This is a genomic window from Streptomyces sp. NPDC055013, from assembly GCF_053608645.1.
In genome coordinates this window covers 1-187,117 of sequence record NZ_JBSGVW010000015.1, presented here as the reverse complement: position 1 = coordinate 187,117, position 187,117 = coordinate 1, and the positions used below count along the sequence as shown (strand labels likewise).

General features: G+C 71.3%; 159 protein-coding genes and 3 pseudogenes. 79 read left to right on the top strand and 83 right to left on the bottom strand.

Features of this window, described 5'->3' with window-relative positions; all coding sequences use genetic code 11:
• Both ACWGDB_RS21150 and ACWGDB_RS21145 read right to left on the bottom strand, forming a co-directional pair.
• On the bottom strand, positions 1-618 hold a 618-nt coding region (locus ACWGDB_RS21150; protein ID WP_453823802.1), incomplete at its 3' end, for a ricin-type beta-trefoil lectin domain protein.
• Between the two features lie 57 nt (positions 619-675).
• Positions 676-1,926, bottom strand: coding sequence for a ricin-type beta-trefoil lectin domain protein (locus ACWGDB_RS21145; protein WP_453823801.1), 1,251 nt, complete (start codon positions 1,924-1,926; stop codon positions 676-678).
• Positions 1,927-2,135: 209 nt separating this feature from the next.
• On the opposite strand from ACWGDB_RS21145, the gene ACWGDB_RS21140 reads away from it, so the two are divergent.
• From ACWGDB_RS21140 to ACWGDB_RS21125, 4 genes are read left to right on the top strand one after another with little or no spacing between them, the layout of a single operon-like run.
• On the top strand, positions 2,136-2,711 hold the full coding sequence (locus ACWGDB_RS21140) for a hypothetical protein (protein WP_453823800.1): 576 nt from the start codon (positions 2,136-2,138) through the stop codon (positions 2,709-2,711).
• A gap of 32 nt (positions 2,712-2,743) precedes the next feature.
• Positions 2,744-3,718, top strand: coding sequence for an amidohydrolase family protein (locus tag ACWGDB_RS21135; RefSeq protein ID WP_453823799.1), 975 nt, complete (start codon positions 2,744-2,746; stop codon positions 3,716-3,718).
• Positions 3,715-4,041, top strand: coding sequence for a hypothetical protein (locus tag ACWGDB_RS21130; protein ID WP_453823798.1), 327 nt, complete (start codon positions 3,715-3,717; stop codon positions 4,039-4,041). Before ACWGDB_RS21135 ends, ACWGDB_RS21130 begins: the two co-directional genes overlap by 4 nt.
• 12 nt (positions 4,042-4,053) lie before the next feature.
• Complete coding sequence (locus ACWGDB_RS21125; protein ID WP_453823797.1) at positions 4,054-4,365, top strand: hypothetical protein; 312 nt, start codon at positions 4,054-4,056, stop codon at positions 4,363-4,365.
• Positions 4,366-4,443: 78 nt separating this feature from the next.
• Here ACWGDB_RS21125 and ACWGDB_RS21120 read toward each other — a convergent pair whose 3' ends face one another.
• The 5 genes from ACWGDB_RS21120 to ACWGDB_RS21100 form a co-directional block, all read right to left on the bottom strand.
• A complete protein-coding gene (locus ACWGDB_RS21120; RefSeq protein WP_453823796.1) occupies positions 4,444-5,070 on the bottom strand; it encodes a glyoxalase in 627 nt (208 codons plus the stop codon).
• Between the two features lie 97 nt (positions 5,071-5,167).
• Positions 5,168-6,784 (bottom strand): phospholipase D family protein, encoded by a 1,617-nt coding sequence (locus ACWGDB_RS21115; RefSeq protein WP_453823795.1) that lies wholly within the window; start codon positions 6,782-6,784, stop codon positions 5,168-5,170.
• A 64-nt stretch (positions 6,785-6,848) separates the two neighbouring features.
• On the bottom strand, positions 6,849-7,463 hold the full coding sequence (locus ACWGDB_RS21110) for a dihydrofolate reductase family protein (protein ID WP_453823794.1): 615 nt from the start codon (positions 7,461-7,463) through the stop codon (positions 6,849-6,851).
• Positions 7,464-7,540: 77 nt separating this feature from the next.
• The gene (locus tag ACWGDB_RS21105) at positions 7,541-8,194 is read right to left on the bottom strand and encodes a nucleoside deaminase (RefSeq protein ID WP_453823793.1); all 654 of its coding nucleotides are present in this window, start codon (positions 8,192-8,194) and stop codon (positions 7,541-7,543) included.
• A gap of 140 nt (positions 8,195-8,334) precedes the next feature.
• The gene (locus ACWGDB_RS21100) at positions 8,335-9,618 is read right to left on the bottom strand and encodes a phosphatase PAP2 family protein (protein ID WP_453823812.1); all 1,284 of its coding nucleotides are present in this window, start codon (positions 9,616-9,618) and stop codon (positions 8,335-8,337) included.
• 366 nt (positions 9,619-9,984) lie between these two features.
• On the opposite strand from ACWGDB_RS21100, the gene ACWGDB_RS21095 reads away from it, so the two are divergent.
• Positions 9,985-11,118 (top strand): AI-2E family transporter, encoded by a 1,134-nt coding sequence (locus tag ACWGDB_RS21095; RefSeq protein WP_453823792.1) that lies wholly within the window; start codon positions 9,985-9,987, stop codon positions 11,116-11,118.
• A gap of 134 nt (positions 11,119-11,252) precedes the next feature.
• Here the strand turns inward: ACWGDB_RS21095 and ACWGDB_RS21090 are convergent, their stop codons facing one another.
• From ACWGDB_RS21090 to ACWGDB_RS21080, 3 genes are all read right to left on the bottom strand, one after another.
• On the bottom strand, positions 11,253-11,819 hold the full coding sequence (locus ACWGDB_RS21090; protein ID WP_453823791.1) for a hypothetical protein: 567 nt from the start codon (positions 11,817-11,819) through the stop codon (positions 11,253-11,255).
• A gap of 139 nt (positions 11,820-11,958) precedes the next feature.
• Positions 11,959-13,140 (bottom strand): DUF418 domain-containing protein, encoded by a 1,182-nt coding sequence (locus ACWGDB_RS21085; protein WP_453823790.1) that lies wholly within the window; start codon positions 13,138-13,140, stop codon positions 11,959-11,961.
• 134 nt (positions 13,141-13,274) lie between these two features.
• Entirely contained in the window at positions 13,275-13,721 is a 447-nt protein-coding gene (locus ACWGDB_RS21080) for an RICIN domain-containing protein (protein WP_453823789.1), read from the bottom strand.
• A gap of 214 nt (positions 13,722-13,935) precedes the next feature.
• On the opposite strand from ACWGDB_RS21080, the gene ACWGDB_RS21075 reads away from it, so the two are divergent.
• Positions 13,936-14,763, top strand: coding sequence for a helix-turn-helix domain-containing protein (locus ACWGDB_RS21075; protein WP_453823788.1), 828 nt, complete (start codon positions 13,936-13,938; stop codon positions 14,761-14,763).
• A gap of 201 nt (positions 14,764-14,964) precedes the next feature.
• Complete coding sequence (locus ACWGDB_RS21070; protein ID WP_453823787.1) at positions 14,965-16,044, top strand: methyltransferase; 1,080 nt, start codon at positions 14,965-14,967, stop codon at positions 16,042-16,044.
• Positions 16,045-16,150: 106 nt separating this feature from the next.
• Here the strand turns inward: ACWGDB_RS21070 and ACWGDB_RS21065 are convergent, their stop codons facing one another.
• Positions 16,151-16,579, bottom strand: coding sequence for a carboxymuconolactone decarboxylase family protein (locus ACWGDB_RS21065; RefSeq protein ID WP_453823786.1), 429 nt, complete (start codon positions 16,577-16,579; stop codon positions 16,151-16,153).
• A 372-nt stretch (positions 16,580-16,951) separates the two neighbouring features.
• Here ACWGDB_RS21065 and ACWGDB_RS21060 point away from each other — a divergent pair, with 372 nt between their 5' ends.
• Genes ACWGDB_RS21060 through ACWGDB_RS21050 form a run of 3 tightly spaced genes read left to right on the top strand, consistent with a single transcriptional unit; the run spans position 16,952 to position 19,928 of the window.
• A complete protein-coding gene (locus ACWGDB_RS21060) occupies positions 16,952-17,875 on the top strand; it encodes a GNAT family N-acetyltransferase (protein WP_453823811.1) in 924 nt (307 codons plus the stop codon).
• A gap of 53 nt (positions 17,876-17,928) precedes the next feature.
• Positions 17,929-18,882 carry an SMI1/KNR4 family protein gene (locus ACWGDB_RS21055; protein ID WP_453823785.1) on the top strand — a complete coding sequence of 318 codons (954 nt, stop codon included), beginning with the start codon at positions 17,929-17,931 and terminating at the stop codon, positions 18,880-18,882.
• A gap of 47 nt (positions 18,883-18,929) precedes the next feature.
• Positions 18,930-19,928 carry an LLM class flavin-dependent oxidoreductase gene (locus ACWGDB_RS21050; protein WP_453823810.1) on the top strand — a complete coding sequence of 333 codons (999 nt, stop codon included), beginning with the start codon at positions 18,930-18,932 and terminating at the stop codon, positions 19,926-19,928.
• Positions 19,929-19,955: 27 nt separating this feature from the next.
• On the opposite strand, the pseudogene ACWGDB_RS21045 reads toward ACWGDB_RS21050, so the two are convergent.
• A pseudogene (locus ACWGDB_RS21045) lies at positions 19,956-20,187 on the bottom strand (SpoIIE family protein phosphatase); the annotation flags it as partial.
• A 111-nt stretch (positions 20,188-20,298) separates the two neighbouring features.
• Positions 20,299-20,691: a VOC family protein gene (locus ACWGDB_RS21040; RefSeq protein WP_453823784.1), complete on the bottom strand. Its 393-nt coding sequence runs from the start codon at positions 20,689-20,691 to the stop codon at positions 20,299-20,301.
• A gap of 294 nt (positions 20,692-20,985) precedes the next feature.
• On the opposite strand from ACWGDB_RS21040, the gene ACWGDB_RS21035 reads away from it, so the two are divergent.
• Both ACWGDB_RS21035 and ACWGDB_RS21030 read left to right on the top strand, forming a co-directional pair.
• Entirely contained in the window at positions 20,986-23,220 is a 2,235-nt protein-coding gene (locus ACWGDB_RS21035) for an RICIN domain-containing protein (RefSeq protein WP_453823783.1), read from the top strand.
• Between the two features lie 23 nt (positions 23,221-23,243).
• A pseudogene (locus tag ACWGDB_RS21030) lies at positions 23,244-24,041 on the top strand (ThuA domain-containing protein); the annotation flags it as partial.
• On the opposite strand, the gene ACWGDB_RS21025 reads toward ACWGDB_RS21030, so the two are convergent.
• The gene (locus ACWGDB_RS21025) at positions 24,010-25,122 is read right to left on the bottom strand and encodes a methyltransferase domain-containing protein (protein WP_453823782.1); all 1,113 of its coding nucleotides are present in this window, start codon (positions 25,120-25,122) and stop codon (positions 24,010-24,012) included. The pseudogene ACWGDB_RS21030 and the gene ACWGDB_RS21025 overlap by 32 nt on opposite strands.
• Before the next feature lie 248 nt (positions 25,123-25,370).
• Here ACWGDB_RS21025 and ACWGDB_RS21020 point away from each other — a divergent pair, with 248 nt between their 5' ends.
• The 4 genes from ACWGDB_RS21020 to ACWGDB_RS21005 all read left to right on the top strand — a co-directional run bounded on the left by ACWGDB_RS21020 (position 25,371) and on the right by ACWGDB_RS21005 (position 30,370).
• The gene (locus tag ACWGDB_RS21020; RefSeq protein ID WP_453823781.1) at positions 25,371-26,756 is read left to right on the top strand and encodes an MFS transporter; all 1,386 of its coding nucleotides are present in this window, start codon (positions 25,371-25,373) and stop codon (positions 26,754-26,756) included.
• A 972-nt stretch (positions 26,757-27,728) separates the two neighbouring features.
• Entirely contained in the window at positions 27,729-28,418 is a 690-nt protein-coding gene (locus ACWGDB_RS21015; protein ID WP_453823809.1) for a GAF and ANTAR domain-containing protein, read from the top strand.
• A gap of 362 nt (positions 28,419-28,780) precedes the next feature.
• Positions 28,781-29,773, top strand: a complete 993-nt coding sequence (locus ACWGDB_RS21010) for an esterase/lipase family protein (RefSeq protein WP_453823780.1) — start codon at positions 28,781-28,783, stop codon at positions 29,771-29,773.
• Positions 29,774-29,875: 102 nt separating this feature from the next.
• The gene (locus ACWGDB_RS21005; RefSeq protein ID WP_383605811.1) at positions 29,876-30,370 is read left to right on the top strand and encodes a peptidylprolyl isomerase; all 495 of its coding nucleotides are present in this window, start codon (positions 29,876-29,878) and stop codon (positions 30,368-30,370) included.
• Between the two features lie 75 nt (positions 30,371-30,445).
• Here ACWGDB_RS21005 and ACWGDB_RS21000 read toward each other — a convergent pair whose 3' ends face one another.
• On the bottom strand, positions 30,446-32,161 hold the full coding sequence (locus ACWGDB_RS21000; RefSeq protein ID WP_453823779.1) for an IlvD/Edd family dehydratase: 1,716 nt from the start codon (positions 32,159-32,161) through the stop codon (positions 30,446-30,448).
• Between the two features lie 115 nt (positions 32,162-32,276).
• Between ACWGDB_RS21000 and ACWGDB_RS20995 the strand changes: the two genes are divergently transcribed.
• Positions 32,277-33,332, top strand: coding sequence for a zinc-dependent alcohol dehydrogenase (locus ACWGDB_RS20995; protein WP_453823778.1), 1,056 nt, complete (start codon positions 32,277-32,279; stop codon positions 33,330-33,332).
• Here the strand turns inward: ACWGDB_RS20995 and ACWGDB_RS20990 are convergent.
• Complete coding sequence (locus ACWGDB_RS20990; protein ID WP_453823777.1) at positions 33,309-34,238, bottom strand: MBL fold metallo-hydrolase; 930 nt, start codon at positions 34,236-34,238, stop codon at positions 33,309-33,311. The two genes, ACWGDB_RS20995 and ACWGDB_RS20990, sit on opposite strands and share 24 nt — an antisense overlap.
• Positions 34,239-34,335: 97 nt before the next feature.
• Between ACWGDB_RS20990 and ACWGDB_RS20985 the strand changes: the two genes are divergently transcribed.
• From ACWGDB_RS20985 to ACWGDB_RS20965, 5 genes are all read left to right on the top strand, one after another.
• Positions 34,336-34,557 (top strand): hypothetical protein, encoded by a 222-nt coding sequence (locus ACWGDB_RS20985; RefSeq protein WP_453823776.1) that lies wholly within the window; start codon positions 34,336-34,338, stop codon positions 34,555-34,557.
• Positions 34,544-35,977 (top strand): amidase, encoded by a 1,434-nt coding sequence (locus ACWGDB_RS20980; RefSeq protein WP_453823775.1) that lies wholly within the window; start codon positions 34,544-34,546, stop codon positions 35,975-35,977. The genes ACWGDB_RS20985 and ACWGDB_RS20980 overlap by 14 nt, the downstream gene beginning before the upstream one ends.
• Before the next feature lie 16 nt (positions 35,978-35,993).
• The gene (locus ACWGDB_RS20975) at positions 35,994-36,557 is read left to right on the top strand and encodes a TetR/AcrR family transcriptional regulator (RefSeq protein WP_453823774.1); all 564 of its coding nucleotides are present in this window, start codon (positions 35,994-35,996) and stop codon (positions 36,555-36,557) included.
• A 107-nt stretch (positions 36,558-36,664) separates the two neighbouring features.
• Entirely contained in the window at positions 36,665-36,985 is a 321-nt protein-coding gene (locus tag ACWGDB_RS20970) for a GYD domain-containing protein (protein WP_453823773.1), read from the top strand.
• Positions 36,986-37,087: 102 nt separating this feature from the next.
• On the top strand, positions 37,088-37,588 hold the full coding sequence (locus ACWGDB_RS20965) for a MarR family winged helix-turn-helix transcriptional regulator (RefSeq protein ID WP_453823772.1): 501 nt from the start codon (positions 37,088-37,090) through the stop codon (positions 37,586-37,588).
• Positions 37,589-37,597: 9 nt separating this feature from the next.
• Here the strand turns inward: ACWGDB_RS20965 and ACWGDB_RS20960 are convergent, their stop codons facing one another.
• From ACWGDB_RS20960 to ACWGDB_RS20935, 6 genes are all read right to left on the bottom strand, one after another.
• On the bottom strand, positions 37,598-39,340 hold the full coding sequence (locus tag ACWGDB_RS20960; protein WP_453823771.1) for a PP2C family protein-serine/threonine phosphatase: 1,743 nt from the start codon (positions 39,338-39,340) through the stop codon (positions 37,598-37,600).
• The gene (locus ACWGDB_RS20955) at positions 39,337-40,410 is read right to left on the bottom strand and encodes a SpoIIE family protein phosphatase (protein WP_453823770.1); all 1,074 of its coding nucleotides are present in this window, start codon (positions 40,408-40,410) and stop codon (positions 39,337-39,339) included. Before ACWGDB_RS20955 ends, ACWGDB_RS20960 begins: the two co-directional genes overlap by 4 nt.
• Complete coding sequence (locus ACWGDB_RS20950; protein ID WP_453823769.1) at positions 40,410-40,853, bottom strand: anti-sigma regulatory factor; 444 nt, start codon at positions 40,851-40,853, stop codon at positions 40,410-40,412. Before ACWGDB_RS20950 ends, ACWGDB_RS20955 begins: the two co-directional genes overlap by 1 nt.
• Positions 40,850-41,272 (bottom strand): STAS domain-containing protein, encoded by a 423-nt coding sequence (locus tag ACWGDB_RS20945; RefSeq protein ID WP_453823768.1) that lies wholly within the window; start codon positions 41,270-41,272, stop codon positions 40,850-40,852. The genes ACWGDB_RS20950 and ACWGDB_RS20945 overlap by 4 nt, the downstream gene beginning before the upstream one ends.
• Positions 41,269-42,168, bottom strand: a complete 900-nt coding sequence (locus tag ACWGDB_RS20940) for an STAS domain-containing protein (protein WP_453823767.1) — start codon at positions 42,166-42,168, stop codon at positions 41,269-41,271. The genes ACWGDB_RS20945 and ACWGDB_RS20940 overlap by 4 nt, the downstream gene beginning before the upstream one ends.
• A gap of 62 nt (positions 42,169-42,230) precedes the next feature.
• Entirely contained in the window at positions 42,231-43,409 is a 1,179-nt protein-coding gene (locus tag ACWGDB_RS20935) for a PP2C family protein-serine/threonine phosphatase (protein WP_453823766.1), read from the bottom strand.
• Between the two features lie 155 nt (positions 43,410-43,564).
• On the opposite strand from ACWGDB_RS20935, the gene ACWGDB_RS20930 reads away from it, so the two are divergent.
• Positions 43,565-44,044, top strand: coding sequence for a MarR family winged helix-turn-helix transcriptional regulator (locus tag ACWGDB_RS20930; protein ID WP_383605856.1), 480 nt, complete (start codon positions 43,565-43,567; stop codon positions 44,042-44,044).
• A gap of 251 nt (positions 44,045-44,295) precedes the next feature.
• Here ACWGDB_RS20930 and ACWGDB_RS20925 read toward each other — a convergent pair whose 3' ends face one another.
• A complete protein-coding gene (locus ACWGDB_RS20925; RefSeq protein WP_453823765.1) occupies positions 44,296-44,694 on the bottom strand; it encodes an STAS domain-containing protein in 399 nt (132 codons plus the stop codon).
• 394 nt (positions 44,695-45,088) lie between these two features.
• On the opposite strand from ACWGDB_RS20925, the gene ACWGDB_RS20920 reads away from it, so the two are divergent.
• On the top strand, positions 45,089-45,559 hold the full coding sequence (locus tag ACWGDB_RS20920) for an ATP-binding protein (protein WP_453823764.1): 471 nt from the start codon (positions 45,089-45,091) through the stop codon (positions 45,557-45,559).
• Positions 45,560-46,517: 958 nt separating this feature from the next.
• Here the strand turns inward: ACWGDB_RS20920 and ACWGDB_RS20915 are convergent.
• Positions 46,518-47,393, bottom strand: a complete 876-nt coding sequence (locus ACWGDB_RS20915; protein WP_453823763.1) for an RNA polymerase sigma factor SigF — start codon at positions 47,391-47,393, stop codon at positions 46,518-46,520.
• Positions 47,394-47,782: 389 nt separating this feature from the next.
• On the opposite strand from ACWGDB_RS20915, the gene ACWGDB_RS20910 reads away from it, so the two are divergent.
• From ACWGDB_RS20910 to ACWGDB_RS20895, 4 genes are all read left to right on the top strand, one after another.
• Positions 47,783-48,616, top strand: a complete 834-nt coding sequence (locus ACWGDB_RS20910) for a SigB/SigF/SigG family RNA polymerase sigma factor (protein WP_453823762.1) — start codon at positions 47,783-47,785, stop codon at positions 48,614-48,616.
• Positions 48,617-48,778: 162 nt separating this feature from the next.
• Positions 48,779-49,072: a DUF5133 domain-containing protein gene (locus ACWGDB_RS20905; RefSeq protein ID WP_453823761.1), complete on the top strand. Its 294-nt coding sequence runs from the start codon at positions 48,779-48,781 to the stop codon at positions 49,070-49,072.
• Positions 49,073-49,121: 49 nt separating this feature from the next.
• The gene (locus ACWGDB_RS20900; protein ID WP_453823760.1) at positions 49,122-49,493 is read left to right on the top strand and encodes a PRC-barrel domain containing protein; all 372 of its coding nucleotides are present in this window, start codon (positions 49,122-49,124) and stop codon (positions 49,491-49,493) included.
• Between the two features lie 156 nt (positions 49,494-49,649).
• Entirely contained in the window at positions 49,650-50,081 is a 432-nt protein-coding gene (locus ACWGDB_RS20895) for an ATP-binding protein (RefSeq protein WP_453823759.1), read from the top strand.
• A gap of 38 nt (positions 50,082-50,119) precedes the next feature.
• On the opposite strand, the gene ACWGDB_RS20890 is transcribed toward ACWGDB_RS20895, so the two are convergent.
• Positions 50,120-50,560, bottom strand: coding sequence for an ATP-binding protein (locus ACWGDB_RS20890; protein ID WP_453823758.1), 441 nt, complete (start codon positions 50,558-50,560; stop codon positions 50,120-50,122).
• 213 nt (positions 50,561-50,773) lie between these two features.
• Here ACWGDB_RS20890 and ACWGDB_RS20885 point away from each other — a divergent pair, with 213 nt between their 5' ends.
• The 3 genes from ACWGDB_RS20885 to ACWGDB_RS20875 all read left to right on the top strand — a co-directional run bounded on the left by ACWGDB_RS20885 (position 50,774) and on the right by ACWGDB_RS20875 (position 52,241).
• The gene (locus tag ACWGDB_RS20885) at positions 50,774-51,076 is read left to right on the top strand and encodes an ArsR/SmtB family transcription factor (RefSeq protein ID WP_453823757.1); all 303 of its coding nucleotides are present in this window, start codon (positions 50,774-50,776) and stop codon (positions 51,074-51,076) included.
• Positions 51,073-51,465: a VOC family protein gene (locus tag ACWGDB_RS20880; protein ID WP_453823756.1), complete on the top strand. Its 393-nt coding sequence runs from the start codon at positions 51,073-51,075 to the stop codon at positions 51,463-51,465. The genes ACWGDB_RS20885 and ACWGDB_RS20880 overlap by 4 nt, the downstream gene beginning before the upstream one ends.
• 95 nt (positions 51,466-51,560) lie before the next feature.
• Entirely contained in the window at positions 51,561-52,241 is a 681-nt protein-coding gene (locus ACWGDB_RS20875) for a hypothetical protein (RefSeq protein ID WP_453823755.1), read from the top strand.
• A gap of 15 nt (positions 52,242-52,256) precedes the next feature.
• Here ACWGDB_RS20875 and cpt read toward each other — a convergent pair whose 3' ends face one another.
• Together cpt and ACWGDB_RS20865 are read right to left on the bottom strand one after the other, a co-directional pair.
• Positions 52,257-52,790, bottom strand: coding sequence for a chloramphenicol phosphotransferase CPT (gene cpt, locus ACWGDB_RS20870; RefSeq protein ID WP_453823754.1), 534 nt, complete (start codon positions 52,788-52,790; stop codon positions 52,257-52,259).
• Positions 52,787-54,055, bottom strand: a complete 1,269-nt coding sequence (locus ACWGDB_RS20865) for an ROK family protein (protein WP_453823753.1) — start codon at positions 54,053-54,055, stop codon at positions 52,787-52,789. The genes cpt and ACWGDB_RS20865 overlap by 4 nt, the downstream gene beginning before the upstream one ends.
• A gap of 162 nt (positions 54,056-54,217) precedes the next feature.
• Between ACWGDB_RS20865 and ACWGDB_RS20860 the strand changes: the two genes are divergently transcribed.
• The 4 genes from ACWGDB_RS20860 to ACWGDB_RS20845 all read left to right on the top strand — a co-directional run bounded on the left by ACWGDB_RS20860 (position 54,218) and on the right by ACWGDB_RS20845 (position 58,845).
• Positions 54,218-55,534, top strand: coding sequence for an ABC transporter substrate-binding protein (locus ACWGDB_RS20860; RefSeq protein ID WP_453823752.1), 1,317 nt, complete (start codon positions 54,218-54,220; stop codon positions 55,532-55,534).
• 5 nt (positions 55,535-55,539) lie between these two features.
• Positions 55,540-56,535, top strand: a complete 996-nt coding sequence (locus tag ACWGDB_RS20855) for a carbohydrate ABC transporter permease (protein WP_453823751.1) — start codon at positions 55,540-55,542, stop codon at positions 56,533-56,535.
• 25 nt (positions 56,536-56,560) lie between these two features.
• Complete coding sequence (locus ACWGDB_RS20850; RefSeq protein ID WP_383606240.1) at positions 56,561-57,400, top strand: carbohydrate ABC transporter permease; 840 nt, start codon at positions 56,561-56,563, stop codon at positions 57,398-57,400.
• 74 nt (positions 57,401-57,474) lie between these two features.
• Positions 57,475-58,845: a GH1 family beta-glucosidase gene (locus tag ACWGDB_RS20845; RefSeq protein WP_453823750.1), complete on the top strand. Its 1,371-nt coding sequence runs from the start codon at positions 57,475-57,477 to the stop codon at positions 58,843-58,845.
• Positions 58,846-59,042: 197 nt separating this feature from the next.
• Here ACWGDB_RS20845 and ACWGDB_RS20840 read toward each other — a convergent pair whose 3' ends face one another.
• The 5 genes from ACWGDB_RS20840 to ACWGDB_RS20820 all read right to left on the bottom strand — a co-directional run bounded on the left by ACWGDB_RS20840 (position 59,043) and on the right by ACWGDB_RS20820 (position 64,037).
• Entirely contained in the window at positions 59,043-61,115 is a 2,073-nt protein-coding gene (locus tag ACWGDB_RS20840) for an iron ABC transporter permease (protein WP_453823749.1), read from the bottom strand.
• 4 nt (positions 61,116-61,119) lie between these two features.
• Positions 61,120-62,112 carry an iron-siderophore ABC transporter substrate-binding protein gene (locus tag ACWGDB_RS20835; RefSeq protein ID WP_453823748.1) on the bottom strand — a complete coding sequence of 331 codons (993 nt, stop codon included), beginning with the start codon at positions 62,110-62,112 and terminating at the stop codon, positions 61,120-61,122.
• Complete coding sequence (locus tag ACWGDB_RS20830) at positions 62,109-62,966, bottom strand: ABC transporter ATP-binding protein (RefSeq protein WP_383605917.1); 858 nt, start codon at positions 62,964-62,966, stop codon at positions 62,109-62,111. The genes ACWGDB_RS20835 and ACWGDB_RS20830 overlap by 4 nt, the downstream gene beginning before the upstream one ends.
• A 68-nt stretch (positions 62,967-63,034) precedes the next feature.
• The gene (locus ACWGDB_RS20825; RefSeq protein WP_453823747.1) at positions 63,035-63,598 is read right to left on the bottom strand and encodes a GrpB family protein; all 564 of its coding nucleotides are present in this window, start codon (positions 63,596-63,598) and stop codon (positions 63,035-63,037) included.
• Between the two features lie 22 nt (positions 63,599-63,620).
• A complete protein-coding gene (locus tag ACWGDB_RS20820; RefSeq protein WP_453823746.1) occupies positions 63,621-64,037 on the bottom strand; it encodes a VOC family protein in 417 nt (138 codons plus the stop codon).
• A gap of 210 nt (positions 64,038-64,247) precedes the next feature.
• Here ACWGDB_RS20820 and abc-f point away from each other — a divergent pair, with 210 nt between their 5' ends.
• Both abc-f and ACWGDB_RS20810 read left to right on the top strand, forming a co-directional pair.
• On the top strand, positions 64,248-65,891 hold the full coding sequence (gene abc-f / locus ACWGDB_RS20815) for a ribosomal protection-like ABC-F family protein (protein ID WP_453823745.1): 1,644 nt from the start codon (positions 64,248-64,250) through the stop codon (positions 65,889-65,891).
• Positions 65,892-65,996: 105 nt separating this feature from the next.
• Positions 65,997-67,124: a hypothetical protein gene (locus ACWGDB_RS20810; RefSeq protein ID WP_453823744.1), complete on the top strand. Its 1,128-nt coding sequence runs from the start codon at positions 65,997-65,999 to the stop codon at positions 67,122-67,124.
• A gap of 64 nt (positions 67,125-67,188) precedes the next feature.
• On the opposite strand, the pseudogene ACWGDB_RS20805 reads toward ACWGDB_RS20810, so the two are convergent.
• The 4 genes and pseudogenes from ACWGDB_RS20805 to ACWGDB_RS20790 all read right to left on the bottom strand — a co-directional run bounded on the left by ACWGDB_RS20805 (position 67,189) and on the right by ACWGDB_RS20790 (position 70,922).
• Positions 67,189-68,726: pseudogene (locus ACWGDB_RS20805) on the bottom strand (helix-turn-helix domain-containing protein).
• Positions 68,723-69,037 (bottom strand): helix-turn-helix domain-containing protein, encoded by a 315-nt coding sequence (locus tag ACWGDB_RS20800; protein WP_453823743.1) that lies wholly within the window; start codon positions 69,035-69,037, stop codon positions 68,723-68,725. The pseudogene ACWGDB_RS20805 and the gene ACWGDB_RS20800 overlap by 4 nt, the downstream one beginning before the upstream one ends.
• 17 nt (positions 69,038-69,054) lie before the next feature.
• Positions 69,055-69,552, bottom strand: coding sequence for an HIT family protein (locus ACWGDB_RS20795; protein ID WP_453823742.1), 498 nt, complete (start codon positions 69,550-69,552; stop codon positions 69,055-69,057).
• A 35-nt stretch (positions 69,553-69,587) separates the two neighbouring features.
• Positions 69,588-70,922, bottom strand: coding sequence for a helix-turn-helix domain-containing protein (locus ACWGDB_RS20790; RefSeq protein ID WP_453823741.1), 1,335 nt, complete (start codon positions 70,920-70,922; stop codon positions 69,588-69,590).
• A 214-nt stretch (positions 70,923-71,136) separates the two neighbouring features.
• Here ACWGDB_RS20790 and ACWGDB_RS20785 point away from each other — a divergent pair, with 214 nt between their 5' ends.
• Positions 71,137-71,862: a DUF4232 domain-containing protein gene (locus ACWGDB_RS20785; RefSeq protein ID WP_453823740.1), complete on the top strand. Its 726-nt coding sequence runs from the start codon at positions 71,137-71,139 to the stop codon at positions 71,860-71,862.
• A 4-nt stretch (positions 71,863-71,866) separates the two neighbouring features.
• On the opposite strand, the gene ACWGDB_RS20780 is transcribed toward ACWGDB_RS20785, so the two are convergent.
• Both ACWGDB_RS20780 and ACWGDB_RS20775 read right to left on the bottom strand, forming a co-directional pair.
• Positions 71,867-72,796, bottom strand: a complete 930-nt coding sequence (locus ACWGDB_RS20780) for a carbohydrate kinase family protein (protein WP_453823739.1) — start codon at positions 72,794-72,796, stop codon at positions 71,867-71,869.
• Positions 72,793-73,479 (bottom strand): class II aldolase/adducin family protein, encoded by a 687-nt coding sequence (locus tag ACWGDB_RS20775; RefSeq protein ID WP_453823738.1) that lies wholly within the window; start codon positions 73,477-73,479, stop codon positions 72,793-72,795. The genes ACWGDB_RS20780 and ACWGDB_RS20775 overlap by 4 nt, the downstream gene beginning before the upstream one ends.
• A 57-nt stretch (positions 73,480-73,536) precedes the next feature.
• Between ACWGDB_RS20775 and ACWGDB_RS20770 the strand changes: the two genes are divergently transcribed.
• Complete coding sequence (locus ACWGDB_RS20770; protein WP_453823737.1) at positions 73,537-74,196, top strand: TetR family transcriptional regulator; 660 nt, start codon at positions 73,537-73,539, stop codon at positions 74,194-74,196.
• Positions 74,197-74,295: 99 nt separating this feature from the next.
• Entirely contained in the window at positions 74,296-75,057 is a 762-nt protein-coding gene (locus ACWGDB_RS20765; RefSeq protein ID WP_453823736.1) for a YqjF family protein, read from the top strand.
• Between the two features lie 138 nt (positions 75,058-75,195).
• Here the strand turns inward: ACWGDB_RS20765 and ACWGDB_RS20760 are convergent, their stop codons facing one another.
• From ACWGDB_RS20760 to ACWGDB_RS20750, 3 genes are all read right to left on the bottom strand, one after another.
• On the bottom strand, positions 75,196-77,193 hold the full coding sequence (locus ACWGDB_RS20760) for a DUF1996 domain-containing protein (RefSeq protein ID WP_453823808.1): 1,998 nt from the start codon (positions 77,191-77,193) through the stop codon (positions 75,196-75,198).
• A 232-nt stretch (positions 77,194-77,425) separates the two neighbouring features.
• On the bottom strand, positions 77,426-77,878 hold the full coding sequence (locus ACWGDB_RS20755) for a flavodoxin family protein (protein WP_328429991.1): 453 nt from the start codon (positions 77,876-77,878) through the stop codon (positions 77,426-77,428).
• Positions 77,879-77,937: 59 nt separating this feature from the next.
• Positions 77,938-78,675, bottom strand: a complete 738-nt coding sequence (locus ACWGDB_RS20750; protein WP_453823735.1) for an ANTAR domain-containing protein — start codon at positions 78,673-78,675, stop codon at positions 77,938-77,940.
• Positions 78,676-78,804: 129 nt separating this feature from the next.
• On the opposite strand from ACWGDB_RS20750, the gene ACWGDB_RS20745 reads away from it, so the two are divergent.
• Positions 78,805-79,170: a helix-turn-helix transcriptional regulator gene (locus ACWGDB_RS20745; protein WP_453823734.1), complete on the top strand. Its 366-nt coding sequence runs from the start codon at positions 78,805-78,807 to the stop codon at positions 79,168-79,170.
• A gap of 280 nt (positions 79,171-79,450) precedes the next feature.
• On the opposite strand, the gene ACWGDB_RS20740 is transcribed toward ACWGDB_RS20745, so the two are convergent.
• Positions 79,451-80,332, bottom strand: coding sequence for a YegS/Rv2252/BmrU family lipid kinase (locus ACWGDB_RS20740; protein ID WP_453823733.1), 882 nt, complete (start codon positions 80,330-80,332; stop codon positions 79,451-79,453).
• 89 nt (positions 80,333-80,421) lie between these two features.
• Positions 80,422-82,020 (bottom strand): FAD-binding oxidoreductase, encoded by a 1,599-nt coding sequence (locus ACWGDB_RS20735; RefSeq protein WP_453823732.1) that lies wholly within the window; start codon positions 82,018-82,020, stop codon positions 80,422-80,424.
• A gap of 74 nt (positions 82,021-82,094) precedes the next feature.
• Between ACWGDB_RS20735 and ACWGDB_RS20730 the strand changes: the two genes are divergently transcribed.
• Together ACWGDB_RS20730 and ACWGDB_RS20725 are read left to right on the top strand one after the other, a co-directional pair.
• On the top strand, positions 82,095-82,694 hold the full coding sequence (locus ACWGDB_RS20730) for a TetR/AcrR family transcriptional regulator (protein WP_453823731.1): 600 nt from the start codon (positions 82,095-82,097) through the stop codon (positions 82,692-82,694).
• Complete coding sequence (locus ACWGDB_RS20725) at positions 82,691-84,265, top strand: FAD-dependent oxidoreductase (RefSeq protein ID WP_453823730.1); 1,575 nt, start codon at positions 82,691-82,693, stop codon at positions 84,263-84,265. Before ACWGDB_RS20730 ends, ACWGDB_RS20725 begins: the two co-directional genes overlap by 4 nt.
• 12 nt (positions 84,266-84,277) lie before the next feature.
• Here ACWGDB_RS20725 and ACWGDB_RS20720 read toward each other — a convergent pair whose 3' ends face one another.
• The gene (locus tag ACWGDB_RS20720) at positions 84,278-84,919 is read right to left on the bottom strand and encodes a class I SAM-dependent methyltransferase (RefSeq protein ID WP_453823729.1); all 642 of its coding nucleotides are present in this window, start codon (positions 84,917-84,919) and stop codon (positions 84,278-84,280) included.
• A gap of 219 nt (positions 84,920-85,138) precedes the next feature.
• Here ACWGDB_RS20720 and ACWGDB_RS20715 point away from each other — a divergent pair, with 219 nt between their 5' ends.
• Positions 85,139-85,768, top strand: coding sequence for an NADPH-dependent F420 reductase (locus ACWGDB_RS20715; protein WP_453823728.1), 630 nt, complete (start codon positions 85,139-85,141; stop codon positions 85,766-85,768).
• Between the two features lies 1 nt (position 85,769).
• On the opposite strand, the gene ACWGDB_RS20710 is transcribed toward ACWGDB_RS20715, so the two are convergent.
• Positions 85,770-86,561 (bottom strand): maleylpyruvate isomerase family mycothiol-dependent enzyme, encoded by a 792-nt coding sequence (locus ACWGDB_RS20710; RefSeq protein WP_453823727.1) that lies wholly within the window; start codon positions 86,559-86,561, stop codon positions 85,770-85,772.
• A 105-nt stretch (positions 86,562-86,666) separates the two neighbouring features.
• On the opposite strand from ACWGDB_RS20710, the gene ACWGDB_RS20705 reads away from it, so the two are divergent.
• On the top strand, positions 86,667-87,392 hold the full coding sequence (locus ACWGDB_RS20705) for a lipoprotein (RefSeq protein WP_453823726.1): 726 nt from the start codon (positions 86,667-86,669) through the stop codon (positions 87,390-87,392).
• Positions 87,393-87,482: 90 nt separating this feature from the next.
• On the opposite strand, the gene ACWGDB_RS20700 is transcribed toward ACWGDB_RS20705, so the two are convergent.
• The 8 genes from ACWGDB_RS20700 to ACWGDB_RS20665 all read right to left on the bottom strand — a co-directional run bounded on the left by ACWGDB_RS20700 (position 87,483) and on the right by ACWGDB_RS20665 (position 110,230).
• Positions 87,483-88,862 (bottom strand): endo-1,4-beta-xylanase, encoded by a 1,380-nt coding sequence (locus tag ACWGDB_RS20700; RefSeq protein ID WP_453823725.1) that lies wholly within the window; start codon positions 88,860-88,862, stop codon positions 87,483-87,485.
• A gap of 169 nt (positions 88,863-89,031) precedes the next feature.
• On the bottom strand, positions 89,032-89,670 hold the full coding sequence (locus ACWGDB_RS20695; protein WP_453823724.1) for an SRPBCC family protein: 639 nt from the start codon (positions 89,668-89,670) through the stop codon (positions 89,032-89,034).
• Positions 89,663-90,016, bottom strand: a complete 354-nt coding sequence (locus ACWGDB_RS20690) for an ArsR/SmtB family transcription factor (protein ID WP_453823723.1) — start codon at positions 90,014-90,016, stop codon at positions 89,663-89,665. The genes ACWGDB_RS20695 and ACWGDB_RS20690 overlap by 8 nt, the downstream gene beginning before the upstream one ends.
• Before the next feature lie 113 nt (positions 90,017-90,129).
• Positions 90,130-90,909: an alpha/beta fold hydrolase gene (locus tag ACWGDB_RS20685; RefSeq protein ID WP_453823722.1), complete on the bottom strand. Its 780-nt coding sequence runs from the start codon at positions 90,907-90,909 to the stop codon at positions 90,130-90,132.
• 73 nt (positions 90,910-90,982) lie between these two features.
• Positions 90,983-92,122 (bottom strand): alpha/beta hydrolase, encoded by a 1,140-nt coding sequence (locus ACWGDB_RS20680; RefSeq protein ID WP_453823721.1) that lies wholly within the window; start codon positions 92,120-92,122, stop codon positions 90,983-90,985.
• Positions 92,119-94,593, bottom strand: a complete 2,475-nt coding sequence (locus tag ACWGDB_RS20675) for a thioester reductase domain-containing protein (protein WP_453823720.1) — start codon at positions 94,591-94,593, stop codon at positions 92,119-92,121. The genes ACWGDB_RS20680 and ACWGDB_RS20675 overlap by 4 nt, the downstream gene beginning before the upstream one ends.
• A 61-nt stretch (positions 94,594-94,654) precedes the next feature.
• Positions 94,655-108,406 carry an SDR family NAD(P)-dependent oxidoreductase gene (locus ACWGDB_RS20670; RefSeq protein ID WP_453823719.1) on the bottom strand — a complete coding sequence of 4,584 codons (13,752 nt, stop codon included), beginning with the start codon at positions 108,404-108,406 and terminating at the stop codon, positions 94,655-94,657.
• A 63-nt stretch (positions 108,407-108,469) separates the two neighbouring features.
• Positions 108,470-110,230 carry a fatty acyl-AMP ligase gene (locus ACWGDB_RS20665; RefSeq protein WP_453823718.1) on the bottom strand — a complete coding sequence of 587 codons (1,761 nt, stop codon included), beginning with the start codon at positions 110,228-110,230 and terminating at the stop codon, positions 108,470-108,472.
• A 618-nt stretch (positions 110,231-110,848) separates the two neighbouring features.
• On the opposite strand from ACWGDB_RS20665, the gene ACWGDB_RS20660 reads away from it, so the two are divergent.
• Genes ACWGDB_RS20660 through ACWGDB_RS20635 form a run of 6 tightly spaced genes read left to right on the top strand, consistent with a single transcriptional unit; the run spans position 110,849 to position 116,269 of the window.
• A complete protein-coding gene (locus tag ACWGDB_RS20660; RefSeq protein ID WP_453823717.1) occupies positions 110,849-112,393 on the top strand; it encodes an ATP-binding protein in 1,545 nt (514 codons plus the stop codon).
• On the top strand, positions 112,390-112,812 hold the full coding sequence (locus tag ACWGDB_RS20655) for a roadblock/LC7 domain-containing protein (RefSeq protein WP_453823716.1): 423 nt from the start codon (positions 112,390-112,392) through the stop codon (positions 112,810-112,812). The genes ACWGDB_RS20660 and ACWGDB_RS20655 overlap by 4 nt, the downstream gene beginning before the upstream one ends.
• Positions 112,809-113,174, top strand: coding sequence for a DUF742 domain-containing protein (locus ACWGDB_RS20650; protein WP_453823715.1), 366 nt, complete (start codon positions 112,809-112,811; stop codon positions 113,172-113,174). Before ACWGDB_RS20655 ends, ACWGDB_RS20650 begins: the two co-directional genes overlap by 4 nt.
• Positions 113,143-113,787 (top strand): GTP-binding protein, encoded by a 645-nt coding sequence (locus ACWGDB_RS20645; RefSeq protein ID WP_453823714.1) that lies wholly within the window; start codon positions 113,143-113,145, stop codon positions 113,785-113,787. Before ACWGDB_RS20650 ends, ACWGDB_RS20645 begins: the two co-directional genes overlap by 32 nt.
• Entirely contained in the window at positions 113,784-115,022 is a 1,239-nt protein-coding gene (locus ACWGDB_RS20640; RefSeq protein WP_453823713.1) for a cytochrome P450, read from the top strand. Before ACWGDB_RS20645 ends, ACWGDB_RS20640 begins: the two co-directional genes overlap by 4 nt.
• Entirely contained in the window at positions 115,019-116,269 is a 1,251-nt protein-coding gene (locus tag ACWGDB_RS20635) for a cytochrome P450 family protein (RefSeq protein WP_453823712.1), read from the top strand. Before ACWGDB_RS20640 ends, ACWGDB_RS20635 begins: the two co-directional genes overlap by 4 nt.
• A gap of 126 nt (positions 116,270-116,395) precedes the next feature.
• On the opposite strand, the gene ACWGDB_RS20630 is transcribed toward ACWGDB_RS20635, so the two are convergent.
• Positions 116,396-117,925, bottom strand: coding sequence for a helix-turn-helix domain-containing protein (locus tag ACWGDB_RS20630; protein ID WP_453823711.1), 1,530 nt, complete (start codon positions 117,923-117,925; stop codon positions 116,396-116,398).
• Between the two features lie 173 nt (positions 117,926-118,098).
• Between ACWGDB_RS20630 and ACWGDB_RS20625 the strand changes: the two genes are divergently transcribed.
• The 3 genes from ACWGDB_RS20625 to ACWGDB_RS20615 all read left to right on the top strand — a co-directional run bounded on the left by ACWGDB_RS20625 (position 118,099) and on the right by ACWGDB_RS20615 (position 121,302).
• A complete protein-coding gene (locus ACWGDB_RS20625) occupies positions 118,099-118,719 on the top strand; it encodes an L-threonylcarbamoyladenylate synthase (RefSeq protein WP_453823710.1) in 621 nt (206 codons plus the stop codon).
• 123 nt (positions 118,720-118,842) lie between these two features.
• Positions 118,843-119,598 carry a dienelactone hydrolase family protein gene (locus ACWGDB_RS20620; RefSeq protein WP_453823709.1) on the top strand — a complete coding sequence of 252 codons (756 nt, stop codon included), beginning with the start codon at positions 118,843-118,845 and terminating at the stop codon, positions 119,596-119,598.
• A gap of 312 nt (positions 119,599-119,910) precedes the next feature.
• Positions 119,911-121,302 (top strand): MFS transporter, encoded by a 1,392-nt coding sequence (locus tag ACWGDB_RS20615; RefSeq protein ID WP_453823807.1) that lies wholly within the window; start codon positions 119,911-119,913, stop codon positions 121,300-121,302.
• Here ACWGDB_RS20615 and arsM read toward each other — a convergent pair.
• Positions 121,211-121,984: an arsenite methyltransferase gene (gene arsM, locus ACWGDB_RS20610; protein WP_453823708.1), complete on the bottom strand. Its 774-nt coding sequence runs from the start codon at positions 121,982-121,984 to the stop codon at positions 121,211-121,213. The two genes, ACWGDB_RS20615 and arsM, sit on opposite strands and share 92 nt — an antisense overlap.
• Positions 121,985-122,089: 105 nt before the next feature.
• Between arsM and ACWGDB_RS20605 the strand changes: the two genes are divergently transcribed.
• Positions 122,090-122,467 (top strand): ArsR/SmtB family transcription factor, encoded by a 378-nt coding sequence (locus ACWGDB_RS20605; protein ID WP_453823707.1) that lies wholly within the window; start codon positions 122,090-122,092, stop codon positions 122,465-122,467.
• A gap of 4 nt (positions 122,468-122,471) precedes the next feature.
• On the opposite strand, the gene ACWGDB_RS20600 is transcribed toward ACWGDB_RS20605, so the two are convergent.
• The 3 genes from ACWGDB_RS20600 to ACWGDB_RS20590 form a co-directional block, all read right to left on the bottom strand.
• Positions 122,472-123,839: an ankyrin repeat domain-containing protein gene (locus ACWGDB_RS20600; RefSeq protein ID WP_453823706.1), complete on the bottom strand. Its 1,368-nt coding sequence runs from the start codon at positions 123,837-123,839 to the stop codon at positions 122,472-122,474.
• 157 nt (positions 123,840-123,996) lie between these two features.
• Entirely contained in the window at positions 123,997-124,488 is a 492-nt protein-coding gene (locus tag ACWGDB_RS20595; RefSeq protein ID WP_453823705.1) for an SRPBCC family protein, read from the bottom strand.
• On the bottom strand, positions 124,485-124,871 hold the full coding sequence (locus tag ACWGDB_RS20590; RefSeq protein WP_453823704.1) for a metalloregulator ArsR/SmtB family transcription factor: 387 nt from the start codon (positions 124,869-124,871) through the stop codon (positions 124,485-124,487). The genes ACWGDB_RS20595 and ACWGDB_RS20590 overlap by 4 nt, the downstream gene beginning before the upstream one ends.
• A gap of 128 nt (positions 124,872-124,999) precedes the next feature.
• On the opposite strand from ACWGDB_RS20590, the gene ACWGDB_RS20585 reads away from it, so the two are divergent.
• Positions 125,000-125,800: a DUF899 domain-containing protein gene (locus ACWGDB_RS20585; RefSeq protein WP_453823703.1), complete on the top strand. Its 801-nt coding sequence runs from the start codon at positions 125,000-125,002 to the stop codon at positions 125,798-125,800.
• An 83-nt stretch (positions 125,801-125,883) separates the two neighbouring features.
• The gene (locus ACWGDB_RS20580) at positions 125,884-127,074 is read left to right on the top strand and encodes an MFS transporter (RefSeq protein WP_453823702.1); all 1,191 of its coding nucleotides are present in this window, start codon (positions 125,884-125,886) and stop codon (positions 127,072-127,074) included.
• A gap of 49 nt (positions 127,075-127,123) precedes the next feature.
• On the opposite strand, the gene ACWGDB_RS20575 is transcribed toward ACWGDB_RS20580, so the two are convergent.
• On the bottom strand, positions 127,124-128,122 hold the full coding sequence (locus ACWGDB_RS20575) for an alpha/beta fold hydrolase (RefSeq protein WP_453823701.1): 999 nt from the start codon (positions 128,120-128,122) through the stop codon (positions 127,124-127,126).
• Between the two features lie 185 nt (positions 128,123-128,307).
• A complete protein-coding gene (locus ACWGDB_RS20570; RefSeq protein ID WP_453823700.1) occupies positions 128,308-129,207 on the bottom strand; it encodes an arginase family protein in 900 nt (299 codons plus the stop codon).
• A 299-nt stretch (positions 129,208-129,506) separates the two neighbouring features.
• Between ACWGDB_RS20570 and ACWGDB_RS20565 the strand changes: the two genes are divergently transcribed.
• From ACWGDB_RS20565 to ACWGDB_RS20555, 3 genes are all read left to right on the top strand, one after another.
• Entirely contained in the window at positions 129,507-130,388 is an 882-nt protein-coding gene (locus ACWGDB_RS20565) for an MHYT domain-containing protein (protein ID WP_453823699.1), read from the top strand.
• 80 nt (positions 130,389-130,468) lie between these two features.
• Positions 130,469-131,971, top strand: a complete 1,503-nt coding sequence (locus ACWGDB_RS20560; protein WP_453823698.1) for a metallophosphoesterase family protein — start codon at positions 130,469-130,471, stop codon at positions 131,969-131,971.
• A 98-nt stretch (positions 131,972-132,069) separates the two neighbouring features.
• Entirely contained in the window at positions 132,070-133,110 is a 1,041-nt protein-coding gene (locus ACWGDB_RS20555; RefSeq protein WP_453823697.1) for an LLM class flavin-dependent oxidoreductase, read from the top strand.
• Here the strand turns inward: ACWGDB_RS20555 and ACWGDB_RS20550 are convergent.
• Entirely contained in the window at positions 133,055-145,135 is a 12,081-nt protein-coding gene (locus ACWGDB_RS20550) for an amino acid adenylation domain-containing protein (protein ID WP_453823696.1), read from the bottom strand. The genes ACWGDB_RS20555 and ACWGDB_RS20550 overlap by 56 nt on opposite strands.
• A gap of 131 nt (positions 145,136-145,266) precedes the next feature.
• Positions 145,267-147,615 carry a BTAD domain-containing putative transcriptional regulator gene (locus ACWGDB_RS20545; protein WP_453823695.1) on the bottom strand — a complete coding sequence of 783 codons (2,349 nt, stop codon included), beginning with the start codon at positions 147,613-147,615 and terminating at the stop codon, positions 145,267-145,269.
• A gap of 187 nt (positions 147,616-147,802) precedes the next feature.
• Here ACWGDB_RS20545 and ACWGDB_RS20540 point away from each other — a divergent pair, with 187 nt between their 5' ends.
• Positions 147,803-148,681, top strand: coding sequence for an alpha/beta fold hydrolase (locus tag ACWGDB_RS20540; protein ID WP_453823694.1), 879 nt, complete (start codon positions 147,803-147,805; stop codon positions 148,679-148,681).
• A gap of 27 nt (positions 148,682-148,708) precedes the next feature.
• Here ACWGDB_RS20540 and ACWGDB_RS20535 read toward each other — a convergent pair whose 3' ends face one another.
• Positions 148,709-149,683 (bottom strand): TauD/TfdA dioxygenase family protein, encoded by a 975-nt coding sequence (locus ACWGDB_RS20535; protein ID WP_453823693.1) that lies wholly within the window; start codon positions 149,681-149,683, stop codon positions 148,709-148,711.
• Positions 149,684-149,787: 104 nt separating this feature from the next.
• The gene (locus ACWGDB_RS20530) at positions 149,788-151,338 is read right to left on the bottom strand and encodes a glycoside hydrolase family 32 protein (protein ID WP_453823806.1); all 1,551 of its coding nucleotides are present in this window, start codon (positions 151,336-151,338) and stop codon (positions 149,788-149,790) included.
• A gap of 168 nt (positions 151,339-151,506) precedes the next feature.
• Between ACWGDB_RS20530 and ACWGDB_RS20525 the strand changes: the two genes are divergently transcribed.
• The 4 genes from ACWGDB_RS20525 to ACWGDB_RS20510 are packed head-to-tail and all read left to right on the top strand — an operon-like array spanning position 151,507 to position 156,134.
• Entirely contained in the window at positions 151,507-152,916 is a 1,410-nt protein-coding gene (locus ACWGDB_RS20525; RefSeq protein ID WP_453823692.1) for an extracellular solute-binding protein, read from the top strand.
• Positions 152,913-153,869, top strand: coding sequence for a carbohydrate ABC transporter permease (locus ACWGDB_RS20520; protein ID WP_453823691.1), 957 nt, complete (start codon positions 152,913-152,915; stop codon positions 153,867-153,869). The genes ACWGDB_RS20525 and ACWGDB_RS20520 overlap by 4 nt, the downstream gene beginning before the upstream one ends.
• A gap of 13 nt (positions 153,870-153,882) precedes the next feature.
• On the top strand, positions 153,883-154,737 hold the full coding sequence (locus ACWGDB_RS20515; RefSeq protein WP_453823690.1) for a carbohydrate ABC transporter permease: 855 nt from the start codon (positions 153,883-153,885) through the stop codon (positions 154,735-154,737).
• Complete coding sequence (locus ACWGDB_RS20510; RefSeq protein ID WP_453823689.1) at positions 154,734-156,134, top strand: glycoside hydrolase family 32 protein; 1,401 nt, start codon at positions 154,734-154,736, stop codon at positions 156,132-156,134. The genes ACWGDB_RS20515 and ACWGDB_RS20510 overlap by 4 nt, the downstream gene beginning before the upstream one ends.
• Here the strand turns inward: ACWGDB_RS20510 and ACWGDB_RS20505 are convergent.
• The gene (locus ACWGDB_RS20505) at positions 156,097-157,161 is read right to left on the bottom strand and encodes a LacI family DNA-binding transcriptional regulator (protein WP_383606095.1); all 1,065 of its coding nucleotides are present in this window, start codon (positions 157,159-157,161) and stop codon (positions 156,097-156,099) included. The two genes, ACWGDB_RS20510 and ACWGDB_RS20505, sit on opposite strands and share 38 nt — an antisense overlap.
• Before the next feature lie 96 nt (positions 157,162-157,257).
• On the opposite strand from ACWGDB_RS20505, the gene ACWGDB_RS20500 reads away from it, so the two are divergent.
• Positions 157,258-158,088: an aldo/keto reductase gene (locus ACWGDB_RS20500; RefSeq protein ID WP_453823688.1), complete on the top strand. Its 831-nt coding sequence runs from the start codon at positions 157,258-157,260 to the stop codon at positions 158,086-158,088.
• An 82-nt stretch (positions 158,089-158,170) separates the two neighbouring features.
• On the top strand, positions 158,171-158,782 hold the full coding sequence (locus tag ACWGDB_RS20495; protein WP_453823687.1) for a DNA polymerase ligase N-terminal domain-containing protein: 612 nt from the start codon (positions 158,171-158,173) through the stop codon (positions 158,780-158,782).
• Between the two features lie 146 nt (positions 158,783-158,928).
• On the opposite strand, the gene ACWGDB_RS20490 is transcribed toward ACWGDB_RS20495, so the two are convergent.
• The 4 genes from ACWGDB_RS20490 to ACWGDB_RS20475 form a co-directional block, all read right to left on the bottom strand.
• A complete protein-coding gene (locus tag ACWGDB_RS20490; RefSeq protein WP_453823805.1) occupies positions 158,929-161,265 on the bottom strand; it encodes a SpoIIE family protein phosphatase in 2,337 nt (778 codons plus the stop codon).
• Positions 161,266-161,373: 108 nt separating this feature from the next.
• Positions 161,374-161,832 (bottom strand): peroxiredoxin, encoded by a 459-nt coding sequence (locus ACWGDB_RS20485; protein WP_453823686.1) that lies wholly within the window; start codon positions 161,830-161,832, stop codon positions 161,374-161,376.
• Entirely contained in the window at positions 161,829-162,209 is a 381-nt protein-coding gene (locus ACWGDB_RS20480; RefSeq protein ID WP_453823685.1) for a DoxX family protein, read from the bottom strand. Before ACWGDB_RS20480 ends, ACWGDB_RS20485 begins: the two co-directional genes overlap by 4 nt.
• Positions 162,210-162,255: 46 nt before the next feature.
• On the bottom strand, positions 162,256-163,041 hold the full coding sequence (locus tag ACWGDB_RS20475) for an AraC family transcriptional regulator (protein ID WP_453823684.1): 786 nt from the start codon (positions 163,039-163,041) through the stop codon (positions 162,256-162,258).
• Between the two features lie 87 nt (positions 163,042-163,128).
• On the opposite strand from ACWGDB_RS20475, the gene ACWGDB_RS20470 reads away from it, so the two are divergent.
• The gene (locus ACWGDB_RS20470; protein ID WP_453823804.1) at positions 163,129-164,307 is read left to right on the top strand and encodes an MFS transporter; all 1,179 of its coding nucleotides are present in this window, start codon (positions 163,129-163,131) and stop codon (positions 164,305-164,307) included.
• Positions 164,308-164,315: 8 nt separating this feature from the next.
• Here ACWGDB_RS20470 and ACWGDB_RS20465 read toward each other — a convergent pair whose 3' ends face one another.
• The 6 genes from ACWGDB_RS20465 to ACWGDB_RS20440 form a co-directional block, all read right to left on the bottom strand.
• Positions 164,316-164,837 (bottom strand): MarR family winged helix-turn-helix transcriptional regulator, encoded by a 522-nt coding sequence (locus ACWGDB_RS20465; protein ID WP_453823683.1) that lies wholly within the window; start codon positions 164,835-164,837, stop codon positions 164,316-164,318.
• 33 nt (positions 164,838-164,870) lie between these two features.
• Positions 164,871-166,049: an NAD(P)/FAD-dependent oxidoreductase gene (locus ACWGDB_RS20460; protein ID WP_453823682.1), complete on the bottom strand. Its 1,179-nt coding sequence runs from the start codon at positions 166,047-166,049 to the stop codon at positions 164,871-164,873.
• Positions 166,046-166,240, bottom strand: coding sequence for a ferredoxin (locus ACWGDB_RS20455; protein WP_453823681.1), 195 nt, complete (start codon positions 166,238-166,240; stop codon positions 166,046-166,048). Before ACWGDB_RS20455 ends, ACWGDB_RS20460 begins: the two co-directional genes overlap by 4 nt.
• 56 nt (positions 166,241-166,296) lie before the next feature.
• Positions 166,297-167,529, bottom strand: coding sequence for a cytochrome P450 (locus ACWGDB_RS20450; RefSeq protein ID WP_453823680.1), 1,233 nt, complete (start codon positions 167,527-167,529; stop codon positions 166,297-166,299).
• 153 nt (positions 167,530-167,682) lie between these two features.
• Positions 167,683-168,435 (bottom strand): response regulator transcription factor, encoded by a 753-nt coding sequence (locus ACWGDB_RS20445; protein ID WP_453823679.1) that lies wholly within the window; start codon positions 168,433-168,435, stop codon positions 167,683-167,685.
• 89 nt (positions 168,436-168,524) lie between these two features.
• Positions 168,525-169,175: a TetR/AcrR family transcriptional regulator gene (locus tag ACWGDB_RS20440; protein ID WP_453823678.1), complete on the bottom strand. Its 651-nt coding sequence runs from the start codon at positions 169,173-169,175 to the stop codon at positions 168,525-168,527.
• 204 nt (positions 169,176-169,379) lie between these two features.
• Between ACWGDB_RS20440 and ACWGDB_RS20435 the strand changes: the two genes are divergently transcribed.
• The 5 genes from ACWGDB_RS20435 (at position 169,380) to ACWGDB_RS20415 (ending at position 174,549) form a co-directional block, all read left to right on the top strand.
• On the top strand, positions 169,380-170,534 hold the full coding sequence (locus tag ACWGDB_RS20435; protein WP_453823677.1) for a histidine kinase: 1,155 nt from the start codon (positions 169,380-169,382) through the stop codon (positions 170,532-170,534).
• 175 nt (positions 170,535-170,709) lie between these two features.
• A complete protein-coding gene (locus tag ACWGDB_RS20430) occupies positions 170,710-171,396 on the top strand; it encodes a response regulator transcription factor (protein WP_427842930.1) in 687 nt (228 codons plus the stop codon).
• A gap of 91 nt (positions 171,397-171,487) precedes the next feature.
• Positions 171,488-172,465, top strand: coding sequence for a non-homologous end-joining DNA ligase (gene ligD / locus ACWGDB_RS20425; RefSeq protein WP_453823676.1), 978 nt, complete (start codon positions 171,488-171,490; stop codon positions 172,463-172,465).
• A 169-nt stretch (positions 172,466-172,634) separates the two neighbouring features.
• On the top strand, positions 172,635-173,411 hold the full coding sequence (locus tag ACWGDB_RS20420; protein WP_453823675.1) for an NPP1 family protein: 777 nt from the start codon (positions 172,635-172,637) through the stop codon (positions 173,409-173,411).
• A gap of 121 nt (positions 173,412-173,532) precedes the next feature.
• Positions 173,533-174,549 carry a questin oxidase family protein gene (locus ACWGDB_RS20415; protein WP_453823674.1) on the top strand — a complete coding sequence of 339 codons (1,017 nt, stop codon included), beginning with the start codon at positions 173,533-173,535 and terminating at the stop codon, positions 174,547-174,549.
• Here ACWGDB_RS20415 and ACWGDB_RS20410 read toward each other — a convergent pair.
• A complete protein-coding gene (locus ACWGDB_RS20410; protein ID WP_453823673.1) occupies positions 174,530-175,537 on the bottom strand; it encodes a DUF5937 family protein in 1,008 nt (335 codons plus the stop codon). The two genes, ACWGDB_RS20415 and ACWGDB_RS20410, sit on opposite strands and share 20 nt — an antisense overlap.
• A 106-nt stretch (positions 175,538-175,643) precedes the next feature.
• Between ACWGDB_RS20410 and ACWGDB_RS20405 the strand changes: the two genes are divergently transcribed.
• Together ACWGDB_RS20405 and hemC are read left to right on the top strand one after the other, a co-directional pair.
• Positions 175,644-176,903, top strand: a complete 1,260-nt coding sequence (locus ACWGDB_RS20405; protein ID WP_453823672.1) for an MFS transporter — start codon at positions 175,644-175,646, stop codon at positions 176,901-176,903.
• Between the two features lie 17 nt (positions 176,904-176,920).
• The gene (gene hemC, locus ACWGDB_RS20400) at positions 176,921-177,856 is read left to right on the top strand and encodes a hydroxymethylbilane synthase (RefSeq protein WP_453823671.1); all 936 of its coding nucleotides are present in this window, start codon (positions 176,921-176,923) and stop codon (positions 177,854-177,856) included.
• A gap of 55 nt (positions 177,857-177,911) precedes the next feature.
• Here the strand turns inward: hemC and ACWGDB_RS20395 are convergent, their stop codons facing one another.
• The 4 genes from ACWGDB_RS20395 to ACWGDB_RS20380 all read right to left on the bottom strand — a co-directional run bounded on the left by ACWGDB_RS20395 (position 177,912) and on the right by ACWGDB_RS20380 (position 180,739).
• The gene (locus tag ACWGDB_RS20395) at positions 177,912-178,433 is read right to left on the bottom strand and encodes a hypothetical protein (protein WP_427842923.1); all 522 of its coding nucleotides are present in this window, start codon (positions 178,431-178,433) and stop codon (positions 177,912-177,914) included.
• 188 nt (positions 178,434-178,621) lie between these two features.
• Positions 178,622-179,482 (bottom strand): ABC transporter permease, encoded by an 861-nt coding sequence (locus tag ACWGDB_RS20390; protein WP_453823670.1) that lies wholly within the window; start codon positions 179,480-179,482, stop codon positions 178,622-178,624.
• Positions 179,442-180,290: an ABC transporter ATP-binding protein gene (locus ACWGDB_RS20385; RefSeq protein ID WP_453823669.1), complete on the bottom strand. Its 849-nt coding sequence runs from the start codon at positions 180,288-180,290 to the stop codon at positions 179,442-179,444. The genes ACWGDB_RS20390 and ACWGDB_RS20385 overlap by 41 nt, the downstream gene beginning before the upstream one ends.
• The gene (locus ACWGDB_RS20380) at positions 180,287-180,739 is read right to left on the bottom strand and encodes a MarR family winged helix-turn-helix transcriptional regulator (protein WP_453823803.1); all 453 of its coding nucleotides are present in this window, start codon (positions 180,737-180,739) and stop codon (positions 180,287-180,289) included. Before ACWGDB_RS20380 ends, ACWGDB_RS20385 begins: the two co-directional genes overlap by 4 nt.
• 254 nt (positions 180,740-180,993) lie before the next feature.
• Between ACWGDB_RS20380 and ACWGDB_RS20375 the strand changes: the two genes are divergently transcribed.
• Positions 180,994-181,785, top strand: a complete 792-nt coding sequence (locus ACWGDB_RS20375) for a SigB/SigF/SigG family RNA polymerase sigma factor (RefSeq protein WP_453823668.1) — start codon at positions 180,994-180,996, stop codon at positions 181,783-181,785.
• 15 nt (positions 181,786-181,800) lie between these two features.
• Here ACWGDB_RS20375 and ACWGDB_RS20370 read toward each other — a convergent pair whose 3' ends face one another.
• Complete coding sequence (locus ACWGDB_RS20370; protein WP_453823667.1) at positions 181,801-182,133, bottom strand: ANTAR domain-containing protein; 333 nt, start codon at positions 182,131-182,133, stop codon at positions 181,801-181,803.
• A 173-nt stretch (positions 182,134-182,306) separates the two neighbouring features.
• On the opposite strand from ACWGDB_RS20370, the gene ACWGDB_RS20365 reads away from it, so the two are divergent.
• Positions 182,307-183,110, top strand: coding sequence for a VOC family protein (locus tag ACWGDB_RS20365; protein WP_453823666.1), 804 nt, complete (start codon positions 182,307-182,309; stop codon positions 183,108-183,110).
• A 13-nt stretch (positions 183,111-183,123) separates the two neighbouring features.
• Here ACWGDB_RS20365 and glgX read toward each other — a convergent pair whose 3' ends face one another.
• Entirely contained in the window at positions 183,124-185,268 is a 2,145-nt protein-coding gene (glgX, locus tag ACWGDB_RS20360) for a glycogen debranching protein GlgX (protein ID WP_453823665.1), read from the bottom strand.
• Positions 185,265-185,777 (bottom strand): pep a2, encoded by a 513-nt coding sequence (locus ACWGDB_RS20355; protein ID WP_383606175.1) that lies wholly within the window; start codon positions 185,775-185,777, stop codon positions 185,265-185,267. The genes glgX and ACWGDB_RS20355 overlap by 4 nt, the downstream gene beginning before the upstream one ends.
• A gap of 301 nt (positions 185,778-186,078) precedes the next feature.
• Between ACWGDB_RS20355 and ACWGDB_RS20350 the strand changes: the two genes are divergently transcribed.
• Together ACWGDB_RS20350 and ACWGDB_RS20345 are read left to right on the top strand one after the other, a co-directional pair.
• A complete protein-coding gene (locus ACWGDB_RS20350) occupies positions 186,079-186,405 on the top strand; it encodes a DUF5133 domain-containing protein (RefSeq protein ID WP_453823664.1) in 327 nt (108 codons plus the stop codon).
• Between the two features lie 50 nt (positions 186,406-186,455).
• A partial coding sequence (locus ACWGDB_RS20345) for a maltotransferase domain-containing protein (protein WP_453823663.1) occupies positions 186,456-187,117 on the top strand: 662 nt, incomplete at its 3' end.

Here is a 187,117-nt window from a genome sequence, read left to right as displayed (position 1 = left end):
AGCGCTGAGGGCGGCGGTCAGACCGCCGTACGTGTAGAACGAATTCCGGTTCGGGAACATCTGGTTGAACTGCGACTCGCTCACCACGAACCCGGACGGGTTGCCGCCGCCTCCACTCGCGGGCGCGTTCCACTTCTGGTTGGCGGCGCCGGTACAGGTCCAGATCTGCAGCCGGGTGCCGTTGGCGCTGTTGTTCTCCCGCACGTCGAGACACTTGTTCGCGGCCGGATTCACGATGTCGCGGGCCGCGGTGACCACCCACTGCTGGTTGGCGCCGCCCGAGCAGTCCCACAGCTGGACCGCCGCGCCGTCGGCGGTACTGCGGTCGACGACGTCCAGGCACTTGCCGAGCGCGCGCAGGGTTCCGTCACCCTGGTTGGACCAGATCTGGGCGCCCGTGCCGTTGCAGTCGTAGAGCTGTACGGCGGTGCCGTTGGCGTTACTTGCGCCTGCCACGTCGACGCACTTGCCGGCCAGTCCGGTGATCGTGCCGTCGGCCGCCTGGGCGGGCGTCACGGTGAACAGCGTGGTGAGAACCGCCGAGAGAACGGCGAAAACGGCGAACCTGCCGACGGGACCGCGTCCGGTACCGGACCGTCTGTGGTGGGAGAAAGGCATAGTCGAGGACACTCCTTCGGTGCGCTGAGGGGCCAAGGCCCGGCGGGGTTGGCTGGATCAGCCGGTGTAGCCGGCGAACACGCGGGTGAAGTCCCAGTCGGACTGGCTCACGCCGGAGCAACTGTCGTCGGGACCGCCGGTGCACGGGCGGTCGCGGTTGACCGACCAGAACGTCAGCCGCGCCAGGTGGTGTTGCTGGGCGTAGGCGAGCATGGTGCGGAAGTCGTTGACCGTGACGGTCTCGTTCTGGTCGGTGATGCCGTTCGTGGACGAGATACCCATGGACCGGTAGGCCTGGTCGTCGGTATAGCCGTAGGCGCTCTTCAGCGAGTTCTTCAAGCCCTCGGCCGCCCGCACGGAGAGGTTGCCCATGTTCTGGCCGGCGCCCTCGAAGTTGAACGGCATGATGGTCCAGCCGTCCACGGTCAGCCCCGAGTTCGCCGCCCGGTTGATCAGGCTGGTGTCGGGACCGTTCTGGCCCGTGCCGATGGTGACGTAGACCTTCAGGCCGGAGTTGTTCGCCTTGACGGTCTTCAGAGCGTCGACGGTGCGCTGTCGCACGGTCGGGTTGCTGTAGGCCTCGGCCTCGATGTCGATGTCGATGGCCTTCAGGCCGTAGGCGCTGATCACCTTCTGGTAGGCGGCGGCCAGTTCGCTCGCGGTGGAGCAGGAGCTCTCCAGCTTGTTGCCGCTCCAGCCGCCGAAGGACGGGATGACGTCACCGCCGTTCGCCCGCACGGTGTTGATCGTCTGCTGGTCGACTCCGCCGGTCAGCGCGCGGCTGCCGTCCCACTGGGGGTTGCAGTAGCCGTTGCTGAGGACGAAGGCGAGGGTGAAGTACTTCACGCCGGTGGCGTTGGTGACCGTGGTGGGGTTGGGCGGGCTCCCCCAGCCGTTGTAAAGGTACGGCGCCACGGCCATCGGCGCGGAGGGGGTGTCGCCGTCGCCGGGGGCGGGTGCGTTCCACTTCTGGTTGGCGCCGCCACCGCAGCTCCAGATCTGTATGCGGGTGCCGTTCGCGGGGTTGTTGTCGGTGACGTCCAGGCACTTGTCCGCCTGCGGGTTGACGATGTCGCGCCCGGCTGAGACCGACCACTTCTGGGCCCTCCCCTGCTGGGCGGCGGTCCCGTTCCAGTCGTAGAGCTGTACGGCTGTGCCGTTGGCGGAGTTGGCTCCGGCGACGTCGAGGCACTTGCCGGCGTGGCCGGTGACCGTGCCGGTGGCGGCCTGCGCGGGCGTCGCGGTGAGCAGGCCGGTGGCGAGACAGAGCACGGTGAGTGAGCAGGCTGCGGGGAGAGGTCTGGGCATGCGCGCGGAGAGCCCTTCGTGGGGGGTGAACGACCGATACGCATTCACCTCGTGAACGGTGAGTGCGTCGCACGGTGCCTGGCTGACCCGTGAACCTAAAGGTATGGACCATTTTCGTCAAGGCGTGAAGTAAGCCGTGAGAGAAGCAATTTGGAGCCCCCGCCCAGCCGCCTCCGCGCCTCCCCGCATGCGGCTGACAGGATGCACGCATGGCGAACACCCAGTCGATCACCTATGAGCGGATTGCCGAAGTGCTGGCCGAGCTCGGCATGATCACCGAAGAGCAGGCCCGGAGGGCCCTGGACCAGGCCGCCGACTACGCGACCGAGCCGATGGCACGACGCCGTGAAATCGCCGACGCCCTCGAATCCCTCGGCGTGGCCGTGTCCATCCACTCCGACGACGTCGACTTCGCCGACGAGCACTACGAATGGCTCCTGGACGAGGCCGCAGCCCTCACCGGAGGCAGCGTCACCGTCTCCCACTACCGCTTCGACAAGACCAACCCGGACGACGAGGACTGTGGCCTGGGCACGATGCACTTCGAACGCAACGGCCAACCCCTCTCCTTCGGCATCGAGCAGGAGTCGAACGACTACCTCGACATGGGAGCGGCGCAGCAGGCCATCGAATCGCTCACCGCCCATGACGACCCTCGGGAGTTCCGCTGCGTCGAGCAGGAAGGCTCGGATACCGGCGACGACTACATGGTCCTGGCCACAGCCGAACAGCGGGACGGCCTCATACGGCACCTGGGCATCGTGTTCGAAGCCCCCTTGCGCTGAAGCCGCCACCCGCGACCTCGAAGGATCACCGCATGGCACCTGGACCTGGCCACCCTGCCGATTCCGCAGAGCCCGGCCCCACCCATCGCCGCGTCGGCGAGGAGGCCGGTGCAGTCCGCCGCTTCTGGAGCCGGCTCGGCCTTCCCGGACTGGTCGACGTCCACACGCACTTCATGCCCGAGAGCGTTCTGCGCAAGGTGTGGGGCTACTTCGACGCTCTGGGGCCGCTGACCGGTGGAGTCGAATGGCCGATCACGTACCGGAAGGAAGAGGCCGAACGAACGGCTCTGCTCCGCGAGTTCGGCGTACGGTCCTTCACCGCGATGCTCTACCCGCACAAGCCCGGCATGGCCCAGTGGCTGAACGGCTGGGCCGCCGACTTCGCCCGCCGCACCCCCGACTGCCTGCACACGGCGACCCTCCACCCCGAACCGGGCGTCGAAGCCTACGTCCGCGAGGCCATCGAGGCGGGTGCGCGCGTCTTCAAGGCGCACGTGCAGGTGGGGGCGTACGACCCGGCCGACGAACTGCTCGAGCCGGCATGGGGACTGCTCGCCGAAGCCCGGATTCCGATCGTGATCCACTGCGGCTCCGGTCCGGCGCCCGGGAAGCACACCGGACCCGACCCGATCGCACGGGTACTGGCACGGCACCCCCGACTGCGGCTGATCATCGCGCACCTCGGGATGCCCGAGTACGAGGAGTTCCTCGGCCTCGCGGAGCAGTACGAGGAGGTGCGGCTGGACACGACGATGGCGTTCACCGACTTCGCCGAACAGCTCACGCCGTTCCCCCGCCGGGCCCTGACCCGCCTGGCCGACCTCGGCGACCGCATCCTGCTCGGCTCCGACTTCCCGAACATCCCCTACCCGTACATCCACCAACTCCACGCCCTGGAGCGGCTGGGACTCGGCGACGCATGGCTGCGAGCCGTGTGCCACGACAACGCGGCCCGGATCTTCGGACTGGAACTGCAAGCGGGGCTGCGGCGTCCGAAACTCACATGAAGGAAGAGATCAAGGGACTCGCCGGTTTCCTCGTGGCCGGTCTGGGTGCCGCGGCGGCGCTGCTGGCCTGGGCACCCCTGGCACGGGTCAATGTGGAGGGCGGCTTCGAGGGGCTCCACCGGGACCTCAGTATCCTCTACATCGACCTACCGCTGGTCGCCGCGGGCGGCGCCCTGGTACCACTCACCTTCTGGCTGCTCACCTTGCGCCGCTCCCACCGCCCGTGGCTCGCCGCCCTGGCCGCGGTCGCGGCGGCAGCCCTGGGGATCTGGGGTCTTACGAGTTGGTGGGCTCCCTATCAGGCACCTGAGTTCGGCTACTGAGAGGGCCCGCACATGAGCACCGCACGCCGTCGCACCCGCCTCGCCCTCACCCTCGCCGGCCTGTTGATCGCCGCCATCGGCCTGCTCATCCACATTCCGGCGAGCATCGACTCCGGCGCCGCGGACCAGGCCGCCGTCGGCGCCTCCGCGGGCGACTGGGACGACGTCCTCGGCCACGACGCCGACTACGCCGCAGACGAGGCAGCATTCCAGGCCGCCGCGGACAAGCGGGTCGCGGAGGAGGACCAGACGTTCGGGCTCGTACTGATCGGCCTCGGTGCTGCTGTCACCGCTGCGCGATGGACCGTGCGGCCACGGCGATAGCCTGTGCAGGCAGCAGGGCGGGGCCGCTACGTCGGGTGCCTGTGGCGGCTACGCCCGCCGCCCTCGTTGTCACCCGGTTCACAGGGACGCGGTCTCCGAGGCGGTCGTCCACGCGAAGCCGTCCGGGTCGGTGAAGGTCCCGGCGTCGCCGCCGATCGCGAGCCGGTGTGATCCGGTGCCGTCCGGCGAGATGCCGGCGACCTTGGCCAGGCCGCGGCGCTTGTAGAGTGCCAGCTTGACCGGGCCCGAGCCGGTGGCGAACTCGACGTACTTGCCGCCGAAGCTCTTCGCCACGGCGAGGCCGTGATCGACGTAGAACTGCTTGCTGGCCTTCACGTCCTCGACGCCGAGCAGGAGCACGATCTCGTCGATCTCCCGCGTGGCCGGGCCGGTGTCCTTCTTCGACGACGACGCGATCTGCCAGATCGTCCCGTCCGGAGCCTGTACGACGCCGCCGTAGCCCCAGAGCGACTTGGCGGCGGGCTTCAGCGTGGTGGCACCGGCTGCCACGGCTGCGTCGACGAGGGCGTCGACGTTGCCCGGCTGGGACACCACGAGCGACAGCGTGAATCCGCGGAAGCCGGTCGTCGGTGCCTCGGATGCGGCCAGGCGTACCTGGTTGGCGAGCCCGAAGGCGGTGGAGTAGAAGCTGCCGGCGGCGGCCGGGTCGGCCACCTCGAGAGTGACGAATTCGATGGAAGTCATGGGAATGACGCTAGTCACGGCTGGGGACCGGCGCTTCTTGATTCCTGACCGGAACCGCCGACCGGGTAGTCCTGCCCATGGTCGGCGGACCGGTTCATCAGTACTCGTTGCGGCGCCGCAGCCCGAAGGGCCGGCCATCGGGGTCGACGAGATGGCGATGCAGAGGCGTGTACAGCCGCTTGGCCGTGCTGGAGAGGCTCGGCCGGCGATACGTGCGCAAACGCCCAGGAGGCCTGGGGCCATGGCGGCCGTCGTCGTGCCAGGCATCCAGTGCGGCGGCGCTCGCGGCGAAGGCGTCGAAGGCCTTCACGGGATCGCAGAGCGCGTCGGGCGCGTGGGGAATCCCCGGTGCTTCCAGATCCAGGTGCTCGCGCATGAGTTCCAGACGCAGATCTCTGGCGAAGCCGCGCGCGCCGTCCCCGAGACCACCGGGGTCGCGTGGCTCGCGTGGGTCCTGGCTCTCGTCCAGGACGGCACAGGTGAGTTCCGAGTCGTGGGTCCAGGAGCGGAGGTTGATGTTGTCGGAGCCGACCGAGGCCCACACGTCGTCGATCACACACACCTTGGCGTGCACGTACACCGGCGTCCCGAGGTGGTTCTCCAGCCCGTACACCGCGACCCGCCCGCCGCCGGCGCGGCGCAGCCTGTCCAGGGCGGTGATCCGGCCGATCAGATTCATCGGCAGGGTGAGCCGGCCGTCCTGTTCGGGGACGCTGGGGATGACCGCGATCAGGCGCAGGCCGGGGTGGGCGGAGAGTGCCTCGGCGAAGCATTCCACGACGTGCGGGGACCACAGGTACTGGTCCTCCAGGTAGATCAGGGCCCGGGCCCTGCGCAGCGCCTTGCGGTAGCCGCGCGCGATACTGCGCTCGCCGTCCGGGGCGAAGTCGTAGCCGCGCAGCAGCCGGTTGGGGTAGGTGCGCAGGGCCTGGACGATGTGGGTGCCGCAGGGCGGGGGGTCGGGTGTCTGGGCCGGCAGCCGGTCGGCACGGGTGTCCTCGTCATGAGCGAGCTCGCGCAGGCGGACGAGCGGGCTGCGGGTGAGCGGCGCGGGGTCTTCCCAGCGTTCTCGGAAGCCGGCCTCGATGTCGCCGACGGCCGGTCCGCGTATCGCGAGCTGGATGTCGTGCCACGGTGGGTGCGGTCCGTATGCGGCGGCGATGCGCAGTGACTGGGAGTCTCCGCGGTGCTCGGCGTCGTCGTTGCGGTTGTGGCACAGGTCGATGCCGCCGACGTACGCGACGTCGTGCTCCGGCCGGTCGGGATGCCGGAGCACGACGAGCTTCTGGTGGTGCGAGCCGCCGGGGCGTACCCGCATGTCGAGCAGGCACTCTCCGCCCCCGACTTCGATCGCGTCGCCGAGGTGCCGGTTCTCGGCCTCGCTGAACTGGAAACGGTCCAGGTGGGAGCGCCAGAGCAGACCCTTGACGATCACTCCTCGGCGTGCCGCCTCAGCCAGGACGGTGCCGATTTCGCTCCCGGGGCCGTCGAGGCGCTCGTCGGGGTCGCCGCGCCAGTCGGTAAACAGGAGCAGGTCTCCTGCGCGCTGCGCACGGATCGTGCTGAGGAGGGCCGGGAAGTACGTCGCGCCGTGGACGAGCGGCCGCACCAGGTTGCCGTACGACCACGCCCGTCGGTCCGACCGCCGGCTGTCCAGACGTGTGGCACCGTTGCCGCGCTCGGCCGAGGTCAGCAACCAGTCGCTCAGTTCCACAGCCCAAGCCTCCCGATTCCCGGGTACCCCGTTCGCGCCCCCTCACCCTGGGCTCCGAGAGCCGTCAGCTCTTCGCGACGGGGTGGTACCGCAGGTTCACCTCCGCGGTTCGGTCGCTACCGTTGAGCAGTTCGAGCCGCATGGGCCCGCCGCCGGGGTTGTCGAAGAATCGGACCCCGTCGCCGAGCAGCACCGGCGCGACGTGCAGGTCGATCTCGTCGACCAGGCCGCGATCGAGGAGTTGCCTGCCGATCGTGGGCGAGAACACCTCGAGGTTCTTCCCGCCGGCGGCCTCCAGCCCGATCCGGACCGCCTCGGCCACATCGCAGTTCAGGAACGTCACGCCCTCGGCTTGCTGCGCGTCTTCAGGATGGTGCGTCAGGATGAAGAGGGGCCCCTGCCACGCGCCGCCGTAGATGGCGCCGGGCTCGGGGTAGGCGTCCCAGCCCTTCCGGCCACCCAGCACCGCGCCGGTCGTCTCGACGTACTCCTCGATGATGCCGGGCCGGGACGAGATGCCCGTCAGCCAGTCCATCGAATGCTCCGGCCCCGCCACGAACCCGTCCAGCGACATGCTGAAGTGCAACAGCACCTTCCCCGCGGCCGTCTGTGGATCCGTGTCCGGCAGGGCCCTGGGGAACGTGCCGTCGGGGCTCTGGGAAGTCTCTGCGGTGGCCATGACCGGTTCCTCTCGTCGGGGGTCCTCGTACCTTTCGACCGGTCCCGCCGCCGAAACTCATCGCAGGAGAGCCACCGTCACGACAGATCGGCCGATGGAACCTCCGAGAGGCTTGGGCGCAGCCGTTGGGCGTCCCGGAAGAGGCGGTTCGTGTGGCCGGCGAGCACGCCGCCCAGCAGCAGCTCGGGACTGTAGAAGGCCCGCGCGGCGGCGGCCACCTCCCGTGCCGACAGGTCGATCTGGATGATGTCGGTGCGGCGGATCTCGTCGATGGAGCTTCCCCAGACGACGCGCCGAAGGTTCGCCCATGCCATCGCGCTCATGCACATCGAGCAGGGCTCGCCCGTGGTGTAGAGGGTGGTGTCGGACCAGCCCTGGTTGCCGTGACGATCCACGTAGTCGTTCATGGCGACCACCTCGCCGTGCAGCAGCGGGCTGTCCGCCCCGGTGTTGACCCCGCTCCCCCGGACCTCGCCGGTGCGGTTGTCCACGATCACCGCGCCGAACGGCCACTCGGGGTTCCTCCGGGCCTCCTCGATGGCCCGCCACATGAACTGCTCGTGACGGGTGCCGGTGACGGTTCGCAGGTCCGTCGCCGCGCTCGTACCGGGGCCGAAGTCCGGGGCAGCCTGGCTCTCCTGCACCGCATACCGAGGGAGTGCGACGGGCGCCGCAACTCCCGTCACCACTGCTCCGAACCTACCGAGGAACTGACGCCTGCCCGAGTCCATACGTTGCTCCTTGCCCGCCACCGACAACTGCACGGAGTGATCAAACCATCACGAATGGTTTCCGATCCGGCTTGGCATCATGCCTCCGACTCATGGCGCACTGAGCCCGAGGGGCAGGCACAGACCCGGTGCGCCACGCGTCAGACCAGTTCGGGTTGCGGTTCCAGTTGTCGCCCCGGTGCGATCTTCGGTTCCCAGAGTTTGGTGGTCCGCATGTAGCCGAGGATCACCGAGACCATCGCCAGAATGAGAAGCGGCCCGAACACCAGCGGATATCTGGCCATCTCCATCGGCAGATAGCGATACGACACCAACAGGGCCGCGAAGACCGTCGTGCCGTAGGCGACCAGCTGGATTCCCGACCGATCCCAGCCACGAGCAAGCGAACGCATCGCCGCCTCGATCGTAAGCGCGAACACCACACCGGCGACCAGGTCCACGCCGTAGTGGTAGCCGAATCCCAGAGTTGCGCCGAGCGTGGCAAGCAACCAGAAGGTGCCTGCGAATCGCAGAATCCGCGTCCCCTTGCGGGAGTGAACGAAGATCACGGTGGCCCAGGCCGTGTGCAGGCTGGGCATGCAGTTGCGTGGGGTGATCTCGTCGAACGGCATCGCGTGCGGCGCGCTGATCGGCGGCGCTGTCTCCGGCCACAGGTTGGCGACCGCCCACTGCCCGCCGTCGACGCCGTAGGCGAAGATCGGTCCGACGACCGGGTAGATCATGTAGATGCCCGGCCCGAGGAGGCCGATGACAAGAAACGTGCGCACCAGATGATGGCTCGGGAAGCGGCGCTCGACGGCCACGTGGCGCAGTTGGTACAGCGCGACGACAACCGAGGCCACCGCCAGCTGCACGTAGACGTAGTCGAGAACGTGGGCGCCGACCGGGCCCGTCGCCCGAACCATCCGGCCCACCAGCCACGACGGGTTGCCCAGCGCCTGATCGGCGGTTGCCACGTACTGGTCCAGCACCATCGGGCGGGTCTGCGACGTGATGTGCAGCCATGCGTCGCCGGTCTTACGGCCGGCCACCAGCAGCAGGCCCAGCCCGACGCCCTTGAGCAGCAGGACACGTTCCCGGCCGGTGCGGCGCGTGACGGCGATGACCGTGCAGCCGAGCATCACCCACAACGCGCCGTTGCCGAAGGGATGACCTTCGGTCACCTTTATGTCCGCGACCCACCGCACCACGACGAATATGAGGTCGATGCCGATCGCGGTACCCACCGCGATGAACCGTTGCCGCCGGGTGAGCACCACCATCATCAACGCCATACCGGCGTACAGCAGGAATCCCGACTTGGGCGGAAATATCACCTCTCGCGCCTGCGTGGTGATCGGCCCGGGTATGCCGTAGTGGCGCGCCGCGATCTCCAGCGCGACGAGGAACCCGAGGGTCACCACACCCGCAACGGTCCACAGCATCGCCCGTGGTTGACGCCACGCGGCGACGGCGAACTTGATTCTGTTTTTTATTCGCGAGAACGCCCGCGACGACATGGATATCAATTTGTTTGGCCGGTTTTCAGATGTTAGGTGAACAGGTCACTTTGCTCTGATTGGTGCGGATTTCGGTCAACAGTCGGCGATGAGGGCGATCATCGCGAGTTCGAACATGTTAGCGGAGAAGGCCAGTAGGTTTCGGCTCGGTGAACTGACGCTCGCTCAGCGCGGCGACAACCCGCCCGACAGCCCGCCCATCAGCCCGCCTTGGCGCTGCCGGTACCGGCCTTCGGGGGAATTCCGCGTCGGCCGCGCGGTCCGGTGGCCGTCGGGTGGTAGGGGCATGAGATGGCCACGCCCCCCGATCCGTCCGCCCCGCCGCTCGAGCACCCGAGCGGAGTGGAGTCGCGCGTGCCGGGGCTCCTGCGGGTCGCCGCCGCGTACGCATGGCGGATCATCGCCATCGGCATCGTCGTCCGCGTCGCCTTCTCCGTGCTCGGGCAGTTCCACCGGATCGCCGTCGCCGTCTTCCTCGGTCTTGTCATCGCTGCCGTGCTCCGCCCCGTGGCCGGCCTCCTCGCCCGCTACATGCCCCGGCCGCTCGCGGTCGCCGCCGCGCTCATCGGCGGCATCGTCCTCATCCTCGGGGCGCTGGCCCTGGTGGGTGAGACGGTGGCGGACCAGCGGAGCACACTGGAGCGGGAGTTCGTGACGGGAATCGACCGGATCGAACGTCAGCTGGAGGAGCCTCCGTTCCGGCTCCCTCCGGACTTGTTCGATGATCTCCAGTCCCGGATCGGCAAACTTCTGTCGAGTCACCGCTCGACCCTCATCAGTACGGCGCTCAGCGGCGCGAGCCGGCTGCTCGAGGTGCTGACGGTGCTCGCTCTGGCTCTGTTCTGCGCGGTCTTCTTCACGCACTCCGGCGAGAAGCAGTGGCGATGGATGTGCGATCAGCTCCCCGTTGCGGCCCGTCAGCGTTTCGCCGTCGCGGGCGGGGCCGCCTGGCGGACGTTCACCGGTTACACGCACGGCATCCTGCTGGTCGCGGCAACCAACGCGGTCCTCGTGGGCATCGCGCTGCTCGCTCTCGGGGTGCCCCTCGCCGTGCCGTTGGCGCTGCTGGAGTTCGCAGCCGCTTTCATCCCGCTGATCGGCTCGCCGATCGCCCTCGCGGTCGCGGCCGTCGTCGCGCTGGCTTCCAAGGGAGTACTGGTCGCCCTGCTCGTCGTGACCCTGATCGTGGTCATCGGACAGATCGAGGGCCACCTCCTGCACCCCATCGTGATGAGCTGGGCCGTCCGCCTGCACCCGGTGGTGGTCGCGCTGGCGGTCGTCGGCGGAGCGGTGGCGGCGGGGGTGATCGGCGCCGTGGTGGCCGTACCGGTGGTGGCCGTGGTCTGGTCGGTGTGCCAGGCACTGCGGGGCCGCACCGACGAACCGGAAGGGGTAGGGGCGAGGTCCGGCGACGACAGCGCCTGAGCCGTATTCGGTGACCGGTCTCGGGGTGGGCCGGGGTGCGTTGACGGATGAGGGCTGGAAGTGGATGCCGCTGCGGGAGCCGGGCATCGGGAGCCGACGGCCGGGTTCGGCCGGTATGGCGCCGGTACGGCCGGTCAGTGGCCGGCGGCGGCCTTGACCAGGGCGACGGCCAGCCCGATCACCGCGTCGAGCACGCCGGCCAGCACGCCGGCCGTGGTGCTGTTGCCCATCCGGACACCGCCGTACCAGCCCCAGCCGAACAGGCCGGCCACGTTGACTCCGGCCGCGGCGAACAGGGCGGTGTCCAGGTCCATGACGTCCAGGGCCGCGGAGCCGATCAGGATGAGCGGACCGACCGCGGACAGCAGCAGCGGACTGCTGACCCACAGCATGCGGCGCAGCTCCGCGCCGGTGGCCACCCGGCCGTGCACCGTGCGGTGGGCCTGTTCGTCGGCGACCAGCGTCGCGAGCCACAGGCCGACCGCGGCGGCCGCCACACTGGCAGCGGCCCCGGTGATGGAGGGGTTCTCGGCCGCCGTCAGGCCGATCACCACGGAGATCATGGTGATGGTCGCGTACAGCCGCTCCTTGAGCCAGTTGAGCCAATCGGCCGTGGTCCGCGGGTCATTGCCCGCCCCGGCCGCCGGGCCGCCGGCCGGGAGGGGCCGACCCCCGGCGCCCTCGGTGTCGTCGTGGCCCATGCGGTCAGCGTAGGTGTTCGACCGGACCTGCCTGACGCTCCGTCAGGGCGTGTCGCCGGGGGGCGGTGGTCGTACGCCGGGTGCGTGCCTGCGGTGCTCTCGTACGGGTCTGCAAGGCGCCCATCCCCGCTGTACCGGCTCAGCGACGCAGGACCCGGCGCTGTACGGACTCCAGCGGACCGTGGGAGAACCGACGCAGCCACAGGGTCGAGGCGGCCACGAGGAGGACGCCGACCGTCGCCCACAGGCCCATGACCCACCAGGGACCGCTGTCGGCGAAGCGTTCGGCCAGGCCGAGGCCGATGCCGTAGCAGGCCAGCATGCACAGCACGTTCTGCAGGACGTAGGAGGACAGCGCCGTACGGCCGACCGCGGACAGTCCGTGGGTCAGGAAGGCCGGGACCCACCCGCGGTCCAGGGCGACGCCGACCAGGCCCATGTAGCCGACGGCGACCACCGGGGCGGCGACATAGCGGCCGAGGAAGAAGAACTCCTCACCGCCCAGCCACAGGGCCGCGTTGAACGGAATGCCCAGCCCCAGGCCCCAGACGGCCATCCGCGAGCGCAGCCGCCGCCCCCGATCGGTGGGCTTGAAGGCTCCGGCGCGGTGGAGACGGACGCCGAGCAGGAAGAGGAAGACCAGCAGGCCGAAGGAGATGACCGGTTCCATCCGCAGGGCGATCGCGTTCTCCAGCCGGAAGGCGATCTGGTCGAACCAGCTGCCGTGGGCGTACACGTCCACTACCACGTCGGACACCTCGTTCCCGGAGCCGCCGGAGGGAGCGGCCAGCAGGGCGAGCGTGATGAGCGACATCAGGACCACGTGCACGCTCACCGACGTCCACATCACCACGCGCCGTACGCGCTCGGAACGTGCCAGTAGCCTGGCGATCAGCAGGGCCGTGAGGGCGTACCCCATCAGCACGTCGAACCCGAAGACCAGTACGAAGTGCAGCGTGCCCTCGGCGAACAGGAACAACGCGCGGGGCCGGTAGCCGCGCGGCCACGGGGTGCCGCGGCGCGCGGCGGAGTCGTACTGAATGGCCAGACCGACGCCGAACAGGATCGTCAGCAGCGACAGGAACTTCCCGTCCGCGAGGAACCGGAACAGCGCCTCAGCCGGCTCGCCGAGCGGATCCGGCATGGGCGTCCCCTGCAGGAACGCCCACTCGGAGCCAGGCGTGGCGAAGATCCACACGTTCGTCATCAACGTGCCGAGAATCGCCGCTCCACGCAGCACGTCGAGCAACGGCAGCCGGGCCGGCGACGCGGGCTGCGTGGAGGACGTGTCGTCAAGGGACGCGCGAAGGCTGTAGGGCATACCTTCAGGTTCTCGGCGCTTTACGGCCCGATCGTCGTGCGGCCGGACGAGAACGACGTACATCCTTCGATGCAGTGCAGGCGTCGGTTGCTGGCACCGGTACCTCCGGAAACGAGCACCTGCCTACGAGAGGCCTACCGGATCGTCCAGCGCTGGGAGTTCCCGCCCGTGCACGGTGCTGTGGAGACGCGGTCGTTCGCCATCCGTGCCAGACACTTGCGGCTGACCATGTTCCGGATCAGCCGAGGGTCCGTCTCGTCGATCTGCCACAGCGCCGCGTCGTCCGCGGCGGCACAGGGCTTCATGGTCAGCTGGTCGTTGCGCAGGGTGAGGCACAGCCTGGTTGCCACCTGCCGCAGCGCGCTGTACTCGAAGTCGTCGTTCCAGTGCCACTTCTGATAGTCGGTGCCGTTGCAGTTGAAGACGTACGGGCCGTAGTCGGCACGGAAGTCCAGGCAGGGCTTGTCCGTGGCCTGGTTCTGGAACCCGGTGGTGCGTGGTGTCGCGCTCGCCGGTGTACCGCTCAGGCCCACGGCGAGTGCGACGACGGCCCCGACTGCGGCCGGCCTCTTCAGAAGCATGAGTCCCCCTCTGCTCGACACGTTGTGCCGAGACGGTACCGAGATCTGCTGACGATGAGATTCGGAATGAGTCACGGCCCGATCGATCTGGTCACGCGGTGCGGTGCCTCGACGCGGCCGGCGCACAGGCTCACCGGAAGCAGCCCACCATGTGCACCCGGCATTCGGAACATTCATCCAAGACAAGCGCCGAGAAGTCGGCCACCGTAGAGGCATGCGCAGCTACGAAGGGGGCCCCTCCCCCACGGACCGCGACGCCGCGAACGGCTGGGAAGTCGCCCATCTGCACGGCGGCATGTCTCTGAACGGCGTGTGGATGGCAGGGTTCCGCGACCGTGGCGCCGGTGGGCTGGATCTGCAGGTCCTCCCCCAACCTGCCGTCATCGTCGTCATCGGGCTCGGAGATGACCCGCTCACGGTCGAAGGTCCCGCGGGGCACCTGCCACTGAACAGCTTCGTTGCCGCGCTGTCGCCCGGTTCGGCCCGGATTCGGGGCGAGCGGGTCGAGTGCATCGAGATGCGCTTGTCTCCCCGGGCCGCCTATGAGCTGCTGGGTGTCTCCCCGTACGAACTGGACCGCTCCATCACTCCTCTGGAGAACCTGTGGGGGCGTCATGAGGAGCGTCTGCGCGCGCAGTTGGGTGAGTCGGTGACCTGGCAGGAACGCCTGGCGCTGATGGACGAGTTCGTCATCGGGCGTGCTGCCGACGCACCGGCGATGGCGCCTGAGGTCGCCGCCGCCTGGGATCTGATCGTGGGCCAGCGGGGGCGGGTACGGGTCGACGACCTCGCCGCATCCTTCGGGTGGAGCCGCAAGCGGCTGTGGTCCAGGTTCACCGCGCAGGTCGGCCTCACACCCAAACGCGCCGCCATGCTGGTCCGTTTCGACCACGCCGCCCGAGCGCTGACCGTCGGCCACAACGCCGCCGACGTCGCCCTGGCCTGCGGATACACCGACCAGTCCCACCTCCACCGGGACGTACTCGCGCACGCCGGCTGCACACCACGCGCCCTCGCCGACAGGAACACGACCGCCGGTTAGCCCCTTCAGGCCGAGATCCAATGCCCGGGCCAGGGCGCGGAACCCAGACATGGACGTGGACATGGGCTGATACAGACCTGCCACGCGCCCGCGCGCCGCGCCGCCGGCCGAAGGCAGGTAGGCACGTAGGCACGTAGGCACGTAGGCACGTAGGCAACCACAGACACCAAACGCACCGCCGACCAAAAAAGGACCGCACCCATGACGAACCCCGACACCCAAGCAGCACCCTCAGCCGACCGCGACCTGATCGGCCGGCTCACCTTCGGAACCATGGCCGCACAAACCCTGCGCGCAGCCGTCCAGTTGAAGATTGCGGAGCTGATCGGCGACACTCCGCGCGCGGCCACCGACGTGGCCGCCGACGCCGGAGCCCACCCCCAGCACATGACGCGGCTGCTACGTGCCTTGGCCGCCCTCGGCCTGCTGCGGGAACACGCTCCCGACAGCTTCTCGCTGACCGGCGCGGGCGCACTGCTCAACGCCGAACACCCCGACTCACTCGCATCGTTCGTGCAGGCGTTCACCGATCCGACCGTGGTACGTGCCTGGGAACATCTGGACGGCAGCATCCGCACCGGCGAGGTCGCCTTCGACACAGTCTTCGGCTCCGACTTCTTCTCCCACCTTGCCCAACACCCCGAACTGTCCGCGCAGTTCAACGCCGCGATGAGCCAGGCCGTCTCCGAGACCACGGCCGCGCTGCCGCACGCCTACGACTTCGGCCGGTTCACGACCGTCACGGACGTCGGCGGAGGGGACGGAACCCTCCTGGCCGGGGTGCTCGACGCGCATCCGCACCTCACCGGCGTCGTTTTCGACACCACGCACGGCCTGGACGAAGCAGCCAAGACGCTGGAGCGGCACGGACTGAACGACCGCTGCTCGCTGATCGCCGGAGACTTCTTCAGTTCCGTCCCCGCAGGCTCGGACCTCTACCTGGTGAAGAGCATCCTGCACGACTGGACGGACGACCAGGCAGTCACGATCCTCAGCCACTGCCGCGAGGTACTGCCCCCTGGCGGTGCCGTCCTGATCGTGGAGCCCGTGCTCCCCGAAGCCGTCGCCGCCCACACCGAAGCCGACAGCCTCGACAGCGCGATCACCTACCTCAGCGACCTCAACATGCTCGTCAATCTCGGCGGCAAGGAACGCACCCGCAACGACTTCCAGGACCTGTGCCTGCGCGCGGGCCTGACCCTCACCATGGTCACCCCGCTCGCTGACGCCGAGCCCTTCTCCATCCTCGAAGCCACAGCACAGCCCAATGGGCCCCAATAGCCGGTAACGCCGCCCCACGCCATCGCCCGGACATGTGCGGGCCCGGCCCGGACCCAATGGCCCGGACCCAATGGCCCGGGCCAGGCCCGCCCAAGGTCGCCTACCGTCAGCTCGACGAGTCGGCGAACATGCCGGGCTCGTACGAACCTCCCTGCATGCGGGTGATCACACCGAGCCGGTTGGCCTCGTTGATCATGGCGACCAGGGAGACCAGCGCGGCGATCTGATCGTCGTCGTAGTGCTTGCGCACCTGCGCCCAGATCTCGTCGGACACGCCGTGGTCGGCGTCGGCGAGCCGGGTGCCCTCCTCGGTCAGCGCCAGCGCGGCCCGCTCGGCCTCGGTGAAAACGGCCGACTCGCGCCAGGCGGCGACCAGATGAATCCGGACCGGCGTCTCACCGGCCGCAGCGGCTTCCTTGGTGTGCACGTCGACACACCAACCGCAGCCGTTGATCTGGCTGGCGCGAAGTTCGACCAACTGCTGCAGGCCTTTGGGCAGCGCATCCTCCATGACCGCCAGGCTCACGCTGTACATCCGCTTGCCGACCTTGGCGCCGACCGCAGCACGACGTCCGCTTGCTCCTCCAGTGCCGTGCGGTAATCCCAAGGCCCTCCACGGCGTAGCGGGGGCCGTTCCAGATGCGCACCCGAGTTCCGGAGACCTGGGCCTGCTCCTCCACCGCTTCGATCTCCGCCCGCCATCCTGAACCAGGCGTCCTGGAGGGGTTGTTGGTACAGGATGGCCAGGACCATGCCGCGGACGGCGCCGACCATCCCGTGATCGAAAAGCATTTGCGGACTCGGACCGCCCTTGGATAGACGAAGAGGGACAGCGGGTGATCCACATGATCACCGCGCTTGGGTCCTCCCGGAGTGTGCCTTGACGGTGAAACAGCACGACCTGACCATGCGTCCGATCAACGGAAGCGAAGAATGCGACCTCTTCTGTCAACTGCCCTACGCCCTCAACACGGAACTGGCCGACGACCTCGCCTCCGGCCGTCGACGTCCCGAGTGGATGTGGGTCGCCCAGCGCGGTGACCGCCTGCTGGCCAGGGCTGCCTGGTGGAGTCGGCCCGGCAGGGACACGCCACTGATCCTGGATGTCCTCGACATCGACGACAGCGCACCGGATCCCGATCGCCTGGACATCGGGGTGCGGCTCTTGCGGACGGCGATGGCGGCTGTCCTCCCGGACAGTTCGCGTCCCCCGGAGTACAGCCGTTTCATCCCGCCGGACTGGCGTGACGACGCGGCGACCAGACAGCTCGTAGAAGACCGCATGACGGTACTGGAACGGACCGGTGCCCGGCTCCTCGTCGAGCGACTTCGCCTGGAATGGAAGCCGACGTCACCGGTTCCCGGGCCCAGCGAGCGTCTGCTCTTCCGGCCGGTCCAGGATGCCGGGGAACTCGTGGCCCTGATGGCCCCGGTCCTGGACGGCACGCTGGACGCACACAGTCGTGACGACCTGACGCGGATGTCTGCCCAGGAGGCGGCCACCCAGCACTACGAGGACGAACTCGCGCGCTACACGAGTCCGCGAGACTGGTGGCGGATCGCCACACTGCCCCAGGGAGAACCGGTCGGGTTCGTGGTCCCGGCCCACAACGGTTACAACCCGATCATCGCCTACCTCGCCGTCCTGCCCGCACATCGTGGCCACGGCTACATCGACGACGTCCTCGCCGAAGGCACCCGCATCCTCGCCGAACAGCAAGTTCCCCGCATCCGGGCCGCCACGGACCTCGGCAACGTCCCCATGGCGAACGCCTTCCGGCGGACCCGGTACGTCAACTTCGAGCGTGAGATCAACATGACCTGGAACTGATCACGCCGACCAACCCGCGCCCGCCCGGCCAACCAGCAAGGAGTACCTGACCGTTGAACGTCGAGCTCCCGCCGTTCGTGCGCGACACCGCTGCCCGGTTCGGGGCCGGTGTCCCCTACGCCCTGAAGGTTCTGGCCGGCCGACTGGCCGACGACCCGGACATGGGCCGGCCCTCCGCTCTGCCCGGCATCCTCACCGTGATGGTCGAGGGCGACCTGTACGAGGACTGCCCCGATCTGGCCGTCGGCTACATCCGCGAGCCCGACCGGATCGAGATCCGGTACGTGAACCTCGCCCCGTCCGCCGAGCCCGTGGCGTCCGCCCAGGACGAGGACCCGGGTCAGGAGCAGGTCCAGCCTGTCGACCCGATCACCGAGGCCGTCACCGTACGGCAGATCGCCGAAGCCTGGCTGCGTATCATCCGCCGGCTCCAGCACGACGCTCCCGACTCCTATGCCGCTCTCCGCACCGGTGCCGACCTCGCCGCGATCGCCGCTTTGGAGAACGACCTCGGCGTCCGCATACCCACCGAGCTGCGCACCCTGTGGCTGCTGTGCGGAGGCGACGACGGCGACGACGGCTGGGGCTCGGGATGCCTTCCGGGCAACGAGGCTCTGATGGCCCTGGACGCCGTGCCCGACGTCTACCGGCGGAACTTGGACGCCCAGGCCGACCTCGACACCGACAACGCGGGCCGCCTCGAGGAGGAGCGGGTCATCGTGTGGAAGTCGACCTGGATTCCGGTCGTCTCGCACGGTCCGTCCGACACCACCTCCGGCCTGTACCTGGACGCTGCGACCGGTTACCTGGGCCGTTGGTCCCTCTACAACGACGCGTGGGGCGAAGAACTCGACACGCTGGTCACCTACTTGGAAGAAACCGCCGACATGCTCGAAGCACCGGCGCTGGCCACGCGGGACAAGCCCGGCCTGATCGGTGGGGCACTGGTGTGGCGCAGGGGGTTCGGCGACGTGCTGGAGGACCGGTGGCGGCCCCTGACCGGCTGACCGGGCAAGTGGCCGCCGAGTACGACGCGTTCGGCCATACTGATCACATGATGGGTGTGCCGCTCTCCGTACTCGAAGTCGCGATGGTCCAGAACGGTACGGACCCCACGGACACCTTGAGGGACACGACCGAGTTCGCCCGTGGCGTCGAAGGGCTCGGCTACCGGCGCCTCTGGTACGCCGAGCATCACCACTCCCCCGCCATCGGCGCCTTCCCGCCGGTGGTACTGGTCGCTCACGCCGCCGCGTCGACGTCGTCGATCCGGCTGGGCTCCGGGGGCGTCCTCGCGCCCAACCATGTTCCGATCATGCTGGCCGAACAGTTCGGCACGCTCGCCGCGTTGCACCCCGATCGCGTCGATCTCGGGATCGGCCGTGGCCCGGGTACCGTGCACGCGGCGACGGCGCTGGCCCTGCGGCGCGGGGCGGGGCCGGCGACGGACGAGGAGTACCGCGACGATGTGGTGGCGACCCTGCGTTTCCTGGTCGACGAGGTCGCGCTCGGCTCGCTGCCCGAGCCGTGGCTGCTGGCCTCCAGCACCGCCGGTGCCGCGCTCGCCGCGCAGCTCGGTCTGCCGATGGCCTTCGCCCACCACTTCCGCCCCGAGAACACCACTGCCGCGATCGGGCACTACCGCGCGCACTTCGTGCCGTCCCGCTGGTGTCCGAACCCGCGTGTGCTGCTGTGCGTGGAGGCGGTGTGCGCCCCGACGCGCGAAGAGGCCGAATGGCTCGTCGGCCCGATGAACGTCGTCAAGGTCGGACTTCTCCAAGGGCGAAGCGACATCGCCTTTCCCACCCCCGCCGAAGCGGCCGTACATCCCTTCTCCGACCAGGAGCGGCAGGCCCTCGCGGCGTTCCACGCGCACCAGGCGTACGGCGACCCCGAGACCGTCGTACGCCGTCTCACGGAGCTGGCCGACGCGACCGGCGCGCAGGAGTTGATGCTCGTGTCACCGGTGTACGCCCTGAAGGACCGCCTCCGGTCCTTCGAGCTCATCGCCGCGTCATCACCTGCGCAGGGCGACGAGCCGGCCACCGCGTAGGGCAAGCCTCCCACCCCGCTCAGGGCACTCCAGGCCGAACATGCCGCCTTCCCGGGTACGGGACTCCGTGACACCGTCGGTGTAGAGCAGCACCCGGTCTCCGGGCCGGAGGGTGATCTCATGGGTCCACCGGGAGCGCTGGGCGAGGACACCCACCCGTGCAGAACTGGTCCGGGAGCCTCCGCACCAAGGCGTCGTCCACGCTCTGCACCAGTTCGGGCAGATCCGCACCGGTGCGCCGGGCGTTGCGGCAGGCCGCCCGTCGCGTGCCCGGCGACGGGGGCCGGCCGGGGCGGCAGCGGGCCCCGACACCGCCGTACGGATGAGGGGTCCCTTCGCGAGTCTCCGCACCGATGCCGACGTCGGTCGGTCAGTCCTCCTGGACCACGGACAGCACGTTCCCGGCGGGATCGGTGAACCACGCGATCGCCGCGGGGCCGCCCTGGCCGACTCGAACGATGCCCTTCTCGTCGTGGTCGAAGCCGGAGTAGCGCTCCAGGGTCACGCCGCGCCGCTCCAGTTCGGCGACGGCGGTTTCGATGTCGTCCACGGGGAAGTTGAGGATCGTGAACGTAGCGGGGGTGTGCGTGTCCTTGGGATAGACGAAGACGTGCCCGCCACCGCCGAGCCGCACGATCAGCATGCGCATCTCGCCCTGTCCCATGTCCTCCACCTGGAGGCCGAGGGTCTCACCGTAGAACCGGCGGGCCACGTCGAGATCGTCGACCGAGAAGCCGCTGTACGCCTGCGATTGTCCGAGCATGCCGGGTGTCTCCTTCGTGAGTGAGCCGTTGTGGCCTCTCAGGGCACATCACGCGCGCCGCGGCGGGCGGCACGCCGCGCTGGCAGCCGTCCGGATGGTCGTGCGTCCTTCAGCCGGGCGGCCCAACTCCCCTACCGCGTTGGCGGATCGACGACGCACACACCATCGGAGTTGGCCTATACCAAAGCCTTGACAGTGGTTTCCGTCACTTCTTAAATCATGCATTGAAATAAGCGTTCACTTCTCACCCCCTTCACCCCCCACCCATGCCGCTTCGCCGGCGCAGGAGAAGACATGCCCCCTACCTCACGACCAGCCGTCAGAGGCCGCGGTCCGTTGACCGCGGCCTTCGTCGCCGCCGCCACGGCCGCCTCGCTCCTCAGCGCCGTCCAGCCCACCCAGGCCGCCCCGGAACACGCCGCCGACGCAGCCCCTTCCGCCGCCGCCCTCCCCACCAGTTGGTCCACGGTGGTCAACAGCGGCAGCGGCAAGTGCTTGGACGCGCGAGCGGCCGGCACCGCCAACGGCACGGCGGTGCAGCAGTACGCCTGCAACAACAGCACGGCGCAGCAGTGGAGCTTCACACCGACCAGCGACGGCTATGTGCGGATCAACAACCGCAACGACGCCCAGCAGGTGGTGGATGTCAGCGACGTGTCCACGGCCGACAACGCGGCCGTGCATCTGTGGACGTACGGCGGCGGCAACAACCAGCAGTGGCAGGCCGTCGATGAGGGTGGTGGCGCCTACCACTTCGTCAACCGGAACAGCGGCAAGTGTCTTGACGTACCGTCCGCCTCGACGGCCGACAGCGTCCAGCTGGTGCAGTACACGTGCAACGGCTCAGCCGCCCAGCGCTTCCAGGTCGCGCCCGTGAGCACTGCCCCCGGGGATGTCGACCTCGGCCCGAACGTGGCCGTCTTCGATCCGTCGATGCCGTCGTCCACGATCCAGAGCCGGCTGGACTCGATATTCCGGCAGCAGGAGACGAACCAGTTCGGCTCCGAGCGCCATGCGGTGATGTTCAAGCCGGGCACGTACAGCAATGACGTCAACGTGGGCTTCTACACCCAGGTCCTGGGCCTGGGCCAGTCCCCCGACTCGGTCACCATCAACGGCGCCGTGCACGTGGAGGCGGACTGGTTCCCGCCGCAGAACGCCACCCACAACTTCTGGCGCGGCGCGGAGAACCTCTCGGTGAACCCCACGGGCGGCACCGACCGCTGGGCGGTCTCGCAGGCCTCCGGCTACCGGCGCATGCACATCCGCGGAAACCTCGAACTCAGCGACGGCGGCTGGTCCAGCGGCGGCTTCATGGCCGACACGAAGATCGACGGGCAGGTCCGCTCGGGCACGCAGCAGCAGTGGCTGACCCGCAACTCCCAGCTCGGCAGCTGGACCGGCTCCAACTGGAACATGGTCTTCGTCGGCAGCCAGGGCGTACCCGGCAACACGTTCCCCAACCCGCCGTACACCACGGTCAACCAGACCCCGACCGTACGGGAGAAGCCCTTCCTGTACGTCGACAACGCGGGCGCCTACCGGGTGTTCGTGCCCTCCCTGCGGACCAACTCCTCGGGCACGAGCTGGGCGAACGGCGCCGCGGCGGGCAGCTCGCTCGGCATCGACCAGTTCTTCGTCGTCAAGCCGGGCGCAACGGCCTCACAGATCAACGCCGCGCTCGCCGAGGGCAAGAACCTGCTGGTCACCCCCGGCGTCTACCACCTGAACCAGACGCTGCGCGTCACCCGCCCCGACACCGTCGTCCTCGGACTCGGCCTGGCCACGTTCATCCCGGACAACGGCATCACGGCCATGACGGTCGCCGATGTCGACGGCGTGAAGATCGCAGGCGTCCTCTTCGACGCGGGCACGACCAACTCCCAGACCCTGGTGGAGATCGGCCCGGCCGGCGCCGCCGCCAACCACGCGACGAACCCCACCTCAATGCACGACGTGTACTTCCGCGTCGGCGGTGCCGCCGTGGGCAAGGCGACCACCAGCCTCGTCGTCAACAGTGACAACGTCATCGGTGATCACATGTGGATCTGGCGCGGCGACCACGGCAGCGGCATCGGCTGGAACACCAACACCGGCGACACCGGCCTCATCGTCAACGGCGACAACGTCACCATGTACGGCCTGTTCGTCGAGCACTACCAGAAGCACCAGACCATCTGGAACGGCAACGGCGGGCGGACGTACTTCTACCAGAACGAAATGCCCTACGATCCGCCCAACCAGGCCGCCTGGATGAACGGCTCCACCCAGGGCTACGCCGCCTACAAGGTCGCGAACTCCGTGACCAGCCACCAGGCGTACGGGCTGGGGAGTTACTGCTTCTTCAACGCCAACCCGTCCGTCACCGCCGAGCGCGCCTTCGAGGTCCCCAACACTCCTGGCGTCCGCTTCCAGAACATGGTGACCGTCTCGCTCGGCGGAACCGGAACCATCCGGCACGTCATCAACGACCGGGGCGGCCCCTCCAACTCCTCCACCAACGTGGCCAACCTGGTGAGCCACCCGTGAGGCGGCTGGCAGTACGACTGCTGATGGGGCTGGCGCTGGTGCTGGGGCTGACAGCAGCCCCAGGGCCCGCCGGACTCCACGCCTCCGCCGCGCCCCAGGCGCCCGCCTTCAAGGTCATCGCCTTCTACAACGGCACCTGGGACGCCGCACACATCGACTTCGTCAAGGAAGCCAACGAATGGTTTCCGCGCGCTGCCGCCCAGCACAACTTCACGTACCGGGCGACGACCGACTGGAACCTGCTCGCGAACGGCGGGGTGAACGACTACCAGGTCGTCCTCTTCCTCGACGACGCGCCGGACACCGCGCCTCAGCGAGCCGGCTTCGAGCGGTACATGCGAGCAGGCGGCGGTTGGATGGGCTTCCACGTCTCGGCGTTCACGACCGACGCCGGATCGTGGCCCTGGTATCACAACACCTTCCTCGGCAGCGGGAACTTCAGGTCGAACACGTGGGGTCCCACGACGGCGATCCTGCGCACCGAGGACCGTACGCACCCCTCGACGCCCACGCTGCCGGCGACGTTCACCTCAGCGGTGAGCGAGTGGTACAGCTGGTTCAACGACCTGCGCACCAAGCCGAACATCAAGATCCTGGCATCGGTCGACCCGACGAGCTTCCCCCTGGGCACCGACCCCAACCAGTCCTGGTACAGCGGCTACTACCCGATCCTGTGGACCAACACCCAGTACCGGATGCTGTACGCGAACTTCGGCCACAACGCCATGGACTACGCCACCAACACCCGCCTGTCCTCCACGTTCTCCAGCCCCACCCAGAACCGCTTCCTCATAGACGGCCTGAAGTGGCTCGGCCGCGCGGCTGAATAGCTGTCACCCTGCCCGCACCCGCTGCCGACGCCAGACGGACGAGGAACGGCTGTGCCCCGAACAGGCGCAGCCGTTCCACGTGAACGGGCGTGAAGTGGTGCCGGATGGCGGCGGCGAGGTCGTCGCGGTCGGGAAGGAGGAGTACGGCCGTGCCGTCGGGGGCGAGGACCCGGCGCAGTTCCGTCCACCAGCGGGAAGGTGCGTCCGCGAGCAGACCGCGGGCCCGGACCTGGGCGCCCCAGGGCGGGTTGCACAGCACGCGGTCGACGGCGCCGTCGGGAAGGGGGAGCCGGCCGGCGTCACCACGGCGGATGGCGACGGGCAGCTCACCGGCGTTGGCGCGGGCCGCGGCGACCGCGTCCACGGAGAGGTCGAAGCCGTGGAAACGGGCGTCCCCTTGGGCGAGTGCCGCCTCGATGAGCAGGGTGCCGGCGCCGCAGCACGGGTCGAGGACGAAGTGGCCGGGGCGGATGTCGGCCAGCCGGGCCATGGCTGCGGCGAGTGGTGGGTGCAGGGTGCCCGGGATGGTGCGCTGCTTGTAGGCGCGGCGGTGCAGCGGTCGGTCGGCGAGCCGCAGCATGAGCGTGGCTTGCGTGCCGTCCAGGGTCAGCCGCCAGCCCCAGCAGCCGGGTGGGGGCGGGGTTCCTGCCCGCCGCGAGTGGTATGGGACGCGGAGGCGCCGCGCCAGGGCCTGTCCGACCACGTCCTCGGCGTCGTAACGGGTGAAGGTCCGCCGACCGAGGAAGGAGGCCGAGACGTCGATGCCGGTGATGTCCGGGGTGGGCGTCGTCGCGCTGCGCCGGCGGAGGGACAGGAGGTGGTCGATCCCGGCCGGATCGGCGAGTTCGGTGAGGTCGTGCAGGGATTGTCGTGTCGATCCGATGTCGTGGCGCCGGGCGGCGAGCAGGAACAGGTCGTCCGCGGTGCGCAGCGCCGGCACGGACCGGCGTGTACGGAAGTGGACTTCGCGGTGGCGCAGTTCGGTGACGGCGCCGAGCCCGGACCCGAGAACCTCGGCGGCGACCACGGCCTCCAGGCCGCGGAGGCAGCGCGCCACGAGGGGCGTGTGCATGGTTTGTTTCTTCTTCCACGTCAGCACTCGGGACAGCGCTCCGCTGCCCCGCGTCGTCGGCGACGGGGGATCCTCGCTTCGCCGACGGTGCCTAGCGGAGGTGGAAGAAGTACGTCATGGGCGCAGTCTAGCGGTGGGGTGCGGGCCCGGAGGTGGCGGCCAAGATCCTGGCTCCACCGATATGACGCAAATGTCCCTTACTGTGACTCGTGATCCAGAGCCTCCGCGGACGGGATGGAGTTGGGGCCGTGGCGTTCGCGGAGGAGTCCGCGCCAGGGGGCAGGCGTCGGTCGTGGGTACCGTTGCTGGCGGTCTGCGCCGGATACTTCATGGTGATCCTGGATGTGACGGTGCTCAATGTCGCCGTGCCGGTGATCGGCCGGGAACTGTCGGCCTCGCTGACCGGCATCCAGTGGATCACCGACGGGTACACCCTGGTCTTCGCCGGCTTCCTGCTGACCGGTGGTGCGTTGGGTGACCGGCTGGGCAATCGTCGGGTCTTCTGCTCGGGCGTGGCGGTGTTCACGGTGTCGTCGGCCGCGTGCGCGCTCGCGCCGAGCACCGCATTCCTGGTGGTGGCCCGGCTGGTGGAGGGGTTGGGCGCGGCGCTGATCGTGCCCGGCTCCCTGGCGCTGCTGCAGCAGGCCTACCCTGAGCCGGCCGCCCGCTCCCGGGCCTTTGGGCTGTGGGGTTCGATGGCGGGTATCGCGGCTTCCGCCGGGCCGCTGCTGGGCGGGCTGCTCGTCTCCACGGCGGGCTGGCGCTGGGTGTTCCTCATCAACCTGCCTGTCGGGGTCGTCTGTCTGGTGCTGACATTGCGTCATGTCGCACGCTCGCCCCGGCGTGCCGACCGGGCCCTGGACTGGCCGGCGCAGGTCGCGGTCGTGGCCGCGGTGGCGCTGCTGACCGCATCGCTCAACGAGGCCGGCCGGCGCGGCTGGTCCGACCCGGCGGTGCTCGCCGGGGTGGGCCTGGCCGTGCTGGCCGCGGCGGCGTTCGTGCTGCGCGAGCGGCTGGCCCGCGCTCCCGCCCTGCCGCTGGACCTGCTGCGCTCCCGCGCCATGAGCGGCGGGGCCGTCATCGGTCTGCTGTTCAACTTCGGCTTCTACGGCATGGTGTTCACCGCCAGCCTGTACTTCCAGCATCAGCGCGGCTTCAGCGCCCTCGGTACCGGGCTGGCGCTGTTCCCGGCCGTGGCGATGACCATGTTCGCGTCCGTCCTGTCCGGGCGGCTGACCCGCCGCACGGGCGATCGCCCACTGGTGATCTCCGGCATGCTCCTGGCCGCGGCGGGACTGGCCGGCTGGGCCGCGGCGGGAGCCGATCCCGCGTACGCGCTGCTGGTGGCACCGATGATGGCCGCCGGGTTCGGTACCTCCTTCGCCCTCACCGGCTCGACCGCCACCGTGATGGGCGCGGCGCCCGCGGCGTACTCGGGGGCTGCCTCCGCCCTGTTCAACACCACCCGCCAGATCGGCAGCGCCACCGGAGTGGCCCTCGGCGGCAGCCTGCTGGCAACAGCCATCGACTACGACACCGGCCTGCGCACGAGCATGACCATCGGCGCACTCGCCTACCTCACGGCCGCCTGCCTCGCGTGGCTGTGCGTGCCGGGGAAGTCCGAGAGGGCGTAGGGGACTTGGGGCTTCCTGGCGGGGTGGGTCGTCGTATTCCTGCGCAGGTTCGGCGCCCGCGACTGCGCCGCCCGACTTGCCGCCCACCCCGGCGGGGAATCGGCCTACGTGGGGACGATCGGACTCCTGATGATGGCCCCCTACATCGCTTGTGCGTCCGGTCCCGGCGTCGCACAGGAGGCCAGGGGCGGCGCTGGAGGCGGCCGACTGCGCCCTGCGCGACCGGCCCTGTGAGCACGAGACGCACCCCTACCGGGAGCATGAGCCCGAGTTCGACAAGGACCTCGCCAGGCAGCTGTGCAATTTCCCTGACCCGAACGCCGCCTGCGAGGAGAACCACCCCCGCGAGCAGTGGCTGTGCCCGCGCAATGTCGCCGGACTCGCGCGGATCGCCCTGGACGTCATCGAACCCGGCTCTCTCCTGTCATGGCCGGCTGGTACGCCGCCTCGGACTCCGTACGCAGCGCACCTCGGTACTCGACGACCTGATCGCGACACTGTCGCACCATGCCGACGCGGCGTACGCCCACCCCCGGCACCCGGCCCCGTCCCGCAGCGGCCCGGCCGCCGCCGAACCCGGCGTAATGCTGAGCACCCCCGGACGGCGCGCCCTCGACGGACAGAAGCGCCCGCGAGCGACTTCGCCGGAGCATCTGCAGTGCCCGACGCCCTGGCGGACATCGCCAGGGCGTCGCTGAGTGCTCTGGAGGCGCGCCGTGGCCAGCTCCTGGGCCGTGCCGAGGACAGGGTCGGTCACGGGGGCCTTCTCCAGCGTCACTCTCAGCGACGACCCCGTGCACGATGTGACGGCTCGCGCATGCGTGGTTCTCGACGGCACCCGCTCCTCCGCGGAAGACCGCCGCTCCGAACCGGGCAACCGCTCCGGAGGCGCCGGTCCCGACACTCGGCGACCGTCGCGTGGAATGCTGGGTGCACGGTGGCACCGAGGCGAACGGAGAGGTGGCGGGTGCGATGGACTGGGCTCGGTTCGCGCAGGAGCTGGCGTCGATGGCGCGGGAACTGCTCTCGCAGGAGTCGGTCGATGCCACCCTGGATCGGATCACCAAGTCGGCCACCGAGCTGGTGGAGGGCTGCGAAGCGGCCGGCATCCTCGTGCTGCACGGCCGGAGGGTTCAGACGCTGGCGCCCACGGAACAACTGGTCGTCGACAGTGACCAGCTGCAGGAGCGGCTGCGCGAGGGACCCTGCTTCGACGCCGCTCGCGTCAAGGACGGCGAGCGGGTGTTCCGTATCCCGGACTTCACCCGTGACCAGCCGCAGTGGCCCGCCTACGCTCCCCAGGCCCATGAGCTCGGGGTGGGCAGCATGATGGGCTTCCTGCTGTACACCGATGACGAAGATCTCGGCGCACTGAACCTCTACTCCCGCAAGCGCGGCGCGTTCACCGAGGCCAGCGAGCTGGCCGGCTGGCTGCTGGCCTCTCACGCCGCGGTCGCCTTCTCCAGCGCCCGCGCGCACGCCCAGATGGAGAACGCCGTCGCCACCCGCCACGTGATCGGCGAGGCCATGGGCATTCTCATGGGGAGCCACGACCTGACAGAAGAACGAGCGTTCGACGTATTGCGCCGATACTCGCAGAAGAACAACGTCAAACTCCGCGAGGTCGCCCGAATGATCTGCGAGCGCGGCAGTCTGTCCTGAACTCGCGGTCGGCTCCCCCGGCTCGAGGTCTGAACCAGAGGAGCCTGGTCAGGCCAGCCCCCAAGGGGAACGCCGCTAAGCCCGGCCTTATCGCCAAGTCCCCATCTCCCCGCGTTTCACGCATGCACCTGGCCTCAGGATTGCCAGGTCTGCCGGACCTCGTGCTCACCGGGGCGTGACGGCCCGCTTCTCAGGTCGACCCCGCTCGCATGCCCTGCCGCGGCAACGAAGCGGAGCCGCACGAATGAAAGCCGCCACTCCAACGGGGGGCTTCGGTGCGGAATGGCCGTGACGTCGGCGGCCGCTCCTTGAGGATCTTGCTCGTCAGCTGCTGTGACCGACCCTGACGAGGAGCGGAAGAAATGTCCCATCGCCGTGTCCGGCCTGCCCCGCGGTCCCGCCTGATCACGTGGTGGGCAACCGCCGGTGCGGTCACAACTCTGGCGCTCGGCCTGCCCGGCACGTCGGTGGCGGCCGACCGCCCGACCCCGCCCGAGGGAGGGATCACCGCGGCCCCCGCCGCCTTCGTCCGAGGAACCCTCCAGCCGGACGCCGCGCCGGCCGGGGCGAACAACTGGAAGTGCCGGCCGACCGCCGCCCACCCCCGCCCCGTCGTCCTGCTGCACGCGACCCTCACGAACGCCCACACGAACTGGAGCATGCTGTCGCCCCAGCTGAAGAAGGCCGGGTACTGCGTCTTCGCGCCGAACTACGGCGGGGCACCGAAAGTTCCCTTCAAGGGCACCCGGCACATCCCCGACTCCGCCCGCGAGGTCGCCCGATACGTCGACCGAGTGCTCAAGGCCACCGGTTCCCGGCAGGTCGACCTGGTGGGCCACTCCCAGGGCGGAGGTCTGCTGCCCCGCTGGTACCTGCGGTTCGAGGGGGGAACGAACCCCGCGCGTCCGTCGCACAACAAGGTGCGCCGGCTCATCGGTCTGGCCCCGTCCAACCACGGCACGACCCTGTCCGGTCTGGGCACCCTCACCACCGCACTCGGCCTCAACCCGACGGTGTCCGCCGTGGCGGGGCAGGCGTACTCGGACCAGCTGGTGGGGTCCCGGGTGAACACCACGCTCGACCGGGACGGCGACACCCAACGAGGCGTCGCCTACACCGTCATCGCCACCCGGTACGACGAGGCCGTCACGCCGTACCACAACCAGTTCCTCACCGCCGGGCGGGGCGCGACCGTACGCAACATCACTCTGCAGGACGTCTGCCCGCAGGACCGCTCCGAGCACCTGTCGATCGCCTACGACTCCAACGCCGCCCAGCTCGTCCTCAACGCCCTCGACCCCGCACACGCCGAACGCGTGCACTGCCGCTTCTCGGCACCCCTCCTCGGCGGGTGACCCCGCAGATCAGGGCCCGCTCGGGGCCGTCCGAGCAGCGTTCTGAGGCCGCCCGGCCCGGTCAGTTCGACCTTGCCGCGTCGATTGGGCAGAATCAGGGCCATGAGCGAGAACGTGTTCTTCAGTATTTCTGCTAATGGCGAGAACCTCGGCCGCATCGTCTTCCGGCTGTTCGACGATGTCGTGCCCAAGACCGCACGAAACTTCCGTGAGCTGGCGACCGGCCAGCACGGTTACGGCTACAAGGGTTCGCCCTTCCACCGGGTCATCCCGGAGTTCATGCTGCAGGGTGGTGACTTCACCGCGGGCAACGGCACCGGCGGCAAGAGCATCTACGGTGAGACGTTCGCCGACGAGAACTTCCAGCTGAAGCACGACAGGCCGTTCCTGCTGAGCATGGCCAACGCGGGCCCGGGCACCAACGGCTCGCAGTTCTTCGTCACGACCGTGGTGACGCCGTGGCTGGACGGCAAGCACGTCGTCTTCGGCGAGGTCATCGAGGGTGAGGACGTCGTCAAGGCGGTCGAGGCCCTCGGCAACCGCTCGGGCGCGACGGCCAAGAAGATCGTCGTCGAGGACTGCGGCATCGTCGCCTGACGCAGCCTCAGCCGCACATCAGGTCCATCAGGTCCGCACCATGCGGGCCCGATGGGCCTGATCTCTTTTCCGCGGTCAGTGCGATTCGCGGCTGACGTCCGAACCGCTGGAGCCCACGAGGAAGTCGAGGTCGGCGCCGGTGTCGGCCTGCAGGACGTGGTCGACGTAGAGGCGTTCCCAGCCGCGCCGGGGGTTGGCGTAGGCCTTGGCGGATGCCTCGCTCGGGCTTCTGCGGGCCAGTTCGTCGGCGGGTACGTCGACGTCGATACGGCGGGCTTCGACGTCCAGAGTGACGAAGTCCCCGGTGCGCACGAGGGCGAGAGGGCCGCCGGCCGCGGCCTCGGGCGCCACGTGCAGGACGACCGTGCCGTATGCCGTGCCGCTCATCCGGCCGTCGCAGACGCGGACCATGTCACGGACGCCCTGTGCGAGAAGCTTCTGCGGCAGGGGCATGTTCGAGACTTCGGGCATGCCCGGGTAGCCCTTGGGGCCGCAGCCGCGCAGGACGAGGACGGAGTCGGCGTCCACGTCGAGTCCTGGGTCGTCGATGCGGGCGTGGAAGTCCTCGATGGAGTCGAAGACGACGGCCCGGCCACGGTGACGCAGCAGGTGCGGGGAGGCGGCGGCCGGCTTGATGAGCGCGCCGTCGGGTGCGAGGTTGCCCCGCAGGACGGCGATGCCGCCCTCGGCGACCAGGGGTTCGGCGCGGGTGCGGATGACCTCGCCGTCCCAGATCGGGGCGTCGTCGAGCGCGGCGGCCAACGGCTCCCCGGTGACCGTCAGGGCGTCGGGGTCGAGCAGGTCGCGGACCTCGCGCAGGACGGCGAGCAGCCCTCCGGCGCGGTGGAAGTCCTCCATGAGGAAGCGGCCCGCCGGCTGAAGGTCCACCAGGACCGGTACGCGCGAGCCGATGCGGTCGAAGTCGTCGAGGGACAGGCCGATGCCCAGGCGGCCGGCGAGGGCCAGGAGGTGGACGACGGCGTTGGTCGAGCCGCCGATGGCGGCCAGCGCGACGATCGCGTTGTGGAAGGACGCCTTGGTGAGGAAGGTGCCCGGCCGGCGGTCGGCGCCCACCATGTCGACCGCAAGTCGGCCGGTGAGGTGCGCGGCCTCCAGCAGACGGCTGTCGGGGGCGGGGGTCCCGGCCACGCCGGGGACGACCGTGCCGAGGGCCTCGGCCACGAGGGCCATGGTGGAGGCGGTTCCCATGGTGTTGCAGTGACCGCGGCTGCGGATCATCGCCGACTCGGAGCGGGTGAACTGCTCCTGCGAGAGCGTGCCCGCGCGGACCTCTTCCGACAGCCGCCACACATCGGTGCCGCAGCCCAGCGGCGTACCGCGGAACGTCCCGGTCAGCATCGGACCGCCGGGCACGACGACGGCGGGCAGATCCACCGATGCCGCGGCCATGAGCAGCGACGGGATGGTCTTGTCGCAGCCGCCCAGCAGGACGACTCCGTCAATGGGGTTGGCCCGCAGCATCTCCTCCGTGGCCATGGCGGCCATATTGCGCCAGAGCATGGCGGTGGGCCGCACGTTCGTCTCGCCCAGGGACACCACGGGCAGGTTCAGCGGGATGCCGCCCGCCTCGTACACGCCGTCGCGCACGGACGAGGCGACCTCGCCGAGATGGGCGTTGCAAGGGGCCAGGTCCGAGGCCGAGTTGGCGATGGCGATCTGCGGGCGCCCGGTGAATGCGTCGCCGGGTACGCCTCTGCGCATCCATGCGCGGTGTATGTAGGCGTTGCGGTCCTGTCCCGCGTACCACTGTGCGCTGCGCAGCCTCACCATGGGACCTCTTCCGGCGGTCGGTACGGAGGTCTACAGTCTGGAACGCCATGGAGCATACGCAGAGGTACGACGGCTCGACAGCCCCCGGTGAGGACGGCCCGACTGCCGTCGGCTCATGCGCGCGTTCGTCCTGACCGCGCCCGGCGCGTACGAGGTCCAGGACCTCCCGGCGCCGGTGGCCGCGCCCGGTGAAGTCGTCGTCGACGTCGAGCGGGTCGGCGTGTGCGGCACCGACATGGAGTTCTTCACCGGCGCCATGGCGTACCTCCACCAAGGGCACTCCTCCTACCCGATGCGGCCGGGGCACGAGTGGGCCGGGCGGGTCGCGACGGTCGGCGACGGCGTCGACCGGGCCTGGACCGGGCGCCGCGTCATGGGCGACACGATGCTGGGCTGCGGCAGCTGCCACCGCTGTCTTCGGGGGCTTCAGCACGTGTGCGAGAAGCGCCAGGAGGTCGGCATCCGGGGCGGGCGGGCCGGGGCACTGGCGGAGCAACTCGCCGTTCCCGCATCCTCGTTGCATGCCCTGCCCGACTCCGTCGACGCGGTACTCGGCGCACTCGTCGAGCCGGGCGGCAATGCCCTGCGCGCGGCACAGGCCGCCGCGCCCCGCGCCGGGGCCCGTGCTCTCGTCCTGGGGCCCGGGACCATCGGCCTCCTGGTCGCGTTGTTCCTACGGGCGGCGGGCGCGGAGGTTCACCTGCTGGACCGCCCCGACCACTCCCCCGCGTTCGCGCATGCCTTGGGATTCGAGCACGTATGGGACGAGGGGTCCCTGCCGGACCTGCCCTTCGACGCGGTCGTGGACGCCACGAACGCGGCCCATCTGCCGCAGAAGGCACTGGAGTTGGTCGAACCGGGCGGCCGGGTCGTGTACATCGGACTGGCCGGTGAACCGAGCAGGATCGACACGCGCGCGCTCGTACTGAAGGACGTGACGGCGGTGGGCATCCTGTCGGCCTCGCCCGGCCTCGACGCCACCATCCGCGCCTACGCGTCCGGAGCGGTCGACCCCAGGCCCCTGGTGGCCGCGACCGTCGGTCTCGACGAGGTGGGCCCGGTTCTCGCGGGTGGGCGACCGGAGGGCGCCGGGCCCGGCCCCAAGATCCATGTGGACCCCGGTCTGAACGGGGCCAGCTCGCTCGCGTCAGGCAGCGCGGGCCGGCCGTAGCCGATAGGCGTCTCCGTGTGTGATCACGTGGCCGGCGGTGGGCGGCGGGAAGTGTGTGCCCAGCACGAGGGTGTCCGTGTCGACGAGGGAGCCGAGCAGTTTGCGGCGCGACTCCTCGGACTGCCGCGGGTCGATGTCGACGCAGGAGCCGATGGCGGGATGGGCGAACTGGACGGGGTGATGGACGGCATCTCCGGTGATCAGCGCCGACTTCCCGCCGTCGGTCAGCTGGACGGCGACGTGGCCGGGCGTATGCCCCGGGGTGGGGAGCAGGCGGAGGCCCGGGGCGATGTCGGTGCCCTCGGGCTGGACGTCGACGAGGTCGAGCAGCCCTGCCTCCTCGACCGGAATCACGGAGTCGTCGAACATGTGCCGCCGCGGCTCGTCCATGTCGTACCCGGCCCAGAACTCCCGCTCGGTACGGGAGGTGACGTAGCGGGCGTTGGGGAAGGTGGGCACCCACTCGCCTGTGACCTCCTGGGTGTTCCAGCCGACGTGGTCGGTGTGCAGGTGGGTGAGGAGGACCAGGTCGACGGAGTCCGGCGGGAATCCGGCGGCGGTGAGCTGCTCGAGGTAGCCGGTCCGCAGGTCGTGCCAGGCCGGGTTCGCACGCGTCTTGCCGTTGCCGATGCCGGTGTCGACGAGCACGCGCAGACCGCCCGCTTCGAAAGCGAAGCTGTGGCTGTCCAGGTGCAGGGTGCCTTGGTGGTCGGCGAAGTCGGGGCGCAGCCAGTCCTGCCGTGAGACCACGTCGGTGGTCGCGTCGGGGAGCAGCCACGGCCCGGTTGCCGGTGCCAGGGGGGCCTCGTCGATGCGGTGGACGGTGAGCTCGCCCACGGTCCAGGAGGGGATGGAGGCCGGGGCGGCGGAGTCGTCGGCCGATGGGGTGTGAGTGGTCCTGGGCATGAGGCCCCTCCTTCTAAACGCAACAGATTTGCTTTAAGAAAAGCTAGGCCCTACGGTCACTTAAAGCAAACCGTTAGCTTTTACCGGGAGCAGCTTCATGTCCGCCGATGAACTCACACCGCCGGAGGCAGCCCGCTGGGCCGCCCGCGCCGGGCTGTCCCTGGACGAGGCCCGCCACGCCGGGGTGGCGGTCACCGCCCAGCACATCCATGCCGTCGTCTCGGTCCTGCGGGAACTGGACTTCGGTGACACCCCGCCCGCCTCCGCCTTCGATGCGGGCCGCCGAACCGGAGAGGAGAGGCACGATGCAGCCGTCTGAGCTGTCCCTCGTCGCCGCGTCCGACGCGATACGGCAGCGGCGACTGTCGCCCGTCGAGCTGGTCGACTCCGTCCTCGATCGCGTCGAGCAGGTCGAGCCGGCGCTGGGGGCCTACGTCACGATGGCGGCCGAGCAGGCGCGCCGGTCGGCGGTCGCGGCCGAGCGTGAGGTGGCGGCCGGCCGTTTCCGGGGCGCGCTGCACGGGATCCCCATGGGCCTGAAGGACCTGATCGATGTCGCGGGCCTGCCGACGACGGCCAGCTCCCGGGTCCGGGCCGGCCACCGAGCCGACGCCGACAGCACGGTGGCCGCACGCCTGGCGGCAGCGGGCGCGGTCCTGGTCGGCAAGACCCATACGCACGAGTTCGCCTACGGGCTGACCACCCCGCAGACACGCAACGCCCGGGACCGGGGCCGGGTCGCCGGCGGTTCCAGCGGCGGGTCGGCCGTCGCCGTGGCGGCCGGGACCGCGACCTTCGCCCTGGGCACCGACACCGGCGGGTCGATCCGGGTGCCCGCCGCGCTGAACGGGGTCGTCGGCCTGAAGCCGACGTACGGCCTGGTCCCCCGCCACGGCGTGACGTCGCTGTCCTGGTCGCTGGACCACGTCGGTCCTCTCACGCGCACGGTGGCGGACGCGGCCGTGGTCCTGTCCGCCCTGGCCGGGCACGACCCGCGCGACCCGGCCTCACTGCCCGTCCCGTCCGGGAACTACGGGCAGGGTGTCGGCGGACCGGCAGCGCCGAGCCCGGACCTGACTGGGGTGCGCGTCGGAGTACCCCGCACCTACTACTTCGACCATGTCGACCCACAGGTAGAGACCGCGGTCCGGCGGGCCGTCGACCGGCTCGAGGAGCTCGGCGCACGGCTCGTCGAGGTCGACATCCCGATGACGCGCTACATCCAGGCGACACAGTGGGGCCTGATGGTTCCCGAGGCCACCGCCTACCACGAGCGGACGCTGCGGACGATGCCCGACCTGTACGGGGCGGACGTACGCATCCTCCTCGAAGCCGGGGAGCTGATGCCCGCCGGGGACTACCTGCGCGCCCAGCGCGCCCGGACCCTGATGCGGCAGGAGTGGGCACGACTGCTGGACGGGGTCGACGTGATCGCCGCCCCGACGGTCCCGACGACCGCGGTGCCGGTCGGCCAGGAGACGCTCACCTGGCCCGACGGCACGGTGGAGAGCGTCTCCGACGCCTACGTACGCCTCTCGGCCCCCGCCAACATCACCGGCGTACCCTCACTTTCGGTACCCGTCGGCCACGACCGCGCCGGGATGCCGATCGGCATGCAGCTCCTCGGCCGTGCTCTCGGGGAGGCCATGCTTCTGCGGGTCGGTCACGCGTACGAGATGAGCGTCCCCGCCCGCGAGCCCCAAACCACAGCGGGAACTAAAGCCAAGAATTTGCTTTAGCGGATACAATCCCTGCATGGCACGCAGACAGATGGTGCGCCCGGGCGGGCGCAGCGCCCGGGTTCAGGCGTCGGTCCACACCGCCGTACGCGAACTCGCAGCGGAGGTGGGGCGGGACGCCCTGACCGTGCCGCTGGTCGCCCAGCGTGCAGGCGTGACGCCGTCGACGATCTACCGCCGCTGGGGCGACCTGCAGGAACTCCTGTCGGACGTCGCCGTCGAGCGCCTGCGCCCCGAGACGGCGCCGGAGGAGCACGGTGACCTGCTCTCCGACCTGACGGCCTGGGCCGAGCAGTTCCTGGACGAGATGGCCTCCCCCGCGGGCCGCGCCTACATCCGCGACGCCCTGCTCGGCGACCCGGACGGCAGCAATGCCGGTCAGTGCTCGGACTACGCGGCCGAGCAGATCGCCGTCATCCTGGGCCGCGCGGTCGAGCGCGGGGAAGCTGCTCCCGACGTCGAGACGGTCATCGACCGTGTCGTCGCGCCCCTGATGTACCGCATCCTCTTCCGCCCGGACGGACTGGACGCCGCCTACGCCCGTCACCTCGTGGCGAGTTCCGGCAGAGCAGAGGCGTGAAGTCCGGCTGCCAACGAGTGAATCCACCCGTGCGGTGAGCGGGAGCCGCCGTCACGGCGGGAAGGCCGTCCTTGTCAGACGACAAGCGATGGTCAGGGAGCGTCCCGATGCCGAAGTACCTCATCCAGGCGACCTACACGCCCGAGGGCACCAAGGGGCTGCTCAAGGAGGGCGCGAGCGGCCGTCGCGCCGCTGTCGAACAGGTGGTCGCCGGACTCGGCGGCACGGTCGAAGCCATGTACTTCGCCTTCGGTGAGCACGACTTCGTGTGCATCGTCGACTTCCCCGATCCCGTCTCCATGGCCGCTGTCAGCCTCACCGTCAAGGCCAGCGGCGCCCTCCACACCCGGGCCACTCCCCTGCTGACCCTCGAAGAGATCGACGAGGCGGCGCGGCGGGAGGTCGCCTTCCGGGCCCCCGGCAAGTAGGCCGCGGAACGGTTGAAAGCTCGCCTGTGTACTCTCCCGCGCTTCGGGTAGGCCCCAACACTGATGGACCCCAGGCCTGAGTCGACGGAGAGAGAAGTCTTCATGGGCCGCGAACCGGATCCCGAGAGCGCCCCCGACCTCGTCGGACAGCAGCTCGTCGACGCCGTGGAGAACCTGGTGTCGCTCTGGTTCTCGGCCGTGGAGGAGGTCAGTCCGCGGCTGCCGCCGCGCCACATACGCGCCTTGAGGGCCGTACGCCGTCAACCGGCGCTCAATGTCACCGGACTGGCCGAGCATCTGCGGGTCGGGCTTCCCACCGCCAGTCGGCTCTGCGACCGGCTCGAGAACGCCGGGCTGCTCCGGCGATGCGTGGAGCCCGGCGACCGGCGTGAGGTGCGTCTGGAGGTGACGGCCCAGGGGCGGACGGTCCTGGGGGACGTCACCGAGCGGCTGTCGCTGCGGCTGGCCACCGCCTTCGACGGGGTTCCCGCCGCGCGGCGCGCGCGGCTCGAACAGGCACTGCGCGCCTTCCACGAGGGCGGACTCCCCGGCAACCAGGAACCGGGACCGGCACCCGGTGCGCACGCCAGGCCCGAGCGCTGAGCGCGTCGCTCAGGATTCCGCCGCCCGCTGCCGTCCCGCGTCGCCGTGCACGTGGCAGAGCAACAGGCATACGTCGTCGTCGTGTTCGGAGTCGTGCAGCAGCGGGTGCAGGAGCCGGTCGGCCGATGCGTCCAGTTCGTCTTCGAGTTCGGCCGGGCGGAAGTCGCCCAGTACCTCGGCGAGTCGCTGGATGCCGGGGTCGATCCCGTGGGCGCGGCGTTCCACCAGCCCGTCGGTGTACAGCGCCAGAGTCGATCCGGGCGGGAGCGGCACGGTGTGGTCGCGGATCTCCTGTTTCAGCGGGATGCCGAGCATCGCGCCGGGCTTGGCGTCGAGCGTGTGCACCTGACCGTCGGGGGTACGCAGCACGGGTGGCGGATGGCCGGCGGCGGCCCAGGTGAGTGTGGGGTCGTCCGGGTGGAAGCGCGCGATGACCGCGGTGGCGTACAGGTCGAGGCGCAGGCGGTGCAGGAACAGGTGCAGTCGCGTCAGGAGTTCGCCGGGGCTGCTGCCGTCGACGGCGTAGGCGCGCAGGGCGGTGCGCAGCTGGCTCATCATCACCGCGGCGTGCAGCCCGTGGCCGGTGACGTCCCCGATGACGGTGATGAGGCTGCCGTCGGGCTGACGGAAGGCGTCGTACCAGTCACCGCCGATGTTCAGGCCCCGGGTGGCCGGAAGGTAGCGCGCGGCCAGGGTCAGGCCCTCTGTGGTGGGCAGGTCGGTGAGCAGGGCGCGTTGCAGAGTCTCGGCGATGTCGCGGTTGTGCTCGAAGCGCCTGGCGTTCTCCAGGGCGATGCTCGCCCGGCGGGTCAGTTCGATGAGCATCACGGCGTCGTCGGCGTCCCAGCGCTCGTCCGGCGCCGACAGGGTGAGGACGCCCTGCGAGGTCCGGCGCGAGAGCAGTGGGATGCACAGGAGGGGGCGGCCGGGGCCGAGGGCCGAGGGCGGCTGGTCGTCGACGCCGGGCAGGCCGCCGGGGTGGTCGGCGGCGTACTGGGGGCGCCCGCGGCGGGCGGCGAGGACGGCGGCGGCCGGATGAGGGCCACTGCGCAGCGCGTCGTCCACGCCGTCGAACAGCCAGACGTCGACGGTGCGCGCGTATCTCGGCACCAGCAGGGCGGGCAGCAGCCGCACGATGGCCTCGGGGTTGAGGGAGGCCGTCAGGGCAGCGCTGGCATCCGCCAGGAAGGTCAGCCGGCCACGGGCGTTCTCCGCCTCCTTGCGGGCCTTCTGCTCGGCGTCGAACAGCTCGCGCTGGGCGCGGCCGGCGGCGTCCAGGTCGGCGTGCAGGGCCAGCACGCCCTGATTGGTCTGGTGGAGTTCCTCGCGGTGGAAGGCGACCAGCGCCTCCTGCTCGTCCAGCCGCTCCAGCAACAGGGCCGCGTCCTCGTCGGCGCCGAACAGGGCCTCGGCGAGCAGTGCCGGGTCGTCGGCCGCGTGCTCGCCGACGGAGAGGTCCGCGTCCTCGGCGCAGGGGACGGACGCGCGCCACGGGCGCTGCCGGTCCTCGGGGCGTCGCTTCGCCGGGGCCACCTCGACCCCGAACTCGCCCCGGCCGGGTGACAGGGTCGCTGCCACGCCGACCTGCCAGTCACCGCCCTTGGTGAGGCACTGCTTCAGTTGTGCGGTGAGCGCGGTGACCAGGCGGGTGCGCTCGACGGGGGGCACTCCGCACGCGGCGGCCAGCCGCGCCGTGGCGATGCGGGCCTGCGCGGCGTCGGTGATGCTGCGGACGTACCAGGTGCGGGTCATGACGAGCGGTCCGGGGGGCAGGGGCTCAGCGCGACGACGGCGGTGTCGTCACGTACCGGCCGGGCGGCGCTGCTGGCGTCCCGCACGATCGAGGCGGCGATCACGGCGGGGTCGAGGGGCGTCGGGGTGTGGACGGCCGGGCCGGGGCTCCAGCGGCTCGGCAGGCCGTCACTGTGCAGGACCAGGAGGCAGTCGTCGGTCCAGGTCTCGTGGTGCGCGGGCAGGTGCGCGGGGAAGTGGGCGCCGACGATGCCGGGGCGCGAGACCAGCCCGTGCCAGCTGTCGCCGCGACGAAGCCGGGCCCCCACGTTGCCCACTCCGGCGAAGGACAGCCGTCCGGCGGTGACGTCGAGCTGAGCGACGGCCACGGCCGCGCCCCTGGTGTCGGGCAGGGCGCCGTGCAGGCGCCGCAGCAGGTCGGCCGGTGGCAGGTGGGGCGCGGTTCGCACCGCCTCCACCGCGGCGGAGGACGCGTCGGCCGCCAGGGGGCCGTGGCCGAGGCCGTCGGCCAGCATCAGCGTCACGTGGTCCGACGTCCGGACGCAGGTCCAGGCGTCGCCGGAGAACTCCGCTGCCGCGAGGGGGATGTTGACTCCCCCGGCCCGCACCGGTAGCGCGCCGGTGTGCAGGCCGGCGGGCTCCCGGTGCGGGCGGGGACCGATCCTGGCCATGACGATCGTTCCCCGACCGGGTGTGCTGTGCAGGCCGAAGTCGTCGGCCGTGCGCCGGCAGGTGCCGAGACCGGCACCGAGGGAGGCGGCGGTCGAATAGCCGTCGCGCAGTGCCGCGTCGCTGTCGCGCATGCCCGGTCCGTGGTCGACGGCCATGATCTGCACCATGGAGATCCTCTCGTCGCCGTAGGCCGGAACGGACGGACCCACGAGGTCGAGCAGTATCTGCCCGCCACCGGCATGCTTCAGCAGATTGGTGGCGAGTTCGGTGGCCACGAGCTCGGCGGCGACGACCCGGTCCTCGGCGAGCCCCGCACGGCGGGCCGCGGCCCCGGCCGCCACGCGGACGCCGCGTACGCGCGTCGAGTCGTGCACCGGCACCTCCCAGACGCGCGGCATCAGGGCGCCTCGCGCGGACGCGGCGGCCCCGAGATCCAGGACGTCACCGTCACGGTGGTGCCGCTGCCACGGCTGCTGTCGATGGAGAACTCGTGGACCAGGCGCCGGGATCCGCCCAGCCCCATCCCGAGCCCCCCACCGGATGTGTAGCCGTCGCCGAGGGCCTGGTCCAGGTCGGCGATGCCGGGGCCCTCGTCGCTGAAGACGAGACGCAGGCCCTGTATCGCGCCGTTGGTCACCTCCGTGCACTCCATTTGTCCCCCGCCGCCGTGCACGAGGGCGTTGCGCGCCAGCTCACTGGCCGCCGTGACGAGTTTGGTCTGCTCGACCAGGCCGAACCCGAGTTGGGCGGTCATCTGCCGCACATGCTGTCGCACTCGCACCAGATCGAGGTCCGAGTGGATCGGCAGGCAGGCGGAGACACTGCCGGTGCTGTGGGTCACGGGCGCTCCCGGCGTGGGCGCCCGCCGCGGGGCAGGGCCGACACCTCGGCCCCTAGCAGGCGCATGGCCTCCTCTGTGTTCAGGGCGGTGCGCAGCCCCGGCAGGGTCAGGCCGAGTTCCACCAGGGTGATGGCCACTGCCGGGCGCATCCCCGCGACCACGGTCTGAGCGGCCAGCAGCTTGGTCATGGCCGCGACGTCACTGAGCACGCGGCCCATGAAGGAGTCGACGATCTCGACCCCGGACAGGTCGATGACCACACCGTTGACCGCGCTGTCGGAGACCGTCTCCCCGATGTCCTGGCGGAGCTGCTCAGCCGTGCTGTCGTACAGGTCGCCCTGGAGGGTGACGAGAAGGACCCCGCCCAGCCTCAGAACGGGCACATGGCCTTCGTACGGGAAGGTGGACACGCCCGTCACCGGGGCTCCGCGGCCGATGTGGGGCTCGCCACGATGTGGGCGCCCTGCTGCTGCAGGGCGTAGGCCAGGGCGTCGGCGAGGCTGGCGCGGGTGAGCACATCGCTCAGGTCGATGCCGAGGTGGACGATGGTCTGCGCGATGGCCGGCCGGATCCCGGAGACTATGCACTCCGCTCCCATGAGTCGCGCCGCCGCCACGGTCTTCATCAGATGCTGCGCCACCAGGGAGTCCACGGTGGGCACCCCGGTGATGTCCAGGATGGCGATGCGGGCGTGCTGCTCGACGACGGCGTCCAGGAGCGTCTCCATCACCACCTGACTGCGGGCACTGTCGAGCGTGCCGATCAGCGGTACGGCGACGATACCTTCCCACAACTTGATCACGGGGGTGGCGATTTCGAGCAGTTCCAGCCGCTGGCGGTTGATGAGTTCCTGCCCCGCGACCGTCGTCGTCTCGTGCATCACCAGGCGCAGGGTGCCCATCAGCACGGTCAGGGCCGTGGTGCACTCCCGCACGTGCTCGGCGGGTGCGTCGGAGAGCTCGTCGAGCAGGAGGTCGGTGACGGGCCGCCGCAGTGCGTCCATCTCGGCCGCGATCTGCCCGAGGGTGGCGCCTGCCCGCGCCCGGGAGTGCGCCGTACGCGCCAGCTGCTCGCGGACGACGGTGAACCCGTCCGCCTCCGAGTCCTCCACACGTCCCGACGCGGCCACCGCGGCGAGCGCCTCCACAACGGCCCGGCCGGCTTCCACCGCCTCGTCCCGGGAGACGGTGAACACGGTGCGGAACAGGGCCGCGTCCGCCCAGCGCTGTGCGATCTGCTCCCGGCGCTGCCGCAGGAAGTCCCCGACCTCCTCAGCCGGATCGCTCTGACCTTTTGCCGCTTGCTGCTCCGGCACGTACTTCCCTCCTCATATGGTGTGCGCCGCCCCGATCTCACGGGGAGCGCCGGACTGTACGGTCACGATGCCTGCCGAGGCCCGAACCAGTCCAGGCAGACCACGAGCGCATCGTCGTCGGGCACGGGTGTGCCGCGGTGACCGGCCAGTTCCCTCAGCACGGCACGGGGAACCTCGGCCGCGGGCAACAGGCTGGTGGACACGATGGCCCGGGCGAGCGCACGCTCCCCGTACTGCTCACCACCACCGGGTGCCGCGACGGCGTACACCCCGTCGCTGACGAAGACGAGTCGGTCCCCGGGCTCGATCTCGACGACCTGCTGGGCGGCGTAGTCCGTCTCCTCGAACATGCCGAGGGGCAGCTGCTCATCGAACTCGACGGCGGTGACGGTACGGCCGCGCAGGCGCAGCATCTGCGGCGAGCCGGCGTCGATGACCTGCAGCCGGCCGGTGTGCAGGTCGAGGTCGAGCAGCAGCACGGACAGGTGGGCATCTCCCCGGTACTGGGCGTAGACGGCCTGGTCGGCGAGTGCGGCCTGGTCCGCGATGGACAGGCCCGCCCGCCGTGCGTTGCGCAGCGCGTTGATGCCCAGGTTGGTCAGGAGGGATGCCTCGATGCCCTCGCCCATGCCGTTGGTGATGTAGAGCATCAGGCGGTCGGCGTCCGCGGACCAGTCGAAGTTGTCGCCGAAGATCGCGTAGGCGGGTTCCAGTTGGGCGCCGACCGCGTACTCGGGGCGGGTGCAGGAGCGGCCCGGCAGGAGTTGCCACTGCATCTCCGCCGCCAGGGTGAGCCGGTCGGTGCGGCGCGCCCGGATGTACAGATCGGTGTCCCGGTCGGCGACGATCACTTCGTGCCCCAGCACCTTCGCCACCTCGGCCAGTTCGTCCAGGCACTCCTCGGCCTGGGCTGCGGAGGGCATCGTAACGGCAAGGACGCCCAGCCGGTCGCCCCGCACGGTCACCGGCAGGTGCAGGCGCACCTCGCCGTCACCCAGCTTCTCGATGAAGGGTTGCTGGGACCCGAAGGCCCGTCCGGCGGGCGTGCCGTACGCGGGCACGGACTCGGGCGGGCTCGGAGCCGTGTGGACGGGCTGGAACGTGGCGAGGCCGTAGTCGGCCATGTAGAGCTGGACGGTCTTCGCCGCGTAGTCGTTGCACAGTACTTCGCGGACCGCGTCCACCAGTTGGTGCGGGGCCGCGGAGCGAAGTGCCCGCTCGGCTGCCACGAATCTGTTCACGATGTTGGATACGCCATTCTTGTCACAGTGACGGCGCTGGAACCGCGCTGCCGCGGACGCCGCCCGTCGGTCCTTCTTGTCCGTATCTAGTGTTCTGCACGTATTGTCCGAACCGGTGGGCTGACAGTGCCCGTGAAGCCTGAAAGAGTGGCAGCGTGACTTCCTCCTACTCGCAACCGCGGCCGGACGAGGTGGCGCGTGTGACCTCGGAGGCCGCCGAGTTGCTGGAGGTCTTGTGGGGCCGGGCCTCGACCGCGCCGGTGTCCGCCTCCCAGATTCGCGTGCTGTTCATCCTGGAGCACAGCGACGGCATCAACCTGCGCATGCTCGCCGAGGCCCTCGGCTCCACGCCGCCGTCGACCAGCCGGCTGTGCGACCGGTTGCAGGCGGTCGGCTTCGTCGAGCGGGCACCCAGCGCCTCCAGCCGCCGCGAGCTGCGGCTGCACCTGAGCCGTCGCGGACGGACCTTTCTGACCGAGCTGCGCGCGCGACGCGAGGCCGCGCTGCAGTCCGTGCTGGAGCAGATGCCCGCCACCAAGCGGACCGCACTGCTGGAGGGCCTGGAGGCGTTCTGCGCCGCGGCGTCCGCGGAGATCCACGAAGGCGACGAAGCCTCCGACGCCAGAAGCGCCTGAATCCCGCCGACGCCCCGGTGCGGCGCCGGGACAGGGCTGGGTACGCGCCGCAGCCCGGCAAGGCGGGCCGTCGTCATTGATGACCGGCACGTTCCACACCCCCTCCCACGCTTGACTCGCTCACTCTGTTGCCTCATGACCATAGTTGTCAAACGGCAACTGTTGGGCATGCGGGTGCGGTTTGCGATCGATGAACTGCCTCTTCGGGCAGCGGTCTTCAGTCCGAAGCAGTCATGACTCCGAAGCGGTCATCACTCCGCCGTCGCGGCCGGAGGCTCGGGATTGGGCCCCGAGTCCGCGGTGGCGAGCGCCTCCTCGACGCTCCCCACGATCGGGACGGTGATGCTGACACCGGTGAGATCCATGATCCGCCGGACGGCGGGCGTAGGGGAGATCACATACACACCCCCGGGGATCTCCCGTACCTCCTGGTACGCCCGCAACACGATGTTCATGCCGGACGAGTCCATGAAGGGGACGCCGGCGATGTCGAGGAGGAAGTTACGTCGGCCATGGTGCAGCTGGTTGGCGAGATGGTGCTGCAACTCGGTCGCTGTATCCATGTCCAGGTCGCCCTCGACCGTGAGCAGCACGGCATCCTCCCGGGGCACTTCCACCTTGATCGACAAGGGATTCTGGGCAATGGACACAAGTACCTCCCACAGGCGTTGGCGATCGCGACGGGTGCCCCGACGGACGGATTCAATGCCTCGTGGAGCGAAGAATTCCCGGCAACCGGCCCACCACGCCTCTCACGGGCCCGTCGCAGGCGGTTTCGGGCACGACGCTCCTGTGCTGCATGCGTGTTGACCGTCCGTCGATGCGTTCGGCCGCCTACCCCGGAATCTCCCCAGCACACAGTGCACCTGCGAGCGAGCGGTACACCGTCACGCTTCCGGGTGCCACTACTGACTGCTTTTGCGTGCAAGGGCTGGGCGGTCGGTTTGGCGGGCGGTCGACGGGTCACGCGATGGGAGAGACATCACACGGTGTGGAGGAGAGAAGGGAACTCGGGCCTCCTCGCCTCTGTCAGGGAGCGTAAGGATGAGTGAGCAGTACCGGACCGGTGTCACCAAGAGTTCAGCGAGCGCGGGCCGTGTGCGACGGGGGCCGCGGAGTCCGGCGGAGGCGCGCGGCGCTGTTCGGCGGGTCCTGTCCGAACAGTCGCACGCCCGCGGCGCCGCCTGCGAGCCGGACACCCTCTCGGACGCGCTGCTGGTCGCGTCGGAGCTGACGACCAACGCGATGCTGCATGGTGGCGGCGTCACCGGCTTCGACGTCGAGGTCGTCGGCGAGAACCTGTATCTGTCCGTCAGCGACCGCGAACGCCGCCGACCGGTCGCCCTCGACCCGGTCGACCGCCACGGCCGCCACCGCTGCGGAGGCCGCGGCTGGCCGATCGTCTGCACGCTGTCCCGCACGGTGCTCGTCTCCGACCTCCCCACGGGCGGCAAGCGCGTCACCGCGGTGCTGCCCCTGCCGACGGGCTGCCGGGAGCGGGTCGACAGGGTCTGACGGGGCTGGCGCGGCCTGCCGGCTTGATCGGGCGGGGCGTGGGTGGTGGGCCGAGGCGGGGTCGCTGCGGCGCGCCGACGGGGCTGGTCGGGGGCCCGGTGGGGATGCTGCGGCTACCGATTGGGCTGGCCGAGGGCGTCGCGGGCCGGCCTGTGTGCAGACAGACGGGACAGACCGGTGGTCAGCGCGATGGGGCCGGTGGGCCCGACGAGACGGACCTGTGGGTCAGTGCGATGGGGCGTGGTGGGCCGACGGGATAGACCGGTGGGTCAGTGCGAGGGGGTGCCGTGGGCCCGACGGAACTGACCGGTGGGCTGGCGCAAAGAGGCTGGCATGCCAACGGGACAGGGCCGGGGCCAGCTGGATGGGCTCGGTAGGGCGGCGAGAGAGGCCGGAGGGCCAGCGGGACAGAGTCAGTGGCCAGCGTCATGGCCCGGCGGGCCGGCGGTAGGGGTCAGTGGCCGACACGGATGGGCCGGTGGGCCAGCACGGGCGGGAGCAGACAACATGGCCCGACACCGGCGGGTCGGCCACCGAGCGGTCCGACGCGGGCAGGTCCGCTACCCACCTGATCGGATCTGGGCCCCGATGATGGGCCGCCCCGGAGAGGCTGCCGCTAGCGACAGGGATTGGCCGAGCGCCGACGCGGACAGCTCGGTGGGCCGGCGGAACGGACCCGTGAGTCAGCGCGATGAAGCCTGCGGACCAACAGGACAGACCGGTGGGCCAGCGTCCAGCGTGAAGAGACCGGGGCCCGAGGGCCGACAGGCCGAGGGCCGACAGGCCGAGGGCCGACAGGCCGAGGGCCGACAGGCCGAGGGCCGACAGGCCGAGGGCCGACAGGCCGAGGGCCGACAGGCCGCTTGGCCGCGGTCCACGTTTGCTGATGCCATCAGGCGAACCGGCCGACGCCCCGGTGGGTGTCGGCCGGCGGCCTCGAAGCAACACGGTGCTCAGGTCAGGCGACCCCAGGCTCCAGCAGCCCCGCGCGCAGTTGCTTGATGATGCGGCTGATGAGGCGGGAGACGTGCATCTGGGAGACGCCGATCTGTTCGGCGATCTGCGCCTGGGTGAGCTCCTCGACGAAGCGCAGATGGATGATCCGGCGCTCCCGCTCGTCCAGCCCGGCGATCAGGGGTGCCAACGAGTGGAAGTCCTCGACGAGTTCCAGCGAGGGATCCTCCTCGCCGAGCAGGTCGGCCAGAACGGACTCGCCGTTCTCGGAGTCGGAGGTGACGGCCGCGTCCAGGGAGGCGGACTGGTAGCAGTTGGAGGCCTTGCGGGCCTCGATCACCTCTTCCTCGGAGAGGGACATCAGCTCCGAGAGTTCGCGGGTGGTCGGCATGCGGCCCAGCCGGGAACCGAGTTCCTCAGTCGCCTTCGCCAGCTCCGCACGCGCCTCCTGCAACCGGCGCGGCACATGCACCGCCCAGCTCGTGTCCCGGAAGAACCGCTTGATCTCGCCGACGATGTACGGGACGGCGAACGTCGTGAACTCGACCTCCCGAGCGACCTCGAAGCGGTCGATGGCCTTGATCAGGCCGATGGTCCCGACCTGGACCACGTCCTCCAACGAGTCCCCACGCGTGCGGAACCGCGAAGCCGCGTACCGCACGAGCGAGAGGTTCATCTCGATCAGCGTGTTACGTACGTACTGGTATTGGTGCGTGCCCTCTTCCAGCATGACCAGTCGGTCGAAGAACTGACGCGACAACTGACGTGCGTCCTGAGGGCTCACCCTCGTCGGATCCTCGATCAGCGGCAGCGCCGCCCCCTGCGTCGTCACCGTCTCCTGTGCCGTGGCCGTTGCCTGCGCCACCGTCACGGCTGCCATGCTGCCCTCCCGATCGCCGGATCCTGTTGTCGTTTCCCCGCGTGCCCGAGTTCGCGCGTCTCACTCCTCTTCTGTCGAACAGATCGCGGCACGAAGGTGAGTTCCGGCGCGAACTCGCCCTTGAGAACGGTCGATCCGGCCACCTCCTCCGCGGACGTATCAACGCGGCGCCCTGCGCTCCGTCGCCCGACGGCGTGCAGGGCGCCGTCGGTATCGGACGGCCCTTCTACGTCCGCTCGTTTGCGTGGGGAGTTGCGGGGCATGCGGATTTTCGTGCTTCGGACCAGAGGCGCCACGGTGCGACAGGTATGACCGCTCCAGGGCCTTAGTGCCCTGTGCACCGTTTCCCACGGAGATTCCCTGAGAACGTCGTTCAGGAGCTGTTCCTCATGCTGGTTGAAACGTCCGCACATGGTTCCGACATCTCTACCCGTCCCCGCGTGTCGGGGGGACGCGTCCACGACGACGCCCCCGACACCGCGGCCCGCTTCACCCGGCTGGCCGCTCTGCCCGAAGGGCCCGAGCGTGACGCCGTACGCGACGAACTGGCCCGGGCCTGGCTGCCCATGGCCCACCGCATCGCCGGCCGCTTCCGCAACCGCGGTGAATCGCTGGAGGATCTGCGCCAGGTCGCGGCCCTCGGGCTGGTCAAGGCGATAGACCGGTTCGAACCGGGACGAGGAGCCTTCGAGAGCTACGCGGTGCCCACCATCACAGGCGAGATCAAGCGCCACTTCCGCGACCGGATGTGGGCCCTCAGGGTTCCGCGTCGCGTCCAGGAGCTGCGCAACAAGGTACGGATCGCGCGCCGCGACCTCGTCACGACCTCGGGCGGCTCCACCCCCTCGGTCGCCGAGATCGCCGCCCACGCGGGAATGACCGAGGAAGAGGTCAAGGCAGGGCTGGAGGCTTTGGACAGCTTCAGCACCCTGTCCCTCGACGCCGAGATGTCCTCCAGCGACGACGGCTTCAGCCTCGCCGACACGATCGGCAGCAACGAGGAGGCGTACGACGTCGTCGTAGACCGGGAGGCGGTGAAGGAGGGGCTGCGGCGGCTTCCCGAGCGCGAGCGCGCCATCCTGTACATGCGGTTCTTCGAGGACATGACGCAGGGCCGTATCGCCGAGCAGCTGGGGATCTCCCAGATGCATGTCTCCCGCCTCATCAGCCGGTGCTGCGCACAGGTGCGGGAAGAGGCGCTCGACCGGGGGAACCTGTCCTGACGCCACGGCGGCGGCAACCGCACCGCATGCATGCGTGCGTGCGTGCGGCGCAACAGTCGGCCCCACTCCCGGGGCCTCCCATTGCCCACTACTTTCCATGCAGGCCCGACCGCCCCGCTCGGCGGCGGGCACCACGATCACTTCATCCAGGAGCGGATACCCATGCTGATGCCCCATCCGGCGATGCTGCGCAGACTCGTCGAGGAGTACGAGGCGCTCGTGGCCCACGACAGCGACCTCGAGGCCGGCACCGGTCGGCGTGACCTGCGCGCGCAGGACCTGGCCTACACGCTGTGCGTGTCGACCGGCACCCGCGAGGTGGGACAGGCCCTGGAGATGGCCCGCCGCATGCTCGCCGCCTCGGACGACCCCGTCGCGGCGCAGGTGAAGCGACGTGTGATCACGGCGGGCCTGGACGAGCCTTCGAGGGCGCAGGGGCCGGCGGTGGTCGGCTGAGATGCACCAGTGGGACACGGCCCGGAGCGGCAACGGAGAGGGAAGTGATGTGAGCATCGACAGAATCTGGTCGTACCGTCCCGGGAGCGGTCACCAGGCGGGGCTGACGCTCACAGGGTTCAAGGTCGAGGCGACGGACGGTGTCGTCGGCCATGTGGACCGCCAGGCCGACGACACTCCCCTGCGGCACCTGATCGTCGACACGGGCATATGGGTCTTCGGCAGGAGTCTGCTGATCCCCGCGGGGATGATCACCGGCATCGACGTCGCGGCCCGCCTGGTCACCGTGGGGTGCACCCGCGAGGAGGCCAAGGCGGCTCCCCGCTTCAGCACGGACCGCGAGACGCTCGATCCCGAGTACCTGTCCGCTGTCGGTGCGTACTACGCGACTTTGCGCCATGATTCGGGCGAGCCCGGGTAGCAGAGCCGAAGGACACGGTCGGACGACGAGGGAGCGGAGACTACGACGTGCGAGGAATGGTGAAGTGACGGGAGCCGCAGTCTTCTTGGTGCGCGCCTGTGATGCTCAGGGAGTGACGAGCATTCCGCAGGCAGCGGACGAGCAGCCGTGAAGCCGATGGAACGCCGTCCGGCCGGGGACGTCGGGACCGCGCCTGCCAGGCCGGTCCCGATCACCAGCGCGGCGGCGGCGCGGAGCTATGTGCGGTCGGTCGTGACGGAGGGATGGCGCGCGGCGTCCGACCCGGCGAGTGAGCGGACCGTCACGGATCTCCTGCTGGTGGTGTCGGAACTGGTCACCAACGCGATCCGGCACGGCGGCGGCCTCGCGGGGTTCGAGGTGGCGCTGCTGCCCGATGCCGTGAGCCTCAGCGTGCACGACTACAGCGACGCAGTGCCCTCCGCGGCCTACGGGCCCGGCACGCTGCCGCTCGTGCACGAGGGCAGCGGATACGGGTGGCCGCTGATCATCCGCCTGACCCGCGAGATCAGCATCGAGCGCCGCCGGGCAGGCGGCAAGACGGTCAGCGTGCTGGTGCCCCTGACGTGAGGGGCCGAGGTGGGAGTGCGCCCGCCGACGCGGGCGCCTCACCAGGGCAGGAACGCGTGCACGTCCTTGCCGTCGTCCCGCACCACCACGCTCACCTGGTCGCACAGCGTGTGGATCAGGTACCAGCCGATACCGCCGCCGGTGCCGTTGCCGGGGTGGAACGGACGCGGCTCCGGTGGCGTGGTGCTGGTGTCACTGAACGTCACATGCACACCGTCGAACGTCCTGCGCATCACCAGCCGCAGCGGCCCGGGCGCGTACTGGATCGCATTGGCCGCCAGCTCGCTGACGACCAGCAGGATGTCGTCCCGATACTCGGGCGTCGCCGGCGGGGCCGACCGCGCGAGCGAGGTCAGGAACTTCTCCGCGCTGAGGCGGGCTCTCGTCACATCACCAAATCCCCCGTCAAGCCTGACCTCCCAGTCCTTGATCTCTTCGGACGACGGTTTTTTCCCGCCCCCACGCGATTCGGTCGACATCACACCTTCTTCGGCCCGCTGTCGTTGGCCGCATGACTTGTCGTGCAGGTACTCACCGCTGCTGGTTCCCAGGCTGAGCGCGCCTACGCGTACGGAACGGTAGGAGCCGACGGGACATCGCGGAAGAGGGAGGCCACAGGGCCTGCTGCGCCGGCTCCGAACGCGGCGCATCCCGACTTGATAGGCAAGCAGTGACTTGCCTATGCTGGGGTGGTGGCCGACGACCTTTTCAAAGCCCTGGCCGACCCCACTCGCCGCACGATTCTCGACGAGCTCACGGAGAAGTCCGGGCAGACACTGTTCGAGATCTGCGCGCGGCTGAGCATGAAGCATCAGCTCGGCATCTCGCGTCAGGGGGTCTCCCAGCACCTGGCCGTGCTGGAGGCCGCCGGGCTCGTCGAGACCAGGCGGGAGGGCCGCTACAAGTTCCACGACCTGAACACGACCCCCCTGCGGCAGATCACCGAGCGATGGCTCGTGCCCGACCCATCCGGACCCGAGGAGAGCACCCCATGAAGATCCACCTGACCAGCGTTTTCGTCGACGACCAGGCCAAGGCCGAGCACTTCTACACCGAGGTGCTGGGCTTCGTGAAGAAGCACGACGTCCCGGTGGGCGAGAAGGACCGCTGGCTGACCGTCGTCTCACCCGACGAGCCCGGCGGCACCGAGCTTCTCCTGGAGCCCGCCGGCCACCCGGCCGTGAAGACGTATCGCGACGCCCTCGTCCAGGACGGCATTCCCCTCGCCCAGTTCGCCGTGGACGACGTCCACGCGGAGTACGACCGGCTGAGCAGCCTCGGCGTCCGCTTCACCCAGGAGCCCGTGGTCATGGGCCCCGTCACCACCGCGGTCCTCGACGACACCTGCGGCAACCTGATCCAGATCGCCACGGAGCCGCAGTAGGCAGTCGGCCTGGCAGAAACACGTCCCAACGCGTCGTGCAACTCCGGCTGTTGGCTTCTGACTGACGCGGCGTCACAGTTGGGGGGCGGACGGGCATGCAGGACCGGAGTCCAGCCGAGCTCATCGCCGGGCTGCGGCGACGGATCGACGCCTACGAGGGCGGCGCAGGGGCAGCTGCCGTGCTCGGCCCGCAGGCCCTCGACGATGCCCACGCGGTGCTCCGCCCACTCGACGGGCCGGAGGTGGAGTCGGCGACGGCGGAGGTACTGGCCTGGTTCTTCTGGTACCGGCAGCGGGAGAGTTCCGACCCGGAGGACGCCCAGCAGGCGGCCTGGGCCGCCGTACGGCTCTTCGCGCTCATCCATGAGGGCATACCGGACGCGGCGACCCCGCCGGAGCTGGACCGGATGCTCGCCGTTCACGACGCCGCTCTGGCGTTGGATCCCGGCCAGGCCCGGGAGCAGGTCGACTGGGCCGTCGCGGGGCCCCAGCCCGAACCGCTGCACGGGGCGTTGGGCCAGCGCGCCGCCCCTGTCCAGCACCGGACCCATCCACTCCCTCGACCTGGCGCCCCTCACCGCCGACCTCCGCGTCACCCGCTGGCTGCTGCGCGTGCAGATCACTGCGCGGGAGAGCTGTACGAGCATGTTCATCCGCTGTACGCGACGGCCACCACGAACATGCTGGAGATCGTCGGTGACCGTAGGAGTCCGATGCTGCCCGACCAGGTCGCGCCGACCCACTGGCACGGGCCGGAACATCGGTCGGCTCAGTGACGGAAACAGCCTCCGTCAGCCGACCCGCGCTGCAATGGTCCGCGCGCACACCAGGGACTCGGTGTGCGTCGTGTCCACCTCCAGGTCATAGCCGACCCCTTCGTGCACCACGTCCGCCTGCAGGACGGCCATCCCCTGGACCCGGTCTCCGCGAGCGACCTCACGGCCCGCGGCGACCGCGCTGTCACACCTGACGCCGACCCACAGCACGGCGAGGCCGCTCAAAGCCTTCTGCCACCGTTGCTGGGATGCCGCCCCGCCGAGGAAGACGTCGTCGACGACGACCCTGGCACCCGCGCGGGCCATGGCGGCGACCCCCTCGATCCAGGCGGCGTCCAACGCCCGGAAGTCCGCCCCGACGCTCACCCCGCCATCCGGCGCGAACATGATCCCCTCATCCGCCCCCTGCATCCTCGCGGGCAGGGCGGCGACGAACGAGTCGACCCCGAACGCCAGCCACGGATCCGGCAGTACGGCTTGGAGACACCGTACGATCCCGGACTTTCCCGAGCTGGAACCGCCGTTCAGCACGATCACCTGTGTAGTCACCGCGCCACACTAGGGCGCTTCCCACCCTGCCCCCACGCAATTTCCCGCTGCCCGCCCCCGGCGAAGAACTCGGCGAGCGGCAGAATCGCCGCGCCGACCGTGACCGCGTCCGGGCCGAGACCACCGAGGTCGATGGACACGCGCTCGGCCGGATGGCGCAGGGCGTAGGCGGATGCGTAGCGGCGTACGGCGGGCAGGATGCGGGGGCCGAGCTGGAGTGCCGCCCAGCCGCCGATGAGGATGCGTTCGGGCTGGAAGAGGTTGATCAGGTCGGACAGGCCGGCGCCCAGGTACTCGGCGGCCTCGTCGAGGACGGCGAGGGCCGCCGGGTCGGCGTCGGCGCCGCCGGTGGGGTGGGCCGCGGCGAGCATCGCCGTCAGTGCGGTCTCCTCGTCGGTGCCCTCCGGTAGGTGGCCGCCCTCCTCGCGCCAGCGGTCGAGGAGCGCCTCCGCGCCCGCGTAGGCGTCCAGGCAGCCCAGGGCACCGCAACGGCAGCGGCGCCCCCGGACCCGTACGGTCAGATGCCCCCACTCGACGGAACGGGCCTGCGCCACCTCCTGCGTGACGAGGCAGGCGCCGACGCCGGAGCCGAAGAGGACGACCACCGCGCTGCGGGCGCCGCGGCCGGCGCCGAACCACATCTCGGCGTGGCCGAGGGTCCGGGCTCCGTTGTCGATGAAGTACGGGACGGTATCGGGGAGTTCGCACGTCGAGCGAAGCAGGGATTCGAGCGGTACGGCTTCCCAGCCGATCGTCTGGCCGTGGACCACGGCGCCCTGTTCAGGGGTGCGGGCGACGATGCCGGGGACTCCGATACCCACGCCGAGGAGTTGTTCGGGGGCGATGTCCGTCTCGGCGAGGACCTCGGTGATGCCGTCGCGGATGTGGCCGACGATGACCTCGACGTCGTAGCCCTGACGCTCCAGCGGCCGTTGGGTGCGGGCGAGTTCGGTGAGGGTGAGGTCGAAGAGCTCGACGCGTACGCGGGTCTCTCCGACGTCGACGCCGATCATGTGGCCGCCGACGGGGGCCACGCGCAGCAGGGTGCGGGGGCGGCCGCCGTCGGACTCGACGGTTCCGGCCTCCTCGACGAGGCCGTCGGCCATGAGCTCCGCGACCACATTGCTGATGGAACCGCCACTCAGTCCGGTGGCCGGGGCCAGTTCGAAGCGGCTCAACGGCCCGTCGAAATACAACTGTTGCAGTACGACGGTGCGATTGCCCCGTCGCAGGTCACGCACTGTCCGCCCGTTCCGCCCTGCCATGTGGGTCCCTTCCGACGCCGCCCGAACAGCAACATACCGCCGCGCAGTCTCTTGACGCGCCCTTCCTTCGGGTCTTAAATCACGCTCTAAATTAACCCATGAGCGGCGTTCGGGAAGTGAACGCTCGCGTTGGGCATCCCTCCGGAAAGGGACCCCTGAGCCATGCGCAGAATCCGAGCCGCGGCCGTCGGTGCCGTCACCGTTTCCCTGCTGACCGCCATGACCGCCTGCGGTGGCGGCTCGTCGACGGGCGGCGGGTCCAACGACTCACCGAAGACGCTCACCTACTGGGCCTCCAACCAGGGCGCCAGCATCGAGATCGACAAGAAGGTCCTCCAGCCCGAGCTCGACAAGTTCGAGAAGCAGACCGGGATCGAGGTGAAGCTGGAGGTCATCCCCTGGTCGGACCTGCTGAACCGGATCCTCACCGCGACCACCTCCGGCCAGGGCCCCGACGTCCTCAACATCGGCAACACCTGGAGCGCCTCCCTGCAGGCCACCGGCGCGCTGCTGCCCTGGGACGAGAAGAACTTCACCGCGATCGGCGGCAAGGACCGCTTCGTCGACTCCGCGCTCGGCTCGACCGGCGCGCAGGGCCAGGACCCGGCAGCCGTGCCCCTGTATTCAATGGCGTACGCGCTCTACTACAACAAGAAGCTGTTCGCCGACGCGGGCATAGCCAAGCCCCCGGCCACCTGGGACGATCTGGTCGCCGCGGGCCGCAAGCTGTCGAGGGACGGCAAGTGGGGCCTGGGCGCCGAGGGTTCCAACGCGTCGGAGAACATCCACCACGTCTTCGTCTTCGCCAAGCAGCACGGCGCCGACTTCTTCACGGCCGACGGCAAGCCCGACTTCACCAACGACGGCGCCGTCGACGCGGTCAAGCAGTACGTCGACCTGACGGCCAAGGACAAGGTCGTCGCGCCGGGCAACGCCGAGTACGCCCAGAACCAGTCGGTCAGCGACTTCGCCAAGGGCAAGACCGCGATGCTGCTGTGGCAGAGCGCGTCCGCCAACCTCGAGTCCCAGGGCATGAGCGCGGACGCCTACGGTGTCGCTCCCGTTCCGGTGCAGTCCGGCACTCCCGGCACCGACAAGCAGGTCAACTCCATCGTGGCCGGCATCAACCTCGCCGTGTTCAAGAACACCGACAACGTCGACGGCGCCAAGAAGTTCGTGAAGTTCATGACCAGCGACGAGGAACAGAAGGTCCTGAACACCGCGTTCAGCTCCATCCCGCCGGTGAAGGGCGCCCAGTCGGACGCCTCCTTCAACGCCGGGGCCAACTCCGTCCTCAAGGACACCCTCGCCCAGAGCGCCGCCGCGATGCCGCAGGTCGCCGACGAGTCCCAGTTCGAGACGGCCGTCGGTACGGCCGTGAAGGACCTGTTCGCCGACGCGGCCGCCGGGCGTTCGATCACCACCCAATCGGTGAAGGCGGCGCTCGAGAAGGCCCAGCAGCAGATGCCGACGAAGTGAGCACGATGACGACCGCTGCTCCCGCAGAGGCGGCCCCGCACAAGAGCTCGTCCGGGTCGGCGAAGCAAACACCCCGCCTCCGCCGCCCCGGGCGGATCCGCCGTATCGCACTGCCGTATCTGCTGCTCCTGCCGGCCCTGATCCTCGAACTCCTGGTCCATCTGGTGCCGATGGTGATGGGCATCGTGATGAGCTTCAAGGAGCTCACGCAGTTCTACATCCGTGACTGGGGCGCCGCGCCCTGGACGGGCCTGTCCAACTACGAGGTGTCGGTGGACTTCGACGCCCCCGTGGGTGAGGCGCTGCTGCACTCCTTCTTCGTCACCATCGCCTTCACCCTGCTGTCGGTGGGCCTGTGCTGGCTGATCGGCACGGCGGCGGCGATCTACATGCAGGACACCTTCCGTGGCCGCGGTCTGCTGCGCGCCCTGTTCCTGGTGCCGTACGCGCTGCCCGTGTACGCGGCCGTCATCACCTGGGTGTTCATGTTCCAGCACGACAACGGGCTGGTGAACCATGTCCTGCACGACCAGCTGGGCCTGACCGACAAGCCGTCCTTCTGGCTCATCGGCGACAACAGCTTCGTCGCGCTGCTGGTCGTGTCGGTGTGGAAGGGCTGGCCGTTCGCCTTCCTCATCGTCATGGCCGGTCTGCAGAACATCCCCAAGGAGCAGTACGAGGCCGCGTCCCTCGACGGGGCCGGCATGTGGCAGCAGATCCGCCGGATCACCCTGCCCTCGCTGCGCCCGGTCAACCAGGTCCTGGTGCTCGTGCTGTTCCTGTGGACGTTCAACGACTTCAACACGCCGTTCGTCCTGTTCGGCAGGACCGCTCCGCAGGCCGCGGACCTCATCTCGGTCCACATCTACCAGGCGTCGTTCGTCACCTGGAACTTCGGCACCGGTTCCGCCATGTCCGTCCTGCTGCTGCTCTTCCTGCTCGTGGTGACGGGCGTCTACCTCCTGCTGACCTCCCGAGGAAGGAAGACGGCCGATGTCTAGCACCTCCCGGACGCCCCGCTCGCCGATGGCTCCGCCACGGTCCTACTACTGGTCCCGGCGGATCTTCCTCACCCTGCTCACCGGGTTCGTCCTGGTGCCGGTCTACGTCATGGTCTCCAGCTCGCTGAAGCCACTCGCGGACGTCTCCGGGGAGTTCCGCTGGCTGCCGAGTGAGCTGACGATCCGGCCGTACATCGACATCTGGTCGACCATCCCGCTGGCCCGCTACTTCGTGAACTCGCTGATCGTGGCGGGCGCGGCGACCGTCTGCTCGGTGGTGATCGCGGTGTTCGCGGCGTACGCGGTCAGCCGCCACAACTTCCGGGGCAAGCGCGTCTTCACGGTCACCGTGCTGTCCACGCAGATGTTCCCCGGCATCCTCTTCCTGCTGCCGCTGTTCCTCATCTACGTCAACATCGGCAACGCCACCGGCATCGCCCTGTTCGGCTCGCGCGGCGGTCTGATCCTGACGTATCTGACGTTCTCGCTGCCGTTCTCGATCTGGATGCTGATCGGGTACCTCGACTCGGTGCCGCGGGACCTGGACGAGGCCGCGATGGTGGACGGCTGCGGGCCGCTCGGGGCGCTGTTCCGGGTCGTCGTGCCGGCGGCGATCCCGGGCATCGTCGCGGTCGCCGTGTACGCCTTCATGACCGCCTGGGGCGAAGTGCTGTTCGCCTCGGTGATGACCAACGACACCACCCGCACACTCGCCGTCGGACTCCAGGGCTACTCCACGCTCAACAACGTCTACTGGAACCAGATCATGGCCGCCTCGCTGGTCGTCAGCGTGCCCGTGGTCGCCGGGTTCCTGCTGCTGCAGCGCTATCTCGTCACCGGACTGACGGCCGGAGCCGTCAAGTGACCGGCGCCGCTGTCTCCGGCTCCGCTTCCTCCGACTCCGCTTCCTCCGACTCCGCCGTCTCCGAAAGGAATTCCGTGACCATCGACCTTGCCGCACTCCCCGAGGACTTCCTGTGGGGCACGGCCACGTCGGCCTACCAGATCGAGGGAGCCGTCGCCGAGGACGGCCGCTCGCCCTCGATCTGGGACACGTTCTCGCACACTCCCGGCAAGATCGACAACGACGACCACGGGGACGTCGCCTGCGACCACTACCACCGCTGGCGCGAGGACATCGCGCTGATGCGCCGACTGGGCACCAACGCCTACCGGTTGTCGATCGCGTGGCCGCGTGTGGTGCCCGGCGGCGACGGGCCGGTCAACGCGAAGGGCCTCGACTTCTACGACGCGTTGATCGACGGCCTGCTGGAGGCGGGCATCACTCCGTCCGTCACCCTCTACCACTGGGACCTGCCGCAGACGCTCCAGGACCGGGGCGGCTGGCCGGCCCGCGACACCGCCCAGCACTTCGGCTCGTACGCGGCGGTCGTCGCCGAGCGTCTCGGCGACCGTGTCCAGCACTGGACCACGCTCAACGAGCCGCTGTGCTCCGCCTGGATCGGCCACCTGGAAGGCAAGATGGCGCCGGGCCTGACCGACCTCACGGCGGCCGTCCACGCCTCCTACCATCTCCTCCTCGGCCACGGCCTGGCAGCGCAGGCGATCCGGGCGGCGGCACCGGGCGTGCAGGTCGGCATCGTCAACAACCTGTCCGCCGTCGAGGCCGCCACCGAACGCCCGGAGGACATCGCGGCGGCCCGGCGCCAGGACGGCCACACCAACCGCTGGTGGCTGGATCCGGTCCACGGCCGCGGCTTCCCCAAGGACATGCGCGAGGTCTACGCCGCCACGGCCGGCGTCGAACTCCCGGAACGGCCGGGCGACCTGGAGACCATCGCGCAGCCCCTGGACTGGCTGGGCCTCAACTACTACTTCTCGTCCACCGTCGCCGACGACCCCGACGGTCCGGCCCCGCACGTCCGCACCATCCGCCGCCCCGGCATACCCCGCACGGGCATGGACTGGGAGATCGACGCATCCGGCATCGAGCGCCTCCTGCTCCGGCTGACGCGGGACTACGGCGCCCGCAAGCTGTACGTCACGGAGAACGGCTCGGCCTACCCCGATGTCGTACGCCCCGACGGGACGGTGCACGACCCGGAACGCCAGGAGTATCTGATCGGCCACCTCGCGGCGTGCGCCTCCGCCGCCCGCAAGGGCGCCCCGCTGGCCGGCTACTTCGCCTGGTCGCTGCTGGACAACTTCGAGTGGGCGTACGGCTACGACAAGCGCTTCGGGCTGGTCCATGTCGACTACCGCACCCAGGCCCGCACCATCAAGGGCAGCGGCCACCGGTACGCGGACATCATCCGGGCGCATGCGGAAAGGGCACGTCACGCCGCCTAGCGGGCCGCCCGCCCGGCAGTCGCCCGCAGTCGTGGTGGTGCCGATGAGCCGTCACCACGAGGGCGCCGGCGCGGCCGACGCCGTACCGGGCGGCGCCGGTTGAGCCGGAGGCATCGCGGTGCCTCCGGCCGGGCGCTCGACCGGTGAACGGTCCCCGCGGCGGCCGTACGCCCCGCGGGTGACCGTTTCGCCGGCCTCTACCGGCGGCTGCGCACGAGCAGGTAGAGGAAGTACGGCGTGCCGATCACCGCGGTCATCAGACCGGCGCCGAGCTGGGCGGGCGCGATCACGGTGCGGCCGAGCAGGTCGGCGGTGCACACGAGCGCGGCGCCGAGCAGCACGGAGACCGGGATCACCCGGACGTGCGGTCGGCCCACGAGCGCACGGGCCGCGTGCGGGGCGACCAGGCCCACGAAGCCGATCGTGCCCGCGGCGGCGACCGCGGTGGCGGCGAGCAGGACGCTCAGGAGGAGGAAGCCGAGGCGCCCACGCGCCAGGTTGAGCCCGAGCAGTCTCGGGGTGTCCTCGTCGAGGGACACGAGGTCGAGTTCCGCGCGCCGCAGCACAGCGATGGCCACGCCGATGGCGAGGACGGCTGCGAGCGGTGCGATGTCGGGCAGGGTCCGTCCGTAGGTGGAACCGGACAGCCAGGTCAGGGCCTTGGCGGCGTTGAACGGGTCGGTGAGGACGATCAGCAGGCTGACCAGCGCGGTTGAGCCGGTCGCCATGCCGATGCCGACGAGCACGAGCCGGTTCTGCTGGAATCCGCCCCGCGCGGCGAGTCCGAAGACGACGACGGAGCTGATCGCGGCGCCCGCGAACGCCGCGCCGGCCACGCTCCACGATCCGGCCAGCGGCACGGTCGTCACCAGGAGCACCGCGCCGAGCGCTGCCCCGCCGGAGACGCCCAGGACTCCGGGCTCCGCGAGCGGATTGCGCGTGACGGCCTGGACGAGCGTTCCGGCCAGGGCGAGTGCCGCGCCCGCGAGGAGCGCCGCGAGAACCCGGGGCATACGGGTGTCGAGGACGAACGAGACGGCCCGACCTGCCCTGCCCTGCGCCCAGTTGACGACGTCGCCCAGCAGCAGCTTGCTGTCGCCGAGCAGCACCGCGGCGATCGTCACGCCGACGAGCACCGCCACCAGGACGACCGTGGTGGTGACGAAGACGGTCCGGCTCCTGATGCGCAGCCGGTCCGGTGCGGCGGCCGCGGCCGTGTCCTTCAGCCGCGTGGCCATCACGATCAGGAACACTGCGCCGACGAGGCTGGTGACGACGCCCGTCGGCACGGCGACCGCCAGGTCCGTGGGCACGAGGGCCCGTAGCAGCACGTCCGAGCCGAGGACCAGCGCCGCACCGGTCAGGCCGGCCACCGGAAGACTCGCACCCGCCCGGGTGAACCCGCGGAACCTGCGGGCGAGGGGACGCACGAGCGCGGGGGCGCACAGGCCGACGAAGCCTATGGGCCCGGCGAGGGTGACGGCAGCCGCGGAGAGCAGCGCCGCGCACACGACCGCCGTGACCCGGGTGGCACGCACCGGCACACCCAGTCCGCGGGCGGCGTCGTCGCCCAGGGCCAGGGCGTCGACCCGGCGGGCGACCAGCAACAGCCCGAGGAGGCCGATGACGCCGAGCGGCGCGAGCTGGGCCACGCCGTCGAACCCGCTCTGGGCGATGCTGCCCTGGTTCCACTGGTAGAGGCCGTGGGTCTCCTGGGGGAAGAGCAGGAGCAGCCCCTCGGTCACGGCGTTCAGGCCGAGGGCGAGGGCGCTGCCGGCGAGCACGAGCCGGACGGTTCCCGCGCCCAGGCCGGACAGGCCGAGCACGACGGACACCGCCACGAGGCCCCCGGCGAACGCGACGCCGGAGGAGGCGAGCAGGGGCAGCGACACCCCCGTGACGGCGGCCAGCCCGAGAGCCAGGTAGGAGCCCGCGTTCACGGCGAGGGTGTCGGGCGAGGCGAGCACGTTGCGGCTGATCGCCTGCAGGGTGGCACCCGCCATCCCGAGTACGGCCCCGACGAGGAGCCCGGCGGCCATGCGCGGCAGCCGGGACGCGACGACGACGGAGGCGTCGGCCGGGTCGGCCCGGCCGGTGAGCGCCTTGAACACCTCGCCGGCGCCGACGGCGGCCGTGCCCTGCGTGATGTCCACGACCGCCAGACCTGCGACCAGCAGGACCAGAGCGGCCGTCACCGCGGCCGCGCCGGTCCGGGACGTGGCGGTGGCCGCGGGCGGACGGGTGGCGGGAGTTGTCGCGGTGACGGCCATGGTGTTACTTCGTCAGCTCCTTGACGAGGGCGTCGATGTACGCCCCCATCGACTCCTGGCCGCCGAACATCCAGATGCCGTCGGGCAGTCGGTGGACGTTGCCCTTCTTCACGAACGGCAGCGAGGTCCACACCTTGTCCTTGGACAGGGCGCCGGTGGCGGTGAAGGGGGTGCTGCTCTTGTCGCCGTCGTTGGCGATGTAGGCGAACTGCACGTCGTCGCCGAGCTTGGTGAGCCCCTCGACGTCGGTGGTGCCGAGCCCGTAGTCCTTGTCGCCCTTGACCGTCCAGGCGTTCTTCAGACCGAGCTCCTCGTTGACCGCGCCGATGAGCGAACCGCTGGTGAACGGCCTGATGGAAACCTGGTTGGAGATGTCGTAGCCGTCGGCGAAGGCGAACTCGGCGCCGTCGAGGCCGGCGCCCGCGAGGGCCTTCTTGCCTTCGGCGACCTTCGCGTCGAACTCGTCCTTGATCTTCTCGGCCTGGTCGGTGGTGCCGGTGGCCTTGGCGATGAGGTCGAGGTTCTCCGTCATCTGCCCGATCGGGTCGGAGGCGTCGGCGGAGCGCACCTCCAGGACGGGGGCGACCTTGCGCAGCTGCTTCACGGCGGCCGGCGGCAGGTCGGTGCTGGCGACGATGAGGTCGGGCGCCAGTGCGGCGATGGTGTCCATGCTGGGCTCGCCGCGGGTGCCGATGTCCTTCGGCTCGTTCTTCAGCGGGACCGCGGTGTCCCAGGTGTTGTAGCCCTTGACGTCGGCGACGCCGACCGGGTCGACGCCCAGCGACACCAGGAGCTCGACTTCGTGCCACTCGGTTCCGACGACCTTCTTGGCCGGCCCGTCGAGTTCGACCTTCTTGCCGGAGGCGTCGGTGAGGGTGATGGCCTCGCCGGCCTTCTTCGCGTCGTCGTTGTCGGCGGCGGGCTCGGTGGTACCGCAGGCGGTCAGGGTGAGGGCCGCGGCGGTGGCGACCGCCGCGGTGGTGAGGAGGCGTCTCATGAGGGTGTGCTGAGCCTTTCGGTTCGCGTGTGGTGCCGGCCGATCGCGCGGGTGCGCAGCCGGCCCGTCAGGGGGTCGGTGTCGACTTCGATGCGGATGCCGTAGATGTCGGTCAGCCGCTGAGCCGTCAGTACGTCCTCGGGGAGACCGTCCGCGACGATCCGCCCCTCGTGGAGGAGCACGATGCGGTCGGCGAGGGCCGCGGCCTGGTCGAGGTCGTGCAGGACGGCGCCCACGGCGATCCCGTGGTCGTCCGCCAAGTCGCGGATGAGGTCGAGGAGTTCGATCTGGTAGCGCAGGTCGAGGTAGGTCGTGGGTTCGTCGAGGAGCAGTACGCCGGTCTCCTGCGCGAGGCAGCCGGCGAGCCACACGCGCTGGAGCTGTCCGCCGGAGAGATGCTCGGCGCCCCGCTCGGCGAGCTCGGCGACGCCGGTCATGGTGAGCGCGCGCTCCACCGCGGCCGGGCCGCCCGGGTCGGCCCTGCCCCAACGGCCCCGGTACGGGTAGCGGCCGAATTCCACAACGTCCCGTACGGTCAGGCCGCTGGGCGTGGGGCGCCCCTGCGTCAACAGGGCCACGCGGCGCGAGAACTCACGCGGGGTCAGCGCCAGTCCGTCGGCGCCGTCGATGACGAGCGTCGCGCTCCTGGGCCGCTGCAACCGCGAGACCGTCCGCAGCAGCGTCGACTTCCCACTGCCGTTCGGCCCCACCAGCACGGTCACTTCACCCGGCCGCAGCGTCACCGACGCGTCGTGTACGACGTCCACGCCCTCGTAGGCCACGGTGACATCCGTGGCCGACAGCTCATGACCGCGGGGGCTGACCGCCGCGGTGATCTCTTCACCTGCTTGCACGCGGCACAGGTTAGCCTAACCTTACCCAAACTTGTGAGGGGTGGGTGGCTCCGAGCGCAAGAAGGGGATCAGCCAAAGGTCGAGCCTCCGCCGGACGACCTCCCCTGCGAAGCCCGCCCGGGATCTGCGGCACCTCGCGCCGCCCCCATGATCTCCGCCACGATTTGAGCCTTCAGTTCCGAGTACGCCAGCAGAGTCGACGCCCGCCGAGCGGCTTCCCGCTTCGCGGCTGCGTATCGGGCCATCGCGTCCGGATGAGCGATCAGATAGTCCCGGAAGAGGAGATTGTCGGCCCACAATCGCCCCTGCCGCTCGACCACATAAACATTGGCAGCAAGCCCGGAACGCCGGCGCAGGTACTGCCGCCCGGAGACCCCGGCCTCCCCCAGGCACTCGAACCCCAGCCGCTCAATGCGGGCGACAGCGACCTCGATTCCGCCGGCCGGGCAACCGACCTGAACGTCGATGACCGGCTTGGCCTCGAGTCCTGGAACGGCAGTGGACCCGATGTGCGCCACCTCCACGGGCATTCCGCTCAGCGCTGCCGAGATGTCCCGGACCAGCGTCCGGCCCTGATCCACCCAGGCCGGATCAGGAGCGACGACGCGGATCGGTTCGTCGAGTTCAACCACGGCACCACGCTATCGGCGCCGGTCACATGGGTTCGGCGTATTTGCCCAGGTCGCTGGCGTTCAGCGCGGCTTTGTCGTTGAAGCCGATGACGTAGCCGTCGAGGTCGCGGATGTAGAACATGCGCTGACCGGTTTCGTCGGTGGTCATCTCCTTGACGACTTCGGCGCGCTGGGAAGCGTGCTCGTAGAAGGCGTCGAGGTCGTCGACGGCGAAGTAGAACATGCCGGCGAAACCGAGAGGCTGGTCCTCGAGGACGGGGAGCCACTGCTTGAGGTCGGCGTTGCGGTAGAGCATGGCGCAGAACTCGCCCTTGTGGAGGAGCATGTGGATGTCGTCCCCCGGGCGCGAGGTGCTGGAGTCGGCGTCGAAGCCCAGCCTCTTGTAGAAGGCGAGGCTGGCGGCGGTGTCGGACACGCTGATGCACGGAACGAAGGGCACGGAGGACTCCTGATCTGCAGGCGTTTTCACCCGTTGTGACACACCTCGTTCCGGAGCGCATGTCGACGGGGCCGGCATTCGAGTTGAGACGATACGCATCGTCTTGCTACAGTGGACGTATGCGTTTCTTCTTCTTTCTCTGAGTCCGGGCACGGCCGATGCCGCCGTTTCTGCTGCCCGTAGACACTTCGCATTCCCAGGGAAAGTCACATGCGCGAACGCGCCCACACCGCTGCCCCCACCGCCGTGGCGCAGCTGTCCGTCAAGGACGTCACCAAGTCCTACGGCACCCGCACCGTCCTCGACCAGGTCACCTTCACCGTCCGCCCCGGCGAGAAAGCCGCCGTCATCGGCGAGAACGGCTCCGGCAAGTCCACCTTGCTGCGACTGCTGGCCGAAGCCGAGATGCCGGACGCCGGGGAGATCACCGTCAGCTTCCCCGGAGGCGTCGGCCACCTCACCCAGACCCTCGACCTCGACCCGGACTGCACCGTGCAGGACGCCGTCGACCTCGCCCTGACCGAACTGCGTGACATGGAGCGCCGCCTGCGCGAGGCGGAGGAGAGCCTCGGCGAGGCATCGCCGGCCGAGCTCGCCGCGTACGGCGAGCTGCTGATGGCGTACGAGGAACGCGGTGGATACGAGGCGGACGCCCGCGTCGACGCCGCCATGCACGGGCTCGGGATCGCCGGGATCACCCGCGCCCGCGTGCTCGGGTCACTCTCCGGCGGCGAACAGTCACGGCTCGCGCTCGCCTGTGTACTGGCTGCCTCGCCCGAGCTGCTGCTCCTGGACGAGCCCACGAACCACCTCGACGCGACGGCCGTGCGCTGGCTCGAGGACCACCTGCGCGCACAACGCGGCACCGTCGTCGCGGTGACCCACGACCGTGGCTTCCTCGAACACATCGCCACCACGATCCTCGAAGTCGACCGGGATGCGCACACCGTGCGACGGTACGGCGACGGCTGGACCGGCTACCGCACCGCGAAGGCCGCCGCCCGCCGCCGCGCGGAGCAGGAGCACGCGGACTGGCTGGAAGAAGTGGTCCGTACCGAGGAGCTCGTCGAGGCCGCCGGCAAGCGGCTGGCCGGCACCGGCAAGGACCCCCGGCAGGGCTTCGGCAAGCACCGCCGCTCCCACGAGGCGAAGCTCGGCGGGCAGGTCCGTGCGGCCCGGGAACGGCTGGCCCACCTGCGGCGCAACCCGATCGCCGCGCCTCCGGAACCCCTGCGGTTCACGGCGGCCCTGTCGGTGGGCAGCGAGCATTCAGGCGAGCACCCGCTCGCCGAAATCCACGACGTCGGGGTCGGCGAGCGGCTGAGCCTGGACGGCACGCTGACGATCACACCCGGGCAGCGAGTCCTCGTCACCGGCGAGAACGGAGCGGGCAAGACGACACTGCTGCGCGTCCTCGCGGGCGACCTGGAGCCGGACTCCGGCGCGGTCCGCCGCCCCGCGCGGATCGGGTACCTCGCGCAGGAGCTGCCCCCGCGTTCCACACGGCTCCCATTGCTCGCCGCCTTCGCGGCCGGACGGCCCGGGCTGCCCGAGGAGTACGCCGATCAGTTCCTGGCGCTCGGCCTGTTCCGTGAGGACGACCTGCACGTCCCGGTGGCCGCGCTGTCGGCCGGCCAGCAACGGCGACTCCAGATCGCGATCCTGGTGACCCGGCCCGCGGACCTCCTTGTACTCGACGAACCGACGAACCACATCGCGCTCGACCTGGTCGAGGACCTGGAGGCGGCGCTGGCGGCGTACCCGGGAGCGGTGGTCGCGGTCTCGCACGACCGCGGCTTCCGCGAGCGGTTCGCCGGGGAGCGGTTGGCGCTGCGCGCCGGACGCAGGTACTGAACGCGCTCCTCCGCGAGCTTTGTCATGCCCGTATCTAGACCTCTGGGGCTCGCTGGTTCACGGTGGTCCCTCCTATCCGCCCTACCGGCCTGGAGGGACACCGCGGTGAGACGTAGGCGATTTGTGGCAGGGGCGATCGGCACACTCTCGGGAGTCGCGCTCGGCCCGGGCCAGGCCCTGGCCGACGTACCGAAGCCCCGTGCGCAGGGCTGGCAGGCCGTGCCGGCACCCGGCAGCACTCCGGCCGCGCAGCTGCGGCGTATCGCCGCCGTCGGACCTCAACTGGCCTGGGCCGTGGGCGAGGAGGCCCGCGGTGGGCCGTCGCAGGGGCGAGCCCTGGCCATGCTGTGGAACGGCAGCGCGTGGACGAAGACCGACCTGTCGCACCTGAGCCATACGCGCCTGAGCGATATCGCCGGTGTCTGCGCGACCGCGGCGTGGAGCGTGGGCCAGCCAGTCGGCACCGGCAGCCCGTTGCTGCGCTGGGACGGAACCACCTGGCGCGAGGCAACTTTCCCGGGCCAGGGCGAGGCGGACGTCCGGCTGAACGCGGTGGCGGTGGGCCGGGACCGGCAGGTGTGGATCTGCGGCAGCCGAGGCGGCGCCGCCCGCCTGCTGCACGGGGACGGGCAACGCTGGCGATGGCTGGACCCATTGCCCGTGGCGAGCGTGAATCTGTACCAGGTGGTCCTGCGTTCGCCCGGCGAGGTCTGGGTGAGCGGCGACCAGTCGAACGGCGGCGGATGGTCCGGGCTGGTGGCCCGCTGGGACGGAGCCTGGACCGTACTGCCCCCGGTCCCGGGCCTGCGCCTGAGCATCGCCGACCTCCACGCGGCCGGTCCGGACGATGTGTGGGCGGTGGGCACCGAGATGGGCGTCGGCGGGCCGCCCGGCCGTCCGGGCAACCCGTCCATGAGCCACTGGGACGGCACGGCCTGGACGCGGGTGGAAACGGGCTTCGTCGCCGGCTCGTTGACCGGCATCGCGGGCGATGCGCAGGGCCGGGCCGCGTGGATCTCGGGCTGGAACTTCCAGGACCAGAGTCGCAGTACGTACCTACGCCGGGACGGAAGCACCTGGACCCTCGTTCGGGGGCCGGCCGGCGCGGCACCGGCGCCGTATCTCAATGCCGTGACGTCCATCCCCGGCACCAGCGGGTTCTGGTCCGTGGGCATGACGAGCCCGAACCCGTTTCCGCCGACCGAGGCGTACACGGAACGCCTCGAAGCCTGAGGCGGATCCGGGACAGAGGGTGAGAGCCGGGCCGCCCGAGGCCGAGCCTATGGGCGATCCCGGCTCAGCCGGCGCCGTCGGCTTCTGCGTCTACGGCATCCCCGGCGTCTTCGGCGAGTCCGACGGTGTAGACGTCCTTGACCTTCACCTCGGTCACCGCACGCCCCTCGGGGAACACCGCACGCCAGTCACCGATCACGTGCAACTCGTCGGTACCCATCGCCCGGACGACCATCAGGCCCTCGTCGTAGGCCCGGTGGGCCTTCCACCACAGGTTCACGAAGGCCTGGGAGCGGATCATGTGCATCCAGTCGGTGCGGTACAGCTCCCGGTTGTAGTTCGACTCCCCCAACGTCGAGACGAACTTCGAGTACATCGCCTTGACGTACTCCAACGTCACCTCGTCGTCCTCGGCGATCGCCCGGTCCCGGGCGTCCTTCAGCGCGACGCGGAACTTCTCCAGCAGGCCTTCCGTGGCCCCGGAGGTCCAGGACTCATGGATCTCCGGAGGGTCGCACAGCCCGTACTTCGGGCCCGCGAGGCGCAGCAGCATGCGCAGCGTCGGCTCGGTCACCCACAGCGGGCCCGGCTCGTCGCGGTTGCCGATCGGGTTGGGCAGGTAGGCGTCGTGCTCCCAGTCGGGCGGGTGATCAGGTGGACGCCGGCGCGGCGGCGGTCGTAGTGGTCACCGGTGGAGTGCTCCAGCTGGCCGATCGGCAGGTGCGTCTTGAGGGCGGACAGGTAGGCGCCGTTGATGTCGAGAGCGGTGATCTCGTGCTCGCCGGGCGGCAGTTCGGCGCGTGACCACTTGGGCCGGGCCTCCCAGATCTGGTCGGCACCGCGCGCCGACTGCTTGCGCAGGATGTCGGGCAGCCACGGGTGGGCGACGACGTCGTACCGGCCGCCTTTGCGGGTCTCGTCAAGCAACGCCATCGCATCCGGCATGGCCCGCTTCAGCAGCGCTGCGGTAGCCGCTTCGACGTCCCCGGCGTGCTGGGCGAGGGCGCCCGCGACGGCCGAGCCGATCAGGTCCGGGCTGTCGGCGGTCTTCAGCCGGCGGCCGACCGGCACGACCTTGACCCCGCGCGCCGCCGTGCCCTGCCCGCCGCCGGACGCCGGTTGAACGGGCCCGGCCGTGCCGCACTCGGCAGGGTCCAGGTGCTGCGGAAACCCGGCCACCTGATGCCCGGCGAGCTGCCCGCACAGCACACAGGGCCGGGGCACGGACAGTGCCTCGACATCGTCGGCATCGTCCGGGCCCGGGCCCGTCCGCTGCCCGGATTCCACCGTGGCCACGTCCGCCACCGCTTCCCCGTCCGGCAGCGGCTCCTCGTCATCACCGGGCTCCTCGACGGCAGCAGCCGCCAGCTTGGTCCGCGCTCCCTCAAGGAAGTACGCGTACTTCTCCCGCACTTCCCCGCTCGGGTCCCGTCCGGACTCCCACCCCCCGACCGTGGACGGGCTGACATTCAGGACCTGCGCGAGCTGGGCGCGCGAAACGCTGAGCTCTTTGCGCAGGGCACGCCGTTCCTCGGTGGGCGGCAGCGGGACCTCTTTCCTGGCCCCGGCGAGCAGGGCGTCGATCGCGCCGAAGTCCGTCATCGGACACCCCCGTCCGGCACGGCCGCCGCGCGCGCGGCGGGGGTGTGGCGCCCGGCAACGCGGCGGCGTCTCGTGGGCAGTGACTCCGTGGCCCTGGTGGGTCCGGCCAGGAGTTCGAGGACGTCGATGCCGTAGTGCGCGGCGACCGCGTCGCAGTCCGCCAGGCTCCATGCGGCGGTCCCGGACTGACGACGGCTCACCTGGGCCTGGCTCCTGCCCAACGCCACGGCAAGATCGGTCTGCGACTCGCCGGTCGCGTGCAGCAGGGCGGCCACGGCGGACCGTACTCGCTCGTCGAGACTCATAGCCATGGTGACGACTTTGCTGCCTACTGCTCATATTCTATGCGTGAATCGCATTGCGATTGATCCAATTCGCTGCTGATCGCGTCCCTCAGCACGTCGTGCCGCGGACCGAGCCTGAATCGCTCGTCACTCCATCGGTCAGCCGGATACAGCCATACCGGCTTGCTCACCAACTCGGTCGGCTCCCACTCGTACCGAGGCCAGACGTGGGCATGCAGGAACGGGTCCGTATTGCCGAGGATCTCCAGGTTGACCCGGCGGAATCCGGAGTCCAGGCGCCGACAGGCTCGCTCGACCGCTTCGCCGAGCCGGTCCATGTCGGAGAGATACGCCAGCCGTTTGGCCTTCGGCAGGTCGGAGAGCCGTTGAACACCGGGGTCAGCCACGAGGAGAACGGAGTAGCCCGGTAGGAACTGGACGTCGCCGATCACCGCGAACCCTGACCCGAGTCGCCGCAGCACTGTCGGATTCTCGCCGCGGAGAGCAGCCCCGATCCGATCCATCCGCCAATCGTCTGTCACCGCGAACCCTGATTCGAACCGCCGTGGGGTCTCCCCTATCCCCCCGTCGACTTCAGCCACTTCTCGCCGCCAAGTGGGAACTCGTAGGCCGGTCGTCCGTTGTTGCCGCTCGTCCGGAACGGCTTGCCGTTGTCGTCGACGACCAGCGTGCCGTTTCGGCCGCCGCTGGACCAGGTCAGCTCCAGATACCAGGTCACGTCGTACGCCGAGGCGTCGGCTGTGATTTTGAAGACCTCCGGGTCCGACTCGCTCACCTTGTAGGAGAAGTCACGCTGATCGGCCCCGGCCACGACGACCGGGCGCGCGGCGTCGAGGGCGACGGTGAAGGGACGTGTCGGCACACCCCCGCCGCAGCCGACGCCCATCACGTAGTCGTTCCAGGCCAGTGGCGTGTCCTTGCGGACCACACGGACCTCGAGGCCCTCGATCACCACGGTCTCCTTGCCGGTGCCCTGGACGGTCAACGTCACCAGTTGCTCCCCGGCCGTCACCGCCTTGTTCGCGCCGACCCAGGCCGGCGCGTCCTGCTCCACCGGGGGCGGGCCGATGTCCGTCGCGGGCCGGTCGATCAAGTAATGCTGGTAGCAGGGGTGTTCCCAGCTGTACGGGCGGACGTTCACGGTCAGCGGGGGCGTGGCGTCCGTCTTGTCACCACCGTCTGCGCTGCCGTTGGGCCCGTTCTTCGTCGGGGTTGCGGAGGACGGGGAGTCCCTCTCGCCCGGCGTGGCGCCGCGCGAGTCGGACGGCGACGACTGCGGCGAGGCCTTGGTCGGTGGGGCGGCGACATCCTTCGAGGCGGCGGCACCGACGCTGCCGCCCCGGTCGTCGTCGCCCTGGCTCCCGTCCGACGGCAGATTCATGGCGAGCGCGGCGGCCCCGAGAACGGCGGCCACCGCGACACCGGCGACCAGGGCGGTACGGCGGCGAGGGCGGGCCGGGTGGGTGCCGTGAAGGGGACCGGCGACGTCCTCGGGCACGACGACCACCCCGTCACCGGAGGTGCTCGGCGCATCCGGCCCAGGAGGAATCACGCCTGCCTCGGCGGGGCTCTCACCGGCCCTCGCAGGGCCGGCCCCGGCCTCGCCAAAGCCCGAACTCGCCTCCGCCACCCCCTTCCTCCCCCGCAGCGCATCGGCCAGCACCCACCGCCGATGCAGCTCCACCAGTTCCTCCGGCGAGGCCTTGCACAGCCGGGCCAGCCGCTCCACGGGCGCGTAGTCGGTGGGGACGGCATCCCCGTTGCAGTACCGGTGGAGCGTCGACGTGCTCATGTGCAGCCGTTTGCCGAGGACGCCGTAGCTGAGTCCCGAGCGGTCCTTCAACTGCCTCAGAAACGCCGCGAAGTCGGTCGCAGCAGTGCCTTCCGACACCGTTCCTCCATCCCCCGTGTCCCGTTCCCCCGTTCCAGGGAATGGACGTTTCTCCAGGTCAGATCCATTGCAGCCGTTCCAGTGTCCCTGATCGCCAACCGGAGGTGGCGGCCGGAACGGATCACCGGACAAGCTCAGGTCATCCAAGCACGTCGCTCCCGGCAACCGGTCGAGCGGATGCCTCCAAGTCCTTTGCACTGACAAGGAATCAGCCATGCGTACCTTCCGCCACGCCCGCCTTCTCGCCGCCACCGGCGCGGCCGTCACCGTCCTCGCCCTCACCGCATGCGAGAACGGCTCCGGCACCCGCGACGAAGGTGCCTCGCAGACGACCTCTCCGTCCGCGACGGCGGACGCGTCAAAGCCCGCGCAGGACCAGTCGTCCAGTCAGCCGGGGCAGAGCGCGGGCTCCGGGCAGCAGTCGGACCAGCCCTCGCAGCCGGGCAAACCCGCAGAGAACGGCACCAGCGGCGGAAGTGGCAGCGGCGCGAACGGGGACGCGAACGCCCCGGGGGACCTGACCATCTGCAACGGCTCCAACACCAGGACCACGGCCAAGCCCGTCCCCCGCCCGCTGAACCACATGCTGCTCACCGTCACCAACACCGGCTCGAAGCCGTGCGCCCTGATGTACTACCCGGTGCTCCGCTTCGACGAGATGCAGTGGGTGCCGCAGGCGTTCGACGACACCAAGCCGCAGGCCGTGCCGACGCTGGAGCCGGGCGCCTCGGGCTACGCGGGCGTCCGGCTCAGCGCGGCCGACGGCAGCGGCACGGGCGGCGACACCGCCCGCGCCCTCACGATCGCCTTCCAGGGCAAGACGCCGAACAGCTCCGGCGGACCGTCGGCCACGCCGCCCCTGCCGGCGAAGGGCGTCTACTACGACAGCGCCCTGAGCGTCACGTACTGGCAGACGGACATGGAGACGGCCCTCAACTGACGGATCACCCGCGCGACTTACCCGTCGCCGCGAACGCATCAGCACCGGCGAGGTCGAAGTCTCCGTGGTCGCTGCCGAGTCCCTGGGCCACCAGGGCCGCCGCGGCGCTGCCGAGGACGGCGGAGTCGTAAGGCGTGCGGCCCAGGCCCGTGCCGCGTACGAAGCCGGCCGAGAAGGCATCGCCGCAGCCGGTGGTGTCCACGACGTCGATCGCGAAGGCGGGCACCTTCTCGGTGCCCTCGGGGGTCACCAGCAGGGCCCCGTCACCGCCGCGGGTGACCGCGACCAGGCCGGCTCCGGCAGCGAGGAGCTTCTTCGCGCCCGTCACCAGGTCCTGCTCACCGGTGAAGCCGAGGACCTGGTCCTCGTTGGGCAGCATGTGGTCGACGTACGGCAGCGCCGACTCGATCTGCTCGAAACTCCCGAGGGCGCCAGGTGCGAGGAGGTCCACCGAGGTGACCACGCCGTGCTCCTTGGCGTACGACAGGACGCGCGTGGCGGTGTCGACGCCGATGAGTTCGGGGCCGCCGAGGTGGAGGTGGCTCGCCTCGGCGATCGCGTCCCAGGGCACGTCGTCGGGGCCGTACGTGATGTTGGCGCCCAGCAGGTGCAGCGAGGGCCGGTCGCCGTTGGGGCGGATGGGCAGGACGCTCGCGGAGGTGGGGGTGTCCGTGCGGCGGACGAGGAAGCGGGTGTCGATGCCCGCCGCGCCGAGCAGTTGGACGAGCATGTCCCCGGTGGGGTCCGAGCCGATCGCACCGGCGCTGCTGACGGACGCGCCGAGTTTGGCGAGGGTGAGCGCGGTGCCGCCGGCTGTTCCGGCGGCGGTCATCCTGATGTCCTCCACCAGGGTCGCGCCCTGGCCCTCGGGGATCGCCTCCACCGGCCGCACCAGCACGTCCAGCACATGCACGCCCATCGTGACGACCTTCATCGGTGTCCCTCCTGCACGGGTGGTACGGGGTGGGTGGTGCCGTAGTTCCGGGCGAGCGCGGCCTCGATCACCGCGAGTTGCTGGTGTTCGTCGAGCACGCGGGGCTTTCCGAGGGCGGCTGCGTGCTGGTACACGCCGCACGCCCACTCCAGCAGCAGTGCGTGCTCGACCGCCTTGGCCAGCGTGGCAGCGTGGGTGACCGCCCCGTGGCTGGCCATCAGCGCGGCGCTACGGCCCTCCAGCGCCGCCACGACGGACTCGGCGAGCTCCGGTGTGCCGAACGTCGCGTACGGCGCCACGCGCACCGAGCCGCCCAGGCTCAGCAACTGGTAGTGGATGCAGGGAAGTTCGTCGAGCACGCAGGACAGCGCGGTCGCCAGCGGGGCGTGGGTGTGGACGACCGCGCCGGTGCCGTAGCGGCGGTAGACACCGAGGTGCAGGTCCAGTTCGGAGGTGGGTTCCAGGGTCCCGGCCACGATGCTTCCGTCCAGGTCGACCACGGTCACCTGGTCGGCCGTCAGTTCCGCGAGCACCGCGCCCGTGGCCGTGATCGCGACAAGGTTCTCGACCCGCGTGCTGACGTTGCCGGCCGTGCCGATGAGCAGCCCCTCCGCCCCCAGGCGACGGCACGCCTCGGCCACGGCCGCGCGCTCCTGACCCAGCGCTGGGCTTGAGTCGGTCATGTACGCGACGCTAACGTAAACCTGAAACAATGTCACGTTCGGTTTCGGAGGCCGCACATGGGCGATCCCGCCCCGCAATCCGACGGCGGCACATGGCATGTCCAGCTGCGCCGCACTCCCCAGCAGGCGCGCAGCAAGGCCCGACTGGCACGCGTGCTCCAGGCCGCGGAGCGTGTTCTGGTCGACGAGGGCGTCCCGGCGCTGACCACGACCCGCATCGCCGCCGAGGCACAGGTCTCGGTCGGTTCGCTGTATCAGTACCTGCCCGACCGCGACGCGATCATCGATGCCCTCGCGGCCGGGTACTTCGCCCGGCTCGAGGGCGCCATGGACGATCTCGTACGCGCCGCCGCGGCCGAGCAGTGGGACGACCCCGTCGGCGTCCTCATCGACGCGTACGCCGCGATCTATCGCACCGAGCACGGCTTCAGGGCCCTGTGGTTCGGCAGCATCCTCACCGAACAGACCCGGGCCGCGGACCGTGAGCACAAGCGCCGTATGGCGGACGGAATCCGGCGCATCCTGCTGGTCCTCGGCGTCGCCCAGGACGACGAGGCGCTCGGCCGGGCCTGCCATGCCGCGATTCTCGCCGCCGACGCCCTTACGCAGGAGGCCTTCCGCCGTGACCCCGAGGGCGACCCGGGGGTGCTCGACGAAGCCAGGCTCATGCTGCGGGGATACCTCACCGGTGTCGCGGCCCGCTATGAGGGGCCGTAGGGCATATGAAGAGCCGTAGGGCAGGTGACGGACAAGGTCCGGCGCGCGGGACCCGGCAATGCCTGCGGCGTCGGAGTGCGACTCTGACATCCTGGCTGTGTGCCGAAACCGTCTCCTGTCACCCCAGATGCCCCCGCCCACATACACACCCCGCTCCTCACCCAGCAGTGGCTCGACCTCGCCTTCATCCACTGGGCCGTCGAACCGGACGTCGTGGCGGGCCTGCTGCCGAAGGGCACCGTTCCGGACACCCATGACGGAGTCACGTATGTCGGGCTCGTCGCCTTCCGGATGCATCGGGTCGGCTGGCTGCGGCTGCCCGGAGTGCCGTATCTCGGGACGTTTCCCGAGACCAACGTGCGCCTGTACTCGGTGGACGCACACGGGCGGCGCGGCGTCGTGTTCCGGTCGATGGACGCGTCCCGGCTGATTCCGGTGGTGATGGGGCGGGTCGGATTCCGGTTGCCGTATCTGTGGTCCCGGATGGCCGTGCGTTCGGCCGGCGACACGGTCACGTACACCAGCTCCCGTCGCTGGCCGGGGCCGCGCGGCGCGGCCAGCCGCATCACCGTACGCACCGGTGAGCGCATCGAGGAGCCCACCGAGCTGGAGCACTTCCTCACCGCGCGCTGGGGCATGCACAACGCCTTCTTCGGCGGTCCCGAGCCGCTGGCGTACCTGCCCAACCACCACCCGCGGTGGCCGCTGTACCGTGCCGAGCTGGTCACCTGCGAGGAGAACCTGATCACCGCGGCCGGGCTGCCCGCCCCGAGCACCGCCCCGGTCAGCATCCTGTACTCCCCCGGTGTGCCCGTCCGTCTGGGCCGCCCGGCGCGGCCGGCGGGCATCCCCACGCCATGATCGGCGGATGACGGCAGCGGCACTCCCTGGACGGAGCTCCGAGCCCGCAAAGCCCAGGGGGCCCGGACCGGGATGACCGGTCCGAGCCCCCTGGAAGTATCGGCGTCAGACGCCGTTACGGGGTGTCCGTCCGCACCTTCACTCGGCGCGGCGCCTCGTGCGCATGAGCAGCAGGAAGCCGCCCATCAGGAGCACGGCGCCGGCCGCGGCCGGCCACAGCGACGTGCCCGTCTCCGCCAGGTCACCGCTCCCGACCGCTTGTGGCTCCGTCCCGGAACCGCTGCCGGAGTCGTCGCCGACCGCGGCGGGCTGGGACTGCTCGGGAGTGCTTCCCGAGCCGCCCTGTGCCTGGCCGCCCTCGGCCTGGTTCGCCGTGGGGGTGCCGTCGGCCTTGGGCGCCACCGTGCTCGACAGGGTGGGCTTGCCGTCCTCCTCCGCCGGTTCGGTCGCGGGGTCCTGCGTCGCAGGCTCGTCCGTCGCGGGCTTCTCGGTCGCAGGCTTCTCCGTCGCGGGCTCCTGCGTGGCGGGCTCGTCGGTGGCGGGATCCTCGGTCGCCGGCGCGTCGGTCGGCTTGTCCCCGTCGTCGCCGGGCTCCGGCTTGTCGTTGCCGGGGTCGTCGTTCCCGCCCGGCGGGGTGGTGGGGGCCTGCGTCGGCTCCTCGGTCGGCTCCTCGCCGCCCGGCTCGCCGCCGTCGCCCGCTCCGGCGCCGCACTTGCGGCCCTCGTTGATGCAGTCGACCATCTCGCCCATCAGGTCCTCACTGAAGACGTTGATGAAGTCGCCGTGGTCGGTGACCGGCTTGTGCAGCTGTTCGGGGAAGGAGTCCACCGCGAACAGCGGGGTCGTCTTCCCGCCGTCCTGGAGGCTGGGCGCGTCGACGTCGTACACGATCCGCTGCACCAGCTGCGGAATGGCCTTGAACCCGTTCGCACAGCTGCCATCGGCCGCCGCGAACGCCACGTGGGTGCGGTGGTTGGCGCTGTCGATGTTCTGGCCGTCCCAGCAGCTCTGGAACTTGAAGGTGCGCACCACGTCACTGCCCTGCGGGCACAGCGGGTACTTGTCCTTCAGCTGCCGGTCCTCGAAGCCGGTGCAGCTCCAGGAGGCGTTGGCGTTGGCGGTGCCGTTGACGAACGCCTTGGCGTCGCCGGTGATGATGCGCAGCAGGCGCGGCATCTCGGCGACCTTGCTGCGGGGGTTGCCCACGAAGTCCAGCGTCACTGCCTTGGGGGTGACGATCTCGCCGGCGTTGCCCTCGATGCCACCGCCCGGCGAGTTGGCGTCCTGTTCCTGCGTTCCGTTCTGGAGCCGGATCACGGGCCAGTAGTACGTGGACTTGTCGCCCTGGTCGACGCAGCTCGTCTCGGCGTTCGCCAGGTCCTCGTCGCTCGCGAAGGCGTCGTTGGACTGGTTGCCGATGTAGTCGTGGAAGTGGTGGGCGCCGTTGGAGACGCCGGGGGCCACGATGACGTTGTCGGAGTTGAACAGGCCGTTCTCGTTGACGCCGCAGCTGGTGGCGAAGGTGCCCCGGGAGGCTCCCTTCTGCGCAGCCGGGTTCGACACGTTCGGCTGGACGGACTTGATGTCCACGTAGTCCGCGGCGACCGGGCCGTTGCCCGCCTGTCCGCCGTTGCCCTGCTGGTCGCCGTTCCCGGGCTGCTGGTTGCCCTGGTCGGCGCCGTCCTGGTTGTCGCCGCCCTGTTCCTGGTCGCCGGCGTTGCCGTCCTCACCGGTGCCGTTGTCCGCGGCGCGCAGCGTGCAGGCGGCGAGGGAGTCCAGGCCTTCGGGCCGGTCTCCCACGCGGTCGACGGCGACGGCGATCCGCTCGATCGTCGCGGCCCGCTTGTCCTTGAGCGGATTCATGATCGCGCTGTCGGCGAACCCGGCGTCCTGCTGGACGGCCTGAGCCGACTCCTGCAGCCGCTGGTAGGCCTCGGCTATCTGCTGGTCGAGGAGCGCGAGTTCCTTCGCGACGTCCTCCCGTGCTCCTTCCGGCACGTCCGTCAGTTCGCTGCCGACATCCGGGCAGTCGATCGTGCCGGCCGGGGTGGACAGCGTCCGGGCGGGATCTGCTCCGCCGTCCTCGGTGGCCGAGGCATAGACGTTGGCCGCGACCAGGCCGCCGCCGCCCAACATCAGCGCGACCGCTGCAAAAGTCGCGCGCCGTGCGCCCGTGGGGCGTCTTCGCGTGCTGCGTCCCAAGGAAGTACTCCTACGCCTCGTGATCGGTCAGGGCATGAAAATCCCCCAGTCCAATACGGAGACGGGTCGCGTTGTGTTCAAACGCCTCACGGATTCACAGAAATTTCTCACAACGAGGGTAAACACCCTGGTCAGTGTGGGGTGTTGGGAGAGACTGCCGTTCAGGTCAGCCCATCAGACCGGCGGCGAGCGTGGCCCCGAGCTCCCAGCAGGCCTCGGTGTCCGCCTTGGTGGGCTCGCCCGTGACGGTCACCGGATTCGCCGCCCGGCGCCAGCCCAGGCCCGTCGTGATCGAATCGATCGCCCGTACCGCCCCGGTGACGTCGCTGCCACCGTGCACGTAGTAGCCGAAAGGCCGGCCCTGGGTCGCGTCCAGGCAGGGGTAGTAGACCTGGTCGAAGAAATGTTTGAGGGCTCCGGAGATGTAGCCGAGGTTCGCCGGGGTGGCGAGCAGGTAGCCGTCGGCGGCCAGCACGTCGGAGGCCGTGGCCGACAGTGCCGGCCGGCGCACGACCTCGACGTTCTCGATCTCCGGGGCCGTGGCACCGGAGATGAGGGCTTCGAGCATGGCCTGGCAGTTGGGCGAGGGCGTGTGATGCACGATCAGCAAGGTGGGCACATCCGAACCCTGCCGGGGTGCCCGTTCGTGACGCAACCCTGACGTGCGGAGTGTTGCCCTCAGTGCTCGGGGATGACGGTATTGACCCTGGCGACCGCGGCCGACAGATGCTCCTGAACCTCTTCGGGCAGCGCATCGCCCTTGACCGCGGTGACCAGGTCACCCGCCAAGGAGTGCAGTTTGGTGTTGGTGTTCTGGGAGGCCGTGACCAGTACCGTCCAGGCGTCCTCGGAGCTCAGGCTGAACGAGGCCATCAGGATTCCGCGGGCCAGGTCGATGGTGGGCCGGGTCTGCATCGCCCGGCGCAGTTGGGCGACTTCTATCCGCAGATCGTTATGGGCGCCCTCGGGCGCCTCCGGGTCCTGGGCGTACCCATCGACCGCGGCATGCCCGTCCGGGTCGAGCCGGCCGAACAGCGAGTGCGTGCCGGTCAGGGAGAGCAGGCGGTCGACTGCCGTACTGGTTGCGTGGATCGCGACCGTCTTGCCCTGCTCCAAGGCGAAGTGGCGCATGTTGAGCAGGATGTTGAGGGTCGAGCAGTCGCAGAAGGAGACACCCTCCAGATGCAGGTCGATGCCACGGACCGAGCGGTTCAGCGCTTCACGAAGGACGCCCTGGAGTCGCTCACTGCTGTCGAGGTCGAGCTCTCCGGAGACCTTCACCATGACCCTGTCGCCATCCGCGAGGACGGTGGTGACCAGCGGACACGACGAAGCCACCGCCGGTTCGCCGTCGTGGTTCACAGGGTCGGCAGCACCCCTGTTGGAGGGCTGTGCAGAGGACGCGAGCTCGGGCATGACCGCCTCTCTCTCAGCTACTCCCCGTCTCGCTCCAAGAGTGAACCCGAACCGCGGAACACGTCAACAGATACATGAAATTGAGTGCGTGTATTTGTATTCGTGAACGCCCAGCCCTACTCTTGGGGCATGGACGGAGTCCCTGAGCCGCACATCGGATGGACGTTTCTGACGAACCATGCCCGCGTCCTCGCGGCCATCGCCGACAACCCGAACGTGCGGATCCGGAACATCGCCGCGCACTGCCGGCTCACCGAGCGCGCTGTCCAGAAGATCATTTCCGACCTGGAGCAGGACGGTTATCTGTCCCACACCCGCGAGGGACGCACCAACACCTACCGGATCGAGGCCGGCAAGGTGCTGCGGCACCCCGCCGAGGCCGGACTGCCGGTGGCCGAACTGCTCTCGCTGCTCGTCCAGGCCGAGGCCGGCCACATCTCCGCCCCGGAGCAGCTCAGGACCGCGCGCCCGCGGATGCCCGTGGACGGCGGTTGACCCGCGGAGGGTGGATGGCTCGCGGACGGTGCCCGCTCCGCCGAGGGCTGACGACCGGCTGACGGCGCGTGCCCCACGAAAGGCACATTGTCCGCTGACGCGCTTGTCCCGCGGAAAGCGCATTGTCTGCCGGCGGCGCGTACCCCTGGAAGGGCGTATGACCTGCGGATGGCGTATGAGCTTCGGATGGCGCGTGCCCGGGTGCAGATGACATGACTCGGCCATGGCGGGCGGCCGGTCGCCTGACTCGGCCGCCCGGGAAGCACCCGGTGGCCCGGCCTCAGCACAGGACGCGCAGTGCTCCCGGCAGAACCCTGACCGTGACCGGCAAGGTGGCCTCCACCTCGCCGTCCGCGCCGTAGGGCACCTCACGGTCGGCCGCGATACGGATCTCCCTGCCCCGCAGGATCTGCACCTCGGGGCGACGCACGTGGGCGCCGGTCTTGAGTTCGTTCATCAGGGCGAAGAACAGCCGGCGCGGCGCCTCGCGGATCATCACGACGTCCAGCAGACCGTCGTCGACGCGGGCGTCGGGGGCGATCAGGCGGCCGGATCCGTAGTAGCCGGAGTTGGCGGCCACGACCGTGTAGCCGGTGTGCAGATGTTCCTGGCCGTCGACGGTGACGCGGTAGCGCGCGGGGCGCCAGGTGGTGACGGCGCGCAGGCCGCCCGCGTAGTAGGAGGCCGAGCCGCGCAGCAGCGTGGCCTCGTTGGCGTGGCGGTTGGCCAGGGCGTCGACGCCGGCGTACACGCTGCCGAGAACCACCGTGCGGTCGTGCACGGCCGACTCGACCTCGATCGTGTCGACCTGCCGGGGTTCGTTGTGGAGCAGTACCTCGGCGAGGGCGGCGGGCTCGGTGGGCAGGTTCAGCGCCCGGGCGAAGTCGTTGCCGCGGCCGGCGGGGACCAGGCCGAGCAGGGCTTCGGTGCCGCTGAGGGCCCCGCCGACACCGCCGGCGATTCCGTCGCCGCCGACGGCGAGCACCACCCGGCCCCGCTCCCCGGCGTCACGGGCCAGTTCCTGCGCGTGGGCCAGGCTGCGGCTGTACTCGGTTTCCAGGTCGGCCCCGGCCTCCCGCAGCGGCCTGGCCACGTTCAGCAGTGCGGCAGCTGAGGCGGATCCGCCCGCCGTGGGGTTGACGATGGCGGTGAACTGTCGCATCGGGGGTGCCTTTCGGGCCGACGGGAGGGTGCTGCCGGAGGCGGGCGGAGGAGGTGGATGAGCGGGAGGGGTGAAACGGTGCGGTGAGGTCAGTCGAGGGGCAGGAGGACCCCGGGGTTGAGCAGACCCTGCGGGTCCAGTCGGCGCTTCACCGCCTGCAGCGCCTCGATGCCGAGGGGGCCCGCCTCGCGGACGTACCAGTCGCGGTGGTCGGTGCCCACGCCGTGGTGGTGGCTGATGGTGCCGCCCGCGGCGAGGATCGCCTCGTTGGCTGCGTGCTTGGCCTTCTCCCAGTGCACCACCGGTTCGTCGCCCTGCGCCGAGACGACGGTGAAGTACAGCGAGGCACCGTTCTCGTAGACGTGGGAGATGTGGCACATGATCAGGGGCGGGGTGCCGGCCTCGGTGAGGGTGGTGGACAGGGCGTCGCGGACGGAGGCGTACAGCTCGGGCACGCGTGACCAGAAGGTCGCCGTCTCCAGCGTCTCGACGAACGCCCCGGCGTCCAGCAGGGAGTCCCGCAGGTAGGGGGCCGAATAGCGGCCGTGCGCCCAGCGCTGTCCGGGTTCCTCGCCCAGGGGGGTTCCGCCGCAGTCCCGAAGGACGGCCGACGCACGCTCCCGGCAGTACGAGGTGTCCTCGTCGGTGCCTTCGTAGCCGGCGATCGCCGTGCATCCCGGGGACTGCTGCCCGTCGACGGCGGCCCCGATGGCGTCGGGCTGGGCGAGGCCGATCAGCGTCTCGGTCTCGTCGGACAGTCGCAGCACCGTCGGGCGCGGGCCGTCCTGGGCGAGGCGGCGCAGCGCGGCGGCGCCCGCCTCGAAGGAGTCGAAGCGCCAGCCCTCGTACACGCGGGTCGCCGGCACGGGACGGATCCGCACGGTGACGGACGTGATGACGCCGAACGCGCCCTCCGAGCCGAGCACGAGCTGCCGCAGGTCGGGGCCGGCCGCCGAGCGAGGCGCGCGGCCCGTGTCGAGGGTGCCCTCGGGGGTGGCGACGGTCAGGCCCAGGACCATCTCGTCGAAGCGGCCGTAACCGGCGGACGCCTGGCCGCTGGAGCGGGCGGCGGCGAACCCGCCGATGGTGGCCCACTCGAAGGACTGGGGGAAGTGGCCGAGCGTGAATCCCTGTTCGGCCAGCAGCGCCTCGGCCTGCGGTGCGCGCAGCCCGGGCTGCAGGGTGGCGGTGCGGGAGACCGGGTCGAGGGCGAGCAACTGGTCCATGCGGCGCAGGTCCAGGGCGATGAAGGGGCCGCGCCGGGCGGGGGCGAGGCCGCCGACGACGGACGTACCGCCGCCGAACGGGACGACGGCCAGGCCGTGTTCGGCACAGGCGCGCACCGCCGCGAGCACGTCGTCGTGGCCGGCGGGGAGTACGACGGCCGCGGGGATGTCGTCGACTTCGCCTTCGCGCATGCGGAGCAGGTCGGGGGTGGACTTGCCGCGCGTGTGCCGGATGCGGCTCTCCGCGTCGGTGCGGACGTGCTCCTCGCCGCCGACCGCGGCGGACAGGGCCTGGAGTGCGGCGGGTTCGAGTCCCGGCTCGGGTACGGCGATGTCCGTCAGGGCGACCGCCTCGGCGGTGCGCGGCTTGACGCCGAGCCAGTCGCGCAGCAGCCCGGTCACGGTCTCGGGCAGCGGCGCCGCCTTGGCCGGGTCGCCCCAGCCGCTCCACAGCATGTCCATTGGCTGTTGTCCTCACCGGTCGATTCGAGCGATGCCGTGTCCCGGACGGCCCCGCAGGCGTTACACTGTGACACATGACGCCTATTCGTCACAACCACTCGGACAGCGACGCGGTGCTCGACGCGGTACGCGACTGCGTCCTGGCCGTCGGAGTCCGCCGTACGACGCTGACCGACGTGGCCCGCCGCGCGGGTGTCTCGCGGATGACGCTCTACAGACGGTGGCCCGATGTGCGCTCCCTGGTGGGCGACCTCATGACCCGGGAGTGGGTCGCGGTCGCCACCACGGCCATGCCCGAGCGGCGGCCCGGCACCGACGCGCGCGGTCTGATCGTCGACGGGCTCGTGACCGGGGTGGATGCCTTCCGCGCCCATCCGCTCTTCCGGAAGATCGTCGACGTCGATCCGGAACTGCTGCTCCCCTACGTCCTCGACCGCCGCGGCGCGAGCCAGCAGGCCCTTCTCGCCCTGCTGGCCGACGGCCTGCGCGAAGGCCACGCCGACGGGTCGGTACGCGCCGGCCATATCGAACGGCAGGCACGGGCCCTGCTGCTGATCGTCCAGTCCTTCACCCTGTCCCTGCGGACCATGACCGACGAGGACGACGCCGACCTGAGCAGTGAGGCCTTCCTGGCGGAACTGCGCAGCATCCTGGAAAGGACCCTCACGCCATGAGCCCCGCCACTCCCCCGGTTCCCGGATCGTCCCTGTCCGCCGCCCGGCGCTCACGCGAACTGGCCGAGGCCGTCGGCGGTCCGGCCGTGGACGTCCTGGTCGTCGGGCTGGGCGCGACGGGTGCCGGGGTCGCGCTGGACGCCGCGGCCCGCGGTCTGTCGGTGGTCGCCGTCGATGCCCACGACCTGGCCTTCGGCACCTCGCGCTTCAGCAGCAAGCTCATCCACGGCGGGCTGCGCTATCTCGCCTCGGCACAGCTCGACGTGGCCCACGAAAGCGCCGTGGAGCGCGGGGTGTTGATGGAGCGAACCGCACCGCATCTGGTGCGGGCCCAGCCCTTCGTACTGCCCCTCACCCCCCTGGTCTCCCGGGGCCAGTCCGCCCTGGCCTGGGCCGGATTCCGCGCCGGTGACACGCTGCGCCTGGCGGCCCGCACGGCCCGCGCCACCCTCCCCGCCCCGCGCCGGCTCTCCGCGGTGGAGACACGGCATCTCGCCCCGGCCCTGCGCACCCAGGGTCTGCGCGGCGGCCTGCTGTCCTGGGACGGGCGGCTCACCGACGACGCCCGACTGGTGACCGCGATCGCCCGCACCGCCGCCGCACGCGATGCACGCGTCCTGACCCGTGTCAGGGCTCTGGAACTCACCGCGTCCGGCGCCCGCATACGTGACGAACTCACCGGCGAGGAAGGCGAGATCAGGGCCCGCGCCGTGATCAACGCGTCCGGCGTCTGGGCGGGCGACCTGGTGGAGGGCATCCGGATCCGCCCCTCACGCGGCACCCACCTCGTCCTGCGCTCCGACCGCCTCGGCCCCCTGCCCGCAGGGCTGCACGTCCCGGTCCCCGGCGAGACCAACCGTTTCGTCCTTGTCCTGCCCCAGGGCGACGGCCGCGTCTATGTCGGGCTCACCGACGAGCCGGTCGAGGGCGACATCCCCGACGTTCCCGAGGTCCCCGAGACGGACATCGGCTTCCTCCTCGACGTCCTCGGCTCCGTCCTGGACCTGCCCGTCCAACGCGACGACGTCGTGGGCGCGTTCGCGGGCCTTCGCCCCCTGCTGGACACCACTCCGACGGCACGCTCCGGCGCGGCCCCGCGGACCGCCGACATCTCCCGTCGGCACGCGGTGGTGACCTCGCCGGACGGCGTGATCACCGTGGTCGGCGGCAAGCTCACCACCTACCGGCGCATGGCCCAGGACGCCGTCGACGCGGCCGTCACCGCACGCCGACTCACCGCGGGCCCCTCCCCCACGGCCACCCTGCCCCTCGTCGGCGCCGCGTCACCGGCCACCCTCGGTTCCCTCCAGGCACCGCACCGCCTCATCCAGCGCTACGGCACCGAGGCTCCGGCCATCCACGCGCTCGCCGCCCAGGATCCCCGCCTGGCCGAACCCGTGCTGCCGGGGCATCCCGTCACCAACGCCGAACTGCTGTGGGCCGTGCGCCACGAAGGCGCTCTGGACGAGGCCGACCTGCTGGACCGGCGTACCCGGATCGGGCTGGTGCCGGCCGATCGTGCGGCGGCGCTGGAGGCCGTGCGCCGGGTCTGGTCCGACGTGTCCGCCTGAGGACGCGGTACGTCAGGCGCCGGTCCGCCGAAGCCGCCACACGTGGTCGTCCCGGAAGCCCTCCAGCCCCTCGGGTGACTCGCTCGGCTTGCGTACCGTCTCCAGCGTCTCCACGCTCCAGCCGGCCTCCGGCAGGGCGAGTTCGTCGAGGACACCCTGCGGGGTGGGGAACTCCGCGTCGAAGGGCGGCTCGGTCTGCCAGGACGGCCAGCCGGCGTGCATGACGATCAGCAAGGTGCCGCCCACCGCGACCGCCGCTGCGGCCTGCCGCAGAACGCGCTGCTGGTCCAGGGCGACCGGTGACTGCAGGAACTGCGCGTTCACCAGGTCGAAGGAGCCCTCGGGGAACGTCTCTCCCAGCACGTGCCGTTCCCAGGACGTTCGGTCGCTCACGCCTGCGTCGGCGGCGTGCAGGGAGGCGCGTTCCAGAGCCGTGTGCGCGATGTCGACGCCGGTGACCCGCCAGCCGCGTGAGGCCAGCCACACCGCGTCGCCTCCTTCGCCGCATCCGAGGTCGAGCGCGCTGCCGGTTGCGAGGTCGGCGGCCTCACGCACGAGCAGCGCGTTGGGGCGGCCGCTCCACAGACGCCCGTCGCGGTCGCGGTAGCGGGCCTCCCAGAACTCGGCGGCCTGCACTGCGGATGTCTCGGTCATGGCGCCTCCCGTATGCACAGATGTCGTGGTGGGACACGAGCAGCGCGAGGCTTCCCGGTCCACGCTGACGAAGCCTGCGGGAGGCCTTGGCGGGAGACAAACAGTGTTGCCGGTTCAGCAAAGCCAGGGGTGAGCGACCACAGAACTACGACCTTGGTCCCGGTGCACCTGAGCCCGCGGCCCGATCTACCGGACCCGCGCTCCGCCTAGCCTCACACCATGCGTATCGGACTACTTGGCACCGGCAACGTCGCACGAGCACTGGCCCATGGATGGAGTGCCGCAGGGCACGACGTATTACTGGGTTCACGCAACCCGAAGGAACGCACGGACCTCGGCCTCCCCGTGGCGGGCTTGAGCGAGACGGCGGCCCACGCGGAGGTTCTGGTCAACGCCACCCCCGGGACCGTCTCCGTGGAACTGCTGCACTCGATCGGGGCACCGGCGCTGGCCGGCACCTTGCTGATCGATGTCGGGGTCGGCCTCAGCGACGACTACAGCGAACTCTCCCATCCCAACAGCAGCCTGGGTGAACAGATCCAGGAGGCCTTCCCCCTGACCCCCGTCGTCAAGACACTGTGCACCATGGACGCCACCGTGATGATCGCGCCGAACGATCTCGAGGGCGCGAGCACCGTCTTCCTCTCCGGCGACGACGCCGAGGCCAAGCGGACCACCGGCCGACTGCTCACCGACCTCGGCTGGGCCCCGTCGTCCCAACTCGACATCGGCGGCATCCGCACCGCGCGCGGACAGGAGCACTTCGCGTTGCTCTTCATGGGGATCGCGGGCGGCGTGGGCGCGCACATGTTCAACATCAAGGTGGTCACCCGCGCCGCCGTCGAGTAGGTCACTCCTCCGGCGCCTCCAGCCAGAAGCCCGCGCGCGTGCGCCAGAGGTCGAGGAGTGCGGTGTCGCCCTCGGTTTCGACGGCGGGTGCCGGCCGGCGGTAGAAGTACAGGAGGAGGTCGGTCACGGGGCCGCGTGCGGTCGCGGTGGCGTCGCCGGGTCCGGGGTGCCAGACGGGGTGCCTGCCCGTGAGATCGACGAGCCATTCTCCGGCGTCGGTCGCGTCGAAGTGGAGCCTACGGTCCGGGCCGAGCAGGTCGGGCAGGTCCGGACCCGGCTCGAACGCCTCGGGGAACGTCGAGAACTCCAGCCATTCCTGCACCGCGTCGACGGCGAGGTCGCCATCGAGCGCGAACTCCGCCCCCGTCGCCAGGGCGGCGTCGGCCCGGTGCAGGGCGGTCTCGTAGGTCATGCGCCGGGCCCAGAACACCACCGGCGCCGACCGCTCGTCGGACGGGTTCCACGCCTGCGCGGCGGGGCCGGCTGCACGGAGGGCGGTACTGAGCCGTGCCGCGCCTTCGGCGAGCCACGGGAGCAGGAACTCCTCGACCTCTTGGGTGTACGGGGTCAGGTCGTTCACGCCGTCGTCGGGGATCGGACCGGTGGCGCGGGTCCGTACGATCTCCTCGGGCCAACGATGGTCGCCGCCCACGTGCCGCAGCAGCTGGCCGAGATTCCAGCCGGGGCACGAGAGCACCGGGGAGTCCATCGCCGCGCCGCGCACATGGGCGGTGAGCTGCTCGGTCTGGGAGACGATCGCGTCGCAGTAACGGTCGAAGGTCAGCGAGGTCATCGCCTCATGATGCCGCAGGGCCGGAATCCGATTTGTCAGTGGTCTCGGATACTGTGTGCCGCCTGAGCAAGATCAGAAAAAGCAGGATCGGGTGGGGAGAGCACGATGTTGGTGGGGGCGGGACAGGTACGGCGCCGACTGGCGCAGGTGGCGTTGCTGGCAGGGGTGCTGACGGGCTGTTCGGGGGCGGCCGAGGACGACCCGAAGGCGTCGGCGAGCGCATCGACGGCTGCGTCCGCGTCGGCCGAGGCGGCGAGTGACGGTGATACGGCGGTGAAGCGCGGCGGCACCATCGGCCCCGCCGGATCGGACTGCGAGCTCCCGGTCACCTTCGACATCGCCCAGTACTGGGAGGCGGAGGCCGTCGACGCCGGGACGGAGAAGGACGAGGCGGGTGGCAGTAAGGGGGGCGGTGACTCCGAGAACAGCGAGCTGGCCCAGGAGATCGCCGACGCGCTGCTGCACCAGGGCACCGTCACGGCCGCCTGCGAGGTGGACGCCAAGCCCGCGGGGAACATCGGCTTCCTGCGCATCTGGACGGGCGAGCCGGGTGACGACGACGCACGCACCGTGCTGGAGGCCTTCCTGGCCGACGAGAACGGCGTGAGCAAGGCGAAGTACAGCGCGTTCAAGGCGGGCGGTCTCGCCGGTGCCGAGGTGAAGTACCTCGTCACGAGCAAGCTCCTGGAGGAGACGAAGGAGGAGACCGCCCTGGCCGTCACCACCGAGAAGGGGCCGGTCGTCATACACCTCGGCGGGATGGACACCGAGGAGCACCGGGCGATGCTGCCGGCGTACGAACTGGCCAAGAAGACGCTGCGGGTCGGCTGAACGACGGGTGTGTCCGGCGCGGCTGAGAGCCGCCGCGCCGGACGCCGGTCCTGAGCCCGTCCGGTGCCGGTTCGAAGCCGGTCCCGAGGGTCAGGAAGCCGTACAGGTACCGACCACCGGGGCCGCGTCGGTGCCGTTCTTCATGACCGTGAAGCCGAAGCTCGTCGACGCTCCGGCGGCCAGGGTGCCGTTGCCGTTCGGCCTCATCGTCATGACGTTGCCGCTGGTGTCCCAGCTGGGTGTGCCGTTCCAGGTTGCGGAGACCTGCTGCGGGGGTGTCACGGTGACGGCCGCGGTCCAGTTGCTGATCCCTGAACTCCCCGCGGTGATGGTGACCTTGCCGTTGAAGCGGTCACTCCATTCCTCGGCCTTGCTGTAAGTAGCCGTGCAGGCGGTGCCGGGAGTGCCGCCGCCGGAGGAGCCGCCGAGCGCGGTCAGGACCGCGTTGTACGCCGGCTTCTTGTTGTAGTTGCCGTCGAACAGCAGGGGCGTTCCACTGGCGCGCCAGGAGTACTTGTCGGTGACGCCCCAGACGGTGATGCCGGTACAGCGCGAGACGGCCAGGCAGGCCCGCGTCACATTGGTGTAGCTGTTGGCCTGTGCCGTGCCCGAGCCCTCGATGTCCAGCTCGGTGATCTGCACGTCGACGCCGAGGTCGGCGAAGCGCTGCAGGTTCGTCTGGTAGTCGGACGGGACCGGGGAGGCGCTGTTGAAGTGAGACTGGAAGCCGACGCAGTCGATCGGTACGCCGCGGGACTTGAAGTCCCTGACCAGGTTGTAGACGGCATTGCTCTTCGCGTTGACGCCGTCGGTGTTGTAGTCGTTGTAGCAGAGCCTGGCGGCGGGGTCTGCGGCGCGGGCGGTGCGGAACGCCTCCTCGATGAAGCCGTTGCCCAGCTTGTCCTGGAAGGGCGAGCTGCGCCGGGCGCCGCTGCTGCCGTCCTGGAAGGCCTCGTTGACGACATCCCAGGAGTGGATCTTGCCCTTGTAGTGCTGCATGACCTGGGTGATGTGGTTGTTCATCGCCGATCTGAGGTCGGCGGTGCCGAGTCCCGCGACCCAGCTCGGTAACTGGGAGTGCCAGACCAGGGTGTGCCCGCGGACCTTCATGCCCCGGCTCTGTGCGTGGTTCACGATCTGGTCGGCGGAGCCGAAGGTGAAGGTGCCGCGGGTGCGCTCGACGGCGTCCCACTTCATCTCGTTCTCCGGCGTCACCGAGTTGAACTCGGTGTTGAGCGTCGAGGCGTACGGGGCTTCGCCCAAGTGGTTCGCGGCGACGGCGGCGCCGAAGTAGCGGCCCTTCTCGGCTGCCGCGGCGCCGAGGGTGCCGGCGGCCTCGGCGGTACCCGCTAGGGCGGTGACACCGCCGGCGGCGAGCAGGCCCGCCATGCCGAGGGCCAGTGCGGTGCGGGTGCGCGAGCGGCGAGGGCGCCGCTCGGGAGGCGGGTCGATGGATGTGCTGGTCACCATCTCGTCTCCTTCCCAGGGCTTCGAAAGTTTCGGACTGATTTCCGAATTTCGCGGCAGACCCTAGGAGCGACACCCCTTGCCGTCAACAGACTGCACATCCACCGGCCCCAGTTGGCTCAAGAGAGCCCCTCTGCGACACTCTTCGGCAGTTCGAAAGTTTCGGGCTGCTCTACGAGCCCTCGCCGGTGTAGAACGCGATCGTCGCCGCCGTCGTGGCCGCCACGACCTGTCCGTCGGCGCCCGAGGCGGTGTAGGCCTCTCCCCACAGCTCGCCGGACCGGGTCGCGTACGCCTTGCCCTCGTCCGAGAGCTGCCAGGCCTCGGACTCCTCCTTGCTCATCCCACCGCCGGCGAGGTGCATGGCGAGGCCCAGCAGCCCGAGGTCCCAGCCGATGCCCACGGCTCCCGGTCCGAACCGGTCCCAGAACTCGTCCGGGACGACCGCCACGTGCTCAAGCTCCAGCACCGTGCGCTCCTCGCCCTCCGGCGTGATCCGCACCTCGACCTCACTGAACCCCGGGTCGGGCCCGTACAGCCAGCTCACGCGCAGCCATGTGGGCTCCTCGCATTCGAGGATCTCGCCACCGGCGTTGCCCTCCAGCTGGTAGCGCCCGCCGACCTTGAACTCCCCGCTGACGGGCAGGAACCAGCGGCTGATCCGCTCGGGCGACGTCACCGCGTCCCACACGTCGGTCAACTCGGCGTCGTACGTGCGCCGCAGCAGCACCGTGCGGGCCTCGCCCGCCTCGACCTGCCGTGCAGCGACCTGCCGGTGCAGGCGGTTCAGCTCGTCGACGATCTCACTCATCCCCGGTCGCTTCCTTTCTCAGCCTGCGCTCACGCCTGCCTCGCGCGAGTTCCGCCCCGAGGGCGTCGAGCCGTTGTTCCCAGAAGCCGCGGAACCTCTCCAGCCATGCGTCCACCTCGCGAAGCGGCGCGGCGTCGACGGCGTACAGCCGGCGCGTGCCCTCGGCTCGCACGGACGCGAAGCCGCTCTCGCGCAGCACCCGCAGGTGCTGCGACACGGCCGGTTGGGAGATTCCGAACTCGTCCTGGATCACGGCACCGATGTCGCCCGATGCCTGCTCGCCGGTCGCGAGCAGCTCCAATATCCGGCGCCTGACCGGATCACCCAGCACATCGAATGCGTGCACGGCTTCACTATGCCGGCGACTGCTTATATAAGGCAAGACTTAAACAACGGGCCTGGCCGGGCCGGGGCCCGAGCGGGGCGTCCGGGGCGTCCGCCTGCCCCGCGCCCTCCCGACTATCCCCGGTCGGTGAGGAACCCGTCGAGTGCCGCGGTCAGTTCGGCCGGCTTCTCCACCGGCAGTTCGTGGCCGGCATCAAGGACCCGGATCACCGCGTCGGGGTAGGCCTTCGCCATCCGCAGCATCTGCGCGAGCGGCAACTGGATGTCGTGGTAGCCGTGCACCATCAGGGTGGGCGTGCGTATCTCGCCGACCCTGTCCAGCACATCGAAGGCACGCATGGCGCCGTAGAGCGTCATGACGACTTCGCGGGGGGTGTCGGCGGAGGAGCGGATGTACTCGCGGATCTCCTCGCGCGGGTAGCCGGGGGCGAAGGCGCGCTGGATGTTGGTGGCGACGAACAGCTGGAAGGGGGCGAGCGTCGAGGCGGCCATCAGCAGGGCGCGGCCACGGCTGTAGGCCATCCTGCCGATGGAGTTCACCAGCACCATGCGCTCGACCCGTTCCGGGTGGGCGAGGGTGATGGTCTGGGCGATCATGCCGCCCATCGAGTGGCCGGTGATCGCGAACCGCTCGATCTCGAGGTGGTCGAGGAGGGCGAGCACGTCCTTGGCCAGGTCGTCGATCGTGCGCGCACCCGCCCCGCTGCTCTCGCCGTGCCCGCGCAGGTCGAGCCGGACGACGCGCCGCTTCTCGGCGAAGTGGGCCACCTGGTGGTCCCAGCGATGCCGGTTCGCCGTCCAGCCGTGGACGAACACCAGGGGCACACCCGAGCCCTCGCGGGGACCCTCGTCGTCGTACGTCAGCGTCGCGCCGTCGACTTCGAGCTGCGACATGGGTGGCCTCCTGGGATACGGCGGGAAGGGTCTGGTTACTGATCGGTACGGTAACCGGCGTCGTGGCCTGCCGTCACCGCCGTTCGTCCAGGAAATCGAGGATGTGCCCGAACACGTCGAGGGCCGCTCCCCTGCCGAGGAACGTGTCCAGGTGGCCGTAGCCGGGGATCTCGGTGTAGGTCACGTCCAGTTGCGGCCGGCGGTGGGCGAGGACGTCGCGGCACAGCTCCTGGGAGTCGAGCCACAGGTCGTTCTCGCTGCCCGCCAGGAGCAGGACGGGGGCGTCGATGCGGGCAGCCGCGTCCAGGGCGTTCTGCGGGAGGGCCCGGTAGCGCTGGTCGGTGTCGTGCCAGCGGACGACGGTGCGGGCCAGTTCGATGCGACGCAGGTGCGGCAGGATCCACAGCGGGGCGGGGCCGAGGAGGTCGGCGAGGCGGTTGTGGGTCGTGTCGGTCAGGTGCTCGTGCACGAACAGGGAAGCCCCGGTTCCCCAGGCCGAGTTGTGCAGGATCTGGCAGGTGGGGTCCGGGCAGGTCGCCTTGCGGGAGGCGAGGGCGAACAGCGGGGTGTACTTCGACCGCAGGCCGACCTTGCGGAAGTCGACCGGGATGTGGTCGATCCGGGACTTCAGCAGCTCCCCGGCCAGCGTCATGCGCAGGGAGGTGCGGCCCGCGAGCTTCGGCGTGAGGAACACGCCCTGGGACACCACGCCGGCAAGTCCGGGGACCAGGCCCGCCGTCATGCTCAGGGAGAGGGTGAGGGAGCCGATGCAGTGGGCGACGGCGAACAGGGGGCTCTCGCCGACGCGGGTGCGGATGTGGCGGACGGCCTCGGGGATGTCGTACAGGGCGACATCGTCGTAGGTGTACCGGCGGCCCGTCTCGTTGTACGGGAGGCGGCAGCTGCCCCGCCAGTCGAGCAGCCAGGGCTCGTAGCCCTCGTCCAGCAGGACGTCGACCAGGTTGCGGGTCTCGGGCAGCAGGAACATGTCGGCCGAGGCGGTGTGTCCGTGCAGGAGCAGCACGGCGGGGCGGCCCCGGTCGCCGGTGTCGATGCGGGTCAGGCCGAGGCGTACGCCGTCGCTGGTGTGGAACGGGATCTCCTCGACCCTGGCCGGGTCGAGGCGGTGCTGGAGGGGGCGCAGGGTCGTGGTGGTCCTGACCTTGCGCAGGGCCGGCCTGGCGGGCCTGGGGTTCGTCGTCCGGAAGATCATCGGTGGTGCTCCGTGGGGGTCTGGGTGCGGCGCAGGTCGAGCAGGTCCGCGGCGGCGCGGGCGAAGGGCCCGAGCAGGCCGCGGCCCATCTCCAGGCCGAACCAGGCGAGCCAGGTCAGCTTGGCGGCGCGTTTCTCCTGGCTGGTGAGGCGCGGATCGACCTTGATGCCGTCGATCTGGTCGCGCACGTAGGAGTCCGCGGGGACGACGACCTCGCCGGCCAGGCTCGCCGGTTCGCCCTCGCGGCCGAGCTCCACGGTGAGGGCCCGGGTCTGGCGCCAGACGTCGCGGCGGGCGCGGGCGTACTTGTGGCCCTCCAGCCACCAGCGGCCACCGTCGGCGTCCGTCAACTCCATTCGGTAGCGCAGGAGTTGGTGGCGCAGGCCGTGGCGGTGCGGGATGCCTTCCTCGGGGCGGACCCAGATGTCGCCGCGTTCCACGGCCAGCGGCTCGGGGTGCACGGCCGGGCAGGTGACCTGGCCGCGTACGTCGACGCGACGGTCCGTCACCAGCTGGTGCATGCTCGCGATGGAGAGGGTCAGGGACATCGCACAAGGGGTGTCGGGCGCGGCTCCGGCGGGGCCGACGCCGCCCTCGGTGGTTTCGTCGAACCAGAGGTAGGGCTGGTCGTCCTTGTGCGGGAGGCGGGCCAGACCGTCGCCGGCGAGGCGTTCGAACGTCTTCAGCTGGGCGCGGGCGTCGTAACGGGCGGCCGGCTGGAGTCCGAGTGCCTCGACCAGTGCCGTGGTGCGGTCGGCGACGGCGGCCGGGCCCTTCAGGGTGGCCTCGCACAGCTTCAGGGCGGTAGGGCTCTGCAACACGCGGGTGAGGAAGGCCAGTTCGGGGACCGGGTCGGCCTGCAGCCGGGCCAGAGCGTCGGTGCGCCACTCGTCCCAGTCCTGCACGCGGACGTGCATACCGCCGAGCGCCATGTCCTGCACGACGTCGTCGAGGGTGTTGGGGACACCGGTGAGGTTGTAGTCGAAGCCCCAGGCGTCGGGTTCGCAGACGGCGGCGACCGCGACGCGGCTGACCCAGTCGACCGGGGCGGCGTTGAGGTAGCGGAACGCGGGGACGGTGCGGAACCGGCCGAAGGCCGAGATGAGGCCGCTGCTGAGGTCCTGGGGGTTGTAGGCGCCGGTCCTGCTGTGGCCGCCGATTCCGCCGGGGCGCAGCGCGGTGACGACCAGGCCGTGGTCGCGGGCCCGGCGCAGGGCGACCTCCGCGGCCCACTTGGTCTGGTCGTAGCCGGCGATCAGGCGGTCGATGTGCGCGAAGGGGTCGTCCTCGCCCATGGAGGGGATGCCGACCTCGTTGAAGACGGCGATCGAGGAGATGTGGTGCAGGGGCTTGGGGCGCCCGGTCGCTGCGAGTTCGGCCAGGGTGAGGGCGCCGAGGACGTTGCTGCTGCGCAGGGACTGGTACCCGCGCAGGAAGTCCACGGCGGCCGCGACGCCGACGACGCTGTCCAGCTCCTGGGCGAGAGTGTTCCAGAGGTCGTCGGACAGGCCCAGGTGGGGCTGGCGCATGTCGCCGGGGAGGACGGTGATGCGGCGGCGGACTTCCGACGACCAGGGCAGCGAGTAGCTCTTGAGAGCGTCGCCGAGCCGGGAGGTGGCCGCCTCCTCGTCGGCGGCCCGGACCAGGCAGTAGACGTGGGCGTCGCTGTGGCGCAGCAGGTCCAGGAGCATATGGCTGCCGAGGAAGCCGGTGGCTCCGGTCAGCAGGATGCGGCGGGGCGGGAGCGGGTCGGGCGAGGCGGTGAAGGGGAGACGGTCGGCGAGGGCCAGGTCGGCGAGGATCTGGGTGAGGTCCTCGGGGCGGGCCGTGGCGTCCGAGGGGGTGGGGCGGGCAAGGGTCGGGAGGGGCGGAGGGGCGGTCACGGCCGGGGGCGAGGCGGCGGCTGCCGGGGGCTGAACCCGGACCGCCACAGGTGCGGGCGCTTGCGGTACGGCGGCTGCCGCTACGGCGGTTCCCGCTACGACCGTTTCCGGTCCGACGCCCGGGGCCCCGTTGCTGCTCCCGAACCCCCGCCTTGCCAGGCTGATCGGCCGGGCGTCGGCGAACACCTCGTCCAGGTCGATCTCCATGCCCAACTCGTTCTCCAGCGCGGCGACGAGCTCCACGGCATTGACGGAGGTACCCCCGGCGTCGAAGAAGTCGGCGTCGGGCGACAGCAGGCCTGCGGGGACGTAACGGCCGGCGACGGCTGCGACGGCGGCCGCAAGGGTCTCCACGTCACGCGGCGTGGCGCTGCCGGTGTCGGTGCCGGACGGCGCCACCGCGCTGCTCGGTACCGTCTGCTGCGGAGTTGAAGGTCCCGCGGTCTCCGGCTGCGTGGGCGGCGTGGCCGATCGCGCGAGCCTGGCCAGCAGGTCGGTCACGGACAGACCGAGACCACCCCGCTCTATCTCCTCCGCGGTCGCCCGCTGTTCGGCGGCTGCCGACACGTTCTCGTTCACCTCACGCATGAGAGCCCTTCACGGTGTTGCCCTGCCCCTTGATCGGTACTGACCGGCCGGTTGCCGGCCGTCACTGCCTCCGCCACGAGCGGAACGCCCGCAGGTGTTCCGGCGTGACCACGGTCTCCAGTCGGTCGTCGTCCTGGTCACCGCCGCCCAGCGCCGACAGCAGACGGCGGGCCGGGGTGTTGCGCGGCGTGCGCTCCGCCGTGAGGCGGACCTTGGCGCAGTCCAGTTCCTCGGCGCGGTCGGCCAGCCATTGCAGCAGCCGCTCCTCCACGCCCCGGCCGAGTGCACGGCAGCTCATCAGCCAGGCCAGGACATCGAGTCGGTCACCCCGGCGCTGCACCGCGAGTAGGCCGATCTGGCCGTAGTCGCCGAACCTGTCACGGGCCGCAGCCGTCCAGACCTCACCGCGTTCGCGCCACCGGGCGACATCGCCGCCGTCGGTGGAGCGGGCACGGAGGGTGAACTGGTTGGTGCGGGCGACGAGTTGCTCCGCGCGCTGGACATCGGCGTCGGCCAGGGCCCGGATGTCGACCTCCAGGCCCAGCTGGTCCAGGAACTCCTCGAAGCTCGCCTGTTCGCGGACGGCGTCCCGCTCCCGCTCCTGCTCGTAGAACCGCGCCCGCAGCCCGTCCTCGGCCGTCGCGGCGGCAGGGACCAGCGGCCACAACCTGCGCAAGAACTCCGGGAGTTCGGCGACCGGGGGGCAGGTCACCGACAGTACCTGCGGCAGCGCCGAGCGCATCCTTGCGATCTCGGCCGGGTTGTCGTCGAGGAACAGGAAGCTGTCCAGGCCCAGGTTGAGCGTCCGCGCCACGTCCGCGAGGCGAGTCGGCTTCGGCCCCCAGGCCGCGGAGAGCACGCTGAAGTGCTCGGCCTTCAACGGGCTGTCCGGGCGGTCCAGTACGGCGCGGACCGTGTCCTCGTCGTTGTTGCTGACCAGGACGAGCAGTGCGCCCGCCGCGCGCCACTGCAGCAACCGGCGCGCCAGCAGGTCTCGCGGCCCGGTCAGGTCCACGGCCTCGGGGCCGGTCTCCCCGGCCACGCCGCCCCACAGGGTCTCGTCACCGTCGACTGCGATCACCTTCGGCGCCGGGCGCCGGACCGCCCGTACGACCTCGGCGAGGCGGAGCGCCACGGCCGCCTGGAAGTGCGGGGTGAACGGGAGGTGGGCCAAGCGCTCGGTGCGCTCGTCGAAGCGTTCCTCGACGGGATGGTGGCGGGTCCACTCGTCGGGGCCGAGCACCACGATGCCGGGCACCTCCGCCACCTCGGCGGCGATCTCCTCTTCCCACCGCCGCAAGCGGTCCTCACTCTGCGCGGCGGGCAGGAAGCCGACGATCAGCGGCTTGCGGGTGCGCTCGGCCACGGCACGCAGGGCGGCCGGGTAGGCGGTGCGCAGTTCGGCCAGCAGGGCGTCGTCGACGGGGCCGAAGCGTTGCAGGTCCGTCGCCCGCAGGAGCACGACGCCCGCCGTCGTGCCGGGGTCGGCGAACACGCCGGACGGGTCGCGCAGACTCGCCGGCACGTGGTGGTACGGGGCCTCGGCGACGGTCGTCACGCTTCCGTCCCGTACCGACTCGTTGACCGCCGTTTCGCACATCGGCGGCAGGTTGCCGAGGGCGAAGGTGGCGGCGAGGGCGAGGGTGTGGATATGGGCCGGCGCCGGTGTCGTACGAACCGGCCCCGTCGCGTCCTGCGCCGTCTCCGCGAGCAGACGCACCAGCGCCTCCCCCAGCTGGGCAACGGTCACCGCGTCCAGGATGTCGAGGTTGTGGTCGAGGCGGATCCGGCCCGCGTCCGGCGTCATGGTGACCATGAGGTCGAGGTCGGAGTAGCCCGTGCCCGCCGGCAGCACCTCCAGGCCGGTCAACCCGCCCGCGGCGCGTACGTAGTTGAAGTACACCTCCACCAGCGGCGCGTTCGCGCGGTACAGGCCCTGCTGGGCGAGCACCGGCAGTACGTCGGAGAACATCGCGCCCTTGGTCAGGACCCGCTGCAGCCGCCCGTCGGTGCGGCGCAGCACCTCCTCGACGCGCTCGCCCGCATTGGCCTCGGCCGGGAAGGGCACCGGCACGCCGAAGAAGCCCAGGGCGTCGTACGCGTCGGCGTGGATGCGGGTGTCGACGGGCACGGCGAGGACGAAGCGTTCGAGCTCGCGCTTCCTGGCCAGCAGGACCGTCAGGGTGCCGAGGCAGAAGGCGGCCGGGGTCACGGCCAGACGGCTCGCGGCGGCCGAGATGCGGTCCATGAGCCCGTCGGGGATGGGCACGGTGACGCTGCCGGCGCGGTACGAGCGGGTGTCGGGCCGCGACCGGCTGAGGGTGAGGTCGAGGCGTGCGCTGCCTTGGAAGGCCTCGCGCCACTCGGCGGATTCGGCCCGGGCGTCGGCTCGGCTCCCGTCCCTCCCGTCGCCGCTCCCGTCGGCTTGCTCGCCCGTCTGCTGGGCCTCGATCAGCAGCGCGATGTCCCGGTTGGTGACCGTGCCGCCGAGCACGTCGCCGGACAGCTCGGCGTCGATCTCGCTCGCCACCAGCAAGAGCGACTGCAGGTCACTGACCGCGTGGTGAGCGCCGTACACCAGCGTCTGACCGCGCTCGCCGCCATCCAGCAGCTCGAAGCGCCACAGCGGCGCGACGGTCAGGTCGAACGGTGGTTCGAGGAGCTCACGCAGCCGGTCGGCGGCGTCGAAGGAGACCTCGTCCGGGACGACCGTCCACCGCAGCAGCGGTTCCGGCAGTTCACGGTGCACCCGCAGCTCGCGCCCGCCTTCGCTCGCGGTGACGATGGCGGTGCGCAGGGCCGCGTGCCGTGCGGTGAGGCGGGCGAGGACGGCGGTCAGTGTCTCGGGGGTGGTCGGCGTGGTGAGGCGCACAGCGAGGCCGACGGCGTGGGCCGCGTCCGGCATGCCGGGCTGGGCGCTGCGCAGCAGCCGTACGACGTCGCGGGTCGCGGGGTGCAGTTCGGTCGCCGGTACCTCGGTGAGGTGCTGCGGCTCGTCGTCCTGTGCCGTGGTGCGCCGTTCGGGCAGCGCCGTGCTCAGGGCCTGGGCGAGGCCGCGCATGTCGGCGGCCGAGAAGACGGTGGCTGCGGGGAGTTCGACGCCGAGTTCACGGGCGAAGGCGTTGCGCAGCCGCACCAGCATGAGGGAGTCGAGGCCGAGTTCCTTCAGGGCCGTGGTGGCGGAGACCTGGACCGCGCCGCCGGCGACCTCGCCGACCCTGGCGCGTACGTATGCCTCCAGGCGTACGGTCCGCTCGGTGTCGGTCGTCGCCGCGAACACCTTCTTGACCAGGTCGTCCGTGCCGGGCGTACCGGTGGGGACGGTGACCAGGTCGGCCAGGATGGGGCGGGTGCGGGCCGCGTCCGGGTCGAGGGACAGCAACTCCCAGTCCAGGACCATGGGGGCGAGCTGACGGCGGGCGGTGCCGAGCACGCGCTCGAAGAGCTCGCCGCCGTCCTGCGCCGAGAAGGCGACCAGACCCGAGCGGCCGGTCTCCGCCTCGCGCACGCCGGACTCGGACACCATGCCCACTCCGGACCAGGCACCCCAGTCCAGGCTGAGGGCACGACGGTCCGTGCGGGAGAGGTGGTGCGCCCAGGCATCGAGGAAGGCGTTCGCCGCCGAGTACGGGCTCTGCCCGGCCGAGCCGAGCAGACCGGCCGCCGACGCGAACAGTACGAAGTCCGCCGCTTCCGGGGTCAGTTCGGAGAGCAGCGCGGTGCCCAGGACCTTGGGGCCGAGGACGCGCAGGACGCGCTCGTCGGTCAGGTTGCCGATGGTGGCGTCGTCCAGGACACCGGCCGCGTGCACGACCCCGGTGATCGGGCCGAGTGCGTGTCGTACGGCGTCCAGGGCGGCGGCCAGTCCGTCGCGGTCGGCGACGTCCGCGCGCGCCAAGTGCACGGTCACACCCCGCTCTTCGAGTCCCTGGATCCACCCCATGGCGTCCGCGGCAGGCGCGCTCCGGCTCATCAGGGCCAGCCGGCGGGCGCCGCGACGGACCAGGCGCTCGGTGACGACCCGCCCGAGACCACCCAGGCCGCCGGTGATCAGATACACGCCGTCCGGGGCGGTGGCCCCGTGCCCGGCGTCGTCCGGGCGGGTGCGGGTCAGGCGGGGCACCAGTCGCTCGGTCTCGCGCAGTGCGACGAGCCGTTCGTCGTCGGCGTGCCGCAGCTGGGTCCACAGGGCGTCGACGCCGTCCTTCGGAGGGAGATCGATGAGGGTGGTCCTCAGCTCCGGGTGTTCCTGGGCCGCGGCGAGGCCGAAGCCCCAGGCGAGTGCCTGCTGAGGGTGCGTCACCTGCGTGCTGTCACCGGCGGCTTGGCTGCCTCGCACGACGACGAAGAGCCGGGGCGCCGGCCCCTGCGCCCGCTCGGCGAACGTGCGCACCACATGGAGGGTGCTCAGGCAGCACAGCCGCGCCGCCACCTCGGCGGTACCGACGTCCTCGATCGCGGGCGCGTCGAGTGCGGTCAACTGGACGACACGTTCGGGTGTTTCGTTCGCGAAGGCCTCGTCGAGGAGGCGGCGCAGATGCTGTGGGTCGGCAGGGTCGAGGACGTAGCGGCCGGGGCCCTCGGCGGCGAACTCCTCACCCCTGCGGGCGATCACAAACGGCACCGAGGTGCCCAGCCGCTCGACGAGTTGGGCCGCTACGCCCGACTCGTCGGCCAGGATCAGCCACCTGCCCTGCGCAGGGGGCTCGTTGGCGATCGGGCGGGGCTGCCAGCGAGTCTCGAACAGCGCGCCGTCCAGCGGCGAGAGCGCGGCCAGTTCGAACTCCTCCGCCTCCAGGAGAAGGCGATCCTTCTTGTCGTACAGACGGAGGTCGAGCGTCGCGGTGTCGCCGGACACGGATCGCAGCTCGCAGGTCACCCATGCGGGCGTGGAGCGGAGACCGGTGTGGCGGAGCCGACCGACCCCGGCAGGGATGAACGCCCGCCCCTCGGGTGCGTCGCCGGGCAGCGCGGCCGTGTGGAAGGCGGCGTCCAGGACGGCCGGGTGGAGGAGATGACCGGCGGCGGGCTTGTCGGCCAGCCGGGCGAGGGCGGTGGATGGGGCTCGGTGGCCCGACTCCAGGCCTCGGAAGGCGGGGCCGTAGTCGATGCCGAGGGCGGCGAGGGCGCCGTAGACGGCGGGCAGGTCGACCTGCTCGGTGCACTGCTCGCGCAGCGCGGCGAGTGACTCGCCGGCCTCGACGGCGGGCTCGGCGATGGGCTCTGCAGGCGTGACCGGCGTGACGGCGATCCGTCCGGAGACGTGGCGTTCCCAGGGAACGCGCTGTCCGCCGCCGGTGGGCGCGGAGGCGATGGTGAAGTCCCGGAAGCCGTCGTCGGCGGGCCGCAGGACCAGTTGCAGCCGGGTCGGCCGGGACTCGTCGAGGCGCAGCGCCTGAAGGAACCTGACGTCGGCGAGCCGCACGTCGCCGCCGTCCTGCACGGTGGACGCGGCTTCCAGCGCCATGTCGAGGAAGGCGGCGCCGGGCAGCCAGACCTCGCCGGTGACCCGGTGGTCGGTCAGATAGGCGAAGCGGCTGTCGCGCAGGTCCACCTCGCTCTGGAAGAGGTGCCGGTCGGCTTCGTCGCTGGCCTCGACGTGGGTGCCCAGGAGCGGCGAGGCGCCGGTCGCGGTGGCCGGGGCGGGTGCGAGCCAGTGGCGCTCGCGGGCGAAGGCGTAGGTGGGCAGGTCGGCACGCCGGCCCTCAGGGAACAGCGCCACCCAGTCGGGCGTGTGGCCGCCCGTGTACAACTCCCCCAGCCTGCGCAGCAGTACGTCCCGTCCGCCCCGCTGGCGGCGCAGCGAGTCGACGCTCACCGCGTCGATTCCGGCGTCCGCGGCCACCGCTTCGATGGACGCGCCGAGCGAGGGGTGCGGGCTCAGCTCGACGAAGTAGCGGTAGCCGTCGTCCAGCATGCGGCGGACCGTGTCGGCGAAGCGGACGGGCTCGCTGAGGTTGGCGTACCAGTAGGCGGGGTCCAGACGGTCTCCGGGCACGGGCTCCGCCAGCACCGTCGAGTAGAGCGGGATCGTGGTCCCGGTGCCCCGGATGCCGGACCAGCGGTCGAGCAGGTCCTCGCGGAGCCGGTCCATCAGCGGGGTGTGCGAGGCGAACGGGGTCGACAGCGACCGCGCCTCGATGCCCTGCTCGTCGAGGCTCCGGCGCAGCTCGGCCAGCGCGTCGCCGGTACCGGACACGGCCGTGGAGTGCGGGCTGTTGACTGCGGCCACGAACAGCCGGCCGGCGTACGGCGCGAGGAGTTCCTCGACGCGCGGGCGCGGCAGGTCCAGGGACAGCATGCCGCCCTCGCCCGCGACCGGTGCGACCGCCTGGGCGCGCCCGGTCACGACGGCCACGGCGTCGTCCAGGGTGAGGGCGCCCGCGCCGTACGCGGCAGCTATTTCGCCCAGGCTGTGCCCGACCACGGCATCCGCGTTGACTCCGAGCGCGCGCCAGGCGGCCGTCAGTGCCGCGTTCACCGCGAACAGGGTCGGCTGCAGATACTCGGTCCGCTCCAGAGGGGTGAACTCCTCCGGAGCGCGCAGCGCGTTGAGCACCGACCAGCCGACGTGCCGCTGGACCGCCTCGTCGATCCGGGTCAGCTCTTCGTGGAACGCCTCCGACTGGGCCATCAGGTCGATGCCCATGCCGGGCCATTGACCGCCGTGTCCGGCGTAGACGAAAGCGACCTTGCCGGTCTGCTCCTCCCGGAACGGCGGCAGCGTGATCTTCCCGGCGGCCAACTCGCCCAGGACTGCGCGCAGTTCGTCCACGCCTTCGGCGAGGACTGCGGTTCGGCGCTCGAAGTGGGTGCGGTGGCGGGCCAAGGTGTGGGCGAGGTCCGGCAGTGCGGCGGCGTCGGTGTCCTCGGCGAGGTGACGGGCCAGGGCGGCCGCCTGTCCGCGCAGGCCCTCCTCGTTGCGGCCGGACAGAACGAACAGCCGCTGCCCGGCGGGCAGCTCGGGCGCCGTCTCCGGCACCGGGGCCCGGGGGGCCTCCTCCACGATCACGTGGGCGTTGGTGCCGCTGATCCCGAAGGCGCTCACACCGGCACGCCGCACCCGCTCCGCCGACGCGGGCCAGGCCGTCTCCTCCCGCAGCAGGTGCAGGCCGCTGTCCGTCCAGTCGACGTGACGGCTGGGCGTGTCCGCGTGCAGGGTGCGCGGGAGGGTCTCGTGGTGCAGGGACTGCACGACCTTGATCAGGCCGACCACTCCCGAAGCCGCCTGTGCGTGCCCGATGTTGGACTTCAGCGAGCCCAGATACAGCGGGCGCTCGTCGGTGCGAGTGGCGCCGAAGACCTCCGCGAGGGCGTTCGCCTCGATCGGGTCGCCCAGGGTCGTGCCCGTGCCGTGCGCCTCGACGTAGTCGATGTCGGCGGGCCCGAGGCCGGACTGCTCCAGGGCGCGCCGGATCACCTGCTCCTGCGCGGGCCCGTTCGGCGCGGACAGTCCCTGACTGCGGCCGTCCTGGTTGACGGCGGTGCCGCGCAGCACGGCGAGGATCCGGTCGCCGTCCCGGCGGGCGTCGCCCAGTCGTTTCAGTACGAGCATGCCGGCGCCCTCGGCCCAGATGGCGCCGTCGGCCGCATCGGAGAAGGAGCGGCAGCGGCCCGTCGGCGACAGGCCGCGCAGCCTGCTGAACTCGACGAAGGTCTGCGGCGTGACCATCAGCGTGACGCCGCCGGCGAGCGCCAGATCGCACTCCCCCGCCCGCAGCGCCTGGGCCGCCAGATGCACCGCCACCAGAGACGACGAGCAGGCCGTGTCCACCGTCAGCGCCGGGCCGTTCAGCCCGAGCGTGTACGCGAGCCGGCCGGAGGCCACGCTCAGCGCGGAGCCGGTACCGACGTAGCCGTCCAGTTGGTCCAGGCGGGTGCCGGACAGGTAGTCGCTGCCGAACATGCCGACGTACACACCCGTCGTGCTGCCCGCGAGGTCGGCGGGCACGATTCCGGCGCGTTCCAACGACTCCCAGGCGGTCTCCAGCAGCAGCCGCTGCTGTGGGTCCATGGCCGCCGCCTCCTTCGGGGTGATGCCGAAGAAACCGGCGTCGAAGGAGTCGATGTCGTCGAGGAACCCGCCCTCGCGGGCGTACGACTTGCCCAGCGCGTCCGGGTCGGGGTCGTACAGCGACTCGACGTCCCACCGCCCCGCCGGGAACGGTCCGACCGCGTCCCGGCCCTCGGCGACGAGGCGCCACAGGCCCTCCGGGTCGCTCACCCCGCCGGGCACCCGGCAGGCCATGGCGACGAGGGCCACCGGCTCGTCCGAGGAGGGCCCCGGCGAGGCGGGGGTCCCGGGCACGGGCTTCTGGCTCGTACGGTCCGTTGTCGCGAGAGCGCCGGACAGCAGGTACTCGGCGAGGCGGGTGGGCGTGGGGTGGTCGAAGAGGAGGGTGGCGGGGAGCTTGCTGCCGATGCGGGTGCTGATGCGGTTGCGCAGCTCCACCGCTGTCACCGAGTCCATGCCGAGGTCACGGAGCGGCTGGTCGGGACGCACGGACTCCGCGGAGCGCAGGCCGAGCGCGTGGGCGGCCTCCTCGCGGACCAGGGCGAGGACACGTGCGGCGCGTTCGGGCTCCGGGAGCCGGGCCAGACGGTCGGCCAGGGTGTGGCCGCCGGTCCGGGCGGAGCGCGGTGCGGGGAGCAGGGAGCGCCACAGTGCACCCGTCGGGGCAGCGGTCCTGAGGCGGGGTAGATCCAGGGCCCAGGCCACCAGGTGCGGGGTGTCGCGCCGCAGGGACAGTTCGGTCAGCTCGCGGCCCTGGTCGGGGGTGAGAGCGCGGTGGCCGAGTCGGGCCATCCGTTCCAGGTCGGCGTGCTCGGCGGCGAGCCCCTCGCCCGCCCAGGCCCCGAAGGAGACCGAGGTGCCGGGCAGGCCCAGGGCACGCCGGTGGTGGGCGAGTTGGTCGAGGAAGACGTTGGCGGCGGCGTAGTTGGCCTGGCCCGCGTTGCCGACGACTCCCGCGGCCGAGGAGACCAGGAGGAAGAGGCCGAGCGGGTGGCCGGCGGTGAGCCGGTGCAGGTGAGCGGCACCGTCGACCTTGGGGCGCAGCACGTGGGCGAGCCGTTCGGGGCTCAGTTCGGCCGTCACGCCGTCGGCGAGGACACCGGCGCAGTGGACGACACCACGCAGCGGAGACGCGTCGCCGAAGCGCGCCAGTACGCCCGCCACGGCCGTCTCGTCCGCGACATCGCACGCGGCGACCTCGACCTCGGCGCCGAACGTGGCCAACTCGGCGATGACTTCGGTCGCGCGGGGATCGGCAGCGCCTTGACGGGACGTCAGCAGCAGGCGCGGGACGCCGTTCTCGGCCAGAACGCGGGCCATGTTGCGGCCCACCGCGCCGAGGCCTCCGGTGATCAGCACCGTGCCGTCGGTCGGGATCGGAGCCGCGGGCCGGCCGGAAGGTGCGGGACGGGCACGGACCAGGCGCGGCGCCAGCAACTCGCCTCCGCGCAGGGCGAGTTCCGGCTCGTCGGGGTCGGCCACCGCGGTGAGCGGGGGCGGCTCGTCACTGCCGTCCAGGTCCAGCAGGGTCAGCCCGAGGTCGGGGTGTTCGGTGCGGGCGCTGCGGGCCAGGCCCCACAGCACCGACTGGGCGGGCTCGGGGACGGTGTCACCATCGGCGGCCGCGATCGCTCCGCGGGTCACCCAGATGACGCGTGCGGGCGCCTCGCCGGACGGGAGGGCGATCAGCCTCTGGAGTTCCGCCAGGGCCGTTGCCGCCACCTCATGTGCCGTGGCGGCCGGTTGGATGCCGGCCGTCGGTCGGGGCCAGAATCGTACGACGGTGTCGGGGCCGTCGTCGGAGACCTGCATGCCGGCCGCGCGCAGGTCGTGCAGGGCCGCCGCGACGGCCGGGTCCGACTCGTCCCCGTGGACGGCCCATGCGGCGCCGGGCGCCTCCGCCGTCTGCTCCCGTACTGCCGTCCACGCCACCTCGTACAGGTGCCGGGCGTTCTCCGAGGCGCCGGCCAGGTCGGCCGGGTCCACGGCCCTGAGGCGTACGCCCTCCAGTCGGCCGGCCGGGAAGCCGTCGGCGTCCCACAGGGCGACGTCCAGTGTGAGGTCCGTGCCGGACGCGCCTGTGCGGCGGACGGACACGGTCAGGTCCGTCGTGCCGACGGGAGGGAGCACGCAGCGGGCCATCGCGACCGGCAGCAGGACCCGCTGGTCGGAGATGTCGAGAGCGGCGGCGACGTGGAGGGCGGCATCCAGGAGCGCCGGGTGCACCTGGTAGGGGTCGGCCGAGTCACGGGCGGCGGACGGCAGCGAGAGGTGGGCGATCAGGGTCCCGTCGCCGGTCGCGGCGGCCCGTCGTACGCCCTGGAAGGCCGGGCCGTAGCCGAGGCCGAGCCCGTTCAGCCGCTCGTAGGTGTCCTCGCGCCAGGCCGGTTCGGCGGTCTCGGGCCAGGTCGGAGGCTGGTCGGTCGGCACGGCAGCCGACTCGGCGGCGGAGGCGGTGGCGTGCAGGGTCCAGTCGGTGGCTTCCTGGCCGCGTGGCCGGCTGTGAACCGTGATCTCCGGAACCGTTCCTGCGGTGACCACCTCGACGGACACCTCCACCGTGCCGGTTCCGGGCAGGGTGAGCGGTGCGAGGAGGAGCAGGTCGGTCACGTCGGCAGGGATGCCCGGGCGGGCCACGTCGAGGGCGGCGCGGCACAGCTCCATCAGGGTGGTGCCCGAGACCACGGTCCGGCCGAAGACCTGGTGATCGGCAAGCCAGTCCGCGGTGGCCGGGGACCACTCGTTGCGGAAGGTCCAGCGGGTCTCGTCCGCCGACTGGAGCTGGATGCCGAGCAACGGGTGCGCGGCGCGGTCGAAGAGGCCGGGTGCGGTCGCGGAGGCGGCGGCTTCGATCCAGTGGCGCTGCGCGTCCCAGGCATAGGTCGGCAGATCCGCCGGGGTGGGGTGCGGGACCATGCGGCGCCAGTCGAGTCGCCGTCCGTGGACGTGGAGTTCGGCGGCGGCACGGTCGAGGCAGGCGGGGCCGTCCTCGTCACGGCGCAGCGATCCGACCGCGACCAGGTCCTCGTCGATCGTGCTCAGTGCGGTGAGCAATGAGGGGTGCGGGCTCAGTTCGACGAAGTGACGGTAGCCGTCGGCGGTCATGCGCTCGACGGTGGGCGCGAAGCGGACGGGTTCGCGCAGGTTGGTGTACCAGTAGTCGGCTTCGAGTTCGTCGGTGACCGGCTCGGCCGTGACCGTGGAGTACCAGGCGACGGACGTCGGGTAGGTGATGACGCCGTCGAGTTCGTCGAGGATCGTCGCGCGGACCGGTTCGACCTGGGTGCTGTGGGAGGCGTAGTCGACGTCGAGGCGGCGGACGAAGACCTGCTGCCGGTCGAGGTCGGCGAGGAGGGCTTGCACGGCGTCGACGGCACCGGCGATCACGGTCGAGCGGCCGCTGTTGACGGCGGCGACACCGATCTCGCCGCCGTGGTCGGCGAGTCGGGCCTCGACGTCGGTGTGCGGCAGCGCGACGACGGCCATCGTGCCGGTGCCGGACAGCTCGGTCAGGGCCTGGCTGCGCAGGGCGACCACGGCCGCGGCGTCGTTGAGGCTGAGCGCCCCGGCGACGCAGGCCGCGGCGACCTCGCCCTGGCTGTGCCCGACGACCGCGTCCGGCCGTATGCCACGGGCGCGCCACACGGCGGCGAGGGACACCATCACGGCGAACAGGACCGGTTGGACGACGTCCACGCGGTCCAGGGCCGGGGCACCCGCGTCGCCGCGCAGGACGGACGTCACCGACCAGTCGGTGAACGGGCGCAGGGCGGCGTCGCAGCGGTCCAGCTCGTCGGCGAACACAAGGTCCCGGTCGAGGAGATCGCGCGCCATGCCGGCCCACTGGGAGCCCTGCCCGGGGAAGACGAACGCCACCTTGCCCGCGGGGCCGGTCTGTTGAGAGGTGATCACCGACTCCCCGTCGGCCTCGTCGTCGGCGAGGGCTCGTAGCGCGGTGAGCAGCTCGTCACGGTCACCGGCCCGGAGGACGGCTCGGTGCTCGAAGTGGGTGCGGTGGTGGGCCAGGGTCGCGGCGACGGCGGGGAGCGGCAACTCGGGCTGCTGAGCCAGGGCTTCGAGAAGGCGTACGGCCTGCCCCCGGAGTGCGGGGAAGGTGCGGGCGGAGAGCGGGAAGAAAGTCGTACCGGGAAGGTCGCCGGGGGACTGCGGCTGCGTCTGTTCCTCGGGCGCCTCCTCCAGCACCACATGGGCGTTCGTGCCGCTGATGCCGAACGCGCTCACGCCGGCGCGTCGCACCCGCTCGGGATCCCGTGGCCACGCCTGGGCCTCGCCGAGGACGCGCAGACCGCCGTGCGCCCAGTCGATGTGCTCGGTCGGGGTCTCGGCGTGCAGGGACGCCGGTATCCGCTCGTGGTGGAGGGCCAGCACGGTCTTGATGACACCGGCGATGCCGGCCGCGGCCTGGGTGTGGCCGATGTTGGACTTCAGGGAGCCGACGCCGAGGGGGCGGTCGGCGGGGCGGTCGGGGCCGAAGACGGCGGCCAGGGCGCGGCCCTCGATGGGGTCGCCCAACGGGGTGCCGGTGCCGTGCGCCTCGATGTGGTCCAGGTCGTGCGGCTGGAGCCCTGCCGTGTCGAGCGCGGCCCTCAACACCCGTTCCTGAGCGGGGCCGTTGGGGGCGCTGAGGCCCTGGCTGCGGCCGTCCTGGTTGATGGCCGAGCCCTTGACGACGGCGAGGATCCGGTCGCCGTCGCGGCGCGCGTCCGCCAGCCGCTTGAGCAGCACGACGCCGCAGCCCTCGGCCCACACCACGCCGTCCGCGTCGGCCGAGAACGGGCTGCACCGCCCGGAGGGCGACAGTCCGCGCAGCCGGCTGAACTCGACGTGCCCTCGCGGCGTCACCAGCAGCGTCGCCCCGCCTGCCAGCGCGAGGTCGCACTCGCCGCCGGCCAGGGCCCGAGCCGCCAGATGCAGGGCGACCAGGGAGGACGAGCAGGCGGTGTCGACGGTGACCGCCGGCCCCTGCAGGCCGAGGGTGTAGGCGATACGGCCGGACGCCACACTGGAGGCCGAGCCGGTGCCGACGTGCCCGTCGAGCTGGTCCAGGGCGGCCGACGCGAGGTAGCCGCTGTCGTACAGGCCGATATAGACGCCCGTGGAGCTGCCGTTCAGCGTGTCCGGGACGATCCCGGCGCGCTCGATCGCCTCCCAGCCGGTCTGCAGGAGCAGCCGCTGCTGGGGGTCCATGGCCGCGGCCTCACGGGGCGAGATCCCGAAGAAGGGCGCGTCGAAGCGGTCGATTCCGGCGAGGTAGCCGCCGCGCAGGGAGTACGCCTTGCCGGTGGCCTCCGGGTCGGGGTCGTGCAGCCCCTCGGTGTCCCAACGGCCCGCCGGCACCTCGGTGATGGCGTCCTCGCCATCACCGAGCAGCCGCCAGAGGGCCTCGGGGTCGTCGGCGCCGCCCGGGAAGCGGCAGGCCATGGAGATGATGGCGATGTCGTCGTCCTGCCGCCCGGCCGCGCCCGCCCGGGCGGGCGCGGCGGTCACCGTCTGCGTGGGCCCGTCGTCGAACACCGCCCCGGAGAGGGCCGTGATGGTCGGGTGGTTGAAGACCAGCGACGGGTCCAGGGTCCGGCCCGTCAGAGCGGACAGCTCGGCGGCCAGGGTCACCAACTGCCGTGACCCCAGCCCGAATTCGGCGATCGGACGGTCCGGGTCGACGGTCGGCGGGGCGAGCCCGGCCGCCTCGGCGACGGCCGACTCCAGCCAGGCCCGCACTCCCTCCGGATTGGTCAGGGACTGCTCGAAGGAACGCTTCGGCGACTCGTGCGCAGGCATGTAGACAGGTGTCCTCGTGGATTCGGGCAAGGCTGTGGCCGTACGACGGTGGACCGTGCGGGGTCAGCTCAGGACGGGCGCGTCGAGCACGGCGAGGGTGCCGCCCAGGTAGGCCGCGCGGGAGGCCCGGCGCTGGATCTTGCCGCTGGACGTCTTGGGGATGGTGCCCGGCTGGACCAGCACGACGTCACGCACCGACAGGCCGTGGGCCTCGCCGATCCCGCTGCGGATGACGTCGAGGATCTTCTCCGCCTCGGCCGCCGCGTCCGGGGCGATCTCGGCGACGATGACGGGCTGTTCACCGGCCGCTGCCCCGTCGCCCCCGGCCACGGAGTCCGCGGCTTCCGCTACTTCCACGGAGAACGCGGCGGTGCAGCCGGGGCGCAGGGCCGGGTGGGACATCTCGGCGGTCAGTTCCAGGTCCTGCGGGTAGTGGTTGCGTCCGTCGATGACGATCAGGTCCTTCAGGCGCCCGGTGACGAACAGTTCGCCGTCCCGCAGGAATCCGAGGTCTCCGGTGCGCAGGAAGCGGCCCTCGTGCCCGGCCAGCGTCGCGCGGAAGGTCTCGCGGGTGGCGAGGGCGTTGCGCCAGTAGCCCTTGGCGACGCTCGCGCCGCGCACCCAGATCTCGCCGACCTCGCCCTCGGGCAGGTCCTCGTGCCGTTCGGGGTCGGCGATGGCGACGGTGAGGTCGGGGCCGGGGCGGCCCGAGCTGACGGCCGCGGCGTCGGTCCGGCCGGCGTGCGGGCCGGTCTCGGGGGCCTGGAGCAGGGTGGGCGGGGTGTGGACCGTGCTGCCGGTGACCATGAGGGTGGCCTCGGCCAGGCCGTAGCAGGGGTAGAGGGCCTCGCGACGGAAGCCGGCCGGGGCGAAGGTCTCGGTGAAGCGGCGCAGGGTGGCGGCGCGTACGGGTTCGGCGCCGTTGAACGCGACGCGCCAGCTGCTGAGGTCGAAGCCGTCGAGGAGTCCGGGGCCGGCGTGCTTGAGGGAGAGTTCGTAGGCGAAGTTGGGGCCGCCGCTGGTGTGCGGGCGGTAGCGGCTGATCGCGGTCAGCCAGCGCTGGGGCTGGTGCAGGAAGTGCAGCGGCGAGAAGAGGGTGGCGGTCGCGCCGAGGTACACCGTGTTGAGGACGGGGCCTATGAGGCCCATGTCGTGGTACACGGGTAGCCAGCTGACGAACATCTCGTGGCCGTACTCGGCGAGGACGTCCGGCGTGTGACCCATGCGCTCGGTGATGACCCGCTCGTTGTCCAGCAGGTTTCCGTGGGTGACCATGACGCCGCGCGGGGCGGATGTGGAGCCGGAGGTGTACTGGAGGAAGGCGACCGAGTCGGCGGTGAGGTCGGGCTCGCGCCAGGCGACGGCCGCCTCGTCGGGGATGTCCTCGGTGGCGACACAGGTGATGTCGGCGAGCTCGGGCAGGTGCTCCACCATGCCGGACAGGGCCGTGATCACCTCACGGCCGCCCAGGATCACTTTGGCGTCGGCGTCGGCGATGAGCCGCTTCATCCGGGTGAGGGCACGGTGGTTCTGCGAACGGCCCTGCGGCGGGACGCCCGGGACGGCCACGACACCCGCCGCGAGACAGCCGAGGTAGCCGCAGATGAACTCCGGGCCGGGCGGGTACAGCAGCATGGCGCGGGAGCCGGCCAGGCCGCGCTCCTGGAGCCAGGCGGCGACGGCGTGGGACCGGTCGGCGAGACGGCGGTACGAGATCTCCCGGATCTCACCGTCGCAGTCGCCGGTGACGAGGTAGCGGTAGGCGGTTCGGTCGGGGTGGTGGGCGGCGTGCTTGGTCAGCAGATCGACCAGGGATCGAACCATGTTGCGAGTCTCACCTGTCTGGATCGGTGGGAGAGGAACTGGAGTTCGAGGCTCGGCCGCTGGATGGACACAGCAGCCTGATCGGTCCGGGCCCCCTTGCCCGACCGTTCGTCCCGACGACTCGCCGAGGAGCGACGACGCTGATCCGCCGACTCCTCACGTCCCCCGTGGCGCTTGCTACCGGCGAGTTGCACGATAGCAACTCCGTTCGGTCCGACGGGCCGAACGGGTGTTAACCCTACGTGTCCGAGCACACCTCGTGCAGTGAGGTATGTCGCACAACCGATCGTCGCATCCGGAGGGAACCACTCCCGGACGGACGAAAGCCCGGACACCACGGCCACCCGGGTGTCCGGGCCGCAGTTGTCCGGGCCGTTACGGTCGGCCCCATACGGCACCCCCGGGGCAGACAAAGGCACCAACTCCCCTACGCCGTAGGCAATACAGACAGTCCCAGGCAGAAGTGAGCAGAGTTCCGGCAGTTGCGAAATCAAGTATCGATCGACCGTGCGAGATCGGTCGATGACGGTGTGTACTGTGCTGCGAACGCCTCGTCCCACGGCCACGGACCGAGCGCTGCCCGACTGCCCCGAACCGACTTCCTGGGGAACCGACTCGATGATCGAACTACCGGACCTGGCGACCGGCGGTCTCGCCGTCGGCATGCTGTCCGCGCTCGCCTTGGGCGGCGGGCTGCTGCACGCCCAGCGCCAACAGGCCAAGCAGCGCGCCGAGATCGCCGCACTGCGCCGCCAACTCGAAGGCGTACTGCAGACCTTCACAGCCGAGGTGGAGCATCTGGCGGCGCAGCGCCTCCCTGCCGCCGCCCGTCAGCTGGCTCACCCCCATGTCGCCGTACCGGGTCCGCTGCATCCGCAGACCGCGGAGTCGCCGCTGGGTCCCGCGCTGGAGAACGTGCTGAACGGACTGCGCACCGAGCTGTCCAGCCAGCGCACGCGCATCGACGCGGCGGCACAGGCCGGTATGCGCGGGGCCACACGCGAGATCCAGGCGGCCCTGTACCGGCTGCAGGACGCCCTGCGGCAGCTTCAGCAGAAGTACGACGACCCGGAGTTGGCGCAGACCCTGTTCCAACTGGACCACGAGAACGAACAGTCGCTGCGGCGGGCGCAGGTCGCGGCCGTGGTGTGCGGGGCCTGGGTCGGGCTTGCCCGGGAGGAGTCGCATCTAGTGGAGGCGGTGACCGGCGGCCAGGCCAGGCTCGCGGGCTACCACCGGGTCCGGGTCCACAACCACCTGACCGCCGGCACCGCGCTCGTGTCCCACGCCGTGGAGCCCCTCGCGATCATCGTCGCCGAACTCCTCGACAACGCCCTGCGGCACTCCGCACCGGACACCGACGTCGTGGTCAATCTGGAGCACGTCCATCACGGCGTCTGCGTCACGGTCGACGACGCGGGCCTGGGCATGACCCAGGAGGAACGCGCCCGCGCGCAGCGGCTGGTGGCGGGTGCGGAGCCGATCCTCCTCACCGACCTCGGCGATCCGCCGCGCATGGGTCTCGCCGCGATCGGACAGCTGACCAGACAGTTCGATCTGAGCGTGGACGTGTCCTCGCCGTCGCCCTACGGCGGGGTCCGGGCGGTGCTGCGCGTAGAGAGCCATCTGCTCAGCCATATCGACCCCGGCGAGCGACCGCCCGCGGCGAGTGCGCCGCGCTCCACGCGCACGGCCTCCCGCGATGAGACACCCGTCGACAGCGGGACCCAAGCATCCGTCGGCGACGACCCCGGCACCGAAGCATCCGCCGACGTCGCCCCGGGTGCCGAGGCGTCCGGCACCTCACACGGATACGGCGCCGACCATGACGCCGACGCCTCCGACCCCGTATCCGGGCATCGCGCCCCGAGCGACACGGGTGGTCTGCCGCGGCGCCGGCGTCGCGCGCAGGTCGCCGCGGCGACGCGTGACATGCCCGCATCGCGGCCCGCGGTGCGCCGACCGGAGCGGGCCGCCGCAGCGCTGGGTGCGCTGCAGGCCGGTACGGCAGCCGCTCGGTCCGCAGCCGACGAGGACGCCGACGACGCCTCCACCGCCGTATCGAAGACCGAGCCGGAGAGCGAGCGTGCGGCGCAGCGGCCGACCGAAGCCGCGGCGAACGACACCGAACTGACCGACCATGAAGGGGGAACGGCTCGATGACCAGCCGCGATACGGGAGACACGGCGTGGGTGCTCGATCCGATCCTGCAGGTGCCGCACGTGGTCGCCGCCGTGCTGCTCACGCGGGACGGACTGGTGACCGGGTACACCGACGCGCTCAGCCGGCCCTCGGCCGAGCGGGTGGCCGCGATCACCAGCACCGTGCAGGCGGCGTGCCGTACGGCGGCAGCCGCGTTCGCCGACCGGGAGGGCGCCGAGGTACGGCAGGTGGTGATCGAGTCGGACCACGGGTATGTGCTCATCGTGCCGACGGACCACGGCACCTGCGTGGCCGCCTACGGGGACGAGGAGGTGCGCCTGGACCTGCTCGCGCACCGGGTGCACTCGCAGGTGACGCGGCTGGGCGAGAAGGCGATGGCCGCCGCGCCCCGAGGCGGCGACGGCGACGCAGGGGCATGACGGGCCGCCGCGGCGGCCGTCCCCTGGTTCCCGCGTATCTGTCCACCGGCGGTGTGACCCGGCCCAGCCGGCCCCAGCTGGAGCGGCTGTCGGTGCTCACGGGCACCGGCACCCCCGCGCCGACCGGTCTGCCGGCCGCCCAACTCGCCCTGCTGGACGCCCTGGACGCCGGTTCGCTGACGGTCGTGGAGGCCGCGGCGCTGCTGCGGCTTCCGGTGTCCGCGGTGCGTGTGCTGGCGGCCGAACTCGTCGACCGGGACCTGGCGCTGGCCCGTGCGCCGATCCCGCCCGCCGGACGCTTCGACCCCGACCTGCTGAAGAGAGTGGCCGATGGCCTTCGCGCCCTCAAGCACCACCCGTGACACCGGCGTCCCCGGCAGTGCAAGCCCGGCCGCGGACATCCACCTGCCCGACACCGCCCGCGACCTGGTCAAGATCCTGGTCGCCGGCCCCTTCGGCGTGGGCAAGACGACCCTGATCGACTCCGTCTCCGAGATCCGGCCCCTGCACACCGAGGAGCCGCTCAGCGAGGCGTCCGCGCAGGTGGACGATCTCGCCGGGGTGCGGGACAAGACGACGACCACCGTCGCCGTCGACTTCGGCCGGATCAGCCTGCCCGGCGGGGTTGTGCTGTACCTGTTCGGCACCCCCGGGCAGGAACGGTTCCGGGCGCTGTGGGACGACATCGCGTACGGCGCGCTGGGCGCCCTGATCCTGGTCGACAGCCGGCGGATCGACGCGTCGTTCGACGTGCTGGGGCTGGTGGAGGAGACGGGACTGCCGTACGCGGTCGCCTTCAACGCCTTTCCGGACGCGCCCCGGCACCACACCGAGGAACAACTGCGCGCCGCCCTGGATCTGGAGGCGGGCACGCCCATGGTGACCTGTGACGCGCGGGACGCCGACTCGTCCGTGGACGCGCTGCTCGCGCTGGTCCAGCACCTGATCGACCGTCACGTTCCGGAGGACCGGTGACCACCCACTCCCCCGACCGGCAGACCTTCTCGCGCTCCACCCCCGTGCGGCTGTGGGCGGACGGCTTCGCGCTGGATCCGTACCGCTACTACGAGTCCCTTCGTGCCCAGGGCCCGGTCGGCTGGGCGGAGTTGGCGCCGGGCGTGCCGGCGTACGTCGTCACCGACCGGCGGGCGGCGCTGGACCTGCTGCACGACACGGACACGTTCTCGCACGACCCCCGGCCGTGGGAGGCCACGGTCGCCGACGACTCGCCGATCCTCGGCATGATGCGCTGGCGGCCCAACACGCTGTTCGCCGACGGCGCGGCCCATGTCCGCTACCGCACCTCGCTGATCGACACCTTCGACCTGATCGAGCCGCACGACCTGCGGGCGCGCGTGCACCGGGCGGTACGGGTCCTGGTGGGCCGGTTCGGGCCGAAGGGCGAGGCCGATCTGGTGGCCGAGTTCACCAGGCCGCTGATGGCGCTGGTGTTCAACAGCCTCTTCGGGATGCCCGACAGCCAGAGCGACCGGCTCAACGCCGCGCTGGGCAAGCTGATGGAGGGCGGCGCCGAAGCGGCCGAGGGCGAGGCGGAGTTCGGCGGCTACGTACTGGAGCTGATCGCCGCCAAGGCCGAGCAGCGGGGCGACGACCTGCCGAGCCGGCTCCTCGACCACCCCGCCGGGCTCACCCCCGAGGAGGTGACCTGGCAGGTGTTCCTCACCCTCGGCGCCGGGCACGAGCCGACGGCCAACCTGGTGTCGAACGCGCTCTCCCGCATCCTCGGCAACCCGCTGTACTACTCCACCCTCACCAGCGGCGCCCGCCCCGTGATGGACGCGGTGGTGGAGGTCCTCCACCACGAGACGCCACTGGCCAACTACGGCATCCACTTCGCCCGCAACCCGGTGTCCTTCCACGGCACGTGGATCAGGGCCGCGGTGCCGGTGGTCGTCTCCTACGGGGCGCTCGCGTACTTCGCCGAGCGGGAGGTCACCGGCGGACGCCACCCCAAGGACGCCTCGCACCTGTCCTGGTCGGCGGGCCCGCACGCCTGCCCGGTCCGGCAGCACACGCTGCTGATCGCCACCGAGGCGATCGAGCGGCTCACCCAGTGGCTGCCCGACCTGGAACCGGTCCTGCCCCGGGCGCGCCTGACCTGGCGGCCCGGCCCCTTCCACCGTTCGCTGACCTCACTGCCCGTCCGCTTCAGCCCTCGCTCCCCCGACCACCCAGGAGTTCCGTCGTGACCGTGACCGATCGCCTCGACCGCGTCGCCATCGACCCGTTCGGCGCCGACATCGCCGCCGAGAGCGCCCGGCTGCGCGCCCTCGGCCCGATCGTGCCCGTGGAGCTGCCCGGCGGCATCCCCGTATGGGCACCCACGGGCTACGACACCCTCAAGGAACTCATCCTCGACCCGCGGGTCAGCAAGGACCCCCGACAGCACTGGCGGCTGTGGCCCGAGATAGGAGAACACCCCTCCTGGGGCTGGATCCTGGGCTGGGTCGGCGTGATCAACATGCTGTCGACGTACGGCGCCGACCACACGCGGCTGCGCAGGCTGGTCGCGCCGAGCTTCACCCAGCGGCGCACGGAGAAGATGCGGCCGCGGGTGGAGGCGATCACCGCGGAGCTGCTCGGCGCGCTCGACAAGGGCGGGCCGGACGACGCGAGCGGCGCGGTGGTCGATCTGAAGGCCGGGTTCGCCCACCCGCTGCCGATGCGGATGATCTGCGAACTGTTCGGTGTGCCCGAGGAGTTGCGGGAGGACACCGCCAAGCTCATCGCGGCCATCATGGACACCTCCGACCCGAGCCCGGAGCACGCCGCGTTCGTGCAGCAGCAGATCGGCACCGTGCTGGGGGCGTTGATCGCCCACCGCAGCGAGCACCCGGGGGACGATCTGACGACCGAGCTGATCCGGGTGCGCGACGAGGACGGTGACCGGCTCAGCGGCGAGGAGCTTCTGTACACGCTGCTGCTGGTGATCGGCGCCGGGTTCGAGACGACCGTCAATCTCATCGGCAACGCGGTCGTCGCCCTGCTGACCCACCCCGAGCAGCTGGCCGCCGTGCGCGCCGGGGAGATCGGCTGGGACGCGGTGATCGACGAGACGCTGCGGGTGCATCCGTCGATCGCGTCCCTCCCCCTGCGGTTCGCCGTCACCGACATCGAGGTGGGCGACGTGACCATCGCCGCCGGGGACGCCATCATCACCACGTACGCCGCCGCCGGGCTGGACCCCGTGCACTACGGGCCGGACGCGGACAGCTTCGACGCGTCGCGCGGGGCCGACGACCATCTGGCGTTCGGGATCGGAGTGCACCGCTGCATCGGCGCTCCGCTCGCCCGTGTCGAGGCCCTGACGGCGTTGCCCGCGTTGTTCGACCGCTTCCCCGGCCTGGAGCTGGCCGTCGATTCGGACGAGCTGCGTCAGGTGCCGTCGTTCATCGCGTTCGGGTGGCAGGAGATCCCGGTGCGGCTGCAGGCCTGAACCGGACGCGCGCGCGGGGACGCGACCGGTCCCCCGTTCCGGTCGTGCCCCCGCGGGAAGTCGAGGCTACGTCGACGGCGGAGGCCTTGGGTATCGCATCCGTGCCCGATGTGCCGCCCCGGGGACTCACCTGTGCACAAGTGAGTCCGGAAGGCCCGATTTCGGCGCGGGCAGGGCGGGCTGATCCAGGTCACCCACCGCGAGGTGGGCCAGGACGACCTCGTACAGGTCGCTGCCGCCGGCGAGGAGCTGGCGTTCCAAAACGGGTTCCGCGCTGCGGACGTGCTCGCGGACGGTCTGGGCGTGCACGCCGAGGGTCTGCGCGGCACGCTCGGCGTTGCCGCCCTCGGCGATCCAGGTGCGCAGGGTCCGGCGCAGGTCACGCGTGTCGTCCTCCAGGCGCGCGAGCACACCCTGCGCCCAGGTGCGCAGGGCGGGCCCGGACAGCAGGTCGCGCAGCGAGGCCTGGGCGGCCTCGGCACCGTCGGCGTCGGGTACGTCCGCCAGGCTCACTTGGGTGTTGAGCGCCAGGTGGACCACGGCCCGGGCGGTCACGTCGGAGAAGTCCGTCCGCAGCAGGGCCTCCACGCGTTCCATACGGGCGCGGACGGTGTTGCGGCTGACGCCGAGGACCTTGGCCGCGCTCACGGCCGTGAACTCCAGGCCCAGCCGGGTGGTGGCGAGCAGTTCCGCGCGGGTGTGGTGCGCGAGGGTGTCGAGCGGGTGCAGGACATTGGCCGCCCAGCCGCGCAGGGGCGCCGGGTCGATCAAACGCTCGGGGTGGGTGCGTTCGGCGTAGACCGCGGCCTTCCCTGGCCGGAAGTGCGCCACGGCCAGGGCGCTCACCGCCTGCCCGTACGCGGTGGCCGTGCGGGCCAGGCTCTGGCGGGCGCTGCCGCCGATGAACGTGCGCGGGCGGGGGCCGATCAGCGTCCGCAGTTCCCGGGCCTCCGCCTCGCCGGGCGTGACGACGATGACGTGCTCGTCCACCGCCGGGCAGAGCACGACCAGCGCCCGCTCGCCCGTCGCGTCGATGCACTCCTCGGCGAGCCGGTCGCGCTCCTCCACGGTGCACTCGACGACGTAGACACACGCGGAGTCCGTGTCCAGCAGGCCGGGCCACAGTCCCGCGGCGACGCGCCGCGCCGAGACCGTGTCCTCCACCATCAGCAACTGCAGGATCGCCAGTCGCAGATCGGACGTCGCCTGTTCGAGCCGGCGCCCCGCGGCGGTCGTCTCGCCCGCCTTCAGCAGCAGTTCGATGACGCGGACGGTGTGCGTGACGATGTCGGAGCTACGCCGGTCGAAGGGGGTCTCGCGCGACACCGCGAGCACGCCCGCCGACGCCGGGTTCGGGTACGACACCCGGACCAAACGCAGGTGGCGGCCCTGGCCCTCCCAGGCGGCCGACGCGATCCGCCCGGCGGCGACGGCCGCGACGAGATCGCCGTCCAGGTCCGGCAGCGCGCCCGCGAGCAGCGCGCCCGTGTCGTCCTGCAGCGAGGCGGTACCCTGCACGGCGTCGGCGAGCCAGGCGACGACCCTGCCGAGGTCCCGTCCGTTCGGCCGCAGGTGGTCCAGCAACTCCTCCGCCCACGCGGAGGCCTCGGCGCTCCTCGCCCCCGTCCGGCGGACCTCGTCCTCTCTGCCAGCCATGTCGGCCTTCACCTCGCCCTGCACGTCACTCACGGCATACCGCCCGGGACGTTACCTCACATGCCCTCATCAACACTGTGCCGGACGGCCCGACCAGCCGAACCGATACATGGACGCACCAGCTGTTCGGGTGCCTGCGCAGCCGCATGCCCTCAAGGGCATAGGCTCGGTGAATGGCGAAGTACTTCGACGTGCACCCCGACAATCCTCAGCCGCGCACCATCTCCCAGGTCGCCGACAGCGTCCGCGCCGGTGCGCTCATCGCGTATCCGACGGACTCCTGCTATGCGCTGGGCTGCCGCCTGGGCAGCCGTGACGGCATCGACCGGATCCGGACCATTCGCCGCCTGGACGACCGGCACCACTTCACCCTCGTCTGCCAGGACTTCGCGCAGCTCGGCCAGTTCGTGCGGGTCGACAACGACGTGTTCCGCGCGATCAAGGCGTCGACGCCCGGCAGCTACACGTTCATCCTGCCCGCGACGAGGGAGGTGCCGCGCATGCTCCAGCATCCGAAGAAGAAGACGGTCGGCGTGCGCATCCCCGACCACGTCGTCACCCACGCGCTGCTCACCGAGCTCGGGGAGCCGCTGCTCTCCAGCACGCTGCTGCTGCCCGACGAGGAGGAGCCGATGACGCAGGGCTGGGAGATCAAGGACCGGCTCGACCATGTGCTGGACGCGGTCGTCGACTCGGGGGAGTGCGGCACCGAGCCGACGACGGTGATCGACTTCTCGGGCGGCGAGGCGGAGATCGTACGGAGGGGAGCGGGGGACACGTCCCGGTTCGAGTAAAGCCGTCCCCAAGTGGGCGGGGGTGCCGCGGCCCGTTTGTGTGGTGCCTGAAACCATGTGCGCGATCCGGTTCCGCCGGGTCGGCGACGCGTTCGCCATGGACCGCGCAGAGAGGCAACCCCCATGACCTCCGTACAGGGAACAGACGTGGACGTCCCCACCGAGGACGGTGCAGCGGACGCCTATCTGGCCCACCCGGGCGACGGACTTCCCCGGCCGGGCGTCCTCCTCTACCAGGACGCCTTCGGGCTGCGTCCGCAGCTGCGGTCGATGGCCGACCGGCTCGCCGGCGCCGGGTACGCGGTCCTGGTGCCGAACGTCTTCTACCGGCACGGGCGCAGCCCGGTGTTCGATCTGCCCGAGTTCATCGACCCGGCAACCCGGCCCGGGCTGTTCGACAGCATCGGCCCGGTCATGCAGGCCCTGACGCCCGAGCTCGCCGTGCGGGACGCCGGCGCCTATCTGCGCTGGATGGCCGAGCGGCCCGAGTTCGCCGACGGTCCCGTCGCCCTCACCGGCTACTGCATGGGCGCGCGGCTCGCCCTGCGCACGGCCGGCGCCTACCCGGAGCGGGTGGCCGCGGCGGCCGGATTCCACGGCGGGCAACTGGCGACCGACGCGCCGGACAGCCCGCATCTGGCCGCCGAACATGTCACCGCCGAGCTGTACTTCGGCCATGCCGACGCCGACCACTCGATGCCTCCCGAGCAGATGGAGCGCCTCGCCGCCGCGCTCACCGAGGCCGGCGTCCGCCACCGCTACGAGGTCTACGAAGGTGCCCACCACGGATACACACAGGCCGACACCGCCGCGTACGACAAGGCCGCGGACGAGCGGCACTGGACGGCGCTGCTCGATCTGCTGAAGCGGACGTTGTGAGCACTCCCGTCGTCGAAGAGCGCCGGCTCACGCCGGGCGGGTTTGCCGGGTCGACCGAGAGTCGGGGGGCCGCGAAATGAGGTCTTCGTGGCGGGCCGTCGAGGGCTAGGGTCTGGGTGCAGCGAGTCAGCCAGGAGGAGTTGAGGCATGGTCGGTCTTCCGAGCGCGCGTTGACGTTGTAGGCCGTGACCGGCCTGTCATCGCGTGCTGCCCTTGATGTTGCGGCACGGCGAGCGTTCCCCTGCCTGAACCGTCGGTGCGCCTGTGGTGCGCCGGGTGACGGCCTCGTTGTCGGCAACCCAAGGGATCCCCGTGCCGTCCGTTTCCTCCTCCGTATCCGATTCCGGTCGCCCCGCTCCATCGAGCCTGTGGCGCAACGCCGACTTCCGCAGACTCTGGCTGGGTCAGACGGCTTCCCAACTCGGTGAACACGCAAGTCTGGTGGTTCTGCCGCTCTTCGCCGTGCTGACGCTCCATGCCGGTGCCGCCCAGTTGGGCGCCCTTCGCGCGGTGGGGCAGGCGCCGATCCTGTTGCTCTCGCTCTTCGTCGGCGCGTGGGTGGACAGGTGGCGGACCCGCACGACCATGGTGCTCGCCGACGTCGGCCGGGTTCTGGCCCTGGGCGCCGCCGCCCTGGCCGGCCTCCTCGGCTGGCTCGGCCTGCACGGCCTGCTCGCGCTCGCCTTCGCAGTCGGGGCCCTGTCCGTGTTCTTCGACGTGGCGTACCAGGCGTCTCTCGTACGACTGGTGGAACGCGACCAACTGGTGCGAGGCAACAGCGCGCTCGAGGGCAGCCGGTCCGCGGCGCAGATCGGCGGTCCCGCTCTGGGCGGCACGTTGGTGTCGCTGCTGTCGGCGCCCCTTGCTGCCGCCTCCAGCGCGATGTTCTTCGCGCTGTCGTTCCTGTCGATCCGGCGAATCCGCCGCTCCGAATCGCTCCCGGACCGCCCGGAACACCCACACCCCCCTCGGGTCTGGCGGCACATCCATGAGGGCCTGCGTTTCGTCTCCGGCAATACCGCGCTTCGGACCGTGTGCCTGGCCTCGGCCGCCTTCCAGTTCTCCTTCGCGGCGGTGATGACCGTCTATCTGCTCTTCCTGCCGCGGGAACTGCATCTGTCGGGCACCGTCGTGGGGCTGGCGCTTGCGGCGGCGGGACCGGGGGCGCTGGTGGGCTCAGTGCTGGCCGCGCGCCTGCCGAGCCGCTTCGGTCATGGCGCGGTGCTCGTGGGCGCGGCGGCGCTGGGCGACGGCGCGTTTCTCTTGGTGCCGGCGCTGCGCGGCTCCTCCGCCGCGACGGTTGCCGCTCTCCTTGCGGTCGGCTTCGTGTTCGGGTTCGGCGGCCAGCTGGTGAACGTCACGGTCATGGCCGTCCGGCAGGCCGTCACTCCGGACGGGATGCAGGGCCGCGCGGCCGCGACGATCACATTCGTCGGCGGGGGGCTGACCCCACTCGGTTCGCTGCTCGGCGGTCTCCTCGCGCAGGAGTGGGGGCTGCGCACAAGTCTCCTGGTGACGGCGGCAGGCATGATGCTGTCCCCGGTGATCATGGCGCTGTCCCCGCTCGCGCGACTGGGACGGGAGCTTCCCGTCGCGCACGGCACGCCTGCCTTCAACTCGAAGGGCCACTCGTGCCGGTGCGGGGCTTGGTGGCGTGGACGATCGCGGAGTGCATGCCGTCGGCGACCGGGTGGGTCGGGGTGACCTCGACGTCCGTGAAGCCCGCGGCCTCCAGACCCTGCCGGTATTCGGCGAAGGACAGCGCGCCGGCGATGCAGCCGACGTAGTCGCCGCGCTCGGCCCGCTGCTCCGGGGCGAGGGTGTCGTCGGCGACCACGTCGGAGACGCCGAGACGGCCGCCGGGCCTGAGGACGCGGAACGTCTCGGCGAAGACGGCGGGCTTGTCGACGGACAGGTTGATCACACAGTTGGAGATCACCACGTCAATGGTGTCCGCGGGCAGCGGGATCGATTCGATGGTGCCCTTGAGGAACTCGACGTTGGTCGTGCCCGCCTTCGCGGCGTTGGCGAGCGCGAGTTGGAGCATCTCGTCGGTCATGTCCAGTCCGTACACCTTGCCGTTGGGGCCGACGCGGCGGGCGGAGAGCAGGTCGTCGATGCCGCCGCCCGAGCCGAGGTCGAGCACGCGGTCGCCCTCACGGAGCTCGGCGACGGCCGTGGGGTTGCCGCAGCCGAGGGAGGCGGCCACCGCTTCGGCGGGCAGGGCGTCGCGTTCGTCGGCGGCGTAGAGGGTGGAGCCGAAGCTCTCGTCGACCTCGACGGGCTGCGGCCCGCAACAGGCGGTGCCGCCCTCGGTGACCTGCACGGCGGCTGCGGCGTATCGCCTGCGGACGGTTTCACGCAGGTCAGTGGACTGCTCGGTCATCTCTGACTCCTGGGTGACGAGGCGCGGTCACGCCTCGGAACGGCTTGTATTGATGTTCTTTGATGCAAGCTTGCGCCTTGGATCGAAAAACGTCAACATAGAAGCATGTCGAAACAAGAGCTCGAGGTGATCGGTCAGGACACGGACGGCGCCTGCTGCGGCCGACTCGCGTCCGCGCCGCTGGGCGACGAGCGGGCGGCGGACCTGGCCAAGGTGTTCAAGGCGCTCGGCGACCCGGTCCGGCTGCGTCTGCTGTCGATGATCGCCTCACGGGAGGGCGGCGAGGTCTGCGTGTGTGAGATGACGCCCGCGTTCGACCTGTCCCAGCCGACGATCTCCCACCACCTCAAGCTGCTCCGCCAGGCCGGCCTGATCGAATGCGAACGCCGTGGCACGTGGGTCTACTACTGGGTGCTGCCGGGCGCCCTCGACAAGCTCGCCGAATTCCTCACCACACCGCGGACCGCGCAGGCGCCCGCCTGACAGCTCACTGCTCGTCAGGCGTCGGAGGGTGGTCTCGTTGCCGCTGCCAGGTCCACAACGCGGAGAGGCGGTGATCGTGCTCGTAACCGGGGCGGGAGAGCGAGCCCACGCGCTTGATCGCCTCCTCGGTGCGCGCGTCGTCCCGCCGGAGCAGGCCGTAGGCGGCGTTGAGACGCGTCGTGAACTCATCCTCGTCGAGCAGGGCCGCGAGAGCGTCCGCGACTGCCGCAGTACGGTCCTCGCTGTGCGCGACGGCCTCCGCGGCGCCGCCCCGCACAGCGGCGACCGGGTCCCGTAGCAGGGCGACGAAAGCGTCCGTCACCTCGCGGCTGCCGTCATGGGCCGCAGCGAGCACCCGACCGGCCTGATCACGCACGCCCCAGTCCTCGTCCGCGGCGAGGACCAGCAGTGCGGCCCGTGCTTGCGGACTCCAGTGGGGCGGGTGCGCGTCGTAATCGAGGAACAGGTCGGGAACCCGGGCACGGACGCGGGGGTCCGGGTGATCGGCGTACCGGAACCCGACGCCCTCAGTCTCGCGGTGCCCCGTCTCACTCAGGACTCGCAGCACCTCGGCGAGGATCTCGGGGTCCTCCTCACCCTCGGCCGTCCATGCGACGAGCAGGTCCACCGACTCCTTCTCGTAGGAGTTCCGCCAACTGCCGTGCCCCATCAGGTACCAGAAGGTCACGTCCACGACGAATCTGCGGTGGTGCGGATCCGGGCTGTGCCGGTACGCCGTGACAGCGGACCACGTCTCCTTGCTACGGCGTTGACTGAAGACCCACCGTACGGACGCCCAGGCGACATGGTCCGGATCGCGCGGTGCCACGGCTCTGGCCACCAGTTCGGCCACGGGCGTCAGGATGCGGAAGGCCCACTCCAGATCCGTGAGGATCGCGCTGTGCCCGGCGCGGACCGTGCGGCCGCCGAGGGTCAGCTGGTCCACGTGGTCGTACTCGTCTTCCCGCACCCGGACCCGATGGGCGGGGCCGGACGCGCCCGTCCAGCGCCGGAGTGCGTCCTCCGCGCCCGACTCGTGCAGGCGCCGGGCCAGGGCCAGCAGTCGCTCCCGTTCCGCTTCGGGCAGGCGCAGTCGCGGCTCGCGGCCCAGGACGGCTTGCACCATCGCCGGTGAGCCGCCCTCGACCGCCCGGACCAGCGGAGTCGTTCCGTCCGGCAGCACCCGGTCCGGATCCGCGCCGCACGCGACCAGCTCCTGCGCGATGCCGGCTTCATAGGCGGCGACCGCCAGACACAGCACCGGCAGCCCGTCGTCGGTGACCGTGTCCGGGGCCGCTCCCGAGTCCAGCAGCGCCCTCACGGCCTCTACGTCCCCGCTTCGTACCGCCGCGACGAGCTCCGTACCGTCCAAGTTCCGCTGCCCCCCACCTCGTACCGACCGCCCGTCCGTCCCGCGCTCCGACGAGCAGGCAAGACCGGCCCAGGTGAGGGTAGTTCCGCCGTTCCGGAGCCGCGACCAGATTTGGCCGCGCCCCGGCACCTGCCCCTGCCCGCACCCCCGCAGTCGGCTACTTCAGGGACTCGAAGTACGCCTTCTGCTCCGGGTAGTACTGCTCGAACTCGGGCTGGGGCCCGCCCGTGCGGGCGGCGGTGAGCATGTCCAGGTAGTACTCCCAGCCCGGGCCGGTCTCACCGAGCTGTTCCGTCGAGGTGAGGTGGTGGATCAGCCGGAGCTCGGTGGTGCCGTCGGCCTCGTCCAGGAGCAGCTCCAGCGACCAGGAGCCGACGGCGTCGTCCGTCATGACGGCGAGTCGGTGCGGCGGTTCGCAGGCTTCGATCCGCATCGGGTACCAGGGGGCCGACTCCTCGAACACCAGCTGCACCTCGACGGTCCGGCCGGGTCCTGCCTCGCCGCGCCAGGGGCCGAACCAGCGGGCGGTGCGCTCCGGTTCGGTGACACTCGCCCAGACGTCGTCGACCGGGGCACGGTAGGTACGGGTGATGATCAGGTCGTACCCCGTCGGGGTGGGTACGAGCTGCCCGGTGGGTTCAGGGTTCATGCCGTGTCCTCCTGGTGCGCGGTTCGCGGGGTGTCGGCGGGGGTCGAACGGGTGCGGTCCCTGCGCGTCCGGTGGACCTCGGTCTCCAGCGCCGCGAGACGCTGCGACCAGTCGGACCGCTGGGTGTCGAACTGGGCGAGCCAAGCGGTGAGCGGCCCCAGCCGGGAGCGGTTGAGCGAATAGCGCCGATGACGTCCGGACTGCTCGTCCCGGACGAGGCCGCTCTCGCGCAGCACCCGCAGATGACGGCTCACCGCCGGCCGGCTGATGGCGAACCCGGCGGCGATGTCGCCCGCTGTCAGTGGAGCGTGTCGCAACATGACGAGGATCTCCCGGCGCACGGGATCGGCGATCGCGTCGGCCAGGTCCGTCAGTTCGTCCACGGAAAAAGCGTAACCCATCGGTTACGCATTAGGCGCCCGAGCGCGGATATGCGTCCCCGGTGGGGCAGGCGCAAGCTGGACGTGTGCCCGCTTCGTCCGCGGACGCCAGACGTGTGGGGAGAATTCGGATGACTTCGATGGCGAACCTGCCGGAGGTGGTGTCGCGCGAGGAGTGGGTCGCCGCCCGTAGGGAGCTGTTGGCCAGGGAGAAGGAGCTGACGCGAGCCCGTGACCGGGTCAACGCCGAGCGGCGGCGGCTGCCGATGGTGCGCGTCGACAAGCCGTACACCTTCGAGGGGCCGGACGGGCAGGTCGGGCTGCTCGATCTGTTCGAGGGGCGCCCCCAGCTCGTCATGCACCACTTCATGTGGACCTACGACATCGACGCGGACGGCACCGAGCACCCCCGCGACACGGGCTGTTCGAGCTGTTCCTCCGCGGCCGACCAGATCCCCGCCAGGCTGCGGCAGCTGCATGTCCGCAACACGACGCTGGCCGCGGTGAGCCGGGCGCCGTACGCGAAGCTCGCCGCGTACCGGGCGCGGATGGGGTGGACGTTCCCCTGGTATTCCTCGGCCGGCAGCGACTTCAACTACGACTTCCACTCCACCGTCGACGACCGGGTCGCGCCGGTCGAGGTCGACCAGCGCACCGAGGCCGAGCTGGCCGAGGCCGGAACGCCGTGGTCGGAGGCCATGCGCGGCGACTATCCGGGCATCAGCGCGTTTCTGCGCGTCGGGGACGACGTCTTCCACACCTACTCCACATTCGGCCGCGGCATCGAGGAGTTCCACAACGGCTATCCGCACCTCGACCTCACCGCGCTCGGCCGACAGGAGGTGTGGGAGGAGCCCAAGGGCCGCGCGGAGCCGCTCGGAAGGCAGGTCGGCGGGCCCGGTTTGCGACTGCCCGACGAGTACGACGCCTGACGACGACCCCTGGCGTCGACGCGACATGCCGACCGCCGCCCGACGATCCTGCCGTCGGGTGTGCGGGGTTTACCGTCGGCGGCATGGACGGTGATCGCCAAGGGTGGCTCGCGTGTGTGCTCAGCGGAGCGGTTTTCGCCGTGTGCATGGCCGGCACCACGCTGCCGACTCCGCTGTACGGCCACTACCAGGACAAGTTCGGGTTCTCCGAGCTGACGGTCACCGTCGTCTACGCCGTGTACGCCTTCGGAGTCATCGGTGTGCTGCTGCTGGCGGGCAACGCCTCGGACGCCGTGGGCAGGTGTCCGGTGATCTTGTCGGGACTGGTCTTCGCGGCCGCGAGTGCCGTCTGCTTCCTGTGCGCCACGGGGCTGGGCTGGCTGTACGCGGGGCGGCTGCTGTCGGGACTGTCCGCCGGTCTGCTGACCGGGGCCGCGACGGCGTACGTGATGGAGCTGGCCCCGCAAGGTGGCGCCTCCCGGGCCACGTTGGTCGCGACCGCCGCCAACATGGGCGGGCTGGGCTGCGGTCCGCTGCTCGCCGGAGTGCTGGCGCAGTACGCCCCTTGGCCGCTGTACCTGCCGTTCGTCGTGCATCTCGCGCTCGTGTCGTGCGCGGTCGCCGTGCTGGTGTGGCTCCCGGAGACCGTGCGGGAGCGGCGGTCACTGCGTACGGTGCGGCCGCAACGGCCCAGCCTGCCCGCGCAGGTGCGGGCGGTGTTCGGGCCGGCGGCGACCGCCTCGTTCGTGGGTTTCGCGCTGTTCGGGGTGTTCACGTCGGTCAGCCCGGCGTTCCTGTCCGAGTCCCTCGACGAACGCAACCACGCCGTCAGCGGGCTGGTCGTGGCGCTGGCCTTCTTCGCCTCTACCGCGGGGCAACTGGCCGTCGGACCCGTAGGGGTGGGGCGATCGCTGCCGCTGGGCTGCGCCGTGCTCCTCGGCGGGCTGGCGCTGCTCGCGGGCGCCCTGTGGTGGGACCTGCTGTGGCTGGTCGTACTGAGCGCGGTCGTCGGCGGAATCGGGCAGGGGCTGTCGTTCCGCGGGGCACTGTCCGCGGTCGCCGCGGCGTCTCCGGCGGAGCAGCGCGCGGCGGTGATCTCGACGCTGTTCGTGGTGGCCTACGCGGGCATCTCGGTTCCGGTGATCGGTGTGGGCGTCCTGACGGAACCGATGGGGTTGGAGGGCGCGGGTCTGGTGTTCATCGCCTGCATGACCGTCCTGGTTTCGAGCGCGGCCGCCTATCTGCTGCGGCGGCCGGTACCGGTGGAGGCCTGAACCCGTGCGGGCACGGTGCACCGCACAGGTCCGAGCCGGTCCGCGGCGGCTACGCGTGTTCGGGGGACGGCAGGGAAGCGAGCCAGTCGGTCAGCAGTGCGTTGGTCTCCTTGGGGCGTTCCTGCTGGATCCAGTGGCCGCAGCCGTCGAGGACGTGTGAGGAGCGCAGGGCGGGCAGGGTCGCGGGGAAGGCCTTGATCGCGTCGGCCAGCCATGTGGTCGAAGCGTCCAGTGCGCCGCCGAGGAACAGCGAGGGCTGGGTGAGAGGGGCGCCGGTGCGGTCGGCCAGATCGGCCCAGTCGCGGTCCATGTTCCGGTAGCGGTTCAGGGCGCCGGTCATGCCGGTGCGTTCGAACTCTCCCGCGTAGACGTCCAGGTCCGACTCGTCGAGCCAGGCGGGCAGCCGGCCGGCGGGGAACCTGTCCCGCAGCGTGCCGCCGGGACCGACGAAGTGCGGGTCCGGAGCGTCGGCGGTCGGCAGGGTGTCGGCGGACAGTGCGGCGTAGAAGCCCGCGAGCCAGCCTCGGACGTCCGGCTCGATCTCGGCCTCGGCCCGACCGGGCTGCTGGAAGTAGGAGACGTAGAACTCGTCCGGCCCGCCCATGTGCGCGAAGACCTCGCTCGGCTTCGGACCGCCGGGCGGGGTGTAGGGCACGCTCAGCAGCCCGACCGCGCGGAACAGGTCGGGACGCAGCAGCGCGGAGGTCGCGGCGATGGTCGCACCCCAGTCGTGCCCCACGATCACCGCGGATTGCTCACCGAGGGCCTCCAGCACGGCTGCGTTGTCCTCCACCAGCTCCAGCATCCGGTACGAGGCCACCGACTCCGGCCTGGAGGAGCGACCGTAGCCGCGCACGTCGATGGCGACGGCGCGGAATCCGGCCGCGGCCAGCGCCGGGAGCTGATGGCGCCACGAGTACCAGGACTCCGGGAAGCCGTGCACGAGGAGGACGAGGGGCCCCGTCCCCGCCTCCGCGAGATGGAGCCGTCCGGCGGGAGCGGGTATCAGGCGGTGCGTGACGTCCGGTGTCTGGGCGGGGTGCGACATGAGTCCTCCGGAACTCCGATCGGTGGGCGCGCCGGGCATCGCGGCTTCTGGGGCGGCCGTGAGGCTCCGCGCGTCGTCCCGCCATCGTGGGGTCGTGTGCCGCGACGTCGCGAACCTCGTTGCCGGTTCGGCAACATCGGCGCTCGGGCGTCGGTACGGGGGGTGGCGTTGCGGGGGCGGCCCCCTCAGTCGCGTATCCGATCCGTCCGTGCCGACAGCCCCCGGCGCAGACACGCGGCCAGCCGGGTGGCGATGGTGCCGTCGGGGTCGAGGCGGGGGTTGAAGATCGTGACGTCGAGCCCTACGGCTCGCGGGTCGCCCAGTGCCGTCCGCAGCACGCTCTCCAGCTCTTCCCAGGTCAGCCCGCCGGGAAGGCGGTAGTCGACCGCCGGCATGATCGCGTCGTCCAGGACGTCGACGTCGAGGTGGACCCAGAACCCGGTACTCGCGCCGGCGGTGAGCCGGTCGACCGCGCCGCGCGCTGCCGTGGCGGCGCCGACCGCGCGCACACCGTCCAGGTCGATCGCCTGCAGTGCGGGGGGAAGCGGCTGCATGCCGGCCTGGGCCGACTCGTCGGCGTCGCGGAAACCGAGGGCCACGACGTCCTCGTCGCGCAGCAGCGGGCCGCGGCCCTCGAGGTCGGTGAGCAGCCGGGGGCCGCGGCCGGTGACCAGGGCGAGGTCCATCGAGGCCGCTTCACCGTACGGCTCGGCCGAGGGCTGGTAGAAGTCGGTGTGGCCGTCGAGGAACAGCAGGCCGTGGCGTCCGCGGCGGCGCAGGGCGAGGAGGTTGCCGAGCAGGATGCTGCAGTCTCCGCCGAGGACGACCGGGAAGCGGCCGCTGTCGAGGACGTCTCCGACGGCGTCGGCGAGGCGGGCGGAGTACTCCGCGATGGCCCGGGGGTTGAGGACTCCGGTGTCGGGGTCGCGCGTCGGGTCGTAGGCCGGCGGTTCGACGCGACCGGCCCGTACCGCGTCGAGACCGTCCGGCAGGCCGGCGTCGAGCAAAGCCGTCGGCAGGTCCTGGACCCCGGACGGCCGCAGGCCGAGGACGGACGGTGCCTCGATGATCGCGAGCTCCTGCATGTCCGGCCCTTCCCGTCACTGCCTGCCGCCGCTCCCCCACTCCATCTGTGCCACATCCGGGAGGCGGCCACCACTTGTGGCCGGCCGGTGCGCCGAAGGCCGGAGGCCGTGTGCGCCGCCCTACTGGCCTGCATGACCGAGCGCGGCTCCCGTGTGGCCGAAACTCGCCTCAGCCTGACCGGAGTTGACCCAGAGTGATACATATTTCAACGGCTACCGGCGGTAAAGGCTTGCTTTGCACATCCTTCACACGTACACCTTGCTCCACAACTGGCCATGACTCTGGGGGGAGTTGGCTTATGGAAGGCACGGTTGACGGGTTCCGCTATGGTGCGGTGACCCCGGTGGCGGCCTATGTGATGGCCTGCCTGGGAGGGGCGTTAGGACTGCGGTGCATCGTCAGGTCCTTGCTCGACGAACGGTCGTGGAAACCCGGTTGGCTGGCGCTCGGCGCCGCGTCGATCGGCTGCGGCATCTGGACGATGCACTTCATCGCCATGATCGGCTTCGAGGTCGAGGAGACCCGGATCCGCTACGACGCCGGCCTCACCGTCCTCAGCCTCGCCGTGGCGATCGTGGTGGTCGGCATCGGCGTGTTCATCGTGGGCCACCTGGGCGCGAGCAGAGGCACGCTGGCCGGCGCCGGCGTCGTCACCGGACTCGGTGTGGCAGCCATGCACTACCTGGGCATGGCGGCGCTGCGCCTCGACGGCAGCATCCGGTACGACACGATCGCAGTGGCACTCTCCGTCCTGATCGCGATCGTCGCCGCGACCGCCGCTCTGTGGGCGGCCGTCACCATTCGCGGCTTCCTGACCAGTCTCGGCGCCAGCCTGGTCATGGGCGTGGCCGTGTCCGGGATGCACTACACCGGCATGGCCGCCGTCAGCGTCCATCTGCACGGCACGACCGGCGCGTCATGGGCGGGCGAATCGTCCACCTCGCTGCTGCTTCCCATGCTCCTGGGGCCGATCGTCTTCCTCGTCCTGGCCGGCGTGGTGGTCATGTTCGACCCGCTCCTGGTCCTCGGGGAGGGCGAGCGCGGCCGCCCCGGCACAGCCCGGCAGACCGGCACGGCCCCGCGGCCCGGCATCCGGCAACAGCCCGGCCGCGACGGCGGGTTCAGGGCTCCGGCCCGCACCCCGCAGCCCAACCGGGAACCGTACGCCCGCAAGTGGTGACCCGGGAGCGGGAGCGCGGCGACGCGCCGGATCCGCGCTCCCCCTCTCGGCCTTCTCTAGATCATTGTTACGGTGCACCGGTGTCTGACTCCTCACGTGATACCGCCGAAGGCGCCGGCTGGGGCGCCCCCGAACTCGGCACGTACAAGCGGCTGATGCCGACCGAGGTCGAGAAGATCTCCTGGCTCAACCCCAAGATGCTGTGGGCCGCCCGCAACGGCGTGCTGGCGTCCTGGTTCGGGGACCCCACGGGCCGTACCCGCAGCCGCTGGGTGGCGCAGCGGACGGCCGCGGGCGCGCCCGCCGACAAGGTGATCCGGCGCGACGACCCGGACCGGTTCTCGTTCCTCGTCATCGGCGACACCGGCGAGGGCGACGATCCCCAGTACGCCGTCGTACCCGGTTTCCTGAAGGCGGGTCAGGACACCAGTTTCGCCGTCCTCGCCAGCGACGTGATCTATCCGGTCGGCAGCGCCGACGACTACGGCACCAAGTTCTTCCGGCCGTACCAGGACTACCGGGCACCCATCTACGCGATACCGGGCAACCACGACTGGTACGAGGACCTCGGCGCGTTCATGCGCGTCTTCTGCGACGACGCCCCGCCCCTCGCGCCGGAGCCCGCACCGCGTCCGCTCAGCCGGGCTCGGCTGCGGTCGCTGCTGTGGCACCGCCCACGCAAGAACGACGGCCAACGACTGGCGGAAGCGCGCAGGTTGAGGCCCGCGGAGGTCCAACAGGCCGTCCAGCCGGGCCCGTACTGGGCGATCGACACCGGGCCGGTGCGGATCATCGGCATCGACACCGGACTCCTCGGGACCATCGACGCCGAACAGGGCGCGTGGCTGCGCGAGGTGTCGAAGGATCCCCGCCCGAAGATCCTCATCACCGGCTCGCCGCTGTACGTGGACGGCGCACACCACCCCTGCACGATCGAGGGCGGCGGGACGGTCGACGAGATCGTCCGTGACCCGGCCCACCGCTATGTGGCGGCGATCGGCGGTGACATCCACAACTACCAGCGCTACCCGGTCCAGGTCGACGGCCGCACGATCCAGTACGTGGTCGCGGGCGGCGGCGGCGCGTTCATGCACGCCACCCACACCATCCCGCGGGTAGACATCGCGAACGTCACCGAGAAGGAGTTCCGCTGCTACCCGCTGCGCGGCGACTCCCTGGCCTTCTACAGCAAGCTCTACGGCCGCAGGCTGCACCTGCGTCGCTTCTTCAGCGTCACCGAGGCGGAGGCGGCGGCCGTCGTCGCCGAGCGCCTGGGCATCCCGCTGACCCGAGCCCAGCAGACGACGACCCGCATCACCCGGCGCACCCGCCTGGTCGCCAGCCTGCTCGGCGCCGGCCGACGTCCGGACCGCACCGCCCGGTTCCGCCTGCCCGTGCGCAAGATCTACACCCAGCTGTTCTCGCCGAGCTCGGCGACCTACAGCCCGCCCTTCTTCAAGTGCTTCCTGCGTCTGGACGTCACACCGGAGACGGTCCGCCTGCGCTGCTACGCCGCGACCGGCAACCGCGCGCAGGAGGTCGACCCGCCGGTCGAGGACGAGGTGACGATCTCCTTGCACTGATCGCGGGCTTGCACGGATCGCGGGCGGCGGGAACACCGCGGGCGTTGATCGAGTTGGCAGTGCCATATGCCATTGAAGGTTCAATGATGGAGGGGCTCATGCCGTCGACCGCACGCCCGCTGCGCAAGCTGGGCTTCCTCACCATCGGGCTCTTCGACGAGGCGGATCCACGCCGGGGCCACGAGTCCACGCTGGAGATCATCGAGCTGGGCGAGCGACTCGGTTTCGACAGCGCGTGGCTCCGCCACCGTCATCTCCAGTACGGCATCTCCTCCCCCGTCGCCGTTCTGGCGGCGGCCTCGCAGCGCACCAGCCGCATCGAACTCGGCACCGCGGTCATCCCGCTCGGCTGGGAGAACCCGCTGCGGCTGGCGGAGGACCTGGCGACGGTCGACCTTCTGTCCGGCGGCCGCCTCAACCCGGGCGTGAGCGTGGGCCCGCCGATGCACTACGACCGGGTCAAGGAGGCCCTCCACCCGGACACGGCCGACGCCGAGGACTTCGGGTACGAGCGGGTGCGACGGTTGCTGGACTTCGTCCGGGGCAAGCCGGCCACGGACTTCAGCGGGTACGAGGGTTTCGAAGTGTTCTCCGACCGGGTGCAGCCGCACTCGCCCGGCCTGGGCGGCCGTCTGTGGTACGGCGGCGGCAGCCTGAGTTCGGCGCGGTGGGCCGGCGAGCACGGGATGAACTTCCTGACCAGCAGCGTCGTCAAGGTGGAGGGCCGCGAGGACGCGTCGTCGACGCCACCGGACTTCGCGGAGATCCAGCTCTCTCACATACGCGCCTTCCGTTCCCACCACCCCGACGGCGACGGCGCCCGCGTCTCCCAGGGCCTCGTCGTCATCCCCACCGACTCCGCGACGCCGAAGCAGCGCGCGCGGTACGAGGAGTACGTCGCGCAGCGCACCCCGCGCACCGCGTCACCGCAGGGTCCGGCCCGCCTGCTGTTCGCTCCGGACATCGTCGGCACCTCGGCGGAGATCGCCGAACGCCTCCACGCCCACGCCGCGTTCCGCGAGGTGGACGAGGTGGCGTTCGCGCTGCCCTTCACCTTCGAGCACGAGGACTACGTGCAGATCCTCACCGACCTCGCCGGCCGGCTCGGGCCGGCGCTGGGGTGGCGCCCGGGACGATGACCCGGTCGAGCAGGTGAAGCGGGGCGGCCCGGATACCGGCGGCCTCCGCCGCGTCCCAGTGGGCCAGTGCACGGGGCAGGTCGACAAGACCGTGGGTCAGTGGCAGGTCGCTCCCGGGCCGGCCGGCGGCCCTGAGGTGGGAGTGCAGCAGCGACTCCAGCCGGCATGAGGCCATGGTCGCCGGAATCCCGGGCCGCAGGGCGAAGCCCGCGCTCGCCATAGCCGGCAGGTCCTGGCTGAGCCGCGTCCTTGTGGTGTCGAGGGCCAGCAGGCCGCCGCCCACGACCAGCACGTCCTGGTGCCTGCTCATCCGGTCCAGTGCCCTCCGGGTGTCGAAGCAGTGCGGGAAGGAGTCGTCGACCACGATCGTGCCGGGGCGGAGCCGGTCGACGTCCAGCAGGGTCGACGCCCCGCTGACGGCGGTGACGATCACGGCGGCCTCGTAGACCTCCGCGGGCAGCGACAGCCCGGACTCCACGACCTGGACCGGCATCGCCGCAGGCGGACACTCGGACGCCAGGTCCGCCGCCAGCCGTTCGAGTCGCGGGGCGCTGCCGGGCAGGTCGCACAGCAGCAGGCGGGCCGGTGGGCCGGATGCCGTCGCGAGCAGCAGTCGTAGGGACGAGGTGCCGATCGAGCCGCATCCGACGACGGCGAGGGAGAGATCGTCGAGGCGACGGTCGGTCGCCGCGAGAGCGGAGTGGACGGTCTTGACCACGGCGACGGTCGTCGACGCGTGTCCGGTGGTGATCTCCGCGCCGGTCGTGGTCTCCCGCAGGACGTCGTAGCCGTAGCCGGTGAGCGACGGGATCATGCCCGCGAGCGAGACGCAGCGGGCGCCGAGTGAGGCGGCGTGCTCGACGGCGCGGGCGGTGCGGGCCGCCAGGTCTCCGGCCGGGGCCAGTTCGTCGGCGAAGAGCGGGAGGGCGACGAAGCCGGAGTTCCCCAGCGGGGTGCCGGTCTCCTCCAGCAAGCGGGCCCGGCCGTCCGGGAACAGAAGCGCCCGGATCTCCTCGCGACCGAGGCCGGGGCTGTCGTACGGCAGACCGGCGAGGGCGGCGAGGTGGTGGGGCGCGGGCAGGTAACCGACGAGCGCGGCGTCGAGGTGGGGGCGCCGGCGGCGGCCCGCGCGGGCGGGGTCGGTGTCGCTCAGCGCCTCGCGCATCTGCTTCCGCATCTCCTCCGCGAACCCGGTGACTTCGCCCGGCGTGAGGGCCGCCGCCGAGGCCCGCACGGTGATGCGCAGGCCTTCGCGGTCCGGCACCGGCCGCACGGCGAGGAACACATCGGTGCCCATCGGCGGCGGGGCGAGGGAGGTGTCGGACTCGTCGGCGTGCAGGGCCAGACCGGCACCGGCCTGCTCGGTGCCGAGCGAAGTGAAGTCGAGGAAGGTGAAGAAGAACTGGGCGTGGCACGGCAGTCCGGTCGCCGTGCGCACGTCGCTGGGTCCTTCGGCCCTGGCCAGGTCCGTCTCCGCGACAAGTCGCCGCAAGTCGTCGGCGAAGGCCGGTCGGTCGACTTCAGTGCCTCCGGCGGGTGCCGGGCGCAGCGGCACCGCTTCCGCGAACGGGCCGAACAACCGGTGTGCGTCCGGCGTGGACTCCTCGCGTCCGGTGACGGCGAGGCCGAGCATCAGGTCGCGCTGTCCGGTGAGTTCGGCGAGGGCACGGTAGTACGCGGTGAGCAGCGGCGCGTACAGGGTGCGGTGTGCCGCTCGGGCGAGTCGGCGCAGTTCCCCGGTCATGGCGGCGTCCAGGGTGAAACCCGTGGTGTGGAAGGCCGGTTCGGTGTCGAAGGTCTCCTGGGTGGCCGGTCGGCGCAGTGCGGGCGGTGTGTAGGGCGCGCGGAGGCGGGTGCGGTACTCCTCGGCCTCGGGTCCGTCCGGTCGCGGGCGGGCGGCGGACAGGGCCACGTGGTCGCGGAAGGTGCCGTCGAGCGGTGGCAGGCCGTGCGGGAGACCGCGGTCGAGGCGGTCGTAGACGGTGAGCAGTTCCCGGGCGAGGAGCGCGGCACTGAAGCCGTCGCCGATGAGGTGGTGTGCGTGGACGACGAGCACGTGCTCAACGGGTGCCACGCTGAACAGCCGCAGGCGCAGCAACGGCCAGGCCCAGGGCTCCAGTCGGCGCCGGGCCTCCTCCTCGATCCGCTGCTCCAGCAGGTCGGCGTCCGCGAGGGTCTCCGTCTCCACGGGCAGGCGCAACGAGTCCGGCAATTCCTGCTGAACCGGCGGACGGGCGCCCGCGGGGAAGACGGTCCGCAGCATCGGATGCCGGGCGACCAGCACGTCGACGGCCTGCTGGAAGACGTCGTGGCGCAGCGGCCCGCGCACCCGGAACCGGGCGAGCCAGCCGGAGCCCGCCCCCGGGTCGATGGCCTCGGCGAGCAGGAATCCGCGCTGGGACGGCGTGAGGGGATAGGGGCCGGCGAGCTGCGGGGCCGTGGAGTGGGGCGCCGATTCGGGCGAGGGATCGGGGACGTGAGTGTCGGCTGCGGCATCGAGAGCCGCCGCGAGTGCGCTCAGCGTGCGGTGGGTGTATACCGTCGTCGGCCGCGGAACCGCGGGGAGTTGCTCGCGCAGGCGGGCGAAGAGCTCCAGCACCATGATGGAGTCGCCGCCGAGTTCGAAGAAGTCGTCCTCGCGGCTCACCTCCGGTACGTCCAGCAGGGCCGACCAGATGCGCGCAACGGTGTGCTCGGTCGGGGTGGCGAGTGGGGTTCCGGGCTCCGCACCGTGATCGTCGACCACGCCGGAGGCATCCGTGCCGGTCGTCCCCTCGCGCTCGCCCGCCAGCCGGTTGCGGTCGACCTTGCCGGTGCCGGTCAGGGGCATCAGGGGGAACGTGCGGATGCGTCCGGGCAGCATGTACGGCGGCAGGACACGGGAAAGGAACGCGCGCACCTCGCGCGGGTCCGGCTCGGCCGTGCCGGACCGGGGTTCGAGGTACGCCACCAGGCGTCCGTCGCGCAGCAGCACGGCCGCGCGGGCGATGTCCGGGTGGGCGAGCAGCGCGGCCTCGACCTCGCCGAGTTCCACACGGTGGCCGCGGACCTTGACCTGGTCGTCGAGACGGCCGAGGAACTCCAGCACCCCGTCCGCGGTCCGGCGGACCCGGTCGCCGCTGCGGTACCAGCGGCGTCCCTCGCGCTCGACGAAGGCCCGCGCGGTGAGCTGCGGCTCGCCGAGGTATCCGGCTGTCAGACCTGTTCCGGAGATGAGCAGTTCACCGGCCTCACCGGGGGCGCACGGACGGCCGTCCTCGGTGATGACGGCCAGTTCCGTCCCCGCGACCGGCCGGCCGATGGGCAACTGCCGCACGTCGTCGGCCGGCCGGGTGTCGATTACGTGGCAGGTGGCGTTGATGGTGGACTCGGTGGGCCCGTACAGGTTGGAGATCCGGTGCTCCGGGCCCCCGCAGTCGTCGAGCAGATCGAACCAGCGGCGTACGTGTGCCGCGGGCAGCGCCTCGCCGCCGACGTGGACCCAGCGCAGCGCCGACAGGTCCGGGGGCGTCCCGTCCTGCCGCGCTCGGGCCTCGGCGGCGGTCAGCAGCCGCTCCCACAGCGTCGGCACCGAACTCCACACCGTGATCCGGTCGTTGACGATCCGGTCCAGCAGTGCCTCGGGGTCGCGGAGGAGGTCGCGGGTCAGGGTGTGGACGGTGGCGCCGACGAGCAGCGGTGCCAGCAACTGGCGTACGGAGGCGTCGAAGCAGACGGATGCCGTCTGCACGAGGCGGTCTCCGGGTCGGTAGCCGAAGGTGGCCAGTGACCAGTCCAGGTAGTTGAGCATGGACCGGTGCGTGATCGGGACGGCCTTGGGGCGGCCCGTGGAACCCGATGTGAAGATGACGTAGGCGGTGGCGTCCGGGTCGGTGGGCGGCGGCGCGCTCGGAGTCGGCGCGGCCGACGGCGGTGCGTCGGCGGCCACCGGCGTGATGCCGTCCAGCGCGGCGACGGCTTCCCGCGTCGCGCTGTGGCAGACCACTGCGCCGACCTCGGTGCGGTTCACCTGGTCCCGCAGCCGGGCCACGGGGTGGGTCGCGTCCATGGGCACCCAACCGGCGCCCGCCCGCAGGATGCCCACGACGCCGACGACCGTGTCCGGGCCAGGCTCGGTGAGCAGGCCGACCAGGTCACCGGGGCGCACGCCACTCGCCCGCAGCCGGTCCGCGAGGGCGCCGGTGGCGGCGTCGAGTTCGGCGTAGGTGAGCGTGGTACGGCCGGTGTCCACCGCGATGGCCCGGGGTGTCGCCCGGAACTGTGCGCACAGCCGGCCGACGATCCCGGCGTCGCTGTCGTGCCGCTGCGCAGGGATCAACTGACCTGCCGCTGCTCGCAGTTCCTCCAGGTACTCCCCCGCGAGGCGTTCGACGGTCGCACGCCGGAAGAGCTGCGCGGGGTGGTTCCAGGAGAGGCGCAGGGTCGCGTCCGATTCCCAGCACAGCAGGCCGAGCCTGGTCGCGGCGGAGGCGGTGGCCGCCGCGGTCGGGGTCACGGTGACCGGCCAGTCCTGGCCGTGGCTCACCGGGAAGCGGGCAAAGCTGAACCCGGCCGGGGCGACCGTGCGCGGGGCGGCGCCCGTGGTGGGCAGCAGCGCGGCGATGTCGGGGCTGGCGAGCGTCGCGTGGGACTCCGCCTCGTGCCAGATCCGCTGCAGCCGCCGGGCCAGTACGGTCACGGGTTCGGCAGGGTCGACGGTGGCAAGCACCGGCAGGGTGTCGGCGAGCGGGCCCACGAGACGCTCGATCCCGGGCAGGGCTGCCTCGCGGCGGGCACGCGCCACGTTCACGGCGACGGCCCCCTGTCCGCTCCAGCGGGCGAGGCAGCGCCCGTACACCGCGAGGAGCAGATGGAAGAGGGAGAGTTCGTGCCGGGCGGCCACCTCCCGCAGCGCCGCCGTGAGCGAGGTGCCGACGGTCGTCCGGTGGTGGGTGAGCGGCGGCGCCGGGAGGGCTTCCGGGTCGCCGTCGTAGGGCAGCGTCATCGGCGTACCCGCCGCTGTGTGCTCGGCGATGCGGTCACGCCAGTACTGCTCGTCCCGGGTGAAGGCCGGGGACCGGCGGTTGGCGGTTTCCAGGGCTGCGTAGTCGGTGAACTCAGCGCGCAGGGCGGGTAGTTCGGGAGGACGGCCGTGGGCGAGTGCGGCGTAGAGCGCCCACAGCTCCTCGCACAGGACCTTGAGGCTGTAGCCGTCAGCGGCGCTGTGGTGCACGACCAGCAGAAGGTGGGCGAGGTGCTCGTCCAGGCGGTCGCGGACCAGAACGGCACGCACCGGATCCTCGGCGGTCAGGTCGAACGGGCGGTTGTACAGCCGCTGTTCGAGGTCGGACAGGGACGGCGCGGCGTCCGGCTCGTGCACCTCGTACCAGCGGGGCGCGCGGTCGGTGGGCTCGACGGGCGTGACGCGCTGCCGTGGCGGTGTGCCGTCTCCCGTGATCCGCAGACGCAACATGGGCTGGCGGGCGGCGAGTTGGGCGAGGGCTCGGCCGAGGAGGGCGGGGTCGAGAGGGCCGCGGATGGTCTGGCGCAGGTAGCCGTAGGAGGTGATGCCTTCGTACAACTCCTCGGTGGTGAGGAAGGCGCGCTGAAGAGGCGTGAGGGGGTGCGGGGTGTCGTCGTGGCCGCGGTTCACGGTGACGGGCGGGTGGGAGGCTTGCGGGCTCTGTGCGCCGAGGTAGGCGGTCAGTTCGCCGATCGTGCGGTACTCGAAGAGCAGGGTCGCGGGCAGGGGGAGTCCGAGTTCCCTCTCCAGGCGGCGGGCGAGGTCGACAGCGGTGAGCGAGTCCAGCCCGAGGCTGAGGAACGGCTCATCGTCGCCGATGTCCTCCGCGGCGCGGTGCAAGGCCTGGGCCAGCAGGCTGCGTATCAGGTCGATGGTGCGGGCCGGGTCGGCGGCGTTGGCCGACGACGAAGGGGCGGCGGCAGGCGAGCTGTCGGCCCGGGACGGACGGGGCTCGGTCGGCGCGCGGCCCGCAGCGGCGACCACTGGGGGCTGCGCGGGGCTCACCAGCAAGTGCGCGGCACCGGTCGCGACGGCCGTCCGCAGTCCCGCAATTGCGGCCCGCATGGTCATGGGAGTCAGTCCGCGGGCGCGCAGCCGCGCCTCGGCCGGTGACCCGGCGGCCAGTCCCGCGTCCGCCACCGGCCCGAACCCGACCGCCAGCCAGGGCCGGCCCGCCGCGCGCTCGGCGGCGGCGAAGGCGTCGAGGAAGGCATTGGCAGCCGCGTAGTCACCGAGCGCGCCTGCCAGGCCGGGCAGGACGGAGGAGACGGAGGAGAACGCCACGCATACGGCCGGTTCCTGGCCGTGCCGGCGCAGCGCCTCCGCGACCAGCAGCGTGCCGCGCACCTTCGCGGCGAGCATCTGCTCGATCTCGGCGTCGGTCTTGGAGCGGAGGGTGCCGGGCCGGACCGAACCGGCGGCGTGGAACACCCCGTCCAGCGGGGGCAGCGCGCCGAACAGCGCGTCGACGTCGGCCTCGTGGGAGACATCCGCCGCGTGGTACCGGGCCCGGGCGCCCTGGGCACGGAGATCGGCGAGCAGTTCGTCGGGGACGGTCCGGGAGCGTCCGGTCAGGATCAGTTCGCATGCGCCGCGGCCCGCGAGGTCGCGTGCGAGGGCGGAACCGAGCCCTCCGGCTCCCCCGGTGATCAGGTAGGTACCATCCGGCGGCAGGTCCGCGCGCGCCGCGGACACGTCCGTCACGTGGGCCGGTGTACGGCTGACCCTGCGCCCGGAGCGCCAGGCGACCGCGCCCTCGGCGCCGGGTTCGTGGGCGGAATACAGCTCACGTTCCAGGGCGTCCGCCCGGGCGTCGAGCGGGTCGTGGGAGGACAGGTCGACGCTGCGGGCGGCGAGCCCGGGGTGTTCCTCCGGGAGTGCGAGGGCGAAGCCGTGCAGGAGTGCCTGCGTCGGGCGCGCCGACTCCTGCGACACGCCGGTGACGTACGCGTCCTCGGTGGCGAGCAGGAGGCGGGTGCAGTCGGTGGAGAGCAGGTCGAGTGCCTGGCGCAATGCGGAAATGGCCGCGCCCGGGGTCTGCGGGCCTTCGCCGTCGGCGCCTGCATCCTGGCACAGCAACACCAGGGTGTCCGCCGCCGCGTCGGTCGGCCCGTCAGCCTCCAGCACCGTCACTCCACGGCCGGTGAGTCTCTCGGCGAGAGCCCGCCCGAGCCCCTGGTCACCGCCGATCAGCCGCACGACGCGGGGTCCGGCCGCAGACGTGAACGGTGCGTCCCTCCAGTCGAGGCGCTGCACCACGGGCGTCGCGTCGGGCTTGCGCGGCCAGTGGCGGGTGCGCTGGAACGGGTACGTCGGCACCGGCTCCGCAGGACGGTTGCCGGCCCGGGTCGTCCGGTCCAGAGCCACGCGGTTCAGGGCAGCCCCGCGCGACCACAGTCGGCCCGCCGTCTCCAGCAGCGCCCGCGCACCGGAGGGGGCGGCATCGCGGTCCGGGGCTGAGGGGAGCCCTGTCGTCGATGCCGAGACGTCCGAGGCATCCTGCGCCCGCGCGACGGCGCGGACGGCCCCGACCAGGGTGTTCCCCGGGCCGAGCTCCACGAAGGTGTCGTACCCCTCCTCCAGGAGCCTCGCCACGGCCGCGCCGAACCGCACCGGCCGGACGGCGTGCGCCTGCCAGTAGGCGGGCGTGAGGTCGGGTCGCCAGTCGCCGGTGACCGTGCTCAGTATCGGGACGGTCGCCGACTTGACCGTCAGTGCCTTCGCGGCGTCCCCGAGTGGCTCGAGGACGGGCTCCAGCAGCGGTGAGTGGAAGGCGTGCGAGACACGGAGCCGACGTGCGGCCACGCCCCGGCTCCTCAGTTCGGCGAGGGCACGGTCGACGGCGTCCCCGGCACCCGAAATCACCACCTGATCGGGCCCGTTGACGGCGGCGACGCTCAGCGAGCCGCCGGATACGGAGACGAGCTCGGCGACGGCGTCCTCGTCGCCCCTGACGGCGGCCATGGCTCCGGGGAGGGCCCGTTCACCCACCAGCCGCCCGCGCTCCGCGGCGAACCCCACCGCCTCGTCCAGGGTCAGCGAACCGGCGACACACGCCGCCGCGATCTCGCCCACGCTGTGCCCGGCCACCGCGTCGGCCGACAGGCCCCATTCCGCCAACTGCCGGGCCAGGCCGACCCCGAACGCGACGAGCAGCGGCTGGGCCACCTCCGTCCTGGCCAACTCCTCGGGATCCATGCGGGGATCGAGGCACCACTCGGCGAGCGAGCGCCCTTGTATGGGGCCCGTCAGTGAGGAGGCCTCGTCCAGGACGTCCCGGAACACCGGAGAGGATCGGTACAGGGCACGTCCTTGGCCGGGCCGCTGTGCGCCCTGGCCCGGTAGGAGGAACACCGTCCGGGGGCGGGACCGGGCGACCGTGAAGTCCGCTGCTCGGGCCGCGTCGAGGCGGTCCGCGAGGTCGCCGTCCGCGACCACGGCGAGGCGGTGGGGACCGTCGTCGCGCGCGGTGTTCACGGCGGCGCAGATGTCCGCCTCGTGCCGGTCCGGATTCGCGCGGACATGGGCGGCCAGATCGGTGGTGGCGGCGCGCAGGGCGTCGGCGCTGCGGGCCGACAGCGTCAGCAGGTTCGGGCCGTCGGCGGAGGGCCTCGCGGAGCTGGTCCGCCTGGGCGCCTCCTCCAGAACGGCGTGCGCGTTGGTGCCGCCGAAGCCGAAGGCGTTGACGCCCGCGACGAGGGGCCCCGGTGCGCGCAATTCCCGCTGCTCGGTGACGAGTTCGAAGCCGGGAGCGACGCGTTGCAGGTACGGCGCGGGCGCAGTGGTGTTCGGGGAGGGCGGGACCTCGCGGTGCTGGAGCGTCAGGACTGTCTTGACCAGGCCCGGCATGCCGGCGGCGTTCAGCAGGTGCCCGATGTTCGCCTTGACCGAGCCGAGCAGGCGGGGCAGCCCGTCCGCGCGGGGCGCGAACGCGTGCCCGAGCGACTGCGCCTCGACGGGATCGCCGACCGGAGTGCCGGTTCCGTGCGCCTCGACGTACGACACCGCTTCGGGGTCGATGCCGCACTCGCCGTACGCCTGCGTGATGACCTCGCGCTGGGTGCGCGGGTTGGGAGCGAGCAGGCTCAGCGAGCGGCCGTCGTTGTTGACGGCCGTGCCGCGCACCAGGGCGAGGACCGGATCCCCCGTCCGCTGCGCGTCGTCCAGGCGGGCGAGGACGAGGGCCGCTCCGCCTTCTCCGGGCACGATTCCGTCCGCGCTGGCGCCGAAGGGGCGGCTACCGCCCGTCGGGGAGAGCGCACCAGCGCGTTCGAGCAGCCGGTGGCCGGTTGAGGTGAGGGCGAGTTGGACGCCCCCGACGACGGCGATGTCGCACTCGCCGCTCTGGAGGCTGCGGCGGGCCAGGTGGAGTGCCACGAGCGCCGAGGAGCAGGCGGTGTCCACCGCCAGGGCGGGGCCGTCGAGGTCGAGTGCCTGGGAGAGGCGGGCGGCGATCAGGTTGGGGAGGTTGCCGGTGAGCGCGCCGGCATGGGCTGCCAGGTCGCCGTGCGTGGCGGCGGCCAGGATCTCGCGGTAGCCGCTGTCGCCGACCGCGGCGAACACCCCGACCTTGCGGCCGATCCGGCGCGGCCCCGCGTAGCCCGCGCGCTCCAGGGCCTCGTGGGCGAGTTCCAGGAAGATCCGGGCTTGTGGGTCGGTGGCACGGGCCTCCTCGTCGTCCATGCCGAAGCAGGCGGCGTCGAAGGCGGCGGGGTCGGGGAGGAAGGAGCCGGAGAGGCGGGGAGCGCCCGGGACCTTCTCCGTCCCCTCGCCTTCCCAGCGGTCCTCGGGCACGGCTGTGACCGTGTCCCGGCCGGAAGCGAGCAGTTCCCAGAAGGCCTCCGGCGTGTCCGCACCGGGGAACCGGCAGGCCATGCCGAGCACCGCCACCGGGCGGTTTCGCGCAGGGTCCCCGACCGGCTGATGCCCCGGCTCCGCGGCCGACGGCTCCAGCGCCCGACCGTCGTCCGTGACCGCCCCCACGCCCGTACCCGACGCGCCGTCACCCTCCGACAGCAGGGCCAGCACATGCCCAGCCAGTGCGGCCACGGTGTCATCGTCGCGCAGCACGCGAGGCTCCACCGTGACGGAGAACGTGTCCTCGATCCCGGCGAGCACGGCCATCGCCTTGAGGGAGGAGCCTCCGAGGGAGAAGAAGCGGTCGTCGCGGTCGATCGCCGCCGGCGAGAGGTCCAGCGTCCGTGCCCAGATCCCCCGGATCGCTTCCTCGACGTCGCGTCGCGAGTGCGGCCCAGCGCCACCCTGCGGACCGCGCTCCTGGTCCTGAGTCCCATCCGTCGGCGCCTGCCTGGCGTCGCCCACCGGAGCCCGGCCGGCCTGACCGGCGACGCCCCGCGCCGTCGACACCCGCCCCTCGACCTCCGCATAAGCACCCGCCTCGAACCGCTCGCGCATCACGGCGCGCCGCAGCTTGCCGCTCGTCGTGCGGGGAAACGCCCCCGGCGGCAGCGGCAACACCCTTACGTCGTCGTGGCCCAGAGCTTCCCGGACCCGGGCCGCCGCCGCGTCGAGCACGGGAAGGGCCGTGGCCAAGGCGGGTCGTGCCCAATGCACGAACACCACGACCCGATCGGCTCCGGTGTCAGGATCGGTGGACCCGATCGCCGCCACGGTCCCTCCGGGCAGTCCCGGGGTGGCGGCGGCGGTCTCCTCGAGGTCGGGGGCGTGGAAAGTCCGGCCGCCGACGAAGACGACGTCCTTGTGCCGACCGGTGACACACAGCCGGCCCTCGTCCAGGAGGCCGAGGTCGCCCGTCCGCAGCCAGCCGCCGACGAACGCGGCCGCGCTCGCCTCGGGCGCCCGGTGATAGCCGCGAGCCAGCTGAGGCCCGCGTACCTCGATGTGACCGATCCGCCGGTCGCCGAGCGGCCCGCCGGAAATGTCGGTGACACGGACCTCGCAGTCCGGGACGGGACGGCCCACGTCCATCAGTTCGACGGCGTCCGGGCCAGGCTCCGCGGGAACGGCCCGGCCACGGCTGAGCGCCGCGCGGTCCAGTCGCAGGGGCACGGCGGTCTCGCCGAGCGGGGGCACGGTCACCGCGAGCGTGGCCTCAGCCAGCCCGTACACCGGGAGCATGGCCCTGGCGTCCAGTCCTGCGGTGCCCGCCTTCGCGGTGAACTCCCGCCACACGCGCGGCGCGATCGGCTCCGCGCCCACGAGCATCAGGCGTACGGCACTCAGGTCCAGTCCGGCCCAGGTGCTGTCCGGCACCCGCCGTGCCGCCAGCGCCAGCGCGAAGTTCGCCGCCGACAGCAGGGTCGCCCGGTGCCTGACCGCCGCCTCCAGCCAGAGGGCCGGGCGCTTGGCGAAGGTCAGCGGTTCCAGGCGTACCTGCTTCAGGCGCGCCGCCAAGGGGACGAGGTGGGTGCCGATCAGGCCCATGTCATGGAAGTACGGCATCCAGCTCGCCACCACGTCGTCAGGCGTGATCGCCATGGCGGTGCGGATCTGCCGGAGGTTCGCGAGAACGGCCTCGTGGGTGAGCTCCACGCCCTTCGGGGCGCCGGTGCTGCCGGAGGAGAACTGGAGGAACGCGAGGTCCTGTGGCCCGCGCCTGGGCAGTGAGCGGAGCGGGCCGGCCTCGCGCAGCTCCCCCAGTCGCAGCGCGTGCACGGGCCCCGGGATCTCGTCGAGCAGCGCTTCCGTGGTCGCGTCCACGACGACGGCGGGCCTGCCGAGGAACTCCCACACCGGCCCCACCCGGCGCGGCTCCGGAGCGAGCGGCACCGGCACGAGTCCCGCCGCCAACGCTCCCCAGAACATCGGCTGGAAATCCTCGCCGAGACCCGCGAGGAGAGGCACAGGTGTGCCGGGCTCCAGTCCCGCCGCGCGCAGACCACCTGCGACGCGCAGGGCGTCGTCGCGGAGTTCGGCGAAGGAGACGGTGCGTTCGCCGCCGTCTCCGCGGACGTGGACGACGACCTGCCCGGGGGCCTCCTCGGCGGCGTGCAGCAAGACGTCGAGGAGCGTGTCGGCGGTACGGCGCCCGGGAGTCGGCATGCGCTTCCTTCCTCATCGCACGGGGCAGGCCCGTGGACGTGCCCGGCGGGGTCCGGTACCCGCGCTGAGCGCTGTCGATCATTCACCTGTACGACGAGGAGTCTCGTCGAACGGTTCACCGGGCGAAATGATCAATTGGTGGCGGCGGTTCCGCCGAGGGCAGCGGTGATGTCCTGCAGGAACGCCGAGACCGGGCCCAGGGTGAGCAACCCGCTGGCGGCTCCGGCCAGTTCGTTCGCCGCCGGCGTGAGGGCGGTGTGGGCGCGTGCCAGGGTAGGCCGGTCGCCGAGGCTCAGGGCCGCTCGGGCGGTGAGGCACCACAGGGCCTCCTGAAGGAGGTCGTGGGGTGGTTCGGGCATGGCGTGGAGGGCCTCGGCGGCCTCGGGGCGGTGGCCCCGGTCGATAAGAACCAAGGGGCGCGCCCAGGGGGCGTAGGGGCCCCAGTCCGTGTGGTCGTCGAAGCGGAGGGGCTGGGCGTGCCGCACGCGCAGGCACAGCAGCGCGAGCGGCAACAGGCCTTGGGCGAGGCCCGGCATGCCCGCGCCGTGCAGCAGGGTGGCCGCCTCCCGGTAGGCCGCCTCCACCTCCGTCACCGGTGCCCGGCCTGTGGCAGCCAGCCGCAGTGCGGCGTACCAGCCGGTGAACACACCCACCAGCGGCGCCTCATGGCGTACGGCCAGCGCGTCCGCGGCGGCTGCATGCCGGTCCGCCGCGTCGAAGTCGCCGAAAGCGCTGCGGGCCTGGAGGCGGATCAGGTGGCCGAGGATCTCGAACGTGGTCAGGCCGTGGCGGGTGGCGAGTGCGAGCAGTTCCGCACCGATCCCGTCGCGTCGCGACGCCAGCCCGGTGCTGTCGAAGCACTGCATGAACGCCGCGTTGAGGGCGAACGCCAGCAGCGCCGGATCGTCCAGCCGACGGGCCATCTCCGCGGCCTGGCGGGCGGCCTGCGGGCCACGGGCATGCGGGGTGCCGCGCGACTCCAGGGCGATGGTGGCGAGCAACCGGGCCTTGGCCGCCTCGTGGCCTTCGGCGGGCAGGGCGACAAGGGTGCGTTCGGCGGCGGCGACCACATGTTCCGCCTGTTCCGGGTCGTCGAGGCGGGTCCAGATCGCCGGGACGTCGTAGGCCCCGATGACCCGGGCGGTCAGCTCGGCGTCGCCCAGCTCCTCGGCCGCCGCAATGGCCGCGACCCGATGCTCCCGGGCAGCCTGCAGCCCGCTGCCTCCGGTCACGGCGAGGTTGCGCAGCAGACCGGCCGAGGACTCCAGGCGGGCACGGGCACCGGGAGCGACGGCACGGTCGTAGGCGGCGGCCACCTGCTCCCAGACTCGGGTGGCCGGGGTGGACGCGTGGGCGTCGGGGTCGGCCTGGGGGAGGTCGGCGGCTGGGCGAGGGGGGTTGCCTTGGCCGTGGTGCTCGGCTTGGCGACCGGGGTCACCCTCGCCAAGGTGCTCCTGGCGACGGTCGTCACCCCGGCTGAGGTGCTCGCCCTGACGAAGGCGCTCACCCTGGTCGGGATACTCGGCACGGCGGAGCGAGTCGCCCTGATCGCGGTGCCATGCCTGGCTGAGGAACTCACCTGGACGAAGGCGCTCGGCCTCACCGATGTACTCGTCCCGGCGAAGGCCTTCAGCCTGGTCGAGGTGCTCGTCCCGGCGGAGACGCCCGCTCTGGACCCAGTGCTCGGCTTGGCGGAGCCCATCGCTCCGGTCGAGGTGCGCGGCCTGCCGGAGAATGTCCGTCTCCAGAGCCCGCAGATCCGGCCCCGGGTCGATACCCAGCTGCTCGCTCAGCAGCCCCCGTGCCCGCCGCAGCACCTCCAGCGCATCGGCCTGCCGCCCCGTGCGGTACAGCGCCAGGGCCAGCAGGCGCCAGGCGTTCTCGCGCCAGGGATGCTCGGCCGCGTGGGCCTGAAGGTCCGCGGCCGCCCGGTCGGCCGACCCGAGGGTCAGCTGGGCCTCGGCGCGCAGCTCCACGGCGTGCAGGCGCAGCTCGGCCAGGCGGCGGCTCTCGGCCCTGGCCCACGGCTGGTCGGCGAACTCCGCGTAGACGGGGCCGCGCCACCAGCCGAGCGCCTCGTCCAGCCGTACGGTCGCCTCCGTGGCCGGCCACGTCACGGCGTCGGCGAGCGTCTGCTCGAAACGCCAGGCGTCCACCGCGTTCGTCGAGGCGCGCAGGGCGTAGCCCGGACCGTCGGTGACCAGCAGCCGGGCCGGAGTGCGGGGCGGGCGTTCGGGTTCGAGGGCGCGGCGCAGTGCGGCGACGAAGGTGCGCAGAGCGCCCACGGCGTCGGCGGGCGGGTCCGTCCACAGGTCGTCGGCCAGCAGGGAGACGGGCACGACTCGGCCCCGGGCGACGATCAGCCGGGCCAGCACCGAGCGGTGTCTCGGCCCCTTCAGGGAGATCGTGTTTCCGTCCGCGTCCCATGCGGTCACGGACCCGAGCACACCGAAACCCAAGCCAAGGTCCACGTCCGCCATCACCTCCGTCCGCCGCCTCGGTCACCCGGGCGCTGCTCATTCATTGCTCATCCGCCCCAGGGACGATCGAGGAACAAGATCCCTCACGAGGAGTCTCCCGACAGGTCCCTTCGCAGAAGAACCCCTGTTGGAAGAACCCCTCGCAGAGATCCTCCACCCATCGGCCAACATCGGAAGGAGCGGAGCCATGCCACCCGTCATCCCCGGCTTCGATCACCATCGCGTCCCCGTCGCGGACGGCGTGTCCCTGCACACGGCCGTCGGCGGCTCCGGCCCGCCCGTCGTCCTGCTGCACGGCTTCCCGCAGACGCACCTGATGTGGCGGCACGTGGCCGCCGACCTCGCCGCCGACCACACCGTGATCTGTCCGGACCTGCGCGGTTACGGCGCCAGCGACAAGCCGGCCGAGAGTGACGGCACCGTCTACTCGAAGCGGACCATGGCCGCGGACATCGTGGCCCTGGCCCATGAACTCGGGCACGAGCGCTTCGCGTTGGCCGGGCACGACCGCGGCGCCCTGGTGGCCTTCCGTGCCGCGCTCGACCACCCCGCCACGGTCACCCACCTGGCCTGCCTCGACGTGCTGCCGACGCTCGACATGTGGAAGGTGATGCACGGCGTGGGAGCCGCCGTCGGCTTCCACCTCTATCTGATGGCCCAGCCGCCCGGCCTGCCCGAGCGCATGATCGGCGCGGCGCCGGACGACTTCTTCGGCCACTTCCTCGACCTCTGGACGTCCGACCGGCGGGCCGTGCCGGACGAGGTCCGCGCCGCCTACCTGGCGGCCTCCCGCGAGGCCGTGCCCTCGATCGTCGCGGACTACCGGGCCTCGGCCGGCGTCGACATCGAGCACGACCGGGCCGACCGGGCGGCCGGAACCACGCTCCGGATGCCGGTCGCTGTGCTCCAGCAGGACTGGGGCGCCGCCCTGGGCTTCGACGCCGGCGCGCTGTGGCGTGCCTGGGCGCCCGATCTGCGGCACACCACGGTCACATGCGGTCACTTCATGGCCGAGGAGGCGCCCGACGAGATCGTGAAGGCACTGCGCGACCTGGTCGCCCGCTGAGCGCGGTGAGCGCACCGGGGGCGCCGGCTACCAGCGCCCACGCTCGGTCCCGGTGATCGGCTCCGACGGTTTGCCGTCCACCCCGACCGGCACATCCCCCGAGAGCATCACCCGGTGCATGGTCCGGGGGAAGTCGAGGTGGGCGTTGTCGCTGGGGGCGAGGTGGATGGTGGCCCGGTTGTCCCAGAAGGCCACGCTGCCGGGCTCCCAGCGGAAACGGACCGTGTACTCGGGGCGGGTCGCCTGGTCCAGCAGCATCTCCAGGACGGCGGCGCTCTCCGCCCGCGACAGGTCGGCGATCTGCTCGACGTAGTAGCCGTTGACGTAGAGCACTCGCTCTCCCGTCTCCGGATGGACGCGGACCAGCGGATGCAGCGAGGCGACCTGGTGGTCCAGCAGGTGACGGACGTACGCGTCGTCGCCGGGCCGGGGCTGATAGCCGACGCCGAGGCGGTGCTCGACCCGCAGCCCGTCCACGAACTCCCGCACCGGGCCGGAGAGTCCGGCGTACGCGGCCGCCAGGTTCGACCAGGTCGTGTCGCCGCCGTACGGGGGTACGGTCTCGGCGCGCAGGATCGTCGCGGCGGGCGGGTCGATGCGGGCACCGTGGTCGCAGTGCCAGCCGCGCAGCAGCGTGTGCCGGCGGCGCCGCAGCCACTCGTCGTGCTCCATGCCGAACTTCCCGCCCAGCTCGAGCCGGTCGGCGGTCGTCTCGATCTCGGGGAAGTCCGCCGGAGACGCGCTTCCCCGCTTGCGCAGGACGACCGGTTCGCCGAACCGGCGCGCGAACGCCACATGCCCGGCATGGTCCAGCCGCTGTCCCCGGAAGAACACCACCTTCCAGCGCAGCACCGCCGCCCGGATCGCGGCGACCACGGCCTCGTCCGGCTCCCCGGCCAGGTCGACGCCCGTGATCTCCGCCCCGATGTGCCCGGCGACCGGTCGCACCTCGATCCCCGCGATCGGCTCCGTCCCGTCCGCTGTGGCCCTGTCCGTCGTCATGCCCGCTCCGTCGGTCGTCCGTCCGCGCCGGCTCCGGTCCGAGCCGGTTCCAGGAAGATCGTGACAGTGTTCGGCGGGCATGGCGACAGGGCCTGGACAGAGCCTCAGACCGCGAACTCCCGTATCACCGTGTTCCGGAACACCGCCGTGCCGTCGACCGTGAACAGCGCGAGCCCGGTGTCGATCAGATACGGGAAGACCTCCGACGAGTGCACGTACCGGCCGTCGTCGACGAACATCTCGACGGACGTACGGTCGACCAGGATCCGCAGCCGCACGGTGCGGACGGACGGGTCGAAGGGGCTGTGACTCTCCTGCCATCTGCCGGAGGCGTCGGGGTTCACGGTGGGGCGACGGTTGAGGAAGGCGTAGTCGCCGTAGATCCCGGCGTCGACATGGCGGGCACCGTCGGGTGAACGGCGCAACTGGAGTCCGGCGCCCTTGAGTTGGTCCCAGGTGATCTCGCAGGTCACCTCGTAGGCCGTGCCCCGGTAGTCGAGCACGCGGGTGCCGGTGACCTCCAGGTCGCCCAGGTTCACGGTGCGGGAGACGTGGTCGTGCAGGGCGGCGACCGGTTGTGAGGCGAGGTGGTACGTGCCGCCGGATCCCCGCTTCAGGGTGATCTCGCGGACGATCGAGTCGGTGCCGTTGAAGCCGTCGCAGTCGATGGTGGGTGTGATGTTGGCGTAGTCCCAGTTGTTGAGCCAGCCGATCGCGTAGCGCATGGCCGGGTCCACCGAGCCGTCGCTCCGGTGCTTGTCGAAGGTGACGGCGGCGTACCAGTCCCAGCCGTGGTCGAGCCACTGCGGGTCGGCCGCGTCGGCGGTGAAGGCGGTGCCGTCGAAGGAGCCCGTCCAGTAGGCGTACGTGTTCGGCAGCCCCGAGCCCTTGCCGTTGGCGCTCACGCCGAGCACCCACTTCGCGGTGCCGTCGTCGGTGGTGATGCGGAACAGGTCCGGGCACTCCAGGACGCCGATCCCGCCCTTGACGAAGCCGCTGACGTACCTCCACGACTTCAGGTCGGTGGAGTGGTAGAAGCCCACCTTGTCGTTCTCGGCGAGCGTCATCACCCAGCGCCCGCGCTCCTCGTCGCGGATCACCTTGGGGTCGCGGAAGTCCCGAACGCCGGGGTTGGGCAGGACAGGCTCGGTGCCGTGGGGCGTGAACGTGCGGCCGCCGTCGGTCGAGTAGTACAGGTACTGCGCCTGTGTGACCTCGTCCGGCGCCATGGTCGCGAGGACGATCACCGCGCCCGCGCCGAAGCCCGCCGTGTCGTCCGTGTCGATCACCGCCGAGCCGGACCAGACGTCACCGTTGGGGGTGGTGTCCTTCGGCACGGCGATCCCGCGGTCGGTGAAGGAGACCAGGTCGGTGCTGGTGGCCAGGCGCCAGGCGGTGCCGGTGGTGGTTCCCCCGGTGAGATAGTCCGGGTTGTACAGGTAGTAGTAGTGATACTCGCCGTCGATCCAGATCGGGCGCTGAGGGTCGTTCTTCCACTGGTCGGGGACCGTGAAGTGGTACTGGGCCCGGTAGCTGGCGCAGGTGCTCGCCGCCTGCCTGGGCCTGGCGGCCGCTGTGGGCGCGGTCGGCAGCAGCGCGGCCGAGGCGCCCGCCGCCGAACCGGCGAGCAGCGCTCTCCTGGACATCCCTCGCATCACGCGTCGTTCCTCTCGTCTGAGGCGTCAGAACGGTGGCTCGTGGGATCAGGACTGTGGGACCTAACTCGTTAAAGGTCAAGTGGTTCGCACCTATTGACAGGGCCGTGGGCCGCTTCCCATCATCTGGGGCATCACTACTCGACTAACACGAGTTAGGCCCGTTAGATGACCGACTCGCACCTCACCCGCCGCACCCTGATGCGGTACGGCGCCTACGGCGCGGGAGCCGCCGCGCTGGCCGGTACCGCCGCGAGCTGGGACCGGCTCACCGGAGCCGACATCCCCGGCCGCGACGACGGCTCCCTCGTCGTCGCCACGCTCGGCCCCGCCTACGGACCCGAGGCCGTCCGCACGCTCACCGAAGGCTTCAGCAAGGTCCACCCCGACATCAAGCTGCGGATCAACGCGGTGCAGGCCGTCGACTGGTCGGACTTCTTCGCGAAGATCCTCACCCAGATCGCGGCGGGCACCGCACCCGATCTCGTCTACGTCGCCACCGAGGGCGTCCAGCTGTTCGCGCAGCGTCTCGGGGTCCCGCTCGACGACTGGGTGCGGCGGGACTCCGAGGAGCTGCGCGAGTACTTCGCCGACGTCCATCCCTCGCTGGTGGAGTCGATGATGTACGAGGGCAGCCTCTACCAGCTGCCGGTCGAGTTCAACGCCGCCGACATCTACCTCAACAACCAGGTGCTGAGGCGGGCCGGAGCGGACTTCCCGGCGGCCGATTGGACGCGCGACGACTTCACCGCGCTGCTGCGGGACATGAAGCGGTCCAGCGGCTCCCAGTTCACGCCGTACTTCTGGACCAACCGCCTGTGGGGCGGCGTGGTGCCCTGGCTGTTCGCGAACGACACCAACCTGCTCGCCGAGTCCAAGGCACCCGGCGGCGCCTGGCTGTGGGACTCCTTCTACCCGGCCGCCCAGCGGCAGGGACGCGGGGGCGGCTTCCGGTGGACGACGCCGCAGGCAACGGACGCGCGTGTGGAGGAGGCGTACGACTATCTCGCCTCCCTCATCCAGGAGGGGCTGTGCACGCGCCCCGAGGGCGGCAACGGCCAGAACCTGATCGGCGTGTTCTCCACCGGCCGGGTCGGGGTCACGCCCGCGGGCGGCTTCTGGGCGGGCGGCCTGCATCTGGCCGGCATGCCGGCCGACGGCTTCGACGTCCAGTACTTCCCTCGCTGGCGCACCCAGCGCATGCAGTACGGCGCCGCCGGCTACGCGCTGCTGCGCACGTCGAAGCGGCAGGAGGAGGCCTGGGAGTTCATCAAGTACGCCGCCCGCCACGACACCCTGACGCGGCTGTTCACGACCAACCAGACCACCCCGGCGCGCCGCTCGATGCTGACAGCCGACCGCTATCGCGAGACCGGCCCGAACCGCTGGCAGGTCTTCTACGACACCCTCGATCAGTTCCCCGACACCGGGCCGATCCCGGCGCCGCCGCAGGTCGCCGAGGTCGAGCAGGTGCTGCTGAAGCACACCGGTACCGCGCTGTCCTCCCGGCGTGCGGTGGCCCCCGCGCTGCGCCGGATGCAGGGCGATCTGGAGAAGGCCATGGAGCGTGACGCATGACGAACACCCGGATACCGGACTCCGTACGGCCGAAGCAGCCGGCCGCTCCACCGGCCGCCACGGTCCGGCCCTCCGCCCGCGACCGTGGCGCGCGGCTGCTGGCCACGCTGTTCCTGGCGCCCACGATCGTCGGCATCGTCGTCTTCACGGTCGTGCCGATCGTCGGATCGGTGGTGCTGAGCCTCTTCCACTGGAACGTCATCGACTCCCCGAGCTTCGCCGGGGCCGCCAACTACCGTGAGGCCTTCACCGACTCGACCGTGCTGGTCTCCTTCCGCAACACGCTCGTCTTCATGGTGTTCGCGGTCACGCTGCAACTGCTGATCGCGCTCGTCCTGGCCCTGGCGGTGAACGGGCGGATGCCGGTATGGCTGCGCTCGGTGTTCCGGTCGGCGTTCTTCTTCCCGCTGGTGCTGTCCGCCGCGTCGATCTCGGTGGTGATGAAGTACCTGTTCAACCAGGACTTCGGGGTCGTGAACTGGCTGCTCGGGCTCGTCGGGGTGGCTCCGGTGCCCTGGCTGACGTCCGAGAACGCGGCCATGACCACGGTGATCCTGGTCTACGTCTGGCAGCAGTTCGGGTTCTCGTTCCTGCTGTTCGTCGGAGGCCTGAACAACATCCCCAAGGAGATCCACGAGGCAGCCTCCCTCGACGGCGCGACCAGCCTGCGCAAACACCTCGGGATCACGCTCCCCCTGCTCTCGCCCACGCTGCTGGTCGCGTCGGTGGTCGGCATCATCAACGCGCTCCAGGTCTTCGAGCAGCCGTACGTCCTCACGAACGGCGGTCCCGGTGACGCCACCCGCACCGCGGTGATGGTGATCTACGAGAGCGCCTTCGAGCAGCTGCGGTTCGGGGAGGCCTCTGCCGTGGGCGTGCTGCTGTTCGTGCTGATCATGGCGGTCACCGCCCTCCAGTTCCGGCTCAGCCGGCGTTTCGTCCACTACCAGTGAGCCGGTGAGTCCCATGAGCCAAGCAAGTCTGTCCCTGAGCCGAACCCGGCACTCGCTCGCGCCGTGGGCCCGGATCGTCGCGCTGGCGGTGTGCGCGCTGCTGACCCTGGGCCCGGTCCTGTGGACCGTCTCCACCTCGCTGCGCACCCCGGCCGAGGCCTTCGACCTGCCGCCGAGGATCATCCCTACGGACCCGTCCGTCGAGGCGTACCGCGGGGTCTTCGACCAGATCGACGTCTGGCTGCTCGCCCTGAACTCGACGCTGGTGACCGCGCTGATCGCGGTGGGCCAGATGATCACGGCGGGACTGGCCGGTTACGCCTTCGCGCGTCTCGAATTCCGGTTCAAGAAGCCGCTGTTCGGGCTGGTCCTCGCGACCATGATGGTGCCGTTGCAGGTCACGATCGTGCCGGTGTTCCTGGTGCTGAAGTCGATGGGACTGACCGACACCCTGCTCGGTCTGATCATCCCGGCCTTCCCGACCGCGTTCGGCACGTTCCTGATGCGCCAGTACTTCCTGGGCATGCCCAAGGACCTGGGCGAGGCGGCGATGCTGGACGGCTGCGGGCCGTGGCGGATCTTCCGGTCGGTGTACGCGCCGCTGGCCGCGCCCGGTCTCGCGATCGTCGGTGTGCTGGCCTTCAACTACCACTGGAACGAGTTCTTCCGCCCGCTGATCCTGGAGACCTCCGGCCAGAACTACACGCTGCCGCTTGGCCTCGTCTCCCTCCAGGGCAACCTCGGCACCGGCTCCATCTCCGTGGTGCTCGCCGGTGTCGTGCTCTCCATGATCCCCGCCGTCGCCGTGTTCGTCGTCGGTCAGCGCCCTCTGCGTGAGGGCATCACGTCCGCAGGAGTCAACCGTTGAGCCTCACCGCTCGGTTCCCGGATCCCAGCGTCCCGCGCTTCCGGGTGCGTCCCCCCGCCCACTGGATCAACGACCCCAACGGGCCCTTCCGTTGGCGGGACCGCCATCACCTCTTCTACCAGCACAATCCCGCCGCTCCCGTGCACTCGAACGTCCACTGGGGACATGTGTCCAGCGCCGATCTCGTCCGGTGGGAGCACCATCCGGTCGCGCTCACCCCGACGCCCGGCGGCCCGGACGAGGCAGGCTGCTGGTCCGGGTGCGTGGTCGACGACGACGGCACACCGACCGCGGTGTACACGGGCGTCGACCGCCACCACACCGGCCTCGGCACGATCTGCCTGGCGCGCGCGGTGGTCCCGGAGGACGAGACGCTGACCGACTGGAAGCCGCTGCCGACGCCGGTCGTGACCGGCCCGCCCGCCGACCTGGACGTGGTGATGTTCCGCGACCCGTTCGTGTTCAGGAGCGGCGGACGCCGCTGGGCACTGGTCGGGGCCGGGCACGCCGACGGGACGCCTTCGGTGCTGCTGTACGACTGTGACGACCTGGCCGAGTGGCGGTTCGCGGGGGTGTTCCTGGACGGTGACGACCCGGTCGCGGCGGATGCCTTCGGGGACGGGGCGGTGGGCTGGGAGTGCCCGCAGCTGTACTCGACGGCGGGCGGCGACTGGGTGCTGGTGCTGTCACTGTGGGACGGAAACCCTTGCACCACCGGCTATCTGACGGGACGTCTCCAACCTTACGGCGAGGGCGATTTGCGCTTCGAGGCCCGCACCGGCGGACGGCTCGACCACGGGCGGGACTTCTACGCCCCCGCAGTGCTCCAGGAACCGGACCGGGCATTGATGTGGGGCTGGTCGTGGGAGGCCCGTGATCAGGCCGAGGTCGATCGGGTGGGCTGGGCCGGGGTCCTGACCGCGCCGAGGGTCGTCGACGTGCACCCGGACGGGACCCTGCGGGTCGTACCGGCGCCGGAGCTCGAACTGCTGCGGGCGGCCGAGCCGTTCGTCACATCGGCGGGCGGCCCCACCGCACTGCCGGAGGCGTACGACCTGACCGTCACCGCATCCGGCCGCACCACTGTCAGCCTGCTCCGATCCGCCTCGGGCGCCGAGCTGACGGTCGTTCTGGACCCGGACGCCGGCACCGTGACGCTCGACCGTGACGACTGGCCTCGGACAGGACGTGAGGCGTCAGGGCCGATCGTGGTGCGGGTGCCGGTCGGCGAGGTGCGGGTCCTCGTCGACGGCTCGCTGCTGGAGCTGTTCGCCGGCGATCGGGCGGTGGTCACCGAGCGGGTCTACCGGCGGCCGGACGACATCCCCGAGCTCGTCGTCACGGGATCGGGGGCCGAGGTCACCGGCTGGGAGCTGGTCCCACCGACGCGCGGCTGATCACCGGACAGGCCAGGCGCCGCACCGTCGCGGGCGGCGTCCTGCCGGTGTCGATGGCGTCGAGGACCAGCCGTGCCGCCGCGTCGCCCATGGCCCGGTGGGGCAGCGCGACCGTGGTGAGGGGCGGGGTGAGGAACTCGGCCATGTGTTCCTGGTCGTCGTAACCGACCACCGACAACTCGCCGGGGACGGCGATGCCGAGCCGGGTCGCGGCGTGCAGGGCGCCCGCCGCGACCCGGTCGTTGTAGCAGAAGATCCCGGTGGGACGCAGGTCGGCGGGGACGCCGTCGAGGACGCGCAGTGCGCCCTCGAACCCGCCGGCGATCTCGCCGCCGGTGCGCACGACCCACTCCTTGGGGACGGTGATCCCCTCGGCACGCAGCGCGTCCCGGAAGCCGCGCAGCCGGTCGACGGAGGCGATGTCGTCCTGGCCGCCCACCATGGCGACCCTGCGGTGCCCCTCGTCCAGCAGCAGCCGCGCCGCCGTACGACCGCCCGCGCGTTCGGCGGGAATGACGGCGGGCAGGGAGTCGTCCTCGGGCAGGCAGTTGGCGAGGACGGAGTGGGTGCGGTGCAGGCCCTCGGGGACGCGGACGCGGCGCAGCGACATGGCGGCGTAGATGATGCCGTCCACCCGGCGGTCGAGGAGTTCGGCGACGGCGGCGTCCTCCTTGGCGGGGTCGCCGCCGGAGTCGATGGTCAGCACGAGGTGCTCGCTGTCCCAAGCGGTCTCCATGGCGCCGCGCAGCAGCCGGCCCGCGAAGGGCGAGGTGGCGATCTCGTCGGTGACCAGGCCGATCACGGCCGTACGACGGCGGCGCAGGCCGCGGGCGACGGGGTCCGGTCGATAGCCCAGCTCGGTCGCGGCGCGGCGGATGCGCTCCTGGGTGGCGGGCGAGAGGTTGCCCTCGGCGCGGCCGTTGAAGACGAAGGAGACGGCCGTGTGCGACACCCCGGCCAGCCGGGCGACGTCGCGCGACGTGGGACGCCCAGGTCCCGCCGGCTGCTTCTCCTCGGTGCCGCCCATGCCGTCCGCTGCCCTCGTCCCCCGTCGTTCCGGTTGATCACCGCTCACCCTATCCGTGACGCTGGATGCACGACACAGTCAAGGGAAGGTCCGGCAGTGATCAGCATCCCGACCCACGCGCTCAACGACGGTACGACTCTGCCCGCCCTCGGCCTCGGCACCTGGCCGATGGACGACGCACGGGCCGAGGAAGCGGTTCGCGGCGCCCTGGAACTGGGGTACCGCCTGGTGGACACGGCGACGAACTACCGCAACGAGACCGGCGTCGGCCGTGGCGTCGCGGGCAGCGACGTACCCCGCGAGGAGCTCGTCGTGACAACCAAGCTGCCCGGCCGGCACCACGGCTACGAGGAGACCCTCGCCTCCTTCGAGGAGTCCCGCGCCCGCCTCGGCCTGGACTACGTGGACCTCTACCTCATCCACTGGCCGCTCCCCCGCGTCGACAAGTACGTCGACTCCTGGAAGGCCATGATCAAGCTGCGCGAGGACGGCCTCGTCCGGTCGATCGGGGTCTCCAACTTCACGCCCGCGCACATCGACCGGCTGGAGAACGAGACCGGGGTCCTGCCCAGCGTCAACCAGATCGAGCTGCACCCGATGTTCCCGCAGGACGAGCTGCGCGCCTTCCACGTCGGCAAGGGCATCGTCACCGAGAGCTGGAGCCCCCTGGGCCGCGGCACCAGCCTCCTGGAGGACCAGGCCGTGAAGGGCATCGCCGACGGCCTCGGGGTGACCCCCGGCCAGGTCGTCCTGCGCTGGCACACCCAGCTCGGCGCCCTGCCGATCCCGAAGTCGGCGAGCCCGCAGCGGCAGCGCGAGAACCTCGACATCTTCGGCTTCACCCTGGACGACACCCGGATGGCCGCCCTCTCCGACCGCGCCCGGCGGCGCCTCGGCGGCGACCCCGAGGTGCACGAGGAGTTCTGAGCGGGCGGGATGGCGACCGAGTGCCCGGCGGGCGTCGGAGACACGGCGCGGGGTACTCGGGGCGCTCGGGAAGGAGGCGACCGTGGGTGAGACGGACCGACTGCGGGACTATCGCGGCAAGCGTGACTTCGGGCGGACCCGCGAACCGGAGGGCCGCTCGACGGCCTCCGGTGCTCAGCCGCGTTTCGTGGTGCAGATCCATGACGCCGGCACCCTGCACTTCGACTTCCGGCTGCAGGTGGACGACGTGCTGAAGTCCTGGTCGGTACCCAAGGGGCCGTCCGACGATCCCCACGACAAGCGGCTCGCCATGCCCACCGAGGATCATCCGCTGGAGTACGAGGACTTCGAAGGCGTGATCGCGAAGGGCGAGTACGGCGGCGGCACGGTGATCGTCTGGGACAACGGGACGTACGAGCCCCTCAGCCATGACCGCAAGGGGCAGCCGGTCGACTTCGGCGAGTCGCTCGCACGCGGCCATGCCACCTTCCGGCTGAGCGGCTCGAAGCTGCACGGCGAGTACGCCCTCACGCGGTTCCGCAGCGAGGAGGACGGTGACCGGGAGGCGTGGCTGCTGGTGAAGGCCGGCAAGGGAGGGACGCGCGGGCACGGCACGCCCGACCCGTACCGGGCCCGTTCGGTGCGGACCGGCCGCACGCTCGGCCAGGTCGCCGCTGAGAGCGACGAGGGGTGAGCGATAGCGCTGGACTCGCTCCCCGCCGAGCAGCGACGGCTGCTGAGCGGGGCACGCCCGGGAGCGGGGCGGTCCGTCGCCTGAGTTCGGCGAGCGTGTCGGTGAACCCCTGACGTGTCGGTGAACCTTTGCTGCCCTTCCAGGGATCACACCGGCGGCAGTGGCTGTTCCGCCCAGATCGTCTTGCCGCTGCCGGTCTGCCGGCTGCCCCAGCGCTGGGTGAGCTGGGCGACGAGGAGCAGTCCACGGCCGCCCTCGTCGTAGGCGTGGGCCCGGCGCAGGTGCGGGGACGTGGAACTGCCGTCGGAGACCTCGCAGATGAGGGTGCGGTCGCGGATCAGGCGCAGCTGGATCGGCGGTGCGCCGTACCGGATGGCGTTGGTGACCAGTTCGCTGACGACGAGTTCGGTGACGAAGGCCGCCTCGTCGAGGCCCCAAGCGGTCAGCTGGTCGGTGGCGGCCTGCCGGGTCCTCGCCACGTGCTCGGGGTCCGGCAGTACGTCCCAGGTGGCGATGCGATCCGCGCCCAGGGCCCGGGTGCGGGCCAGCAGCAGGGCCACGTCGTCGCTGGGGTCCTCCGGGAGGACGGCCTTGAGGACCGTGTCGCACAGGGCGTCCAGGGTTTCGGCGGGCGCGGTCAGCGCGCGGCACAACTCGGCGGTGGCATGGTCGATGTCGCGGTCGCGGTCCTCGATGAGACCGTCCGTGTACAGGGCGACCAGGCAGCCCTCGGGCAGTTCCAACTCCGCGGCCTCGAAGGGCAGCCCGCCCACCCCGAGCGGGGGTCCGGCGCTCATCTCGACGATCTGCGTGGTGCCGTCGGGCAGCACGAGGGCCGGTGGCGGATGGCCCGCGGCGGCGAGGCTGAGGCGGCGGGTCACGGGGTCGTAGACGGAGTAGAGGCAGGTGGCGCCCAGTTCGGCGACCTCGTCGGTGTGGTCGCCCGCGAGGTGGGTGACCAGGTCGTCGAGGTGGGTGAGGAGTTCGTCGGGCGGCAGGTCCACGTCGGCGAGGGTGCGTACGGCCGTGCACAGGCGGCCCATGGTGGCCGACGAGGGAATGCCGTGCCCGACGACGTCACCGACGACGAGGGCGACGCGGCCGCCGGACAGCGGGATCACGTCGAACCAGTCGCCGCCGATGCCGGCCTGCGATCCGGACGGCCGATAGCGGTGCGCCACCTCGACGGCGGCCTGCCCGGCCAATCCCCGTGGCAGCAGGTTGTGCTGCAGGGCGAGCGCCGTGGTGCGCTCCCGGGCGAAGCGGCGGGCGTTGTCGACGCAGACGGCGGCGCGGCTGGCGAGTTCCTCGGCGAACACGGCGTCGTCCGCTCCGTAGTCGTCCGACTGCCGGATGCGCACGGCGACAGCGACGCCGAGTGTGGTGCCACGGGCCCGCAGCGGCACCGCCATCATCGAGTGCGCGCCCACGCGGTGGCGCCGGCCGGACGGAGCGCGGGCGTTGCGCTCCGCGATCCACCGCATGAACGCCGGCTCGCCCGCCTGACTCTGGATCACGTTGCCGTCGAGGATGGCCCGCGCCGGTGGCGAGAAGGGCGGGTAGTGGTCCACCTCGCCCAGGTGCACGGCCGCTTCCGGGGTGCCCTCGGTGCCGGAGCCGTGGGCGACGCGGCGCAAGGTGATGTCGGTGCCGGCCAGGACCGGGGGCTCCTCCGATCCCAGGACCCAGTCGAACAGGTCGACGCTGGCGAAGTCGGCGAACCGGGGCACCATGATCCCGATCAGTTCCTCGGCGGTGCGCACCACGTCCAGGGTCGTGCCGATGGCGGCCGCCGCCTCGTTCAGCAGGGCCAGCCGCTCCCGCGCCCAGTACTGCTCGGAGCTGTCGAACGCCGCCAGGGCCGTGCCCACGACGACGCCGGAGGCGTCCCGTACCGGCCACATCTGGATGCTCCAGGCGTGCTCCCGGTTCAGGGCCGGGGCTCCCGTGAAACTCTCGTAGCGGACGGGCCTGCCCGTCTCGGCGACCTGCCGCAGATGCCAGTGGAAGCCGCGGCTGTGCTCCGCGTCCTCCACGGTCTCCGGGAAGGGCCGCCCGATCAGGACCTCTTCGGGCACGCCCATCACCTGGCAGGCGACGTCGTTGAGGCGCAGGTAGCGTTGCCGGGTGTCGAAGACCGACATCGACATCGAGGCCTGCTGGAAGGCCCGCTCGGCGAGGGTCGGCTCCGGCTGCGCCGAGGGTTCACCGACGACCATGTAGCCGTCGGGTGCGCCGTCCTCGCCCAGCACACCGTGGGCCCACAGCGACAGACGTACGTGCGAGCCGTCCCGGTGGCGCAGCACGACGGTGCCGGCCAGCGCTGCCACGGCAGCGGGCGACGGTTCCTCGGCGAGCAGTTCCCGGGCGGGCCGTCCGACGACCTCCTCGGCCATGCGGCCGGTCAGCCGCAAGGCACCTTCGCTCCACCCCTTGACCACACCCTGGGCATCGAGGATCACCGCAGCGGAGACGCGCTCCATGGGGTCAAGCATGAGTCCTCGGCGGGACCGCATCAACCGCGACACCCGGCCGTCACCGCCCGTCACGCCATGGCGCCCGCTGCCGCCGCGCCCCGGGCGGCCGTCCGGTCACTTGCGCAGCGCGGCGAGGGCCCGGTCGGCGTGGGTGTTCATCCTGAGTTCGCTGCGGACGACCTCCAGGACGGTGCGGTTTTTGTCGATGACGAAGGTGACCCGTTTGGTGGGGGCCAGTGAAAAGCCGCGCGTCACGCCGAACCGGTCCCGGATCTTTCCGTCGGCGTCGGACAGCAGGGTCATACCGAGCGTGTGCCGGTCGGCGAACTCCTGCTGGCGTTCGACCGCGTCGCCGCTGATGCCCACGGGACGTGCGCCGGCGGCGGCGAACTCGGCGGCGAGATCACGGAAGTGGCAGGCCTCCGCGGTGCAGCCGGGGGTGAGGGCGGCGGGGTAGAAGAAGAGCACCACCGGTCCCTCGGTGAGCAGTTCGGTGAGGCTGCGGGTGGTGCCGGTCTCGTCCGGCAGCGTGAAGTCCTCGACCTTGTCGCCGACCTTCAGCTGTGCGCTCACGCCCGTCCCTCCGTGTTCTTCGCGACGCCCCGGGCCCACAGCACGAGCGGGATCTGCAAGGGCAGCCGGCCGATGGCCACGGCCTTCTGCGGAGTGGGGCGGTGCCGCCAGTCGACGGCCATCTTCACGTTCGCGGGGAACACGCCGACGAAGAAACCGGCGGCTGCCAGCGCGGCGACCTTGCGGGTGCGCGGCAGTGCCACCCCGGCCGCCAGCGCGAGCTCGGCGACGCCGCTGGCGTACGTCCAGGTCCGGGGCTTGCCCGGCAGGGCGCGCGGCACGACCGCGTCGAACTGACGTGGGACGGTGAAGTGGGCGACCCCCGCGGTGGCCAGCAGGCCGGCGAGCAGCAGGGGTGAGCGATCGGACCGGGGCACGGATCCTCCTTGGATGGCCTGCCGCCGGATGCTACCGGAGGGTAGGTCACGGCCCGTCACCCGCCCTGGCCGGTTGTCCGCCCTGTTCCGTGCGGCGGTTGTGCGTTCCCGGCGTGTGTCCGAAGGAGCGGCGGAAGACGTCGATGAAGGCGCTGGCGGAGGACCAGCCGCAACGGTGGGCGACGGCGGTGACGGGGGTGTCCTCGGCGAGCAGCCGCAGTGCGTGGTAGAGGCGCGACTGGGTGCGCCACTGCGGGAAGGTCATGCCGAACTCGGCCCTGAAGAGCCGGCTGAGGGTGCGTTCGCCGGCCCCGGTCGCGGCGCCGAGCGCGGCGAGGGTGCGCGAGTCGGCCGGGTCGGCGTGGACGAGGGCGCAGACCGCGGCCAGGCGTGGATCCGCGGGTGTGGGCAGGCGCAGGGGCTGCTGGGGCGAGGCGCGCAGCTGGTCGCGCAGGACGGCGAGCAGGCGGCGGCGCTCGGGGCTGTCGTCCGCCGCGTCGCGGGTGTAGACGCGGATCAGCTCGCGCAGGAGCGGGCTGACGGCGAGCACGGTGGGGGCGTCCAGGCCGAGAGGGTTGTCGTCGGCGGGCAGGCCGACCAGGTACAGGTCGAGGTGACCGTGGGCGCGATGCGCGTGCACGGTGCCGGCGGGGACCCAGATGGCGCGGTTGCCGGGTGCGAACCAGGTGCCGGCGTCGGTGGTGACGGCGAGCACGCCGGAGCCCGCGTAGACGATCTGGTGGTCGTCGTGCCGGTGCGCGTCGATGCGTTCCCCGGCGGCCAGGACCTTGGCACGGGTCGGCGCGGTCGGCGTGTGGCGGATGTCCGGCATACTTCGGCAGATTATCGGAAGCGGGCCACGTCCGGGCGCGGCGACGATCGCGGGGTGACCGAGAAACGCAATCGAGCGATCACCCTGATGTCCCTGGGCCATGCCTGTGTCGACGTGTACCAGGGTGCCGTCGCGGCCCTCGTCCCCTTCTTCGTCGCCGAGCGCGCCTACAGTTACGCCGCCGCCTCGGGTGTCGTGCTCGCCGCATCCCTGCTGTCGTCGGTGGTGCAGCCGCTGTTCGGGGCGCTCACCGACCGCTGGGCGATGCCCTGGCTGCTGCCGCTGAGCGCGCTGTTGGGCGGCACGGGGGTCGCGCTGAGCGGCGTCGTGGGCTCCTACGCGCTCACGTTGGCGGTGGTGGCCGTGTCGGGGATCGGGGTCGCCGCGTACCACCCGGAGGCGGCCCGCGCGGCCCGAGCCGCCTCGCGAGGCAGTCATACGGCGATGGGCTGGTTCTCCCTCGGCGGCAACGTCGGCTTCGCCCTCGCACCACTGCTGGTGGCGGCGGTGATCGCCACCGGCGGACTGCGCGCCTCTCCCCTGCTGGTCGTACCGGCCGTCGCGGGGGCAGCGCTGTGCGCCGCGGCGGTGCGTACGGCAGCGGACCGTGGCACGAACGGGCCCAGGGCCGAAGGGGTCGGCACCGACGACTGGCCGTCGTTCCTGCGGCTGTCCGGCGCCATCATGTGCCGGTCGATCGTGTTCGTCGGCCTGAGCGCGTTCGTCTCGCTGTATGTCCGTCAGCGCACCGGCGGCGGGGACGTGGCCGCCACGGCCGCTCTGTGCGTGCTCTACGCGGGCGGCGCGATGGGCACGGTGGCCGGGGGCCGGCTGGCCGAGCGGTACGGGCGGCTCACGGTCGTACGGCACGCGTATGCGCTGTCCGCGCTCGCGGTGGCCGGGGTGGTCCTCGTTCCCGGGCCGGCGGTGTATCTGTTCGTCGCCCTGACGTCGGCCGGCCTGTATGTCCCGTTCTCGCTGCACGTCACGCTCGGCCAGGACTATCTGCCCCGCCGGGTGGGCACCGCGAGCGGTGTCACGCTGGGGCTGGCCGTGAGCGTGGGCGGTCTGGCCGCGCCGGTGATCGGCGCGCTGGCGGATGCCACCTCGCTGCGGACGGCGCTCCTCCCGCTGATCGCCCTGCCCGTGCTGGGAGGGCTGTTGCTGCGCGGGCTGCGGGAGCCCGCCTCGCCCGGACAGGCGCGGCCCGAGGCCGCCCCGGCGTCCGATGCCCCCGGCCACCGCCCTCGCACCACGTCGGCGTGAGGGGCCGGTCAGACGGTCCCGGCCGGCTGCTGTTCGGTGTCCTCGTCGACGGCGTGGGCGAGGAAGTCGTCGACCATCCGGTGGAAGAGGGTGGCCAGTTGCCGCAGCTCCTCGGGGGTCCAGTCGGACAGGGCGAGCTGCATACCGCGGGCGCCGGCCTCGCGGACCCGGGCGATGGCCTGCCGGCCGGGCTCGGTGAGCTCGATGCGCTGCGCCCGGCGGTCCTGCGGGTCCGGAACCCGGGTGACATAGCCGCTCTTCTGCAACTGCTGCACCGTGCGCGTCACGTGCGAGGCCTCCACACCGAGCCGGTTGGCCAGCTCCCCGGGACGCAGCGACTCCGAGTCGGCGATCTGGCGCAGCAGCGCCACGGCGGCCCGGTCCAGCGGCACGTGGGCCAGGGCCATGAGCCGGTCGTGCTGCCGGGCCCGCGTGCTCAGATAGGTGATGCGGGTGAGCGCGCGCTCGATCTCGATCACTTCCGGGGACGCGGGCGTCTCGGGAAGTTCGGGGAGCGGTGGTGTGGACATGGAGCCACTTTACCATCTCGTTGCGTAACTCAATTAATTTACGGCTCCCCTGGCACCCACCGCCTCCAGCCCGTTCATGCCGGACGCGATCGCCTGTCGCCACTGCCTGAGCGCACGGGGCGGCATGCCCACCGCGAGCGCACCGGTGACGCGGTCGCCGGTGCGGTAGAGGGCGATGAACCGGCGTTCCGTCAGGTCGCCCTCAACGATCGCGACTTCGTCGTGGCCGCGCAGACAGCCGTACGCCTGGATCTTCATGTCGTACTGGTCGGACCAGAAGTACGGCACCGGAGCGAACGGCTTGCGTCCGTCAGGGTTGAGCAGGTTGCGGGCGGCCGCCATCCCCTGCTCGGCGGCGTTGGTGCGGTGCTCGATCCGCATCGACCGCCCGAACAGCGGGTTGTGCCAGCGGGCGACGTCGCCGGCGGCGTAGACGTTGCGGGCGGCCTCACAGTACTCGTCGCACACCACGCCGTCGTCGACGGTGAGCCCGCTGCCGTCCAGCCAGTTTGTGTTGGGCAGCGAGCCGACCGCGGTCAACACCTCGTCGGCGTCGACCGGTTCACCGTCGGAGAGCCGTACGCCGCTCTCGCAGACCTCGGTGACGGTGACGCCGCAGCGCAGGTCCACGCCCCGTTCGAGATGGGCCCGCGCCAGCATCTCGCCGATCTCCATGCCGACGGCGTGCGCCAGCGGGACCGGGGCGGGTTCGAGGAGCGTGACCTCGCAGCCCAGCCGCCAGGCGACCGCGGCCGCCTCGGCCCCGAGAAACCCGGCACCGACCACGGCCAGTCGCCTGCCCGGCGTCAGCCGGTCCCGCAGCCGCACGGCGTCGTCCAGGGTGCGCAGCACATGCCCGCCCTGCCCGCGCAGCCGACGCGGGCGTACTCCGGTCGCCAGGATCAGCCCGTCGTACGGCACCGTCGCGCCGTCGGCCAACTCCACTGTGCCGTCGGCGAGGTGGAGGCCCGTGGCGGCCACGCCGAGGCGCAGGTCGAGGTCGAGGCGGGCCAGGTCGTCAGGAGTGCGCAGCGCCAGCCGCTCGGGCTCCCACTCACCGGCCAGCACCTGCTTGGACAGCGGGGGGCGGTCGTACGGGGCCGGCGATTCTTCGCCCACGAGGGTGAGCGTGCCGTCGTAGCCCTCGCGGCGGAGCGTCTCGGCCGCCGCGAGTCCGGCGGCCGAGGCACCCACGACGACGATGCGCCTCACTGGTCCACCAGCCGGATCGCGGCGGCCGGGCAGACCGCGACGGCCTCACGAACGCCGTCGAGGTGGTCGGCGGCGGGCCGCTCGTCGAGCAGGATCGCGATGCCGTCGTCGTCCTGGTCGAACACGTCCATCGCGGCGAGCACGCACTGTCCCGACGCGACACACTTGTCTGCTTCCAGCTCCACCTTCATGACCGGATTCCCTTCTTCGTAGGGGGTGTTGTTCGTGTGCGGGTGAGGAGGAGCCGTCACCAGGAGACCGGCAGTGCGTGGACGCCGTAGATGAACGCGTCGCTCTTGAAGCTGACGTCCGCCAGCGGGGCGGCCGGCTTCAGGGTCGGGATGCGCTTGTAGAGGGTGCCGTAGACGACCTGGAGTTCCATCCGGGCCAGCGGCTGGCCCAGGCACTGGTGGACGCCGAAGCCGAAGGCGACATGGCGGCGGGCGTCGCGGGTGAGGTCGAGGCGGTCGGGGTCGGCGAAGACCTCGGGGTCGCGGTTGCCGATCTCGTTGACCATGATGACGCCCTCACCGGCCTTGATCACCTGGCCGCCGATCTCGATGTCCTCGGTCACGGCACGGCGCCGGCCCAGGTGGGTGATGTGCAGGTAGCGCAGGAGTTCCTCGACGGCCCCGGCGACGAACTTGGGATCGTCGGTCTCACGCAGCAGGGCGAGCTGGTCGGGGTTCTGGAGCAGCGCCAGGGTGCCGAGCGCGATCATGTTCGCGGTGGTCTCGTGGCCCGCGATCAGCAGGAGCAGGGCCATCTCGGTCGCCTGCTGGTGGGTGAGTTCACCGGCGGTGATCCGTCCGGCGATGCTCGACAGCAGGTCGTCCTTCGGCTCGGCGAGCCGCTTGCCCAGGAGTCCGGCGAGGTAGCCCGCGACATCACGGCTCGCCTTGCCCCGTTCCTCGGGCGTGGCCGTCGTACGGACCATGGTCCTGGTGTGCTCCTGGAAGAAGTCGTGCTCCTCGTAGGGCACGCCCAGCAGCTCGCAGATGACCAGCGAGGGGATCGGCAGCGCGAACACGTCCACCAGGTCCACCGGGGACGGGCCGGCCAGCATGTCGTCGATCAGACCGTCCACGATCCGCTGTACGGCGGGCCGCAGCGCCTCGACCTTCTTGACCGCGAACGGCGCCGTCACCATCCGGCGCAGCCGGGCGTGTTCGGGGTCGTCCATCATGATGAAGCTGAGCTTGCCCTCGCCGGCTTCAGGGCCGGCCTTGGTGGGATAGCCGGGGCTGTCGGTGTCGGCGCTGACGCGCGCGTCGCCCAGCAGGGCCCGCTGCTCGGCGTACCGGGTCACGAGCCAGGGCTCACTGCCGTCCCACAGTCGCACCTTGGTCAGCGGGCCCCGCGCCTGCAGGTCCTTGAGCGCGGGCGGCGGGTCGAAGGGGCAGCGGGGCTCCCTGGGCATCGGGAACTCGGGGACGGTGTCCGGCGCTTCGGGCGCGGGGTCGGTCGGGATGTCGGCCATGGTTCTCCTCGGATGGGGGGGCTCCGGGTGGGGTGGAGCGCCGGGCGAAGGGGGCGAGGCCTCGATGAGCCCAGGCAAACAGAGGGGTCTGACGCGACCCGGTCAGTTTCCTGACAGGAGGCTGACGTGGCCCGGATCACAGGAACGCCGGGCTCAGGGACGGTTCTCGGACCGGCCCAGCCAGTAGCCGAAGCCCCGGCGCGTGTGGATCAGCGGCGGGTCGTTCCGGTCCACCTTGCGGCGCAGTCGGGAGACGAGCTGCTCGATCGCGTTGTCGCCGCGGTGGTCTCCCCAGACGTAGCGGCCGATCTGTTCCTTGGACAGCACCCGGTGCGCGTTGACCAGGAGGTGGCGCAGCAACCGGTACTCCGCGGGCGTGAGTTCGAGCGCCCGCGTCCCGCGCCGCGCCCTGCACGCCGAGTCGTCCATCACCAGGTCCCCGTACTGCAGCGGATGCCCCCATGACGGACCTGGCCGGGCGCCCCGCAACAACACCTGGATCCTGGCGAGGACTTCGGCCACCCGGAAGGGCTTGGTGACGTAGTCCCGCTCCCCCGGCCCGAGTTCGGGCACGAGCCTGTGCAGGCGGTCGGTCCCGCTGAGCAGCAGGACGGGCGGGCGATACGGAAGCCGGGGCCGACGCTCCCGGCTGAATCGCCCCATGTCCGGCACGTCGGTGTCGAAGACGACCAGATCAAACCGCCGCTTCCCAATCCACGCCAACGCGTCGAGGCCGGTGCCGGTGAGGCTGATCCGGTATCCGGCCAACTCGAGGGTGGTCGCCAGCAGTTCGGCGAGATCGGCTTCGCCTGCCACGACCAGGATGCATTGGCCGGTACCCCGCGCAAGGCCCGACGGCTCGTGAGGGTGGCCGTCCTCGGGCGGGGTCGTCCGCGTCGGGTTCATAAGCCGCCTCGCCCGGCCTCGCGGTGGCGGCTCCGGACTGCCGTCGGTTTCACCGTCGCGCTCCCTGTCGTGCTCCGTGCGGGGTGGTGTCAGCGGAGGGGTGTGACAGGTGCCAGCCACATGCCGACGACCGCGTCGGCGAGGCCCGTGGCGGCGTCGTCCCAGCTGGAGCGTGGGGTGGGGGTGTGCTCGGCGAGGGCGCGTTCGCGGTCGGCGGCCACGTGGACGATCAGGTGGCGGACCATCTCACCGCGTTCGGCGCTCACCTCGGCCGGGAGGTCGGGCAGGCACCGCTTGAGGCCTTCGATGATCGTCTGGAGGGACGGGGAGGTGAGAGCCTCCTCGACCATGATCTGGTGCAGCGCCGGATCGGAGACGACCTGTGCGCAGAACCGCGCGTACCACGTGGGGCTGCCGAGCGCGGCTAGGTGCTCGAGCACCGGGCGGACCAGGCAGTCCACCCAGCCGCGCAGGTCGTCGGGATCCGCGAGGTCGGCGAGCAGCCGGGCGCGGATCTCCTCGATGCGGGTGGCGTGCTTGCGGACGATGGCGCGGACCAGGTCGGCCTTGGTCCCGAAGTGGTAGCCGACCGCGGTGTTGTTGCCCTGTCCCGCGGCCTCGCTGACCTGACGGTTGGAGACCGCGTACACACCGTGTTCGGCGAAGAGCCGCTCGGCCGAGGTCAGGAGCAGCTCCCGGGTCGCGTTGACCTGTTCCTCCCGCAGCGTCCTGCCTGCCATGTTCACCACCGAACCGGGACTTCACCGAGCACCGCGACGGCCAGTCCCTCGAGCCGCCCGCGGTTTCACAGACCTACAATCTAAGTCACTTGATTGAAGAAACGGAGGGCATGGGCGGTGGACATGGTGGAGCGGGCCACACCTGCACCTCGGGTGGTGTCCGCACCCCGGCGCGCAGGGATCGGGTCACCTGGCGTCGAAGGCATGCGGGCGACGCTGCGGCAGGCCGGACGCGCGACGGTCCATCTGACGGTGGCCGCCGCGATGGCGTTCGGGACGTACCTCTTCATCACCGTGCTGCTGATCACCGTCATCGGGACGGTCGCGGTGATCGGTCTCTGGCTGCTGCCCGAGACGGTGCTGCTCGTGCGGCGGATCGCCGGGGCCAGGCGGCGCCTGACGACCGCCCGGACGGGGCGGGAGATCCCCGAGGCGTACCAGGTCCTCGACGGCCCTCTGTCCCAACGGCTGCGGACGGCCGTACGCGATCCCGGCACGCTGACCGACCTGCGCTGGATGGCCGCGTACTACGTCTACGGCGCACTGCTCCTCCTCGCCCTGCCGCTGTGGCCCGTCGGGCTGGTCGTGGACGGCGTGGGCTGCGGACTGCTGCACCGGCGGGCCGTGGTCCTGCCGTGGATCACGCGTCTGGCGGACCGGGAGGCCAACTGGTCCACGTCATTGCTCCGGCCGTCACCCAGGGCGCTGCTGGCCGCCCGGGTCGAGCAGCCGACCGCGACCCGGGCCGACGCGATCGCCGCGCACGGCGCCGAGCTGCGCCGCATCGAGCGGGACCTGCACGACGGTACGCAGGCCCGGCTGGTGGCCCTGTCCATGCGGATCGGCCTCGCCAAGCGCACCTACGACCATGATCCGGACACCGCACGCAAGCTCCTGGACGACGCCCAGGAGCAGGCCGAGCAGGCACTGACCGAGCTGCGGCACGTGGTCCGCGGCATCCATCCGCCGATCCTGACCGACCGCGGCCTCGTCGGTGCGGTGCGCGCGCCGGCCGCCGGCACCGGGCTGCTGGTGAGCGTGGACGTGGCGGGGCTGGAGGACGACGGCCCGAGGGCCCCGGCGGCGGTGGAGGCGGCCGCCTACTTCGTGGTGGCCGAGGCCCTCACCAACGCCGCCAAGCACAGCGGCTCGCCCACGGCCTCGGTCCGGATCGCCCGCGTCCGGCGTGGGCTCCGTGTCGAGGTGGCCGACCAGGGGCACGGCGGGGCCGCCGAGTCGAGCGGTTCGGGCCTGCCAGGGATGCGGCGCCGGGTGGCGGCCCTCGACGGGACGGTGCGGATGTCGAGCCCCGCCGGTGGGCCGACGGTGATCGAGGTGGAGCTGCCGCGCGTGTGGTGAGCCCGCGACAGGGCGGGGGCACGGCCCGGGCCGTCCTGCTCGGGGATGACCTGACCCACGGCACGTACTGCGTTCCGAGTAGGCGCGAATGTCGGCAGCCGCACGACGACACGGCGGGCCGATCCGGGAAGGCTGAGCCCTGTCCAACGATCCGGAACCGGAAGAATCCCCGCCCATGACCATCCGCGTCCTGCTCGCCGACGACCAGGCCCTGCTACGGGCCACGTTCCGGATCCTGATCGACTCCTGCGCGGACATGGAGGTGGTCGGGGAGGCCACCGACGGCGCCGAGGCCGTCGCCCTCGCCCGAACACACCGCCCCGACCTGGTCGTGATGGACATCCGCATGCCGGGCACCGACGGACTGGCCGCGACGTCCGCGATCTGCGCCGACCCGGACCTCGCGGCGGTGCGGGTACTGATCCTCACTACCTTCGAGATCGACGAGTACGTGGCGCAGGCGCTACGCGCCGGGGCGAGCGGCTTCCTCGGCAAGGACGTCACCGCGGACGTGCTGCTCGACGGGATCCGGACGGTGGCCGCCGGCGAGTCCCTGCTCTCCCCCACGGCGACCCGCACGCTGATCACGCGCTTCCTGGCCTCCCCCGCCGAGAGTTCGCAGTCCGCCGCGCCCGAGCACCTCGCCGCTCTCACCGCCCGCGAGCGGGAGGTCATGGCGTGGGCGGCCGAGGGCCACTCGAACGAGGAGATCGCCGAGAAGCTCTTCGTCAGCCCTCTGACCGTGCGCACCCACGTCCACCGCGCCATGACGAAGCTGGGCGCCCGCGACCGTGCCCAACTCGTCGTGATGGCCTATCAGTCGGGCCTGGTACGGGCCGTGCCGCCGGGCGGCGACCACTGAGGATCCGTCCGCTGTCCGGGTAAAGCCGCCGTTCAGGCGAAAACGGCTGCCAGGGTGCGTGGCGGCACGCCGGGGCGTCGACAACTGACCCGTGAGCCTGCCGCTGATCCCTCCGATGCTCGCCACGCCCGGCACCCTGCCGCCCACGGCGCAGGACGCGCGCTGGGCGTACGAGACCAAGCAGGACGGCCAGCGGGCGGTGATCTATCTGGAAGGGGACGGCAGCCTGCTGGTGCGCGCCCGTTCCGGCGAGGACATCACGGCCGCCTATCCCGAACTTCGGCCGCTGGGCGACGCGCTCGGCACGACACCCGCCGTACTCGACGGGGAGATCCTGGCGCTGGACGAAGAGGGCCGCGCCGACTTCCAGTTGCTGCAGTCCCGCATGGGCCTCGCACACGCCCCCGCGCGGGCCGCCCGCATGGCCGCGCAGACCCCGGTCCACCTGGTGCTCTTCGACGTCCTGGACCTGGCGGGCAGCTCCTTGCTCAAGGTCCCCTACTCCCGGCGGCGCGGTCGGCTGGAGGGGCTCGGCCTGGGCGGACCGTTCTGGTCGACGCCGAGCGCGCTGGTGGGACACGGCGCCCAGGCGCTGGCGGCCACCCGTGAGCACGGGCTGGAAGGACTGGTGTGCAAGCGGCTGGACTCGGTGTACGAGCCCGGGGTGCGCTCCCGCGCCTGGATCAAGATCCGCAACATGCGCAGCGAGGACGTGATCGTCGGCGGTTGGCTGCCCGGCAAGGGACGGCTCACCGGCCTGCCGGGCGCGCTGCTGGTCGGCCAGTACGCGGCCCGGCGGCTGCGCTACGTGGGCGGGGTGGGCACCGGCTGGAGCGAGGCCGAACGGGCGCACCTGGCCGAACTGTTGCGGGCGTCCGAGACGGACACCTGCCCCTTCGACCCCGCCCCGCGCGTGCCGGGCGCGCACTGGGTGCTGCCCCGGCTGGTCGGCGAGGTCCGCTACAGCGTCCGCACCCGGTCCGGGATGCTGCGCCAGCCGTCCTGGCTGCGACTGCGACCCGACCTCACCCCGCAGGACGCGTCGGCCGACTTCCCCGAGGACGTCTGACACGCGCGCCTTCCACGGACGTCCGGCACGCAGGCCGGGCGGCAACTATTGCGCTGCCCTTCACTCACAGGTACGCCCGTGGCTCTTGGCGCGTAAGTGAAAACCCGGGATCCTGAACTGCCGTTCCCCCCACAGCCGTTGGGCTGCGCCCGGACCCCGAGGAGACGCAGTGTCGTCACAGACGTTCCGCACACATGGCAAGAGATGGCTCACCGGTCTGGCCGGTGCCGCCGCGCTGGTCATCGCCTTCCCCAGCGTCGCCTTCGCCGCCCCGCCGGGGGCACTGCCCGCCAACGCCGAATCGGCCGAGAGGACGTACCAGCCGGCGTTCGACTACGACACCGACGGCTGCTACTCCACCCCGGCCATCGGTGCCGACGGCAGCGTCAACGGCGGCCTCAACCCCACCGGTGCCCTCAACGGCAACTGCCGGGACGCCTCGGACCTCGACAACACCAACGGCTACTCCCGCTACAAGTGCAACAACGGCTGGTGTGCCTACATGTACGGCCTGTACTTCGAGAAGGACCAGGCGGTGCCGGGCAGCAGCATCGGCGGGCACCGGCACGACTGGGAGCACGTCGTGGTGTGGGTGCAGAACAACGCCGTGCAGTACGTCTCGACGTCCAACCACGGCTCGTTCACGATCAATCCGGCGTCGTCGGTGCGCTTCGACGGCACGCATGCGAAGATCGTTTACCACAAGGACGGCATCAGCACGCACTGCTTCCGGCTCGCAAACTCCAACGACGAGCCGCCGGAGAACCACAAGGGCACCTGGCAGTACCCGCCGCTGGTCGGCTGGAACGGCTACCCCGCGGGCGTGCGCGACAAGCTGGTGGCGTACAACTTCGGCAGCGCCCACTTCGGTCTGAAGGACGGCAGTTTCGCCAGTCACCTGGCTTCGGCGAAGCCGTCCGGGATCGCGTTCGACCCCAACGCCTGAGCGTTGCGACCGAACACCTGAGCCCGAGTCACATCGGGCGCGGGACCTAGGCCGCCGGCACGCTCGGCTTCCATCCCGCGCCCGATCCCCGCGCAACCGTGTGCGACATAGCGTCCCGTTCATGGACACGATCGCCACGAGCGGACACTTCGAAGAAGCCCTTGAACGCCTTCACACCTCCGGTCCGGAACGAGAGGGCTGGCTGTCCAACCACGCCCCCATGGTCGTCGAGGCGCTGGCCGCCCACGGACACGCGGGCGCCGTCCACCGCTGGGTGGACCTCTACCGGGAGAAGCTGGAGGACTTCCCCGACCGCGTCGCCCCCGTCACGGACGACAACTGGCGTGCGGCGCTGGGGGATCCACGACGGATCACGGACTGGACCGACCACTACTCCCGGTTGCTCGCCGAGCGTCCGTGGCGCGCCGTCCTCGCCGAGTGGTGGCCGCGCCTGCTGCCCGGCCTGTACGGCGGCGCCACCCACACCGTCATCCGTGTCGGTCATGCCGTGCGCGCTCTCGAAGCGGACGAGAACGCACCCCGGCTCACCGAACTCGCGCACGCGCTGGGCTACTGGGCGGCCCGGCATCAGCCCGTGACCGGAGTCGTCGCGCTGCCCGGCGCGCCGACGGCCACGGCCGCCCTGGACGCCGTACCCGCGATCGAGGCGGGGCACCTGGGATTCCGGAACCGGCTGTCCGCCGTACGCCGACTGCCCGCCTGGGCGGACGACGTGACCGACCCGGACACGGCCCGCGAGCGGCTGACCGAACTCGTGCGCGCCGCGACCCACCGCTACGCCACCCACGGCCACGGCGAGCCGACCATGCTCGTGCACGCGGCCACGGCGCCCAACGCCGTGCTGCGCACACTGGATTCGCTGCCCCGCGACCAGTGGGTGCCGAGCCTGCGGGCGGCCTGGACGGCGTCCGCGGCGGTCACCGCGATGTACGCCCCCGTCGAGCCGGTCGCCTGCGCCCCGGCTGCCCGGCTGACGCGCGAGGAGGTCATGGAGCGGGCCCTCGCCCACGGCGACGAGCACGTCATCAAGCTGACCGACACCGCGCTGGACGTCGGCGACGAAGTCGCCCTCGCGGCGGCCGTGCGTGCCGTCGAGATCAGTCCGCCCCTGGTGTGAACCGCCCGTCCGCCAGGGCGTCCCCCAAGGCCGTTCGCCCGTAGAACACGTAGTAGCCCTGACGCCTCGACTCCAGCAGGCCCGCCTCCCGCAGGACCGACAGATGGGCCGACACGGTCGACGGCGCGAGTCCGTGGCGGCGCGCGAGGTCCGTCGTCGAGGCGGGCACCGCGAGGCCGGTGAGGACGGCCGCGCGCTGGTGGCCGAAGAGGCGGGCAAGCGCCTCCGGCGGGCGTGGTGCCGGGGTGGTGTGCAGGCGCCCCATGCCTCGGGCCGGGTAGATGACCGCCGGCTGCCAGGGCCGGGCGAAGCCGCTCACCACGTCCGGCCACACGAACACGCTCGGCATGAGCAACACGCCTCTGCCGTCCGGCCGTTGGGCATCCGCCACGTCGGCGTACTGGCGCAGGGTGATCGTCTGGCCGGCCCAGTCCACGGCCGGGTGCAGGCCGGTGAGCAGCGCGTCGAGACCGCCGTCCGCCGCCCGGCGCGAGCGGTGCGCGATGTCCGCCTCCAGAACGGCACGGTGGCGCGGCCAGTCCGGGGCGAGCAGGGCCTGCCAGGCCTGCTCGGTGAGGTCGGCCAGGCGCCGTACGGTGGCAGCGGGGTCGTCGAGCGCGGCGCGCCCTCGGGGTGACTCGGCGAGTCCGGGAGTGCAGGCCAGCGAGCGGGTCATCTCCGCGTGGGCCAGGACGGGATCGGTGGCGCGCATCCTCGCCAGCTCGTCCTCGATGGTGGGGTACGGCTCCTGCGGCGGCGGGCCGAGGAAGTCCGGGGTGTAGCCGCCGACGGGCGGGATGAACGGCCACAGGTCGGCCAGGTCGAGGCCCGCGACCGAACGGCGCATGCGGCGCAGCCAGCCGCGGTGGTAGCCGTGCCGGGCGGGCCGGCGAAGCATGCGCAGCGCCTCGTGGGTCTGGCACAGCGGCGAGATCGCGAACCGGCAGCGGGTGAGGTCGGCGGTGCCGAGGTGCAGGGCGAGCGGCATGGCGACCCCCGTCGTGAGCAGCGATTCGTCCTGGACCGAAAGAGTAGAGGCGCCCGCCGCGGCCCCGCACGCTTGCCCCGACTCCCCCTGTCGGAAAGGCGGATGGATGGGCAACGTACGTCCGGCACCCTGGCGGCGTGCCGCTGTCGTCGCGGCGCTGATGCTGGCGGCGTTCACCTTCAACACCACCGAGAACCTGCCGGTCGGTCTGCTCGCGCTCCTGGCGGACGACCTGCGGGTCTCGCTCACGGCCGTGGGCGCTCTGGTCACCGGCTACGGGCTGACCGTGGCCGTCGTTTCCCTGCCCCTCGCCCATGTCACCCGGTCGGTGCCGCGCCGGTATCTGCTCGCCTGGCTGCTCGGGCTGCTCGCCGTGGGCAGTTGGGTGTCGGCGCTGGGAGGAGTGTCGTACGGGGTGCTGCTGGCGGCGCGGGTGGCGACGGCGTTGGCGCAGGCGGTGTTCTGGTCGGTCATGGGGCCGGTCGCGGTCGGCCTCTTCCCGCCCGAACGCCGGGGGCGGATCATCGGGCTGCTGTCCGTGGGTGGTTCCCTCGCCACGGTGGCCGGGGTGCCGGCCGGGACCTGGCTCGGTGGGCACACCGGGTGGCGGACGCCCTTCGCCCTGCTCGGTGTGCTGGCGCTCGTCTCGCTCGTGGCCATCGGCGCCCTCCTGCCGTCGTCCCGACCGCAGGACGGCCACTCCGCGTACGGCGCCGCCCCCGACCGGCGCAGGTTCCTCGTCGTGCTGGCCGTCACCGTCCTGTCGGTGACCGGCGCCTTCGCCGGGTTCACGTACATCGTCGCCTTCCTCGACGAGGTCAGCGGGTTCCGTGAGGACGCGGTGAGTGCCGTGCTGCTGGCGTTCGGCGGGGCGGCGCTGGCCGGGGTCACGATCGCCGGGCCGCTCCTCGACCGCTTCCCGCGCGCCACGCTGACCGTGCCGGTGGCGGCCCAGGCGGTGGCACTGCTCGGCCTCCACGTGACGGGCCAGGTCGGGGCGGCGGCTGTCGTCCTGGTCATGCTGCTGGGTGCCTCGGTCGCGACCGCTTTCATGGCGACGCAGAGCCAGGTGCTCCAGGTGGCACCGGGCCGCACCGAGACCGCCCTCGCGGCCAACTCGGCGGCCTACAACCTGGGCATCGCCGCCGGTGCGCTGATCGGGGGCGTGCTGCTGCCCGCGGTCGGGGTGCGCGGGACGTTCCTGGTCGGCGGGCTGTTCACGGCGGGGGCGCTGGCGGTGCTGACGTGGCCGGTGCGCGGGGACATGCAGGACCGGACACACGGCGAGGGCCCGGCGAGCGGCAAGGACCGGACGGGCGAGGGCCGGGCAGGAATGGGGCGGTACGGTGCGGACGCGGGGTTGTGACGGTCTATCGTGTCCGCATGTCCGTGCCTGAACTGATCCGTATCGTCTCCCGCGACTCGCCGATGGCTCTCGCCCAAGTGGAGCGCGTCCGTGCCGAGTTGGCGGTCCTGCACCCCGGTGTGCGCACCGAGGTCGTGCCGGTGAAGACGACCGGTGACAAGTGGATGGGGGACCTGTCCCAGGTCGAGGGCAAGGGGGCGTTCACCAAGGAGGTGGATGCGGCTCTGCTGGCGGGCGAGGCCGATCTCGCCGTGCACTGCGTCAAGGACATCCCCGCCGACCGTCCGCTGCCCGCGGGGACGACCTTCGCGGCGTTCCTCAAGCGCGACGACATCCGGGACGCCCTCATCCACCCCGGCGGCCTCACCCTGGACGAGCTGCCGCCCGGAACCCGGATCGGCACCTCCTCGGTGCGCCGGGTCGCCCAGCTGGCCGCCACTCACCAGCACCTCGAGTGCGTACCGTTCCGCGGCAACGCCAACCGACGGCTGGAGAAGCTGGCGGCCGGCGAGGCGGACGCGCTGCTCCTCGCGGCGGCCGGCCTGGAGCGCATCGGCCGCACCGACGTGATCAGCGAGGTCCTCTCCCCCGAGGTGATGATGCCGCCGATCGGCGCGGGCATCCTGGCACTGCAGTGCCGGGAGGGCGACAGCGAGCTCATCGACGCGGTCAGCGGCCTCGGCGACCCGGACACGTACCGGGAGGCCACCGCCGAGCGGATGTTCCTGCATGTCCTGCAGGGGCACTGCAACAGCCCGATCGCCGGGTACGCGCACGTGGACCGGGGCGGCGAACTGTCCCTGCGGGCCTGCGTGTTCACCCCGGACGGCAAGACGCGGCTGAACGCCCACGAATGGGCCGGCCGACTGGACCCCGCCACCCTCGGTACATCGGTCGCGGTTGCGCTGCTGCGTCAGGGCGCCCGCGAGATCATCGACGGCATCCCGCACTAGAGCCCGCCGTCCGGGCTCGAGCCCCACCAGGCGGCGCCCCTCACGGGGGCGCCCGTCAGGCGGTCCCCTCTTCGGCCTGCTCCCGCAGGAAGTTGCTCACCTGGAGCGCGAGGCCGTCCCGCAGTGTGGCGGCGTGGGCGCCGGCGGAACTCTCCTGGAGGCCGAGGCCGCCGCTCCACATCCGGCGGTCGGCCCACTCCTCCTCGACGCGCAGCTGGATCTGAACGTCGACCTGGCTCAGGCTCGCCTCCGGGCCGGCGGCGTACAGCACGGCGGTGGCGCGGCGCAGCGGGTAGACGTCGAAGCCCTCGATGAACTGCGAGTTGCGCCAGTCGATGAACGCCGCCTCGCCGTCGCCGCCGATCCGTACGTCGATCTGGCCGTCCTCGAGGTGAATGCCGAGGTGCCGCTCGCCGCGGTTCTCGATGGTGACGCGGACCCTGAAGTACGCCAGCCCCTCCGCGGCCTCGTCGCGTCCGCGCGGCGGCTCGGCGGCTTCCAATTGGTGGACGCGGACACGCAGACCGGCATGCTCGTCGTACTCGTGCCAGTCCCCGACCACGTTCGGCTCGTACACAATCCACCTCTCGACCCAGAGAGCTGCTTCCTATCTTTGCGCTCAGTGCACTGTCAAATGAGCAGAATGCGCTGTGGCCAGCCCATTCGCCCCCTTGATCACCGATCAAGCCGTGGGCAGGAGGAATCCGCTTTCCGGCCCGGCGGGCCCGTTCCCCCACGTGCCGCACATCACGTTCCGCACCAAGATCAGCGGGCCAGCCGGCCCAGCAGCGAGGAGGCGGCGGCGATGCCGAGCGCGGCGGCCACGAGCAGAACGGCAAAGTCGAGCGCGAGGTGGGAGGGGGTGCCGAGGAGAAGGCCGCGCAGGGCGTCCACCTGGTAGCTGAGCGGGTTGACCATGCTGACCGCCTGGAGCCAGCCCGGCATCACCGACAGCGGGTAGAGGGCGTTGGATCCGAAGAACAACGGCATGGTGATGGCCTGCCCGAAGCCCATCAGCCGGTCGCGGCTGAGGACGATGCCGGCGATGGTCATCGACAGACAGGAGAAGAAGGCCGAGCCGAGGACGACGACCGCGGCGACGCCGAGCAGCTTCAGCGGATTCCAGCTCAGCGCCACACCGAGCACCGCCGCGATGACGATCACAACGACCGCCTGCACCAGGGACTTCACCCCGGCCGCGAACGCCTTGCCGGTGATCAGGGCCGAGCGCGGGGTCGGGGTGACGAGCAGCTTGTTGAGGATGCCGGCGTCGCGCTCCCAGATGATCTGGATGCCGTAGAAGATGGCGATGAACATCGCGGACTGGGCGATGATGCCGGGGGCCAGATAGTCGATGTAGGGGATGCCGTCGGTCGGGATCGCCTTGATCCGGGTGAAGGTCTGGCCGAAGATCAGCAGCCAGAGCGCGGGCTGGACCGCGCGGGTGTAGAGCTCGGTGCGGTCGTGGCGCAGCTTCTGCAGCTCGACGGCGCACATGGCCAGGATGCGGGCGGGCAGCACTCGCCAGCCGGCGCGGGGCACGGGCGGCCGTAGCAGCAGGTCGATACCGTCGGCGCGGTCCCGGTCAGCCGACACGGCGTGCGGTGTGGCGGGTGCTTCGGACATCGCGGAAGTCTCCTGAACTCTCGTCGAGCCCGCTGCCGGCGATGTCCCGGAAGACGTCCTCCAGCGTGGGCAGCGGGTCGGTGGGCTCGGCCCCGGCTCGTCGGCGGGCGCCGAGCCCCTCCCTGAGCTCGGCCGGGGTGCCCAGGGCCCGGATGCGGCCGTGGTGCATCAGGCCGACCCGGTCGCAGTACTGGTCGGCCTCGTCCATGTAGTGGGTGGTGACGAGGACCGTCATGCCGGTGACGGCACGGACGGCGTTGATGTGCTCCCACACTCCGGTGCGGGCGATCGGGTCGAGGCCGATGGTGGGTTCGTCGAGGATCAGCAGCCGGGGTGCGCTGACCAGGGCCTGGGCGAGTTCGAGGCGCCGGACCATGCCGCCCGAGTAGGTGCCGGCGAGCCGGTCGGCGGCGTCGGTGAGACCGACCGCGGCCAGGGCCTGGCCGACCCGCGCGGCGCGTTCCCGGCGGGGCACGTCGAAGACGCGGGCGAACAGGACGACGTTCTCGCGCCCGGTCAGGCTCGAGTCGGCGGACAATTGCTGCGGGACATAGCCGAGCAGGCGCCGTACGGCCATCCGGTCGCCTGCCGCGTCGCGCCCGAAGACGTTGACCATCCCCGTGGGCACCGGCAGGAGGGTGGTGATGCAGCGGATCGCCGTCGTCTTTCCGGCACCGTTGGGGCCGAGCAGGCCGAAGACCTCGCCCTGCGCCACCGTCAGGTCGAGTCCGTCCACCGCGTTGGTCTCGCCGAAGGCGTAGGCGAGCCCGGTGCAGGCCACGGCCTCGGTGCCGGCGTCTCGTGTCATGGTCGCTCCGTCTCCTCGCGCAGTGAGTCCGCCAGCCTGCGCAGCGCCGGGATCGCCGTGCGCAGCGTCTCCCGGTCCGGCTCGTCGAGGCGGGACACATGACGGCGTACGAGATCGGCGCGCCGTCTGCGCCATTCCCTCAGCCGGGCCTCGGCCGCGGGGGTCGGCAGCAGCCGGGCGGCGCGCCGGTCGGAGGGGTCGGCCTCCCGCCGCAGACAGCCCTGCCGGGCCAGCTGATTGACCAGGGTGGACACCGAATTACCCGCCAGGTACAGCTCCTTGGCGGCGTCCGAGATCCCGATACCGGGCCGCTCCACGACCAGCCGCAACAGCTCCACCTCGGCACCGCGCAGCTGCGGGGCGGTCATGTCGCGCCGAAGCCGGCGTCGGATCAGTCGTTGGACCCCGACGAGCGCGTCGGCGAGTTCCTCATCGTCCACATCGTCCAGATTATCTCTGTAACAGAGGTAATGACTTCAATGAGAGAGTCAAGCAAAAGGGTCAATCACGCAAAGCTGTAGTCGCATTCATGAATTTTGTTTCGGATGCCCTATCATGGGGAAAAGTGACATATGTGCTTCGGACAGGAGGCACGTCCGTGGGAGCCGGCTCGCCGGGACCCTGGGTGACCTCCTGAGGTCCGAGTGCGTTGCCTCTCACGGTGTCTCGTCCAGTCAGCACCGCTGAGGGAGGTGCGCACCTGATGAGTGCCACCACCAGAACGAAGCAGCACCCCCACGACGACGCCCCCGACACCGCGGCGGCCTTCGATCACCTTCTCGGCCTGCCCGAGGGACCCGAGCGCAAGCTGCTCAGGGACGAACTGGTCCAGGCGTGGCTGCCCATGGCCGAGCGGATCGCCGTCCGCTTCAAGGGCCGCGGCGAGTCCCTCGAGGACCTGTACCAGGTGGCAGCTCTGGGTTTGGTGAAGGCCGTCGAGCACTACGACCCGGCACGCGGCCACGCCTTCGAGGCGTACGCCGTTCCCACCATCACCGGCGAGATCAAGCGGCACTTCCGGGACCACATGTGGACGCTGCACGTGCCACGCCGGGTCCAGGACCTGCGCAACCGGGTGCGGAACTCCATGAAGGAACTGTCGCAGAGCACCTCGGGGCACGCGCCCACCGTCGCCGAGATCGCCGAGCACGCGCAGCTGAGCGAGAGCGAGGTGCGCGCCGGGATGGAAGCCCTGGAGTGCTTCTCCGCGCTGTCGCTGGAGGCGGAGATGCCCGGCACGGACGGCTACGCGCTGGGGGACGCCATCGGCAGCCCCGATCCGGCGTACGACGTGGTCGTCGACCGAGTGACCGTCACACCGTGTCTGGAGCGGCTTCCTGAGCGGGAGCGGACCATCCTCTACCTCCGCTTCTTCGGCGGGATGACCCAGAGCCGCATCGCGCAGCAGCTCGGCATCTCGCAGATGCACGTCTCCCGGCTGCTGAGCGGCTGCTTCGCCCAGCTGCGCGAGGAAATACTCGCCGAAGCCCCCTGACGCCGGAAGGGTGAGTCAGTCCTGGGCCGATCCCGGAATCTGCGTCGGGCCGTAACGCTCGAGGGCCTCTTCGAGTTCGACGCGGATCTCCGGCGGCATCCTTCCGTCCCGGCCCCAGCTGAGAATCAGCTCCGCGACCTGGCGGAGCTTGATGTTCGTGTGCTGGGAGACGTCCTTCAGCACCGCCCACCCCTCGTCCGGCGCCACGCGGCCGAGGGCGACGATCATCCCGATCGCCTGGTCCACGACGGCGTGCGAGACCATCGCCTCCTTGAGCTGTTCGACTTCCTCTTCCAGCTCGATGATCCTGTCGGTCCCGTCGGCGGGCTCGTGCGGTGTCGCTGCCACGCCACCATGGTCGCCGCTTTGCGTGCCTCGTGCCAGCGAAGCGGAGGGTCGCTCTCCCGGGCCGTTTCGGCGCCACGCCGGGGGTACTCGGCAGGCCCCGGGGCGAATCCGGCTGGACACTGGGACAAGACCGGTGGCCGCCGGTTCGGGCGAGAACCAGGACAGCGACTGCCATGAACCACGATGCGACAAGCTCCAACAGCACGGCCGAGGTCGTGTCCACACACTCCGTGTTCGGCGCACCCTGCTGGGTGAGTCTGACCAGCCGTGATCTCGAAGTCACCCACGGGTTCTACAGCGCCGTGCTGGGATGGCGGTGGCGGCCCGCCAAGCTGGGCGACCGCTTCTGGGTCGCGCTGGCGGACAGCGTGCCGGTGGCCGGGGTCGCGGCGGTCGCCACGATGTGGCAGATGGCCGTGGCCTGGACCCCCTACTTCGCCGTGCCCAGCGCCGACGATGCCGTGGCGCGGGTGCAGGAGCGCGGCGGCACATCGGCCGTCGGTCCGCTCTCCCTGCCGCCGGGACGCGCGGCGCTGCTGGCCGACCGGGACGGCGCGACCTTCGGGGTCTGGGAGGGGGAGCTCCCCTCGAACTGGGAGACCTGGCGCCGCGCCGCGCCCACCTTCATCCGGCTCCACACCCGCGACGCGTTCGACGCCGCCATGTTCTACGGCGAGGTCCTCGAATGGGCGTCGGACCGGGCCGGCTGCTGCGAGGTCCGCTACGAGGGCGGCGAGGTCGTGCTGCGCAGCCGGGGCGACGTCGTGGCGCGGATCGAGTCGGGGGCGCTGGAGGCTGCGCCGGACCCCACGATCCGGCCGCACTGGCAGGTGCACTTCGCCGTCGCGGACGTGGGGGCGTGCGCGCGGGCTGCCGAGCGGCACGGAGGGAGTGTCCTGTCCAAGGGGAGTGACGAGGCTGTGCTGCGGGATCCTGACGGGGCACAGTTCACGCTGACTTCGCGGCGTTCCCGCTAGCGCTCCCGCGCTCCTACCGGCGTTGCCGCGAGGGCGTCGACAGGAGGGCCAGGCTGCGGCGTTCGATCAGTAGAGCGGTGCCTGCCTTGTACTCCGACTCGTCCGAAAGGCCCTGCGGTTCGGCGGTGTCGATCAGCGGTGCCCAGCGGTCGCCGAACTCTGCCTCCGGCAGTTGGAACTCCACCGGCTCCCAGTAGCTGTTGAACAGGAGCAGGAAGGAGTCGTCCACCACCGGGCGGCCGCACCAGTCGGGTTCGGCGATGGCGTCGCCGTTGAGGAACACGGCGACCGAGTGGGCGTCGGGGTGCTGCCAGTCCTCGTCCGTCATCTCACGGCCGTCCGGCAGCAGCCACACCAGGTCGGGCAGCGGCTGGTCCGGGTGGGTGGCCGTCTCGCCCTTGAAGAAGCGGCGGCGGCGCAGGACGGGGTGAGCAGCGCGCAACCCGATGACGTAACGGGTGAAGTCGGCGAGTGCGCGCTGCTCGTCGGTGAGTCCCCAGTCGACCCAGGAGACGTCGTTGTCCTGGCAGTAGGCGTTGTTGTTGCCGCGCTGGGTGCGGCCGAGTTCGTCGCCGTGGCCGAGCATGGGGATGCCCTGCGAGAGCATCAGTGTGGCGATGAAGTTGCGCTGCTGGCGGGCGCGCAGCCGGCGCACGGCCGGGTCGTCGGTGTCGCCCTCCGCTCCGCAGTTCCAGGACCGGTTGTGGCTCTCGCCGTCCCGGTTGCCCTCGCCGTTGGCCTCGTTGTGTTTGTCGTTGTACGAGACGAGGTCGCGCAGGGTGAACCCGTCGTGCGCGGTGACGAAGTTGACGCTGGCGCGCGGGCGGCGCCTGCTGTGTGCGTACAGGTCGGAGGAGCCGGTCAGCCGGGAGGCGAACTCGCCGAGCGAGTCGGGCTCGCCGCGCCAGAAGTCCCGTACGACGTCCCGGTACTTGCCGTTCCACTCCGACCACAGCGGCGGGAAGTTGCCCACCTGGTAGCCGCCCTCACCGACGTCCCACGGCTCGGCGATCAGCTTGACCCTGCTGATCACCGGGTCCTGCTGGATCAGGTCGAAGAACGCCGAGAGCCGGTCCACCTCGTGGAACTGCCGGGCCAGCGTGGCCGCGAGGTCGAAGCGGAAGCCGTCGACGTGCATCTCGGTGACCCAGTAGCGCAGCGAGTCCATGATCAGCTGGAGCACGTACGGGTGACGCATCAGCAGGCTGTTGCCGGTGCCGGTGGTGTCGTAGTAGTGCGCCCAGTCGCCGTCCACGAGGCGGTAGTAGGAGGCGTTGTCGATGCCTCGGAAGGAGAGGGTGGGACCCCGCTCGTTGCCCTCGGCGGTGTGGTTGTAGACGACGTCGAGGATCACTTCGAGGCCGGCCTCGTGCAGCGCCTTCACCATCGACTTGAACTCGTTGACCTGCTCACCGCGGGTGCCGTGGGCGGCGTAGGCGTTGTGCGGCGCGAAGAAGCCGATCGTGTTGTAGCCCCAGTAGTTGGACAGCCCCCGGTCGAGCAGCACGCCGTCCTGGACGAACTGGTGCACCGGCATCAGCTCGACGGCGGTCACCCCGAGGGACGTCAGATGCCCGACGGCGGCGGGGTGGGCGAGCCCGGCGTAGGTGCCTCGCAGTTCGGGCGGGACGTCGGGGTGGGTGGCGGTCAGGCCCCGCACGTGGGTCTCGTAGATGACGGTGTCGGCGTACGGCCGTCTGGGCGGGCGGTCGTCGCCCCAGTCGAAGTGCGGGTCGGTCACGACGCCGAGCATGGTGTGCCCGGCGCTGTCGCCCGGGGACGGGGCGCCGGGGGTGCGCTCGAACAGCGAGGCGTGGTTGTCCACCTGGCCGTCGACGGCCCGGCTGTACGGGTCGAGCAGCAGCTTCGCCGGATTGCACCGGTGGCCGAGGCCCGGGTCCCAGGGGCCGTGCACCCGGTAGCCGTAGCGCTGTCCCGGGCCGACGCCGGGCAGATAGCCGTGCCAGACGAAACCGTCGACCTCGGTGAGCGGAATCGGGGTGTGCCGGTCCTTGTCGTCGACGAGGACGAGCTCGACGCGGTCGGCGACCTCGCTGAACAGGGCGAAGTTGGTGCCCTGTCCGTCGAAGGCGGCTCCCAGCGGGTAGGGGTGCCCGCTCCAGGCGGGCACCCCTTTGCTGCGCTTTCGCGCGGTCACCGGGCTTCCTCCAGGATGCCGTCCCGGATGCCCGCCGCGTCGGCGATGGCCGTGACCGGCACCTCGCGGGGCACCTGAAGCGCCTCCCGCAGGTGGGGCGCCGGAGCGGCCGGCACCAGCGGGGCGCGTTCGCCGGCGCGGGCGCGCTGCGAGAACCAGATGACCTTGGCTCCGGTCTCGGTGGCGCAGCACCCCCAGCCGTCGCTCATCGCGGCGAGGTGCTGCAGGCAGGCACGCAGCTCGTGATCCGGGCGCAGGGCACGGTTGTTGTCGCCGATGGCGGTGATGAGGTGCTGGCCGTTCCACCACATCTCGATCGAGGTGTTCTTGTCCCTCGCGTGTTCGTCGATGGCCCGCAGCAGCATCTCCGTGCCGTGGCGGACGGGCTCGACAAGCGTCTCCAGGTCCCAGTACCGGAGGTGAGCGGCCAGAATTCGGCTGACCTGACCCACCCGTTCGGGGCTCACTTCCACGTCGAGGTGGTAGTAGCAGGGCACTGCGGTCTTCACCGTCGTTACCTCCTCACCGCGAAAGCTCCCGCTCTCCTCGCCCCTGCGGGACGGGCCCCGAGTACGGAGCGTGAGCGCTGATCGCTTCTGAGTGACTCCAGGGTGGGGGCGGTAGGCCATTCGTGCAACAGGAGCAGATCCCTGAGGTAGTTGAAGATCCAACAGGACGCTGAGTCGTCGACCGTGCACCATGTGTGAAGACCTCGATAACCCGTAACGGAACCCGTGCGTGCGCGCACGGGTTTCCGCCCGACGGTCGGGAGACGCGTCATCGAGTCCGAACCGGAAGGTGAACGGCGCCATGCTGCTACCGGCCAAAGCCGAAGTCGCCCGGCAACTGCGGCGATATCGGGCCTGGGAACGCGCCATGCTCGCGGCCCCGGCCGACCTGACGGTCCGTGCCACCTTCGAGGACACCGGCTACACCCTCTGCGTGCTGATGGGAAAGCGCTGCGCACGCGAGGCCGCCGACGCGGCCGAACGCTATCTGCGCATCACTCCGGCCGCCTATCTCAGCGAGCTGGACGAACGGCCGCGCACCGCAAGTGTCTCGGCGCGGCGGGGCCCGCCGGGAACACGACGGCGGAGTTTCCACGCGGGGAGGCAGACCCCTTCCGCGCAGCCTTGAATCCCCCGGCCGGGCCTGGTGCCCGGCCTCGAGCACGGTGGAGGTGAACCATGGGCAGGACCAAGAGCAGGACCGGTGCCGGTACCGGGACCATCGGCCGCATCCCGGTACGGGACGTACGGCCGGCCGTGGAGTGCGGCAGGCACCCGGCCAAGGCCGTCGTGGGAGAGACCTTCGAGGTCACCGCCACCGTGTTCCGCGAGGGCCATGACGCCGTCGCGGCCAACGTCGTACTGACCGACCCGGACGGCCGGCCCGGCCCCTGGACGCCCATGCACGAACTCGCCCCGGGCAGCGACCGCTGGGGCGCCAAGGTGACCCCGGCGGCCATGGGCCGCTGGACGTTTCACGTGGAGGCGTGGAGCGATCCGGTGGCCACCTGGCGCCACCACGCCCAGATCAAGATCCCCGCCGGGATCGACGTCGGACTGGTCCTGGAGACGGGCGGCGAGCTGTACGAACGAGCGGCGGCCGGGGTGCCCGACAAGACGGAGCAGGCGACGGTGCAGGCCGCCGCGGACGCGCTGCGGGACGACTCACTGCCGCCCGAGTCACGGCTGGCGGCGGCGTTCGCGGCGAACGTCGACGCGGTGTTGGGGCGGTATCCGTTGCGGGATCTGGTCACCGCCTCGGACCCGCTGCCGTTGCTGGTGGAGCGGGAGCGGGCCCTGTTCGGTTCCTGGTACGAGTTCTTCCCCCGTTCCGAGGGCAC

Coding starts and splice junctions, on each gene's coding strand:
- ACWGDB_RS21145 (WP_453823801.1), bottom strand. CDS start 1,926: ATGCCCAGACCTCTCCCCGCAGCCTGCTCACTCACCGTGCTCTGTCTC.
- ACWGDB_RS21140 (WP_453823800.1), top strand. CDS start 2,136: ATGGCGAACACCCAGTCGATCACCTATGAGCGGATTGCCGAAGTGCTG.
- ACWGDB_RS21135 (WP_453823799.1), top strand. CDS start 2,744: ATGGCACCTGGACCTGGCCACCCTGCCGATTCCGCAGAGCCCGGCCCC.
- ACWGDB_RS21130 (WP_453823798.1), top strand. CDS start 3,715: ATGAAGGAAGAGATCAAGGGACTCGCCGGTTTCCTCGTGGCCGGTCTG.
- ACWGDB_RS21125 (WP_453823797.1), top strand. CDS start 4,054: ATGAGCACCGCACGCCGTCGCACCCGCCTCGCCCTCACCCTCGCCGGC.
- ACWGDB_RS21120 (WP_453823796.1), bottom strand. CDS start 5,070: ATGACTTCCATCGAATTCGTCACTCTCGAGGTGGCCGACCCGGCCGCC.
- ACWGDB_RS21110 (WP_453823794.1), bottom strand. CDS start 7,463: ATGGCCACCGCAGAGACTTCCCAGAGCCCCGACGGCACGTTCCCCAGG.
- ACWGDB_RS21105 (WP_453823793.1), bottom strand. CDS start 8,194: ATGGACTCGGGCAGGCGTCAGTTCCTCGGTAGGTTCGGAGCAGTGGTG.
- ACWGDB_RS21100 (WP_453823812.1), bottom strand. CDS start 9,618: ATGCTGTGGACCGTTGCGGGTGTGGTGACCCTCGGGTTCCTCGTCGCG.
- ACWGDB_RS21095 (WP_453823792.1), top strand. CDS start 9,985: ATGGCCACGCCCCCCGATCCGTCCGCCCCGCCGCTCGAGCACCCGAGC.
- ACWGDB_RS21090 (WP_453823791.1), bottom strand. CDS start 11,819: ATGGGCCACGACGACACCGAGGGCGCCGGGGGTCGGCCCCTCCCGGCC.
- ACWGDB_RS21085 (WP_453823790.1), bottom strand. CDS start 13,140: ATGCCCTACAGCCTTCGCGCGTCCCTTGACGACACGTCCTCCACGCAG.
- ACWGDB_RS21080 (WP_453823789.1), bottom strand. CDS start 13,721: ATGCTTCTGAAGAGGCCGGCCGCAGTCGGGGCCGTCGTCGCACTCGCC.
- ACWGDB_RS21075 (WP_453823788.1), top strand. CDS start 13,936: ATGCGCAGCTACGAAGGGGGCCCCTCCCCCACGGACCGCGACGCCGCG.
- ACWGDB_RS21070 (WP_453823787.1), top strand. CDS start 14,965: ATGACGAACCCCGACACCCAAGCAGCACCCTCAGCCGACCGCGACCTG.
- ACWGDB_RS21065 (WP_453823786.1), bottom strand. CDS start 16,579: ATGTACAGCGTGAGCCTGGCGGTCATGGAGGATGCGCTGCCCAAAGGC.
- ACWGDB_RS21060 (WP_453823811.1), top strand. CDS start 16,952: ATGCGTCCGATCAACGGAAGCGAAGAATGCGACCTCTTCTGTCAACTG.
- ACWGDB_RS21050 (WP_453823810.1), top strand. CDS start 18,930: ATGATGGGTGTGCCGCTCTCCGTACTCGAAGTCGCGATGGTCCAGAAC.
- ACWGDB_RS21040 (WP_453823784.1), bottom strand. CDS start 20,691: ATGCTCGGACAATCGCAGGCGTACAGCGGCTTCTCGGTCGACGATCTC.
- ACWGDB_RS21035 (WP_453823783.1), top strand. CDS start 20,986: ATGCCCCCTACCTCACGACCAGCCGTCAGAGGCCGCGGTCCGTTGACC.
- ACWGDB_RS21025 (WP_453823782.1), bottom strand. CDS start 25,122: ATGCACACGCCCCTCGTGGCGCGCTGCCTCCGCGGCCTGGAGGCCGTG.
- ACWGDB_RS21015 (WP_453823809.1), top strand. CDS start 27,729: ATGGACTGGGCTCGGTTCGCGCAGGAGCTGGCGTCGATGGCGCGGGAA.
- ACWGDB_RS21010 (WP_453823780.1), top strand. CDS start 28,781: ATGTCCCATCGCCGTGTCCGGCCTGCCCCGCGGTCCCGCCTGATCACG.
- ACWGDB_RS21005 (WP_383605811.1), top strand. CDS start 29,876: ATGAGCGAGAACGTGTTCTTCAGTATTTCTGCTAATGGCGAGAACCTC.
- ACWGDB_RS21000 (WP_453823779.1), bottom strand. CDS start 32,161: ATGGTGAGGCTGCGCAGCGCACAGTGGTACGCGGGACAGGACCGCAAC.
- ACWGDB_RS20995 (WP_453823778.1), top strand. CDS start 32,277: ATGCGCGCGTTCGTCCTGACCGCGCCCGGCGCGTACGAGGTCCAGGAC.
- ACWGDB_RS20990 (WP_453823777.1), bottom strand. CDS start 34,238: ATGCCCAGGACCACTCACACCCCATCGGCCGACGACTCCGCCGCCCCG.
- ACWGDB_RS20985 (WP_453823776.1), top strand. CDS start 34,336: ATGTCCGCCGATGAACTCACACCGCCGGAGGCAGCCCGCTGGGCCGCC.
- ACWGDB_RS20980 (WP_453823775.1), top strand. CDS start 34,544: ATGCAGCCGTCTGAGCTGTCCCTCGTCGCCGCGTCCGACGCGATACGG.
- ACWGDB_RS20975 (WP_453823774.1), top strand. CDS start 35,994: ATGGCACGCAGACAGATGGTGCGCCCGGGCGGGCGCAGCGCCCGGGTT.
- ACWGDB_RS20970 (WP_453823773.1), top strand. CDS start 36,665: ATGCCGAAGTACCTCATCCAGGCGACCTACACGCCCGAGGGCACCAAG.
- ACWGDB_RS20965 (WP_453823772.1), top strand. CDS start 37,088: ATGGGCCGCGAACCGGATCCCGAGAGCGCCCCCGACCTCGTCGGACAG.
- ACWGDB_RS20960 (WP_453823771.1), bottom strand. CDS start 39,340: ATGACCCGCACCTGGTACGTCCGCAGCATCACCGACGCCGCGCAGGCC.
- ACWGDB_RS20955 (WP_453823770.1), bottom strand. CDS start 40,410: ATGCCGCGCGTCTGGGAGGTGCCGGTGCACGACTCGACGCGCGTACGC.
- ACWGDB_RS20920 (WP_453823764.1), top strand. CDS start 45,089: ATGAGTGAGCAGTACCGGACCGGTGTCACCAAGAGTTCAGCGAGCGCG.
- ACWGDB_RS20915 (WP_453823763.1), bottom strand. CDS start 47,393: ATGGCAGCCGTGACGGTGGCGCAGGCAACGGCCACGGCACAGGAGACG.
- ACWGDB_RS20910 (WP_453823762.1), top strand. CDS start 47,783: ATGCTGGTTGAAACGTCCGCACATGGTTCCGACATCTCTACCCGTCCC.
- ACWGDB_RS20905 (WP_453823761.1), top strand. CDS start 48,779: ATGCTGATGCCCCATCCGGCGATGCTGCGCAGACTCGTCGAGGAGTAC.
- ACWGDB_RS20895 (WP_453823759.1), top strand. CDS start 49,650: ATGGAACGCCGTCCGGCCGGGGACGTCGGGACCGCGCCTGCCAGGCCG.
- ACWGDB_RS20890 (WP_453823758.1), bottom strand. CDS start 50,560: ATGTCGACCGAATCGCGTGGGGGCGGGAAAAAACCGTCGTCCGAAGAG.
- ACWGDB_RS20880 (WP_453823756.1), top strand. CDS start 51,073: ATGAAGATCCACCTGACCAGCGTTTTCGTCGACGACCAGGCCAAGGCC.
- ACWGDB_RS20875 (WP_453823755.1), top strand. CDS start 51,561: ATGCAGGACCGGAGTCCAGCCGAGCTCATCGCCGGGCTGCGGCGACGG.
- ACWGDB_RS20865 (WP_453823753.1), bottom strand. CDS start 54,055: ATGGCAGGGCGGAACGGGCGGACAGTGCGTGACCTGCGACGGGGCAAT.
- ACWGDB_RS20860 (WP_453823752.1), top strand. CDS start 54,218: ATGCGCAGAATCCGAGCCGCGGCCGTCGGTGCCGTCACCGTTTCCCTG.
- ACWGDB_RS20855 (WP_453823751.1), top strand. CDS start 55,540: ATGACGACCGCTGCTCCCGCAGAGGCGGCCCCGCACAAGAGCTCGTCC.
- ACWGDB_RS20850 (WP_383606240.1), top strand. CDS start 56,561: ATGGCTCCGCCACGGTCCTACTACTGGTCCCGGCGGATCTTCCTCACC.
- ACWGDB_RS20840 (WP_453823749.1), bottom strand. CDS start 61,115: ATGGCCGTCACCGCGACAACTCCCGCCACCCGTCCGCCCGCGGCCACC.
- ACWGDB_RS20835 (WP_453823748.1), bottom strand. CDS start 62,112: ATGAGACGCCTCCTCACCACCGCGGCGGTCGCCACCGCCGCGGCCCTC.
- abc-f (WP_453823745.1), top strand. CDS start 64,248: ATGCGCGAACGCGCCCACACCGCTGCCCCCACCGCCGTGGCGCAGCTG.
- ACWGDB_RS20800 (WP_453823743.1), bottom strand. CDS start 69,037: ATGGCTATGAGTCTCGACGAGCGAGTACGGTCCGCCGTGGCCGCCCTG.
- ACWGDB_RS20785 (WP_453823740.1), top strand. CDS start 71,137: ATGCGTACCTTCCGCCACGCCCGCCTTCTCGCCGCCACCGGCGCGGCC.
- ACWGDB_RS20780 (WP_453823739.1), bottom strand. CDS start 72,796: ATGAAGGTCGTCACGATGGGCGTGCATGTGCTGGACGTGCTGGTGCGG.
- ACWGDB_RS20775 (WP_453823738.1), bottom strand. CDS start 73,479: ATGACCGACTCAAGCCCAGCGCTGGGTCAGGAGCGCGCGGCCGTGGCC.
- ACWGDB_RS20770 (WP_453823737.1), top strand. CDS start 73,537: ATGGGCGATCCCGCCCCGCAATCCGACGGCGGCACATGGCATGTCCAG.
- ACWGDB_RS20760 (WP_453823808.1), bottom strand. CDS start 77,193: ATGTTGGGCGGCGGCGGCCTGGTCGCGGCCAACGTCTATGCCTCGGCC.
- ACWGDB_RS20750 (WP_453823735.1), bottom strand. CDS start 78,675: ATGCCCGAGCTCGCGTCCTCTGCACAGCCCTCCAACAGGGGTGCTGCC.
- ACWGDB_RS20745 (WP_453823734.1), top strand. CDS start 78,805: ATGGACGGAGTCCCTGAGCCGCACATCGGATGGACGTTTCTGACGAAC.
- ACWGDB_RS20740 (WP_453823733.1), bottom strand. CDS start 80,332: ATGCGACAGTTCACCGCCATCGTCAACCCCACGGCGGGCGGATCCGCC.
- ACWGDB_RS20735 (WP_453823732.1), bottom strand. CDS start 82,020: ATGGACATGCTGTGGAGCGGCTGGGGCGACCCGGCCAAGGCGGCGCCG.
- ACWGDB_RS20730 (WP_453823731.1), top strand. CDS start 82,095: ATGACGCCTATTCGTCACAACCACTCGGACAGCGACGCGGTGCTCGAC.
- ACWGDB_RS20725 (WP_453823730.1), top strand. CDS start 82,691: ATGAGCCCCGCCACTCCCCCGGTTCCCGGATCGTCCCTGTCCGCCGCC.
- ACWGDB_RS20720 (WP_453823729.1), bottom strand. CDS start 84,919: ATGACCGAGACATCCGCAGTGCAGGCCGCCGAGTTCTGGGAGGCCCGC.
- ACWGDB_RS20715 (WP_453823728.1), top strand. CDS start 85,139: ATGCGTATCGGACTACTTGGCACCGGCAACGTCGCACGAGCACTGGCC.
- ACWGDB_RS20710 (WP_453823727.1), bottom strand. CDS start 86,561: ATGACCTCGCTGACCTTCGACCGTTACTGCGACGCGATCGTCTCCCAG.
- ACWGDB_RS20705 (WP_453823726.1), top strand. CDS start 86,667: ATGTTGGTGGGGGCGGGACAGGTACGGCGCCGACTGGCGCAGGTGGCG.
- ACWGDB_RS20700 (WP_453823725.1), bottom strand. CDS start 88,862: ATGGTGACCAGCACATCCATCGACCCGCCTCCCGAGCGGCGCCCTCGC.
- ACWGDB_RS20695 (WP_453823724.1), bottom strand. CDS start 89,670: ATGAGTGAGATCGTCGACGAGCTGAACCGCCTGCACCGGCAGGTCGCT.
- ACWGDB_RS20685 (WP_453823722.1), bottom strand. CDS start 90,909: ATGTCGCAGCTCGAAGTCGACGGCGCGACGCTGACGTACGACGACGAG.
- ACWGDB_RS20680 (WP_453823721.1), bottom strand. CDS start 92,122: ATGATCTTCCGGACGACGAACCCCAGGCCCGCCAGGCCGGCCCTGCGC.
- ACWGDB_RS20675 (WP_453823720.1), bottom strand. CDS start 94,593: ATGCGTGAGGTGAACGAGAACGTGTCGGCAGCCGCCGAACAGCGGGCG.
- ACWGDB_RS20670 (WP_453823719.1), bottom strand. CDS start 108,406: ATGCCTGCGCACGAGTCGCCGAAGCGTTCCTTCGAGCAGTCCCTGACC.
- ACWGDB_RS20665 (WP_453823718.1), bottom strand. CDS start 110,230: ATGGTTCGATCCCTGGTCGATCTGCTGACCAAGCACGCCGCCCACCAC.
- ACWGDB_RS20660 (WP_453823717.1), top strand. CDS start 110,849: ATGATCGAACTACCGGACCTGGCGACCGGCGGTCTCGCCGTCGGCATG.
- ACWGDB_RS20655 (WP_453823716.1), top strand. CDS start 112,390: ATGACCAGCCGCGATACGGGAGACACGGCGTGGGTGCTCGATCCGATC.
- ACWGDB_RS20650 (WP_453823715.1), top strand. CDS start 112,809: ATGACGGGCCGCCGCGGCGGCCGTCCCCTGGTTCCCGCGTATCTGTCC.
- ACWGDB_RS20645 (WP_453823714.1), top strand. CDS start 113,143: ATGGCCTTCGCGCCCTCAAGCACCACCCGTGACACCGGCGTCCCCGGC.
- ACWGDB_RS20630 (WP_453823711.1), bottom strand. CDS start 117,925: ATGGCTGGCAGAGAGGACGAGGTCCGCCGGACGGGGGCGAGGAGCGCC.
- ACWGDB_RS20625 (WP_453823710.1), top strand. CDS start 118,099: ATGGCGAAGTACTTCGACGTGCACCCCGACAATCCTCAGCCGCGCACC.
- ACWGDB_RS20620 (WP_453823709.1), top strand. CDS start 118,843: ATGACCTCCGTACAGGGAACAGACGTGGACGTCCCCACCGAGGACGGT.
- arsM (WP_453823708.1), bottom strand. CDS start 121,984: ATGACCGAGCAGTCCACTGACCTGCGTGAAACCGTCCGCAGGCGATAC.
- ACWGDB_RS20605 (WP_453823707.1), top strand. CDS start 122,090: ATGTCGAAACAAGAGCTCGAGGTGATCGGTCAGGACACGGACGGCGCC.
- ACWGDB_RS20595 (WP_453823705.1), bottom strand. CDS start 124,488: ATGAACCCTGAACCCACCGGGCAGCTCGTACCCACCCCGACGGGGTAC.
- ACWGDB_RS20585 (WP_453823703.1), top strand. CDS start 125,000: ATGACTTCGATGGCGAACCTGCCGGAGGTGGTGTCGCGCGAGGAGTGG.
- ACWGDB_RS20580 (WP_453823702.1), top strand. CDS start 125,884: ATGGACGGTGATCGCCAAGGGTGGCTCGCGTGTGTGCTCAGCGGAGCG.
- ACWGDB_RS20575 (WP_453823701.1), bottom strand. CDS start 128,122: ATGTCGCACCCCGCCCAGACACCGGACGTCACGCACCGCCTGATACCC.
- ACWGDB_RS20570 (WP_453823700.1), bottom strand. CDS start 129,207: ATGCAGGAGCTCGCGATCATCGAGGCACCGTCCGTCCTCGGCCTGCGG.
- ACWGDB_RS20565 (WP_453823699.1), top strand. CDS start 129,507: ATGGAAGGCACGGTTGACGGGTTCCGCTATGGTGCGGTGACCCCGGTG.
- ACWGDB_RS20555 (WP_453823697.1), top strand. CDS start 132,070: ATGCCGTCGACCGCACGCCCGCTGCGCAAGCTGGGCTTCCTCACCATC.
- ACWGDB_RS20550 (WP_453823696.1), bottom strand. CDS start 145,135: ATGCCGACTCCCGGGCGCCGTACCGCCGACACGCTCCTCGACGTCTTG.
- ACWGDB_RS20545 (WP_453823695.1), bottom strand. CDS start 147,615: ATGGCGGACGTGGACCTTGGCTTGGGTTTCGGTGTGCTCGGGTCCGTG.
- ACWGDB_RS20540 (WP_453823694.1), top strand. CDS start 147,803: ATGCCACCCGTCATCCCCGGCTTCGATCACCATCGCGTCCCCGTCGCG.
- ACWGDB_RS20535 (WP_453823693.1), bottom strand. CDS start 149,683: ATGACGACGGACAGGGCCACAGCGGACGGGACGGAGCCGATCGCGGGG.
- ACWGDB_RS20530 (WP_453823806.1), bottom strand. CDS start 151,338: ATGCGAGGGATGTCCAGGAGAGCGCTGCTCGCCGGTTCGGCGGCGGGC.
- ACWGDB_RS20525 (WP_453823692.1), top strand. CDS start 151,507: ATGACCGACTCGCACCTCACCCGCCGCACCCTGATGCGGTACGGCGCC.
- ACWGDB_RS20520 (WP_453823691.1), top strand. CDS start 152,913: ATGACGAACACCCGGATACCGGACTCCGTACGGCCGAAGCAGCCGGCC.
- ACWGDB_RS20515 (WP_453823690.1), top strand. CDS start 153,883: ATGAGCCAAGCAAGTCTGTCCCTGAGCCGAACCCGGCACTCGCTCGCG.
- ACWGDB_RS20505 (WP_383606095.1), bottom strand. CDS start 157,161: ATGGGCGGCACCGAGGAGAAGCAGCCGGCGGGACCTGGGCGTCCCACG.
- ACWGDB_RS20490 (WP_453823805.1), bottom strand. CDS start 161,265: ATGGAGCGCGTCTCCGCTGCGGTGATCCTCGATGCCCAGGGTGTGGTC.
- ACWGDB_RS20475 (WP_453823684.1), bottom strand. CDS start 163,041: ATGCCGGACATCCGCCACACGCCGACCGCGCCGACCCGTGCCAAGGTC.
- ACWGDB_RS20470 (WP_453823804.1), top strand. CDS start 163,129: ATGTCCCTGGGCCATGCCTGTGTCGACGTGTACCAGGGTGCCGTCGCG.
- ACWGDB_RS20465 (WP_453823683.1), bottom strand. CDS start 164,837: ATGTCCACACCACCGCTCCCCGAACTTCCCGAGACGCCCGCGTCCCCG.
- ACWGDB_RS20455 (WP_453823681.1), bottom strand. CDS start 166,240: ATGAAGGTGGAGCTGGAAGCAGACAAGTGTGTCGCGTCGGGACAGTGC.
- ACWGDB_RS20450 (WP_453823680.1), bottom strand. CDS start 167,529: ATGGCCGACATCCCGACCGACCCCGCGCCCGAAGCGCCGGACACCGTC.
- ACWGDB_RS20445 (WP_453823679.1), bottom strand. CDS start 168,435: ATGAACCCGACGCGGACGACCCCGCCCGAGGACGGCCACCCTCACGAG.
- ACWGDB_RS20440 (WP_453823678.1), bottom strand. CDS start 169,175: ATGGCAGGCAGGACGCTGCGGGAGGAACAGGTCAACGCGACCCGGGAG.
- ACWGDB_RS20435 (WP_453823677.1), top strand. CDS start 169,380: ATGCGGGCGACGCTGCGGCAGGCCGGACGCGCGACGGTCCATCTGACG.
- ACWGDB_RS20430 (WP_427842930.1), top strand. CDS start 170,710: ATGACCATCCGCGTCCTGCTCGCCGACGACCAGGCCCTGCTACGGGCC.
- ACWGDB_RS20415 (WP_453823674.1), top strand. CDS start 173,533: ATGGACACGATCGCCACGAGCGGACACTTCGAAGAAGCCCTTGAACGC.
- ACWGDB_RS20410 (WP_453823673.1), bottom strand. CDS start 175,537: ATGCCGCTCGCCCTGCACCTCGGCACCGCCGACCTCACCCGCTGCCGG.
- ACWGDB_RS20405 (WP_453823672.1), top strand. CDS start 175,644: ATGGGCAACGTACGTCCGGCACCCTGGCGGCGTGCCGCTGTCGTCGCG.
- hemC (WP_453823671.1), top strand. CDS start 176,921: ATGTCCGTGCCTGAACTGATCCGTATCGTCTCCCGCGACTCGCCGATG.
- ACWGDB_RS20390 (WP_453823670.1), bottom strand. CDS start 179,482: ATGTCCGAAGCACCCGCCACACCGCACGCCGTGTCGGCTGACCGGGAC.
- ACWGDB_RS20385 (WP_453823669.1), bottom strand. CDS start 180,290: ATGACACGAGACGCCGGCACCGAGGCCGTGGCCTGCACCGGGCTCGCC.
- ACWGDB_RS20375 (WP_453823668.1), top strand. CDS start 180,994: ATGAGTGCCACCACCAGAACGAAGCAGCACCCCCACGACGACGCCCCC.
- ACWGDB_RS20365 (WP_453823666.1), top strand. CDS start 182,307: ATGAACCACGATGCGACAAGCTCCAACAGCACGGCCGAGGTCGTGTCC.
- ACWGDB_RS20350 (WP_453823664.1), top strand. CDS start 186,079: ATGCTGCTACCGGCCAAAGCCGAAGTCGCCCGGCAACTGCGGCGATAT.